Here is a 230,686-nt window from a genome sequence, read left to right on the forward strand (position 1 = left end):
TTGCGAAGGGGGCTGCAATTCCGTAAAAAAATCGGGGAATAAGCTTCCGCCGGAAAGTATAGCGGCGATAAATGACAGAAAAATGAAGCGGCGTACCGCGACGCCGCTTAGTGGGTGGGTTTGTTCTGCTCTGGCTTGCCGTTAATGATGTCGCAAATCATATTCAGCAGCATTAAGCGTACTTTAAAGGGAGAGTGGCTAAACACGCGCATACACCTCTTGAATTCGTTCATGATGACCTCCTGCGGGTTGATCCCTTCGATCCGTGAAGGGTGACTGCATTACATACAGATATAGCACAGGCTATATTATATGGCTATGGCTATATCGTTAATTTTTTGTGCTTGTCTACCGATGGTTTACAATGTCCGCTTATGCATTGATACGCTTGATGTGTCATCGGATTGAGGAAGCACAATGAACCGCCGTGCAGGTAAACCAACAACAAAAAAAATGACGCAACTGGTCAATGTAGAAGAGCATGTCGAAGGGTTTCGCCAGGTTCGCGAGGCGCATCGTCGCGAACTGATTGATGACTATGTGGAGCTGATCTCAGATCTGATCCGCGAGGTGGGGGAGGCCCGTCAGGTGGATATGGCCGCGCGTCTTGGCGTCTCCCAGCCAACGGTGGCAAAAATGCTCAAGCGCCTGGCAACGGTAGGCCTGATCGAAATGATCCCCTGGCGCGGCGTGTTTCTGACCCCGGAAGGGGAAAAGCTGGCGCAGGCGAGCCGCGAGCGCCACCAGATTGTCGAAAACTTCCTGCTGGTGCTCGGCGTCAGCCCTGAGATTGCCCGCCGGGACGCCGAAGGGATGGAACATCACGTCAGCGAAGAGACGCTGCAGCAGTTCCAGGCCTTTACGCTGAAATACGGATCCTCCGTAGAATGACCCTGCCTGGCCTGCGGGCGCTGGCCCGCGATCGTTTCTTTCATTTACTGCTGATTGTTGGGGCTGGGCTCAGTTTTCTGGTGCCCTTCGCGCCTGAGCGCTGGCCTGCCGCCATCGACTGGCACACCATTATTACCCTCGCCGGGCTGATGATGCTGACCAAAGGGGTTGAGCAGAGCGGCTTTTTTGACGTGCTGGGGCGCAAGATGGTGCGCCGTTTCGCCACCGAGCGGCGGCTGGCGCTCTTTATGGTCTTCTCTGCTGCGCTGCTGTCGACCTTTCTGACCAATGATGTGGCGCTGTTTATCGTGGTGCCGCTCACCCTTACGCTGCGCAAGCTGTGCGAGATCCCGGTTAACCGGCTGATCATCTTTGAAGCCCTGGCGGTGAATGCCGGGTCGCTGCTGACCCCGATTGGTAACCCGCAAAACATCCTCCTGTGGGGGCGCTCCGGACTGTCGTTCGCCGCCTTCACCTGGCAGATGGCGCCCCTGGCGTTGGTGATGATGCTGACCCTGGCGCTGCTGTGCTGGTTTGCATTTCCGGCAACGGCGCTGCGCTATCACAGCGGCAGCGCCTTAGCGCAGTCGAAACCACGGCTGGCGTGGAGCTGTCTGGCGCTCTACCTGGTGTTTCTGGTGGCGCTCGATCTGAAGCAGGAGTTGTGGGGCGTGCTGCTTGTGGCGGGGGGCTTCCTGCTGCTGGCGCGTCGGGTGCTTATTAGCGTCGACTGGACGCTGCTGCTGGTGTTCATGGCGATGTTTATCGACGTGCATCTGCTGATTCAGGTTCCGGCCCTGCACGGCGTGCTGCAGAACGTCACTCATCTGTCGCAGCCGGGGCTGTGGCTGACCGCCATCGGGCTGTCGCAGTTTATCAGCAACGTGCCTTCCACAATCCTGCTGCTTAACTATGTTCCGCCGACGGCGCTGCTGGCCTGGGCGGTAAACGTCGGCGGCTTTGGCCTGCTGCCGGGATCCCTCGCCAACCTTATCGCCCTGCGGATGGCAAACGATCGCCGGATCTGGTGGCGCTTCCATCTCTGGTCCCTGCCGATGCTGGTCTGGGCCGCCCTTGTCGGTTTCGGATTATTCCTTCTCATATAGTGCCATATTTGTCAGTTTTTCCTGGCAAATGTATAGCAACGTCCTAACTTTAGTGAGCGGTATAAATTGTGATACCGCTCACTAACAGGACGGATGCTGTTCTATGGCAGAAGAAAATCACTCCTCTGAAAACACCGATAATAAAGAGACTGAACGTAAACGCCCCGGCAAAAAGCCGCTCATCATTCTGGGGATAGTGGTGATCGTGATGGTCATCGTGGCGCTGGTATGGTGGTTTATGACCCGCAATCAGGAGACCACCGACGACGCCTTCACCGAAGGTGACGCTGTCACAATTGCCCCGAAAACCGCAGGCTATGTCACAGAACTGCGGGTACGGGATAACCAGCGGGTGAAAAAAGGCGATCTGCTGGTGACCATCGATCCCCGGGACACGGCTGCCCAGCGCGATCAGGCCAAAGCCCAGCTTGGGCTCGCCGAGGCCCAGCTGCATCAGGCTCAGGCGCAGCTTGCGCTCTCGAAGGTGCAATATCCCGCCCAGCGCGATGAAGCCAGCGCCCAGGTGATCAAAGCCCAGGCCGATCTCGCTAATGCCCAGGCGGAATACCGCCGCCAGCGCGGCGTCGATCCCCGCGCCACCACGCAACAGAGCATCGACGCGGCCAACGCCCAGCTGCGCAGCGCCCAGGCTCAGCTTGCCAGCGCCAAAGCCCAGCTAGAGGTGGCCTCCCAGGTGCAACTGCAAATTCGCCAGCAGGAGACCAACGTCGAAGCCCGGGAACGCCAGGTCGAGCAGGCGCGCGCCCAGCTGGAGACCGCCGAGCTGAACCTTTCATACACCGAGGTCCGCGCCCCCTTTGACGGTTACGTCACTAAACGCAACGTCCAGACCGGCACCCTGGTGCAGGCGGGCACCGCGCTCTTCTCGCTGGTTTCGACCGATATCTGGGTGGTCGCCAACTTTAAAGAGTCCCAGCTGGAGCGGATGCGCCCTGGCAACAAGGTGACGCTGAGCGTTGACGGCTGGCCGGATCTGGAGCTGGAAGGGCATATCGACTCCATCCAGCAGGGGAGCGGCTCGCGCTTTGCCGCCTTCCCGTCGGAGAACGCCACCGGTAATTTCGTGAAGATCGTCCAGCGCGTGCCGGTGAAAATCGTTATCGATAAAGGACTGGATCCCAACATGCCGCTGCCGCTCGGTCTGTCGGTTGAACCGAAGGTCACCGTGGAATGACCGACCACAGCCACGAAAACTGGCGGCCCGCCAGCAACCCGTGGGCGGTGGCGATTGTCGTCACCCTCGCGGTGTTTATGGAGATCCTCGACACCACCATCGTCAACGTGGCCTTGCCCCACGTGGCGGGGTCGCTTTCGGCCAGCTACGACGAATCCACCTGGGTGCTCACCAGCTATCTGGTGGCCAACGGCATCGTGCTGCCCATCTCGGCGTTTCTGAGCCGGGTCTTTGGCCGCAAGCAGTTCTTCCTGATCTGCATCGTGATGTTCACCGTCTGCTCCTTCCTGTGCGGGATCGCCACCGAGCTGTGGCAGATCATTCTTTTCCGCATCATGCAGGGCTTCTTCGGCGGCGGGCTCCAGCCTACCCAGCAGTCGGTGCTGCTCGACTACTTTAAGCCGGAAGATCGCGGTAAGGCGTTTGGCCTGTCGTCCATCGCCATCATCGTTGCCCCGGTGCTCGGGCCAACGCTCGGGGGCTGGATCACCGATAACTACTCCTGGCGCTGGGTGTTCTTTATTAACATCCCGGTGGGGATCGTGACGGTGCTGGCCATCTACCAGCTGCTGGAGGATCCGCCCTGGGAGAGCAAATCAAAAGAGAAGATCCCCATCGACTGGACGGGGATCGGGCTTATCGCGCTTGGGCTGGGCTGCCTGCAGGTAATGCTCGACCGGGGTGAGGACGAAGACTGGTTTAACTCGAACTTTACCCGCACCTTCGCCGTGCTGACGCTGATCGGCATTATCGGGGCCATCTACTGGCTGCTGTACGCCAAAAAGCCGGTGGTGGATCTGCACTGCATGAAGGATAAAAACTTCGCCATCTCCAGCCTGCTGATGGCCGGTATGGCGATGATCCTTTACGGCAGTTCGGTGGTGATCCCCCAGCTGGCGCAGCAGGATCTGGGCTATACCGCCACCTGGTCGGGGCTGGTGCTCTCGCCCGGCGCGATCCTCATCGTTCTGACCATTCCGCTGGTGCTGAAGCTGATGCCAATCGTGCAGACGCGCTGGATCATCGCCTTCGGCTTTACCTGCCTGGCGGTGTCATTCTTCTGGTCGCGCACGCTGACGCCGGACATCGACTTCGAGACGCTGGTGTTGTTCCGCAGCGCCCAGTCGATTGGGCTGGGGTTCCTGTTTGTTCCCCTTACCACCATCGCCTTTATCTCGATCCCCCGACAGTTGAACGCCGACGCCGCGGCGCTCTTTACCATGTTCCGCAACGTGGCGGGGTCGGTGGGTATTTCGCTCTCGACGGCGGCCATCACCGAGCGCTCGCAGGCCCACAGCGCCCATCTGGCGACGCACACCTCGGCGTTCGACGAGCCGTTCCAGCAGACGCTGCGCGAGATGGCGCAGGCGGTGCAGAACTTCACCACCCAGGTGGGCGATCCCGCCGGTATCGCTACCGGGCGCATGTACCAGGTGATGATCGAACAGTCGCGTTTCCTGGCCTACGTGGACGTCTTCACCATTCTGAGCGTCGTGGCCCTTTTACTGATCCCGTTTTGTTTGTTGCTCTCGCCGGTTAAGAGCGAGGGGAGTGCAGGAGCACACTGATGATTCGACGTTTAAGTCCCCTGATGTTAATGCTGATGCTGGCGGGCTGCGCCGTGGGGCCTGATTATCAGCAGCCCGTACCCCAGACCCCGACCCACTGGAACGATCCGGGGGACCGGGGCGTGAAATCGCAAGCCGCATCAAGCGCGACCAACCCTCGTTGGTGGAAAACCTTCGCCGATCCGCAGCTCGACAGCCTGATTGAGCGCGCCATCGCCGGTAACCTGTCGCTGCAGCAAACCGTGCTGCGCATCGCCGGCGCGAGGGAGCAGATCAACCAGGCGGGCGGAGCTTTCTTCCCGGCGGTGAACGGCAACCTGCAGGCCACCCGGCAGCAGCTGGGGCTGGAGGGTGAGCTGAAATCCCACGGCGTCTACGACCAACTGGACGACGTCGATCCTGAACTGCGCGGCGCGCTGGGGCCGCTGACCCAGCCGATTAACCTTTATCAGGGCAGCTTTGACGCCCAGTGGGAGCTGGATCTGTGGGGCAAGGTGCGCCGTCAGGTTGAGGCCGCTAACGCCCAGCAGCAGGCGGCCATCGAGCAGCGCAACGACGCCCTGGTGTCGCTGGAGGCGGAAGTCGCCCGCGCCTGGCTCCAGCTGCGCGGGGCCCAGAGCTCTATCGCCACCCTCAACACCCAGATCGAGAGCGCGCAGCAGACGCTGGAGCTCACCGACAGCCGCCAGCGCGGCGGCCTGTCGCCGCAGATGGACGTGGAGAACGCCCGCGCCCAGCTCGGCAACCTGGAGGCGCAGCTTCCGCAATATGAAGCCCAGGCGCGACAGGCGATGAACGGTCTGGCGATCCTGCTCGGCAAACCGCCGGGCGCGCTGGACGGCGAGCTGCAGGCCAGCAAACCGCTGCCCGCGCTGCCGGAGATTGTTCCCACCGGCATTCCTTCCACCCTGGCGCGACGCCGTCCGGACGTGCGGGAAGCCGAAGCCCGGCTTCATGCCGCCACCGCGCAGATCGGCGTCTCGGTGGCGCAGCTGTTCCCCAGCGTCTCGCTCAGCGGCCAGTTTGGCCTGCGTAACAGCGAAGCCAGCTGGCTGACCGACTGGAGCAGCCACTTCTACAGCGTCGGGCCGCAGGTCTCCATCCCCATCTTCCAGGGCGGTCGGCTGGTCTCCAGCGTGAAGGTTGCCCGCGCCCAGCAGGGCGCCGCCGTGCTGGATTACCGCCAGACGGTGCTCACCGCGCTGGGGGATGTGGAAAACGCGCTGGTCAGCTACCGCACCGACCAGAAGCGGGAAGCAGGATTAAGCAAAACCATTGATGCGCTGCAAAACGCCTTCGATCTGGCGAGCAGCAGCTACCGGCAGGGGATCGCCACCTTTATCGACGTGCTGGATGCCCAGCGCCAGCTGGCGCAGGCGCAGCAGCAGCGCGATCAGGCCCGGGTGCAAAGTGCGCTGGATCTGGTGGCGCTGTATAAAGCGCTCGGCGGCGGATGGGAGCCGTATCAGGAGGTGCAGTTGCCGGACTATGCGGTGTTTGGGGATGCGGTGAGGGGATGATTTCGCCCCGTAGGCCCGGCAAGCGTAGCGCCGCCGGGCATTGCCGCACGCAGCACTAACAGACAATAAAAAAGCGGGCTTCGAAGCCCGCTTTTTTGATTTTACATTCCGCAATCAGTTCAAACGAACCGGCATCCCGGAACGATTCTGAATCGCCTGATCCACAATAGTGGCATCCACATCCGGCTGACCGGTGATGGCCTGCACGTTGCTGGTCAGGGTCACTGGCACCGTCACGTTGTTATTGATCTGGTCTTCGCTGGTAGACAGCGGGTTATGCACTTCGAGGTAACGGCTACCATCCGGCTCGGTGGTGGCTTTAACCGGCTCGTTAATGAACTGCACGCGAGTCCCTACCGGCACGTTTTCGAACAGGAATTTGATGTCGTCGTTACGCAGACGCACGCAGCCGTGGCTCACGCGCAGACCGATACCGAAGTTGGCGTTGGTACCGTGGATCGCATACAGACGGCCAATGTACAGCGCATACAGACCCATTGGGTTATCCGGGCCAGCAGGAACAACGGCTGGCAGCGGCTCGCCCGCAGCGATATATTCCGCGTGCATTTTCGCGGTTGGAGTCCAGGTTGGGCCTGCTTTCTTACGCTCAACTTTGGTGGTCCAGTTCATCGGAGTATCTTTACCCAGCTGGCCGATACCGATAGGCAGCACGATCACGGTGTTGGTGCCTTTAGGGTAGTAGTACAGACGCATTTCGGCGCTGTTGATAACGATACCTTCATGCACGGTATCCGGCAGGATCAGCTGCTGAGGAATGTTCAGCACGGTACCGCCTTTCGGCAGGTAAGGGTCAACACCCGGGTTGGCTTCCATCATGTTGGAGAGGCCGAGCTGATATTCTGCTGCGAAATATTCCAGCGGCTGGGTGTTGCCTTCTTCAATGGTCACAACCTGGTTCTGACCCACCAGACGGCTACCGTCGGTTGGCAGTGGATAGGTGACAGCAGAAGCGGTCTTGCAAAACCCTACTACGGCAAACGCCGCTGCAAAAAGCGAAGTTAATTTCATATTCATGGTGTGCGAGGTATCTGTGCCACTTGGCAGGTTATTAAAAGTCAGAACGGTTCAGGGAGCGCATTATATGTGCATTCCCCCCCGCATGGAATTCGGATGTGTACTAAATCACACTTTTTTCCGTTTCGTTAAAGTTTAGCGGCATGTTGTTACACGGGATCTCATTTCGGAATTGTGGCATAATGCCGGGTTTATCACACTTCTCGCAGGAATCTCCCGTGTTAGTTACCAGCAACGTCACTATGCAGTTTGGCAGTAAGCCGCTGTTCGAAAACATTTCCGTCAAATTTGGCGGCGGCAACCGTTACGGCCTGATTGGTGCCAACGGTAGCGGAAAATCCACCTTCATGAAGATCCTCGGCGGCGATTTAGAGCCGACCCTGGGTAACGTTTCTCTCGATCCGAACGAGCGCATCGGTAAGCTGCGTCAGGATCAGTTCGCCTTCGAAGCGTTCACCGTTCTTGACACGGTGATCATGGGACACGTTGAGCTGTGGGAAGTGAAGCAGGAGCGCGACCGCATCTACTCACTTGCCGAAATGAGCGAAGAAGACGGCTATAAAGTGGCCGATCTCGAAACCCTGTACGGCGAAATGGACGGCTACTCTGCCGAATCCCGCGCCGGTGAACTGCTGCTCGGCGTCGGTATTCCGGTTGAACAGCATTACGGTCTGATGAGCGAAGTCGCGCCAGGCTGGAAGCTGCGTGTTCTGCTGGCGCAGGCGCTGTTCTCTAACCCGGACATCCTGCTGCTCGACGAACCAACGAACAACCTGGACATCGACACCATTCGCTGGCTGGAGCAGACGCTGAACGAGCGTAACAGCACCATGATCATCATCTCGCACGACCGTCACTTCCTGAACATGGTCTGCACCCACATGGCCGATCTGGACTACGGCGAGCTGCGCGTTTATGCGGGCAACTACGACGAGTACATGACCGCCGCGACCCAGGCGCGTGAGCGTCTGCTGGCCGACAACGCCAAGAAAAAGGCGCAGATTGCGGACCTGCAATCCTTCGTCAGCCGCTTTAGCGCCAACGCCTCTAAATCGCGTCAGGCCACCTCGCGTGCCCGTCAGATCGACAAAATCAAGCTGGATGAGGTTAAAGCCTCCAGCCGCCAGAACCCGTTCATCCGCTTCGAGCAGGATAAAAAACTGTTCCGTAACGCGCTGGAAGTGGAAGCCCTCACCAAAGGCTTTGACGATGGCCCGCTGTTTAAAAACTTCAACCTGCTGCTGGAAGTGGGCGAGAAGATTGCGATCATCGGCGCCAACGGCGTGGGTAAATCCACCATGCTGAAAACCCTGGTGGGTGAGCTTCAGCCTGACAACGGCACCGTGAAATGGTCTGAGAATGCGCAGATTGGTTACTACGCGCAGGATCATGCCGAAGATTTCGACAACGACCTGACCGTTTTCGACTGGATGAGCCAGTGGAAATCCGAAGGCGACGACGAGCAGGTGGTGCGCAGCTTCCTGGGCCGTCTGCTGTTCAGCCAGGACGACATCAAAAAGCCAGCGAAGGTGCTCTCCGGTGGTGAGAAGGGCCGTATGCTGTTCGGTAAGCTGATGATGCAGAAACCGAACATTCTGGTGATGGACGAACCGACCAACCACCTGGATATGGAATCGATCGAATCGCTGAACATGGCGCTGGAGATGTATCAGGGCACCCTGATCTTCGTCTCTCACGACCGTGAGTTCGTCAGCTCGCTGGCGACCCGCGTGATTGAAATTACGCCAGAGCGCGTGGTGGACTTCAGCGGTAATTACGAAGACTATCTGCGCAGCAAAGGCATCGACAACTAAGATACACCCCTCACCCTAACCCTCTCCCCACAGGGGAGAGGGGACTGTTCGGTGCGGTTTTCACCCTCTCCCCTATGGGGAGAGGGCCGGGGTGAGGGGCTGTTAAACCACCCACTCACCCCCTTCAACCCCATTCACCAGCAGCTTACGGTTTTCCCCTTTCGGTAACGACACCTTCAGCGCTTTCCACGCCGGACGATAGTCTCCGCGCGCACCGACGTTCAGGTTTATGGTTGCCCCATCGCAGACCATCTCCCACTCCACCCACAGCGCGTTGCCGTTCTGGTAGCCCCAGCTTTCACCGTCGTCTTCAAACAGCAGGCCGGATGTCGTGCCCACGCCTTTAAGCGGGAACAGTTTCAGTTTGCGGGTATCGTCTTTCTCAGCGCTCACATGGGTAATGCGCTCGCTGAGCGGCAGACCGGCACCGGCGCGAACCAGCAGCGGCAGTTTTTCCAGCGGCGCGTCGCGGACGATCCACTGCCCGCCGGAGAACCACTCCTGGGAGTAAAAATCGTACCAGCCGGTTTCATTATCCGGCAGCCAGACCCGGCGCTCGCGCTGTCCGGCTTCGACGACGCTTGCCACCAGCAGGTCGCGGCCCAGCAGGAAATCGTCGCACTCCTCAAAGGTCTGCGCATCGTGCTCGTGATCGAGGAACGTCGGGCGAAGCATCGGCTCGTCATCGGCATGCGCCTGCCACAGCAGGGTGTAAAGATACGGCAGCAGGCGATAGCGCAGCTCAATGGCACCGCGAATGGCCGGCGTGACGCCCGGATACATCCACGGCTCGTTCACGGTGGCATCATCATTCCACGAGTGAATGGTAAAGCGCGGATGCATCACGCCGTTTTGCACCCAGCGGACAAACAGCTCCGCGTCCGGCTTATCGCCGGAGAACCCGCCCACGTCATGACCGACGTTAAACAGCCCCGATAAGCTCATCCCCACACCCATGCGGGTGTTGTAGCGCAGGGTGTCCCAGTTGGTGCGGTTATCGCCGCTCCAGGTCTGGACGTAACGCTGCATCCCGGCGCAGCCGGAGCGGGAGATCAGGTACGGGCGTTTTTCCGGCGCGAAGCGCTGCTGGGCCTCCATCGAGGCGCGCATCATCAGCAGCGGCATCACCGGGCGAATATGCTTGATGGCGATCTCCTTGCCGAAGCCAAAGCAGCGCGCTTCCCCGTCCCACACCTCGAACTCATTGTTGTCGTTCCAGGTGGAGTCGATGCCCATCTCCAGCAGCTGGGTGGTCACCCCTTGCTGCCACCACTGCACGGTCTGCGGGTTGGTAAAGTCGAGGTGCGACCCTTCGTCATCCCAGAAGCTTGAACGTTCTGGCGCGTCGGTTTCTGAATCGCGGATGAACAGACCGCTCTCCGCCACTTCGTTATAGCGCGGATGGTCCTGCAGCAGGCACGGCTTGATGTTCGCTGCAAGCTTCAGCCCGGCATCGTGGAACGCCTGGCTCATCACCTTCGGCTGCGGCACCTTGTCGTAGTTCCAGTTGAAGACGTAGCGCTTGCCGTTGATGGAGGTATAGCCGGAAGAGAGCTGGAAGGAGTCGCAGGGAATGGCGTGCTCTTCGCACAGGCGGATAAAGTTCATCAGCTGGTTTTGCGCGTCCGGGGCGTCGGTGTAGTGCATGGTCGACCCGCTGTAGCCCAGGCTCCATTTCGGTCCGAACAGCGTTTTCCCGGTGAGGCGCACGAAGGCTTTGGTGACGTCCAGCACCCGTTTGCCGGTAAAGATGTAGTAATCGATATCGCCCGCTTCCGCCTGCCAGCGGCGATAGGCGGTGTGGTAGTTGTCGATCTCGTTGCCCAGATCCAGCCAGCAGCTGCTCAGATTGTCGTAAAACAGGCCATAGCTCACGTCGTCCCGGCGGGTGATGGTGAACGGAATGTGCTTATACAGCGGGTCGGTGCTGACCGCGTTATAGCCCATCGCGTCCAGGTTACGCATCTCATAGCGCTTGCCGTTGCGCTGCAGATCGCCCGCTTTTTCACCCAGGCCGTAAAAACGTTCATCCTTGCGGCGGCTCAGGTAGTGCGCCGCGCCGTCGCCGTGGGCGTTCACCAGATAGGCGCTGGTCGGACGGTCATTTACCAGCGGCTGCCACTCCCCGGCCTCGTTGCGATAGTGCCACTCCAGCCACAGCGGCTGGTGGACGGTGACGCGCAGCTGTTCGGTGGCAACGGTCAGCACATCGTCCTGCTGCGTCAGCGTCCAGGCAGGGCAGGTGAACCCGCTCAGGTCGTCGCGGCGGCGGCCTTCCCACGGCACGTCCTGCTCCGGAGCGATGCTCCAGGTGCGGTCCAGCGCCAGTTCGCCTTTGCGTTTAATCAGCACCCGGAACAGGTTCTGTTCCAGCACATACAGGCACAGGCGGTGCTGCTCATCGACCAGCAGTTCCAGATGGTTCGCAGACTGTTTCTCGACGGTCCAGTTTTTCAGGGTTTTCATATGCAATACATCCACTATCAGGCGCGCTTGGCGCGACGTTCAGCAATAAATGCCACCAGGAAGAGAGCGCCAATCAGGTCGAAGAAACCCATGGCAATAAAGAGCGGGTTAAAGCCGATTTTGTCGGCGGTAACACCAATCAAAAGGGAGAACAGGAAGCTGGCGATCCACGCCGCCGAGCCGCGCATGCCGTTGACGGTTGCCATCTGTCCCTTATCAAATGACTCCACCACCAGGGCGCTCAACATGCAGGAGATGATCTGATGCCCGAAACCGCCGATGGAGATCAGCACGATGGTGATATAGGGGTCGCGGGTAATAGCCACGATGCCTAAGGAGATCATCAGAAACGCGCCGGTCACCGAGCTTGCCACCACCGAGTTAACGCGGGAGCAGCCGAACAGGCGGGTATAGAGACGGGTCAGGTAGCCGCTCGCCACGCTGCCGAGATCGGCGGCCAGGAACGGCAGCCAGGCAAACATCGCGATCTGCTTCAGATCCATGCCGTGCTCTTTGGCGAGATACAGCGGCACCCAGAAGCTCAGCACCGCCCAGGCCGGTTCCGCCATAAAGGCCGGAATGGCGATACCGTAAAAGCGCTTGTTTTTCGACACGGTTTTCAGCGCGGTGAGGAAGGGCAGTTTGACCGCAGGCGGCTCGTTATCCTGCTTGATAAAGGCCAGCTCATCCTTGCTCAGGTTCGGGTGCTGCTCCGGGTTGTGGTAGAACGCCCACCAGAGGATCACCCACAGCAGCGCCAGCACGCCGGTAAACATAAACGCGCCCTGCCAGCCAAAGGAGGCGTGGGCAAAGTAGATGATAGGCGGAGCCAGCATCGCGCCGATGGAGAAGCCCACGCCCGCCCAACCGGCGGCCACGGGACGTTCCGATTTCGGGAACCACTCGCCGATGGTTTTGGCGTTCGCCGGAGTGGCGGCCGCTTCAGAGGCACCCATAAAGAAGCGCAGGATCGCCAGATGCAGCCAGCTTCCGGCGCCCGCATGGAAGATACACATCAGCGCCCAGATCCCGGCACAGACCATAAAGCCAATCTTCAGGCCGATGACGTCAATCAGCCAGCCGCACAGAGGCTGGAAAATGGTGTAGGCAATCTGGAACGCGCCAACGATCCAGGAGTATTGCTCGGTGGTGATCCCGAGACTCTCTTTGAGTTCAGGCGCGAGAATACCCAACGAATTTCGGGTGATGTAGTTAACGGTCACGCCCATTAAGAACAGCACCAGCACGTACCAGCGCAGGTTTTTAATGACGCGACGGGTTTTGCTGGTCGCAACGGTGTTATTGATGCCCTGACTCATTTTACTCTCCACAAGACGGACGGTAGGGGGACGGAGGTTCAGGTGTCACACAGATTTTTTATCTCTTTGATTGTTATCAGTTTTAATGCTTAGTTTGGTATATAACTAGTATGGAAGTTGTGTGACAGGTTCACCTTAAGAGAGAAATCAGGCGGGCAAAAGCGCATTTTGTGCAACTTTTCTCATAATCGGCGTTCATTATTTGGCATTCTGGCTCTAATCCCAGTAACCATCTGTTAACTACGCTATGAAAATTTTTTCATTTCGCAAATGGAGCCAGATCACAAAATGGATAAAAGGCTAAGAATCGCTGAAATTGCCCGCCGGACCGAACTCTCTGTCAGCACCGTTTCCCGGGTGCTGGCGGGGAAGGCGAACACCAGTGAAAAGGCGCGTACCCGGGTGCTGGACGCCGCGCGGGAGCTGGGCGTGCTGGACGGGATGGCGGCGGGGCGTCTGCTGCTCAACAGCCTCGTGGTCTTTGCGCCCCAGCGCGCTTTTGACGAGCGGTCCGACATCTTTTATTACCGGGTGATCCAGAGCGTGAGTAAGGGCCTTGCCTCGCATGACGTGCGTCTTCGCTACTGCGCCCTCGAAGAGAATGACAGCGACGCGCAGCTGTTTCTTGCGCGCATGAACGAGCCGGACACCCAGGCCGCTATCCTGCTGGGTATCGACGATCCGCATATCCACGATCTGGCCATCGATCTGGGTAAACCCTGCATGCTGATTAACTGCCGCGACCGGCATATGCGCCTCCCTGCGGTCACGCCCGATCACCGCGCCATCGGCGAACGCGCGGCGGAATACCTCTTTGAGATGGGGCACCGCGAAGTGATGAACGTGCTGTGCCTGCGCCGCTATACCATGGAGCTGCGTCTGGCGGGGATCCGTGACGCCTGGCAGTCGCACAACCTGAAGTTTAACGACAAACGCGATCTGCTGGTGGCCCCGAGCTTCAGCGCCCGCGAAACCGAACAGCTGGTCAGCCACTGGCTCAGTGAACGCCAGGGAAAAGACCTGCCCACGGCATTTTTAGTCGGCGGGGATTTTATGGCGGCGGGGACCATCAACGCCTTACAAAAGCAGGGATTGCGCGTCCCTCAGGATGTGTCGGTGATGAGCATTGACGGCTTTAATCTGGCGGCGATTCAGGATGTGCCGTTAACGGCGGTGCATGTTCCCCGCGATGAACTGGGAACCGAAGCGGTGCATATGCTCCAGCAACGGCTGATGCGCCCGGACGCGCCGGTGGGGACGCTGCTGCTGAACGGCACGCTGACCGTGCGGGAGTCGGTACGGCGGATACGTCAGGGGAAAAGACGCACCGCCGTCGAACGGGAAGGGTTATACGACAGTTAAGCCATACCCAGCGCGCGCTTGCCGTGAATGTTCAGATCATCAACAGTGAAGCGCGACTGCCAGTCAGACTCATAATCCTCGCGCGGGAAATCGCCCGGCGAGGCGCCGGTTTCCAGCGCCGCTTTCACCTTCTTCGCGTAGGCGAGGTTTTTCTCGCACATCGGCGCCGCCGGAATGTACATCACGTTGCCCCAGCCCTGCTGGTCTTCAACCGGGGCCACCGAGTGGATCACATCGCAGTGCCACCACACGGAATCACCCGCTTCCAGCGCCGGAATGCTGGTCAGGGCTTCAATTAACAGCGGATGCCACTTCTCGGAAATCGGCAGCACGCGCCCCGGGGCCACGCCGCAGAGTTCATCTTCCGGCACATCGTCCAGCAGCGGACGCAGCAGAATGTAAGCCATCGCTTCCGGGATCGGCACCACGTGCAGCAGCCCCTGATTTGGGATCATGTCGGAGAGCGCCGTCCAGCCCTGGAAGGTGCGGAACACCGAGCATTTGGTAGTGTTGTCCACGGTGTACTCTTCCACTTCGGTGCGATGGGCAGCATCCCAGGGATCGTACCTGTCGATATTGCCGTCGAAGACGCGGGCGAAGACCTGCTGATAGGCCGGGAGCAGCCAGCGCTCCAGCGCGCCGGAGTCGGTGTGCGCCCCGAGGCCTTTAGAGGTAGTTCCCGGCGGACGGCGGCGAATGCGATCCGGGTAGATCACGCTCACGTCCGGGTTGAACCACTGCTTGCCGTTGCTCTCGAAAGTCCATAAACGGTTCAGGAACGACTGCACCTGGGCCATCTCTTCGCTCTGACGGGCTTCCATCTGGGCGTGTGAGCAGTAGATCGGGTAGATCTCCGGACGGGAGGCGGTGAGGGAGCCAAAGAAGTTATCCCCCGGGCCTTTGTAGACGTCATCAAAACGGTTGAGATCCAGATAGTCGAGCATCGCGTTATCCCACGCCAGCGCCTTCTCGCGCGGGAAATGACCTTTGATCACCGCACAGCCCCGGCGTTTGACCGCCTCGCGCTGTTCCGGGCTGATGTTACCGCTCTGCACGTCCGCAAAGGGGATCACCGGCCATACAGGATCGCCATTGCGCTTCAGGGTGTTAATTTCCGCCACGCGGCTGGCGATCCTGGCGCTCAGGCGATCGAATACGCCCTGCACGTCGCCAATCTGCGCCCGCAGCTCACGTTTCATCTGGCGGATGGCCGCTTTGTGGTCGGAAGGCAAGGTTTCACTGGTAAAGGTTAAGGTCATAACAGCCTCGCTATCTTTCATTCGAAAGTAAAAGTGATTACAAGTGATACTTTAGGTTAAAAATAAGTTAAAGCAAGTTAAATAACTTGATGAAGTGCACAACACGGAGAGAAAGAAGGGGAGAGCGCCGGAGATGACTCCGGCGGGGAAATTAGTTGCTGAAGGGCGGGGTATTGTCGAGGACGGCCTGAATCACGTTCAGCACGCCCTGATGGTTGTTGTCATCGGCCTGATAGCGGGTGATGGCTTTGATGCTTTCGCCCGCGTTACCCATGGCGAAGGAGTAGTTCACAAACTTCAGCATTTCGGCGTCGTTACCGCTGTCGCCAATCGCCACGCACTCCTGCGGGGAGATGTGCCAGCGCTTCAGCAGGCGGCTCAGGCCGCTGGCTTTATGCAGGCCGGGGATAATCAGATCGACAAAGCCAAAGCCGCTGGTCACCGGCTTCATAATGCCGTCGAGGGAGACGTGCAGAGCGTCGATCAGGTTTGGAATATCGCTGTCCGGCAGGTTCAGGGAGAACTTGAACAGCACGTCGTCGATGTCGCGATAGTCGCTGATGCGCTGCAGGCGGTGATAGTGTTTTGACATCAGCGCGATGAAGTCCTCTGGTGCCTTATCGCTGACGTAAGCACTTTCCAGCCCGCAGGCAACGAAGTTCAGGGAGGTATCCTTCAGCAGCTCGCCGATGACAATCTGCGACTCGTGCTTTGTCAGTTCACCGTGGAAAATCTGCTCGCCGTGATCGAACACCAGCGCGCCGTTTTCCGCCACGAAAGAGATCTGCGATTTCAGTTCCGGGAAGAAGGAGATGAGCTGGTAATACTGGTTGCCGCTGGCGACAACGAACTCAATATTACGGGCCTGAAGTTGCTGGAACTGCGCCTGAAAGCGGTCACGATCGTACTGCTTGGCGTCATCAAGAAAAGTTCCGTCCATATCGGTGACGATAACTTTAACGGTCATACATTGAGCTCCTGAATCACTGCGTTCGAAACATTCTAATAACAAGGTGACGTGGAGCACAAATTTAATTTTCGAATGAAAGTCAGAAAGCCGGGTGGCGGAGGTAAATGCAAAACGGCAACCTGGGTTGCCGTTTTTGATGTTTGCACCCTCTCCCCTTGGGAGAGGGCCGGGGTGAGGGCAACAGCGCGCGCTATTCCCCCTCACCCTAACCCTCACCCTCAAGGGAGAGGGGATCTCATTACAACGTATGCTCAGTACGCGCAATAATATCGTCCTGCGCATCCGGTGACAGGGCGGTGAAGAACGCCGAGTAACCCGCCACGCGCACTACCAGATCGCGATACTGGTCCGGGTGTTTCTTCGCTTCCAGCAGCGTTTCGCGGGAGACGATGTTGTACTGGATGTGCCAGCCTTTATGCACCTCAAAGAAGGTACGCAGCAGCACCATCAGCTTCTGACGGTCGCTGTCGTTATCCAGCGTCGCCGGGTTGAGCTTCTGGTTCAGCAGCACGCCACCGAGGATCGCTTCGGTCGGCAGTTTTCCGACAGAGCCGATCACCGCCGTTGGCCCCAGATGGTCAGTACCGGAGGACGGGCTTGCCCCTTCGGCCAGCGGGGTATGCGCTTTACGCCCGTCCGGCGTTGCCATGGTGGCCGCACCAAACGGCACGTTGGCGGAGATGGACGAAGTCCCGGCGTAGTAGTTGCCGCCAATCGGGCCACGGCCATAGCGTGGGTTGTGGTACTGCTTCAGCTCTTCGATGTAGGTCTGATACGCCCGGGCCAGCAGCAGATCCACGCTGTCATCGTCGTTACCGTACTTTGGTGCGCCGTTAATCAGACGCTGGCGCAGCTGTTCGTGGGTCAGCCCCTCGTAGTCATCCGCCAGGGCCGCCGCCAGCTGCTGCTGACCAATCGCACCCTGTTCAAAGACCAGTTTCTTCACTGCCGCCAGGCTGTTGCCGAGGTTGGCGATCCCCACCTGCAGGCCGGAGACCCAGTCGTACTTCGCGCCGCCCTGCTTGATGCTCTTCGCGCGCTCGATGCAGTCATCCACCAGCGCCGAGCAGAGAATGTCGTGGACGTTCTCTTCCAGCATGGTGTCCACCACGTACTCAATCTCGATGGATTTGCGGGTGTAATACTTAATCTGGCGATCCCAGGCGGCCATCACTTCGTCGAAGTTGTTGAAGTTACCGGCAGAGAGCGCTTTAACCTGCGGCAGGAATACTTTGCCGCTGGTGGCGTCGCGACCGCCTTCCATCGCTGCCAGCATCACGCGGGCGAAGTTGATAAAGCTCATCCCGGTGCAGCGGTAGCCCCACTTGCCGCCGACCGCGGTTTCGATACAGCCGATGGCGGCGTAGTCGTAGGCGTCGGCTTTTTCGATGCCGAGCTTGATGAACTCAGGGATAACGATCTCATCGTTGTTGAAGGCCGGCATCCCGAAGCCGCAGCGGATCACCTGCACGCAGGCGTCGAGGAAGTCGTTGCTCATGCCCGCGTGATAGCGCACGCTCAGGTTCGGCTGGGTGGAGCGCAGACGGCCGCAGGATTCGAGGATTGCGTAGGAGAGCGGGTTCACCGCGTCCATTGCCACGTCGTTCACCAGGATCTGCCCGCCGATGGTGACGTTCTGATACAGCGGGCTGCCCGCCGAGGCTTTGGAGTGCGAGCCGGAGCGGATCTTGTTTACTTCCAGCAGCTTCAGCCAGCAGCTGTGCAGCAGCTCGATGGCGTGCTCGCGATCCAGAGACTGGTTCAGCTCCACGTCGCGGCGGTAGTACGGATAGAGATACTGGTCCATGCGGGCGAAGGAGACGGAGTGGCCGTTGGACTCAATCTGCAGGATCAGCTGGATGAAGTAGCACAGCTGTAATGCCTGCCAGAAGGTTTTTGGCGGTTCGTGGGCTATGACATCGCAGTTTTCCGCCATCGCCAGCAGCTCGTCGCGGCGGCTAACGCGGGTTTCGGTGGCGGCCATCTCACGCGCCAGGTCGGCAAAGCGCTCGATATGCAGGCTCACCGCTTCCAGCACGATATCGATCGCTTTCAGGAACTGGTCGCCGTGCAGGTCTTCCAGGCAGGTAAGGTTGATGCGCGAGCGGCGCTCGTCCACCTTGTGGCGCAGGCCGTCGAGCCCTTTTTCCAGCACTAACGGGAAGTTTACCGCCAGGTGCGCGTCGCCGGAGGTCATGTTGCCTTCGGCTTTGATAATCCCGGTTTCCAGCAGGCCTTTCTGCTCGTCGGTGAACATGCCGTAGCAGCGATCCTGCACCGTCTGGCCGCGCCACCACGGGCAGATCTCATGCAGAACGCGTTTGTTCTCTTCGCTGACTGCAAAGCCCGCACCCGGACGGTCGGCCAGATCGTCGATCTCTTTTTCAATCCACGAGACGGTGTATTCCGGGAAGATCGGCGCGGCGCGCACTTCGCTTGCCTGGTTGCCGATAATCAGCTCGTCATGTTTGATCCAGATAGTGCGCTGCGCCAGGTGATGGGCCAGCGCCAGCGCGCGGCGAACCGGGATCGGCTTGTCCATGTGCTGCTGGTACATCTCGGTGTAGTGCTGGGCGCGTTCGGTACAGACCGGAGGCTTAACAATATGGACCAGGGCAGTTTTATGCGCCTTAATGCGATCGCTCAGGGTAGTAAGATTCAGCTGTGTCATAACATTATCCTCGTAAGGTCGCGGTTAACCCTTTCTGGGCGGCGTACTGCCGGGCAAAGTCCAGTAAAGCAGGATTATCGAGCGGTTTATCAGGGGCAGAGTAGGGTTGGCCGAGCAGTGTGTACTTGTTCATGCCCAGCGTGTGGTATGGCAAAAAATGGATGTCGCGGACGTTCAGTTCGTCGGCGGCAAAATTGGTAATGGCGGTAATCGACGCTTCATCGGCGTTAAAGCCCTGGATCAGCGGCACGCGAATGGTGAGCTGTTTTCCGGCGGCGGCCAGGCGCTTGAGATTCTCCAGCACGCGTTTTGCCGAGCCGTCGGTCCACTGCTTAAAGACCGCGCCGTCGACGTGTTTCAGGTCGGCGAGAAACAGGTCGATGTAGGGTAACGACGGTTCGATATAGTGCCACGGCACGTGCAGGCAGGTTTCCACGGCGGTGTGGATCCCCTGCTCATGGCTGGCCTGGAACAGCTGGCGCGCCATGTCCGGGTTCATAAAGGGTTCGCCTCCGGAGAGGGTGATGCCGCCGCCGCTGCGATCGTAGAAAGGCTTATCGCGCAGGACGGTCGCCATGATCTCCTCCACCTGCTTATCTTCGCCGCAGACGGTGAGGGCCTGGGTCGGGCAGCAGTCGGTGAGGGCATCAAGGTGGGTATCGTCGAGTTTTTCGCGGTGGATCACCAGGCCATTCAGCGTGCGGTCGATCACCGCAGGCGCCACCTGCTGACAGAGGTTGCACCCCTCCAGGCACAGGCGAGCGTCGAACAGCAGATCCCGGGAACGTTCGCGGCTTTCCGGATTCTGACACCAGCGGCAGCCCAGGGAGCAGCCCTTCATAAAGACCACGGTACGAATTCCCGGGCCGTCGTGTGTCGAATAACGCTGAATGTTGAAGATCATAATGTCGCCTCTTGTTGCGTATGAAGATTAAATTACTTTCGAATGAAAGTTATCTTGACGCAAATCAACTCAGAAGCAGGTTTTGCCGTGGTAGGGTTACGGCATAGTCATTTTTGAGGATCTCATCATGGAACTGTATCTCGACACATCCGACGTTATTGCCGTTAAAAAGCTGGCCCGCGTGTTTCCGCTCGCAGGCGTCACCACTAACCCAAGCATCGTCGCCGCAGGCAAAACGCCGCTCGACGTTCTACTGCCTCAGCTGCAGGAGGCGATGGGCGGCCAGGGCCGTCTGTTTGCTCAGGTAATGGCCACCACCGCAGAAGGTATGGTGGAAGACGCGCTCAAGCTGCGTACTATCGTCGCCGATCTGGTAGTAAAAGTGCCGGTAACGGCAGAAGGACTGGCGGCTATTAAGATGCTGAAAGCGCAGGGCGTACCGACCCTGGGGACTGCGGTCTACAGCGCGGCGCAGGGGATGATGGCGGCGCTGGCGGGGGCTGAATATGTCGCGCCTTATGTGAACCGGGTGGATGCCCAGGGCGGGGACGGTATTCAGACCGTGGCGGAATTACAGCAGCTGCTGACGCTCCACGTGCCGCAGTCAAAAGTGCTGGCAGCGAGCTTCAAAACCCCGCGACAGGCGCTGGACTGCCTGCTGGCAGGCTGCGAGTCCATCACCCTGCCGCTGGACGTTGCCCAGCAGTTGATCGCCTCTCCGGCGGTGGATGCAGCGATTGCGAAGTTTGAGCAGGACTGGCAGAACGCCTTTGGACGGACGTCGATCTAGTGGTATCGCCGGGCGGCGCTGCGCTTGCCCGGCCTACAAAAGCTGATTCGTGCGCGCTGATTCGTGCATGCTGATTCCCTCACCCCGGCCCTCTCCCAAAGGGAGAGGGAGCAAACACTAAAACGGCAACCTTTGGGTTGCCGTTTGCGTTAACCTCCGCACACCTCACACCCCGGATTACGCATCAGCTTCATCTCGCGGAACTGGCAGGTCATCGCGTCGTACATCACGATTTTCCCCGCCGCTGGCGTGCCGTAATGGGTCAGCACTTTGATGGCCTCCATCGCCTGCATCGAACCGATCACCCCCACCAGCGGAGCCATCACCCCCGCTTCCACACAGGTCAGGGCATTCTCGCCAAACAGACGGCTCAGGCAGCGGTAGCAGGGTGCGCCCTCGGCATAGGTAAAGACGCTGATTTGTCCTTCCATACGGATAGCCGCCCCGGAGACCAGCGGCGTTTTATGGGCAAAACAGCCCGCGTTGAGCTGATTGCGAATGGTGACGTTATCCGTGCAGTCGAGAACCAGATCGTGACGGGCAATCTGATCAGACAGCGCAGGCTCATCCAGCAGGGCATCGAGCAGGGTGAACTGCACGTTGGGGTTGATGCGCGACAGCGACGCCCGGGCCGAGACCACTTTGGGCTCGCCGAGGGTGGCATCGCTGTGCAGCGTCTGGCGTTGCAGGTTGGAGAGCGACACGGTGTCGAAATCAAGCAGCGTCATGCGCCCGACGCCAGCGGCGGCCAGATACTGCGCAGCGGCGCAGCCCAGTCCGCCGAGGCCGACCACCAGCACGTTCGCGGCCTTTAACGCCTCCTGACCGTCGAAATCAAAGCCGCGCAGCACAATCTGGCGATTGTAGCGCAGCATCTCGTTGTCGCTCAGTTCCATGCTCAGCCTCCGAACAGGGCGTTAAACGGCTCAACCTCAACCCATTCACCCGCTTCCACGTTGCCGCGCTCGCGCTCCAGCACGATAAAGCAGTTGCCCTGGCTGAAGGAGCTGAAAATATGCGAACCCTGATGACCGGTGGTGCGCACCTCCAGCTCGCCGTCGGCGTTACGCGTCAGAATGCCGCGCTGGAAGTCGAGACGACCCGGTGATTTTTTCAGTCGGGTGGCGGCGCGAACGCGCTGGCGGGCAGGCAGGCTTTGCGCCCGGTTGCCGGAGAGCTTCGCCAGCAGCGGCTGCACCAGCTGATAGAAGGTGAGCGCCGCAGAGACCGGGTTGCCCGGCAGGCCGCAGAACCAGCTGTTCGGCAGCGTGCCAAAGGCGAAGGGTTTGCCCGGCTTGATCGCCAGCTTCCAGAAGCCGATCTCGCCCAGCTCGTCGAGGATAGTTTTGGTGTAATCCGCTTCGCCCACCGATACACCGCCGGAGCTCAGCACCACGTCGGCCACGCGATCCGCTTCAATGAAGGCGGCGCGCAACTGCTCTGGATCGTCAGGAATAATGCCGAGGTTGATCACCTCGCAGCCCAGCTGCTCCAGCATCAGATGCACCGCCAGGCGGTTAGTATCGTAGATCTGCCCCTCGGCCAGCGGCAGGCCCGGCAGTTGAAGCTCGTCCCCGGTAGAGAACACCGCCACGCGCACCTGGCGCACCACGGCAATCTCCGGGATACCTAGCGAGGCCAGTACCGGCAGCTCGGCGACGGACAGCTTCGTGCCCGCCGGGAAGACGGTTGCGCCCAGGGTAATGTCTTCCCCGCTGCGACGGATATTCTGCCCCGGCTTAACGCTGGCGGTAAAACGCACGCCGTCGTCGGTCTGCTCGGTCTCTTCCTGCATCACCACCGCATCGCAGCCCGGCGGCACCGGCGCGCCGGTCATAATGCGGATGCAGCTTCCGGCAGGCCATTCACCCTGGAAAGGCTGACCGGCAAAGGCTTTACCCGCTACCGGCAGCGCAGTGCCCGCCGCCAGATCCGCCAGACGCACGGCGTAGCCATCCATCGCTGAGTTATCAAAGCCCGGCACGTTCAGGGGCGAAACGATGTCGGCGGCGGTCACGCGGCCAAAACAGCGCAGCAGCGGCAGGGTTTCCTGCTCTGACAGCGGAGAAATTCGATTGAGCATCTGGGTGAGTGCCGTCTCAAGCGGCATCAGTCCGGCGGTAAAATCCATGGGTCACTCCAGCGGGAGAATAACGAAGGCGGCCATTATGGCAGAAAAGTGCCGTTAACTGTATGACACCATGGGCTTACCCTTTACATCACAGTGTCGTCTTTCTATATTCAAAAATTATATGAATCATAAGCCACGATAATGATATTTATAAAAAAAGCGGCAACTATCGGCCCAAAGGTGAAGTGAATGGGGAATGCAGTCATCGCAATCCACGGCGGCGCCGGGGCAATTACCCGGGCGCAGCTCAGTCAGGAGCAGGAGAAGCGCTACATCGAGGCGCTCTCGTCGATTGTGGAAACCGGCCAGCGAATGCTGGAGGCGGGCGAGAGCGCGCTGGATGTGGTCACCGAGGCGGTGCGCCTGCTGGAGGAATGTCCGCTGTTTAACGCCGGGATTGGCTCGGTGTTTACCCGAGACGAAACCCACGAGCTGGACGCCTGCGTGATGGACGGCATTACCCTGAAGGCGGGTGCCGTGGCCGGGGTCAGCCATCTGCGCAACCCGGTGCTGGCCGCCCGTCTGGTGATGGAGCAGAGCCCGCACGTGCTGCTGGTGGGCGAGGGGGCCGAGAAATTCGCCTTCGAACAGGGCATGGAGGCGGTTTCGCCAGAAATCTTTTCCACGCCCGAGCGCTATCAGCAGCTGCTGGCAGCGCGCAGTGCGGGGGAAACCCGGCTCGATCATGCCGCCCCGCTGGATGAGTCCACCAAAACGGGCACCGTCGGTGCCGTGGCGCTGGATAAGGCGGGGAATCTGGCCGCCGCCACCTCCACCGGCGGAATGACCAACAAACTGCCCGGTCGGGTGGGCGACAGCCCGTTGCCCGGCGCGGGCTGCTATGCCAATAACGCCAGCGTGGCGGTCTCCTGCACCGGCACCGGGGAAGTGTTTATTCGCACCCTGGCCGCGTATGACATCGCCGCGCTGATGGATTACGGCGGCTTAAGCCTGGCCGAAGCCTGCGAGCGGGTGGTGATGGAAAAACTCCCGGCGCTCGAAGGCAGCGGCGGGCTGATTGCCGTCGATCGCGAGGGTAACGTGGCATTACCCTTTAACAGTGAAGGCATGTACCGTGCCTGGGGATACGCAGGCGATACGCCGAGCACCGGAATTTACCGTGAATAAGGGGAAGAGGGATGCCGCACAGCGATGAACTGGACAGTCAGCAGGTGCTGGCGGTGCACAACCTTAACGTCGCCTTTCCCGACGAGCGGCAGACGATCCCGGCGGTAAAACAGCTCTCTTTTTCGCTCAAACGCGGTGAAACCCTGGCGATTGTCGGCGAATCCGGCTCCGGTAAATCGGTCACCGCGCTGTCGTTGATGCGCCTGATTGAACAGTCCGGCGGGCTGGTCGAGTGCGACCGCCTGCTGCTGCGCCGTCGCAACGGCCAGGTAAGCGATCTCACCACCCTGAGTTCATCCCAGATGCGCAGCGTGCGCGGTGCCGACATCGCCATGATTTTCCAGGAGCCGATGACCTCCCTCAACCCGGTCTTCCCGGTGGGAGAGCAGATCGCCGAGTCGATTCGCCTGCATCAGGGGCTGAGCCGTGAGAATGCCCTGATTGAAGCCCGGCGGATGCTGGAACAGGTACGCATTCCTGAGGCGGACACCATTCTGTCGCGCTATCCGCACCAGCTCTCCGGCGGCATGCGCCAGCGGGTGATGATCGCCATGGCGCTCTCCTGTCGCCCGGCGGTGCTGATTGCCGATGAACCCACCACCGCGCTGGACGTCACCGTTCAGGCGCAGATCCTGCAGCTGATTAAAGTGTTGCAGGAGGAGATGGAGATGGGGGTGATCTTTATCACCCACGACATGGGCGTGGTGGCGGACATCGCCGACCGGGTGCTGGTGATGTACCAGGGCGAGGCGGTGGAAACCGGCACCGTGGAGCAGATTTTCCACGCCCCTGAGCACCCTTACACAAAAGCGCTGCTGGCGGCGGTACCGCGCCTGGGGGCGATGAACGGCAGCGATCTGCCGCGGCGTTTTCCGCTGATCTCCCTGGCCGAGCCCGGCCATCAGGAGGCCGAAACCGAGCAGGATACCGTGGTGCCCGGCGAGCCCATCCTGCAGGTGCGCGACCTGGTGACCCGCTTCCCGCTGCGCGGCGGCCTGTTGAACCGCGTTAAGCGCGAAGTCCACGCGGTGGAGAACGTCAGCTTCGATTTATGGCCGGGCGAAACGCTGTCGCTGGTGGGTGAATCCGGCAGCGGGAAATCGACCACCGGACGGGCGCTGCTGCGGCTGGTGGAGTCCCAGGAGGGCACCATCACCTTTAACGGGGAACGCATCGACACCCTGCCCGCCGGGAAACTGCAACACCTGCGGCGGGACATTCAGTTTATTTTCCAGGATCCCTATGCCTCCCTCGATCCCCGCCAGACCGTCGGCTATTCGATTATGGAGCCGCTGCGGGTGCATAACCTGCTGGACGGGGAAGCCGCCCAGCGGCGGGTGGCGTGGCTGCTGGAGCGCGTGGGGCTGAAGCCGGAACACGCCTGGCGCTATCCCCATGAATTTTCCGGCGGCCAGCGGCAGCGGATCTGTATTGCCCGCGCCCTGGCGCTGAACCCGAAGGTGGTGATTGCCGATGAGTCCGTCTCGGCGCTGGACGTCTCCATCCGGGCGCAGATCATCAACCTGCTGCTCGATTTGCAGCGGGAGATGGGCATCGCGTTTCTGTTTATTTCGCACGATATGGCGGTGGTGGAGCGCATCAGCCACCGCGTGGCGGTGATGTATCTCGGCCAGATTGTCGAGATAGGCCCGCGTCGGGCGGTATTTGAAAACCCGCAGCATCCCTACACCCGCAAGCTGATGGCGGCGGTGCCGGTGGCCGATCCGGCGCATCGTCAGGCCCGGCGGGTGCTGTTGCAGGATGAACTACCGGGCAACATCCGCAAGCGAGGGGAATTCACCGAGCGCGTGGAGTTGCGGGAGGTGAGCCCCGGCCATTTCGTTGCGCCGCCGCGGCAGGACAATGCTTTTTCGCGTTTATAACTCAGACAGCAGGGAACAACAGGAGAGTACAATGACAAAATTTGTTGCTCGCAGATGGCTGTTAGCCGCGAGCGTAACGGCAGCCCTGGCGGCCTCGCCGGCTTTCGCAGCAAAAGATGTAGTGGTGGCGGTGGCCTCCAACTTCACCACCCTCGATCCCTATGACGCCAACGACACGCTCTCCCAGCAGGTAGCGAAGTCGTTTTATCAGGGGCTGTTTGGCCTTGATAAAGAGATGCAGGTGAAAAATGTGCTGGCCGAAAGCTACAAGGTCTCTGACGACGGGCTGGTCTACACCATCAAGCTGCGCAGCGGCGTGAAGTTCCAGGACGGGACCGACTTCAACGCCGAGGCGGTGAAGGTCAACCTCGATCGCGCCAGCAACCCGGAAAGCAGCCTTAAGCGCTATAACCTGTATAAAAACATCGCCAGCACCGAGGCCGTCGATCCCACCACGGTGAAAATCACCCTCAAGGAGCCGTTCTCCGCCTTTATCAACATTCTGGCGCACCCGGCCACGGCGATGATCTCCCCCGAGGCGCTGAAAAAGTACGGCAAAGAGATTGGCTTCCATCCGGTGGGCACCGGACCCTATGAGCTGGTGACCTGGAACCAGACCGATTTTGTGAAGGTGAAGAAGTTCGCCGGATACTGGCAGCAGGGGCTGCCGAAGCTGGACACCATCACCTGGCGTCCGGTAGTGGATAACAACACCCGCGCGGCGATGCTACAGACCGGCGAAGCGCAGTTTGCCTTCCCGATCCCTTACGAGCAGGCGGCGCTGCTGGGCAAAAACAGCAAGCTGGAGCTGGTTGCCAGCCCGTCGATCATGCAGCGTTACATCAGCATGAACGTCACGCAAAAGCCGTTTGATAACCCGAAAGTGCGCGAGGCGATCAACTACGCCATCAACCGCGACGCGCTGGTGAAGGTAGCCTTTGCCGGTTACGCGACCCCGGCGACCGGGGTGGTGCCGCCATCCATTGCCTACTCCCAGCAGTATCATCCGTGGGAATACAACCCGACCAAAGCGCGGGCGCTGTTGAAAGAGGCGGGCTTCCCGAACGGCTTCAGCACCACGCTCTGGTCGTCGCACAACCACAGTACCGCCCAGAAGGTGCTGCAGTTTACCCAGCAGCAGCTGGCCCAGGTGGGCATTAAGGTGCAGGTGACGGCGATGGATGCCGGGCAGCGCGCTGCCGAAGTGGAAGGCAAAGGGCAGAAAGAGAGCGGGGTGAGGATGTTCTACACCGGCTGGTCGGCCTCTACGGGTGAAGCGGACTGGGCGCTGTCGCCGCTGTTTGCTTCCCAGAACTGGCCGCCAACCCTGTTCAACACCGCGTTCTACAGCAATCCGCAGGTGGATAAAGATCTGACCGATGCCCTGAAAACCACCCAGCCGGAAGAGAAAGCGAAGCTGTACAAGGATGCGCAGGACACCATCTGGAAGGAGTCGCCATGGGTGCCGCTGGTGGTAGAGAAGCTGGTTTCGGCGCACAACAAGGCGCTGACCGGGTTTTACATCATGCCGGATACCGGCTTTAGCTTTGACGACGCGGATCTGAAATAAAGCACTCATTCCCGCAGGTATCCGCCTGCGGGATGAGAGGAATGTGCATGCTGAATTATGTGATTAAACGCCTGCTGGGCCTGATCCCGACGCTGCTGATTGTCGCGGTGCTGGTCTTTTTATTTGTGCATATGCTGCCAGGCGATCCGGCGCGGCTGATTGCCGGCCCGGAGGCGGATGCCACGGTGATTGAGCTGGTGCGTAAGCAACTGGGGCTCGATCAACCGCTTTACCGGCAGTTCTGGCACTACATCACCAGTGTCCTGCAGGGGGATTTTGGCACTTCGATGGTCTCCCGGCGGCCCGTGTCCGAAGAGATTGCCAGCCGCTTTATGCCCACCTTCTGGCTGACCCTTGCCAGCATGGCCTGGGCGGTGCTGTTTGGCCTGATGGCGGGTATTGTGGCGGCCGTGTGGCGCAACCGCTGGCCGGACCGGCTGGGGATGGCGCTGGCGGTTACCGGGATCTCTTTCCCGGCCTTTGCGCTGGGGATGCTGCTGATGCAGGTTTTCTCCGTGGAGCTGGGCTGGCTGCCCACCGTGGGGGCGGACAGCTGGCGGCACTATATCCTGCCTTCGCTGACGCTTGGCGCGGCGGTGGCGGCGGTGATGGCGCGCTTCACCCGCGCCTCGTTCGTCGACGTGCTGAACGAAGACTACATGCGTACCGCTCGGGCGAAGGGGGTCAGCGAGAAGTGGGTGATCCTCAAGCACGGCCTGCGCAACGCGATGATCCCGGTAGTGACCATGATGGGGCTGCAGTTCGGTTTTCTGCTCGGCGGCTCAATCGTGGTGGAAAAGGTCTTCAACTGGCCAGGGCTCGGGCGTCTGCTGGTCGATTCTGTCGACATGCGCGACTACCCGGTGATCCAGGCGGAAGTGCTGCTCTTTTCGCTGGAATTTATTCTTATCAACTTAGTGGTGGATGTCCTGTATGCCGCCATTAATCCGGCTATCAGGTACAAGTAAGATGCGACTGTTAAACTGGCGTCGGCAGGCGATGTTAAAGGCCATGCCGGGCCTCAAACCGGATCGGATCCGCACCCCGTGGCATGAGTTCTGGCGACGCTTTCGTAAACAGCCGGTGGCGATGGCCGCCGGGCTGTTTGTGCTGTTGCTGATCCTGGTGGCGGTGCTGGCTCCGTGGATCGTGCCTTTTGATGCCGAGAACTACTTTGATTACGACCGTCTCAACGAAGGTCCGTCGATGATGCACTGGTTTGGCGTGGACTCGTTAGGGCGCGACATCTTCAGCCGGGTGCTGATGGGGGCGCAGATCTCGCTGGCGGCAGGGGTGTTTGCGGTGCTGATCGGCGCGGCCATCGGCACGGTGCTGGGCCTGCTGGCGGGCTACTACGAGGGCTGGTGGGACCGGATCATCATGCGCATCTGCGACGTGCTGTTTGCCTTCCCCGGCATTCTGCTGGCTATTGCGGTGGTGGCGGTGATGGGCAACGGCATGGCCAACGTGATTATCGCCGTGGCGATCTTCTCTATTCCGGCCTTTGCCCGCCTGGTGCGCGGCAATACCCTGGTGCTGAAGCAGCAGACCTTTATCGAGTCGGCGCGCAGCATTGGCGCCAGCGACACGACGATTCTGTTCAACCATATTCTGCCGGGCACCGTCTCCTCTATCGTGGTCTATTTCACCATGCGTATCGGGGTGTCGATTATCTCGGCGGCCAGCCTGTCGTTCTTAGGGCTTGGCGCGCAGCCGCCAACCCCCGAGTGGGGGGCAATGCTCAACGAGGCGCGGGCGGATATGGTCATCGCCCCGCACGTGGCGCTATTCCCGAGTATGGCGATCTTCCTCACCGTACTGGCGTTTAACTTGCTGGGAGATGGGTTGCGCGACGCGCTTGACCCGAGAATTAAGGGATAACCTACCAAATATTGTAGAACTCAATGTGAAAATTTTTGTTATTCAGTAAGTTATAAAATGCCGTGTAAAAGGTTTGCTGGAGTTAACGATTTGTAAAAATTATAATAATTAATGATTGAATAACGTTAAATATTGTAAGGATTACAATGAAAAAGCTTCTTTTATGCGGCATGGTTTTACTTTCTACCTCTTGCGCCGATTTCCAGAAAAACATGAGTGACGGGATGAAAGCGGTCAATTCGGCCCTGACGCCGAAATCTTCCACCGGCACGCAAACTGCGGCAGCGGCAAAACAGTCCGGCACCATCACCAACGAACAGTGCAAAACCAGCGTGGGGAAATCCCGTGACTATTTTGAACAGATTGTTGGCTTCAAGCTGAACGAGACCAACTCTTCGGGTTATACCTCGTTCTCCGAGACCTACAACCTGCGCATTTCCGATCGTAAAGACCGTTTTGGCGGCAACTTCGCTATCTGCATCATCTCTATCGATCCGCAGACCAACAAGGTCACCACCTTCTCAATGCCAACCTGATTCAGGCGTTGCGCCTGCATTTTGCCGGGTGGCGCTGCGCTTACCCGGCCTACAAAACCTGCAAAAACCTGCGAGCCCGTAGGCCCGTGCAAGCGCAGCGCCGCCGGGCAATGCCCCTGAGTGCGAACTTATTTACTTATCCACCCCGAAGCCCTGCTTCAGAATGGCCGGCAGCACGTCCGGGAAATAAACGTGCTGGTAATACCCGCTCACGCTTTCGCTCCAGGTCTCGCCGTCGGTGCGATTAATGGCCTGCCAGTGCTCGGTCATCTGCTGATTGTAGCGGGTGATTTTCGCTTCCAGCCCCTCAGTGACATAGGCTTCGTCGTGACGGAAGGTCTCCAGCGGAAGACGCGGTTTGTGATGGGATGGCACATCAACGTGGCCAATCACCACGCCCGCTACCGGGAAGGTGTGCTCCGGCAACTCAAGCAGTTCAATCAGCTCCAGCGGCTTCAGACGAATGCCGCCAATCGGCACGATCCCCAACCCTTCAGAGCGGGCTGCTGCCATCACCGAACCCAGGGCAATACCCACGTCGGTTGCGCCAGCCACCAGGCTCTCGATGCTCTGATGCGCTACCTGCTCGTTACCCGCCAGCTTCATCCCGACCTGAGTTTTGTACATATCCAGCACAAAGGTGATAAACACCGGGGCTTTGGCAATCCACGGCTGGCCACCGGCGATCTGCGAGATTTTGGCCCGCTTTTCGGCATCGCGCGTGACGATCACTGAAACCTGCTGGGAGTGGACGGAGGTCGGGGCGCGGTACGCCGTGCTGATAATGCGCTCGAGCGTGGCGTCATCAATGACTTGATCGGTAAAACTGCGCTCGCTTTTGTGGTCGTTAAACAGGTCAATAATGGTGTTCATAAGTGCTCCCGTGTGAATCGCAAAAGCCTAACAGCCTGAAACCGTTTTGCATTTAACACTCTATGCGGCGAAAGCGGAAAACACGGGAAAAAACCCGGCCAGCGGCCGGGCGGAGGGATTAACCCAGGGCAGCGAGCAGCGCTTTTGCCGCGGCTTCGGAGCTGGCCGGGTTCTGTCCGGTGATCAGCTTGCCGTCTTCGACAACAAATGAACCCCAGTTCGGGCCTTTCTCGTAGCGCGCACCCAGGGCGCTCAACTCATCTTCCACCAGGAACGGGACGATGTCGGTCAGTTCGACGTCGGCCTCTTCACCGTTGGTAAAGCCCGTCACCTTGCGGCCCTTGACCAGCGGCTCGCCGGATTCACTTTTAACATGGCGCAGCACGCCCGGCGCGTGGCAGACGAAGCCGGTGGGTTTGCCCGCGCGGGTGAAGGCTTCAATCAGGGCGATGGAGGTCTGTGACTCCGCCAGATCCCACAGCGGGCCATGGCCGCCGGGATAGAAGACGGTGTCAAAATCGTCCTGACGCACGCTGTCGAGTTTCAGGGTGTTGGCGAGCGCCTGCTGTGCCGCCGCATCGGCTTTGAAACGATCGGTCATTTCGGTCTGGAAGTCGGGGAGATCGCTTTTCGGATCGAGCGGTGGCTGACCGCCTGCCGGGGAGGCCAGCACTACCTCGGCACCCGCATCCTTGAAGACGTAGTACGGGGCGGCAAACTCCTCCAGCCAGAAGCCGGTTTTCTTGCCGGTGTTGCCCAGTTCACTGTGAGAGGTGAGAACCATTAATACTTTCATTGCTATCTCCGGTGATGTGGATAGCTATAAAGGTAGCCTGGTTCAGCGAAGCCATCCCCGGAGGGATGGCTGTTTCGGAATGATTACGGCAGCTTATACGCAATCACGTAGTCGCCGCGATCCGGCGAGTTCCGCGCGCCCCCGGCGGTGATCAGCAGATACTGCTTCCCGTCCACCGGCGATTTGTAGCTGATTGGCGTGCTCTGGCTGCCCACCGGCAGGCGGGCTTTCCACACCTCTTTACCGGTCGAGGTATCGAAGGCGCGCAGGTAGTAATCCTGGGTGGAGGCGATAAACACCAGGCCGCCCTGGGTCGCCATGGTGCCGCCGATGGTCGGCATACCGATTGGGATTGGCAGCCCCATCTTGACGCCAAACGGACCGGTATCCTTCACCGTCCCTACCGGCACCTGCCAGGCAATCTTCTGGGTTTTCAGATCCACCGCAGTCAGCGTGCCAAACGGCGGCTTCTGGCAGGGGATCTCAACCGGCGACATAAAGCGCACTTTGGCGTTAATGGCGTATGGCGTACCGGCCAGCGGCACCGGGCGGCTGATGGCGGCGGCTTCGTTGCCGTCGTTTTTGGCGCCCTGAATCTCCGGGGAGGCCGGTATCAGCTGCACTTCCAGACCCACGCGCATGTCGTTGATAAACAGGTATTGATTCACCGGGTCAATCGACAGACCGCCCCAGTTCATGCCACCTAACGAGCCCGGCAGGTTCAGCGACGGATCATCGCCCGGCGGGGTAAACAGGCCGTTGTAGCGTTTGGATTTAAACTCGATACGGCAGATCAGCTGGTCGAACGGCGTCGCGCCCCACATGTCGGACTCTTTCAGCACGTCCGCGCCAATGGTCGGCATGCCCACCGAGAACGGCTGGGTCGGGGAGTAGATCTCTTTCGGGATCTGGCCCTGAGTCACCTTGCGCTCTTCCACTTTGGTCAGCGGCTTGCCGGTAGCGCGATCCAGCACAAACAGCTGGCCGGATTTGGTGCCGAAGATCAGCGCCGGGGTGGTTTTGCCATTGCCGGTCGGGAAATCAGTGAAGGTCGGCTGCATCGGGACGTCAAAGTCCCACAGATCGTTATGAACGGTCTGGTAAACCCATTTCACCTTACCGGTGCTGGCGTCCACGGCCACCATCGAGGCACCAAACTTACGATCGAGATCGTTGTGCTTCACGCCCCACAGGTCCACCGCCGCGCTGCCGGTCGGCATAAACACGGTGTTGGACTGCGGATCGTAAGACATCGGCGCCCACACGTTCGGGGTGGAGCGGGTGAAGTTTTCATTGGCCGGAGGTGCCTGCTGCTCGTCCGGTTTGCCCGGATCGAACGCCCAGCGCAGCTGGCCGGTGATGACGTCGAAGCCACGCACCACGCCGCCAGGCATATCCGTCGCCACGTTATCCGCGACGCGACCGCCGACAACAATGGTCGTACCGGCGAGCGTCGGGGCAGAGGTCGGGTAGTAGAGGCCGGTATCCGCCCCTTTACCCATCTGCGCGCTCAGGCTGACGCGGCCGTGGTTGCCGAAGTCTTCGCAGAACTTACCGGTATCGGCATCCAGGGCCACCAGTTCCGGCGTCACGCTGTTCATGATGATACGGCGTTTGCACTGGGCATCTGCGGGTAGTGAAACGGGCGCCACCGGAGAGGAGCCCGGCAGGGTGGGCTGCTGCAATGGGGCGCTGGCATCAAAGTAAGCCAGGCCGCGACAGCGCATCCACTTTTTCTGCTTCGCATTGATCTCGGTTTTCCACAGCTCTTTGCCGGTGGTGGCATCAACCGCAATCACATTGTTATGCGGGGTGCAGAGGAAGAGCATATTGCCGATCTGCAGCGGGGTCTGCTGATCTTCCGCGCCGCCGCCGTTCGGGCTGACGGGGATATCGCCGGTGCGATAGGTCCAGGCCACCTGCAGGTCTTTGACGTTATCGCGGGTGATCTGGTCCAGAGCCACAAAGCGCGATGCGCCCGGCGTGTTGCCGTAGTTCGCCCAGTTTTTCTGTTCTTCGCCAGGTTTCACCGGGGTGAGGGGAAGCTGTTCGCCCGACGCCGTCACCGGATCGTGCGGGACAAACATGCCGCCGACGGTAGCGGCAAAGGCCACTGCCAGCACCGCCGCAAGCGCGCCCGCGCCTTTCCAGCACGGGAATTTACCGGCACGACGGAGCAGCGCTGGCAGGGAGAGCGCCACCAGGATCCCGATGCCCGCGAGGGTCAACAGACGCGAGACCAGCGGCCAGAAATCGAAGCCGACATCCCACAGGGCCCACAGCGCAGTGCCCGCCAGAACCACAAAATAGAGGGCCGCGCCACTCAGGCGCTGGCGCAGGATCTGCACGCCCGAGATGATGAGCAGACAGCCGCTGATCAGAAAATAGGGGCTGCCCTTAACGCTGACCAGCTTTCCACCGTACCAGGCGAAGAATATCCCCATCGCCAGAATTATGACGCCCAGAATTCCCAGCAGCACTGCTGCGGTTCTGGACAATTTTTGAACGGACATAAATGTTCCCTGATGTTGACTAAAAATGAGTGATATCACTCAAAAGTGACGATTTATAATCTAAGGCGCGCGAGTGTACAACATCCAGGTAACAATATATTTACCAGAAATAGCTTTATTCTCCTGTCCGGGAAGGAGGACAATCCTGGTAAATCTCAGACACATCAAGGAACAGAGCGATGGTTAAGGTACGTGACGCGCAGGCGGAGGATTTTGAGGCATGGTTACGGCTGTGGAACGGCTATCTCGATTTTTACGGCACCAGGCTGGATGAGGCGGTGACGCTGGCGACCTGGCGTCGGGTGCTCGCGGCGGATTCGGGGCTGTTTTGCCGTCTGGCAGAAACCGAACAGGGCGTGGTGGGATTCGCGATTTGCGTGCTGCATGAAGGGACCTGGGTGACGCAGCCCCTGTGCTATCTGGAAGATCTGTTTGTGGATGACGCGGCGCGCGGCAAGGGCGCGGGCAGGGCGCTGATTGAAGCCGTGATTAGTGAGGCCCGGGAGAAAGGGTGGTCGAAGGTCTACTGGGTCACCCGGGAGGGCAATCCTGCCCGGGCGCTGTATGACAAGCTGGCAACGGTGGATGATTATGTTCGGTACAGGATTACGGTTTAGGTGTTTGTACGTTCACTTTGGGGGGAGTGAAACATACCGCACCGGTTTGCTCCCTCTCCTCTTTGGGGAGAGGGCTGGGGTGAGGGAGAACATGCCGCACCGGAGGTGGTTCCGTTCACCTTACGTTCCTTGCTTCTCTGTAAACCGCGTTACCTGTGAACGTGTAAAGGGGGCTATCGCGCCCCCTTTACAATCCCGGCTCCCGGCAAAGAAAATCGTCGCTTCGCGATGCCTTCGGCTTATTCCCGCAGGCTTAGGGTCGGGCGTGATCCTACATCCTTGTAGGTCACGCCCTCTCGGCGCATCCCTGCGCCTCGCCCCGGCCTGCGGGCAACGCCTCAGCGATTTTCAGCCGGACCAGGGAGTCGCTGTAACTCTTGTATTATTCTGCAATTATTTCATTGCGTTAAGTTCATAGGCCGGGTAAGGCGGAGCCGCCACCCGGCATTGTTGCGCCGGGAGGGCGCTTTAAGACAAGCTCGCAACGGTGGATGATTACGGTTTAATAATCATCCAGGTTTAAGCTCGATAGCGGAACCTTAGCGGCTTGTGTTTAAAACCTGCAAAATATTCCCGGCCGCGACGGTGCCCATTTTGATATACGAGGCTTCACTCACGCCGCCAATATGAGGGGAAATAATCACATCTTCTCTCCCTTGCCAGACATGGGGGGCCGCCAGCGGCTCGACCGTAAAGCTGTCCAGCGCGGCGCTTCGCAGGATCCCCTCGTCCAGGGCGTGAATCAGGGCGTTATCATCAATCAAACCCCCGCGCGCGGTATTAACCAGAATAGCGCCTCGCTTACAGCGGGCGAGCGTTTCAGCGTTAACCATACCGCGATTGTCCGCGGTTAAAGGGCAGTGCAGGGAGATCACGTCCGCGCTGGACAGCAGGTCATTTAGCGTCTCTGCACGCTCGCAGGAGGACGGCAGGGTTTTCGCAAAGGGATCGTAGGCCAGCACGCGCATGCCGAACGCGTTACCCACCGTGGCGACACGGGAGCCAATCGCCCCCAGACCGATCAGGCCCAGGGTAAGGCCTTCCAGCTCCAGAGATTTATGCGTGGATTTATCCCAGTGGCCGTCGCGCAGACGTTTATCGAGGGAGACAACAGACTTGGCGCAGGCGAGGATCATGGCCCATGTGTGTTCCGCCACGGCGGCGGCGTTGGCACCGGGCGCAGAACAGACGGCAATATTCCGTTCAGCCGCTGCCGCCTGATCGATGACGTCAATGCCGCTGCCATGCTTGGAAATAACCTTCAGCCCCGGGGCTGCATCCATAATACGGGCCGTGATCTTGCCGTAACGCACCAGGATCGCCACAGGATTATACTGCTCGCAGAGCGCGATCAGCTGCGCTTCCGTGGGCTGGCGACCGGCATACACCATCTCATAGTCACCCAGCATCGCGACGGCCTGCTCAGCCAGATCGCTTCCGGTAACCAGAATGACCTTTTTATTGCCCATTACAGCGTCTCCCCGTCGGTTAACATTCCTGCTTTGCGCAACGCGTCATTCAGCCAGTGCGGGCGCAGATCGCCTTTGCGAATGGCCTCAAGGCGGCGGGTTTCGGTCTCCAGCTTCTCTTTGGCCAGGATGATAACCTGCTGCACTTCATCGCGTGGAATGACCACCACCCCGTCAATATCCGCCACCACCAGATCCCCGGGACGCACGGTCGCACCGGCAACGGAGATGGCATGGTTCACCCGGCCCGGGATCGATTTGGTGGGGCCACACGGGTTAAGGCCTGCGGAGAACACGGGGTAATTCCCTTTACTCAGGGTGTCGGCATCACGCACCGCACCGTCAATGATGATCCCGGCAATGCCGCTGGCCTCGGCCTGAGTCGCCATAATTTCACCCAACAGGGCGCAGCTGATATCGCCCTTGCCATCCACCACCAGCACATCGCCGGGTTGGGCAACCGCCATTGCGGCATGAATCGCCAGATTGTCACCCGGGCGTACTTCAACAGTAATGGCCGGGCCGGCAACGGCCATATGCGGTGCCAGGGGTTTGATACGTCCGTGCAGCGTCCCGCGGCGCCCGGCAACGTCTGCAAGGATGGCGGCCTGATACTCGGCGGCCTGGCGGACCTCTTCTTCTGACACACGACTGAACTCGCGATTGATCATTGGTTTCTCTGTAGCGGACATGAATGTCTCCATATTGTTTTACTGTGTACAATGCAGGTGTACAATACAAAACAACTATAGCGGTGTTGATTTGCTTTTAGCCAGAGCTACATTGGCGTTTGTGATGTAAACACGAAGTGACTCACAAAATTTGCGGTACACTCTTTGCCGACCAGAACAGGAGAAAATGATGGGTAATGAAGGCGTTGTGGCGGTTGAAAAGGCACTGGCTTTACTGGATTGTTTTCGTCCCGGAGACGAGAGCCTGACGTTGACCGCGCTGGCACAGTTGTCGGGATATCATAAAACCACCGTGTACCGGTTGATGAATTCTCTGGAACGCATGAATTACGTCGTCAGACATGATGATGGCAACTATGCCCTGGGTCCGCGTCTACTTTATCTGGGTAAGCTCTACGAGCAGTCGTTCCACCTCTCACGCGTGGTGCAGCCGGAGTTACAGGCCTTGTCCATGGCATCACAGGAGAGCGCAAGCTGGTACGTGCTGGAGGGCGGGCAGCGTCTTTGTCTGTTTCGTGCCGAAGCCTCTCACGGGCTGCGCCACAGCAATCTGCCGGGCAGCCAGTTCCCGCTGGATAATTCCGCCATCAGCAAGGTGCTCCGCCACTGGGGGTTGAATGAAGCCTTGCCGGAAGGTGAGCCGTCGGTGCCGCTCTACACCTCAGGGGCGCGCGATCCCCACACCGCCGCCTTTGCAATGCCGGTGTTTGGCGTGCATGACAAACTTATCGCTGCCCTGGCGCTGACCGGGCCGTCGTCAAGGCTGACCGAAGATCGCCGGGATCGGGAAGTAAGCCAGCTGATGAAGGCCACCGCCAGCCGCCTTTCGTTGAAGATGGGAGCCAGCAAGCCATTTTGCATTGCGTTCTACGGCGAAACAGAAGAGCCGGAGAGCTGATGCCTGCACGCGGGACCGGAGTCCCGTGTGGTCATCTTAATGGGTCAGCTGGTTTTCCTGGCTCACGTGACGGCGAGCCTGACGTCCCATCACCAGCACCGCAATTCCCCCGGCAATACACAGACCTGCCAGTGGAAGCATCGCCAGCGTATGGCTGCCGGTGCGTTCATTGATGATGCCGTAAGCGTTCACCATCACCACACCGCCAATCAGGTTAGCAATGGCCCCGATGGCAGCCAGCCCTGCAGCTGCCGACGTGCTGTTCATCCAGCCCGACGCCAGCGCCCAGAATGGACCTTTCATCGAGTACGCCCCAATCAGCATCACGCTGAGGATCGCAATTGTTACCGGCAGAGAGATGCTGACAAACGCCGCGAACACGCCTGCTGCAATTAAGAACAGGGTCAGCGCGGTATGCCAGCGACGCTCGTTGCTGCGGTCTGAGCTGCGTCCCCATACGATCATCAGCACCGATGCCAGACCGTAAGGGATGGCGTTGAGCAGACCGGTGGTCAAGTTATCGAGGTGGAACGATTTCAGAAGCTGCGGTGACCAGACGCTGATGGTGGTACCAGCCGAGGACGCGCCGGTGTAGATCAGCGCCATTAGCCAGATGTGACGGTGTTTCAGCAATTGCCAGGTCGTCTGGTGGCCGATATTTTTTGACTGCTGACGTTCACTTTCAAGGGTAGATTCCAGCCACTCTTTTTGTTCAGTGCTCAGCCAGCTGGCCTGATGCGGGCGGTCGCGGAGAATAAACCAGGCCACAATCCCCAACAGCACGGCCGGTAAGCCTTCAATGATGAACAGCAGATGCCAGCCGCGCAGACCCATCCAGCCATCCAGCGTCAGGATCAGGCCGGAGAGGGGAGAGCCGATAAAGTTGGCCAGCGGGATCGCCACCATAAACGAGGCGATGATCCGTGCCCGGTAGCGGGACGGGATCCACCAGGTGAGATACAGCACCACGCCCGGGAAAAAGCCTGCCTCTGCCGCGCCGAGCAGAAAACGCACGATATAGAGCGACGTTGTGCTCTCAACCAGCGACATGCACATCGATACCACGCCCCAGCTAATCATAATGCGCGGGATCCACAGTCGCGCGCCGACCTTCTGCATTGCCAGGTTGCTCGGCACTTCAAACAGGAAATAGGCAACAAAGTAGAGACTGCTGGCGAAGCCAAACGCGGCCTTGCTGAGGCCGAGATCTTCGTTCATCTGCAGCGACGCCATGCCAATGTTTCCGCGATCGATAATCGAGACCAGGTAGCTGACGATCAGAAACGGGAGGATGCGCCAGATAACCTTGCGCATGGTCTCTCTTTCTATGGCTTCAGTGGCCGTAACGGGGTTACGAGTGTGCTCTGTCATTATTTCCTCGCAGGGTTTCATTATGTTTATCAGGAAATTCTCAGCAAAGTAAGCAGCCCTTCTTGTTGTTAACCGGCTTGCTGCTTTTTGTTTGTTGTACTCTGTACAACATGGTTTTATCAAACAAAACCACTATAGCGGTGACGCGTTCTTTTTATCCAGTTAATGGAAGGTTTAAATGATGTAAATAAGAGGTGACTCACAGATGAGAGGGTGTGGGTATACAGAGAGGGGAGGGGCGAAATAATGAAGTTTTGTAGGCCGGGTAAGGCGCAGCCGCCACCCGGCAGTGCATTGTTGCGCCGGGCGGCACTGCGTTTGCCCGGTCTGGGGATTCAGTCCATCAGCGCATCAATTGCCATGTGCAGCCAGCGCGGCGTGGTTGTTCCGTAGGCCGGGTAAGGCGGAGCCGCCACCCGGCAGTGTTGCGTCGGGCGCACAGCGCCAGCTTCTCGGCAGGTTCGTCGGTTTCCAGCAGGGTTTGAGCAAAACGCTCGCAGTGATTCGCCAGCACGGTGAAGTCAGTGTTGTGGGAGAAGGGGACGGTGAAAATTGGGTGAGCATGGTTTGTAGACATAGGGAATCTCCTCAAAATTAAGAAACCCTGTAATTTTGCGAGAGGCCAATCCCGACGCCTGTTTTTGCAGGCGCAACAGGAAGATACTGCGGGGAGATCGAAGCGACAACCCAGAAAAATCATTCCCGGAATCCGCCTCGCAAAGTTTTAAAGCAACGGAAAATATTACATGGAAACAGCCAGGAACCGCCCGGCGGCGCTACGCTTGCACGGACCTACAAACGGATACCGATTTGTAGGCCGGGTAAGGCGAAGCCGCCACCCGGCGATGTTATTGCGGTGCGATGTGTTCCCCTCACCCCATCCCTTTCCCTGAATGGAGAGTGAGCAAAGCGAAATTAAACCCGCGTACCCCACAGGTCATACTCGTCGGCGTTCTCAACCTTCACGCGCACGATATCACCCGGTTTCACTTTGGTTTCACCGTTCAGGTAGACCGCACCGTCGATTTCCGGAGCATCGGCCATGCTGCGGCCAATGGCGCCTTCTTCGTCCACTTCATCGATGATTACCAGAATTTCACGGCCCACTTTCTCCTGCAGACGTTCAGCAGAGATCTGCTGTTGCAGCTGCATGAAGCGGTTCCAGCGCTCTTCTTTTACCTCTTCCGGCACCTGATCCGCCAGTTCGTTGGCGGTCGCGCCTTCTACCGGGCTGTACTTGAAGCAGCCCACGCGATCCAGACGGGCTTCTTTCAGGAAGTCGAGCAGCATCTGGAAGTCTTCTTCGGTTTCACCCGGGAAGCCAACGATAAAGGTGGAGCGCAGGGTCAGATCCGGGCAGATTTCACGCCACTGCTTGATGCGCGCCAGCTGGCGGTCAACGGAGCCAGGACGCTTCATCAGCTTCAGAATACGCGGGCTGGCGTGCTGCAGCGGGATATCCAGGTACGGCAGGATTTTGCCTTCGGCCATCAGCGGGATCACGTCGTCCACGTGCGGATACGGGTAGACGTAGTGCAGACGGGTCCAGATGCCGAGCTTAGCGAGCTGTTCGCACAGGCCGACCATGCTGGTTTTCACCGGCTCGCCGTTGTGGAAACCGGAGCGGTGCTTCACGTCCACGCCGTAGGCGGAGGTGTCCTGAGAGATCACCAGCAGCTCTTTGACGCCCGCATCCGCCAGACGGTTGGCTTCGGCCAGCACTTCGCCAATCGGACGGCTCACCAGATCGCCACGCATGGACGGGATAATGCAGAAGGTGCAGCGATGGTTGCAGCCTTCGGAAATTTTTAAGTACGCGTAGTGACGCGGGGTCAGCTTCACGCCCTGTTCCGGCACCAGGCTCAGGAACGGGTTGTGCTTTGGTTTTGGCACATAGTGATGCACATGTTCCAGCACCTGCTCGTAGCTGTGCGGACCGGTGATTTCCAGCACCTTAGGATGCACTTCGCGGATTTGATCGACTTTGGCACCCAGACAACCGGTGACAATCACCTTGCCGTTCTCGGTGAGCGCTTCACCGATGGCTTCCAGAGACTCCTGCACGGCGCTATCGATAAAGCCGCAGGTGTTAACGATCACCATATCGGCGTTGTCGTAGCTTGGCACCACGTCATAGCCTTCGGTGCGAAGTTCGGTCAGGATACGTTCGGAATCCACCAGGTTTTTCGGGCAGCCCAGGGAGACGAAGCCGATTTTCGGCTGGTGCGTAACATTGCTCATAGATTAAAAAGTAGTCAGTTATGGAGTTATCAGGGCAGGGATTGTACAGGGTTCTTGCAGGGATTTATACAGATCCCTGTGCTGTGCAGGCAGCGGCTAAGATTTTCTTATCCCGGCTTTAAGGGGCCCTTATTGGATTGGTTAAACAGATAACTTATCTTTTACCTCGTCGATTACTTAAATGAGGTACGTTATGAGAGATATTTATCTGCAATCTAAATTAGAAATGGCCAAAACCCTCCACACCTACGGCGTCGAATTATCCTGTATTTCCGTTGCCACAGGCCTGACCCAGTCAAAATTAGTCAATGAATTAAAAATTGCCGATGACAGCGAATTCGGCAAGCATAAAATCAAAAAATACTAACCTGTCTATTATTCTCTTAACATTCAGGTCGGGTTATTTACTGAGAAATCGGCCAGCAGGGAATACAGAAGTTTATTCATCTCTTTTCTGAAAGAAGAGTAAATACTGAATTGCGGTAGCGTGAAGGGCGTGTCCAGTTTCTTCAGGTTATACATCCCGGCATAGGTCGAAAAGACCTTTTCGGGGATAATGCCCAAGCAATCGGTCTGAGAAACAATCAGCAGGATGGACGCGAAAGAGGTCGTCAGCAGGCAGCGCTCGCTGGAACGGAATTTTTTATCAACGATGCTCCGGTGATAAATAATCTTTTCGTTTTTGGTGTTGTAGCCCACAAGGTTGGCCTCCCTGAACATCTCTTCCGTTACCGTATCCCCATAAAGAGGATTATCTTTTGCAGCAATCAACACCAGCGTCATATCACTCATCTTCTGGCAAGAAAGATTACTGCTCTCAACAGAAAAGGTGGAGAACACCACATCCGCCTGGCGCATATTCAGCAGTTCGGTAATTTTCGCTTCGTTGAGATCGGCGGTGCGGTGCAGCAGGCTGATATCCGAATTCATCCTGACAATCTTTTCCGTGAGCTCAGGAACGACCAGCGGCGAAATAAAGGATTCGGTATAGAGCGTCAGCCTTCTCTTTTTAATCTGTGACGAGAGCGGAAGCAGGGTGGCGAGTTTATCGATGATCGGCAGGATATTATCGTACAGCTCATCCGCATAGACAGTGGGCAGCAGAATATTGCCGCTGCGCACAAACAGGTTATCGCCCATCTGCTCGCGCAGTTTTCGCAGCGACTGGCTGACGGCGGAGGGCGATATGTCCAGCATATCGGCCACTCGGGAGATACTGCCCACGCTGTAAATCAGGCAAAAGAGGGTCAGCAGATTCAGGTCGATCCGGGTTAACGAGACGATCTTTTCTGACACCGGCAAGGTTTGCATACGCCCTCTGTATCACCGCGCGACCCTCTGAAAAATAGCAGGTTGCGCGCCCGCTGCTGTGAGGGAGAAGTATGATTTTGAATTTACCCGCGCTACAGGCCTTCTCGCTGCTGCCTGGACGCGGCGATTTAACATTGTAAATTATGCAAAACAGTCGCGTATTATTGACCTGACGCATTAAATTGTACAAAAAACAGCCATAATCTAAAGGTGTTCTAAGCTGACAAGGGGGGAAATAGCATGTCCGTTGACAGACTAAAACGCGATCTTCTGAACAAGATGATCAACGCCCGAATTGATCTCGCGGCCTATCTGCAGTTGAGGAAAGCGAAGGGGTACATGTCAGTCAGCGAAAGCGACCATCTGCGTGACAACTTCTTTGAACTTTGTACTTATATGCGTGAAAAAGCGCCTGAACTGAGAGCCTATTGTAATCCCGAGGAGCAGGCTATGCTCTATCGCGCCGCCGGTTCGCTCACTACCGCAGGCGTCTGTATGATGACCGGCAACCACGATTGCCCGACATTTATCGCCGTCAACGCAGAGAAGCTGGAAAACTGTCTGAACGATCTCACTCTCTGCATCCAGTATCTGAAATCGCATGCACCGCTGATTCGGAGCTGACCCCGGGGGAGGCAACTCCCCCAACTGTTTAAGTTTTTGTAAAAGTAAGAGTGCCCCTGCGCTGAGTGGCTACCTTTAAGGCATATGTCGAAAAGGAGTGCATTATGCGTCGATCCTCGCTTATTTCCCTGCCAATGTTGCTGATATCCGCCTCGCTGTGTGCGGCACCCGCCGACGTGAAGGTCGAAGTGCTGCAAAATAAACTCGATCACCCCTGGTCGCTGGCGTTCCTGCCGGGAGATCAGGGCATGTTGATCACCCTGAAAGGCGGCCAGCTTAAGCGCTGGCAGGCGGGTAAGGGGCTTTCCGATCCCATCGTCGGCGTGCCGAAGGTCTGGGCTAACGGCCAGGGCGGACTGCTCGACGTGGTGCTGGCACCTGACTTCGCGACCTCGCGCCGGGTCTGGCTGAGCTATGCCGAAGCGGGGGATGACGGAAAAGCAGGTACGGCGGTGGGGTATGGCCGTCTGAGCGACGATAATACGCGGCTGGAGGCCTTTAAGGTGGTCTTCCGCCAGCAGCCAAAACTCTCTACCGGTAATCATTTTGGCGGTCGGCTGGTGTTCGACGGCAAAGGCTATCTCTATATCGCGCTGGGCGAGAATAACCAGCGGCCTACCGCCCAGGATCTGGACAAGCTGCAGGGCAAGGTGGTGCGCCTGACCGATCAGGGTGCGGTTCCGGGCGATAACCCCTTCGTAAACCGTAACGATGCGCGGCCGGAAATCTGGTCTTACGGGATCCGCAACCCGCAGGGGATGGCGATGAATCCGTGGAGCGATACCCTGTGGCTTAACGAGCACGGCCCGCGCGGCGGGGATGAAATTAACATCCCGGAAAAAGGCAAAAACTACGGCTGGCCGCTGGCGACGCACGGCATCAATTACAGCGGCTTGCCGATCCCGGAGGCTAAAGGTGAGCACGTTGAAGGCACCGAGCCGCCGCTGTTTGTCTGGAAGCAGTCCCCGGCCCTGAGCGGGATGGCCTTCTATAACAGCGATGTTTTCCCGCAGTGGAAAAACAAACTGTTTATCGGCGCGCTGAAGGACAAGGATGTGATCGTACTGAACGTTAACGACAAAAGGGTAACCGAAGAGGGGCGCATTCTGGGGGATCGCGATCAGCGGGTCCGCGATGTGCGGGTCGGGCCGGATGGCTATTTATACGTGCTGACCGATGAGTCGGACGGGCAGCTGTTAAAAGTCAGCCCGTCCGGGAAATAGCTTAAGTAACCGGGATCATCACCACGTTACGGTAGGCAGGGCGTTCGCTCAGCTTAGCCATCCAGCGTTCCAGATGCGGGCGCGCAGCCCAGTCCAGGCCAACGTTGGTGAGGTTCCAGACAAAGGGCGCGACGGCGATGTCGCCCACGCCAAAGTCGTCGCCCGACAGCCACGGCTGTGTCGCCAGGGTTTCATCCAGCATGGCGAGCAGGGATTCGCAGCTCTCTTTTGCGGCATTAATGGCCGGGTAGTTACGCTCGGCTTCCGGGGTTCTCACCAGCCCCATCAGGATCACCCGGTGGGCAGGCGACAGCGTCTGGTTGGCCCAGTCCATCCACTTTTCACCCACGGCACGCTTTGCGGGAGCATCTATCCAGAGTCGGTTCTGGCCATATTGTGCGGCGAGGTAGCGCACGATGGCGTTGGATTCCCACAGCGTCAGGTCGGTTTCGTCATCGCGCAGCAGCGGAACCAGGCCATTGGGGTTCATCGCCAGATACTCCGCGTCTTTATTCACCCCGAACTCCAGTCCCGCCATGATCTGGTTAAAGGGTAAATCGAGCTCTTCCAGCGTCCAGAGCACCTTTTTGACGTTGGTTGAATTGTTCCTGCCCCACAACGTAATCATAATAACCCCTTATAATTAAAGCCGATCTTAAGATAACATCCGAGTGTATGGCTTCACATGGTGAGATAAACCCAACAAATACGCAACAGAGGCGAAAAAAATCGACGTGGTCAAAGCGTATCGGGTTGTTATTGCATAAACTTTAAAAACTTTACCAGGATTTGGTTTTTTTTAAGGCTTTAGTACGTTATTACTCATCGCTTCTTACGGCACGGTAGTGTGACGTGATTTTTGGAATGGAAATTCGGGTGGCAACATGATGCGAAAAACTTCTTCTTTACGCGGTCTGGTAGCGGGTTCTGCGCTGCTGGTCCTTTTTGCACCTTCGCTGTACGCAGCGGAACAGGCGGCGCCAGAGGCCCCGCCGGTTGATGCGCGCGCCTGGATATTGATGGACTATGCCAGCGGCAAAGTGCTGGCCGAAGGCAATGCGGACGAGAAACTCGACCCTGCAAGCCTGACAAAAATCATGACCAGCTACGTAGTGGGGCAGGCGCTAAAAGCGGGCAAAATCAAACTCACCGACATGGTGACCATCGGCAAAGACGCCTGGGCGACCGGCAACCCGGCGCTCCGTGGCTCCTCGGTGATGTTCCTCAAGCCCGGCGATCAAGTGGCGGTTTCCGATCTGAATAAAGGGGTAATTATTCAGTCGGGGAATGATGCCTGCATCGCGCTGGCCGATTATGTGGCCGGCAGCCAGGATTCGTTTATTGGCTTGATGAATGGGTATGCGCAAAAATTAGGCCTCACTAACACCACCTTTAAAACGGTTCACGGCCTGGATGCGCCGGGTCAGTTCAGTACCGCCCGGGATATGGCGCTGCTCGGTAAGGCGCTGATTCATGACGTGCCGGAAGAGTATGCGATCCACAAAGAGAAAGAGTTCACCTTCAATAAGATCCGCCAGCCGAACCGTAACCGCCTGCTCTGGAGCAGCAACGTGAACGTCGACGGGATGAAAACCGGTACCACGGCGGGAGCCGGCTATAACCTCGTGGCGTCAGCGACCCAGGGCGATATGCGTCTGATCTCGGTGGTGCTGGGCACCAAAACCGACCGCATCCGCTTTAACGAGTCGGAAAAACTGCTGACCTGGGGCTTCCGCTTCTTCGAAACCGTCACGCCGATTAAGCCGGATGCGACCTTTGTCAGCCAGCGCGTCTGGTTTGGCGATAAGAGCGAGGTCAGCCTCGGTGCCGGGGAAAGCGGTTCCGTGACCATTCCGCGCGGCCAGCTTAAAAACCTGAAAGCCAGCTACACCCTGACCGATAAACAGCTCACCGCACCGCTGAAAAAAGGCCAGGTGGTGGGCACCATCGACTTCCAGCTGAACGGCAAATCCATCGAACAGCGTCCGCTGGTGGTGATGGAAGCGGTGGAGGAGGGCGGCTTCTTCGGCCGGATGTGGGATTACGTAATGATGAAATTCCACGAGTGGTTTGGCGGTTGGTTTAAGTAGTTGAAAACAACGCCGGGTGGCGGCTTCGCCTTACCCGGCCTACAAATATCGTAGGCCCGCGCAAGCGCAGCGCCGCCGGGCAATAACCCGCGCTCAGTACATCAGCTTAATCTGCTGCGCCTTTGCATAAGAAACCAGCTCCTCGTCCGGGCGACAGTCGCTCACAATGGCGTTAAAGCGCGTCAGCTCACCCATTCGCGCCGGGCGCACTTTGCCAATCTTGCTGTGGTCCACCACCAGCACATGGTACTGGGCCATGTTCATCGCCCACTGTTTGACCGGCAGTTCGTCGAGATTAAAGCAGGTCGCCCCCTGGCGGACATGCACGCCCGCCGCGGAGTAAAAGGCGATATCCGGGCACAGGTTGTTAAGCGTGTCCTGTAAATTAAGCGGTTTGAAAATCGCATTGCTGGCGTGGAACTCCCCGCCGCAGAGGATCACCCGGCATTCGGGCTTTTCCTGCAGGGCGAGGAAGGTATTCAGAGAGTAGCAGACGCCGGTAAACGGCAGGTCGTTATCAATGGCTTCGATGATCCACGGCGTGGTGGTGCCGCAATCGAAAAACAGCGTCTGGTGGGGTTGTACCAGCGACGCGGCAAGACGCGCGGCTTTGCGCTTCTCATCCACCAGGCGGGTCTTTTGATCGCTCAGCAGGTAGTGGCTGGCGCTGCGGGGCTCAAGGACAATATAGCCGCCAAGCAGCACCACAGGGCCACTTTCACTGTTGAGATCGCGACGAATGGTCATCTCGGAGACACCCAGCAGCGCGGCGGCTTCTTTCAGGTGCAATTTGTCGCTGCGCTTGAGCGCATTAATCAGTTGAGCCAGCCGTTCGTCACGTCGTGTTTCCATAGGTCCTCGGAGCCATAAATGAACCCCCGTTACGCCGGGGGCTCAAGTTTAACTCGCTAAACCCGAATTAGTCACGTATCCAGCCTTTACGGATAGGCAGGGCAAAGCAGAACCGGTACAGCTGCGAAAGACGTTGATAGATAACGTCACCGCACAGATTCCACAGGATCTGCGCGCTCAGGCAGCCCAGCATGCCGACCATCAGTCCGCCCAGCATGTCCATCGGCCAGTGCACGCCCAGGTAGACGCGGGACCAGGCGATGGTGCAGGCCACTATCATCAGGACGATGCCCGACCAGACGCGATGCCAGAACAGGAACGCCAGCGCAAAGGTGAAGATGACGGTGCCGTGATCGCTCGGGAAGGAGTCGTCGGCGGCATGATGCAGGAAGTTATAGCCGACACGATCGACAAACGGGCGGGCATGCGGGAACATATGCCCCAGCAGCCAGGACGCCGCCAGGCTAATCAGCAGCGCCATGGCGATCTTAATCACCAGCTGGCGCTGGGCACTTACCTGCTTGCGCGGCCCCCACAGCCAGAGGATCGCAATCAGCGCCGGAACGATGCTAATCATATCTTTCGCCACAAAGGTGGCGAGTTTGATGCTCCACTCCGGTGAAGCAGGTGTGGCGTTGATCAGTTCAAACAGTCCGTAGTTCAGATTTTCTAACATACCCTCGTCACTCTTTTGCAAACCAGGCGGAAACAAGGCCGTAAGCCACCACCTGTGAAAACCACACCCACCAACCTGCCCACAGGTTATGGGAGAAGAAATGTGCCCCGCGCATCACCTGGCCATAGCCCATGACCAGCCCGAGCACAATACCCGCTACCACCATTCCCCAGGCCAGGCGCGGACGCTCGCGCCAGAAGGCGAAGAACAGTCCCATCACCATAAAGCCGCTTGAGGCGTGTCCGCCCGGGAAACAGCGGCCAGGGCCACTGCCGGCGGGGGCGGTATCAAACAGGGGATACGACAGCGCTTTGCCGCCGTACTCAACCAGATCCCAGGGGCAGCTGTGATGGCTGATGGCTTTCATTACGCCAACCACCGCCGTGCCCAGCCCCATTAACAGAGCCCCGGTTACCAGCCTGGCGTTGCGTCGGTACGCGCCGTAAAGCAGCGTTCCGGCGGCCAGGGCAATGGTCAGGTATTTCGCCAGTCGATGATTGAGCAGATCCAGCAGCGCGTTCTGCTGCAGCGGAAAGTGCTGAGTCGCCGCGTCAAACCAGTAGCCCGTCAGCATCCGGTCAAGGGTCTCATCCCGTGAAAGCCACGTGAAAACCCCGGCCAGAACCAGCAGCGCAATAAGCTGATAACCATAAAAACGTACCGGCAAGCGGTAAAGGGGTTTTGTCTTAGAACTCTTTAACTTAGACAATTCTGAAGCGGAGGAAATCTGTGTCATAATTAAGGTCAATGACTGGAAAAGCCCAAGCATACGGATGCCAACTTAAGGAAACCTTAAACGACGGCGATTTGTGCCTTATTTCTGAACTGCCGCGTGAATCTGCTATCTCTGGCGCGGCCATTTCATTACACTCTGCGCGATTTTTTATCGGATATTGAGACTCCATGTTAAACCGTTCTTCTTCTGGCACTCGCCTGGGGCGTCAGGCGTTGCTGTTCCCCCTGTGCCTGGTGCTTTACGAATTCTCCACCTATATCGGCAACGATATGATCCAGCCCGGCATGCTGGCGGTGGTGGAGCAGTACAACGCCGGGATCGAGTGGGTTCCCACCTCCATGACCGCCTATCTGGCGGGGGGAATGTTTTTACAGTGGCTGCTCGGGCCGCTGTCGGATCGTATTGGCCGTCGTCCGGTGATGCTCACCGGGGTGGCGTGGTTTATCGTCACCTGCCTGGCGACCCTGCTGGCGCAAACCATCGAGCAGTTTATGGTGCTGCGTTTTTTACAGGGGGTCAGCCTGTGCTTTATCGGCGCGGTCGGGTATGCCGCCATCCAGGAGTCGTTTGAAGAGGCGGTGTGCATCAAAATCACCGCCCTGATGGCTAACGTGGCGCTGATTGCGCCCCTGCTGGGCCCGCTGGTGGGGGCGGCCTGGGTCCACGTTGCGCCGTGGGAAGGGATGTTTGTGCTGTTTGCGGCGCTGGCGGCGATCTCTTTTTACGGCCTGCACCGGGCGATGCCGGAAACCGCCACCCGTATCGGCGAGAAGCTCTCATTGCAGGAGCTGGGGCGCGACTATAAAGAAGTGCTGAAAAATGTCCGCTTCGTGGCGGGAGCGCTGGCCATTGGCTTTGTCTGCCTGCCGCTGCTGGCGTGGATCGCCCAGTCGCCGGTGATCATCATCAGCGGTGAAAATCTCAGCAGCTACGAGTATGGCCTGCTGCAGGTGCCGATTTTTGGCGCGCTGATTGTGGGTAACGTCGTGCTGGCCCGCCTGACCTCGCGTCGTACCGTGCGCTCGCTGATCATTATGGGCGGCTGGCCGATTGTCATTGGTCTGGTGGTGGCAGCGGTAGCGACGGTGGTGTCATCCCATGCCTATCTGTGGATGACCGCCGGGTTGAGCATTTACGCGTTTGGTATTGGACTGGCGAATGCCGGACTGGTGCGCCTGACGCTGTTTGCCAGCGAGGTAAGTAAAGGTACGGTATCGGCGGCGATGGGCATGTTGCAGATGCTGATCTTCACTGTGGGTATCGAAGTGAGCAAACACGCCTTCAGCAGCGGCGGCAACGGGTTGTTCAGCCTGTTCAACCTGGCAAACGGCCTGCTGTGGCTGGCGCTGATGTTTGTGTTCCTGAAAGATAAGCGGGTGGGGAGTTCGTTACAGCCGGAGTAAGCATTCAAGCCGGGTGGCGGCTTCGCCTTACCCGGCCTACAAAAACGGGCGTCGTGTTAACAAACGGCCCGATATCGTAGGCCCGTGCAAGCAACGCGCCGCCGGGCATTACCCTGCTTAGTTGAACGGTGCTTCCCGGCTCAACACGCGGTCGATAACCTCCAGCACCCCTTCTTCATTATTGTGCGGCGCTTCATAGCGGGCGACCGCTTTGATGTGATCCCGGGCGTTGGCCATGGCAAAGCTGAATCCGGCCTGGCTCAGCATCTCCACGTCGTTACCGCTGTCGCCAAAGGCGACCACTTCGCTGTCGTCAATGCCCCACAATTCCTGGAGCAGGCGCAGGCCGTTGGCCTTGTGGATCCCCGGCAGGATCAGGTCGATGTTGCCGTGCCCGGTGGTGACCGGCACCATAATATCGCTCAGTTGCTGGTGGATCATCGCCTGGATGCGCGGTATCTCTTCATCCGGCAGATTCAGCCCGAATTTAAAGAAGATGTCGTTGAAATTGTCGAAGTTATCCACCTTTTCCAGACGATGATAATATTTCGCAGCAATATCGTGAAAATCTTCGCCATAGTGCTTGAGGGTATAGGCGCTGCCTTTGCCACAGGCGATCACTTCCACTTCTGGAATGGAGCAGAGAAACTCCGCCACGGTGGCGAACTGGGCCTGGGTCAGCTCGCCGTTATAGACGTCTTCACCGGCATTCACCACCCAGCCGCCGTTTTCGGCGACAAAGGCGATCTCATCGGCTATCTCCGGGAAAAAGGAGATCAGCTGGTAATACTGGTTGCCGCTGGCGACCACAAACCGAATGCCCCGTTCCTTCATCTGCGCATACTGGCGCAGGAAGCGAGCGCGATTGTACTCCTTCGCATCGTTCAGGAAGGTGCCATCCATATCAACCGCAATCATTTTAACGCTCATATCCATTCTCCATGACAGATCCAGCCTGTGCGGCCGGTTTGGCGACCGCCCGGGCAACCAGGGCGGCAATCATCACTAATCCCAGTACCACCATCATGGCGCTGCGTAAGCCATAATGTTCGCCGAGGAAGCCCAGCAGCGGCGGGCCCACCAGGAAGGCGAGATAGCCGGTGGTGGCAACCACGCTGACGCGGGTCGGCGCATCCGGGCCGGTATCGCTGGCCGCCGAGATGGTGAGCGGGAAGCCGAGCGAAGCGCCAAGTCCCCACAGAATCACCGACACGCCGGCAATCCAGTCGACATCGACAAAAATAATCAGCGCAATGCCCAGCCCGCCGAGCAGGGCGCTGGCGCGAACCACCGTTACGCGGCTGTAGCGGTCAATAAACCAGCCGCCGGTAAAGCGCCCGACGGTCATGCCGAGGGTAAACCCGGCGTAAATCAGCGAGCCGGAGGTGGGGCTGAATCCGTGACCGTCCACCATCAGCAGCGGCAGCCAGTCGTTGGCAGACCCTTCGGCAAAGGCCATCGCCAGCACCACCACACCAATCAGCATCAGCTGCATATCGCGATAGAACGGCAATCCCTTCTCACCGGTTTTGCTCTCGCCCGCCTGGTTTTTGCCGTTGCCGTCCGGGATCGCGGTGATACCCAGAAGAACCGGGGCGATACAGACCAACGCCGCCAGCAGAATGTGCAGATTCGCGGCGATGCCGGAGGCGGTCAGAGCCATGCCGACACCCGCGCCTGCCAGCGTGCCGAGGCTGTAAAAGCCGTGCATCATCGGCAGCACGGTTTTGTTCATCTCGCGCTCGATGGTGGCGCCTTCCACGTTGATGGCCACTTCGGCGGCACCAAAGCTGCCGCCAAAGACGGTCAGCCCCAGGGCAAACGCCAGCGGGGAGGCGAACCACAGCGCAACGCTGAGCATAATCATACCCACAATCGCGCAGCACATGGTGGTGCGGATCACTTTCCGCGTGCCGAAGCGCTTAACCAGCCAGGCGGAGCAGAGAATGCCGCTCATGGAGCCAATCGACAGGCCAAACAACACGATGCCCATCTCCGCCGTTGAGACCGACAAAATGTCGCGGATAGCGGGGGTGCGGGTGGCCCAGGAGGCCATTAACAGGCCGGGAATAAAGAAGAACATAAACAGCGCCCACAGGCGGCGTTGCAGAATTTTGCGCGATGAGATGACGGTCATGATTTCTGTACCAGAGGGACAACACAGGAGACAACACTAGCAAGGTTGTGTACATTTGTACATAAATTCGCTGAGGTAAATATGAACAGACGACCTAACGATCCGCAACGGCGGGAAAGGATCCTGCAGGCCACCCTGGACACCATTGCCGAACACGGCCTGAACGCCGTCACCCATCGCAAAATCGCCAGCTGCGCCGGAGTGCCGCTGGGGTCGATGACCTACTATTTTGCCGGCATGGACGCGCTGCTCGAGGAGGCCTTCACCTGGTTTACGCAGCAGATGTCGGTGCAGTACCGCGAGTTTTTTGCCGGTGTAACGGGCCCGGAAATGGCCTGTGATTCCATCACCACCCTGATCTACAGCTCTGAAGTCACCACGCCGCACAATATGGAGCTGATGTACCAGCTGTACGCCTTTATGAACCGCAGCCCGTCGTTAAAAACCGTGATGCAGGACTGGATGAAAACCAGCCAGACCGTGCTGGAGCAGTGGTTTGATCCGGTCACCGCCCGCGCGCTGGATGCCTTTATCGAAGGGATGACGCTGCACTTTGTTACCGACCGACAGCCATTATCGCGGGAAGAGCTCAGGGCAATGGTGGGAAGGATTGCAGGGGAGAGTGCAGTCTGAAAGCGCCGTCATGTACCCTGCCAGGGTACATGACGGGCCTGATTTATTTAATGAGGAACGGACCGCGGATAATGTCCGACAGCCATACGCCAATTTTATGCGCGACGTAGATGCAGATGCAGGTATAAATAACAGCCGCCAGCGGGTTTGGAATAGTAAATTGCAGTCCCAGTAAGCCGATGAATAAAGGAATCAGCGATTTAACGATATATTCGAGGCCGCAAATGTTTAACGTATTTTTCCCGACGTTAATAACATACTTTGATTCACAAATCGCTTTTGCAACAAACACGCAGGTCAGTATTAAACACAGCGTTGTGAAGATGTTATTAAACATGCCAACAGCCGCATAACCTGCAAGCGAGGGCTGAATTTTCTGTAAAACAGCTAAGAGCAGTGAACCTGAATTGAACAATTGATACGCAGTGATCAACCCCAAAACGGCAAATAAGACCGCACCGGGAACGGATTTGGAAAATGCCTTACTGTTCTGCAGCGTGCTGAACAAGCATCTCCCGGCGGCAAGTGACCACCAGTACGCTAACGCGGAGTCAACGTTAAAAATCCATTTGGGATCAACCAAAGGGTTATGCCCTAATACAGTTTGTGATAACACATAGGCAATCAACGACAGGATGAGCAGCACGACAGGGTTTGTCGTGATTCTCGAAAAGATAAAGTCGATGATAAAAATAGTGAACAGACAATTAATAAACCAAAGGCTGCCGACCGCAGGCGCGTTTCGGATGCCAAAGATAATCTCAATGACGCTTCCTTTTAATCCTTCAATACCACTGCCCGATCCCAACCCGGTTATCAGCAATGTCATAAAGGCAAAAGCAAAGTAGGGCAGGAGCAGTCGCCTGGCTTTATTGATCGTAAACTGGACGAAATTTGATTTCGCTTTATGGGCTGCAAAGAATCCGGCCGCGAAGAAAAACAGTGGCACATGAAAACTAAAGACAAAAGGATAAAGTTTTCCTGCGTAAGTCCCTAAATGCCCTAAATATATTGCCGATATCCCTAAGAACTTCATGGCATCTACCCAGTCATATCTGGGTTTAATAGTAGACAAATTCATTTATCAGCCTTGAATAAAAACAGTATCGTGAATGGCAGGATTTATATGAAACTTATAAGTTAACTGCATCGCAAGTCTATCATTCATCCTGAATACCGGGAATGGAAAAGTTCTTTCACTATCTGCAGTTGAAATCAATTTAACAGCGGGGCTATCCCCGCCCTGAGTCCTACTCATGGCGCGAACTATAGCCAAAATCAAACCCCAGCAGCACGTTTTCTCGCAGGAACTGGTTAATCGGATAACTGTAGCTTTGCCCGATGCTGACGGCATGAACAACGCGCAGCACCGTCCCGCCGCTCAGGGGCAGGGGTTCATCAGTAATCGAGATCCTGGCTCCTGCTAATCCGTCCTTTAAGTTCTGATAGGCCTGTGATTCGGTGATGTCGTTATTAATGACGCTGAACGTCACCAGCAGGGCTGCAATCAGCCCCACCGGGAACAGCAGCGGGTGATGATTCATAAAGAACAGGGTACGCGAGGTGCGGCGGGTCAACATCGCCGCCGTCAGGGGGACCAGCAGCAAATAGAGCAGCTTAGCCAGATGGGTGAGGGCACCCACCAGAGAGAAGATCAGCGCAACCGGCGGCACAATTACGGCACGCGCCGCATCTTCCCCCAGCTTTTCATTGACGCCGCCCGGACTATAGCTTGTTGCCGCCGCGCGTAGCTCAGGGAGCTGTTGCCTTACTGCCTCGTCAAGATGCGGGGCGTGCAACTCTAAGGCAAAACTTTTTAGCTTGTCGGTAAGCGGATACTCTTCACGCACTCGCGTACCGGCCGGGAGCAGCAGCTTCTGGCGTAATTCTTTCTGCACCACCTCCTGGCGGAAAAAGACGGCCCAGTCGAGTCGTTTAGGCAGGGTGACGCCTTTATAGACCACGGTCCGCTGGGCGAGATATTTCTGTCTTGCGGCTTTCGCCACGGCAGCGTTAAAACCGGCGCGGTCGGACGGCGTCCAGTCACCGGTGACGGGCACGCCCTGTCCGCGAACATGGTTGCGCACGCTGGCGTAGTAACGGCGTGGCACGTTCCAGGTTTTCAGGCGTTTCGCCTCGAGCGAGCGCTCGTAGCGTTGCCAGGCTCTGGACTGCTCCTGGCGCACCGTTTCGCTGATATCCATCTCATCGTTGTAATAGGCAGTGAACTGCTTGTACACCTCTTCACGCGCCTGCTGCCAGGCTTTGTAATAGCCGAGGACGCCGCCCTCCCGGGCGCTGATGTTGTCGCGCAAGTTCTGCTCCATACCGCTTTCCAGCAAATTACGGTAGCGGTCGGAGGCGCTCAGCAGGATCGGCAGCGTTGCCAGAAATGCCTTTCCTGAAGGGCTGGTCCAGGTTTGCACCTGGCTGCCGTTGCTCTCCAGCGGGATGCCCTGCAGCGTCTGCTGTCCTTCAATCAACGCATGCTGGTAAAGCTGCGCCAGGAGCGACATCTGACGAAACTCCCCGGTGCTTTTTGAAACCTGGCGTTCAATCACCCACTCCACGGCATGCCAGGTGACGGTACCGGTCACCAGGCAGATCAGCAGCACCGCGCCAATACTCGCTTTCGCGCTCGGCAAGCGGCCTTTTTTCTTCAGCCGGACAATGGCCATGAGCGAGAACTGTAACACCAGCAGCGCTGCGGCGATGGCGGTTAATGTCCGTCCGTAGCGTTCCATATTGTGAACTTCTTCAGCGGTCGACACGCTGCCAACCAGGTCCAGCAGGCGGGAGTTGAACGCCAGTTCACAGATGAGATAGGTGAGGGTAATGCCCGTCACCAGCCAGTTTTGCCAGGAGGGGAGGGCCGAACGCTTGATCCGGTCCTGCGGCCAGGTTTTTTGCTGCACCTGCTCAGTCATGACTTAAGCTCCAGGCTGGTCTGGCGGGTTTTGGTCGGGGCATAGATCTCATTTGGCACGGAATTGTCCAGCTCTGGCTGAGCAACTTTAGGTGGGAGAGGTTCCACCGCTTTTGTCGGCGTGCGCTTTACCGGCTTGGCCACGGGCTGTGCTTTGGCTTTGCGGGTCGTACTGGTCTGCTCGCGGGTGTTGCTCTGCAGCGTTTTTGCTTTCTGAACCGGCAGGCGACGATGGTAGACCTCGCCATGCTGCCAGTTGAACTGTTCGATACGGTTGTCGGTGGCGAAGTTCAGCTGCAGTTTGTCGGCGCTGGCGGTGATATCCGGGCCGGTATCGCAAACTCCCGTGAAGGCCCACTCCTGCGAACGGGTATTTTGCAGGTCGACCAGACGATACTGCGCCGGGCAGGAGGGCGTCGCCACTTTCACCAGCAGCAGAGTATGCCCTTCGATGTGATACTGATTGACGATCCGCGCCCAGCTCACCCCCTCCAGCGGGCGCTCAATCATCAGATTGCTCCATTTCAGGCTGTAGCGGCCGTTCAGTTCCCTTAACGCCCCCGTTGAACCATCTGCCAGTGTGAACTGACCGACTTCGTTACCCAGTACGCTCGCCAGATCGGTTTTGAAAAGGATTTTGCCGTTTTTGTCGTAACGCATGGAGCAGCCACTTAATGCGATGATGACGGCCAGTACCAGCAAGCTACGCAGAGGGAGGTTATGGAGTGACATACGCATTAAATAATTCCGTTGTGTTCGTTTTTTTATTAAGGGGCAACGCTACCGGTGTGGCACAGGTATTTTGTCGAAGGTGGTTTCGGCGATCGCTATATAGATTTTCCTTAAGGGAAGATCGGCCAGAAAAACGTATTCTGATGGAGGAAAAACAGGGTTGTCCGCTGCGCTGGATATTGTACGGCGCTCGTCCATGAGAAAAAACTCAAAAAATTTAACATCTTAAAAGAATGCGTCAATCTCCAATTCTGGTAGTCACCGGGGATGATTTACGCCGGTTGAAAGCGCTTCGGCGAATATTTGCGCAGCAGAATTTTTATCAGGAAAACTGAGATTTTAGTCAGCGCTATTATTTTGCGGATGCGTTAGCCTTAACTTTTCCGCCCGCCACCGTTCTTCTTCAAACGAATATGACGCCCTTAATCTCCCCCGCCAGACCGCGTGAGACATATTTTTACCCGGGTAAAATTGACGAGGAGTAAAGCCTGCTCCAGGCTTTATATTTTTACCCGGATAAAAAGGTAACTCATGTCCACCATCACCCTTACCGCCTTCTGGCGGAACCAGCAAATCGCGCACGGTAGCCTGAGCGAACTGTTGCAGCAGCTACAATCCGCTAACATCGGCAGTGAAACCGTTTTCATCTTTAACGATCGCAGCGGAAAACGCCTCGATATTCACGTTAATGGGGATATCCCCAGCGCCCTGGCGGTTTATCCGGAGCTGGCGGAAAGCAACGTTGTTAAATCCCGCGGACGGCCAAAACTGGGCGTGTCGGCGAAAGAGGTGACCCTGTTGCCCCGTCACTGGGAGTGGCTGGCCACGCAACCCGGCGGAGCGTCCGCCACGCTGCGCAGGCTTATCGATCAGGCGAGGAAAACCGCCAAACCGGTGGATAGCAAGCGTCAGCGGCACGATCGCGCCTATCACTTTATGTACGAGATGGCGGGGGATCTTCCTGGCTATGAGGAGGGCATTCGCGCGCTGTTTGCCGACGATGAGGCGGCGTTTACCGCGTGTATTGCCGGCTGGCCTGAGGATCTCCGCCGGTACGCGCTGCGGTTAGCCTTTGGGAAAGACGAGGAGAATCCGGGTAGCTGAAAATCTCTACAAATGTAAATTTTTGTGCAATTTACTGCGAAGTGTTAATTGTAGTCATTTGATTTTAATGCAATTAAATTTCATCTTTGGTTTCTCTTCTCCCGCCGGGCAACAAAACGCAGAAGGATACGCTACGCTTTGTAAACCATCCTGCGGCAAGCGTTTTTTACCTCTTCTGCGGACGTCGCCACCAAACACCGGGGAAGCCATTATGACCCTTAGTCATGAAGATGATGTAAAAATGCTGTTGTCTGCGTTTGAGCAACGTCTCGAACACCTTCTGCCCGCGGGGGAGCAAGAAGGGCAGGTCTATGCCGCCATGCGCGATGCCACGCTGGTCGCCGGTAAGCGAATGCGCCCCCTGCTGCTGCTGCTGGCGGCGCGGGATATGGGCTATAAAACCGATTTAACGGGCCTTCTCGATCTGGCCTGCGCCATTGAGATGGTCCACGTCGCCTCCCTGATCCTCGATGACATGCCCTGCATGGACAATGCCACGCTCCGACGCGGGCGGCCGACGATTCACTATCAGTATGGCGAACACGTGGCGATCCTGGCGGCGGTGGCGCTGCTCAGCCACGCTTTTTGCGTTATCTCCCGCGCGCCTTTGCTGACCCATGAAGTTAAAGCGCGCGCGACGGCTGAGCTTTCGTCGTCGGTTGGACATATGGGGCTGGTGCAGGGGCAGTTTCGCGATCTGAACGAGAGCCGTCAGAGCCGAAATGCCGATGAGATCCTGCTGACCAACGAGCTCAAAACCAGCAGCCTGTTCAACGCCACCCTGCAGCTGGCAGCCATTGCGGCCGACGCACCGCCTCAGGTGAGTGAGCGTCTGCGCTTTTTCGCCCGCGACCTCGGCCAGGCCTTCCAGCTGATTGATGACCTGACGGATGGCTCAAACGCCAACGGCAAAGATCCCCATCAGGATAAAGATAAATCGACGCTGGTCGCCGTGCTCGGCGCTGAAAGCGTGTTCCTGCGCCTGCGCGAGCACGTGCGCAGCGCCGATCAGCATCTCGCGACCGCCTGTCAGCCGGGAGATACCACCCGGCACTATGTTCACGCCTGGTTTGAAAAACAGCTGACGCTGATCAGCCAGAGCCTGTCGTTATCCCTGTCGGAGTGTCAATGAGCAGCCTGTCGCAACGTAAAAGCGATCATCTCGATATCGTACTGAACGGCACGCCCGGCACAAAAAAGTGTACCAGCGGCTTCGAAAAATGGCGTTTCGGGCACTGCGCCCTGCCCGAACTGCATTTTGATGAGATTGACCTTTCGACCTCGCTGTTTGGCCGCACCCTGAACGCACCGCTGCTGATAAGCTCCATGACCGGCGGCACCCGCCGGGCAAGCCAGATCAACCAGCATCTGGCCACCGCCGCGCAGGCGCTGGGCCTGGCGATGGGGGTAGGGTCCCAGCGCGTGGCGCTTGAGAGCGAGGCCAGGCACGGCCTGACGCGCGAGCTGCGCGCCTTTGCTCCGGACATTGTACTGATGGCGAACCTCGGCGCGGCGCAAATCGCCGGGCGACAGGGGCTCGACTATGCCCAGCGCGCCGTCGAGACCCTCGCGGCGGATGCGCTGATTATCCACCTCAACCCGCTGCAGGAGGCGCTGCAGCACGGCGGGGATCGCAACTGGTGCGGGGTTATCGACGCTATCCATCGCACCGTGGAGGCGCTGCATGTCCCGGTGGTGGTCAAAGAGGTGGGCAACGGGCTTTCGGTGCCGGTAGCCCGCCAACTGGCTGCGGCGGGCGTGGCGATGCTCGACGTTGCCGGTGCCGGGGGCACCAGCTGGGCGGCGGTGGAGGGCGAACGCGCCGTCACCGCGCATGCCCGGGAAGTGGCGATGGCCTTTGCCGACTGGGGCATTCCCACCGCGACGGCGCTGCAGGATCTGCATCAGGCGCTGCCCGACATGCCGCTGGTGGCCTCGGGCGGGATCGCCAACGGCATCGAGGTGGCAAAAGCGATCCGCTTAGGTGCAAGCGTAGTGGGTCAGGCCGCCGGAGTGCTGCACAGCGCGTTGACCTCCAGCGAGGCGGTTATCGACCATTTTCAGGTGATCATCGACCAGCTGCGCGTCGCCTGTTTCTGCACCGGGAGCGCAAACCTGGCGCAGCTGCGTCAGGCCACGCTGGTGGCCCAGACCTGATGGCGCCAGCGTGGGACCTCATCCTGGCAGGGGGCGGGCTGGCAAATGGCCTGATTGCCTTACGCTTGCGACAGCAGCGCCCGGAACTGCGCGTGCTGCTCCTCGATGCCGACAGTAAGCCTGGGGGGAATCACACCTGGTCCTTTCATGAGGCCGACCTTACCCCGGAACAGCATCAGTGGGTGGCCCCGCTGGTGGCCCATCGCTGGCAGGGCTACGATGTCCGCTTTCCCGGACTCAGCCGTACCCTTGTCGGGGAGTATCTCAGCATCACCTCCACGCGTTTTGCCGATGTGCTGACCGGGACCTGTGGCGACACTCTGCGTACTCACGCCGTTATCACCGCGCTAACCCCGACGTCGGTGACGCTTGCCGACGGCACAACACTGCAGGCCCGGGCGGTCATCGATGGCCGGGGCTACAGGCCGGACAGGCATCTCCACACCGGCAGCCAGTCCTTTCTCGGGCAAGAGTGGCGTCTGAGCCAGCCTCACGGCCTGACGCGACCGATCCTGATGGACGCCACGGTCAACCAGCAGGGCGGGTATCGCTTTGTCTACACGCTGCCGCTTTCCGCCACTGAGCTCTTAATCGAAGACACCCACTACGTTGACGCCGCTCGCCTGGATCTGGACGTCGCCCGGCAAAACATCGCTGACTATGCCCGTCAGCAGGGCTGGGCGCTGGAGCGCCTCAACCGTGAAGAGCAGGGCCATCTGCCGATTATGCTGGCGGGGGATTTCCAGGCCAGCTGGCAGGCGAAGGATAAACAGCCGTGCAGCGGCCTGCGCGCCGGGCTGTTTCATGCCACCACCGGCTATTCGCTGCCCCACGCGGTGGCGCTGGCCGAGGCCATTGCCGCAAGCGCGGAGATCGACGCGGCGACACTTTTTTCCGTTATCCATCGCTACGCCCTGCGCCAGTGGCGCGAGCAGCGCTTTTTCCGCACCCTTAACCGCATGCTATTCCTGGCGGGGGATGCCGATAAACGCTGGCAGGTGATGCAGCGGTTTTACTCTCTTAACGAAGGGCTGATCGCCCGCTTTTACGCCGGGCAGATAACCCTGGCCGATAAAGCGCGGATCCTGGCAGGTAAGCCCCCGGTTCCCGTCGGCGAAGCGATGCTCGCCATACTGAAACTCACTCCCCGGATGCGAGCGTTTCACCATGAATAAAACAGTGATTATTGGCGCTGGTTTTGGCGGATTAGCGCTGGCCATTCGGCTGCAGGCGCAGGGCATCGACACGCTTCTGCTGGAGCAGCGGGATAAGCCCGGCGGGCGCGCCTACGTTTATCAGGATCACGGCTTCACCTTTGACGCCGGGCCGACGGTGATAACCGATCCCAGCGCCATCGAAGAGTTATTCACCCTGGCTGGCAAACGCATGGCGGATTATGTCGAGCTGCTGCCGGTAACGCCTTTCTATCGCCTGTGCTGGGAGACGGGCGAAGTGTTTGATTACGACAACGTGCAGACCCGGCTGGAAGAGCAAATCCGCCGTTTCAATCCGCGCGACGTGGAGGGCTATCGCAAGTTTCACGCCTACTCCCGGGAGGTGTTTAACGAGGGGTATCTCAAACTCGGCACGGTGCCGTTCCTCTCATTTCGCGACATGCTCCGCGCCGGGCCGCAGCTTACCCGTCTGCAGGCCTGGCGCAGCGTCTACAGCATGGTCTCGCGTTTTATCGAGAACGAACAGCTCCGCCAGGCGTTCTCCTTTCACTCCCTGCTGGTGGGGGGCAATCCGTTTGCCACCTCGTCGATTTATACCCTGATCCACGCCCTTGAGCGTGAGTGGGGCGTCTGGTTTGCCCGCGGCGGGACCGGGGCGCTGGTGCAGGGGCTGGTGAAGCTCTATCAGGATCTGGGCGGCGAACTTCAACTGAATGCAGAGGTGACCCGGCTGGAGGCCGAGGGGGATCGCATTAGCGCCGTGACGCTGAAAGATGGCCGGACGATCCCGACCGCGGCGGTGGCCTCCAATGCCGACGTGGTGCATACCTATGAAAAGCTGCTGGGGCATCATCCGACGGGGGCGGCGCGCGCGGCGTCCCTTAAGCGCAAACGCATGAGTAATTCGCTGTTTGTGCTCTATTTTGGCCTGAACAAGCAGCACGATCTGGCCCATCACACGGTCTGTTTTGGGCCGCGCTACAAAGCGCTGATCGACGAAATTTTCAATAAAAACGCCCTGGCGGAGGATTTTTCCCTCTACCTTCACGCCCCCTGCGTCACCGATCCCTCCCTGGCACCGCCGGGCTGCGGCAGCTATTACGTGTTAGCCCCGGTGCCCCATTTAGGCACAGCGGATCTCGACTGGGCCGTCGAGGGGCCGCGCCTGCGCGACAGGATTTTTGCCTATCTCGAAGCCCACTACATGCCGGGGCTGCGCAGCCAGCTGGTGACCCACCGCATGTTTACCCCGTTTGATTTTCGCGACCAGCTGGGTGCGCATCTGGGATCCGCCTTTTCGGTCGAACCGATCCTGCGCCAGAGCGCCTGGTTCCGGCCGCACAATCGCGACAGCCGGATCCCCAATCTGTACCTGGTCGGCGCCGGTACGCATCCGGGAGCCGGTATCCCCGGGGTGATCAGCTCGGCAAAAGCGACGGCAGGACTGATGCTGGAGGCGCTCTCCCGATGAACACGACCCTGATGGATCACGCCACCGACACCATCGCCGTGGGCTCGAAAAGTTTTGCCACCGCGGCGAAGCTTTTTGATCCCGCCACCCGACGCAGCGTGCTGATGCTCTACGCCTGGTGCCGGTACTGCGACGATGTGATCGACGGGCAGGAGCTGGGGTTTAACGCCGCGCCTGTCGACAGCGCCCTGGCAGAAGAGCGTATGGCGATGCTCAAAAACCAGACCCGACGCGCCTGGGAGGGGGCGGAGATGAGCGAGCCCGCCTTTGCTGCTTTTCAGGAGGTGGCGCTGGGCCACAACATCCCGCTCCAGCTGGCTTACGATCATCTCGACGGCTTTGCCATGGACGTGCGCGAGACCCATTACGAGACGTTAGACGACACCCTGCAGTACTGCTATCGCGTGGCGGGCGTGGTCGGATTGATGATGGCGAGGGTGATGGGCGTGCGCGACGAGGCGGTGCTCGATCGCGCCTGTGATTTAGGCCTGGCGTTCCAGTTGACCAATATCGCAAGGGATATTGTCGATGATGCCCGGGTTGGCCGCTGCTATCTGCCCGCTCAATGGCTGGCAGAGGCGAAAATCGACCCGCAGGCGCTTGCTGCATCGCAGACCCGCGAACCGCTGGCGGCTCTTGCCCAGAGGCTGGTGGCGGAAGCCGAGCCTTATTATGCCTCTGCCCGGCAAGGGCTGGCCGGGCTGCCTCTGCGATCCGCATGGGCGATTGCCTCGGCGCACGGGGTGTACCGCGAAATTGGCGTGAAGGTGAGCGCGGCGGGGCCCCGCGCCTGGGATACAAGGCAGGGCACCAGCGACCTTGAAAAAGCAGGCTTACTGCTGAAAGGCGCCGGGCTGGCGCTTACTTCTCGTTTTGCGACGCCGACGCCGCGCCCGTCCGGGCTCTGGCAGCGCCCTCGCTAGCCGCGCGATGCGCCTTGCGCTGGCGTAAGGTGGCCTGCAGTTTGTCTATCGGCGGCGCATACAGAAATCCAAAGGAGACGCACTCCTCCTTGCCCCGTACCGCGTGGTGCAGACGGTGCGCCAGATAAAGACGCTTGAGATAACCCTTGCGCGGAATATAGCGAAACGGCCAGCGCTGATGCACCAGCCCGTCATGCACTATAAAGTAGAGCGCGCCGTAAGCCGTCATCCCGGCCCCAATCCACTGCAGCGGCCATATGCCCCAGGTTCCCAACGCAATCAGCACAATCGCCAGCACGGCAAACACCACGGCGTAGAGGTCGTTCACCTCAAACCAGCCCGTGCGCGGTTCGTGATGCGATTCGTGCCATCCCCATCCCCAGCCATGCATGATGTACTTGTGGGCAAGGGCAGCGATTAACTCCATGGCGGCAACGGTTAAAAGCACAATCACTGTGTTGTACAACGCGAGCATTGGGGCTCCTTGGGCTCGGGATGAATTTAGCTGACAGTTAAGCGTAACACCTAATTGGGGAAAGGGTGGGAAGGCAGATGGGAAGCGACGTTGTGAATGGTGAGATGGCGGATTTCACCCAACAAAAAACCCATCAACCTTGAACCAAAACGGCGGGGTTGATGGGCTCCACAAATTGGGGACATCAAAGAAAAGCAGTGGCAATAGTTATGACTGACGTCTGGGGGAAAAGTTCTGCGCATAGCGAAAATTTTTTCGCCATTGCGCAAATTTTTTTATCCCAGCCCCGGCCAGATGATGATGATTAGCGTGCCCGCGAGGGTTAACAGCACGTTAGCGATAGCATAGGTGCCAGCATACCCCAGCGCGGGAATGTTGCTCCGCGCGGTATCGCTGATGATTTCCATTGCCGGGGCGCAGGTACGGGCCCCCATCATCGCGCCAAACAGCATGGCGCGGTTCATGCGCAGCACATAGGCGCCGAACAGGAAACAGATAACCACCGGCACCAGGCTGACGATCAACCCGGCCACCAGCATCTGCCAGCCTACCGCGCCCAGGCTGTGGCCAATGCCGCTGCCCGCGCTTAAGCCGACGCCCGCCATAAACACCATCAGGCCGAACTCTTTCACCATGTTCAGCGCGCCCTGAGGGATATAGCCGAAGGTCGGGTGGTTGGCACGCAGGAAGCCGAGCATGATCCCGGCGAACAATAGTCCGGCGGCGTTGCCGATACCAAAGCTAAAGTTGCTGAACTGGAAGGTGATCATCCCAATCATCAGGCCGACGATAAAGAAGGCGCAGAAGGCGAGCAGATCGGTCACCTGGCTGTGAATAGAGATAAAGCCGATGCGGTCGGCAACGGTCTTCACGCGGCGCGTGTCGCCGCTCACCTGCAGCACATCGCCTTTGTTCAGGACAATATTGTCATCGATAGGCATCTCAATCTGGCTGCGGATCACCCGGTTGAGGAAGCAGCCATGGTCGGTCAGTTTGAGCTGTGCCAGGCGGCGGCCAACGGCGTTGTGGTTTTTAACCACGATCTCTTCGGTGACGATGCGCATGTCGAGCAGGTCGCGGTCGAACACCTCTTTGCCGTTACGGAAGCTGGGGTCGAGACGGGCGTGGGCATCCGGGTAGCCGACCAGGGCGATGTCGTCGCCCATCTGCAGTACCGCGTCGCCGTCCGGGTTTGCCAGAATACCGTTACGGCGGATGCGTTCGATATAGCAGCCGGTCTGGCGATAAATGCCCAGCTCGCGCAGGTTTTTGCCGTCCGCCCAGGCCACCAGTTCCGGGCCGACGCGGTAGGCGCGGATCACCGGCAGGTAGACTTTGCGTTTGCTGTCGGTATCCAGACCGCGTTCGCGGGCGATTTGCTGGGCGCTGGTCTGCAGATCCTGATGCTGCAGTTTAGGCAGATAGCGTGCGCCGACGATCAGGCTCACCAGGCCGATCAGATAGGTCAGGGCATAGCCGAGGCTGAGGTGATCCAGCGCCAGCGACAGCTGGGCGTTATCCAGGCCGAGATGACGCAACGTATCCCCAGCGCCAACCAGCACCGGCGTGGAGGTCATCGAGCCGGCCAGCATCCCCGCCGTCAGGCCGATATCCCAGCCAAACAGTTTGCCTAAGCTTAAGGCGATCAGCAGGGCGCTGCCGACCATCACCAGCGCCAGCATCAGGTAATTTTTGCCGTCGCGGAAGAAAATAGAAAAAAAGTTGGGGCCAGCTTCAACACCGACGCAAAAAATAAACAGCATAAAGCCTAAATTAAGCGCATCGGTGTTAATACTGAAATGCTGCTGGCCTAATAATAATGAGACGACTAAAACGCCAATAGAATTACCCAGTTGGATTGACCCCAGGCGTAATTTACCCAGGCAGAGGCCCAATGCCAGCACCACAAATAACAGCAGGATGTAATTGCCGTTTAACAATTCTGCGACGTTTATGTTCACGAAGGATAACTTCTTGTTTACCAGTAAGTGGTTGAAGGGACAGGTGATTTAGGCTACTGTTTGCCCAGCGTTGAGGAGCGCCTGGCTCCTGACCGCACACTATAATATATATCGCAAAATAATACCAAACTATTACTTTATTTATAACAGACAGCAACAACTGACAGCGATTGCGTTTCGACGCGCCGTTCAGGCAGGGAATGCCATATAACTCATCTGACTGTGTGTCCATCGGACGATAAATGAATTTGCCCGCGAAGTAGGGGGACGATTTGAATATTAAACGTAATTGGTTTGGGGTGGCCTGCTGTTTTTTGCTTTTTACCGGCGTATGCGTCTGCCTGAGGTTTAACGTCAGAGGGGCATTTATTGCCGCCGGGCGTCCTGAGCTGGGATTATTGTTCTTTACCCTGCCGGGCGCTGCCGCCAGCTTTCTTTCCCGTGGAGGGGAGGTCATCCGCCCGCTGGTGGGGGCGATGCTCGCCGCGCCAATCTGTCTGGTGGTGCTGCGCCTGCTGTTTATCCCGTCGCGCACGATAGTGCAGGAGATGGCCTGGTTGCTGAGTGGAATTTTCTGGTGTGCGTTGGGGGCGTTATTCTTTATGTTTGTGCGTCGGGCGCTGGAGAACCGCCGCCTCAGACTAAAAGCGCCCTCAGAGTGAGGGCGCGAAAGGCTTACTGGGCAGCGAACAGCCCCAGGTGCTCTTTGGCGTAGGCTTCAAAATCGGTAAAGCCGCCGATGTGGTTCTGATCGAGGAAGATCTGCGGTACGGTTTCAACCGGCTTACCGACGGTTTTTTCCAGATCGGCTTTAGTGATGCCTTCCGCATGAATGTCCACGTAGCGGTAGTTAAAGTCTTCACGCTCGGCGGTCAGTTTTTCTGCCAGATCTTTTGCGCGCACGCAGTATGGGCAACCCGGACGTCCAAAAATTACTGCAAACATGTTCTCTCTCCTGAAACTAAGCCTGACGGCGAATGACGCTATATTGCCGATAACTATCGGTAATGAAAAGCAGGTTCTGCCTCTCAGATTGATATCTTCAGGCTATGTTTGGCCAATTACAGCCTTCGGTTCTTTGCCTATACTGGCGTTATTGTCAGTAACGCCCGTACAGAGAGACCGCATGACGCCAGTAATTGATCTTCTTCGTTCCCACCGTTCTATTCGCCACTTTACCGACCAACCCATCAGCGATGCCCAGCGCGAGGCGATTATTGCCGGTGCGCAGGGAACCTCCAGCTCCAGCTTCCTGCAGTGCAGCTCCATCATCCGCATTACCGACCCGGCGATGCGCGAACAGCTGGTGACCCTCACCGGCGGGCAGAAGCACGTGGCTCAGGCGGCGGAGTTCTGGGTGTTCTGCGCCGACTTTAACCGCCATCTGCAAATTTGCCCTGAGGCGCAGCTCGGCCTTGCTGAGCAACTGCTGCTGGGGGTGGTGGATACCGCAATGCTGGCGCAAAACGCCATGACGGCGGCAGAGTCGCTGGGGCTGGGAGGGGTTTACATTGGCGGCATCCGCAACAGCATTGAGGCGGTGACCGAGCTGCTGCAACTGCCGAAACACGTTCTGCCGCTGTTTGGCCTGTGCCTGGGCTGGCCCGCGGATAACCCGGACGTCAAGCCGCGCCTGCCTGCGGCGATGGTGGTGCATGAAAATCACTACCAGCCTGTGGACCCGGAGGTGCTGGCGGAGTACGACGAAGAGCTGGCGAATTACTACCTCAGCCGAGCCACCAACAACCGTCGCGACACCTGGAGCGACCATATCCGTCGCACCATCATCAAAGAGAATCGTCCGTTTATTCTCGACTATTTGCACAAACAGGGCTGGGCTACGCGATAAGTCCATTCATCCCGCGCCTGCCTGCGTGTATGATACGCAGGCTTTTACCAGGTAATGTCTGAGAGGTGCAGGGTGAAAATTGCCATATTGTCCCGGGATGGAACGCTCTGGTCGTGTAAACGCCTGCGTGAAGCGGCGCAGCAGCGCGGCCATCTGGTGGAAATCCTCGATCCGCTGTCCTGCTATATGAATATCAGCCCGGCGGCATCTTCAATTCACTATAAAGGGCGCCAGCTGCCGCACTTCGACGCGGTTATTCCGCGCATTGGCTCGGCAATCACCTTTTACGGCACCGCCGCGCTGCGCCAGTTTGAGCTGCTCGGCAGCTATCCCCTGAATGAATCCGTGGCGATCACCCGGGCGCGCGACAAACTGCGCTCCCTGCAGCTGCTGGCCCGCCAGGGGATCGACCTGCCAATCACCGGCATTGCCCACTCTCCCGACGACACGCACGATCTGATTGAGATGGTCGGTGGCGCGCCGCTGGTGGTCAAACTGGTCGAGGGCACCCAGGGGATTGGGGTGGTGCTGGCCGAAACCCGCCAGGCGGCAGAGAGCGTGGTGGATGCGTTTCGCGGTCTGAATGCGCACATTCTGGTGCAGGAGTACATCCAGGAGGCGAAAGGGCGCGATATTCGCTGCCTGGTGGTGGGCGATGAAGTAGTCGCCGCCATCGAGCGTCAGGCGAAAGAGGGCGATTTTCGTTCAAACCTGCATCGGGGCGGCGTGGCCCGCGTAGCGGAGATCACCCCGCGCGAGCGAGAGATAGCCCTGCTGGCCGCCAGAACGCTGGGGCTCGACGTTGCCGGGGTTGATATCCTGCGCGCCGACCGGGGTCCGCTGGTGATGGAAGTGAACGCCTCGCCAGGGCTGGAAGGCATTGAGAAAACCACCGGGATTGATATCGCCGGGAAGATGATCGGCTGGATTGAACGCCATGCCACGCCGGAGTTTTGCCTGAAAACGGGCGGATAACTGGCCTGCAGCGCATTGATGCCTGGGCCAGGCACTATTTTTTTAAAGGGGTTCCACCGTTATGGATTCACTCGTAGTACCGACACTTGATACGTTACGCCAGTGGCTGGATAACATGGGCGTCAGCTTTTTTGAATGCGACACCTGCCAGGCGCTGCATCTGCCGCATATGCAAAACTTTGACGGCGTGTTCGATGCCAAGCTCGATCTGATCAATGATGTCATTCTTTTTTCCGCGCTGGCAGAGGTCAAACCCTCGGCGCTGCTGGCGTTAGCATCGGATTTGTCCGCCATCAATGCCAGTTCTTTGACGGTGAAGGCATTTCTCGATATTCAGGATGATAATCTGCCAAAGCTGGTGGTTTGCCAGTCTTTCTCCGCATCCGTAGGGCTGACCTTCCCGCAGTTCGCGGCCTTTATCCAGCAGAGCGAAGAGCAGATATCGATGGTGATGCTTGAAGCCAGCGCCCATCATCTGCTCTACAACGCGGAAGAGGGCGCAGAGCCGCCTGAATCAGCGGGCAATTTTCTGCACTAAACCTGTCTGACATTTAGGCAGTCGCTGTCGTGGCGGCTGCATAACACCCTCTTTTCTGCTGGATTTAACCTTTCTTTAAAGAATTATTCACCGCCATCCCGCCAATTCGGCTTATCACATAGATACTTCTTGCATAAAAAATTGTTAAAAGGCGTTTTTTAATCTGAGCTATAGCTACGGAGACAAGCTACAGTTTATTCTTGCGATGCCGTTAAACGCGAGCAGATACAGCCACCTGAGTAACATCTTCTGCTGCTGGCGGAGTGATAAATCATGCACGTTTCTTGCATAGACTAAGAGTGTTCATTTTTGGTGCGTTTGTTAACGCGCTTTCAGAAGGATTAACGCTATGATCGCTTTAAATAAAAAATGGTTATCGGGTCTGGTTGCGGGCGCGCTGATGGCGGTCTCCGCAGGTACGCTGGCGGCAGAGCAAAAAACGCTGCATATCTACAACTGGTCTGATTATATTGCCCCGGACACGGTGGCCAATTTTGAAAAAGAGACCGGGATCAAAGTCGTCTATGACGTCTTCGATTCTAACGAAGTTCTGGAAGGCAAACTGATGGCGGGCAGCACCGGCTTTGACCTGGTCGTGCCTTCAGCCAGCTTCCTGGAACGTCAACTCTCCGCCGGCGTGTTCCAGCCGCTGGATAAAAGCAAACTACCGGACTGGAAAAACCTCGATCCTGAGCTGCTGAAGCTTATCGCTAAACACGACCCGGACAACAAATACGCCATGCCGTATATGTGGGCCACCACCGGTATCGGCTATAACGTCGAAAAAGTGAAGCAGGTGCTGGGTGCCGATGCGCCGGTCAACAGCTGGGATCTGGTGCTGAAGCCAGAGAATCTGGAAAAACTCAAAAGCTGCGGCGTGTCGTTCCTCGATGCTCCGGAAGAGATTTTTGCCACCGTGCTGAACTACCTGGGCAAAGATCCGAACAGCACCAAAGCGGATGATTACACCGGCCCGGCCACCGATCTGCTGCTGAAGCTGCGTCCAAATATCCGTTACTTCCACTCTTCCCAGTACATCAACGACCTGGCGAACGGCGATATCTGCGTCGCTATCGGCTGGGCAGGGGACGTATGGCAGGCGGCTAACCGCGCTAAAGAAGCGAAAAACGGCGTGAATATCGCCTATTCAATTCCGAAAGAGGGGGCGATGGCCTTCTTCGACGTCTTCGCGATGCCGGCAGATGCGAAAAACAAAGACGAAGCCTATCAGTTCCTGAACTATCTGCTGCGTCCGGAGGTTATCGCCCACATCTCTGATCACGTCTTCTATGCCAACGGCAACAAAGAGGCCACCAAACTGGTCAGCGCCGAAGTGCGTGATAATCCGGGCATCTACCCACCGGCTGACGTGCGCGCCAAGATGTTTACCCTGAGCGTGCAGGAGCCGAAGATCGACCGCGTGCGTACCCGCGCGTGGACCAAAGTGAAAAGCGGTAAATAAACGTTTGTCCCAGGCCGGGAAAGCCCAGCGCCCCCGGCTACAGGCGCACCGTTCTGGTGCGCCTGCACCATTTTGATTGATGCCGGAGAGCACCCCGTGAACGACGCGATCCCCCGCCCGCAGGCGAAAACCCGTAAAGCGCTGACCCCGCTGCTGGAAATCCGTAACCTGACCAAATCATTCGACGGTCAGAACGCTGTGGATGATGTCAGCCTGACTATCTACAAAGGTGAAATTTTTGCTCTGCTTGGCGCATCCGGTTGCGGGAAATCGACGTTGCTGCGCATGCTCGCCGGGTTTGAACAGCCCAGCGCCGGGCAGATCGTGCTGGACGGCGTTGACCTCTCCCGGGTGCCGCCGTATCAGCGCCCGATCAATATGATGTTCCAGTCTTACGCCCTGTTCCCGCACATGACCGTGGAGCAGAACATCGCCTTTGGCCTGAAGCAGGACAAACTGCCAAAAGCCGAAATCACCGCCCGCGTGGCCGAAATGCTGAGCCTGGTGCACATGCAGGAGTTTGCGAAGCGCAAGCCGCATCAGCTCTCCGGCGGTCAGCGTCAGCGCGTGGCCCTGGCCCGCAGCCTGGCGAAGCGGCCAAAACTGCTCCTGCTTGATGAACCGATGGGAGCGCTGGATAAAAAACTGCGCGACCGCATGCAGCTGGAAGTGGTGGATATTCTTGAGCGCGTGGGCGTGACCTGCGTGATGGTGACCCACGACCAGGAAGAGGCGATGACCATGGCCGGTCGTATTGCCATCATGAACCGCGGCAAGTTCGTGCAGATTGGCGAGCCGGAAGAGATCTACGAGCACCCGACCACCCGCTACAGCGCCGAATTTATCGGCTCCATGAACGTGTTCGAAGGGCTGCTGAAAACGCGTGAGGAAGACGGGCTGGTGCTCGACTCCCCGGGGCTGATCCACCCGCTGAAAGTGGCGGTGGACAACTCGGTGGTGGATAACGTCCCGGTCTACGTGGCGCTGCGTCCGGAAAAAATTACCCTCTGCGATGCCCCGCCCGCCGATGGCTACAACTTTGCCGTGGGGGAGGTGGTGCATATCGCCTACCTCGGCGATCTCTCCATCTACCACGTCCGCCTGAAGAGCGGCCAGATGATCAGCGCCCAGCTACAGAACACGTATCGCTACCGCAAAGGGTTGCCGACCTGGGGTGACGAAGTGCGTCTGTGCTGGGAAGCCGATAGCTGCGTTGTGCTGACGGTATAAGGAAGGGCCATGAACAAACCTGAACCTGCGACCCGCGCTGCGGCGGGCATTGATACCAGCTGGCTGACCCGCCTGCAGATGGCCCACGGCCGCAAGCTGGTCATCGCTATGCCGTATCTGTGGCTGATCCTGCTGTTCCTGCTGCCGTTCCTGATTGTGTTTAAGATCAGCCTGGCGGAGATGGCGCGGGCGATCCCGCCTTACACCGATCTGGTGGAGTGGGCGGACAGCCAGCTGGCGATCACCCTCAACCTGGGCAACTTCCTGCAGCTGACCGACGATCCGCTCTACTTCGACGCCTATCTGCAGTCGCTGCAGGTGGCGGCCATCTCGACACTCTGCTGTCTGCTGCTGGCCTATCCGCTGGCGTGGGCGGTGGCGCACAGCAAACCCTCGACGCGTAACATCCTGCTGCTGCTGGTGATTCTACCCTCGTGGACCTCGTTCCTGATCCGCGTCTATGCGTGGATGGGGATCCTGAAGAACAACGGCGTGCTGAATAACGTCCTGATGTGGCTGGGGGTTATCGATCAGCCCTTGACCATTCTGCACACCAACCTGGCGGTCTATATCGGGATTGTGTACGCCTATCTGCCGTTTATGGTGCTGCCGATCTACACCGCCCTGACGCGCATCGACTATTCGCTGGTGGAAGCGGCGCTGGATCTCGGCGCCCGTCCGCTGAAAACCTTCTTCAGCGTCATTGTGCCGCTGACCAAAGGCGGAATTATCGCCGGGTCGATGCTGGTGTTCATTCCGGCGGTGGGGGAGTTCGTGATCCCGGAACTGCTCGGCGGCCCGGACAGCATCATGATTGGCCGCGTGCTGTGGCAGGAGTTCTTCAATAACCGCGACTGGCCGGTGGCCTCGGCGGTGGCGATTGTGATGTTGCTGCTGCTGATCGTGCCGATCATGTGGTTCCACAAGTATCAGCAGAAACAGATGGGAGACCACGGATGAACAACTTACCGGTAGTGCGCTCTCCGTGGCGGATCCTGATCCTGGTGCTCGGCTTTACGTTCCTGTATGCGCCGATGCTGATGCTGGTGATCTACTCCTTCAACAGCTCCAAGCTGGTGACGGTGTGGGCGGGCTGGTCAACGCGCTGGTACGGCGAGCTGTTCCACGACCAGGCTATGATGAGCGCCGTGGGGTTAAGCCTGACCATTGCCGCCTGCGCGGCGACGATGGCGGCCATTCTCGGCACCATTGCCGCAGTGGTGATGGTGCGTTTTGGTCGTTTTCGCGGGGCCAACGGCTTTGCCTTTATGATCACCGCGCCGCTGGTAATGCCGGACGTGATCACCGGCCTGTCGCTGCTGCTGCTGTTTGTGGCGATGGGGCACGCCATTGGCTGGCCGTCCGATCGCGGCATGCTCACCATCTGGCTGGCCCACGTCACCTTCTGTACCGCCTATGTGGCGGTGGTGATCTCCTCGCGTCTGCGCGAGCTGGATCACTCCATTGAAGAGGCGGCAATGGATCTCGGGGCGACGCCGCTGAAGGTGTTTTTCATCATCACCCTGCCGATGATCATGCCGGCGGTGATCTCCGGCTGGCTGCTGGCGTTTACCCTGTCGCTGGACGATCTGGTGATCGCCAGCTTCGTCTCCGGCCCGGGGGCCACCACGCTGCCGATGCTGGTCTTTTCCAGCGTGCGCATGGGGGTCAACCCGGAGATCAACGCCCTGGCGACGCTGATTCTCGGCGTGGTCGGCATCATCGGCCTGATCGCCTGGTATCTGATGGCGCGGTCTGAAAAACAGCGTCAGCGCGATATCCAGCGTGCAAGACGCGGCTGAAGCTCCTAAAATCTGCAGAGAAGCGTAATTGGATGCCGCGTTAACGCGGCATCGTTTCATGGAAGACATCACGTTGGGATTTTTCACGAAAACTAGCCGGTCACATGCCCGTCTGAACGTTCCTGCCCTGGTGCAGGTGGCGGCGCTCGCCATTATCATGATCCGCTGCCTCGATGTATTTATGATTTTCAACACTTTGGGCATGCGCGGGCTGAGCGAGTTTATCCACCGCAGCGTGCAGACGTGGAACCTGACCCTGGTCTTTTTCGCCAGCCTGATGCTGGTGTTTATCGAAATCTACTGCGCCTTTTCGCTGGTCAAAGGGCGTAACTGGGCGCGGATCCTTTACCTGCTGACCCAGATTGTCGCCACTGGCTACCTGTGGGCCGCGTCGCTGGGCTACGGCTATCCCGAGCTGTTCAGCATTCCCGGCGAGTCCAGAGGCGAGATCTTCCGCACCCTGGTGATGCAAAAACTGCCCGACCTGCTGGTGCTCGGCCTGCTGTTTGTGCCGGCGGCCAGCCGACGGTTTTTCAATCTGCAATAACGTGTATAATCGCTGCCCCCAGACGTATTAAGGTTTCGTTATGCAGTGCGCACTCTATGACGCCGGTCGCTGTCGCTCCTGTCAGTGGATTGAACAGCCGGTCTCTTCTCAGCTTTCCGCCAAAATGGCCGACCTCCGGACCTTGCTGTCCGGGATGCCGGTGGCGGAGTGGTGCGCGCCGGTCAGCGGGCCGGAGCAGGCGTTTCGCAATAAAGCCAAAATGGTGGTCAGCGGCAGCGTTGAAAAACCGCTGTTTGGCATGCTGCACCGGGACGGTACTCCTGTCGATCTCACCGACTGCCCGCTCTATCCGGCCTCGTTTGCCCCCATCTTTGCCGTCCTGAAACCCTTTATCGCCCGCGCGGGTCTTACGCCCTACAACGTCGAACGTAAGCGCGGCGAGCTGAAATACCTGCTGCTCACCGAGAGCCAGCTTGATGGCGGGATGATGCTGCGCTTCGTCCTGCGCTCAGAGGCCAAACTGCCCCAGCTCCGCGCGGCCCTGCCGTGGCTGCAACAGCAGTTGCCGCAGCTGAAGGTGATCGCTGCCAATATTCAGCCGGTGCATATGGCGATTATGGAAGGCGAGGAGGAGATCTTCCTCACCGACGCCCAGGCGCTGGCGGAGCGTTTTAACGACGTGCCGCTGTGGATCCGCCCGAAGAGCTTCTTCCAGACCAACCCGACCGTCGCCAGCCAGCTGTACGCCACGGCGCGCGACTGGGTGCGTCAGTTACCGGTTAACCATATGTGGGATCTGTTCTGCGGCGTCGGCGGCTTTGGTCTGCACTGCGCCACCCCGCAGATGCAGCTTACCGGGATCGAAATCTCCGCCGAGGCGATCGCCTGCGCCACCCAGTCGGCCACAGAGCTGGGGTTAACGAATTTGCACTTCCAGGCGCTCGACTCCACGCAGTTCGCCACCGGGCAGGGCAGCGTACCGGAGCTGGTGCTGGTCAACCCGCCGCGTCGCGGCATCGGCAAGGCGCTCTGCGACTACCTGAGCCAGATGGCGCCGCAGTTTATTATCTACTCCAGCTGCAATGCCCGGACGATGGCGAAAGACATTGGCGATCTGCCCGGTTATCGGGTTGAACGGGTGCAGCTGTTCGATATGTTCCCGCATACTGCCCACTATGAAGTGTTGAGTCTGCTGGTTAAGTTCTGAGGGGTGTATTCCCTCTCCCCTATGGGGAGAGGGTTAGGGTGAGGGGATCAACGCGCACAATGTTAAACAAAATGTGAACGTTTCCCGCCGTAGAAATCAGGTAAGCTTTAGCTGTTAAGATTCAATAAGGCTGACCGATGAAGCAGATCCTGCTGGTAGAAGATGACGGCGATATCGCCGCGTTACTGCGTCTCAATTTAGAAGACGAAGGTTACGTGATTACCCACGAGGCGGACGGGGGCAGGGCGCAGCACCTGCTCGGACAATCCCACTGGGACGCGGTGATCCTCGACCTGATGCTGCCCAACGTTGACGGGCTGACCCTCTGCCGGGCGATCCGCGCCCGGGACCACTATCTGCCGGTGATTATCATCAGCGCCCGCAGCAGCGAAACCGAGCGCATTCTGGGCCTCGAAACCGGGGCCGATGACTATCTGGCGAAACCCTTCTCGGTGCAGGAGCTGGTGGCGCGCATCAGGGCGCTGTTCCGCCGTCAGCAGGCGATGGGGCAGCAAACTTCCGGGCTTATCAACGCCCACGGGCTGACCATCGACCCGCTGTCCCGCAGCGTGCTGCTGCGTGGCGAGGTGGTTGACCTCACGCCACGGGAATTCGATCTCCTCTACTTTTTCGCCCGTCATCCCGGGGAGGTCTTCTCCCGTCTGGCCCTCCTTGAGCAGGTGTGGGGATACCAGCACGAAGGGTACGAGCACACCGTCAACACCCACATCAATCGCCTGCGGGTAAAAATCGAAAAAGACGCCGCCGAGCCGGAGATCATCCGCACCGTCTGGGGCAAAGGCTATCTGTTTGCGGAACGTCCGCTATGATCCGCCGCCTCACTCTGCTGTTTATTCTTCTGCTGACGGGCTGTGCGGCGGTAGCCTGCGCGGTGCAGCTCTGGACCAGCATGCAGTATGGCAACGCCATGGTGCAGCGCCTCTCCGGCGGGCTGGCACAGCATATCGCCCAGCGGGAAACGCTGCTGGATGCCAACGGCCAGGTCGACCGCACCCGGCTCAAGCCGCTGTTTGACCGCCTGATGACTTACAACCCAAGCGTGGAGCTCTACGTCCTCTCCCCGGACGGGCAGATCCTCGCCGATGCCGCGCCGCCGGGGCACATCAAACGGCAGAAGCTCGCCGTTGCGCCGGTACAGCAGTTCCTGAGCGGCGGGATGATGCCGGTCTACGGGGACGATCCGCGCAGCCTGACCGGGGAGAAGGTCTTCAGCGCCGTGCCGCTGCATCAGGACGGCGTGCTGCGCGGCTATCTGTATATCGTTTTGCAGGGGGAAGAGCTGAACGCTCTGGCGGAGCAGGCGTGGCAGAAAACGCTCTGGAGCACCGTGCTCTGGTCGCTGCTGCTGGTGGCGCTCTTCGGCGCGCTGGCGGGCGGGCTGGTCTGGTACTGGGTGACACGGCCCGTGAAGCAGTTAACCGACGAGGTGAGCGGCCTGGATCGCGAAAGTATGCACGTCATCAAGCAGCTCGCCACCCAGCCCCTGCAGGCCGCGCCCTCTGACGAAGTGGCCCTGCTGCGCAATACCTTTATCGAGCTGGCGCAGCAGATTGCCAGCCAGTGGGATCAGCTGGCCGACAGCGACCGGCAGCGCCGGGAGTTTATCGCCAATATCTCTCACGATCTGCGCACGCCCCTGACCTCACTGCTGGGGTATCTGGAAACCCTGTCGCTGAAATCCGGCACCCTGTCCGCGCAGGAGACGCAGCACTATCTCTCCATTGCCCTGCGTCAGGGCCATAAGGTTCGCCATCTGTCGCAGCAGCTGTTTGAGCTGGCGCGCCTTGAGCACGGCAGCATCAAGCCTCAGCGCGAACGCTTTGCCATTGGGGAGCTTATCTCCGACGTGGCGCAAAAGTTTGACCTGGCGGTGGAGACGCGCCAGCTTCGGCTGCATATCGACGTGCCGCGCCAGCTGCCGATGATCAATGCCGATCTGTCGATGATCGAACGGGTGGTCACCAATCTGCTGGATAACGCGATTCGCCATACGCCGCCGGGGGGCGAGATCGGGCTGAAGGTGTGGCTGGAGGGTGAGCAGTTGCAGGTTGAAGTCAACGACAGCGGACCGGGGGTGGAGGAACACCTGCGCGATGCGCTCTTTATGCGGCCGTCAGCGCTGAGCCAGCAGGCGTCGAGGGATAATCGCGGCGGGCTGGGGCTGTTGATTGTCAAAAGAATGCTGGAGCTGCACGGCGGGGGGATCAGGCTGATGGAGGCGGCGAAAGGGGCGCGTTTTCGCTTCTATGTGCCGCTTTAAGATGATGTCTTTAGGAAGTATGATGGGAGGAGATAACCACTCTAATTAAAAGGATTTAATTATGACTGCAAAAGTCATTCCCTGGGATGGGTGCTACAGTGTGGTGACACGCCCCGGAGGGGTCTGCAAAGAAGTCGCTATCCCCTCTTATCCCCGCCTTTATTTTCACCCTGACAGTGAAACCCTGCTGGCAGTTGACCAATGTGACTGGCACGATCTTGAGCAGGAAAATAATCGACTCACCCACCTTCTTGCGCAGCGAGCAGATGCTTTAATACGGATTGAACAAATATTGGAAGGGGTGACTGCTCTGGGCTGGACTGATATCAATAAGCGCGATCGCTATCAGTATGCATTAAAAGAAGAGTATCGATATTTTGATGAAGCCTGCCAGGCATTACGGGTAGAACTCGCAGATTTAACTCCTGCAGAACAACTTCCTGCCGCGACATTGCTTGATGAAAATAGCAAAAAGAACGCGCTTGGGCTGATGGAACTCATCGAAGTTCAAGGAAGTAAGAACGGAACAAAATATGTTTATGTCCGTTCAGATAAAATTCGTAGCCACTGGCGCCGATACAGGTTAAACAGTGCAGAAAAGAAAAGCGGCGGTAAAAGTTTTTTAAAGGCAGTGGAATATACCGGCAAGGATGGCCAGACGCTAACTCGTTATGAAATCGACCCGGAAAAGCTGAAAGGGCAACTGGCAAAGCTCAAGCCGTCAATGAAAGCCTGGGAAGTGAAATTACTGGATGATAACGCTGGCGTCTGGAGCGTATGGGCAGAGGAATTTAATAGTAGTCTGAAACATTCATCCTTTGAAAATGCCCACATGACATTTGATGCCCAGGCTCAGCTATTACGTTGGGCATATGGTGCGAGCATGAAGGGGGTATTAAATCCTTTCGAAATTGATATCCGCACCGGTAAATACAAGCCAAAAGCGGAACTGAACGGTAAGACCAATGTTTACGCCAACCTTGCGCTCGCGGAAGCAAAAAGCAGTTGCAAGCTTCATCTGCCGGATAATGTCGGCGTAAAAATTTGTTATCCATTAGATCCGGTAAAAATCCCCGGCGGCGGTATGGGGATTCTGGGGACGTTTCGTTTTGATATCGACCTGACGCTGTCGGGTAGCATTGGGGCGAGCCTGGGCATAGAAGCGGGTGTCAGTATTTCTGATAACCGGGCAAAGGGTTTACCTGTAAAGGCCATGCCGGATGCAGGCTACGGATTTTGGCGGCAGATAGATGTCACTCAAGCAGGGCATACGCCATTAGAAAGTGGTGCAGAGCTGGGCGTATTCGCTGGGGCAGAAGCCGGGGCCAATGTGGCCGGTGCGTTGGTTTGGCACAATCCTGATCATATAAACAAGTACAGTACGCTGGCGAAAGTGTCGGTAGGTGCTGCTGTTCAGGCTGGTATTAGTGGCAGCGGACAACTAAGTTTTGCCTGGAAAGGAGGCAAAGTCAGAATACATATCAGCGGGGGCCTATGCTGGGGGGCGGGTGGTAGAGGCTCAATGAGCTTTGAAGTCGACGGACCTGCGATTATGACCGAATTTATGCCCTGCCTGACCTACATGTTACGTAATGCGGATTATATCCGACTGATGCAGATTATGATGGCTGACGATTATTATGCTTTTTGCGCCATTCCTTTGCTGGTGGGTATGTATGGGATCAATCGGGTGATTGATAGCATGAGTAGTGTTACTGATACCCTTATTCTGAGCTGGGGGAGCAAGGAGGCTCGTGTGGGGTTGATGGAGCGAATTCTGAATACTAAAGGGGATTGTTTAAAATTCGCGCCACCAGAGAGTAAAGGAGCTGTTATTGCAGCACTAATAGAAACCAACCTTTGGGATAATATTGCCAGTCAAGTCAGCCATGCAGAGACGGTCTGTGAGGGAGGAACCGTTTTTAGCGCCCGTAAACGCGCCATTATTTATTCTTTTCGCTGGATTCAATCACGGCGCGAATACGAAAATATTATGCAGCATCTTGGAACTGATATGACGGTGAAAAGTGACTGGAAGCTCAATGAACAGAAAGTCATTGCGTTTCTGGCTCAGGGTGAAACACCCAAAACCTTTGGCTTCGCAGGCTCACTGGTTCCCGCTGCGCAGAACATCACGATTAAACCCAGCCACTATGCAGATAACCTGAAAAACCTTTACCTCGATCTACCAGAAGCACCTGCAATCCCGCCTGGGCACGTCAATATGTCTACCTTACCATTAAGAGAAGTGCTGCCAGGTCATCTCCATAGCTGCACGCGGCTTATTCACTCCATGCACGGAGAGAAAGCATGACACGTAAAGGTTTTTGTGTAGCAGGGTTATTTATTGTAATGGCGCTGACCGGTTGCCGGGATGAACAGAAGATTCAGGCGGAGCGGACTGCTCTGGTTAACAACGCGCTGGAAAATCTGGTGACAGTTAAGGGCGGGCGGTTTCAGATGGGGGATTTTGGCCCCCTGACAGGTGAAAAATTGCCGTTCAGCGCCGATGCGGACAATAAGCCCCTGCACTGGGTGACGCTGTCGGATTTCCGCATCAGTAAGTATCGCGTGACATGGGGTGAATTTAACCGCTGGTTAGAAATTCAGGGGCGAGATTTGACGGAGTTTTATAAAGAAACACGTGGGAACAAATATACCTGGCGAAGCGGTCGTGATGCGCTTGGTAATAATTACCCTGCATCCGTCAGCTGGCAGGATGCGCAGGCCTACTGCCGGTGGCTGGGAAAGGCCAGCGGGCGTCATATCGACCTGCCGACAGAAGCACAATGGGAGTACGCGGCACGCAGCAGGGGACAGTTTCTGATTCTGGCGAACAGCAATAACCACTGGTATTACGAAGATAACAAAGCCAGTAATTTCGCCCCGTCGGCCGAGAATCGACCGGTGGGAAGCTATGCTCCCAACTCACTGGGGCTTTACGACATGCTGGGAAATGGCACTGACTGGGTCATGGACTGGTATGCAGCGGATTATTATCGCCACTCCCGTGAAAAAGATCCTCAGGGCCCTGAGACAGGAGTAAAGAAAGTGATCAGAGGCTGGCTGGGAGCCCCATCGGATTCACTTACCATGACCCGTAACGCTCTGAAACCTGATACGGTTCAGGGCCCACCGTCGCGCACAACGGGTTTCCGGTGTGCAGAAAATAGCCCGTCAGCGCATTGATAAAAATTGTACGAATAATCAACAAACCTCAGATAAAGGATTATCGCATGGCGCTGAGAAATTATGGCGTAACGGCTGTACTGGTGTTGCTGACGCTGACCGGTTGCCGGGATGAACAGAAGATTCAGGCGGAGCAGACTGCTCTGGTTAACAACGCGCTGGAAAATCTGGTGACAGTTAAGGGCGGGCGATTTCAGATGGGGGATTTTGGCCCCCTGACAGGTGAAAAATTGCCGTTCAGCGCCGATGCGGACAATAAGCCCCTGCACTGGGTGACGCTGTCGGATTTCCGCATCAGTAAGTATCGCGTGACCTGGGGAGAATTTAACCGCTGGCTGGAAATTCAGGGGCGAGTGCCGAATGATTATTTTCAGGAAATGGCAAACGATAGCGATCCTGATTATGCATCACTGAAAATTGCACTTGGTAATAACTATCCTGCATCCGTCAGCTGGCAGGATGCGCAGGCCTACTGCCGGTGGCTGGGAAAGGCCAGCGGGCGTCATATCGACCTGCCGACAGAAGCACAATGGGAGTATGCGGCACGCAGCAGGGGACAGTTTCTGATTTTTGGGAACAGCGATAACAGGTATCACTACGAAAATGACAACGCGCGCAATATTGCCCCTTCAACGGAAAACCGTCCGGTGGGAAGCTATGCGCCGAACCCGCTCGGCCTGTATGACATTCAGGGAAATGGCGCGGACTGGATCAGGGACTGGTACGCGGCAGATTATTACAGTCGTTCGCCTGAAAATGATCCTCAGGGACCTGACGATGGCGATAAACGAGTTATCAGAGGATTGCCCAGAGATGCCGGAGAAGGTTACACCATCACCAGGGGAAGTATGAAACCTGATACGGTTCAGGGCCCACCGTCGCGCACAACGGGTTTCCGGTGTGCAGAAAACATCTCGTCAGCAAAATAAAAAAGACTACACCGGTGGTGTAGTCTTTCGCTGGTGATTGTAAAAAGGCGATCTTTAAGTTACTGCGGGAACCACTGGTCGCTGATTTTCTGATACGTGCCGTCGGCTTTAATCGCTTTCAGTGCGCCGTTCAGTTTCTCCACCAGGGCTTTATTGTCCGGACGCACAGCGATGCCCAGACCGGTGCCGAAGTACTGCGGATCGGTCACTTTATCGGTAGCGGTACCCAGCTGCGGGTTGGTTTTCAGCCACTCGTTCACCACCGCGGTGTCACCGAATACGCCGTCGATACGGCCATTTTTCAGGTCGATTATTGCGTTCTGGTAGCTGTCATAGGCCACGGTTTTCACTTCCGGGTGCTTATCCTGCAGGTATTTCTGGTGCGTGGTGCCGTTTTCCATGCCGATGCGCTTGCCTTTCAGCTGCTCAAAGGAGGTGTACTGGCCTTTTTTGGCGATCACCACCGCAGAGTTGGCGTAGTATGGTTCGGTAAAGGCAACCTGCTTGCTACGCTCCGGGGTAATGTCCATGCCGGAGATCACCGCGTCATATTTTTTGAATTTCAGGGCCGGGATCAGGCTGTCAAAGGCGTGGTTAGTAAAGGTGCACTCGGCCTGCATCTGGGTACAGAGCGCTTTTGCCAGGTCGATATCAAAACCGACGATCTGGTTGCTGGCATCCAGCGATTCAAACGGTGGATACGTCGCAGAAACACCGAAGCTGATCTTGTCGGCGGCAGAGGCGCCAGCGGCGAAGGTAGCGAGTAAAGCGGCCAGAACTAACTTTTTCATCATGAAGCTCCCGTCTGTCAATCTTGTCATTATATGCCGTGTCTGCGGCTGAACGTCACAATGCCATCTAATGAATTTATATGCAATAAAAATGATTAAGTATTTTTTGAGAAATAAAAAAAGACGCACAGTGGTTAGACTTATCCGTCTTTTTTAAATCAAACTTATGCAGTTTTAATTACGGCGTTCGAAGGCCAGCGCTCTGCGTTCAACTAAACGCATCAGCAGGGTCAGCAGGCCGTTGACGATGAGATAGATAATGCCGGCTGCCCCAAACACCATCACATCGTATGTCCGTCCGTACAGCAGCTGTCCGTGACCCATCACCTCCATCAGGGTGATGGTATAGGCCAGCGACGTGCTCTTGAACACCAGCACCACTTCGTTGGAGTACGAAGAGAGGGCGCGTTTGAACGCGTACGGCAGCAGGATCGCCAGCGTGTCTTTCTTGCTCATCCCCAGCGCGCCGCAGGACTGCCACTGGCCGTCCGGAATGGCGCGGATCGCGCCGTAGAACAGCTGCGTGGTATAGGCGGCGCTGTTCAGCGACAGGGCGAGCAGGGCGCACAGCCACGGCTCGGAGAGCAGATGCCACAGCACCGGATATTCCTGCAGCGTCGGGAACTGGCCCGGGCCGTAGTAAATCAGGAAGATCTGCACCAGCAGCGGCGTGCCGGTAAACAGGGTGATGTAGCCGCGCACGATCCACACCAGCACCGGCGTTTTCAGCGTCAGGATGATGGTGAAAATCAGCGCCAGGATCAGCGCCACGATAATCGAGGCCACCGTCAGCGTAAGGCTGGTGTGCAGCCCTTTCATCAGTTCGGGTAAATACTCAAGCATCAGCCTGGTCTCCGTTCAAAACGCGTCGCACGCAGGTCAATACGCTTGAGGATGTACTGACTGAGCAACGTGATCACCAGGTAGATGGCCGCCGCCACAATGTACCAGGTAAAGGGCTCCTGGGTACGGGTGGCAATGCTTTTGGTCTGCAGCATCAGGTCGTTAACGCTGATTAAGCTCACCAGCGCGGTATCTTTCAGCAGCACCAGCCACTGGTTGCCGAGCCCCGGCAGGGCATGACGCCACATCTGCGGCATCACCAGACGGAAGAAAATCGCGGTTTTCGACAGCCCCAGCGCCTGACCGGACTCCCACTGTCCCACCGGCACCGCTTTCAGCGCACCGCGCAGGGTTTGCGAGGCGTAGGCGGAATAGAGCAGGGAGAGGGCGATCACGCCGCACAGGAACGGGCTGACGTCGAAGTTTTCGATCTGCATCTGAATCGGGATCTGCACCACGCCCAGGTTGAGCGTAAAGCCGTCCGACAGCATCAGCAGCAGCTGCGAAGAACCAAAGTAGATAAACAGTACCACCAGGATTTCCGGCAGGCCGCGCAGCAGGGTCACCAGTGCTGAGCCGGTCCAGGCGACAGGTCGCCACTTAGCCGACTCCCACACGGCAAAGATCATCGCCAGCACCAGGCCGATAATCAGCGCACAAACGGCAAGGCCGACGGTCATCCCGGCGGCGCTTGCTAATGGAAAAATTTCGTTCATCAGATCTTACTTCTGGAACCATTTGTTGTAGATGGAATCGTAGGTCCCATCTTTCTTCACTTTTTCCAGCGCAGTGTTGAATTTCTGCTGCAGCTCGGTGTTGCCCTGACGGACAGCAATGCCGAGACCGGTGCCGAAGTAGTCTTTATCCGTCACTTTATCGCCCACCGCGGCCAGCTTGTCGTTCGCTTTCAGCCATTCGGTCACTACCGCGTTGTCACCAAAGACGGCATCAATACGGCCGTTCTGCAGATCCAGACGGGCGTTCTGATAGCTGTCGTAAGGTACGGTGGTGATTTCCGGGTGCTTATCCATGATGAATTTCTGGTGCGTGGTGCCGTTCTGCACGCCCACTTTCTTGCCTTTCAGCGCGTCGATAGAAGCGTATTTACCCTTCTGGCCGATGAACAGCGCGGAGTTTTCATAGTAAGGGGTGCTGAACAGAACCTGCTTTTCACGTTCCGGGGTGATGTCCATACCGGCCATGACCGCGTCGATACGGCGGAATTTCAGGCTTGGGATCAGGCTGTCGAAAGACTGGTTAGCGAAAGTACAGGTGGCGTCGATCTCTTTACACAGGGCGTTAGCCAGATCCACATCAAAGCCGACAATCTTGTTATTCGCATCCATAGATTCAAACGGAGGGTAGGAGGCTTCCGTGGCAAAACGAATGGTCTGAGCTGCGGTGGCAGAGAGGCTAACGCTTGCAAGCAGCGCGGCAATCACTATTTTTTTCATTGTCGTTCTCTCGATTCGATTAGTGAGACAGATAATTTCTGAATGCGTCGGTCTGCGGCTCGGCAAAGCAGCGCGCATCCCCTTGCTCCACGATATGACCGTTTTCCATATAGACCACACGGCTGGCGGTTTTACGCGCCACTTCCACTTCGTGGGTCACGATCACCTGGGTAATGTTGGTCTCCGCCAGTTCGCGAATAATGCTGACGATCTGGGCGGTGATTTCCGGGTCCAGCGCGGCGGTCGGTTCGTCAAACAGCAGAACCTGCGGCTCCATCATCAGGGCGCGGGCGATGGCCACACGCTGCTGCTGACCGCCGGAGAGGTGCAGCGGATAACGGTCGCTGTAGGGCTTCAGGCGCAGACGCTCCAGCAGCTTCTCGGCACGCGCCAGCGCCTGCTCTTTTGACAGGCCCAGCACGCGGCAAGGCGCTTCAATCAGGTTTTGCTGCACGGTGAGGTGCGGCCAGAGATTATATTGCTGAAACACCATGCCGACGTTCTGGCGCAGATCGCGGATCGCTTTCTCAGAGGGCGCTTTAGCAAAATTAAAGTGATTACCCGCGATATCCAGGGTTCCGGAGCGGGGCATTTCAAGCAGATTGAGGACGCGAAGCAGCGAACTTTTACCCGCGCCGCTTGGGCCTAACAGCACCAGCGTCTCGCCCTCAGGGCAATTGAGTGTGATGTCGAACAGCGCCTGGTGTGCGCCGTAGAAGCAGTTAATGCCGTTTAGTTGAATACTCATCGGGGCAGTCTTTACTCATCCAGGCAATCTATAGCAATTGAGGCCGCAAATAGTACCGTTGACAGAATAGTTATGCAATATAACTGCGTTAAAAGTTAAATATAAACCGTATCTATCCCTAAACATAGCACAAAATAGCGGAAGGCAATGTCGGCGAGAATAAATGTCGGCATTCCTCACGAAATGCCAGACATTTTACGGGGTTTTCCCTGCTTAACGGTCTGAAGCGCGCCGGATTAGAGGTTTTCAATCGACTGGCGCAGGGTGCCGGCCGGGGCATGGACGCTGCCGCCGAGGTAGCGCACGTCGTCGATCGCCCAGCACTGCCCTTCACGGATCATCAGCACCTCATCCTGCCAGGTCTGGCTGCCCTGCGTCAGCTTGACGCGTAGCGGAATATTGCGCGCATCGGTATTCGGGATGGTCGAGGCGCTGGAGACTTCGGCCTTTTCAGGGGCGGTGGTGCGGCTGGAGAACGGATCGTCTTTCAGCAGGCTGCTGTGCTGCGGATCGCGGCTGGCATCGCTCAGCAGCTGGGCCAGATTATCGCTCAGGTACGGGCGCAGGGCGGTGAAGTCGTTGCTGCGGTGCGTAATGCGGTAGTCATAGAATTGTTGAGCCACGGCATCCGGCCCGCCGGTAATGCAGCTGCCGCTGCGGGTACCGATGTCCTTAAAGGCCGGGGTGACTGGCGTAGTGCAGGCGCTGAGCAGCAGCGCGCAAGGCACTAAAAGCGTCAAAGCAGAATAGCGCATGATGATTTCCTTATTAGGCTGCAATAATTAACTAACCTTTAAATGATAGCGTAACGAGCAGATAATGGTTTTGTTCTTAAACGGTTAGGTACGTAACACGGAGACGAAAATGCAATTTTCAACCACCCCCACTCTGGAAGGACAACCCATCAGCGAATACTGCGGCGTGGTGACCGGTGAAGCGATTCTCGGTGCCAATGTTTTCCGCGACTTTTTTGCCGGGATCCGCGATATCGTCGGCGGCCGCTCCGGCGCCTATGAAAAAGAGCTGCGTAAAGCCCGTGAAATCGCCTTTAAGGAGATGGGTGAACAGGCGAAAGCCATGGGCGCAGACGCCGTTGTGGGCATCGATATCGACTACGAAACCGTCGGCAAAGACGCCAGCATGCTGATGGTCAGCGTCAGCGGTACGGCGGTGAAAACGCGCCGATGAAGCAGGTATTTGCCCCCGTCCTGCTTGCCCTGCTGCTGGCAGGCTGTGCGGCAGAAAAAGGGATTGTCGAAAAAGGGGCCTATGAGCTGGATACCCGGCGACAGGCCCAGGCGGCCTATCCGCGCATCAAGGTGCTGGTTATTCACTACACCGCCGACGATTTTGACAGCTCTCTGGCGACGTTGACCGATAAAAACGTCAGCTCCCACTATCTGATCCCGGCGATCCCGCCTCTGTATAAAGGAAAGCCGCGGATCTGGCAGCTGGTGCCGGAGGGCTCCCTGGCCTGGCATGCCGGGGTCAGCTTCTGGCGTGGCGCCACGCGTATTAATGACACCTCTATTGGCATTGAGCTGGAGAACCGAGGCTGGCAAAAAATCGACGGACAGAAACGCTTTGTGCCCTTCGAACCGGCGCAAATCGCCGCCCTGATCCCGCTGGCGAAGGATATTATTCAGCGTTACGACATTAAACCGCAGAACGTGGTGGCCCATGCGGACATCGCCCCGCAGCGCAAAGACGATCCGGGGCCGCTGTTCCCCTGGCAGGCGCTGGCGCAGCAGGGGATTGGCGCCTGGCCGGATCCCGCCCGGGTGGCGTTTTACCTGAACGGGCAACCGCCTTACCAACCCGCGGACAGCGCCACGCTGCTGAGTTTATTATCCCGCTATGGCTATGATGTGCCAGATAATATTTCACAAGCACAGCAGAAGCGGATAATTATGGCCTTTCAAATGCACTTCAGACCGCAATTATGGAATGGTGTAGCTGATATAGAAACAATTGCTATCGCTGAAGCATTATTAGAGAAATACGGACAGGGTTAATCCTGGAAAAAACCGCTTCTTGCGTATTTTTATCTTATTTTTCTTAAGATTAATCTTAAGTTCAATCTCGATTCATTTTTAGTTAATTGACTTAAATTTACCCGAATATAATATGTACACATAGCTTGCTAAGTAATTTTGCAAAGTAAATATTAATTGAGAGTAAATCTCACCCTAAAAATTTCTTCGAATTTATCCGGTGTGACTTTTCTGGCGCAGCGGCTCGCTTTATCCATAAAAATTGAAACAGGCATCATAATAATGTTAAACGTATATTGTAAAAATAGTCGCCCGGAAAAGGCGATTGACGCAATTATTGCCGCTACGGCAGATTACCCCAATAAAACGTTAAAGAAATGGCAGAAAATTATTACCGCCGATTCTGAATACGTGCACGTATTGATTAGCGGCGAAGTCGAGATACGCCGACGCTCTGACGAATTAAGTATGTTTACCATGCGCAAAGCGGGTTTTTTAGGCATCTCCGCTATCTATAACAGGGCCTCTCATATGTATGGCCTGGTCCGTGACACCACCATTATTCGCACCATCAAACGTGATGAATTTGAACGTATTCTCAGCGAGAAAAATTTATGGTCCGAGTTCAGCCAGCTCCTTATCTGGTATATCGACGTGCTGAGTAAACGCGATGACATCCTGGTTGCCCGCAGTGCGTATTCCGTGGTTCGTGAGTTCCTTATCGAAATAAATGAACTCATTGTTCACCAGAATCGCGATATTAACGTTTACGATTACATTCAGGAATACACCAGCCTGGCGCGCAGCACCATTATTAAAATTCTTTCAGACCTGAAAAAAGGTCACTATATTGTGGTCGAGAAAGGTAAATTGATAAATATTACCAGCCTGCCAGAACGCTACTGATTATCTGCTAAGAATCTCCATCGGGTAACGCCGGTGGGGATTTTTTTAGCATATGAGTATCTATATTTAATGAGATGGTCACTCCCTCCTTCCCGGTACTATGCTGAGGACAGGCTTTCATTCGGAGAACTATCATGGAAAACATTGCGCTCATTGGTATCGATCTGGGTAAAAACTCTTTCCATATTCATTGCCAGGATCGTCGCGGGAAGGCTGTTTACCGTAAAAAATTTACCCGGCCAAAGTTGATCGAATTTTTGGCGACATGCCCCGCTACAACCATCGCAATGGAAGCCTGTGGCGGTTCTCACTTTATGGCACGCAAGTTGGAAGAGTTGGGGCATTTTCCTAAGCTGATATCACCACAATTTGTCCGTCCATTCGTTAAAAGTAACAAAAACGACTTTGTCGACGCCGAAGCTATTTGTGAAGCTGCATCGCGTCCGTCTATGCGTTTTGTACAGCCCAGAACTGAATCTCAGCAGGCAATGCGTGCGCTGCATCGTGTCCGTGAATCCTTGGTTCAGGATAAGGTAAAAACAACCAATCAGATGCATGCTTTTCTGCTGGAATTTGGCATCAGCGTTCCACGAGGAGCTGCCGTTATTAGCCGACTGAGTACCCTTCTTGAGGACAATAGTTTGCCTCTATACCTCAGCCAGTTATTGCTGAAATTACAACAGCATTATCACTATCTTGTTGAGCAGATTAAAGATTTGGAATCCCAGTTGAAACGAAAGTTGGACGAAGATGAGATTGGACAGCGCTTGCTGAGCATTCCCTGCGTCGGAACACTGACAGCGAGTACTATTTCAACTGAGATTGGCGACGGAAGCAGTACGCCAGCAGTCGTGACTTTGCGGCGGCAACAGGGCTAGTGCCTCGACAGTACAGCACGGGAGGTCGGACGACATTGCTGGGAATTAGTAAGCGAGGTAACAAAAAGATCCGAACTTTGTTGGTTCAATGTGCCAGGGTATTCATACAAAAACTGGAACACCAGTCTGGCAAATTGGCCGATTGGGTCAGGGATCTACTGTGTAGGAAAAGCAACTTTGTCGTCACTTGTGCTCTGGCAAACAAGCTGGCCAGAATAGCCTGGGCCCTAACGGCACGACAGCAAACTTATGTAGCATAACGGCAGAAATACACCGGTTTAAAGAATCACTGATCTGGTTTTGCGAATACTGATATTGATGATACTAACGGCCCACCGGCCTGTTGAGGAACCTGTAAAACGGAAAGGCTCATTGAAGCCGTATATTTTCTGGAGGTTCATCAGGCGCGGAACTCATCGAGGCGCGGGAATAAAATCCCATTCAGACGCCGGATAGATTCAAGCAAGCCAATTTATCGTCAAAATCGGTGTTGCAAAAACGGGAGTGACCATAGATTCCTTTTTTAACGCTGCCGTCTGGTTTATCACCCGATTATCCGTCTCTGTGTCGGATTGCGTCTCATCCACCGGTTCATCCGGCACTTTCCCCTGCGAAATATCCTGCTGCTGTTCTTTTAACGCTTCCATAAACCGCTCTTTTAACGACACGGAATCTGTCTCTTGTTCAGCACCATGGACATCGGGCAAGGGTTCACTGGAAATATCACTGTCCGGGGCTTGCTGCCAGTCTGAAGATTTATCCATGTCAGGATCGTCTGATGGCATCGGCGGCGCGGTATATTTTTCGGGTACAGGTTTCGGCTCAGGGAACGGTTTTGAAACATACACATAATGCATATCGGAAAGCTGCGTATCCGGCTGCACGACATTAACCGGTTTTGGCTCTGGTGCCGGATGCCGCAGATTCCAGTAAATATGGGCGTACAGCCCGGCGATCAAAATCGCCCCCAGGCAGCACAGGCAGGCCAGAGTTCTGAGCAGTATTTTATTGATTGAGGGGAGGCGGTAGGAGAACCATACCGCCTCGCCGGTATTAAAGCTGCGCTGTGCAGCGAGGCAAATAGTAGACATTATTGCGTTTTTCCTTTCGCCAGGGTGTGGGTCGCGGTGTCTGCGGTCGGCGTCAGTATCGTCGGCGTCGTGTTATTCACCCGCATCAGCTGCATCAGGGTCTCTTCACCCGGCATGCCGTCAACGTTCAGCTGGGTCTGCGCCTGGAATTCGCGGGTGCGCTTCACCAGCGCCTGCGTCCAGGATTGGGCATGGGTTTCAGGCTCATGCAGCGCCTGGCTGAGTTGCGTATCGATCCAGTCCAGATCCTTGCTGCTGCTGGCGGCTCCGACTTCATCCTGTCCTGCCGGCGTCAGTCGGTGCAATAAGGTGTAATTCCCGGTGGCGTGGGCGTTAAACCAGCTGCGCTTCACCTGCCAGGTACGATTGTTCATCAGCAGATCAAGGGAATCCGCGCCTACTCGCGCGACGACCGCATAGTTGAGGTGATCCCCGGTTCGCAGCTCGCTCACCCACGGATACCCCTCTTTTTCCAGCGCCGTCAGCGCGGCGTTCCCCTGTTTACAGGCGAGATTCACCCGGGCGGCATTCTGGCAGAGCGCCTCTTCTGAGGAAGGATCGTAGCCCCACATGGTGTAGAGCTGATGCATGGCGTCCGGTGAATTGACCACCTCTTTCTCAAGCGTCGGCACGACCGGCGCTTTCGGCGTAGGGACAGGCTGTTTCCAGCTCACGGGCACCGGCAGGTGCACAGGGAGTTTTGCCGTGATGGCGGAGGAGAAGTACCAGCCGCTGGCGGCAAAGAGCACGCTGGCGAACAGGCCAACCGTCGCCAGGGTTTTGCCGTGCGTCTTACGCGGCAGCACTTCGCCCGCCGCCAGACGTAAATGACGGGCACCCACCGCAGGGGCGCGCTCGGTCCAGGCCGCCAGCAGCGACAGGTGTGCCAGCGCGTTCAGCTTGCTCACCGACCCTTTGGTCAGGGCATGCATCCGGCGCACGCGGGCAGGAATAAAGGGCGAGGTTTCGGCCCCGTGCTCCTCGGCCTGCGCCTGAACATAGCTCAGCACTTCGCGGCAGGTAAGCGGGCGCAGGGTATGGCGGGTATGCACCCGGGACGCGAGGCCAGAGTGGTTCATCAGACGCGCTTCCTGGTCCGGGGTACCGGTCAGGACCAGCGTTAACGACAGACCAGACTCCTGCGCCCGGGAGAGCAGCATGCCCAGCGCTTCCCAGCAGTTATCCCGCATCGCCTGAACCGCCGCGACAGTCAGGACCAGACCGGATTTTTTACAGGACGGATATTTCTCCTGCCACTGGCGCAGCACGCCGTCAATGGCGTGAATTTTGTTGCTGGCATCTTTTGCCTGGGCGCTGAGTTTATACAGCAGGCCCTTCGCGTTCAGTTTCGGAAAAGCATTAACCGCCACCCCGGCGGCGCTTTTCGCCAGCAGGTGAGCGGTGAAGGTGTTCAGCAGCTCCTCGTCATCGCCAAACAGCGCCACAATGCCAGGCACGGTCGATTTCTCTGCCAGCATGCCGAAGACATCCTGATGATAAGGCGCAAAGAATGTGCCGCAGGGGCGGGCTGCGCTCCTGAAGGGGTGGCGGGTAAATTTAAAATGACTGAGGAACATAACGCTTCACCGTTGTATTTCATTGACCAAATGTCAGGCAGGAAAGTAAGGGAAGGGGAGAAGGGGGTCAATTTTGCCCGAGGAGAAAAATAACCTGTGCTGATTGGCTAACATCGGTTATTTGCTGGGTCAATAATTTTCTTTATTAAAGTTAACGGCGAACCCGATGGAGCGGGAGGCACATCATTATTACTATTTCCGGGTTTTCAGGTGCAGCGCCAGGCTGCTGATCCCTGCATTGACTAAAAGGTCAGTTTTAAAATGAAAATGCAGTTCTATTCCCGATATATTGCGCCCTGCGTGATGTTTGTCCTGCTGATATTCAGCGGCCAGCAGGGGTATGTCGTTTTTAAAGAGTATAAAAAGGTGGCTGATTCCGATCCGGATAACGCGTCCGCGCAGTCCCGTACGCAGCAGGCAGAGCAGGCCTTTGCTCTTTTCCAGCCTGCGGTTAACCAGGCGGTGACGCAGCAGGTGGCGAAAAAGAGCCTTTCGGCTGAGGTCGACGGCATTATCAGCAGCGACGAGGCGTGGCTTTCTTTCGCCGTCATCAAAACGCCTGGCGGACAGAAGAGCCTGCGCGAAGGCGACCCGCTGCCGGGCTACAGCGATGCGTTTATAGAAGAGATTAATAGCGACAACGTGGTGGTGAATTACGAAGGCGACCGGCAGGTGCTGGCGTTAAAACGCCCGGACTATTTTAAAGGCGATATTAATCCCTCTCCGGCAATAAAGCCGAAAATCGATGCCGGGGCCGATAATTTACATCTCGACGATTATTTAGTGCTGAAGCCTTATATCGAAAAGGGTCAGCTCGAGGGCTATCAAATAAAGCCCAAAAATGCCTCCTCCTTTTTTAGCCATAGCGGGCTGGAAAAGGGCGATGTGGTAGTGAAAGTGAACGCCGTCGATATGACGCGCGCGGAGCAGGCGAAAAGTATTATCGCCAGCTGGTCGAAAATGAGAGAAGCGGAAGTCGTAGTCAGACGCCACGCTCACCTTGAAAATATTCGGGTTAATGTTTTAACCAATTAACAAGTGTAATGAGATGAAGAAATTTCCCTGGGCATGTATTGCGCTGACAGCCGCCTCTTTTATTTCCAGTTCCGTGATGGCGGCGAACTTTAGCGCCAGTTTTAAGAACACCGATATTCGCGAATTTATCGATACGGTAGGCCGTAACCTGAATAAAACGATCCTCGTCGATCCGTCCGTTCAGGGCAACGTCTCGGTGAAGACCTATAACGTGCTGACGGAGGATGAGTATTATCAATTCTTCCTGAGCGTGCTGGATCTGTATGGCCTGTCGGTGATCCCGATGGATAACGGCATGGTGAAAGTGGTGCGCTCCACGGTGGCGCGCACTGCGGGCGTACCGCTGGCGGACAGTAAACACCCCGGCAAAGGGGATGAGATCATCACCCGCGTGGTGCGGATGGAAAACGTGCCGGTGCGTGAGCTGGCGCCGCTGCTGCGCCAGCTGAACGATGCCTCCGGCATTGGTAACGTGGTCCATTTTGAGCCCTCCAACGTGCTGCTGCTGACCGGTAAAGCCTCGGTGGTGAACCGGCTGGTGGATCTGGTGGAGCGCGTGGATCGCTCCGGCATGCAGCGTCGCGAAATTGTCCCGCTGCGCTATGCCTCGGCCAAAGAGCTCTCCGACATGTTGAATAACCTCAACAACGAAGAGCAGAAAGGCCAGAACGCGCCGCAGCTGGCGACGAAAGTGGTGGCCGATGACGAGACCAACAGCCTGGTGATCAGCGGCTCGGAAGATGCCCGCTCGCGCACCCGCTCGCTGGTGAATCAGCTCGATCGCGAGCAGAACAACGAAGGCAATACCCGCGTCTTCTACCTGAAATATGCCAGCGCCAGCAAAGTGGTGCCGGTACTGACCGGGATTGGCGAGCAGCTGAAAGACAAAGCCCCGGCGGCGAAAAGCAAAACGGCGAGCACCAACAGCGATCTGAATATTACCGCCGACGAAGCCACCAACTCACTGGTGATCACCGCCCAGCCTAACGTGATGAACTCGCTGGAAAAAGTGATCGACAAGCTCGATATCCGCCGTCCGCAGGTGCTGGTGGAAGCGATCATTGCCGAAGTGCAGGACGGCAACGGCCTCGACCTGGGCGTGCAGTGGACCGGCAAACATGGCGGCGTGCAGTTTGGCGCCACCGGTATGCCAATCAGCCAGATCAAGAGCGGCGCCATCAAAGGGGCCAGCTTTACTGGCCTGGCGACCGGCTTCTTTAACGGTGACTTTGGCGCGCTTATGACCGCTCTTGCTACCGACGGTAAAAACGACATTCTCTCCACCCCGAGCGTGGTCACCCTGGATAACAAAGAGGCGTCGTTTAACGTCGGTCAGGACGTGCCGGTGCTGTCCGGTTCCCAGACCACCAGCGGCGATAACGTCTTTAACTCGGTGGAGCGTAAAACGGTCGGTACCAAGCTGAAAATCGTTCCCCAGATCAACGATGGCGACATCATTCATCTGAAGATCGAGCAGGAAGTCTCCAGCGTTGACGCCAGCGCGACGGAAGACGCCAGCCTCGGTCCAACCTTCAACACCCGTACCATCAACAACGAAGTGATGGTGCACAGCGGGCAGACGGTGGTTCTCGGCGGATTAATGGAGAACGTCACCAAGCAGAACGTCTCGAAAGTGCCGCTGCTGGGGGATATCCCGCTGGTGGGACAGCTGTTCCGCTACACCTCACAGGATACGTCGAAACGTAACCTGATGGTCTTTATCCATACCACCGTCCTGCGTGACGACGACAGCTACAGCGCGTCGTCGAAAGAGAAATATGACCAGATCCGCGCGCGCCAACAGCAGCGTATGGAAGAGAAAAAGCTGGGCATTATTTCCAATAATGATAACGCGGTGCTGCCGGCCTACCCGTCTAAGGGCTCCGCCACCACGGCGGCCACCCGCAATCCGTTTAAAGAGTAAGGGGGTGGCAGATGGATGAACTCAGCAACGCCTTATGCACCAGCAGCTTTGCCAAGGATAACGGCGTCCTGTTTTATCAGGATCAGGTCTATGTCCGGGACGATGCCCCGGCGTTTGCCCTGCTGGAGATGCGCCGGGTGCTGGCACGCTCCTTTACGCCGGTCATCCTGACGCCGGAGGCCTTTGACGAGATGCTGGCCAAAATCTGGCAGCAGAACAGCGGCGTCTCCCAGCAGCTGGTGGATGATATGGACGCCGATATCGATCTGATGGCGCTCACCGAGGAGATCCCCGACAACGAGGATCTGCTGGATAACGACGAAAACTCGCCGGTGATCCGCCTGATCAACGCCATTCTGGGCGAGGCGGTAAAAGAGGGCGCGTCGGATATTCATATCGAAACCTTCGAGCGCACGCTGAGCATCCGTTTTCGCGTCGACGGCGTGCTGCGCCCGGTGCTGCAACCGGCGCGTAAACTCGCGCCGCTGCTGGTGTCGCGCATCAAGGTGATGTCGAAGCTCGATATCGCCGAAAAACGCCTGCCGCAGGATGGGCGTATTTCGCTGCGTATCGGGCGTAAAGCCATCGACGTGCGTGTCTCCACGATTCCCTCGCAGTACGGCGAGCGGGTGGTGATGCGTCTGCTCGATAAAAGTAATCTTAAGCCGGACATTAACAAGCTGGGGCTGATAGACGAAGAGCTACAGCAGCTGAAGGGACTGATTGGCCGTCCGCACGGCATTATCCTGGTCACCGGCCCGACCGGTTCCGGGAAAAGTACCACCCTGTACGCCATTCTGTCGGCGCTGAACGGGCATGAGCGCAATATCCTCACCGTTGAAGATCCGATCGAATATGAGCTGGAAGGGGTGGGGCAGACCCAGGTCAACCCGCGCGTGGACATGACCTTTGCCCGCGGGCTGCGCGCGATCCTGCGCCAGGACCCGGACGTGGTGATGATCGGTGAAATCCGTGACGGCGAAACCGCGCAAATTGCGGTGCAGGCCTCGCTCACCGGCCACCTGGTGATGTCCACGCTGCACACCAACAGCGCCGCAGGGGCCATTACCCGTCTGCGCGACATGGGGCTGGAGTCATTTTTGATCGGTTCATCGTTGCTCGGTGTCATTGCCCAGCGTCTGGTGCGTCGGCTGTGCGTGCACTGCCGGACCACCAGTCCGCTGGACGCCAATGAGAAAGCGCTGTTCAGCTTTATGGACGCGCCGCCAAAAGCCATTTACCGCGCCGTGGGCTGCGAGCACTGCCGCCAGAGCGGGTATCAGGGTCGGGCCGGGATCCACGAGTTCCTGGTGGTAGACAGCACCATGCGCCGGGCGATTCATGAAGATAAAGATGAAATGGCCATCGAGACCGAGCTGTTCAGACAGGCCTACAGCCTGCGCGAAAACGGCCTGCTGAAGGTTATCTCCGGCGTCACCTCGCTGGAAGAGGTGATGCGCATCACCGCCGAGCGCGGGGGAGATGAATAATGGCGTGGTATGCGTGGACGGCCACCAGTGCGGCGGGAAAAACCCAGCGCGGCACCCTGCAGGCCGAGGGGCCAAAGCAGGTTCGCCAGACCTTGCGCGAGCAAAAGCTGATGCCGGTGAGCATCACACCGACCCGGGAGCCCTCCACTGCCGGGAGCGCGCAGAAGGGGATCAAACTCTCCACCCCGGTGCTGTCGATGTTTACCCGCCAGCTGGCGACGCTGGTGAACGCCGCCCTGCCGCTGGAGAGCGCCCTGAAGGCGATTGCGAAGCAGTCGGAAGATAAAAAGCTGGCGGCGATGGTGAGCGAGATCCGCGACAAAGTGGTGGAAGGGCATACGCTGTTCGACGCCTTCAGCCAGTTTCCGCGCACCTTCGACAAACTCTACTGCACGCTGGTGATGGCCGGGGAGAAAACCGGTCATCTCGGCGACGTGCTGGAAAAACTGGCGGAGTACAACGAGCAGCGCCAGAAGATGAAAAGCAAGCTCAGCCAGGCGATGGTCTACCCCATCACCCTGACGGTGGTGGCGGTGGCGGTGATCTGCATCCTGCTGGTGGCGGTGGTACCGCAGGTGATCGAGCAGTTTACCCATATGAAACAGCAGCTGCCGATCACCACCCGCACGCTGATCGCGGTGAGTGATTTTCTGCAGGCGTACGGCATCTACATTGGCGGCGGGCTTGTCGCCGGATTTATCGGCTTTAAAAGCTGGCTGAAGAACGCGAAAAATCGCTTTCTCTGGCACCGCTGGCTGGTTAACGCCTCGCCAATCAAAAAACTGGTGTGCGCCATCAACAGCGCGCGCTACATCCGCACCCTGAGCATCCTGCAGGCCAGCAGCGTGCCGCTGCTGGAGGGGATGTATATCGCCATGGACGGGATTGAAAACCTCCATGCCCGTCAGGTGCTTGAGCAGGCGGCGGACACCGTGCGTCAGGGGGCATCGTTATATGCCGCGCTGGAGCAGGCGAAATTATTCCCGCCCACCATGCTGTACATGATCGCCTCTGGCGAAGAGAGCGGCGAGCTGGGCAACCTGATGGACAGGGCAGCTGAAAACCAGGAGTCCGCATTACAGCATCGAATTACCTTAACGCTGTCGGTATTCGAACCGGCGCTGGTGGTCTCAATGGCGACCATTGTTCTGTTTATTGTGATGTCAATATTACAACCGCTTCTGCAACTTAATAATATGGTAGGTTAATTATGTCCATGAAACGAAAAAACCTGGCTCGCCAGGCGGGCTTTACTTTGCTCGAATTAATGGTGGTGATTGTTATTCTCGGCGTGCTGGCCAGTATGGTGGTACCCAATTTAATGGGGAATAAAGAGAAAGCCGATACCCAGAAAGCCACCAGCGATATTGTCGCCCTGGAAGGTTCGCTGGATATGTACAAGCTGGATAACCACCGTTATCCCACCACGGAACAGGGCCTGCAGGCGCTGGTCACCAAACCTGAAATCGCGCCAATCCCGAACGGCTACCGCGCCGATGGCTATATTCGCCGTCTGCCGCAGGATCCCTGGGGCAGCGATTATATTCTGGTGAGCCCGGGCGAGCATGGCGCCATCGATGTATTTTCCGCAGGGCCGGATGGCGAAGCCAATACCGCAGACGATATTACCAACTGGTCATTTGATAAAAAATAATGAACAGGCAACGCGGCTTTACCCTGCTGGAAATTATTCTCGCGCTGGTGATATTTGCCAGTTGCGCCATGATGGTGGTTTCCACAATACCGTCGCGCAGCGGTGCGGATATATTTGGCCAGCAATTAAAAGCCGTTGTTGAATATGGTTCCGATCGCGCGGTAATGGACGGAAATATCCTGGGGCTGGTCATTACGACGGATAAATATCAGCTGATGACGCTGGAAGAAAAAAACGGCGAACACCGCTGGGTTCCGCTGGCGCAACGACGTATCAACACCGGGGGCGATTTCCCTGAGGAGATGCACGTTTCGCTCACCCCGCAGCGCCTGGCCGCGACCCCTGATGCCGAACCGCAGATCGTCTTTTTACCGGACGGCGAGATGAGCCGTTTCACCCTGACGTTACAGAGCGCCGATAAAGAGCACCACTTCCGGGTGGTGTCCCAGGGCGCGCCACCGGTTACGGTAGAAAACGATGGCTAAACCTGATGCATCGCAGCGCGGCATGACGCTGCTGGAGGTGATGGTCGCCCTGGTGATCTTCTCCACCGCAGCGCTGGCGCTCATGAACTCGGTCTCCCTGAACGTGCGTTTTACTCACGGTCTTGCCGATACCCTACAGGCCAGCTGGGTCGCCGAGAATCAGCTCGCCGAAGCGCAGCTCACCAAAAGCGAGTTTCCCGATGCAGAGCAGAAGGGGACCGAACTGATGGGCGGGCGCAACTGGACCTGGCACATGCAGCGGGTTAAAACCGCCGATAAGCGCTGGGCAGATGAGATCCTGGTCTATGCCGAAGGGGATGAGAGCCAGCCGGTTGTGGCGATGCGGGTTCTGCCGCCGGGAGAGGAAAAGTGAAAAAACGGCAGAATCAGCGCGGGTTTACGCTGCTGGAGATCATGATTGCCCTGACCATTTTTGCGGTGATCAGCACGCTCGCCTGGCAGATCCTCGATGGCGCAATGCGCACCAGCAACGCCACCGATCGCAGCGCGACCCGGCTCAATCAGATCCAGCGCGCCTGGAGCCTGCTGGAGCGTGATTTTTTTCAGCTGCAGGCCCGGGCACCGCGCAATGAACCCGAGGTATTTCGCCAGGACGATAACGCGATTGAGCTGACCACCCTCAACGGCGTCAGCGGCAACGTTCAGTTAGAGCGGGTGCGCTGGCGCTTTGAAGATCACCGGCTGTGGCGTGACGTCTGGCCGACGATAGACAGCCCGGCGGGCGTCAAACCGGAAGAGGTGCCGATTGTCGCAGAGGTGAAATCCGTCCAGTGGAGGTTTTTCAGCGAATCATGGCAAAAGCGCTGGAGTGAAAGCGCGCATCAGCCGGATGGCGTTGAGCTGACGCTGACCATGGAGAGCGGTGATACCTGGCGCTGGGTCTTTACCACCCCGGGCGACATGCCGCAGCCGCAGGTCGCCGTAAAAGAAGCAGAGAAACCAGAAGGCGCACCGCCCGAGGCCGCGCAGGAGCAGGCCGCAGAACCCGCGCCGGGGAGCCAGCCATGAGTCAAAACACGCTGAAAAAGCAGCGGGGCGTCGCCCTGCTGGTGGTGCTGATCCTGCTGGTGCTGATGTCGGCGCTGGCATCGAAAATCAGCCAGCAGTTCAGCCGTAATCTGCAGAAAACTCACTATCAGGTGAGTCAGCAGCAGCTGCGCTGGGCAATTCAGCGCCAGGAGCAGGCGGTGAAAGAGCGGTTGCAGACCGCCGCCAGCGGCGAGAATCCTCTGGAGCCGGACGGCGAATGGCATCAGCCCCTTGAGACACAGGGGGAGTTTTACACGGTGGTGAGCCAGGTTGAGGATGCCCAGGACTGCTTTAACGTCAATAACCTGCTTACCGAGGAGAAGATGGCGAAAGAGCAGGCTGCGTCACCCTTGCCGGAGAAATCGTCTGAACAGCTGACGGTCGAGCAGCTGCTGGCCGACGCCGGACTGGATCAGACCACCGCGGAGCAGGTTTATCAGCAGCTGGTGGACTATCTGGATGGCGACAGCGTCACGGCGAAAGAGGCACAGGAGACCGACGCCTGGGCTGGCGTTCAGCCCGCGCGCCTACCGGCCAACCAGATGATGCGCAACATCAGTGAAATCAGGCTGCTGCCGGCATTCCCGGCGGCGGCCTATACCAAAGTCAGCGCGCTGCTGTGTGCCCTGCCGGACGCCAGCAGCAAAATTAACGTCAACACCCTCAAGCCGGAGCAGGCAAAGCTGCTGGCGGCGCTGTTTGCGGGAAAACTGACGGAGGATGACGCTACCCGGCTGCTCGCCGCACGCCCGGAGGCGGGGTGGGAAAACATGGAGGCCTTCAGCAAGGCGCTGGAGCAAAACTTCCCGCAGCTGAAGGATGATTTAACTCAGGTTGCCGAACGGGTGGCCGTTAACAGTCGCTACTTCCGGGTCAACTACACCGGCAACACCGACGATTTAACGCTGCGCGTGGTCAGCCAGCTTCAGGTCAACACTGAAGCGGGCGAGATCGTCACGTGGCAGCGTCGTTACCGAATGATTGAATAACAAAAGCCGATACCGATGAAAAAGATACTTTTTATTCGTCCCGATAGCCGTGAGGACGGGACGATTGCGTGGTGCGAATCCGGAAGCCAGCAGGTGAATACGCTCAGCGGCATGGCAGCGCTGGCGACCCTCGCAGACCATCCCCTGGCCTCGCGCGTCTGTCTGCTGCTGCCCGCCAGCGAGACGATCTTCCGCCACTTCTCCCTGCCAAAGAAAGGACTCGGCTCCCAGGCGACGCCGTTTTCGTGGATGGCGGAAGAGACGCTGATCGGTGACGTCGACGACCTGCACTGGACGGTGTTAAGCAAAAAAGGGTGTGAAGTGGACGCCGTTGCCATCGATGCCCGGCGCCTGCGCGGCTGGCTCGCCTGCTTTGAGCAGGCCGGGCTGAAGGTGGTCCAGGCGCTGCCTGACGCCTGGCTGCTGCCGGTTGCGGACGGGGGAACCAGCCTGGTGTCGCTGGAAGATAGCTACTGGCTGCGCTTTGCCACCGGGGAGGCGTGCGAAGCCGACGCCGCGCTGCTGCCGCTGCTGTTGCAGAAAACCGCGGGCGGGGAGGTGCGCTGTTATGGCGACGCCCCTGCCAGCGTCGCGGTGGATGAAACCCTGCCCTGGCAGCATCCGCTTGCGCTGATCCAGCCCCAGTGGCAGGGCTGTCGGGCCAACGTGCTGCACGGCGAGTTTAGCCCCAATGGTGCCCGGAACGGCACGCCCAAAGGGTTGAAAGGGGCGATGGTGGCGCTGGCGCTGCTCAGCGTCGGGCTGCTGCTGGGGCCGAGACTGGCGATGGCCCTGATGCTGGTGCAGCAGGAAAACCATCTCCAGCAGGAGATCGCCACGGTCTATCAGTACCATTTCCCCAGCCTGCGTCAGCAAACCAATATTAAGTATCACTTTGGTCAGAACCTGAAGAAGGTCAGTAAAGGCGTCTTCCTGCAGATGGACGACCTGAATACGGCGAAACAGCGCGTGCCGGGTATGGAAGTGAACCTGCTGGATTATGACAGCGCGCAAAACAGCTGGACGCTCAGCACCAGCAGCCAGGACAGCGCCTCGCTACAGGCGTTTATTTCACAGACCAGTGCGGATTTTGATTTCTCGCTCCAGCCGGTTTCAACGGCAGCGCCCTTTACCGCCATGATCACGGGGAAACATAAATGAAAGCACGTGTCGCTCAATTCAAAGCGCGGTATCAAAATTATTCTGCCCGTGAAAAGCAGTTGATTAAATTCGGCGCCGCGGCGCTGTGTTGTGCCGTCGTCTATTACGGCGGCATGGTGCCGCTGGATAATATGATTAAAAATAGCCAGGCAACGTTAAAGCGCCAGACAGAAACCCTGACCTGGATGCGCAGCGAAATAGATAAAAATCACCTCCAGGTGCAGCAATTAAAAACCGATAATCCGCGCAGCGTGGTAGAAAACAGCGCGCAGGAAATTAAGCTGCCGTTAAATGACGTGCGCCAGGAAGGGCAGGGATTATCATTTGTTGTACCCCGGGTGGATATTAATGAGCTGAAAAACTGGCTGCGTGAAATTAATGCCGCCGCGGGTATCCGGCTGGAGAAAATGAAGCTGACGCCTGTCGACCACCAGCGTGACGTTAAAGCGGAGATCCAGCTTAGCTGGAAAAAAGCCTCATGATCGCCTTTGCCCTGTTCCGGGAGAGCAGCCCGGCGCTTTTCAGCCTGATGAGCGCCGTGTTCGGCGCGATTATCGGCAGCTTTCTTGGGGTAGTGGCAGAGCGTATTCCGCCGATGCTGCTCGATGATGAGACGCGGATTAACTTACTTTTTCCGGCCTCGCACTGCCCGGCGTGCCAGCACGATTTAGCCTGGTGGGAGAATATCCCCCTTGTAAGCTGGCTGGCGCTGCGTGGGCGCTGCCACCACTGCGCCAGCGCTATCCCGCTGCGCTTATGGTTACTTGAACTCTTTTCCTTTCTGTTTTTTGGCGCCACCGCCTGGTGTATTCCGGATATCCCGGCGCTGTTTTCACTCTGGCTGTTAAGCGCCTTTTTGCTGCCGCTGGCCATCATTGACGGGCGGCACATGCTGCTGCCGGACTGCCTGACCCAGCCCCTGCTGTGGGCCGGGCTGCTGGTTCACCTTGTTCACCCGACGCTGCCCCTTCGCGATGCTATCACAGGCGCGATGGTGGGCTATCTCTCGCTCTGGCTACTTTACTGGGCGTTTCGCCTGACGACCGGCCGCGAAGGTCTTGGCTACGGAGATTTTAAGCTGCTGGCGGCGCTGGGTGCCTGGTGCGGCTGGCAGGCGCTGCCCACGGTGATATTGCTGGCGTCGTTAACGGGGCTGATGGGGTATTTCATTTTTATTAAATCCGGCAATAAAACCGCGCAAATTCCCTTTGGTCCCGCGCTGGCCTTTGCGGGTCTTATTACCTTTATTCTGCAAATTTTCTCGCTCATTGCCTGAGTAATCCTGTCAATTCTTTTTTGAAATTTTTTCGACAAGGTAATCGCGTGAATCATCATTTTTTTGCGAATACCATTTACGCTATGAACTGCATGCATTGCTAATTTCTTTCGAGATTACAAAGAAACTTAAAAACATTACAAGTGGCGATGTATTTAAGCTTTTTACAATCCATGCTGGTTTTATTTCATGTTTACGGAAGACATGACTTTTACGTTCACAAATAAGTTATCGGGAAATGAGAATGAAATTTTTGAAGCCTAAATACCTGGCACTTTTTGTTGCGGCGGCAGCCAGCCCTGTATTTGCAGCAATTCCAGGTGTGCCGTCGTTGACCAGTGGAAATGATAAATTTTCCATTATTGAAGTGGATCAATCCGCTCAGGATTATAATAACCTGGTAAAAGTTCACGACGGTGCCGATGTTAAGGTTGAGTGGAACGTCTGGAGCGGCGATGCGCCAACCTCAGCGAAAGTACTGCTGGACGGCCAGGAAGTCTGGTCTGGTGCGAGCAGCACCTCTGGCTCCGCAACTTTTAAAGTCAAGAAAGGCGGCCGTTATCAGGAGCAGGTTCAGGTATGTAACAGCAGCGGCTGCAACACCAGCGCCAGCAAACTGATCATCGTGGCGGATACTGACGGTAGCCACCTGCAGCCGTTAACCACTACCCTTCACGAGAACAACAAAGCGTTCGCCAAACACACTGATAAAGTGGTTGCGGCCTATTTCCCTGAGTGGGGCGTGTACGACCGTAACTTCACCGTCGATAAAATCCCGGTTGCCAACCTGAACCACATCCTCTATGGCTTCATTCCAATTTGCGGTGGCGATGGCATCAACGACAGCGCCAAATCCTCCGGCGCGCTGGAATCCCTGAAACGCGCCTGTGCTGGCCGTCAGGATTACACCGTGGCCATTCATGACCCGTGGGCGGCTCTGCAAAAACCTCAGCAGGGCGTGACCGGCTGGGACGAGCCGTACAAAGGCAACTACGGCCAGCTGATGGCAATGAAAAAAGCCAACCCGAACCTGAAGGTTCTGCCTTCCGTTGGCGGCTGGACCCTCTCCGACCCGTTCTTCCAGATGGACAACAAAGTGCTGCGCGACCGCTTCGTCGGCTCAGTGAAAGAGTTCCTGAAAACCTGGAAAGTGTTTGACGGTGTGGATATCGACTGGGAATTCCCGGGCGGCGGCGGTGAAAACGCTAATCTCGGCGATCCGCAGAAAGATAAGGCGACTTATACTGCGCTGATGCACGATCTGCGCGCCATGCTGAACGAGCTGTCAGCCGAAACGGGCCGTACCTACGAACTGACCACCGCTATCGGTGCCGGTAAAGATAAGATCGAAGATGTCGATTACACCACGGCCCAGCAGTATATCGACCACATCTTCCTGATGAGCTATGACTTCTACGGCGGGTGGAGCAACACCGATCTGGGTCACCAGACTGCGCTGTACGGTGCTTCCTGGAAACCGGACACCAACTACACCACCGATAACGCGGTGAAAGCGATGCTCGACCAGAACGTACAGCCGGGCAAAATCGTGGTGGGTGCGGCGATGTACGGTCGCGGCTGGACCGGCGTCCATGGCTACACCGGCGACAATCCGTTTACCGGTACTGCCACAGGTAAAATCCCTGGCACCTGGGAAGCCGGGATCGTTGACTATCGCGTGATTGCCAACCAGATGAAAGGCAAGCCAGGCTGGGAGTACAAATACGACACCGCGGCAGAAGCGCCATACCTCTTCAACAAGGCGACCGGCGAGCTGCTGAGCTATGACGATGCCCGTTCCGTTGAAGCCAAAGGCAAGTACGTTCTGAACAAAAACCTCGGCGGTCTGTTCGCATGGTCTATCGAATCCGATAACGGCGACATCCTGAACGCCATGAACGAAAGCCTGCTGGGCGGCTCCTCCTCTGATGAGCCAGCGGACACCAACCATGCGCCGGTTGCTACCGCCGCTGACCAGACCGTCACCGGCCCGGTTACCGTGACCCTGGATGGCTCTGCTTCTTCTGACCAGGACGGCGATGCGCTGACCTACAAGTGGACGCAGATTGCCGGTACCACGGTCAATATTGCGAACAGCACCTCCGCTAAAGCCTCCTTTAGCGTGCCGGCTGTGACCAGCGACCAGACTCTGGCCTTCCGCCTGACCGTTACCGACGCTAAAGGCCTGTTCAGCACCGCGAATGTCCAGGTTGTGAACAAAGCGCCAAAAGCGAACCAGGTACCTGTGGTTAACCCAATGCAGGACGTTACCCTGGAAGCGGGCCAGACTCAGTCCCTGCACGCTCAGGCATCCGATCCGGATGGCGATGCACTGACCTACAGCTGGAGCGTACCGGCAGAGCTGAACGCGACCGGTGCTAACACCGACAGCGTCCGCATCACCGCGCCAGAAGTGACCTCTGAAACCAGCTACACCCTGAGCGTGATGGTGGGTGACGGTAAAGACAGCGTGCACTCAAGCGTACAGGTTAACGTTACGCCGAAAGCCGCCGATCCAGCGGATGACGTAACCCCACCGGCAGACGACGTAACGCCGCCAGCCGATGAAGACACCACGCCGTCTGACGAAGGCGCGGCAGGTAGCTGCGATAACCCTGTTGATGCCAACGCCAGCAAATATGCCGCGTGGAGCAGCAGCAAGGTCTATAACAGTGGCGACACCGTCAGCTTCGACAACCTGGTCTGGAAAGCGAAGTACTGGACGCAGGGCAACCAGCCTGGCTTCGGTGTGGATGCATGGGAACTGGTCAGCCAGGTGAAATTCGGCTGGAAATCTGATGTGGTTTACAACGGTGGCGACACCACGACTTATCAGGGTTCCGTATACCGTGCCAAGTGGTGGACCCGTGGTGACAACCCGGCCAACAGCGATGTGTGGGTGAAAGAAGGCGCAGCAACAGACTGCAAATAATCATCCTTCTCTGAGAGTGCGGAGGGGCTTCTCGTCCGCACTCACTGACCGCGCCTCTCCGGGCGGTCAGTACACCAGCGGCAGGCGGTTGAGGAAATGAAACGTTTTATTTTTCTGTTGTTATTAATCAGCCAGGGCGCATTAGCCAACTGCTGGAATTCTGCCGGGCAATATTACCATGTCGACCCCTGGTTATTATTTGCCATTGCGGACGTAGAGTCCGGATTAAATCCCAATGCGGTCGGTTATAACCATGATGGTTCACGTGATGTTGGGTTGATGCAAATAAACAGTTCGCATTTTTCAGAGCTGGAAAGAAAAGGCATTGATGAGTACCGGTTAATGGCTGAGCCCTGCACCTCTATTATGGTCGGTGCATCCATTCTCTCCGACATGATTAAAGTCTACGGCTATAACTGGGAAGCGGTAGGGGCTTATAACGCCGGGCTGAAACCCGAAAATTTCCCCCAGCGCAGAATATACGCCAGAAAGGTCTGGGCTAAATACCAAAGAATAAAAAGGATGTCGCAGTTCCATTAATCAGGCTGCTTTTTTTGAAGAATATCTGACAGGTGTTCTTCACAAAAAATGTTGCCGTCCCGGATTTATTTATTAATGGATTAATACATAAATCGAGACCGTACTGGTTATTATCGTTTTTAACAGGAACAACGTAAATGAATAAAAGGACATTACTGAGCATTCTGGTCGCGGGCGCGTGCGTGGCACCTGTCATGGCGCAGGCAACCATGCTCAAAGCGAAAAGCAGCGAACCCTATACCATGAAAGCCAGCGACCTGGCCAAAAAGGAAAAGGCGTTAACGGATTTCCCGCTGATGAAGTCGGTCAAGGCGACTATCCGTACTCTGGATAACGCCCAGGTGGAGCTGATTGAGCCGGGTAAAGCGACCAACCCGGATAACGTGAAGCGTGTTGAAAGCATTCTGAAGGAGAGCGACTGGGAGTATCTCTTCCCGCTGCGCGCCAAAGATTACAGCTACAGCAACTTCCTGAAGGCGGTAGGTAAATTCCCGGCACTGTGTGACAACTACACCGATGGTCGCGACAGCCTGGCCATTTGCCGCAAAGAGCTGGCAACCATGTTTGCCCACTTCGCGCAGGAGACCGGCGGGCATGAGTCCTGGCGTCCTGAAGCTGAATGGCGCCAGGCGCTGGTTTACGTCCGCGAGATGGGCTGGAGCGAAGGCCAGAAGGGCGGCTATAACGGCGAATGTAACCCAAGCGTGTGGCAGGGCCAGACCTGGCCGTGCGGCAAAGACAAAGACGGCGATTTCCTGAGCTACTTTGGCCGCGGTGCAAAACAGCTCTCCTACAACTACAACTACGGTCCGTTCTCGGAAGCGATGTTTGGTGATGTCCGCACGCTGCTGGACAAGCCGGAGCTGGTGGCCGACACCTGGCTGAACCTGGCGAGCGCCATCTTCTTCTTCGCCTACCCGCAGCCGCCGAAACCGAGCATGCTGCAGGTTATCGACGGTACCTGGCAGCCTAACGATCGCGATAAAGCTAACGGCCTGGTGCCGGGCTTCGGCGTGACCACCCAGATCATCAACGGCGGCGTAGAGTGCGGCGGTCCGACTGAAATTGCCCAGTCTCAGAACCGTATCAAGTACTACAAAGAGTTCGCCAACTACCTGAAGGTTCCGGTGGCGGAAAACGAAGTGCTGGGCTGTGCCAACATGAAGCAGTTCGATGAAGGCGGCGCGGGCGCACTTAAAGTGTACTGGGAACAGGACTGGGGATGGAGCGCGGATACGCCGAGCGGTAAGACCTACTCCTGCCAGCTGGTGGGTTATCAGACGCCATTCAGCGCATTTAAAGACGGCGACTACACCAAATGCGTGCAGAAGTTCTTTAACGTCAATATCGTTAATGACGACGGCACTCCGGTAACGCCGGGCGATGATACGCCAGCGGACAACACCCCGGCTGACAATACTCCGGCAGACAACACGCCAGCGGATAACACCCCGGCAGATGAGACCCCGGCAGATAACACGCCAGCGGTCGTCAACCATACGCCGGTAGCGGTCATCTCCGGCCCGATTGGGGCAGTTGATGCAGGTGCGCAGGTCTCCCTGAGCGCAGAGAACTCCACCGACGAAGACGGTAACAAGCTGACCTACACCTGGCGCTCCCAGGACGGCCAGACCGTAAGCGGTGAAGACAAAGCGGTGGTCACTTTCACTGCGCCAGAGTCCGCGACGGCTCAGCAGTATGAGATCAGCCTGGACGTTAACGACGGCGAGCTGAGCAACACCACCACCTATCTGCTGAACGTCAAAGCGAAAGCGCAGACGCCAGCGGGGGATGAAGGCAGTTCCGACGCTTATGCGGCGTGGAGCGCCAACAGCAAGTACAACGCAGGCGATATCGTGAACAACCACGGTAAACTGTTCCAGTGCAAGCCGTTCCCGTACAGCGGATGGTGTAACAGCGCTCCGGCATACTATGAACCAGGCGCAGGCCTGGCATGGGCAGACGCCTGGACCGCACTGTAAAAGCACAACGGCAACCGAAAGGTTGCCGTTTTAGTTTCGCCGGGTGGCGGCTTCGCCTTACCCGGCCTACAAAACCAGGCCTTGTAGGCCGGGCAAGCGAAGCGCCCCCGGCACCGCGAGTGAGGGAACCAGACCCCGTAGGCCGGGCAAGCGAAGCGCCCCCGGCGCCCGAGTGAGGAGACCAGGCCCTGTAGGCCGGGCAAGCGAAGCGCCCCCGGCGCCGTGCAGCAGATTGATTAACGATGTAACTTCCCGTGATCCCGCAGCCATGCCGCGGTACGCACAATCCCCTCATCCAGCGTCACCAGCGGCTTATAGCCCAGCTCACTCTCCGCGCGCTGCGTGTCGAGGGTAAAATCAAAGTTCAGCTTCGACACCCCGTAGTGCGTCAGCGCAGGCTCTTTGGCGGCTTTATTCCCCAGCCGCTCCATGCTGCGGGCAATAATATCCAGCATCGGGTAGGGGACGGAGCGGATCCGGCAGTGAATATTCAGCTCGTCAATCAACTTCTGCACAATGCTGCGCAGCGAGCGCGGCTCACCGTTGGTGATGTTGTACGCCCGGCCGGACGGCAAACCGTCGCAGGCGCTCTGGCTCGCCAGCCACATGGCATGAATGGCGTTGTCGTAATAGGTCATATCCACCAGCGCATCCCCGCCGCGCGGCAGCAGCACGCTGCCGTAGTGGTGCATCATCTGCGCCAGGCGCGGGATAAACACTTTGTCGTGGGGGCCAAACAGGCTCTGTGGACGCAAAATGGTAAAGCGGGTGTGCGGGTTGGACTGCGCCAGCAGATCGATCACCTCTTCGCTGGCGGCCTTGCTGCGGGCAAACTCGCAGGCGAAGCGCGCCGGACGAAAATCTTCCTGGATATCGCGATGGTGGTGATAGTCGAAATAGAGCGACGGGGAGGAGATATGCACGAAGTTGCGCACGCCCCAGGCCACGGCCCACTCGCCGAGACGGCGGGTAGCGCGCACGTTGGCCAGGTCAAAGGCTTCCTGGGTTCCCCACGGCGAGGTAAAGCTGGAGCAGTGCCACAGCGTATCGATTCCGGCCAGCATCACTTTTGCCTGGGAAGAGACCAGTTCCGTCAGGTCGGCATGGACAAACTCTGCGCCCATTTTTTGCAGCAATTTACCCATCGCTTCATTACGGCCGGTGGCCCGGACGCTGACGCCTTTATTGCGCAAAAACTCCACCGCATTGCGGCCTAAGCCGCTGGTGGCGCCGGTAACCAGTACCTTCATATCGATCCACTGTATTGAAAGAATTTCGTGCGCATTCTTCCGTGAATTACGGCGGTATGCAATGGGAAACGTGAAAGATTCGGAGTTTTAATTACTCTTTTTCTGAGTTTTGTTCTGCCAGAACGGCAATGCGCCGCGCCATTCCCCGGAAGATAAACAGGTGGGCCGGGATCATCAGCAGCCAGTAGAACAGACCCGGCATCCCGTGCGGATGCCACCAGGCACGCACGTCCAGTTCGCGGTGGTCGCCCTTGTCCTTCAGGGTAAAACAGAGCCGCCCGAGGCCGGGGGCTTTCATGCCAAACAACAGCGCCAGCTGCTTCTCTGGCTCAACGATAATCACCTTCCAGCTGTCGACGGTATCGCCGGTTTGCAGCCAGGGCGCGGCCGGACGACCTTTCGCCAGCTTATGCCCGACCAGCAGGTCCATCATCCCCCGGGTCTGCCAGAGGATATTGCCAAAGAAGTAGCGCTCTTTCCCGCCGATCTGGTTTACCACCTGCCACAGGGCGCTGAGGCTGGCAGAGGTTTTCACCGTATAACCGGCCTGTTTCGGGTAGTAGCCATATTCCGGACGCCAGCGGGCGAAGGCCTGGGCGTCGTAGCCCCAGTCGCTGGAATTCACCAGCTTCTCCTCCTCCTTCAGCGTGTTGCGCACCGCATCATCAAAAGGGATCAGCGTTTGCGGGATCAGTGCGCGCAGCTCGCGATCATCCGCCAGCAGATCGTGCTTCAGCCCCTGGATTAAGGCTTTGGCAGTGGTCGGCGGTACGGAAGTGATCACGTTTAAAAACCACACCGAGATCCAGCGGGTCGGGAAGGGGATGGGGATCAGCGGACGGCGGCGGCCGCTCACCCGCATAAAATGCTCAAACTGCTGCTGGTAGCTCAGCACCTCGGGGCCGGCGGCCTCCAGCACCCGGTGCTCAGATGCCGGATGTTCCAGCAGCTCAACCAGATAGTGCAGCAGGTTCTCCAGCGCAATCGGCGTGGTGCGCGAGCGCACCCAGCGCGGCGGGGTCAGCACCGGCAGGTTGTAGACCATATCGCGCATCACTTCGAAAGCGGCCGATCCCGCGCCGACGATGATCCCAGCCCGCAGCTCGGTGAGCGGTATTACCGCGCTGCGCAGGGTGTCGGCGGTCACTTGCCGGGCGCGCAGATGGTCGGACTGCTCGTGTTCCGGGGCCTGCAACGAACTGAGGAAGATTATCTGCTTAACCGGGTGTTCCAGCAGCAGGTCGCGGACGTTCATCGCCACCTGGCGCTCGTGGGCAATAAAATCGCCCCCTTCGCCCATGCTGTGGACCAGATAGTAAAGGGTATCGACCCCCTCCAGCAGCGACGCCAGCGTCTGCGGCCAGTTGAGGTCGATAGTATGGCAGGTGACGCCAGGCAGGTTTTGCTTCTGCAGGCGCTCAATGCTGCGCGCCGCCGCCCGTACCTGATGCCCGCGTGCGCTCAGGGCGGTCACCAGATGTTGACCGATATACCCGCTGGCACCCAGGACCAGAATACGTTGCGTCACCTGAGTTCCTTAGCGCTGCAAAAACGCCTGCCAGTGGGCAACCACGTCTGCCAGCTGCTCGCGGTTGACATCGAGGTGCATCACCAGACGCACCACCGGCGAGGCGTTAATCAGCACGCCGCGCGCCTTCATAAACTCACCCAGCGCCGCCGCGTGTTCATCGCCGACGCGGATAAACAGCATGTTAGTGTCGTGACGCATCACGTCAGCGCCGATCTCGCGCAGCTGCGTCGCCATCCATGCCGCGTTATCGTGATCGTCCTTCAGGCGGGCGACGTTATTTTTCAGGGCGTACAGACCCGCTGCGGCGAGGATCCCGGCCTGGCGCATGCCGCCGCCGGTCATTTTACGCCAGCGGTTGGCGCGCTTAATGTAGTCGGCATTGCCCACCAGCAGAGAGCCCACCGGCGTACCCAGCCCTTTGGAGAGACAAATGGTGAACGAGTCGCAATATTGCGTTACCTCTTTCAGCTCGCAGCCATACTCCACCACGGCGTTAAAGATGCGCGCGCCATCGACGTGCAGCCCCAGCCCGCGCTCGCGGGTAAATTCCCACGCCGCTTTCAGGTACTCACGCGGCAGCACTTTGCCGTTATGGGTGTTTTCGAGGCTGAGCAGTCTGGTGCGGGCGAAGTGGATATCGTCGGCTTTGATTTTGGCGGCGACCTTGTCCAGCGGCAGGGAGCCGTCAGGGGCGGCATCGATCGGCTGCGGCTGAATGCTGCCGAGCACCGCCGCGCCACCGGCTTCGTAGAGGTAGTTATGCGCCCCCTGGCCGACGATATACTCTTCGCCGCGCTCGCAGTGGCTGAGCAGGGCCACCAGGTTGGCCTGGGTGCCGGTAGGCAGGAACAGAGCGGCCTCGTGGCCGCTCAGCTCTGCGGCATAGCGCTGAAGGTCGTTAACGGTGGGGTCATCGCCGTAGACGTCGTCCCCGACCGGCGCGGCCAGCATCTCTTCCAGCATGGCACGGCTCGGTCGGGTGACGGTATCACTGCGTAAATCAATCATGGCATTTCCTTATTATTTTAAAGGCGATGCCGATTGTTTTACCTGAGCCAGTTGGTTTTGGCTAGCTCCAAAACTTCGTCGCCGCGGCCGCTGATAATGGCGCGCAGCATGTACAGGCTAAAGCCCTTCGCCTGCTCCAGTTTGATCTGCGGCGGAATGGCCAGCTCCTCTTTGGCGACCACCACGTCCACCAGCACCGGGCCGTCGGTGGCGAAGGCGCGCTGGAGCGCATCATCCACTTCCGAGGCCTTCTCCACGCGAATGCCGGTGATGCCGCAGGCTTCGGCGATGGCGGCGAAATTGGTGTCGTGCAGATCTGTTCCGTCGGTCAGGTAGCCGCCCGCTTTCATCTCCATCGCCACAAAACCCAGCACGCTGTTGTTAAAGACGACGATTTTGATCGGCAGCTTCATCTGCGCCACCGAGAGGAAATCCCCCATCAGCATGCTGAACCCGCCGTCGCCGCACATCGCCACCACCTGACGCTCCGGCGCGGTGGCTTTCGCCCCCAGCGCCTGCGGCATGGCGTTGGCCATCGAGCCGTGGTTAAACGAGCCCAGCAGTCGGCGCTTGCCGTTCATTTTCAGGTAGCGCGCCGCCCAGACGGTGGGGGTGCCCACGTCGCAGGTGAAGATGGCATCGTCGGCGGCATAGTGGCTGATCTGCTGCGCCAGATACTGCGGGTGCAGCGCCTTATCGCCGGGCTTCGCCAGATCGTCCAGCCCTTTGCGGGCATCGCGATAGTCGCTCAGGGCCTTATCCAGGAACTTACGGTCGGTTTTCTCCTCCAGCAGCGGCATCAGCGCGCTCAGGGTCGCCTTGATGTCGCCCACCAGCGCCATATCCACCTTGCTGTGCGCCCCGATAGCGGCCGGGTTGATGTCGATCTGGATGATTTTGGCGTCGGTGGGGTAAAACGCGCGATAGGGGAACTGGGTGCCGAGAAGCACCAGGGTATCGGCGTTCATCATGGTGTGGAACCCGGAAGAGAAGCCGATCAGCCCGGTCATCCCCACGTCATAGGGGTTATCGTACTCCACGTGCTCTTTCCCGCGCAGGGCATGCACGATGGGTGCTTTGAGGGTGCCGGCAAATTCCAGCAGCTCCTCATGCGCGCCGGCGCAGCCGCTGCCGCACATCAGGGCGATATTGCTGGAGTAGCGCAGCAGCTGGGCCAGTTTTTTCAGCTCGCCCTGAGCAGGGGTCACCACCGGCTGCGGGGCCGGATACCAGTGGGTGCTGGCCTGTTCCGGCGCCGGTTTCAGCGCCACGTCGCCCGGCAGCACAATCACCGAGACGCCGCGCTTGAGAATGGCGTTGCGCAGGGCCAGAGCCAGCACCTGGGGGATCTGTTCCGGGGATGAGACCAGTTCACAGTAGTGGCTGCATTCCCGGAACAGCTCCTGAGGGTGCGTCTCCTGAAAATAGCCGCTGCCGATTTCGCTCGACGGAATGTGCGCGGCGATAGCCAGCACCGGGACATGGTTGCGGTGGCAATCAAACAGGCCGTTGATCAGGTGCAGGTTACCCGGCCCGCAGGATCCGGCGCAGACCGCCAGCTCGCCGGTAAGCTGCGCCTCGGCCCCGGCGGCGAACGCAGCGACCTCCTCATGGCGGGTCGGCATCCATTCGATGGTGCCCATCCGGTTCAGGCTGTCGCTCAGACCGTTAAGGGAATCACCGGTCACGCCCCAGATCCGTTTGACCCCGGCCTGCTCCAGCATTTTCGCAATATAGTTCGCCACGGTTTGTTTCATGGTAGTCCGTCTCCTAATGTGATAACGCTTTCAAGCTTAGATGAAACTGACCGGCGTGCCCGCGAAATCCCCCTCATTAATAGTTGCTTTCAATGTGCAATATTTCGTCATATTCTGACGGCAGTTGACTTAAAAAATGGAGTAAATTCAGATGGTTAAATCATTGTTAATTGCTGTTAATAAAACGCTAACGCATGACGATTTTGGCAGACTGTTGCTGCGCCTGGCCGTGGGTGGATTGATGCTGTTTCACGGGATGCATAAAGCGATCGATGGGGTGGGGGGGATTGCAGGCATGCTGGTGGCAAAAGGGCTGCCGGGCTTTATCGCTTATGGGGTGTTGATTGGAGAAGTGGTGGCGCCGATCCTGATTATTCTCGGCATTCTCACCCGTCCGGCGGCGCTGGTGCTGGCTTTTACCATGGTGGTGGCCTGGCTGATGGTGGGCACCGGGAAAACCTTCGCGCTGGATGCGGTAGGGGCCTGGGCAATTGAGAGTCTGGTCTATTTCTTCGTTGGCGCGCTGGCCGTGGCATTTTTAGGGGCAGGGCGGTATTCGGTGGTGAGCGATCCGGCGTGGAAGTAGCTCCTCTGCAGCGGTAACGCCGGGCGGCACTGCGTTTGCCCGGCCTACAAAACCCGTAGGCCCGGTAAGCGCGAGCGCCACCGGGCGTTTTTCATCAGGCCAGAACCAAATCTCCCTGCGGATGACAGGAGCAGGCCAGCACATAGCCTTCCGCTACTTCGGCATCCGTCAGCGTCATGGTGCTGGTGACGGTATAATTCCCGTCCACCACCTTCGTTTTACAGCACCCGCAGACGCCCGCACGACAGGCGGCCACCACCGGCACGTTATTGCTCTCCAGCGCGTCCAGCAGCGTGCTGCCCACGCGGCCAAAGAAGGTTTTTGCGGGCTGCAGTTTGGTAAACTTCAGCCCGCTGGTGGCGGCCTCTGCCACCGGCGTAAAGAACTGCTCTTTGAAGAAGCGGGTCACGCCCAGGGCTTTCACCTCTTCTTCAACGATGTCCATGTACGGTGCCGGACCACAGGTCATGACGGTGCGGGCGGCGATATCCGGCACGCTTTGCAGCAGCTCACGGCTGAGACGACCGGCGACAAATCCCTCGGTGGCGTTGTTTTCCGCCACCAGCGTGACCGGATAATTCCGCCATTCGTCGGCAAAAATCACATCCTGCGGCGAGCGGACGCTGAAGATCACCTCCACGTCAGCCTGCGGACGGTTCTTCGCCAGCCAGCGACGCATCGACATCACCGGCGTGACGCCGCATCCGGCGGCCAGCAGCAGGAATTTATCTTCCGGCTTATCGTCGCAGGTAAAATCACCCTGCGCGTCAGACAGCCAGATGTAATCCCCACGCTTCACGTCATGCGTCAGCCACTGCGAGCCTGCCCCCTCATCAATGCGGCGGACGGTCAGCGTGATGTACTCGCTGATGCCAGGCGTTGAGGAGATCGTGTACGCCCGCAGCGTATCCGCTGAGTTACGCACGCTGACCAGCGCATACTGCCCGGCACGGTATGGATAATAGTCGTGGCACAGCAACGAAATCGTCCAGACATCCGGCGTTTCCTGATGGATGTGGTGAACCTGCATCCGCCATGGGCACTGATGGGTTGGCATAGTCATTCTTTTACTCCTTACGCGCTCAGCAGCTGCTTCATGTCTTCTTCAACGGTGGTCACGGAACGCAGACCAAACTTCTCGTTGAGCACCGCCAGCAGATCCGGGGTAAAGAAGCCAGGTGCGGTCGGGCCGGTGACGATGTTTTTCACGCCCAGCGACAGCAGGGTCAGCAGGATCACAATCGCTTTCTGTTCGAACCAGGAGAGCACCAGCGACAGCGGCAGGTCGTTCACGCCACAGCCCAGTTTTTCTGCCAGGGTGACGGCCAGGATGATGGCAGAGTAAGCATCGTTACACTGACCGGCATCGATCAGGCGCGGCAGGCCTTCGATATCGCCGAACTCCAGCTTGTTGAAGCGGTATTTACCACACGCCAGGGTCAGGATCAGGCAGTCGTCCGGAACGCTGGTGGCGAAATCGGTGAAGTAGTTACGTTCGCCGCGCGCGCCGTCACAGCCGCCCACCAGGAAGATGTGGCGCAGTTTTTCGCGGCTCACCAGGTCGATCAGGGAATCCGCTGCGCCCAGCAGGGTCTGACGACCGAAACCAACGGTGATCAGGTGAGGAATTTCGCTGTACGGGAAGCCCGCCATCTGCTGCGCCTGGGCAATCACCGGACCAAAGTCGTCGCCTTCGAGGTGGCTCACGCCCGGCCAGCCGACGATGCTGCGGGTCCAGATACGATCGTCGTAAGCCCCCACGGTTGGGTCGATGATGCAGTTAGAGGTCATCACGATGGGGCCAGGGAAGCGGGCGAACTCCACCTGCTGGTTTTGCCAGCCGCTGCCGTAGTTACCGATCAGATGTTTGAATTTACGCAGCTCCGGGTAGCCGTGGGCGGGCAGCATCTCACCGTGGGTGTAGACGTTGACGCCGGTGCCGTCGGTCTGCTCCAGCAGGTTGTAGAGATCTTTCAGGTCGTGACCGGAAATCAGGATGCATTTACCTTCGGTCGCTTTGACGTTGACCTGAGTCGGGGTTGGGTGGCCGTATTTGGTGGTTTCACCGGCGTCCAGAATGCTCATCACTTTGAAGTTCATCTGGCCGATTTCCATGGAGCACTCCAGCAGAGCGTTCATGTCGGAAGGCCAGGTGCCCAGCCATGCCATGATTTTGTGGTACTGGGCGTAGATGTCGTTGTCGTACTGATCCAGAACGTGGGCGTGCTCCATATAGGCCGCAGCGCCTTTCAGACCGTACAGGCACAGCAGGCGCAGGCCGAGGATGTTTTCGCCAATCGCGGCTTTGTCTTTGTTCGGGGTAAATTCTGCCGCCTGGCGCTGCAGGTCACCCAGGTCATCGCTCACCAGCTGCAGGTCGGCCATTGGGTTATCCACGCGGGCACCGGCATCGGCACTCAGGCACTGCGCTTTCAGGGCTTCGCGCAGGGCGATGGCTTCGCGGGCGTAGCCCACGATGCGCGGGGAGTCGAAGTTAACGTTAGTCAGGGTTGAGAAGAACGCGCGCGGGGCGAAGTTATCCACGTAGTGGTCGATGATGCCATATTCCCGGGCTTTCAGCGCCCAGGCGGATAAACCCTGCAGGGAGGCAATCAGCAGATCCTGCAGATCGGAAGTTTCTGCGGTTTTACCGCACATGCCCTGTGCGTAAGAGCAGCCGTTGCCGGCTGGAGTACGGATAGTTTGTTCACATTGCACACAAAACATAATCACACCTGTTAAAGTTATATTTGATATACATGTTTAAGGTTATGCCTGAGGCGATACGGAGAAAAGGGCTTTCTGCTACAAACTGGAGGGAGATTGATTTAGCGCAATTTTGGCGGCAGCAGGCTACCGCCAAAGAAGTATCAGGCGGAGAAGAACGCCATCATGACGGGCACCAGCAGGCTTAAAATAAAGCCGTGTACGATGGCGGCAGGCACCATCTCCAGCCCGCCCGAGCGTTGCAGAACCGGCAGGGTAAAGTCCATTGAGGTGGCGCCGCACAGCCCCAGCGCCGTGGAGCGACTGCGGCGGACCAGACCCGGGATCAGCATAATGGCGATCAGCTCCCGCGCGAGATCGTTAAAGAAGGCGGCGCTGCCAATCACCGGCCCAAAGGATTCGGTTAACAGAATGCCGGAAAGTGAATACCAGCCAAACCCGGAGGCCATCGCCAGGGCGGTATTGAGCGGCAGGTCGAGAATAAAGGCGTTAATGACGCCGCCCACCAGCGAACTGCCCACCACAATTACCGCCACCATCATGCCGCGGCGGTTGAGCACGATCTGCTTCAGGGTCATACCATTATTTCGCAGCTGAATACCAATAAGGAACAGCAGGAAGATCAGCGTATATTCACTGGCCTCGGTGGCGTGCTGTAAAAAAGCATATCCGGTGAGCCCCAGCAGAAAACCGAGCAATACCACGCCGCATAATTTTAATGACTCCAGCGCCATCGCAATACGTGAGGGTAATTTTTCCTGATGGTGATGGTTTTTCCACGGAATGACGCGCTCCAGCCAGAAAAGCGCCGCAATATTGCAGGCCAGGATAACCACCATCGTAATAACAGAATAGTGAAGAATAGAGAGCAGATTGGTCGCCAGATTATCGAGGAAGGCGAGGCTGATCCCCATAAAAAAGAGAATGACGTAGACAATCCAGCTCAGTAAACGGTTGATCAGTTTTAGCGCTGACAGATGACGAAGCGGAATGAGATAGCCCACGATCAGCGGGAGGAGAATGATTAAGAGTCCTGAAAACATGAACAACCGGTCCTTTATTTGAGTGGCGCTGAGACACTACCCAATTAAGGCTGTTCAGTAAAGATGAAAACAGTGCCGGGCGGCGCTTCGCTTGCCCGGCCTACGAAATACTGTCCCGTAGGCCGGGTAAGGCGAAGCCGCCACCCGGCACCACAACGCGCAATATTAATCGCGTTTTTCCAGCAGGGTACGGTACAGCACGCCGCCGAGGATACCGCCAACAATCGGCATCACCCAGAACAGCCACAGCTGCTGCAGCACCCAGCCACCCTGGAAGATAGCTACTGCGGTGCTGCGCGCCGGGTTAACGGAGGTATTGGTCACCGGAATGCTGATCAGGTGGATCAGGGTCAGCGCCAGGCCAATTGCAATCGGCGCGAAACCTGCCGGGGCATGTTTGTCGGTTGCACCGTGGATCACCAGCAGGAAGCCCGCCGTCAGCACGATTTCAATCACGATGGCAGAGAGCATGGAGAAGCCGCCAGGGGAGTGCTCGCCAAAGCCGTTGGAGGCAAAGCCGCTGGCCGCCGCGTCAAAGCCTGCTTTACCGCTGGCAACCACATACAGAATAGCGGCCGCGATAATCCCACCAATCACCTGGGCAATAATATAGCCAAGAACCTCTTTCGCAGGAAAACGACCGCCGGCCCACAGACCTAATGTTACCGCCGGGTTAAAGTGACCACCGGAAATATGCCCTACGGCATAGGCCATGGTTAAAACCGTTAATCCGAAGGCCAGTGAAACCCCGACAAAACCAATTCCCAGTTCCGGGAACCCTGCTGCCAGCACGGCGCTGCCGCATCCACCAAATACCAACCAGAATGTACCAAAGCATTCAGCTGCTAATTTTCTGAACATAACCACCTCAAAGAAAAATGAGCGCAATCCTGCGCCATTGTTATTTATCGCCAAAATTAGCGATGATTTTTAAAGCGCCACTATTCAAAAAATGAATATTCACTCTCACCAGTCATATAAATACGGTAAGTTTGATGTAGGGCAATGTGTTGCGCTTCCTTGCTAAATTAAGGCGTGTAAAGCAGAGTTGAATTTTCGGCAGCAAGAGTATTCCGCCGAAATCGTTATTTCAAATGAAAGTTACTGGTTAAATTCTTAATTTTCGATCCTGCCGGTCTTTATTCCGCCGACGACCGGGTGTCCGTCCGGGCCCGCTGGCGTTATACTCCTGATAACTTAAAGGAAAAAGTTTATCTCTCCCGGAGGGTACATGTTACTTGAACGTGTGGAAATTGTGGGGTTTCGCGGCATTAATCGTCTGTCGCTGAAGCTTGAGCAAAACAACGTGCTGATCGGGGAAAACGCCTGGGGTAAATCCAGCCTGCTGGATGCCCTGACGCTGCTGTTGTCGCCGGAAACGGACCTGTACCATTTTGTCCGGGAAGATTTCTGGTTCCCGCCCGGAGATATGCTGGGGCGCGAGCACCATCTGCATATCATCCTCACCTTTCGTGAAGCCGAGCCGGGTCGCCATCGCGTCCGCCGCTATCGCCCCTTAGCCGACTGCTGGGTGCCCTGTGATGACGGCTACCAGCGCATTTTTTACCGTCTGGAAGGCGAACTGGCTGACGATGACAGCGTCCTGACCCTGCGCGGTTTTCTTGATAGCACTGGCCATATCCTGCCGCTTGATGACATCGACGAGCGGGCGCGCCATCTGGTTCGACTGATGCCGGTGCTGCGCCTGCGCGACGCCCGCTTTATGCGCCGTATCCGCAACGGTACGGTGCCGAATATGCCCGATGTGGAGGTCACCGCCCGGGAGCTGGACTACCTGGCCCGGGAACTGGTGGCTCGTCCGCAGAACCTGACCGACGGCCAGATCCGCCAGGGACTGTCGGCGATGGTGCAGCTGCTGGAACACTACTTCTCCGAGCAGGGTACTTCGCCGGTGCGCAACCGGCTGATGCGGCGGCGCTCCCATGACGAGCAGCGCAGCTGGCGTTATCTCGACATCATCAACCGGATGATTGACCGGCCCGGCGGCCGCTCGCACCGGGTGATCCTGCTGGGGCTCTTCTCGACGCTGCTGCAGGCGAAAGGCACCGTCCGGCTGGACAGGGATGCCCGCCCGCTGCTGCTGGTGGAAGATCCCGAGACGCGCCTGCACCCGATCATGCTCTCGGTGGCATGGCACCTGCTGAACCTGCTGCCGCTCCAGCGCATCGCCACCACTAACTCCGGGGAGCTGCTGTCGTTGACCCCGGTGGAACATGTCTGTCGCCTCGTGCGTGAGTCGTCGCGGGTCACGGCTTACCGCCTCGGACCGGGGGGGATGAACGCCGAAGACAGTCGTCGCATCGCCTTCCATATTCGCTTCAACCGCGCCTCCTCGCTGTTTGCCCGCTGCTGGCTGCTGGTGGAAGGGGAGACCGAAACCTGGGTGATAAACGAGCTGGCCCGTCAGTGCGGCCACCACTTCGATGCCGAGGGCATCAAGGTGATTGAATTTGCCCAGTCGGGCTTGAAACCGCTGATTAAATTTGCCCGACGGATGGGCATCGAATGGCACGTGCTGGTGGATGGCGACGAGGCGGGCAAGAAATATGCCGCTACCGTGCGCGGGCTCATCAATAACGACAGGGAAGAGGAGCGCGAACACCTGACGGCGCTGCCCGCCATGGACATGGAGCATTTCATGTACCGGCAGGGCTTTTCCGACGTCTTTCACCGGGTGGCGATGATCCCCGATGATATCCCGATGAACATGCGGCGGGTGATCATGAAGGCCATTCACCGTTCGTCGAAGCCCGATCTGGCGATTGAAGTGGCGATGGAGGCGGGACGGCGTGGCGTCGAGGCGGTGCCCACGCTGCTGCGGAAAATGTTCTCCCGTGTGCTGTGGCTGGCACGCGGGAGAGCGGATTAACGGCGGGTCGCCTCGTTTACCTGGTCAACCAGGCTGTCCAGCAGGGCAAAGCGGCGGCGGTATTCGGCGCGTTTTTTGCTGGCGATCTCCTCCATCGGCTTGCGCGGCATGGCGAGTGGCAGCCTGAAGTTGCCCTCGCTGTCGCGCTCCCCGCCAAGGGAGAGCCAGAAGCTGTCGTAGTCGGCCAGCAGTTTCCCCTCTTTTTTCTTGCGATAGCGCCAGCTGCGATAAATATGGGTGCTGTTGCTGACGGCAATAATCTGATCCACGGCCAGGGCGCTGCCCAGCGTCATGGCGGCCTCCACCAGCAGGCGTTTCGGGAACAGGCCGTGGCAGGCTTTGGTGGCGCTCTGGATCGCCTCGTGCGGCACAAAGGCTTTTGCCCCCTGCATCCCGCCGATAAACAGCGTGGAAGTGCCATTAATCTGACACAGCGTAAAGGTCATCTCTGCCAGCACCGTCTGCTGCGCATCGCAAAACGCCAGCGTCGCCTCTCCCTCTTTATCGAGAAACGCATCGGCGCACAGGCGCACGGTAAAGGGCTGGTCGTCTTTTCCGGTGAGGGTCAGCAAGGTGATCCCCTCCCGGGAAAGATAGCCGTTCATCAGCGCAGCCGGGAGCCGCTTCTGCATGGTCTGATAGTGCCAGTTCAGCGCCTGAAGCGTTTTCTGGCGGTTCATTGCCACCGAGAGCCACGGGCGGTGCAGGCGGCAGGGCAGCCCAGGCTGAACCTGCAACATTTGCAGTAATTGCGGCTGTTTTGAAAGGTGCGACAGCAGACGCGCGGTGCTGAACGGCGTCATCAGCGAGCGCAGCATGAACTTGCGGCGATAGGCCGGGTTGCGCCAGGCGAGGCCGGGGGTTAATGTCCCGGATGCCAGACGTTGAAACAGCTGCCAGGCTGATTTAGGTTGCGGCTGATGTGTATAAGATGACTCTGCGATGGACGACATGATAGATACCGGTCTTGTTGCCAGGTCTTTATTTCAGCAGGGACTTTATCAACCTCTCCTCAACGATTTTTATCCATCCGGAAAAGCAGGGGTTTCGTTGAGGAATGGTTTAGTTAGAATCAACAGTTATGTAAGCCGGAATAGCTATTTGGAATATTTATGAAATTAAAGGGAAAGCGCAGGAAGCTGTTTCTGCTGCTGGTGCTGGTTGTACTGGTGGGTGGATTCTGGCTGTGGCGGGTGCTTAACGCACCGGTGCCGCAATATCAGACACTGATTGTCCGTCCGGGCGAGCTGCAGCAGAGCGTGCTGGCTACCGGCAAGCTGGATGCGCTGCGCAAGGTTGACGTGGGCGCCCAGGTCAGCGGCCAGCTGAAGACGCTGTCGGTGGAGATTGGCGACAAGGTGAAAAAAGGGCAGCTGCTGGGGGTTATCGATCCGGAGCAGGCTGAAAACCAGATCAAAGAGGTGGAAGCGACCCTGATGGAGCTGCGTGCCCAGCGTAGCCAGGCAGAGGCGGAGCGGAAGCTGGCCCAGGTAACCCTGAACCGCCAGCGGCAGCTGGCCACCACTCAGGCCATCTCGCAGCAGGATCTGGATACCTCGACGACCGAACTGGCGGTGAAGCAGGCGCAGATTGGCACCATCGACGCGCAGATCAAACGCAACCAGGCCTCGCTGGACAGCGCGAAAACTAACCTCGATTACACCCGCATCGTTGCGCCGATGGCCGGGGAAGTGACGCAAATCACCACCCTGCAGGGGCAGACGGTGATTGCCGCCCAGCAGGCGCCGAACATCCTGACCCTCGCGGATATGGGCACCATGCTGGTGAAGGCTCAGGTTTCTGAAGCGGATGTGATCCACCTTAAGCCGGGGCAAAAGGCCTGGTTTACCGTGCTCGGCGATCCGCAAACCCGCTACGAAGGGGTGCTGAAAGATATTCTTCCGACCCCGGAGAAGGTCAACGACGCCATCTTCTATCACGCCCGTTTTGAAGTGCCTAACCCGCAGGGGGTGCTGCGCCTGGACATGACCGCTCAGGTGCATATCCAGCTCTCCGGGGTGAAAAACGTGCTGACCATTCCGCTGGCGGCGCTGGGCGCCCCGGTGGGCGACAATCGCTATAACGTGAAGGTGCTGCGTAACGGCGAAACGCGCGAGCGTGAGGTGAGCCTCGGCTCGCGTAACGACACCGATGTGGTGGTGGTTAAAGGGCTGGAAGAGGGTGAAGAGGTGGTCATCAGCGAGAGCCAGCCGGGGGCGGCTAAATGACGGCCCTGCTGGAGCTGAATGATATCCGCCGCAGCTATCCGTCCGGCGACGGGCCGGTGGAGGTGCTGAAGGGCATCACTATGCGGGTAGAGGCTGGGGAAATGGTGGCGATTGTCGGGGCCTCGGGTTCCGGTAAATCGACGCTGATGAACATCCTTGGCTGCCTGGATAAGCCCACCAGCGGCACCTACCGCGTGGCGGGGACCGACGTCGCCACGCTGGACAGCGACGCGCTGGCCAAACTCCGCCGGGAACATTTCGGCTTTATCTTCCAGCGTTACCATCTGCTCTCGCACCTGAGCGCGGCGCAAAACGTTGAAGTCCCGGCGGTCTATGCGGGCGTGGAGCGTAAAAAACGCCTTGAGCGAGCCCAGGCGCTGCTCACCCGGCTCGGGCTGGGGGAGCGGGTGGATTATCAGCCCTCGCAGCTCTCTGGCGGCCAGCAGCAGCGGGTCAGTATCGCCCGGGCGCTGATGAACGGCGGGCAGGTGATCCTGGCCGATGAACCGACCGGGGCGCTGGACAGCCACTCCGGGGAAGAGGTGATGGCGATCCTGCACCAGCTGCGGGATCAGGGGCATACGGTGATTATCGTCACTCACGACCCGCAGGTGGCCTCCCAGGCCGGGCGGATCGTCGAGATCCACGACGGCGAGCTGGTCAGCAATCCACCCCCCGGGCTCAACGCCACCCGGCGTCAGGAGGTGGCGCTCCCGCCCCCGTCCGGCTGGCGGCAGTTTGCCAGCAGTTTCCGCGAAGCGCTGACCATGGCCTGGCTGGCGATGGCCGCCAACAAGATGCGTACCCTGCTGACCATGCTCGGGATCATCATCGGTATCGCCTCGGTGGTGTCGATTGTGGTGGTCGGCGACGCCGCCAAACAGCTGGTGCTGTCGGATATCCGCTCCATCGGCACCAACACCATCGACGTCTATCCCGGTAAAGACTTTGGCGATGACGAGCCGCAGTACCAGCAGGCACTGAAATATGACGATCTGGCGGCGATCCAGAAGCAGCCGTGGGTCAACTCCGCCACCCCGGCAGTGTCGCAGAACTTGCGTCTGCGCTACGGCAATATCGACGTGGCGGCCAGCGCCAACGGCGTCAACGGGGACTACTTTAACGTCTACGGCATGACCTTCAGCGAAGGGGGCACCTTCAATGCGGAGCAGCTCGCAGGGCGGGCCCAGGTGGTGGTGCTGGATGCCAACTCCCGGCGGCAGCTGTTTCCCAATAAAGCGAAGGTGGTGGGCGAGATCGTGCTGGTGGGCAACATGCCTGCGACGGTGATCGGCGTGGCGGAGGAGAAACAGTCGATGTTTGGCAGCAGCAAGATTTTGCGCGTCTGGCTGCCTTACACCACCATCTCCGGGCGCATTATGGGGCAGTCATGGCTCAACTCGATCACCGTGCGGGTGAAAGACGGCTACGACAGCGCCCAGGCGGAGCAGCAGCTTGAGCGCCTGCTGTCCCTGCGCCACGGGAAGAAAGATTTCTTCACCTGGAACATGGACGGGCTCTTGAAAACGGCTGAAAAGACCACACGTACTTTACAGCTCTTTCTCACCCTGGTGGCGATCATCTCCCTGCTGGTGGGGGGAATAGGGGTGATGAATATTATGCTGGTGTCGGTGACGGAGCGGACGCGCGAAATCGGCATTCGCATGGCGGTAGGTGCCCGGGCCAGCGACGTGCTGCAACAGTTTTTAATTGAGGCGGTGCTGGTCTGTCTGGTGGGCGGGGCGCTGGGGATCACGCTCTCGTTGTTAATCGCCTTCACGCTGCAGCTGTTTTTACCCGGCTGGGAGATCGGTTTTTCACCGATGGCGCTGCTAACCGCCTTCCTTTGTTCTACCTTTACCGGGGTGCTGTTTGGCTGGTTGCCGGCAAGAAACGCCGCGCGGCTGGATCCGGTGGATGCGTTAGCCCGGGAGTAAGTGCGTTGGCCCACAATAATTTGTAGGCCCGTGCAAGCGCAGCGCCGCCGGGCGTCGGGCCGCACAACCGCACACAAATAAAAATGCCAGCGCATCGGGCTGGCATTTTGAGTGCGGGGTGTACACAATGAAACAGAGGGCTATGCCACCACTTCTGCTTCGATGGGCACAATAACGCTGGCATGATTGCCTTTTGGCCCGAGGTGTACATCGAACCGGACGGCCTGCCCGGCTTTCAGCGTTCTGTAACCATCCATCTGAATGGTGGAGTAATGCGCGAAGATGTCTTCGCCGCCGCCTTCAGGGCAGATAAAACCAAACCCTTTGGCGTTGTTAAACCACTTAACTGTACCCGTTTCCATGCTTCGACATCCTTCGTAAATCTTATTGAGTTAGATGTAATGAACCGGTGGTGAAGTGGGGGCTGTTCAAAACCTCGCCAACTCACGCTTGTACAATTTAGATAAACCAAAGGCAGCGTCAAGCATTTGGCGGGGAAGGGAGGGGAAAAATGCGTCAAAATTTGAAGCAGTTAACGCTATTGCCAGGTATTGTGACAGACATCGCGGATGGCAATAATAGATGTGAGTTATCTGACATCTGAGGTAGATTCAGGTTATGTATAGCCTCCTGTCAGCTTCAGAAAGACGCGACCGGAGACCGTAAACGAAGATGACGACTGACAATGGGTAAGACGAACGACTGGCTCGATTTCGACAAGCTGGCGGAAGATAAAGTGCGCGACGCGCTAAAACCGCCATCTATGTATAAAGTTATGTTAATGAACGATGATTACACGCCGATGGAATTTGTTATTGACGTGCTACAAAAGTTCTTTTCTTATGATGTTGAACGTGCAACGCAACTGATGCTTACGGTTCACTATCATGGCAAAGCCATCTGCGGTGTTTTTACTGCAGAAGTCGCCGAAACCAAGGTGGCAATGGTGAACCAGTATGCAAGGGAGAACGAGCATCCGTTGCTGTGTACGCTGGAAAAAGCCTGAATAAGGCAATGAAAATTGGGGGAGGTGCCTATGCTCAATCAAGAACTGGAACTCAGTTTAAACATGGCTTTCGCCAGAGCGCGTGAGCACCGACATGAGTTTATGACGGTCGAGCACCTGCTGCTTGCACTGCTCAGTAACCCATCCGCCCGCGAAGCGCTTGAAGCCTGCTCCGTGGACCTGGTGGCGCTGCGTCAGGAACTTGAAGCCTTCATCGAACAGACCACACCTGTACTGCCCGTTAGTGAAGAGGAGCGCGATACACAACCCACGCTCAGCTTCCAGCGTGTACTCCAGCGTGCGGTATTCCACGTCCAGTCCTCCGGACGTAGCGAAGTTACCGGTGCAAACGTGCTGGTTGCCATCTTCAGCGAGCAGGAGTCGCAAGCCGCGTACCTGCTGCGCAAACACGAAGTCAGCCGCCTTGATGTGGTGAACTTCATCTCTCACGGAACGCGAAAAGACGAGCCGAATCAGGCATCGGATTCCGGCCATCAGGCCAACAGCGAAGAGCAGGCAGGCGGGGAGGAACGTATGGAAAACTTCACCACCAATCTTAACCAGCTTGCCCGCGTCGGCGGTATCGACCCGCTGATTGGCCGCGACAAAGAGCTGGAACGAGCGATTCAGGTACTGTGCCGCCGCCGTAAGAACAACCCGCTGCTGGTGGGTGAATCTGGCGTGGGTAAAACCGCTATCGCCGAAGGGCTGGCCTGGCGCATTGTGCAGGGCGACGTCCCGGAAGTGATTGCCGACTGCACCATCTATTCGCTGGATATCGGTTCCCTGCTGGCCGGCACCAAATACCGCGGTGATTTTGAAAAACGTTTCAAAGCGCTGCTGAAACAGCTGGAGCAGGATACCAACAGCATCCTGTTTATCGACGAGATCCATACCATCATCGGCGCCGGTGCGGCATCGGGTGGCCAGGTGGATGCCGCCAACCTGATCAAACCGCTGCTCTCCAGCGGCAAAATCCGGGTGATTGGCTCAACCACCTACCAGGAGTTCAGCAATATTTTCGAAAAAGACCGCGCCCTGGCGCGTCGCTTCCAGAAAATCGATATTACTGAACCGTCGGTTGAAGAAACGGTGCAGATCATCAACGGCCTGAAGCCGAAGTACGAAGCGCACCACGACGTGCGTTATACCGCGAAAGCGGTGCGTGCGGCGGTGGAGCTGGCGGTGAAATACATCAACGACCGTCATCTGCCGGATAAAGCGATTGACGTGATTGACGAAGCGGGCGCGCGTGCGCGTCTGATGCCGGTCAGCAAGCGTAAGAAAACGGTCAACGTGGCGGATATCGAATCCGTGGTGGCCCGCATCGCGCGTATCCCTGAGAAGAGCGTTTCTCAGAGCGACCGCGATACGCTGAAAAACCTCGGCGATCGCCTGAAAATGCTGGTCTTTGGGCAGGATAAAGCCATTGAGGCCTTAACCGAAGCCATTAAGATGGCCCGCGCCGGACTGGGGCACGATCATAAGCCTGTCGGTTCCTTCCTGTTCGCCGGTCCGACCGGGGTGGGGAAAACCGAGGTGACGGTTCAGCTCTCCAAAGCGCTGGGCATTGAGCTGCTGCGCTTTGATATGTCCGAGTACATGGAGCGTCACACCGTCAGCCGTCTGATCGGTGCGCCTCCGGGATACGTGGGCTTTGACCAGGGCGGCCTGCTCACCGATGCGGTGATCAAGCATCCGCACGCGGTTCTGCTCCTCGATGAGATTGAGAAAGCGCACCCGGACGTCTTTAACCTGCTGTTGCAGGTGATGGACAACGGGACGCTGACCGACAACAACGGGCGCAAGGCGGACTTCCGCAACGTGGTGATGGTGATGACCACCAACGCCGGGGTGCGCGAGACCGAGCGTAAGTCCATCGGCCTGATCCACCAGGATAACAGCACCGATGCAATGGAAGAGATCAAGAAGGTCTTTACGCCGGAGTTCCGTAACCGTCTGGACAACATTATCTGGTTCGATCATCTGTCTACTGAGGTGATCCATCAGGTGGTGGATAAGTTCATCGTCGAGCTGCAGGTTCAGCTGGATCAGAAAGGGGTCTCCCTGGAAGTGAGTCAGGAAGCCCGCAACTGGCTGGCAGAGAAAGGCTACGATCGTGCGATGGGTGCACGTCCGATGGCGCGTGTGATTCAGGACAACCTGAAAAAACCGTTGGCTAACGAGCTGCTGTTTGGTTCGCTTGTGGATGGTGGGCAGGTGACGGTGGCCCTGGATCAGGCGAAGAATGAGCTGACGTATGATTTCCAGAGTGCGGCGAAGCATAAGCCGGAAGCGGCTCACTAACGCTGTTATGTGATGATAAAAACCGGGTGAAAGCCCGGTTTTTTTATGGCCTTTTTACGGATGTGGCCGGGTTGGTAATTTTGTTTATCTGAAGCGATAAAGGAATCAAAGGTGAATTGATACTTACAGCGATGACCAGGTCCGGCTGAAAATCGCCGAAGCGTTTCCGGAAGGCCGGGGCGAGGCGCATGGACGCGCCGAGAGGGCATAGCCTGCATGGATGCAGGCTGGTGCCCGACCCGAAAGCCTGTAGGAACAAGCTGAGGGGACCGCGCAGCGGCGATTTTCTTTGCCGGGAGCCGGGGTAGCCAGGGGGGAGGCGGCGAGCCCCCCTGGCACGTTCACCGGTTCCGGCGTATCAGAGAAGCAAGGAACGTAAAGTGAACGGAACGACTAATTAAGCCGCATATTCCTCTCAACCCGTGCTCGGCCCACATCAAAATTTTGCGAGGCGTTATCCAGAATTTAAATAGCTGTATTGCTGGATAAAACCACAGTAATAGAATGGCGATGCACCTGCAAAATCAGGTGCCAGGATTGGCGTCCTGATTAATAAATATGGAAATGATGTTGCTAAGGCAGCACCACAGGTTTCGTTCACACTTTTGTAAGTAGCGAATATAATGGGCTTCTTCAATTATGGTGGGCTGAACCGGGGCTTCTTTTGAAGCGCCGATTTTCCATATTGTCGGTACGCCAATCCGGTTCAGTCTGCCACCCGAAGTTGGCGTTTCAGGTGGTAGTTTTTCAGCTTTAATATGGAATTGCGAATATGGAAAATCAAACTATTGCTCACCTTTACAGCGAACTCGAACTCAGCACCCCAGATCTCTCTACCCTGGCCGCGCGTTGCAACCTGCTCACCGAAATCCTCGTCGATTGCGACTCACTACCGCAAACGCAGCCCGTCTGCCGCTGCCTTGCGGCATACCTGGACGCATTCAAAAATGAGCTGGAAAATTCGATGACAGATTTTCGCGTGCTGGATGAGACGGAGATCCCGCCCACGCACAAGCAAGAGTGGCTGCTGGACAGCACCGAAGCCCAGTGCGATTACTGCCGGGCCTTAAACCATGTACTGCTGGTGTCGCACTTCGATCGCGAAATGCTCCCGCATCTCACCGGGTTACTGCACGAGATTTCCCATGCGATGCTGGCCGATCTGACGGTGGTGCATATCCACTGATACGCATTTGCGCCTGGCGAGCCCGGGCGCCTTAACTGGCCATTTCAGCCCGTTTACGCTCTTCGCTCGGGGTAATGGCAAAGACCTTTTTATACAGGGTGCTGAAATGGCTACTGTTAGCGAAACCGCACAGGAAAGCAATCTCGGTAATGGTCATGTCGGTTTCGCGCACTTTTACCCGGGCGGAGACCAGTCGCAGGTGTTTAATATAATTTTCCGGTGTCATGCCTGTCGCGGCTTTAATATGACGGAATGCTGTGCGCGGGGTTAAATGAAACTGCTTAGCCAGATCGTTCCAGTCATACTCTTCAAAACAGTTTTCCTGGAGATGATTAAGCAGCTTATGCAGTTTATAGCGGGTGTTATTGTGGTTAACGTCCGACTGCGCCTGGAGCAGCGTATTCACCAGCTGGAAAAAGAGTGACTCCCGCTGTTCAACCTGCAGCGGCTGGGCACTGAATATTTTATCGATCAGGGAATTGCACTGCATGCGGATCTCCGGCGCCAGCCAGGTGTAGCAGCTGGCATCCCGCACTGAGAAGCGTTCCAGCAGGGAAACGGTGTGCTGTAAAAAAACAAATTCAGCCACAGGGTTTATCAGGATATTAATCAGTTTGAGTGTACCCAGCTCATCATAAAAATGGTGGTCGCCACGCTGGACGTAAAAAATATCCCCTTGCTGAATATAGAGAGGGCGTCCATTAATAATGTGCAGGCCATGTCCTTGCTCAACAATAACCAGTTCATCAAATTCATGACAATGTTCGCAGCTGTTATCTTCCGGGTCGCTTTTATAAAGGGCGAGTTTGTCGTCTGTGGATTTGAAATAATGCGCAACGGTTAAAGTGTTCATAAATTATCCTGCCACATGAAAAGCTGCGAGCACGATAATTGATTTCTCACCGCTTAAGAAGCCCTGTTTTTCAAAATGTGAACATACTCGGGCTGACCTCACTGACACTGCCAAACTGCGTTTGGAGTTGGCAATCTGAGAGTGGCTCTCAACTCCCCATCGCCTCTATTCTGCCTGAAATCTTACAGAGGGCGCAGTATGTCTCAGGCACTTCAGCAACACCATAATCTCACCATGTATCGCGACGAACAGCTCCTGGCCACCGCCAGTGCATTGATGCCAACGCTCCATTCGCAGGCGATTTCTCCCGTCAGCGTGATCAACACCGTTCCCGACAGTCATGCCCTCCACGGCTGGCGTGCGGAAAAGGTGGCCGATGCCTGCACCTGGCTGAAGCAACCCTTTTCCCCGGGAGATTCCTTTATTCTGGATTTTGGCACCCACGGTGTCGGCTGGTTAAATTTCATCTGCGAAGCCGCGGGCAGCCCACCGGATGCCCCCGCCCATCTGGAGTTTATTTTTGGCGAAACGTTGTGCGAAATGGCAGAGCCTTTCAGCGACTATCAGGGATGGTTAAGCAGCAGCTGGTTGCAACAACACCATGAATATATTGACGTCCTGCCAGCGGATATTACCCTCGCACGTCGCTACTGTTTTCGTTATCTGAAGGTGCGGGTTGTAGCGCTTTCGCCCAAATATCAGCTGCGCTTTAAGCAAATCACGTTAAATAGCGTCAGCTCGGCGCCAGATGAATATCCACCCTGCAACGCCACCGACCCACAGCTGCTGAAAATTGATGAAGTGGCTGTCAGAACCCTGCGTAACTGCATGCAGGAGGTGTTTGAGGACGGGCCGAAGCGGGATCGGCGTTTATGGCTGGGTGACCTCCGGTTACAGGCCCTGGTGAATGACGTCACTTTTGCCAATCACGATCTGGTGCGCCGCTGCCTGTACCTGTTTGCCGGTCATCGCCGGGAGGACGGAATGGTCTCAGCCAATATTTTTGTCCGTCCCGAGGTGAGGGCGGATGATACCTTCCTGTTTGATTATTCTCTCTTTTTTGTCGATACGCTCTACAACTACCTGCAGGTGACCGGGGATATCTCCACCGCCCGTGAGCTGTGGCCGATTGCCTTCCGTCAGGTCGAGCTGGCGTTGGCGCGTTGCGAAGCAGGCCTGGTAACAGACAGCGATGAATGGTGGTCGTTTATCGACTGGCACGATCGGCTCAATAAGCAGGCGGCCTCCCAGGGAGTGCTGATCTACTGCATCGATAAAGCTGTGCGGCTGGCGGAAGTCTGCGCTCCTGAACAGGTTGCTTTCCTGCACGATCAACTGACGTGGGTGAAACGTGCTGCGCATCAACTCTGGGATGAAGCAAGCGGCTTCTACATCAGCGGTTCCGCGCGCCAGATCAGCGCCGCCTCGCAAATCTGGCTGGTGCTGGCCGATGTGGGCAATGCTGCACACCAGCTAAATGTTATGACGAATTTACTACAGTCGCCGCCGTCCATCGGCATGAACACTCCCTATCTACGCCACCACTTTATCGCCGCGCTGTTGAAATGCGGCTTGCGTGAGCGTGCCGTGGCCGAGATAAAAGCTTACTGGGGGGCGATGGTAGATGACGGGGCGGACACCTTTTGGGAATTATTTGATCCGCAAAGACCTGACTTCTCCCCGTATGGCAGTAAGCTCATCAACAGTTACTGCCATGCATGGAGCTGTACCCCGGCCTGGTTTATTCGCCAGTTCGGCCTCTGATAACACAACAATAAAGTGAACAAAATGGCTAAAACCTTCTTTACCCTATGGCGGCAACGGTTAGGTTACGGGATTGCCGATCTCTCCTGTAACCTGGTCTGGCAGTTAATTTCGCTATACCTGATGTTTTTCTATACCGACGTAATGAACCTCCCGGCCTACTGGGTGGGGATCATGTTCCTGGTGACACGGCTGGTGGACGGGGTGGCGGATGTGTTGATGGGTCTTATGATCGACAACACCACCACCCGCTGGGGGGGTTGCCGTCCGTGGCTGCTGTTTGGTGCGGTACCCTTCGGGCTGATGTGTATTCTGGCATTTTACGTGCCTGATTTTGGCACCACCGGCAAGCTGGTGTATGCATTTATCACCTACCTGTGCCTCTCGTTCCTCTACACCATCGTCAACATTCCTTTCTGCGCGATGCTGCCGTTCCTGACGGCGGATTCCCAGGAGCGCACCACCTTATCCGCAGTGCGTATTCTGCTCGGCTCGCTGGGATCCACTATTGTGGCGGTGGCCACGCTGCCACTGGTCGGAGCGTTAGGACAGGGCAATCAGGCCCAGGGTTTCCTCTATACCGCCGTGGTATTCGGGGTAATCGCCACTTTCTTCCTGCTGATCAGCTTCCGCAACGTGGAGGAGAAAATCAGTATTACCCAGGAGCGCATGACGTTGAAACGTGCCTGGACCGGCCTGAAATCCAACACCCCGTGGAAGGTGTTCGCGCTGAATATCTTCCTGATGTGGGGGGCATTCTTCTTCCAGACGGGGGCGCTGGTCTATTTCTTCCACTACTACGTGGGCAGCAGCGAACTGACCGCCCTGGTGGCCGGGATCTCCTCCTTCGTGCCGCTGCTCGGGACGCTGACGGTGCCGTTCCTCGCAGGCTTAATGAAAAAACGCCATGTCTATCTGGTCGCCAGTACGGTTAACCTTGTCGGGATGGGGATCATGATGGCGGCGGGCATCAACTACTGGGGGCTGGTTATCGGGGCTATCGTCCTGTCGCTCGGCGCAGGGCAACGCACCGCGATCTACTTCTCCATGCAGGCCGATCCGGTGGATTACGGCGTCTGGAAAACCGGGATTAACACCGCAGGCATTCTGACCTCCATCAACGGCTTCCTCGGTAAAGTGGCGATGGCGGGGGCAGGGGCGATCACCGGTTTCTTGCTCTCCTCGGGCGGCTATGTGGCAAACGCGGCGCAGACCTCGTCAGCCCTGCTGGCGATCCAGGCCTGCTACCTGTGGATCCCCGCCGGGCTCATCGTGGCGTCGATGATCTGGATCGGGCGCTTCTACCGGCTTGACGACAGCTTCGCGGCGATCCGCGCGGACCTTGATGCTGGCATCTACGCCCCGGACGGCGCACCAGAACTCAAAAAATCCGCCGTTATTTAATCTGACCTCTTTCTGATAACAGGACATCTATGCGTATCTCTGTGATTAGCGCAGCGGTTTGCTGCGCCCTTTTTTCGCCCTCATATGTCTTTGCCGACGCGCAAAGTGTGGAACAACGCCTGGCTCTGCTGGAGCAGCGCCTGAACGCAGCGGAACAACGAACTGCCGAGGCTGAACAGCGTGCCTCACAGGCGGAGGCAAAATTAGCCACACTAAGCCAGCAAACTCAGGCTACCGAAAAGAAAGTGGAGACCGTCAGCCAGAAGCAGAAGCAAAACGCGCTCAGCGATGGATTCGAATTTAACGCATATGCCCGTTCCGGGCTGCTGATTAATAACCACGGCAAAGGGGCGCGTGGCGGCCCGGGCGTGTCACCGGCCAGCTCGCTTAATGGCGACGCGCACGTCGGGCGTTTGGGTAATGAGGAAGACAATTACATCGAGCTTAGTTTTGGCAAGCGCATGACTTTTGACGATGGCTCCTGGGCTCACTTTAAAACCATGATTGCCGATGGGGCTACCAACCCCGATCCCTGGGTGCAGGACAACGACAGCCACCATATCAACGTGCGCCAGATGTATGTGGAGATGGGCAACTTCGCCGAATTTTCCGGGCCGGCGAAAAACGCTTATCTGTGGGCCGGGAAGCGTTTCGATCGCGATAACTTTGATATTCACTTTACCGACAGCGACATCATGTTCCTCGGCGGCACCGGGGCCGGGATCTACGACGTGCAGTGGACCAATAACCTGAAAGGTGATTACTCCCTGTATGGCCGCAATTTCGGCGATCTTGGTAGCTCGCACTATGAAGACAACGACATCCAGAACCTGATGCTGACCGCCAACCACTTCTACGGTAACTGGCAGCTGATGCTCACCGGGATGACGGCCCAGGGCAACGACGATCTCAAGGACAACACCTCCTCGACCGGAAGCTATGCCCTGCGCAGCGACAACACTGCGCAAAACGGTTATTACGTGATGCTGGCTTATCACGACAAACAGCAGTTTTATGGCCTGACGAAGGGGTTATCGGAAACAGCGCTGCAGTTTGGCGGCGGGTTAGGAGCCGAAGCGCGCCAGCCGGGCAGCGACGGCGATCTCACGGATAATGCCACCTCTCTGCGCTTCGCCTCTTACGGTATTCTGCCGGTGGCGAAAAACTGGGAAATCGCGCCGTCAGTCATCGCTCAGCACAGCGAAGATCGTTATCGTGACGGCGACCGTTATGACTGGGCGACCTTTAACCTTCGTGCCTCACAGGCGCTAACCCCGCATTTTGCCCTGCTGTATGAGGCGTCCTGGCAGTATATGGATCTGGATCCCAACGGGCGCACCTATCGATCGGATGGGGACGTACACCAGTATCAGGCGGTGAAAGGGGACTTTTACAAGCTGACCTTTGCCCCGACGTTCAAAGTAGGCAACGTGTTTGATATCAAAGCGCGTCCGGAGATCCGCCTGTTTGCCACATATATGAACTGGGATAAAGAGCTGGATCGGTATGCTATTAACGACGACTTTGGTAGCGCAGGGTTCACTGCGGGCGGGACATGGAATTTTGGTGTGCAGACCGAAATCTGGTTTTAACGTCGCGTAACAGCCAACAAAAAGGCCGGGATATCCCGGCCTTGATTATTTTTACTACACTACGCCATTCGCGGCGAAAAACTCTTAGCGACTACGGAAGACAATGCGGCCTTTGCTCAGGTCGTACGGGGTCAGCTCAACAGTCACTTTGTCGCCCGTCAGAATACGGATATAGTTCTTACGCATTTTACCGGAGATATGCGCGGTAACGACGTGACCGTTTTCCAGTTCTACGCGAAACATGGTGTTAGGCAACGTTTCGAGAACGGTACCCTGCATTTCAATATTGTCTTCTTTGGCCATCTAATCCTCTGGGGTATCACTACCAAGTTTTGAACCGGCAAGATAATGCCGAAATTCATCAATTAAGTAAAGATTTGCGCGTTTAAAACGCAGCAAAGCAGTTTCAGCGTATTACCCGGACGTCACGGATGAACCGTACGAAAAGCGCATACGTAAAGGGGAGGTGGCAGGATAAACGATAGGGCGTTATCGGATGCGAACTATTCCCAAACGGCGGCGGGGCAACAGGCAGAACCTACTCTGCGGCAGAATTATAGCACCTTGAGGAAAAATATGCGGAAAACATTTATCTTTGGGGCATAAATAACGTCGCTGGCACCCAGAAGTTCTGCGGTAATTTTTGCATGCGCAGGGTTGCCAGCTGCGCCAGATATTCATGGCGGGAGATCTCGACCGCGCCGAGAGAGGCGGTATGTTCGTTCAGCACCTGGCAATCAACTAATTTCCCGCCGCTGCGGGCAAAACGCTCGCAGAAAACCAGCAGTGCGGTTTTCGAGGCGTTAACCGCCCGGCTGAACATCGATTCGCCGCAGAACAGCGTACCCTGCGCCACACCGTACATTCCGCCCACCAGCTCGTTTTTATCGTCCCACACCTCAATTGAATGGGCATAACCCAGCTCATGCAGGCGATGATAGGCGGCGATCACCTCGGGTGTGATCCAGGTTCCTTCGAAGCGATCGTTGGCGCACCCCTGGATCACCTGGCCAAACGCGTGGTTGAGGGTGACGCGATAAGGGGAGCGCGCGTGAAAGCGTTTCATGCTGCGGCTGATATGAAATTCCGCAGGCCACATAACGGCGCGGGGGTCGGGCGACCACCATAAGATCGGATCGCCGGGAGAAAACCACGGAAAAATCCCGCGCTGGTACGCCATCAGTAAACGCGACGGGCTCAGATCGCCGCCCAGGGCCAGCAAACCATTGGGTTCGCGCAGCGCCCCTTCCGGAGAAGGGAACGCAAGAGAGTGACGAGAAAGCTGGACCAGGCGCATGACAACAAAACTCCAGTACGCAAAGTGGGGATCGGTTCAAATATAGACTACAGACGTTGTTTAAACTGGTAGTAGCGGCCCTGTTTTGCCAACAGTTCAGCGTGATTACCTTGCTCAATAATGTGTCCGTTGTCCATCACAATAATTTGATCGAAATCCGCCAGGCCGCGCAGGCGGTGCGTCACCATCAGCACCGTTTTGCCTTGCATCTCTTCTTTCAGTAAATCAAGGATTTGCCGCTCCGTTGTGGCGTCCAGCCCCTCGGTCGGTTCATCCAGCAACATCAGCGGCGCATTGTGCAGCAGCGCGCGGGCAATCGCCAGACGGCGCAGCTCGCCACCGGAAAGCTGACGGCCGCCTTCACCGAGCCAGCTGTTGAGCCCTTCGTCTTCCAGCAGCTTGTGCAGACCCACTTTTTCCAGCATCGCACCCAAAACTTCATCGGCGGTGCCGGGAGCCGCTAACAGCAGGTTGTCCCGCAGGGTGGCGCTGAAAAGATGGACCCGCTGCGGCACCACGCTTACCGTTTTGCGCAGGGCTGGCTCGCTCATCTGCATCAGGGGCGTGTCGTTGAACAGGATCTCTCCCTGCGCCGGATCCCAGGCGCGGGTCAAAAGCTGCAACAGCGTGGATTTACCGCAGCCCGTGCGTCCCAGCACCGCAACGTGGGCACCTGCGGGGATCGTCAGATTAATATGGTCCAGCGCGGGCTGGGCCTGACCGTCGTAGGCAAAGCTCACATCCGCTAGACGCAGAGCCAGCTGCTCAGGCACTTCAGACGCAGCGGTGCTGAACTGTACCTCAGGCTCCTGACCGGTGATTTGCGTGATGCGCAGCGCCGAGGCCACCACCTGTCCCAGGTGCTGAAACGCACCGGTCACCGGAGCTAGAGCTTCGAACGCCGCCAGCGCACAGAAGACAAAAAGCGCAATGAGCGGGCCCGGCTGGGTGTTATCGCCCACGCCGCCAGAAGCCATCCACAGCATCGCCATTACTGCGCCTCCGCCAATCAACAGCATCAACGCCTGTGACAGGGCCGTTAACTCGGACTGCTTGCGCTGGGCTTCGTGCCAGTTAAGCTCGGTATTTTCCATCTGCGCGCGATAGCGACGGCTGGCACCAAAGATCGTCAGCTCCGCCTGACCCTGCAGCCAGCCCGTCAGCTGCTGGCGATACTCGCCGCGCAGACGGGTCAGGTTTTCGCCGGTCGGTTTCCCGGCCCGGTAAAACAGGGGCGGTAATACAAAGAGCGTCGCGAGCATGATCCCGCCGAGTACCAGCGCAATGTGAACATCCAGCAGGCACAGCCCGAGGGTGACGACCACAATCACCACCAGCGCACCCACCAGCGGGGAGATGACGCGCAGGTAGAGGTGATCAAGAGTATCGACGTCCGCGACAACGCGGTTAAGCAGTTCGCCCTGGCGATAGCGCGCCAGTCCGGCAGGGGAGAGGGGGAGCAACTTGCTGAAGGTGGTTACGCGCAGGTGTTGCAGGACGCGGAAGGTCGCGTCATGGCTGACCAGACGTTCAAAGTAGCGCCCGGCGGTACGGGTGATCGCCGTGCCGCGCACCCCGGCGGCAGGCAGCATATAGTTGAAGCTGTACAGTCCGGCAAACCCGGCTACCGCCGAGGCAGAGAGGAACCAGCCGGAGAGCGTTAACAGGCCGATGCTGGCCAGCAGGGTGACAATCGCCAGCACCACGCCCAGCGTCAGCATCCATTTGTGGCGCATATACAGCGCCAGATAAGGCAGTAAAGCGCGCATCAGATCTCCTCCTGACGGTTTGCCAGCAGGGCCGCAAACGGACCCTGTGCCGCCGCGAGCGTAGCGTAATCGCCCTGCTCAACAAGCTGGCCGTTTTCCATGACCCAAATCTGATCCCACTGAGCGATGCCCTCCAGCTGGTGGGTTACCATCAGCGTGGTCTGCTGCTGCGATGCGGCATCCAGGGCCAGCATCACGCGCTGTTCACTGTGCGCATCCAGGCTGGCGGCGGGCTCATCCAGCAGTAAAAGCTGGCACGGGTTGAGCAGGGCGCGGGCCACGGCAATACGCTGTGCCTGGCCGACGGAGAGCCCCGCCGACTGATCGCCCACCACCGTGTCCACGCCATTCGGAAGAAGGGGGAGAAACTCGCTGACCCACGCCCGATCGAGCACCGACTGCAACTCTTCTTCGCTGGCGTCCGGGCGCGCCAGCAGCACGTTTTCCCGCAGCGTGGCTGCCGGAAGCTGCGGGTTCTGACCCACCCAGCTTAAGTGGGTGCGCCACTCGTCAGGATCGAGCGCAGAGAGCTCAACCTGGTTGATTCGCAACGTGCCGCTGTAGGCCATAAAGCCAGATAACGCATTCAGCAGCGAGCTTTTGCCCGAGCCGCTGGTACCCACCAGCACCACCCGCTGGCCTGCCGCCAGGGTGAAGTTTAATGGCCCTGCCAGCACTTTGCCCTCCGGCGAGAGGACGCAGAAATCTTCGGCCTCCACGCTGACCGGTTTGCTGGTGCTCAGGGTCACGTCGCCGCGCTGCGGATGGGCAAGCGGCGTTTCAAGGAAGGTTTTCAGACTGTCGGCCGCGCCCACTGCCTGGGCCTTCGCGTGATAAAAAGTGCCCAGATCGCGCAATGGCTGGAAAAACTCCGGCGCCAGAATCAGTGCCAGGAAGCCTGCGGAGAGGGTCACAGCGGTACCGTAATGACCGAAATCGAGGGCGCCGAGGTAGGAGAAACCAAAATAGACGGCAACCAGCGCAATGGACAGGGAGGTAAAGAACTCCAGCACCCCTGAGGAGAGAAACGCCAGGCGTAACACTTCCATGGTGCGCTGGCGGAAATCCTGGGAGGCGTGGCGAATGTTTTCGGTTTCGGCTTCGCCACGACCAAAAATACGCAGCGTCTCCATGCCGCGCAGGCGGTCAAGGAAATGGCCGCTAAGCCGGCCGAGCGCCAGGAAGTTGCGGCGGTTGGCGTCGGCGGCCCCCATACCGACCATCGCCATAAACAGCGGGATCAGCGGGGCGGTACCCAGCAGGATCAGCGCGGCAACCCAGTTATAAGGGAAAATGGCGAGCACAATCAGCAGGGGAACAAAAGCGGCCAGCGCCATCTGGGGCAGATAGCGGGCATAGTAGTCGTGCATATCATCGATTTGCTCTAGGATGAGCGTCGCCCAGCTTCCGGCAGGCTTGCCCTGGATCCAGGCGGGCCCGGCCTCCTGCAGCCTGTCGAGCACCTGGCGGCGAATTTCATAGCGGATATTCTGTCCGGCGTGAAAACCAACGCGCTCACGCAACCAGACCACCCAGGCACGCAGGATAAAAACAAGGATCAGCACAATGAAAGGCAGTAACAGAGCCTCCCGCGGGATATTTTCCATGATCATATGGTTAAGAATGCGGGCCAGCAGCCATGCCTGGCCAACAATCAACAGTCCGCTGATAAACCCTAAAAGACGGGAAATATTCAGCCAGCGGCGGGAAAGAACGCTTTGCTGTTTAAGCCAGCGTGTTAACTCTTGTTGACGGGTTTTTTCCATTGCGTGCTTTGCAGGTGATGTTATTAGGTATTGGGCACGGCAATGTTACATCGCAGAGACAATAAAGGCGACTTATCGCCGCCTTTTTTACGTTTGTTGCTGATTTGTAAAAATTATTTACTCTGATCGGCCAGTCCGTCGAGATATCGCTCTGCATCCAGCGCGGCCATACAACCGGTGCCCGCAGAGGTGATTGCCTGACGATAAATGTGGTCCATCACGTCGCCCGCAGCGAACACGCCCGGGATGCTGGTCTGGGTGGCATTGCCATGAATACCGGACTGCACTTTGATGTAGCCGTTCTCCAGCTCCAGCTGACCGTCGAAGATCGCCGTGTTCGGGCTGTGGCCGATGGCAACAAACAGACCCGCCACTTCCAGCGTTTCGACGTTGTCGGTGTTCTGCGTATCACGGATGCGCAGACCTGCAACGCCCATCTGATCGCCGGTCACTTCTTCAAGGGTGCGGTGGGTATGCAGCACGATATTGCCGCTGGCCACTTTGTCCATCAGACGCTTGATCAGGATCTTTTCCGCGCGGAAAGTATCACGGCGGTGAATGAGGTGCACTTCAGAGGCGATATTCGCCAGATACAGTGCCTCTTCAACCGCGGTGTTGCCGCCGCCGATGACCGCGACCTTCTGGTTGCGATAGAAGAAACCGTCGCAGGTTGCGCAGGCAGAAACGCCGCGGCCTTTAAACGCCTCTTCAGACGGCAGGCCCAGATAGCGGGCAGAAGCACCGGTCGCGACGATCAGCGCGTCGCAGGTATATTCCGCGTTATCACCGATCAGGCGGAACGGACGGTTTTGCAGATCGACCTTGTTGATGTGGTCAAAAATGATTTCGGTATCAAATTTGGCGGCATGCTCGTGCATGCGTTCCATCAGCAGCGGCCCGGTCAGGCCTTCAGGATCGCCTGGCCAGTTTTCTACTTCGGTCGTGGTGGTCAGCTGACCGCCTTTTTCCATGCCCGTGATCAGTACCGGTTGCAGGTTAGCGCGTGCAGCGTAGACCGCTGCGGTGTATCCAGCAGGTCCAGAACCAAGAATTAGAAGTTTACTGTGTTTGGCCGTGCCCATGAGATCCCCATTGTTGTTGGCAGACATTTTCCCGGATTGTAGGGAATTTGTTGCCGTAAAAAAAGGGCGCAGCGATTTTGTTAACGATGTGTGTAATAGAAAGCGCCAATCAACCGCCGCGCGGGAAAGGTGATTTTATAACAATATTGGTAGGTAATCGGTCGAAACTGCGGCGATAAAATGAGGATTAATCGCCGGACGTAATGAATATCCGGCATGTTGTACTAAAAATCGATGTTTTGCTTTGACAATCCCCTGCGCTTTTGCGAAAACATTCAAGGAAGAAAAAAAACGGTCTTTGTGTTTCGCATAGTCATGCACAAAATCACCATTTTTACCGGGTCAGCGAAATCTACGCATGGTGTGGACAGATGCCATACGTGATGTTGATGGCCGCCTCTGGGCAACGGTCTTCATACCACATAACCCCAATCAGCATCGCGTAAACTAAAAAACAGGCGATGCGGTTAACCGCGGGGAAAGACTCTGAACAGTGAAGTGCACAGGGTCCTGGCAGGAGTTAGGGAAGGAATACAGAGAGACAATAATAATGGTAGATAGCAAGAAGCGCCCTGGCAAAGATCTCGACCGTATCGATCGTAACATTCTTAATGAATTGCAAAAGGATGGGCGTATTTCCAACGTCGAGCTTTCAAAACGTGTGGGACTTTCCCCGACGCCGTGCCTTGAGCGTGTGCGCCGACTGGAAAGACAGGGTTTTATTCAGGGCTATACAGCACTGCTGAACCCGCATTATCTGGATGCCTCACTTCTGGTATTTGTTGAGATTACTCTGAATCGTGGTGCGCCGGATGTGTTTGAGCAATTCAATGCCGCCGTGCAAAAACTTGAAGAAATTCAAGAGTGTCATCTGGTTTCCGGTGATTTCGACTACCTGTTGAAAACCCGCGTACCTGATATGTCCGCATACCGTAAGCTGCTGGGCGAAACCCTGCTGCGACTGCCTGGTGTGAACGACACCCGTACCTACGTGGTAATGGAAGAAGTCAAACAGAGCAATCGTCTGGTTATTAAGACGCGCTAACACGGAACAGGTGCAATATCAGCGTACTTTGATTACACTCCTGGTAATCCATACAGCAACAGTGTCGGGCCTCCCGGCACTGTTGTCCGTTTAGCACTCAGGCAGGAATTGCCTGATACCTGGAGAGCCTGTTTTGAGCCAGGAATATACCGAAGACAAAGAAGTCAATTTAACCAAGCTCAGCAGTGGACGCCGACTCCTTGAGGCGTTACTGATCCTTGTTGCTCTTTTTGCCGTCTGGTTGATGGCAGCCTTACTCAGTTTCAACCCCTCCGATCCCAGTTGGTCACAGACCGCATGGCACGAGCCTATTCATAATTTAGGCGGCGTACCGGGCGCATGGCTGGCGGATACGCTGTTCTTTATCTTTGGCGTGATGGCGTACACCCTCCCCGTCATTATTATTGGCGGCTGCTGGTTCGCCTGGCGCCATCGCCAGAACGATGACTACATCGACTATTTTGCCGTCTCGCTGCGTCTGATAGGCGCGCTGGCGCTGATCCTCACCTCCTGCGGTCTGGCGGCGATTAACGCCGACGACATCTGGTATTTTGCCTCCGGCGGCGTGATTGGCAGCCTGCTGAGCACCGCGCTGCAGCCGATGCTGCACAGCAGCGGTGGCACGCTGGCGCTGCTCTGCGTCTGGGGCGCAGGGCTGACCCTCTTTACCGGCTGGTCCTGGGTCAGCATCGCCGAGAAAATCGGCAGTGTGATCCTCAACGTCCTGACCTTTGCCAGCAACCGCACCCGTCGTGACGACACCTGGGTCAACGACGAAGAGTATGAAGACGACTACGAAGATGCCGAGCCGAGCGCCGAGCGCCGTGAGTCTCGCCGCGCCCGCATTATGCGCGGGGCGCTGGCGCGTCGTAAGCGTGTGGCAGAGAAATTCGCCAACCCATTAGGCCGCAAAACCGATGCGGCGTTGTTCTCCGGCAAACGGATGGACGACGAGGAAGAGGTGGCTTACAGCGCCCGTGGCGTAGCCGCCGATCCGGATGATGTACTGTTCTCCGGTAATCGTGCCCTGACATCCGATTATGATGAGTACGATCCGCTGCTCAACGGCCACTCAGTGGCTGAGCCGCTTGCCGCCGCCGCTGCCGCCACCACGGCAACCCAGGCTTTTGCTGCGCCGGTGGATCCGGTGACCCCGACTCCTTCTGTACCAGAGATGCCGTTACAGCCGCCTGCGGTTGACTGGCAGGCTGAGCCAGGCGCGCCAGCCGCCCCGGCGTATGCCCCTGAGCCAGACCCTTATGCCGCCCCTGCGCCGCAGGATCAGTGGCAGCCGCCTTATCAACCTGAGCCGGTCTATGCCCAGCCGCAGTACGAGCCGCAGCAGCCCGTGTATCAGCCGGAACCGGTGTATCAGTCCGAGCCGGTCTATCAACCTGAACCTGTTTATCAGCCTGAGCCTGTTTATCAGCCTGAGCCGGTTATCGCTCAACCGATTATTGAAGAGCCGCCGGTCGAAGAGGTGAAACCGTCCCGTCCGCCGCTTTACTATTTCGAAGAGGTGGAAGAGAAACGTGCCCGCGAGCGTGAGCAGCTCGCGGCCTGGTATCAACCGGTGCCTGAGGCGGCACAAGAGCCTGCCCCGGTAAAAGCTGCTGAAACTCCAGCTGTTCCAGTTGTGGAGCCAGTCTCTACCGTCGCACCTGTTGCTGCCAGCGTACAGCAGGCGACAAGCGCAGGCGCCGCTGCGGCCAGCGCTGCAGCACCGTTATTCAGCCTGGCAACCGGTGGCGCACCGCGTCCACAGGTGAAAGAGGGGATTGGTCCTCAGTTGCCGCGCCCTAACCGCGTGCGTGTTCCTACCCGCCGTGAGCTGGCCTCTTATGGCATCAAGCTGCCTTCCCAGCGGATAGCGGAAGAGAAAGCGCGTGAGGCCGGACGTCAGCATTACGAAGATGAACAGTACGAAGAGGATGCCGATGAAATGCAGCAGGAGGAGCTGGCCCGCCAGTTCGCTCAGCAGCAACATCAGCGGTATGGTGGTGACGAGTATCAGTCCGAACCGCAGCACGTTGACACTCAAAATGACGAAGATGATGCCGCCGAGGCGGAGCTGGCTCGCCAGTTCGCCGCCACGCAGCAGCAGCGTTATTCCGGGGAGCAGCCGACGGGGGCTAACCCGTTCTCGCTGGCGGACTTTGAATTCTCGCCAATGAAAGATTTGGTAGATGATACGCCGAGCGAACCGCTGTTCACGCCGGGCGTGATGCCGGAAGCCGAGCCGCCGCGTCAGGCATTTACGCCGCCGCAACCACAGCAGTATGCACAGCCTCAACAGCCTGTTCAGCAGCCGCCGCAGCAGTACGCACAGCCTCAACAGCCTGTTCAGCAGCCGCCGCAGCAATACGCACAGCCTCAACAGCCTGTTCAGCAGCCGCCGCAGCAGTATGCACAGCCTCAACAGCCTGTGCAGCAGCCAGCGCCTCAGTCTCAACAGAGCCTGATCCACCCGCTGCTGATGCGTAACGGTGACAGCCGTCCGCTGCAAAGACCGACCACGCCGCTGCCGTCATTTGACCTGCTGACACCGCCGCCAACGGAAGTTGAACCGGTCGATACCTTCGCCCTCGATCAAATGGCGCGCCTGGTAGAACTGCGTCTGGCCGATTTCCGTATTAAAGCGGATGTGGTGAACTATTCGCCTGGCCCGGTGATCACCCGTTTCGAGCTGAACCTGGCGCCGGGCGTGAAAGCCGCGCGTATTTCCAACCTCTCTCGTGACCTGGCGCGTTCGCTCTCCACCGTGGCCGTGCGCGTGGTTGAGGTCATTCCGGGCAAACCTTATGTTGGCCTGGAGCTGCCGAATAAAAAACGTCAGACCGTTTACCTGCGCGAAGTCCTGGATAACGCCAAATTCCGCGATAACCCGTCGCCGCTGAGCGTGGTGCTGGGTAAAGACATTGCCGGCGAGCCTGTGGTGGCCGATCTGGCGAAAATGCCACACCTGCTGGTGGCGGGTACGACCGGTTCCGGTAAGTCTGTTGGGGTGAACGCCATGATCCTCAGCATTCTGTATAAAGCGCAACCGGAAGATGTGCGTTTCATCATGATCGACCCGAAAATGCTGGAGCTCTCGGTTTACGAAGGTATTCCGCATCTGCTGACGGAAGTAGTGACCGACATGAAGGACGCCGCTAACGCCCTGCGCTGGAGTGTCAACGAGATGGAGCGTCGCTACAAGCTGATGTCTGCGCTCGGCGTGCGTAACCTCGCCGGATATAACGAGATCATCGCAGAAGCGGCGAAGATGGGCCGTCCAATTCCGGATCCGTACTGGAAACCGGGCGACAGCATGGATGCTGAGCATCCGGTGCTGGAAAAACTGCCGTACATCGTGGTGCTGGTGGATGAATTTGCCGACCTGATGATGACCGTCGGCAAGAAAGTGGAAGAGCTGATCGCTCGCCTGGCGCAGAAAGCGCGTGCGGCAGGTATTCACCTGGTGCTGGCGACCCAGCGTCCGTCGGTGGATGTCATCACCGGCCTGATTAAAGCCAATATCCCGACCCGTATCGCCTTTACCGTGTCGAGCAAAATCGACTCCCGTACCATTCTCGACCAGGGCGGCGCAGAGTCGCTGCTCGGCATGGGTGATATGCTCTATTCCGGGCCTAACTCGACCTCGCCGGTGCGTGTCCACGGCGCGTTTGTTCGCGACCAGGAAGTGCATGCCGTGGTGCAAGACTGGAAGGCGCGCGGTCGTCCGCAATATGTCGAAGGCATCACCTCTGACAGCGAAAGCGAAGGCGGCGGTGGCGGCGGCTTTGACGGCGGTGAAGAGCTGGATCCGCTGTTCGATCAGGCGGTCAACTTCGTCACTGAAAAACGTAAAGCCTCTATTTCCGGGGTTCAGCGCCAGTTCCGCATCGGCTACAACCGAGCAGCGCGCATCATCGAGCAGATGGAAGCCCAGGGCATCGTGAGCGAGCAGGGCCACAACGGCAACCGTGAAGTGCTGGCACCGCCGCCGTTCGAGTAATGCCCCCGATTGCAAAGATGGGTAAAGCAGCAAAATTTAAGCATTTTCTTCTGTCGCCTGCCTGCGGGCAGGTCCAGAATAGTGACAGAAACCCCCATTTCGGGAAGACGCTTTGTAAGGATGAACAATGAAAAAAATCGCAATCACCTGTGCATTACTGACTGGCTTTGTGGCAAGCAGCGTCTGGGCTGATGCCGCCAGCGACCTGAAAAGCCGCCTCGATAAAGTGAGCAGCTTCCACGCCAGCTTCACGCAGAAAGTGACCGATGGCAGCGGCAACGCGGTGCAGGAAGGTCAGGGTGACTTGTGGGTTAAACGTCCGAATCTGTTCAACTGGCATATGACCCAGCCGGATGAGAGCATCCTGGTTTCCGACGGGAAAACCCTGTGGTTCTTCAACCCGTTTGTTGAGCAGGCCACCGCCACCTGGCTTAAGGATGCCGCCAGCAACACGCCGTTTATGCTGATCGCCCGTAACCAGAGCAGCGACTGGCAGCAGTACAACATCAAACAGAACGGCGATGACTTTGTGCTGACCCCGAAAAGTGGCAGCGGTAATCTGAAGCAGTTCACCATTAACGTGAGCAGCAACGGGACCATCAATCAGTTCGGTGCGGTTGAGCAGGACGATCAGCGCAGCAGCTATCAGCTGAAATCCCAGCAGAACGGGGCGGTTGATGCATCTAAATTCACCTTTACCCCGCCGAAGGGCGTCACGGTGGACGATCAACGTAATAAGTAAGAGGCGTGCGTGAGCAACCTGTCGCTCGATTTTTCAGATAATGCGTTTCAACCTCTGGCCGCCCGTATGCGGCCAGAAAATTTAGCGCAGTATATCGGCCAGCAGCATCTGCTGGCTGCGGGCAAGCCGTTGCCGCGCGCTATTGAAGCCGGGCATCTGCATTCGATGATCCTCTGGGGGCCGCCAGGCACAGGTAAAACCACGCTGGCCGAGGTCATTGCCCGTTATGCCGATGCGGACGTCGAGCGTATTTCCGCCGTCACCTCCGGGGTGAAAGAGATCCGCGAAGCCATCGAACGGGCGCGACAGAACCGCAATGCCGGGCGCCGCACCATTTTGTTTGTCGACGAGGTGCACCGCTTCAACAAGAGCCAGCAGGATGCCTTCCTGCCGCACATCGAAGATGGCACCATCACCTTTATCGGCGCAACCACTGAAAACCCCTCGTTTGAGCTGAATTCCGCGCTGCTGTCCCGCGCCCGCGTCTATCTGCTGAAGTCATTAACCACCGAAGACATCGAGCAGGTGCTGACCCAGGCAATGACCGATAAGGCCCGGGGCTACGGCGGCCAGGATATCGTCCTGCCGGACGAAACCCGTCTTGCCATTGCTGAGCTGGTAAACGGCGATGCACGCCGGGCGCTGAATACGCTCGAGATGATGGCAGATATGGCCGAAGCCGACGACAGCGGTAAGCGGGTTCTGCTGCCGGCGCTGCTGACCGAAATTGCCGGCGAACGCAGCGCGCGTTTTGATAACAAAGGCGATCGTTTTTACGACCTAATCTCGGCACTACACAAGTCGGTACGCGGCAGCGCCCCCGATGCCGCGCTCTACTGGTATGCGCGCATTATCACCGCCGGGGGCGATCCGCTGTACGTGGCCCGTCGCTGCCTGGCGATTGCCTCGGAAGATGTGGGTAACGCCGATCCCCGCGCCATGCAGGTGGCACTCTCCGCATGGGACTGCTTCACCCGCGTCGGGCCTGCCGAAGGCGAGCGTGCCATTGCGCAGGCGATTGTCTATCTGGCCTGTGCGCCGAAAAGTAATGCCGTCTATACCGCCTTCAAAGCGGCGATGTCCGATGCCCGCGAGCGTCCTGATTACGATGTCCCTGTACATCTGCGTAACGCCCCGACCAAACTGATGAAAGAGATGGGTTACGGTCAGGAGTATCGCTATGCCCACGACGAGCCCAACGCTTATGCCGCCGGGGAGGAGTACTTCCCGCAGGAAATGGCACAAACACGCTACTATCACCCCACAAACAGAGGCCTTGAGGGCAAGATTGGCGAAAAGCTCGCCTGGCTTACCGGACAGGATCAAAATAGCCCTATAAAACGCTATCGTTAGGGCTATCGTTGCGGTAATGTTGGCAATGTATCTGATGACCGCAGGCTGCGGTCATTTCCTCCTATTTTTTAATTCGATAAGCACAGGATAAGCATGCTCGATCCCAATCTGCTGCGTAACGAGCCAGACGCAGTCGCTGAAAAACTGGCACGCCGGGGCTTTAAACTGGATGTAGATAAGCTGCGCGCTCTTGAAGAGCGTCGTAAAGTTCTGCAGGTACAAACAGAAAACTTGCAGGCAGAGCGTAACTCTCGATCGAAATCCATCGGCCAGGCGAAAGCGCGCGGGGAAGACATCGAGCCATTACGCCTGGAAGTGAACAAGCTGGGTGAAGAACTGGATCAGGCAAAAGCTGAGCTGGACGTTCTTCAGGCCGAAATTCGTGATATCGCCCTGGCGATCCCGAACACCCCTGACGACAGCGTCCCTGTCGGTAAAGACGAAAACGACAACGTCGAAGTGAAACGCTGGGGCACGCCTCGCGAGTTCGACTTCGAGGTTCGCGATCACGTAACGCTGGGCGAAATGCACGCGGGCCTGGACTTTGCCGCCGCGGTTAAGCTGACCGGCTCCCGTTTCGTGGTGATGAAAGGTCAGATTGCCCATCTGCATCGTGCGCTGGCCCAGTTCATGCTGGATCTGCACACCGAGCAGCACGGCTACAGCGAAACCTACGTACCCTACCTGGTTAACCACGATACGCTGTACGGCACGGGCCAGCTGCCGAAATTTGCCGGCGATCTGTTCCATACCCGTCCACTGGACGAAGAAGCAGACAGCAGCAACTACGCGCTGATCCCAACGGCAGAAGTGCCGCTGACCAACCTCGTGCGTGACGAAATCATCGACGAAGATGACCTGCCGATCAAACTGACTGCACACTCTCCGTGCTTCCGTTCTGAAGCGGGCTCCTATGGTCGTGATACCCGCGGTCTGATCCGTATGCACCAGTTCGACAAAGTTGAGATGGTGCAGATCGTTCGCCCGGAAGAGTCCATGGCGGCGCTGGAAGAGATGACCGGTCACGCGGAAAAAGTGCTGGAGCTGCTGGGTCTGCCGTACCGTCGTGTGGCGCTGTGTACAGGTGATATGGGCTTTGGCGCCTGCAAAACCTTCGACCTCGAAGTCTGGGTTCCGGCGCAGAACACCTACCGTGAAATCTCCTCTTGCTCCAACGTAGGTGATTTCCAGGCTCGCCGCATGCAGGCTCGTTGCCGTACTAAATCCGACAAGAAAACCCGCCTGGTGCACACCCTGAACGGTTCTGGCCTGGCTGTAGGTCGTACCCTGGTGGCAGTGCTGGAAAACTACCAGCAGGCTGACGGTCGTATCGAAATCCCTGAAGTGCTACGTCCGTACATGAAAGGCCAGCAGTACATCGGCTAATGAGTTTTTATGTAAAAAAGCGCCTCAGGGCGCTTTTTTTATGTCCCGCTTTTGATGTCAGGCAATATCCCCTCCCTCTAAAGTAGTAATACTTGCCAAACAGTTGGTTAGCGAAAACGTCTGCTAACGCATGCTTTCCTTATATAAAAAACTATATAGCGACTTTGTCGCACCTTTGAACTTTGTGAGCAATCAAAGTGAGAGTCTATGAAAATGAAAACGCCTGAAGCGCTGCTGGCTGCCGAGGTGAGTCGACGTGGGTTGATGAAAACCACGGCGATTAGCGGCCTGGCTGTTGCCAGTAGCGCATTCACATTGCCTTTTTCACGTCTGGCATCGGCGGCTGAAGCCGCAACTGCAGTAAAATCCGATGAGAAAGTGGTCTGGAGCGCCTGTACGGTAAACTGCGGCAGTCGCTGTCCGCTGCGCATGCATGTCGTCGACGATGTGATTAAATACGTTGAAACCGACAATACCGGGGATGATAACTACGAGGGGTTACATCAGGTTCGCGCCTGCCTACGTGGCCGCTCGATGCGCCGTCGCGTCTATAACCCGGATCGACTGAAACAGCCGATGAAGCGAGTGGGTAAACGCGGCGAAGGCAAATTCGAACCCATTAGCTGGGAAGAGGCCTTTGACACTATTGCCGGGACGATGCAGCGTCTGATTAAGGATTACGGTAACGAATCCATCTATCTGAACTACGGCACCGGCACCCTGGGTGGAACCATGACCCGCTCCTGGCCGCCGGGTAAAACCCTCATTGCCCGCCTGATGAACTGCTGCGGGGGCTATCTCAATCATTACGGTGACTACTCCACCGCGCAGATTGCCGCTGGCCTGAATTACACCTATGGCGGCTGGGCCGATGGCAACAGCCCGTCGGACATTGAGAACAGCCAGCTGGTTGTGCTGTTCGGCAATAACCCTGGCGAAACACGTATGAGCGGCGGGGGAGTAACTTATTACATTGAACAGGCGCGGCAAAAATCGAACGCCCGGATGATCGTCATTGACCCACGTTATACCGATACCGGGGCAGGGCGCGAAGATGAGTGGATCCCGATCCGCCCGGGAACCGATGCGGCGCTGATCTCCGCCCTGGCGTGGGTGATGATTAATGAGAACCTCGTCGATCAGCCTTTCCTCGACAAATATTGCGTCGGCTACGATGAAAAAACGCTGCCGGAAGGGGCGCCGGCAAACGGCCACTACAAAGCCTACATTCTCGGCCAGGGTAATGACGGTATTGCCAAAACCCCTGCCTGGGCCGCGGCTATCACCGGCATTCCCGAGGCGCGCATCGTCAAACTGGCGCGTGAAATCGCTGGGGCGAAGCCCGCATTTATCTCTCAGGGCTGGGGCCCGCAGCGCCATGCCAACGGCGAACTTGTCTCCCGCGCCATCGCCATGCTGGCAATTTTAACCGGCAACGTGGGGATCCACGGCGGCAACAGCGGGGCGCGTGAAGGCTCGTATTCGCTGCCGTTTGTGCGTATGCCGACTCTGGAAAACCCGGTTCAGACCAGTATATCGATGTTTATGTGGACCGATGCCATTGAGTGCGGCCCGGAGATGACCGCCACCCGCGACGGGGTACGCGGTAAAGATAAACTCGATGTGCCGATCAAGATGGTCTGGAACTATGCCGGTAACTGCCTGATCAACCAGCATTCGCAGATCAACCGCACCCACGAGATCCTGCAGGATGATAAGAAGTGCGAGCTGATTGTGGTGGTGGATTGCCATATGACCTCTTCGGCGATGTATGCCGATATTCTGCTGCCGGACTGCACCGCATCTGAACAGATGGACTTCGCCCTGGACGCCTCCTGCGGCAACATGTCGTACGTGATTTTTGCCGACCAGGCGATCAAACCGCGCTTCGGCTGCAAAACCATCTATGAGATGACGACCGAGCTGGCGAAACGCATGGGCGTTGAGCAGCAGTTCACCGAAGGGCGTACCCAGGAAGGGTGGATGCGCCACCTGTATGAGCAGTCCCGCGAAGCTATTCCGGAGCTGCCGTCATTTGATGAATTCCGCCAGCAGGGCATGTTCAAAAAGCGTGACCCGGAAGGGCATCACGTGGCCTATAAAGCCTTCCGCGCCGATCCTGCCGCCAATCCGCTGACCACGCCGTCAGGCAAGATTGAGATCTACTCCGCCCAGCTGGCGCAGATCGCCGCAACGTGGGAGCTGGAGAAAGACGACGTGATCGATCCGCTGCCGGTTTACAGCCCTGGCTTTGAAAACTACGACGATCCGCAGAGCAAAGCGTTCCCGCTACAGCTGACCGGATTCCACTATAAGGCGCGTACCCACTCCACCTACGGCAACGTTGACGTCCTGAAGGCGTCCTGTCGTCAGGAGATGTGGATCAATCCGCTGGATGCAAAATCGCGCGGGATCGCCAACGGCGACCGGGTGCGGATCTTTAACGGGCGCGGCGAAGTGCATATCGAAGCCAAAGTGACGCCCCGTATCCTGCCGGGTGTGGTCGCGTTAGGTGAGGGCGCCTGGTACAACCCGGACGCCAACCGCGTCGATCAGGCTGGCTGTATTAATGTGCTCACCACACAACGCCCGTCGCCGCTGGCGAAAGGTAATCCGTCTCACAGTAACCTCGTTCAGGTTGAAAAGGCGTAAGGAGTAGCCGATGACCACTCAGTATGGATTTTTTATTGATTCCAGCCGCTGCACCGGGTGTAAAACCTGCGAGCTGGCCTGCAAAGATTATAAGGACCTGACGCCGGATGTCAGCTTCCGCCGTATCTACGAATACGCGGGCGGCGACTGGCAGGAGGACAACGGCGTCTGGCACCAGAACGTCTTTGCCTACTATCTGTCCATTGCCTGTAACCACTGCGAAGATCCCGCCTGCACCAAAGTGTGTCCGAGCGGCGCGATGCACAAGCGCGACGACGGCTTTGTGGTGGTGAATGAAGATGTCTGCATCGGCTGTCGCTACTGCCATATGGCCTGCCCGTACGGTGCGCCGCAGTACAACGCCGCCAAAGGGCATATGACCAAGTGCGACGGTTGCTACGATCGCGTAGCCGAAGGCCATAAGCCGATTTGCGTTGAATCCTGCCCGCTGCGCGCGCTGGATTTCGGTCCGATTGCCGAATTGCGCCAGAAATACGGCAAGCTGGCTGCCGTCGCACCGCTGCCGTCGGCGCACTTTACGAAGCCGAGTATCGTCATTAAACCCAATGCCAACAGCCGACCAACGGGTGACACCACCGGCTACCTGGCCAATCCAAAGGAGGTGTGAGATGGGAAGCGGATGGCATGAATGGCCGTTGATGATTTTTACCGTCTTCGGACAGTGCGTGGCGGGCGGGTTTATCGTCCTTGCGCTGGCGCTTTTAAAAGGCAATCTGAATGCGGGACAACAGCAGCGACTGGTGCTGAGCATGTTTGGCCTGTGGGTGCTCATGGGGATCGGTTTTATCGCCTCTACGCTGCACCTCGGTTCACCGATGCGCGCGTTCAACTCCCTGAACCGCGTGGGAGCCTCTTCCCTCAGCAATGAGATCGCCAGCGGGGCGCTCTTCTTTGCTGTCGGTGGTCTGGGCTGGCTGCTGGCTGCGCTGAAAAAGCTGCCTGCCGGTCTGCGTAGCCTGTGGCTGATTGTCACTATGGTGCTGGGCGTGGTGTTCGTCTGGATGATGGTTCGGGTCTATAACACTATCGATACCGTGCCGACCTGGTACAGCGTCTGGACGCCGATGAGTTTCTTCCTGACGATGTTTATCGGCGGGCCGCTGCTGGGCTTCCTGTTGCTGCGCGTTGCGGGTGTAGACGGTTGGGCGATGCGTTTACTGCCCGCCGTGTCGCTGCTGGCGCTGGTGGTGAGCGCGGTTGTTGCTTTGATGCAGGGCGCAGAGCTGGCAACAATTAGCAGCTCCATTCAGCAGGCTTCTGCCCTCGTGCCGGATTACGGTTCGCTGATGGCCTGGCGCGTGGTGCTCCTGGCGGCGGCGCTGGTCTGTTGGGTAGTGCCGCAGCTCAAAGGCTATCAGCCTGCGATCCCGCTGTTGTCTCTGGCATTTGTGCTGGTGCTGGCGGGTGAACTGATTGGCCGCGGGGTGTTCTATGGCCTGCATATGACGGTTGGAATGGCTGTCGCCAGTTAATTTTGATTTTCGTTATATAAAGCCGGGACTTAGTGCCCGGCTTTTTTATTTTCAATCATGAAATTTTTCAACTGTCGTTTGGTTTCAATTTTAGTCAGACATAAATAAAAACAAATACATAATTAATATTGATAGCAGGCATTGCATTAGCAGGATGAGTTTTTTCAATCGACAAGGAACATATCGTGCGTGCGGCCTAAACAGGTGGATTGACTTTGTTTTTGCCAGTGGCATGATGCGCACGAAATCTGAACTTCCTCACGGTTTTTAATCCATGTCGACCTATACCCGGCCAGTGCTCCTGTTGCTCTGTGGCCTGCTTTTGCTGACCCTGGCGATCGCGGTGTTAAATACGCTCGTCCCGCTGTGGCTCGCCCATGAAAACTTACCGACCTGGCAGGTGGGTATGGTCAGCTCGTCCTTTTTTACCGGCAACCTGCTGGGAACATTGCTGACAGGAAGCCTGATCAAACGCTTCGGTTTTAACCGCAGCTACTATCTGGCATCGCTTATTTTTGCCGTCGGATGTGCCGGGCTGGGGCTAATGGTTGGCTTCTGGAGCTGGATGGTCTGGCGCTTTATCGCCGGCGTCGGCTGCGCCATGATCTGGGTGGTGGTGGAAAGCGCCCTGATGTGCAGCGGCACCTCCCGCAACCGCGGTCGCCTGCTGGCGGCCTATATGATGGTCTATTACGTGGGTACCGTGCTTGGCCAGCTGATGGTCAGCAAACTCCCGACCGACCTGATGAGCGTACTGCCGTGGGTAACGGGCATGGTGCTGGCGGCGATCCTGCCGCTGCTCTTTACGCGCATTGTGAACCAGAGCAGCGAGCATCAGGAAGCGACTCACGTCTGGCCAATGCTGAGATTGCGTCAGGCGCGTCTGGGCGTTAACGGATGCATCATCTCCGGGATTGTGCTGGGCTCACTGTATGGCCTGATGCCGCTCTACCTGAATCATCAGGGGGTGAGTGATTCCGGGATTGGTTTCTGGATGGCGGTGATGGTCAGCGCGGGGATTGTCGGCCAGTGGCCGGTGGGGCGTCTTGCCGATCGCTTCGGGCGTCTGCTGGTGCTGCGCGTCCAGGTCTTCGTGGTGATCATGGGTTGCCTTGCCATGCTCAGCAACGCCGCGATGGCACCGGCTCTGTTTATTCTCGGCGCTGCTGGCTTCACGCTCTATCCGGTTGCAATGGCCTGGGCCTGTGAGAAAGTCGAGCACCATCAGCTGGTGGCCATGAACCAGGCGCTGCTGCTGAGCTATACCATCGGCAGCCTGCTGGGACCAACCTTTACCGCCATGCTGATGCAGAACTATTCCGACAATCTGCTGTTTATCATGATCGCCAGCGTGTCGTTTATTTACCTCTTAATGTTGCTGCGCAAAGCGGGAGAACATCCTACCCCGGTGGCACATGCCTGAATAAATAAAAGCCTGTCGATGACAGGCTTTTTTGTCTTTGTCACATCTAAGAGTTTTACGCATTGTTTGTTTATCGCGCCAGGCGATAATTCAGATGCGTTCTACCACAAAAAGGCAGCGATCATGTCTACTCGTCGTTTTACCACTACCGCGCTGGCCGTAGTGTTATCTTTATCATTTGCAACTGCACCTGTTATGGCTAATCCAGGCAATGGAAATGGCCATGGCAATGGCGGTGGGCAAGGTAATAGCGGCAATCATGGTAACGGGAATTCAGGTAAAGGGAATTCCGATAACCATGGTAATAAGCAGAATAACGGCAACCAAAATCCGGGCAAATCAAATAAAAGCGTCAGTGATGATGTGAATGCCCGCGTTAGTTACGATCATGCTCGTCATCTGGCGCTGAACTATGGCTTAACAGGCTATGATTCGCTTCCGCCGGGGATTGCGAAAAACCTGGCACGCGGTAAACCACTGCCTCCGGGTATTGCGAAAAAAACTGTTCCGGCCTCGATGCTCGGTCAATTGCCTTCTTACCCTGGCTATGAATGGCGGGTAGTGGGGAAAGATCTGGTATTAATTGCGCTGAGTACTGCGATTGTGACAACCATTATTAATGGTGTCTTCGACTAATAAATAAAACGCCCGGTGAAAACCGGGCGTTTTGTTAATACATGACCTTGTGACCGTACTGCTCCAGAATACCTTTTACGCGCTCCATGGTCTCTTTTTTCGGTGGCTTCACGCCATCCAGTTTGTACTCTTCGCCCATTGCCACCCATTTATGTTTGCCCAGCTCGTGATACGGCAGCAATTCAATTTTCTCGACGTTACCCATATCACGCGTGAACTCACCCAGGCGGTGGGCAGAGTCGTCATCATCTGACCAGCCCGGCACCACCACATAACGGATCCAGGTTTTGATGCCTTTGGCGGCAATGTATTTCGCGAACTCTAACGTGCGGTGGTTGGAAACACCCACCAGGTTCTGGTGGATCTCGTCATTCATCTGCTTGAGATCGAGCATCACCAGGTCGGTGACTTCCAGCAGTTCGTCGATCACCGGATCGTAGCGGCGAACAAAGCCGTTGGTATCCAGGCAGGTATGAATGCTCTCTTTATGACAGGCACGGAACCAGTCGCGCACAAACTCGGCCTGCAGGATTGCTTCCCCGCCGGATGCGGTCACGCCGCCGCCGGAGGCGTTCATGAAGTGGCGATAGGTCACCACCTCTTTCATTAATTCTTCAACGGTGACTTCTTTGCCGCCGTGGGTATCCCATGTATCACGGTTATGGCAATACATGCAGCGCATCAGGCAGCCCTGGAAGAAGGTAATAAAGCGGATGCCCGGGCCATCGACGGTGCCACAGGACTCAAAGGAGTGAATGCGACCAATAGTTGACATTGCGGTGATATCTCCAGGTTCGGCCCGTCCAGGGCCTGTTTATGTGCACAGCTCAGGCGGCTGTGTCGAGTCTGTTTTGGCTGTTATCCATTCATTATAGATAGCGGGCAAAAGAGACTGCGGAGCGGGAGGTGTTAAAAAGGCCCCACTTGCGTGGAGCCTTTATTGTACGCCTTTTACCGCGCGATTTCAGTCAAATCCACTTACATGGACTGAGTGAAAGTACGGGTAATAACGTCTTTCTGCTGCTCTTTAGTCAGTGAGTTGAAACGCACTGCGTAGCCAGATACACGGATGGTCAGCTGAGGATATTTCTCAGGGTGTTCCATCGCGTCGAGCAGCATTTCACGGTTCATGACGTTCACGTTCAGGTGCTGACCACCTTCGATGGACGCTTCGTGATGGAAGTAACCGTCCATCAGACCCGCGAGGTTAGTTTTACGCACTTCGTCGTCTTTACCCAGCGCATTTGGCACGATAGAGAAGGTGTAAGAGATACCATCTTTAGCGTAAGCAAACGGCAGTTTTGCAACGGAGGTCAGAGAGGCAACAGCACCTTTCTGGTCACGGCCGTGCATTGGGTTAGCACCTGGTCCGAATGGCGCGCCAGCACGACGTCCGTCTGGGGTGTTACCGGTTTTCTTACCATACACAACGTTAGAGGTGATGGTCAGAACAGACTGAGTCGGGATAGCGTTACGGTAGGTATTCAGTTTCTGAATTTTCTTCATGAAACGTTCTACCAGGTCAACCGCCATGTCATCAACGCGAGCGTCGTTGTTACCAAACTGCGGATATTCGCCTTCGATTTCGAAGTCAATAGCCAGACCGTCTTCGTCACGAATCGGTTTAACTTTCGCATATTTGATAGCGGACAGTGAGTCAGCTGCCACGGACAGACCTGCGATACCACATGCCATGGTGCGAACCACGTCACGGTCGTGCAGCGCCATCAGAGAAGCTTCGTAGCTGTATTTGTCGTGCATGTAGTGGATGACGTTCAGCGCGGTGACGTACTGTTTAGCCAGCCAGTCCATGAAGTGATCCATACGATCCATGACTTCGTCATAGTTCAGCACGTCGCCTTTGATTGGCTCAGACTTAGGACCCACCTGCAATTTCAGTTTTTCATCAACGCCGCCGTTGATTGCGTACAGCATGGTTTTCGCCAGGTTTGCACGCGCACCGAAGAACTGCATTTGTTTACCAACGATCATTGGGCTTACGCAGCAAGCGATAGCGTAGTCATCGTTGTTAAAGTCAGGACGCATCAGGTCATCGTTCTCGTACTGCAGAGAAGAGGTGTCGATGGACACTTTAGCGGCATATTTTTTGAAGTTCAGTGGCAGTTTTTCAGACCACAGAACGGTGATGTTCGGCTCCGGAGACGGCCCCATGGTGTACAGGGTGTTCAGGAAACGGAAGCTGTTTTTGGTTACCAGGGTACGGCCATCAACGCCCATACCGGCGATGGATTCAGTTGCCCAGATTGGGTCACCAGAGAACAGTTCATCGTACTCAGGGGTACGCAGGAAGCGAACCATACGCAGTTTCATGACCAGGTGGTCAATCATTTCCTGAGCGTCTTGTTCAGTGATTTTGCCTGCTTTCAGGTCACGTTCGATGTATGCATCCAGGAAGGTGGATACGCGACCGAAGGACATTGCTGCGCCGTTCTGAGACTTAACAGCGGCCAGGTAGCCGAAGTAGGTCCACTGGATAGCTTCCTGAGCGTTGGTCGCAGGACCAGAGATATCGCAACCGTATTTCGCTGCCATCTCTTTGATCTGACCCAGCGCACGGTGCTGTTCAGCGATCTCTTCACGCAGACGGATAGTGGCTTCCAGGTTTACACCATTTTCCAGATCGGACTGCAGAGACAGGAACTGGGAGTATTTGTCTTTCAGCAGGAAGTCGATACCGTACAGCGCAACGCGACGGTAGTCACCGATGATACGGCCACGGCCATACGCATCTGGCAGACCGGTCAGAACGCCAGATTTACGGCAGTTCAGAATGTCTTTGGTATAAACATCGAATACACCCTGGTTATGGGTTTTGCGGTATTCGGTGAAGATTTTTTTCAGCATTGGGTCCAGCTCGCGATCGTACGCTTTGCATGAACCTTCAACCATTTTGATACCACCGAACGGAATAATCGCACGTTTCAGTGGCGCTTCAGTCTGCAGACCCACGATCTTCTCGAGGGACTTGTTGATATAGCCCGCGTCGTGTGAAGTGATGGTGGACGCGATGGAGGTGTCGAAATCAACAGGCGCGTGAGTGCGGTTTTCCTGCTTAACGCCTTCCATAACGCTGTCCCACAGGGCAGTGGTCGCGTCGGTAGCACCGGCCAGGAAGGATTCGTCACCTTCATATGGGGTGTAGTTCTTCTGGATGAAGTCACGAACGTTGACTTCATTCTGCCAATCACCTTTGGCAAAACCTTCCCATGCTGTGGCTAACTTTTCATTAAGTTCGGACATGTAACACCTACCTTCTTAAGTGGATTTTTTATTTACTGCCTGAGAAAACCATTAATGATGGTTATCGCCACGCAGGTAAATGACCCAGTATGTCAACCCAACCAGCAGACCACCGCCGATAATGTTCCCGATTGTGACTGGGATCAGGTTATCAGTAATGAAGTTCATAACGGTCAGGTGAGAGAAATTTTCCGGGCTTGAACCGATGGCGGTCCAGAACTCCGGGCTGGCAAAGTCACGGATTACGATACCGAAAGGGATCATAAACATGTTTGCAATGCTGTGCTCAAAGCCGCTGGCGACGAACATCGCGACAGGCAGAACCATGATCATGGCTTTATCCATCAGGCTGCGCCCGGAGTAGCTCATCCAGACCGCCAGGCAGACCATCAGGTTTGCGAGGATGCCAAGGGCAACGGCTTCAATAAATGTATGGTGGACTTTGTGGTCGGCGGTTTGCAGGACGTTTAGCCCCCACGCGCCGTTGGCGGTCATATATTCACCCGACAACCACATCAACAGAACAAAGAGCAGACAGCCAACCAGGTTACCAACGTACACGTTGAGCCAGTTTTTGGCCAGTTGACCCCAGGTGATCCTGCCGCTGGCTTTCGCCACGACGATAAGTACCGTCGAGGTAAAGAGATCGGCGCCGCAAATCACGCACAGAATCAGACCCAGTGAAAAACAGATGCCGCCAATCAGCTTAGAAATACCGAAAGGCATCGCGGCTGTACCGGTGGTCGCAGTAATATAGAAAACAAAGGCGATGGAGATGAACACCCCAGCGGTAATCGCCAGGAAGAACGTCGTCAGCGGTTGTTTCGTTGCTTTATAGACACCCGCTTCTTCGGCAACTTTCGCCATAGCAGCTGGGAGTAATAGATCAAAAGGGTTGTCAGCTTTCACACTAACTCTCTCTTTATTAAGTCGGCGACGAGATACTAACAAAGCATTATAGAAGAGAAATTGATGTAGATCATATCTCGCCTGGCTTATAGGCCCGCAAAGTGCGTGGTTTTACAGCAAATGCGGAGTAAGTGCTTGATTATCCAAATAAAAATAAATTTTAAAAGTTACAAAATGATTTGATTTTTTTCTCCTGACCCTGTTGATGACAGTTAATTAGAATGGAGTATTTCATATTAAAAGTAACAATAACCGTCAGGCCGCTATTATTATAGCTACCAATATTTAACTTAATTATTACAATTAAAAATTTATTACCGCACATAAAAAACGGGGCAATAAAATTGCCCCGTAATATAACGTAGGTGATTGTATTCGCCTACTGTTTGTAATGGTATGTAACCTTATTTAGCCCAGTATGCGCTTTTGGCCTTTTGCAATTTCTCATAGGCTTTCAGTAACGACTGGTGGGCAGGGAAGGCTTTCAGATCGCTGTCCACGGCCTGCAGGCCATAGAATGGCGCTTCACCGCTCAGGGCTGCGCTGGCGTTCTCTACCGCCTCGGCACCGTACATGCGGGTAAAGGCGTTCAGGTACTGCAGCGGCTGACGATCTTCTTCCTGCGCCAGCAACAGCAGGGTCTGCAGGCAACGGTAGTAGTTCGCACGCTCTGCGCTGAACACCGAGGCGTTGAACTCGATGGTCCACTCGGTCCAGATCAGCGCCTGTTCCAGGTCGCCGCCCGCCAGCGCCAGCATCGCTTTCAGTTCGCCGATACGCAGGGTGTACCAGCCATTGTCTTTGCCCGTCGCCAGACCCAGCAGCTCACGCACGCGGGTAAAGTCGTCGTGACCTTCGTCGTCCAGTTGGGTAATGAGGTTCAGATAGTCCTCTTTCTCCCATGCGCTCTCCGGCAACGCCAGCAGAGTTTCGCGCAGGTGCGCACCCATGCTGTTGTTCGCCAGCCACAGATCTTCCACCGGATAGATGTCGGACATGCCCGGCACCAGAATACGGCAGGCGTAAACGCCCAGGTGCTCGTAATCGGCGATATACACTTCCTGATTTTCAGCAGTGAAGATGGCCATCAGCGTGGCGAACTCTTCTTCTGTGCTGCCTGAGAAGCTCCAGTCAACAAACGGATAATCCGCGTCCTGCTTAAACATATCCCAGGAGATAGAGCCGCTGGAGTCGATAAAGTGCGTTTCCAGGTTGGCATGTTCCGCCACTTCTTCATCATCGAACGTCGGCGGTGTAAATACGTCGAGATCTTTCAGGCTGCGGCCCTGCAGAAGTTCGGTAACGGTACGCTCCAGCGCCACGCCGAAGTCCGGGTGAGCACCGAAGGAGGCGAAGCAGGTGCCGTTCGCCGGGTTGAACAGTACCACGCAGATGACCGGGTACTTACCGCCCAGGGAGCCGTCGTAAGCGAAGATCGGGAAGCCTTCTGCTTCCAGTTTGGCGATGGACTCCACTACCCCCGGGTAGCGGGCCAGCACGTCAGCCGGGATCTCCGGCAGGCTGATAGATTCGGCGATAATGCGGTTTTTAATGTGGCGCTCAAAGACCTCTGACAGACCCTGAACACGCGCTTCGTTGCGGGTGTTACCGGCTGACATGCCGTTGGAGACATACAGGTTGCCAACGATGTTCATCGGAATATAGACGGTTTGCTCGTCAGACTGACGGGTAAACGGCAGGGCGCAGATCCCGCGATCTTCATTACCTGACTGCAGATCGACCAGCATGCTGGCGGTCAATTGATTATCCAGATCGTAGAACGCACGCAGACGATCGTCGAGGATCCCCTCCGGCAGTTCATCGTCTTCGGTCAGCGGGAACCATTTCTCATTTGGGTAGTGAACAAACGGGCCATTAGCCACGGTTTCGCCCAGCCAGAAATCGGCAAAGAAGTAGTTAGTAGACAGACGTTCAAAATACTCACCCAGCGCAGAGGCCAGCGCCGCTTTTTTGGTCGCGCCTTTACCGTTGGTAAAGCACAACGCACACTCTTTATCGCGAATATGCACAGACCAGACGTGGGGAACCGGATTAAGCCAGGAGGCCTCTTCGATGTTAAAGCCCAGGTCGGTCAGTTTTTGCTGGAAGCGAGCAATGGAGTCTTCCAGAGCGGCGTCTTTGCCGGGGATAAACGTTTGAGTCATGGGGATCACTTATATCGTACGGAAAGCGCGCAATGATACGGGTTTTACATGACTGGCGCTATCCTCCCGGCGGTTTCGGCGAAAATAAAAGGCTGAGCTATGCTTACCTTCAGTAACCTACTGTAAAGGAATATAAAAATGAAAGCATTCGATCTTCACCGAATGGCCTTTGATAAAGTTCCACTCGAGTTTTTAGGCGAGGTCGCGCTGCGAAGTCTCTATACCTTTGTCCTGGTTTTCCTGTTCCTCAAGCTTACCGGGCGACGCGGCGTGCGTCAGATGTCGCTCTTCGAAGTGTTAATTATCCTGACGCTGGGGTCGGCAGCAGGGGACGTGGCATTTTATGACGATGTGCCGATGATTCCCGTCTTTGTCGTTTTCGTCACTCTGGCGTTGCTCTACCGGCTGGTGATGTGGTTGATGTCGAAAAGTGAAAAGCTGGAAGATCTGCTGGAGGGAAAACCGGTAGCCATTGTCGAAGAAGGCCAGCTGGCCTGGGAAAAAGTAAAGCGCGCCAACATGACCGAGTTTGAGTTCTTTATGGAACTACGGGTGAGCAGCGTTGAGCAGCTTGGACAGGTTAAGCTGGCCATCATGGAGACTAACGGGCAGATAAGCGTTTACTTTTACGACGATGACGAGGTCAAGCCTGGGCTGTGCATATTGCCGGATGAATTTGTGGAACGTTTTATGACGATACCGGAAGTCGGCGAGTATGCCTGCCGCCGTTGTGGCCATGTTCAGACTCTCCAGGCCGGGGCGCATCAATTATGCCCACGCTGCACGAATCCGGAATGGACGAAGGTTAGCCGGGCCAGACGCATCACCTGACAGCCATTTTGTCGGTTTTGTGACAGCCCGCTGGCAGAATGTATTGTGTGACGGCGGGCACATTTTCCTGGTCATAAGTTTTAGACATTGCGGCGCGTGTCACTGAATGATAAAACCGATATCCACAGTTATAACTTATGGCTTTTAGCGTGGTGAGGGGAAATGGCTCAGGTCTTTAATTTTAGTTCAGGTCCGGCAATGTTACCGGCGGATGTGCTCAAACAGGCTCAACAGGAGCTGTGTGACTGGAACGGTCTTGGCACGTCGGTGATGGAAGTCAGCCACCGTGGTAAAGAGTTTATTCAGGTGGCGGAAGAGGCAGAAGCAGATTTTCGTTTCCTGCTGAATATCCCCTCAAACTACAAAGTATTATTCTGCCACGGCGGGGGGCGCGGTCAGTTTGCGGGCATCCCGCTGAACCTGCTGGGTGACAAAACCACAGCAGACTACGTAGATGCCGGTTACTGGGCGGCGAGCGCGGTAAAAGAAGCGCACAAATACTGCACCCCGAACGTCATTGATGCCAAAGTCACCGTTGACGGTTTGCGCGCGGTGAAACCGATGAGCGAATGGCAACTTTCTCGTGATGCGGCCTATCTGCATTACTGCCCGAATGAAACTATCGACGGTATTGCCATCCACGAAGAGCCTGCCTTTGGCGATGACGTGGTCGTGACCGCCGACTTCTCCTCTACTATTCTCTCTTCCCCGCTGGATGTCAGCCGTTACGGCGTGATCTACGCAGGCGCACAGAAAAACATCGGCCCGGCCGGTCTGACGCTGGTGATCGTGCGTGAAGATTTGCTGGGTAAAGCCCACAAATCCTGCCCGTCAATTCTGGATTACAGCGTGCTGAACGATAACGACTCCATGTTCAACACCCCGCCGACCTTCGCCTGGTACCTTTCTGGCCTGGTTTTCAAGTGGCTGAGAAACAACGGCGGCGTGGCGCAGATGGATAAGATCAACCAGCAGAAAGCTGAGCTGCTCTACAGCGTCATCGACGGCAGCGACTTCTACCGCAACGACGTGGCTAAAGCGAACCGTTCCCGCATGAACGTGCCGTTCCAGCTCGCCGACAGCAATCTTGATAAGCTGTTCCTTGAAGAGTCCTTCGCTGCCGGTCTGCATGCGCTGAAAGGCCACCGCGTGGTTGGCGGAATGCGTGCGTCTATCTATAACGCCATGCCGCTCGAAGGCGTTAAGGCCCTGATCGACTTCATGACCGACTTCGAACGTCGTCACGGTTAATCGCGCCAGTGTTCACCCCCGCGGCCTGGCTGCGGGGTTTTTATTATGTTGAATTGAGAATTAAATTTCATGGAATCCCTGACGTTACAACCTATTGCCCGGGTAGATGGCACCATCAATCTGCCTGGTTCAAAAAGTGTCTCGAACCGCGCCTTGCTGCTGGCAGCGCTGGCAAACGGCACCACTGTTCTCACTAACCTGCTGGACAGCGATGACGTTCGCCATATGCTCAATGCGCTGAAAGCGTTGGGAGTCCACTATACCCTGTCCGCCGATCGCACCCGTTGCGAAGTCACCGGCAACGCCGGTGCGCTGCACTCCGCCGACGCGCTGGAACTTTTCCTCGGCAATGCCGGCACGGCAATGCGCCCGCTGGCTGCGGCCCTGTGTCTGGGCAGCAATGACATCGTGCTGACCGGCGAACCGCGTATGAAAGAGCGTCCGATTGGCCATCTGGTGGATGCGCTGCGTCAGGGCGGCGCGCAGATCGATTATCTGGAGCAGGAAAACTATCCGCCGCTGCGTCTGCGCGGTGGCTTTACCGGCGGCGAAGTGGCGGTGGACGGCAGCGTATCCAGCCAGTTCCTGACCGCACTGCTGATGACCGCGCCGCTGGCGCCGCAGGACACCACCATCGCCATTAAAGGTGAGCTGGTTTCTAAACCCTATATCGATATCACGCTGCATCTGATGAAGACCTTCGGCGTTGAAGTCGAAAACCAGAACTACCAGCGTTTCGTGGTGCGCGGGGCGCAGCAGTACCAGACGCCGGGCAATTACCTGGTGGAAGGCGATGCTTCATCGGCCTCCTACTTCCTGGCGGCAGGCGCCATTAAAGGCGGTACCGTTAAAGTGACCGGTATTGGCCGCAACAGCGTGCAGGGTGATATTCGCTTTGCCGATGTGCTGGAGAAGATGGGCGCGGTGGTCACCTGGGGCGATGACTACATCTCCTGCACCCGCGGTGAACTGAACGCCATTGATATGGACATGAACCATATCCCCGATGCGGCGATGACCATTGCCACCGCGGCGCTGTTTGCCAAAGGCACCACCACGCTGCGCAACATTTATAACTGGCGTGTGAAAGAGACCGATCGCCTGTTTGCCATGGCGACCGAGCTGCGTAAAGTGGGTGCCGAAGTGGAAGAGGGCGAAGACTACATTCGCGTGACCCCTCCGGCGAAACTGCAGGTTGCGGAGATTGGCACCTATAACGATCACCGCATGGCGATGTGCTTCTCGCTGGTGGCGCTGTCGGATACGCCGGTCACCATTCTGGATCCGAAATGCACCGCGAAAACCTTCCCGGACTATTTCGAGCAGCTGGCGCGCATCAGCACCCTGGCCTGATAAACCCATGCCGCACCGCCCGGTGCGGCATTTCCTTACGCTTCCTGACGTTGCCATCGCCCATTTCTTCTACACTCAGCTTCAATCATTCCGTAATTTGCACGCAAAGGTAACAGTTGTGCACATTGGCGCGTATAATGCGCGGCGTTCACACAACGGTATGCCTAATTTAAGGAGAAAAAGATGACGGCAATTGCCCCGGTTATCACCATTGACGGGCCAAGTGGCGCAGGTAAAGGCACGCTGTGCAAAGCGATGGCGGAAGCACTGCAATGGCATCTTTTAGATTCGGGCGCAATCTATCGTGTGCTGGCGCTGGCTGCGTTGCACCATCATGTTGATGTCGCTTCTGAAGAGGCTCTGGTGCCGCTGGCCGCCCATCTGGATGTGCGTTTTGTCTCCACCAACGGCAATCTGGAAGTGATTCTTGAAGGGGAAGACGTGAGCGGAGAGATCCGCACTCAGGAAGTGGCGAACGCCGCCTCTCAGGTCGCTGCTTTCCCACGCGTTCGCGAGGCGCTTTTACGCCGCCAGCGCGCTTTCCGCGATGCCCCTGGCCTGATCGCTGACGGACGCGACATGGGAACCGTGGTTTTCCCTGACGCGCCGGTGAAAATTTTCCTTGACGCTTCCTCGGAAGAGCGTGCGCAGCGCCGCATGCTACAGTTGCAGGAAAAGGGCTTTAGTGTTAACTTTGAACGTCTTTTGTCTGAGATAAAAGAGCGCGACGATCGCGACCGTAATCGCGCCGTTGCACCGCTTGTTCCCGCAGATGATGCATTAGTTCTGGATTCTACCAGTTTAACTATTGAGCAAGTGATTGAAAAAGCGCTACAATATGCGCGCCAAAAACTGGCAATCGCGTAATCGCGACCGATTTAGCAGTACCCCCGCTGCAATGGATTGACGGCGGGTATGTGAAACAACCCCATCCGGCACGGAGCCAGGTGGACGTTAATATTAACCTGAAGATTAAACATGACTGAATCTTTTGCTCAACTGTTTGAAGAATCCTTAAAAGAAATCGAAACCCGTCCGGGTTCCATCGTTCGTGGTGTTGTTGTTGCTATCGACAAAGATATCGTACTGGTTGACGCCGGTCTGAAATCTGAGTCTGCCATTCCGGCAGAGCAGTTCAAAAACGCCCAGGGCGAGCTGGAAATCCAGGTTGGTGACGAAGTTGACGTTGCTCTGGATGCAGTAGAAGACGGCTTCGGTGAAACCCTGCTGTCCCGTGAGAAAGCTAAACGTCACGAAGCTTGGATCACGCTGGAAAAAGCTTACGAAGAAGCTGAAACTGTAGTCGGTGTTATCAACGGCAAAGTCAAAGGCGGCTTCACTGTTGAGCTGAATGGTATTCGTGCGTTCCTGCCAGGTTCACTGGTAGACGTTCGTCCAGTTCGTGACACCCTGCACCTGGAAGGCAAAGAGCTTGAGTTCAAAGTAATCAAGCTGGACCAGAAGCGTAACAACGTTGTTGTTTCCCGTCGTGCCGTTATCGAATCCGAAAACAGCGCAGAACGCGATCAGCTGCTGGAAAACCTGCAGGAAGGCATGGAAGTCAAAGGTATCGTTAAGAACCTCACTGACTACGGCGCATTCGTTGACCTGGGCGGCGTTGATGGCCTGCTGCACATCACCGACATGGCGTGGAAACGCGTTAAGCACCCAAGCGAAATCGTGAACGTGGGCGACGAAATCACTGTTAAAGTGCTGAAGTTCGACCGCGAACGTACTCGTGTATCCCTCGGCCTGAAACAGCTGGGCGAAGATCCATGGGTTGCTATCGCTAAACGTTACCCAGAAGGTACTAAACTGACTGGTCGCGTTACCAACCTGACCGACTACGGCTGCTTCGTCGAAATCGAAGAAGGCGTTGAAGGCCTGGTTCACGTTTCCGAAATGGACTGGACCAACAAAAACATCCACCCATCCAAAGTTGTTAACGTTGGTGATGTAGTGGAAGTTATGGTTCTGGATATCGACGAAGAACGTCGTCGTATCTCCCTGGGCCTGAAGCAGTGCAAAAACAACCCATGGCAGCAGTTCGCGGAAACCCACAACAAGGGCGACCGTGTTGAAGGTAAAATCAAGTCTATCACTGACTTCGGTATCTTCATCGGCCTGGACGGCGGCATCGACGGCCTGGTTCACCTGTCTGACATCTCCTGGAATGTTGCAGGCGAAGAAGCAGTACGTGAATACAAAAAAGGCGACGAAATCGCAGCAGTTGTTCTGCAGGTTGACGCAGAGCGTGAGCGTATCTCCCTGGGCGTTAAACAGCTCGCAGAAGATCCGTTCAACAACTGGGTTGCACTGAACAAGAAAGGCGCAATCGTAAACGGTAAAGTGACTGCAGTTGACGCTAAAGGCGCAACCGTAGAACTGGCTGACGGCGTTGAAGGTTACCTGCGCGCTTCTGAAGCTTCACGTGACCGCGTTGAAGATGCAACTCTGGTTCTGAGCGTAGGCGACGACGTTGAAGCTAAATTCACCGGCGTTGATCGTAAGAACCGTGCAATCAGCCTGTCTGTTCGTGCTAAAGACGAAGCTGATGAGAAAGATGCAATCGCAACTGTTAACAAACAGGAAGATGCAAACTTCTCCAACAACGCAATGGCTGAAGCTTTCAAAGCAGCTAAAGGCGAATAAGTTACTCGTAGAGTGACTTGACAGATTGCAGGATTCGTCCTGTAATCAATAACAAAGGGCGGCTACGGCCGCCCTTGTTTAAGCTGTTTAGCTAATTGGTTTGAAGGAACCGGAGGAATCATGACCAAGTCAGAATTGATTGAAAGACTTGCCAGCCAGCAATCGCATATTCCTGCGAAAGCAGTGGAAGACGCTGTAAAAGAGATGCTGGAGCATATGGCTACCACTCTTGCACAGGGTGAGCGCATTGAAATCCGCGGTTTCGGTAGTTTTTCTCTGCACTATCGTGCTCCACGTACCGGGCGTAACCCGAAGACTGGCGACAAAGTAGAGCTGGAAGGTAAATACGTTCCGCACTTCAAGCCGGGTAAAGAACTGCGCGATCGCGCCAATATTTACGGCAACTGAGTTGAGCCTGCGGGCGAAACTGAGTGACCATCAGAAAAGCACCTGCGGGTGCTTTTTTCGTTTCTCAACTCCGGATCCGGAACCCGCGCCGCAAATCTTGCAGCTCTTTGCTGCAAACCGTTGATTTACGCCAGCCTGCCTCGCAATCGCGCAATTTCACACCTGACATATCCACTCTGTGACCGCACACTGCCCTGACACAGGGAGGTGTAAATGCGTTTAACTGCATTAGCGACATGTCTGATCTTGGCTATCCTGCCACTGCTCTGGCTGCCCACGCTGCCTGCACTACCGGTTATTCAGACTATAGCGATTGCCGGACTCCTGCTCGCGTTAATTCGCCATGACATTACCCGCTACAGTGGCTTCTGGCTGCTGTTTTTTGCCTGGGGGGCGCTTGCCGCACAAAGTACGGTCTGGCCGATGCAGAATCTGACCCGAGGTCCGCAGAAAGCCGGAGTAGAGATCGTCGCGGTTGAGAGCGATACGGCGTATCGGGCCCGCATTATCCAGCTTAATGGTAAAGCAGTGGTGCCTGCGGTGGGCGTCACGTTGTATGGCAATACGCTGCCGCAGCCGGGCTGCGCCGGGCAGCGTTGGTCGATGACCTTGTCGTTACGCGCCGTACACGGGCAACTCAACGATGGCGGGTTCGATTCTCAACGCTATGCCCTGGCGCAGCATCAACCCCTGACCGGGCGTTTTACCCACGCTGAAGTGAAAGATGCCCGCTGTAGCTTACGCGCCCGCTATCTCGCCTCGCTGACAACCACGCTCTCAGCGTATAGCTGGGGGCCGGTTCTTATGGGGCTGGGCATGGGGGAGCGGCTGGCAGTCTCGGCAGACGTCAAAGACCTGATGCGGGAAACCGGTACCGCGCATCTGATGGCGATTTCGGGTTTGCACATTGCGCTGGCAGCGTCGGTTATCTGGCTTCTGGTGCGGGGTATGCAATTTTTTATCCCGGTACGCTGGATGAGCTGGCGAGCCCCGTTGGTGGCAGGGTTCTGCTTTGCCGCCTTTTACGCCTGGCTTACCGGAATGCAGCCACCCGCGTTGCGCACCGTCGTCTCACTGGGAGCCTGCCTGGCACTGCAGTTGAGCGGCCGCCTCTGGTCTCCCTGGCAGATCTGGCGAGTCTGCATCGCCGCCATTTTGCTGGCCGATCCGCTGGCCGTACTGTCGCACAGCCTGTTGCTGTCTGCCTTTGCGGTAGCGGTGCTGATTTTCTGGTATCAGTGGGTGCCTGCGCCACGCTTGTCCGCCCCATGGGCAGTCCGGGCCGGGGTTAACCTGCTGCACCTGCAGCTCGGCATGCTTTTACTGTTGCTGCCGGTGCAGATCGTCGTGTTTCATGGTTTTAGCCTTTCGTCCCTGGTCGCGAATCTGGTGGCGGTGCCGCTGGTGACTTTTATCTCGGTGCCGCTGATTTTGCTGGGGATGGGACTGCATCTTCTGCCCTGGCCGCCTGCAGAAAATATGGTCTGGATGCTTGCGGATGGTTCACTGTCGCTGCTGTTTGGATTTTTAACCACGCTGCCGGACGGCTGGATCACGGTCGATAAACGCTGGCTGTGGCTGACCCTGCTGCCGTGGGGGGCAATCATTGCCTGGCGGATGCGCGGTGCACGAACGTATCCAGTCGTGTGTATATCAGTACTGGTGCTGGCGACCAGTCCGCTTTGGCGAGAAAACAAAGCTGAGGGCTGGGCCGTGCATATGCTGGATGTCGGGCAGGGGCTGGCAATGGCAATCGAGCGTCAGGGGAGGGTGATTCTCTATGACACCGGTCCTGCATGGCCGGGTGGAGACAGCGCGCAACAGCTGATTATTCCCTGGCTACGGTGGCACCATTTACGCCCGGAGGGGGTGATTGTCAGCCATGATCACCTCGACCACATCGGTGGTCTGGTATCACTACGCAAGGCGTGGCCGGAAATGTGGATAAGAAGCCCGCTGGGCTGGGCCGGGCATGACCCCTGCATGCGCGGTGAGCGCTGGCAGTGGCGGGGCCTGACCTTCAGCGCACACTGGCCCCTCGCCACCACCCCGCAGCGCGGCAATAACGGTTCCTGCGTGGTTAAGGTTGAGGACGGCACGCATAGCCTGTTGTTAACAGGGGATATTGAGGCGCAGGGAGAAAAAGCGATGCTCAGTCGTCACTGGCAATATCTTGCGTCTACACTTATCCAGGTGCCGCACCATGGCAGCAATACCTCTTCGTCGCTTCCTCTGGTGCAGCGGGTTGGTGGGCATATCGCCCTGGTGTCTGCATCCCGCTATAACGCGTGGCGACTGCCTTCAGTAAAAGTGGCTCGCCGTTACAGAAAGGAGGGGTATATGTGGTTAACAACCCCCCGTTCAGGACAACTTACCGTCTCGTTTTCGCAACATGGCTGGCAAATCCATAGCTTACGGGATCAAATTTTGCCCCGTTGGTATCATCAGTGGTTTGGCGCGCCCGGAGATAACGGGTAGAATATGCGGCTATTTCAACAAATGCTGGTTTTTTGAATGCATAACGACAAAGATCTCTCCACGTGGCAGACCTTCCGCCGACTCTGGCCGGTGATTGCACCCTTCAGAACGGGCCTTATCGTGGCGGGCGTAGCGTTAATCCTCAACGCAGCCAGCGATACCTTCATGTTATCGCTCCTCAAACCGTTACTGGACGACGGTTTTGGTAAAACGGATCGCTCAGTGTTGCTATGGATGCCGCTGGTGGTTATCGGCCTGATGATTTTACGCGGCATCACCAGCTATATCTCCAGCTACTGCCTCTCCTGGGTATCGGGCAAAGTGGTGATGACCATGCGCCGCCGCCTGTTCAGCCACATGATGGGCATGCCGGTAGCGTTCTTTGACAAGCAGTCGACCGGTACCCTGCTGTCCCGCATCACCTACGACTCCGAGCAGGTGGCTTCCTCCTCCTCCAGCGCGCTGATCACCGTGGTGCGTGAAGGGGCCTCGATCATTGGCCTGTTCGCCCTGATGTTCTGGTACAGCTGGCAGCTGTCGCTGATCCTTATCGTGCTGGCGCCGATTGTGTCGATTGCCATCCGCGTCGTCTCGAAGCGTTTTCGCAGCATCAGTAAGAACATGCAAAACACGATGGGGCAGGTGACCACCAGCGCAGAGCAGATGCTGAAAGGCCATAAAGAGGTACTGATCTTTGGCGGCCAGGACGTTGAAACCAAGCGCTTCGATAAGGTCAGCAATAAAATGCGTCTGCAGGGGATGAAGATGGTTTCTGCCTCTTCCATTTCCGATCCGATCATTCAGCTGATTGCCTCCCTGGCGCTGGCATTCGTGCTGTATGCCGCCAGCTTCCCGAGCGTAATGGAAACCCTGACCGCCGGTACCATCACCGTGGTCTTCTCATCGATGATTGCCCTGATGCGCCCGCTGAAATCGTTAACCAACGTTAACGCCCAGTTCCAGCGCGGGATGGCAGCCTGTCAGACGCTGTTCGCTATCCTCGATTCCGAACAGGAAAAAGACGAAGGCAAACGCGTGATCGAACGCTCAACCGGCGATGTGGAATTCCGCAACGTGACCTTTACCTATCCGGGTCGCGATACGCCTGCGCTGCGCAACATCAATCTGAAGATCCCGGCAGGCAAGACCGTGGCGCTGGTGGGCCGCTCTGGCTCGGGTAAATCAACCATCGCCAGCCTGATCACCCGCTTCTACGATATTGATGAAGGTGAGATCCTGATTGATGGCCACGACCTGCGCGAATATACCCTGCAGTCGCTGCGTAATCAGGTCGCGCTGGTCTCCCAGAATGTGCATCTGTTCAACGACACCGTAGCCAATAACATCGCTTACGCCCGTACTGAAGAGTACAGCCGCGAGCAGATCGAAGCGGCGGCGCGGATGGCCTATGCCATGGACTTTATCAATAAGATGGATAACGGTCTGGATACCATTATCGGCGAAAACGGCGTGCTGCTCTCCGGCGGTCAGCGCCAGCGTATCGCCATTGCGCGTGCGCTGCTGCGTGACAGCCCAATACTGATCCTCGATGAAGCTACCTCGGCGCTGGATACCGAGTCCGAACGCGCCATCCAGTCTGCGCTGGATGAGTTGCAGAAGAACCGTACCTCGCTGGTGATCGCTCACCGCCTGTCGACCATCGAAAAAGCCGATGAAATCGTGGTGGTGGAAGATGGCTACATCGTCGAGCGGGGCAGTCATGCCGACCTGCTGGCCCATCAGGGCGTATATGCTCAGCTTCATAAGATGCAGTTTGGCGCATGATTGCTCGCATCTGGTCCGGTGAGTCTCCGCTCTGGCTGCTGCTGTTGCCGCTCTCCTGGCTGTATGGCCTGGTCAGCGGCCTCATCCGCCTGAGTTATAAAGTGGGGCTCAAACGGGCCTGGCGTGCGCCGGTGCCGGTGGTGGTGGTGGGGAACCTCACCGCTGGTGGCAATGGTAAAACGCCGGTGGTGATCTGGCTGGTGGAACAGCTGACCCAACGCGGTATTCGCGTGGGCGTTGTCTCCCGGGGATACGGCGGCAAGGCGGAGCGCTATCCGCTGCTGCTGACCGCGCAAACCACCACGGCGCAAGCGGGCGATGAGCCGGTGCTGATCTTTCAGCGCACCGGCGCGCCCGTCGCGGTTTCGCCGGTGCGTAGCGAAGCGGTGCAGGCTCTGCTGGCTCATGAAAATATCCAGATCGTCATTACCGACGATGGCCTGCAGCACTACGCCCTGGCCCGGGATAAAGAGATTGTGGTGATCGATGGCGTGCGCCGCTTTGGTAACGGCTGGTGGCTACCTGCCGGGCCAATGCGCGAGCGCGCGTCGCGTTTACAAACGGTGGATGCGGTTATCGTTAACGGCGGCACGACGCAGGCGGGAGAGATCCCCATGCAGCTGCGCCCGGGGCTTGCCGTGAACCTGCAGACCGGTGAGCGGCGCGATGTAACTGAGCTTAACAATCTGGTTGCGATGGCCGGTATCGGGCATCCCCCGCGCTTTTTCTCCACCCTGGAAGCCTGCGGCGCGACGCTTCAGAGTACGGTGCCGCTGGCTGACCACCAGGCGCTGAGCCTGGAGCAGGTTGCGGCCTTTACCGCGCCCGGCCAGACGCTGATCATGACCGAAAAAGATGCGGTGAAATGCCGCGCCTTTGCCCGGGATAACTGGTGGTATTTACCGGTTGATGCACAACTGCAGGGCGAAAAGCCTGAGCGACTGCTTCAGGAACTGATTGCCCTCGCAGGGCAGACAAATGAGGTTTCGCCCGCGCACTAACTGACAGGAAAAAGCATGGCTTTACCGCAACTCACGCTTTCAGCCGCACGTCATCTCCATCTTGCCGCCCAGGGGCTTTTGAAAAAGCCCCGTCGCCGCGCCCGGCCCGCCGATATTCTTACTACCATCCAGCGCATGTCGCTCCTGCAGATCGACACCATCAATATCGTCGCCCGCAGCCCTTATCTGGTGCTGTTCAGCCGCCTCGGCCGTTATTCACCCGACTGGCTGGATAACGCCCTGCGTCAGGGAGAGCTGATGGAGTACTGGGCGCATGAGGCGTGCTTCCTGCCGCGCAGCGACTTTGCGCTGGTGCGTCACAGAATGCTCGCCCCCGATAAAATGGGCTGGAAATACCGTCATGCCTGGATGCAGGAACATGCGGATGAAATTGAACAACTGATCGCGCATATTCAGGAGAAGGGCCCGGTTCGTTCCGCCGATTTTGAACATCCCCGCAAAGGGACGAGCGGATGGTGGGAGTGGAAACCGCACAAGCGCCATCTTGAAGGGTTGTTTACTGCCGGAAAGGTAATGGTGGTCGAAAGGCGCAACTTCCAGCGCGTTTACGATCTCACCCACCGGGTGATGCCACAGTGGGATGACCGCCGGGATATGCTGACCCAGGCGGCGGCAGAAGCCGTGATGCTGGAAAACAGCGCCCGTAGCTTAGGTCTTTTCCGCGCTCAGTGGTTAGCCGACTATTACCGCCTGCGCCAGCCGGTGCTGGCGCCACTGCTTGAGCGCTGGCAGGCGCAGCAGCAGGTCGTTCGCGTCGAGGTTGAGTCCCTGGGCGAGATGTGGCTGCATAGCGATCTGCTGCCGCTGCTTCCCCTCGCCCTGGAGGGGAAACTCACCGCGACCCACAGCGCTGTCCTGTCGCCGTTTGATCCGGTGGTCTGGGATCGCAAGCGCGCGGAGCAGCTGTTTAATTTCAGCTATCGGCTGGAGTGCTACACCCCGGCTCCGAAACGTCAGTATGGTTATTTCGTCCTGCCGCTGCTGCATAAAGGGCAACTGGCGGGGCGGATGGATGCCAAAATGCACCGTAAAACCGGCGAGCTTGAGGTCATTGCGCTTTATCTGGAAGAGGGCGTTAGGATCGGCGCTGGGCTGGAAAAAGGGCTCATCACGGCAATCAGTGATTTTGCGGGCTGGCAGGGGGCAACACGCATCGTGACAGGCCATCTGCCCGACGGCCTTTTCCAGGCCTGTCGAAGTGGCTGGGAAATAGACGCGGTCTGAAAAAGGAATATGGTAAGCTTTACCGATTATTGATACGGAGGAACTATGGATCACCGTTTACTGGAAATTATTGCCTGCCCGGTGTGCAACGGCAAACTCTACTACAGCCAGGATAAGCAGGAGTTAATCTGCAAACTGGATAGCCTGGCCTTTCCCCTGCGCGACGGCATTCCCGTCCTGCTGGAAACCGAAGCCCGTTCGCTGGCGGCTGAAGAGAGCAAACCATGAGTTTTGTTGTCATTATTCCGGCTCGCTTTGCCTCCACGCGTCTGCCGGGTAAACCGCTGGTCGATATCAACGGCAAGCCGATGATCGTGCATGTGCTTGAACGTGCGCGTGAGTCCGGCGCGGAGCGGATCATTGTCGCCACCGATCATGAAGACGTGGCGCGTGCGGTGGAAGCCGCGGGCGGCGAAGTGTGCATGACCCGCGCCGATCACCAGTCCGGTACCGAGCGTCTGGCTGAAGTGGTTGAAAAATGCGGCTTCAGCGACGACACGGTGATTGTTAACGTGCAGGGCGATGAGCCGATGATCCCGGCGGTCATTATTCGTCAGGTAGCTGAAAACCTGGCCCAGCGTCAGGTGGGTATGGCGACGCTGGCCGTGCGGGTTCACAGTGCGGAAGAAGCTTTCAACCCGAACGCCGTGAAGGTGGTGCTGGACGCCGAAGGCTATGCGCTCTATTTCTCCCGCGCCACCATTCCCTGGGATCGCGATCGTTTTGCTGAATCCCGGGATAACATTGGCGACACTATCCTGCGTCATCTGGGCATTTATGGCTATCGTGCCGGCTTTATCCGCCGATACGTCACCTGGCAGCCGAGCCCGCTGGAAAACATCGAAATGCTCGAGCAGCTGCGTGTGCTGTGGTACGGCGAGAAGATCCATGTCGCCGTCGCGCACGAAGTGCCGGGTACAGGCGTTGATACGCCGGAAGATCTGGCCCGCGTTCGCGCTGAGCTGCGTTAATCCCCGCTATCCCCTCTTCTGAGGGGATTTTTTTGCCTCGTTTTTCTGAATTTCTGCTACAGAATCGTCTCATAAGAGTGACATCCGCCCGTCAGGCGCTCATTATAAAAGCAGTAGTCTTAATGGGGGTAATCTCAAAATGGAACAGCTGCGAGCCGAACTCAGCCATCTGCTGGGTGAAAAACTGAGCCGTGTGGAATGCGTGCATGAAAAGGCGGATACCACGCTGTGGTCGTTGTACGACAGTCAGGGAAACCCCATGCCGCTTCTGGCGCGAAGCTTCTCTACGCCGGACGTTGCCCGCCAGCTGGCATGGAAAATCTCCATGCTGGCCCGCAGCGGCACGGTCAGAATGCCAACGGTGTATGGCGTGATGACCCATGAGGAACATCCCGGTCCTGACGTCCTGCTGATTGAACGCCTGCGCGGCGTTCCGGTAGAAGCCCCCGCGCGCACGCCGCAACGCTGGGAGCAACTTAAGGATCAGATTGTCGAAGCGCTGCTTGCCTGGCACCGGATGGACAGCGGCGGGCTGGTCGGTGCGGTGGACAGCACCCAGGAAAACCTCTGGCCGCTCTGGTATCGCCAGCGGGTCGAGGTGCTGTGGGGAACGCTGAATCAGTACCACAACACCGGACTGACCATGCAGGATAAACGGATCCTGTTTCGCACCCGGGAGTGCCTGCCCGCCCTGTTTGAGGGGTTCAACGACAACAGCGTGCTGATCCACGGTAATTTTACCCTGCGCAGCATGCTCAAGGATCCGCGCAGCGATCAGCTACTGGCGATGGTCGGCCCCGGGGTGATGCTGTGGGCCCCCCGGGAGTATGAGCTGTTTCGCCTGAGCGAGAGCGGACAGGCGGAGGATTTACTCTGGCACTATCTGCAGCGCGCGCCGGTATCAGAGGCGTTCGTCTGGCGGCGCTGGCTGTATATGCTGTGGGACGAAGTGGCGCAACTGGTGAATACCGGGCGCTTTAGCCGCGCCAGCTTCGACCTGGCCTCGAAATCACTGCTCCCCTGGCTCGCCTGACGCGCCTTTCAGCCACTGCCAGACGCGCCCGAGGGTCTCATAGCCCACGCGATCGCTGTGCATCAGCCATACCGGGGACGGAATAATCCGTTCCCACGGGTTGAGCGGGGCGCTGATGGCCAGCTGGTTCGCGGGCGCGGGCAGCGGATGCAGTCCCTGACGCTCAAAGAAGATCATCGCCCGCGGCAGATGGGAGGCCGACGTCACCAGCAGGAACGGGGCATCGCCAATCGCCTGCTTCACCGCCGCGGCCTCCTCCTCGGTATCTTTCGGGCTGTCGAGGGTGATAATCGCCTCGCGCGGCACGCCCAGCGACTGCGCCACGCGCGCCCCCGCTTCGGCGGTACTCACCGGATTGCTCTGCGCCGCTGCCCCGGTAAAGATCATCTTCGACCCCGGATTAGCCAGCCACAGCCGCATCCCCTCGTTGAGGCGCGGCAGGCTGTTGTTGATCAGATTCGAGCTCGGGGCCCAGTCAGGATCCCAGGTATAGCCCCCACCGAGCACCACGATGTACTCAACTTTTTGATCTCCCTGCCATGTAGGGTATTTGTCTTCCACCGGACGTAACAGCCCGTCAGCCACCGGCTGCAGGCTCAGCAGCGTGAGCACCAGCCAGCCTGCCGTAATCAAAATTTTGCCGGTTTTCTGGTAGCGGCTGACCCACAGCAACCCCAGGCCCAGCGCGATGCACAGCAGAAGAAGAGGGAGGGGAAGCATCATGCCGCCAATATATTTTTTTAGGGTAAAAAGCATCCTTTCTGGCTCCTTTTTTGACCATATAGCCGATGATTGTCAGCGATATTACACCAGAGAGGTTCATTCTCCGCCCGGCTGTGACAAAATAGCGGTTTTGCAGTTAGCGGGTGGAGCTCTCCCAATGCGGGATCGCAATTTTGATGACATCGCGGAAAAGTTTGCCCGCAATATTTACGGCACGACCAAAGGCCGGCTGCGGCAGACGATCCTCTGGCAGGATCTGGACATCCTGCTGGCCAATTTTGGCGAGAAGAAACTGCGTGTCCTCGACGCTGGTGGCGGTGAAGGCCAGACGGCGATAAAGATGGCTGAACGTGGACATCACGTCATCCTTTGCGATCTCTCGGCGGAGATGATCGCCCGCGCCGAAAGCGCCGCGGCGGAAAAAGGTGTGAGCGATAACATGCAATTTATACATTGCGCCGCTCAGGACATCGCACAACATTTGGAAACCCCGGTTGATCTGATATTGTCTCATGCGGTGCTGGAATGGGTCGCCGACCCCCAGGCGCTGCTGAAGACGCTGTGGTCGATACTGCGCCCTGGCGGCGCGCTGTCGCTGATGTTCTACAACGCCAACGGCCTGTTGATGCGTAACGTGCTGGTGGGTAATTTCGGTTATGTGCAGCAGGGCATGTACAAAAAGAAACGCCGCACGCTGTCACCGGACTTTCCGCGCGACCCGCAGCAGGTTTATAGCTGGCTGGAAACCGCCGGCTGGCAGATTACCGGGAAAACCGGCATAAGGGTGTTTCATGATTATCTTCGCGATAAACAGAAGCAGCATGACTGCTTTGACGCCCTGACAGAATTAGAGACGCGGTACTGTCGCCAGGAGCCATACATTAGCCTTGGCCGTTATATACATGTCACCGCGCACAAGCCGCAGAGCAAGGATAACTTATGAGTGAATTTTCCCAGACAGTCCCCGAACTGGTTGCCTGGGCCCGAAAAAACGATTTCTCCCTCTCGCTGCCGGTAGACAGACTCTCTTTTCTGCTGGCGGTCGCCACGCTGAACAGCGAACGGCTGGATGGAGAAATGAGCGAGGGCGAACTGGTGGACGCGTTCCGCCACGTCAGTGATGCGTTTGAGCAAACCAGCGAAACCATTAATGTGCGTGCCAATAACGCGATTAACGATATGGTGCGTCAACGTCTGCTGAACCGCTTTACCAGCGAACTGGCGGAAGGGAATGCCATTTATCGCCTGACGCCACTGGGCATCGGCATTACCGACTACTACATTCGCCAGCGCGAATTCTCGACCCTGCGCCTCTCGATGCAGCTCTCCATCGTGGCGGGCGAACTGAAGCGTGCGGCCGATGCCGCCGACGAAGACGGCGACGAGTTCCACTGGCACCGCAACGTCTACGCGCCGCTGAAATATTCCGTGGCCGAGATTTTCGACAGCATCGATCTGACCCAGCGCATCATGGACGAACAGCAGCAGCTGGTGAAAGACGATATCGCCCAACTGCTGAACAAAGACTGGCGCGCGGCGATATCCAGCTGTGAAATGCTGCTGTCAGAAACCTCCGGCACCCTGCGTGAACTGCAGGATACCCTGGAGGCGGCGGGCGACAAGCTGCAGGCCAACCTGCTGCGCATCCAGGATGCCACCCTGGCCCATGACAACCTGCATTTTGTTGATCGTCTGGTCTTCGACCTGCAAAGCAAGCTGGACCGCATTATTAGCTGGGGCCAGCAGGCGATTGACCTGTGGATCGGCTACGACCGTCACGTGCATAAATTTATCCGTACCGCTATCGATATGGATAAAAACCGCGTGTTCGCCCAGCGTCTGCGCCAGTCGGTACAGACCTATTTTGATGCGCCGTGGGCATTGACCTACGCCAGCGCCGACCGTCTGCTCGATATGCGTGACGAAGAGATGAGCCTGCGCGACGAAGAGGTTACCGGCGAGCTGCCAGCCGATCTGGAATATGAAGAATTCAACGAAATTCGGGAACAACTTGCGGCAATGATCGAGGAGCAGCTGGCGATTTTTAAAGCCAAAAACACGCCGCTGGATCTCGGTCTGGTGGTGCGTGACTACCTCGCACAATACCCGCGCGCCCGCCATTTCGATATTGCCCGCATCGTGGTCGATCAGGCGGTACGCCTGGGCGTCGCGCAAGCAGATTTCACCGGCCTGCCGCCAAAGTGGCAGCCGATTAACGATTACGGAGCCAAGGTACAGGCGCATGTCATTGACAAATATTGAACACGTGATGCCAGTTAAACTGGCCCAGGCGCTGGCAAATCCGATCTTTCCGGCGCTGGACAGCCAGCTGCGTGCCGGTCGTCACATTGGTCTCGACGAGCTGGATAATCACGCTTTTTTGATGGATTTTCAGGAATACCTGGAAGAGTTTTACGCCCGCTATAACGTGGAGCTGATCCGCGCCCCGGAAGGGTTCTTCTATCTGCGCCCGCGCTCCACCACGCTGATTCCGCGCTCGGTGCTCTCCGAGCTGGACATGATGGTCGGGAAGATCCTCTGCTACCTCTATCTCAGCCCGGAGCGCCTGGCTAACGAAGGCATCTTCACCCAGCAGGAGCTCTATGACGAGCTGTTGACCCTGGCTGACGAAGGCAAGCTGCTGAAGCTGGTGAACAACCGCTCCACCGGCTCTGACGTAGACCGTCAGAAATTACAGGAAAAAGTGCGCTCCTCCCTGAACCGTCTGCGCCGTCTGGGGATGGTGTGGTTTATGGGCCATGACAGCAGCAAATTCCGCATCACCGAATCGGTATTCCGCTTCGGTGCTGACGTACGTGCAGGCGATGACGCCCGCGAAGCGCAGCTGCGCATGATCCGTGATGGCGAAGCGATGCCGGTGGAAAACCATCTGCAGCTCAATGACGAGCATGAAGACACTCAGCCGGATAGCGGGGAGGAAGAGTAATGATTGAACGCGGTAAGTTTCGCTCACTGACGCTGGTTAACTGGAACGGTTTCTTTGCCCGCACCTTTGATCTCGATGAGCTGGTGACCACGCTCTCGGGCGGTAACGGGGCAGGGAAATCCACCACCATGGCGGCATTCGTCACGGCGCTGATCCCTGACTTAACCCTGCTGCACTTCCGTAACACCACCGAGGCCGGTGCCACCAGCGGTTCGCGCGATAAGGGCCTGCACGGTAAGCTGAAAGCGGGTGTCTGTTATTCCGTGCTGGACGTGATCAACTCCCGTCATCAGCGCGTGGTGGTTGGCGTCCGTTTACAGCAGGTCGCCGGTCGCGACCGTAAAGTGGACATCAAACCCTTTGCCATTCAGGGGCTGCCGACCTCCGTCCAGCCAACCGCGCTGCTGACGGAAACCCTGAACGAACGCCAGGCGCGCGTGCTCACGCTCCAGGAGCTGAAAGACAAGCTGGAAGCCATAGAGGGCGTACAGTTCAAGCAGTTCAACTCCATTACCGATTACCACTCGCTGATGTTCGATCTGGGCATCGTCGCGCGCCGTCTGCGCTCCGCATCAGACCGCAGCAAATACTATCGCCTGATTGAGGCCTCGCTCTACGGCGGGATCTCCAGCGCCATTACCCGCTCCCTGCGTGACTACCTGTTACCGGAAAACAGCGGCGTGCGTAAGGCCTTCCAGGATATGGAAGCGGCGCTGCGTGAGAACCGCATGACGCTGGAAGCGATCCGCGTGACCCAGTCGGACCGCGATCTGTTCAAGCACCTGATCAGCGAAGCCACCAACTACGTGGCCGCCGACTATATGCGCCACGCCAACGAGCGCCGTATTCATCTCGATCAGGCCCTGGAGTATCGCCGCGAGCTGCTTACTTCACGCCAGCAGCTGGCGTCCGAGCAGTACAAACACGTTGAAATGGCCCGCGAGCTCTCCGAGCATAACGGGGCGGAAGGGGATCTGGAGGCCGATTACCAGGCCGCCAGCGATCACCTGAACCTGGTCCAGACCGCGCTGCGTCAGCAGGAAAAAATCGAGCGCTATGAAGCGGATCTCGATGAGCTGCAAATTCGTCTCGAAGAGCAGAACGAAGTGGTGGCGGAAGCCGCCGACAAGCAGGAAGAGAACGAAGTCCGGGCCGAAGCCGCCGAGCTGGAAGTGGATGAGCTGAAAAGCCAGCTCGCTGACTATCAGCAGGCGCTGGACGTGCAGCAAACCCGCGCCATTCAGTACAACCAGGCGCTGCAGGCGCTGGAGCGCGCGAAAGCGCTCTGTCATCTGCCGGATCTGACGCCTGAGAGCGCGGATCAGTGGCTGGAAACTTTCCAGGCCAAAGAGCAGGAAGCAACCGAAAAACTGCTGAACCTCGATCAGAAAATGAGCGTGGCGCAAACCGCGCACAGCCAGTTTGAACAGGCTTACCAGCTGGTGGCGGCGATTAACGGTCCGCTGGCGCGCGCTGAGGCGTGGGAAGTGGCCCGCGAGCTGCTGCGTGATGGCGTGAACCAGCGTCACCAGGCTGAGCAGGTTCAGCCGCTGCGTATGCGTCTGAACGAGCTGGAACAACGCCTGCGTGAACAGCAGGAGGCGGAACGCCTGCTGGCCGAGTTCTGTAAGCGTCACGGCAAACGGGTCGATATTGACGATCTGGAAGGCTTACATCAGGAGCTGGAAGCCCGCATCGCGTCGCTGTCCGACAGCGTCTCCAGCGCCAGCGAACAGCGCATGGCGCTGCGTCAGGAGCTGGAGCAGCTGCAGTCGCGTATTCAGACGCTGATGCAGCGCGCCCCAGTCTGGCTGGCGGCCCAGAGCAGCCTCAGCCAGCTGAGCGAGCAGTGCGGCGAAGAGTTCGAATCCAGCCAGGACGTGACGGAATATCTGCAGCAGTTGCTGGAGCGCGAGCGCGAAGCCATTGTTGAACGTGATGAAGTGGGCGCGCGCAAGCGGGCGGTCGATGAAGAGATCGAACGTTTAAGCCAGCCGGGCGGGGCGGAAGACGCCCGTCTGAACACCCTGGCAGAACGCTTTGGCGGCGTGCTGCTGTCAGAAATTTATGACGACGTCAGCCTGGAAGATGCGCCGTATTACTCCGCGCTCTACGGCCCGTCCCGCCACGCTATCGTGGTGCCGGATCTGTCGCTGATCGCCGACCAGCTTGAAGGGTTGGAAGATTGCCCGGAAGATCTCTATCTGATCGAAGGGGATCCGCAGTCGTTCGATGACAGCGTATTTGGCGTCGATGAGCTGGAAAAAGCGGTGGTGGTGAAAATCGCCGATCGCCAGTGGCGTTACTCGCGCTTCCCGTCGCTGCCGCTGTTTGGCCGCGCCGCGCGTGAAAGCCGTATTGAGAGCCTGCACACCGAGCGTGAAGCGCTGTCTGAACGCTTTGCCACGCTCTCGTTTGACGTCCAGAAAACCCAGCGTCTGCACCAGGCGTTCAGCCGCTTTATCGGCAGCCATCTTGCCGTGGCCTTTGAAGCCGATCCGGAAGCCGAAATCCGCAAGTTCACCACGCGCCGTAGCGAGCTTGAACGCGCGATTTCAGCCCACGAAAACGACAACCAGCAGAGCCGCGTCCAGTTCGAGCAGGCCAAAGAGGGCGTCGCTGCCCTGAACCGCATTCTGCCGCGCCTCAATTTGCTGGCGGACGACACCCTCGCCGATCGCGTGGATGAGATCCAGGAGCGTCTCGACGAAGCTCAGGAAGCCGCGCGCTTTGTGCAGCAGTACGGCAACCAGCTGGCGAAGCTCGAGCCGATGCTCTCCGTTCTGCAGAGCGACCCGGAACAGTTCGAACAGCTGAAAGAAGATTACGCCTGGTCACAGCAGGTTCAGCGCGAAGCCCGTCAGCAGGCCTTTGCCCTGACCGAAGTTTCCCAGCGCCGGGCGCACTTCAGCTACTCCGATTCGGCTGAGATGCTCAACGGCAACAGCGATCTGAACGAGAAGCTGCGCCAGCGTCTGGAGCAGGCGGAAACGGAACGTACCCGCGCCCGTGAGGCGATGCGTAGCCATGCTGCCCAGCTGAGCCAGTACAACCAGGTACTGGCGTCGCTGAAAAGCTCCTATGACACCAAGAAAGAGCTGCTGACCGACCTGCATAAAGAGCTGCAGGATATCGGCGTGCGTGCCGACAGCGGGGCAGAGGAGCGGGCACGCATTCGTCGTGACGAACTGCATGCCCAGCTCAGCAATAACCGTGCGCGTCGCAATCAGCTTGAAAAAGCGCTCACCTTCTGCGAAGCGGAGATGGACAACCTGACCCGTCGTCTGCGCAAGCTGGAGCGTGACTATCACGAGAAGCGCGAGCAGGTCGTGACCGCCAAAGCGGGCTGGTGTGCCGTGATGCGGATGGTGAAAGACAACGGGGTTGAACGTCGTCTGCACCGTCGCGAGCTGGCCTATCTCTCCGGCGATGAGCTGCGTTCCATGTCGGATAAGGCGCTGGGCGCGCTGCGTCTGGCGGTGGCGGATAACGAACACCTGCGCGATGTGCTGCGCATGTCCGAAGATCCGAAGCGTCCTGAACGTAAAATTCAGTTCTTCGTGGCGGTGTATCAGCATCTGCGCGAGCGCATTCGCCAGGATATCATCCGCACCGATGACCCGGTTGAAGCCATTGAACAGATGGAGATCGAGCTGGGCCGTCTGACGGAAGAGCTCACCTCCCGCGAGCAGAAGCTGGCCATCAGCTCCCGCAGCGTGGCCAACATCATCCGTAAAACGATCCAGCGCGAACAGAACCGTATCCGCCAGCTCAACCAGGGCCTGCAGAGCGTGTCGTTCGGCCAGGTTAACAGCGTGCGACTGAACGTTAACGTGCGTGAAGCCCACGCCACGCTGCTGGACGTGCTGGCCGAGCAGCACGAGCAGCATCAGGATCTGTTCAACAGCAACCGCCTGACCTTCTCCGAAGCGCTGGCGAAGCTGTATCAGCGTCTGAATCCGCAGATCGACATGGGCCAGCGCACGCCGCAAACCATCGGTGAGGAGCTGCTGGACTACCGCAACTATCTCGAGATGGAAGTGGAAGTTAACCGTGGCTCCGACGGCTGGCTGCGCGCAGAATCCGGTGCCCTGTCCACCGGTGAAGCGATCGGTACCGGGATGTCGATTCTCGTGATGGTGGTCCAGAGCTGGGAAGATGAATCCCGCCGTCTGCGCGGCAAGGATATTTCGCCGTGCCGCCTGCTGTTCCTCGATGAGGCGGCGCGTCTGGATGCCCGCTCTATCGCCACGCTGTTTGAGCTGTGCGATCGTCTGGATATGCAGCTGATTATCGCGGCGCCGGAAAACATTAGCCCGGAGAAAGGGACCACCTACAAACTGGTGCGTAAGGTCTACCAGAACAGCGAGCACGTGCACGTTGTTGGTCTGCGCGGTTTTGCCCCGCAGCCCCCGGAATCCCTTCCCGGCACGGCTGATGCCATTTGAGGATTCTGAAAGTTAACCATGGCGGCCCCGGGGCCGCCCTTTTTTTATCCCTTGAGCTTGTACTGGCGGCTGCGTTAACTTTAAACTTCTTTACATAAGGTAAGGCTGGTGCCGTTCTGCCTTCCTATAATGAAGTGAAGCCCCGGTGATGAGGGCGTGACGTACAGCAAACAGGGGGCAAGGGATGTTGCTGAATAAAATGTATGGTCGTCGGCTGTCGGCGCTGAGTTTGTGCCTGACGGTTTTAGTTGCTCCACTGTTTAATGCCCGGGCCGATGAGCCCGAACTGGTTCCTGTCGACAGCTCCGCCACTATGGGCGCACAGCCTACGTCGCTGTCGCAGCCGCTGGAACAATCGCCTGCTACCGCCATGATGGCCGGTATCCAGCCGCTGCCAGCGGATGTTAACGCGGAACAGCGCCGCCAGGAGCTGATCGCGGCCCTGCCTGCCGGTTACACTCCGGCTTATCTCAATCAACTGACGCTGCTGTATGCTGCACGCGACATGAAGCCCATGTGGGACGATCGTGAAGCCGTGCGTGCGTTCCAGCAGCAGCTTGCCGAAGTCGCTATCGCCGGTTTTCAGCCGCAGTTTACCGCCTGGGTTGAGCTGCTGACCCAGCCTGCCGTCACCGGGATGGCGCGTGACGTGGTGCTCTCCGATGCGATGATGGGCTACCTGCAGTTTGTGGCAGGGATCCCGGTCAACGGTAACCGCTGGCTCTACAGCAATAAACCTTACAAGCTGGCGACGCCGCCGCTGTCGGTGATCAACCAGTGGCAGCTGGCGCTGGATAACGGCACGGTGCCGCATTTCATTGCCGGGCTTGCCCCGTCGCACCCGCAGTATGCGATTATGCACCAGTCGCTGCTGCAGCTGGTGGCTGACACGCAGCCCTGGCCACAGCTACAGAGCACGGCCAAACTGAGCCCCGGGCAGTGGAGCAGCGACGTGCCGGCATTGCGTGAAATCCTCAAACGCTCAGGCGTGATTGACGGCGGGCCAAAAATTGCCCTGCCGGGTGACGATCCCCAGAGTGTGGTCGTCAGTCCGTCGGCTCCGGCGGTCGAGAAGAAAAAGAAATCTCTCTCCAGCAAGCCGGCCGCCTACGACCGGAGTCTGGTTGAGGCGGTAAAAGCCTTCCAGACCAGCCAGGGGCTGGGTGCTGATGGCGTTATTGGTCAGGGAACGCGCGATGCGCTGAATATGACGCCTGCCCAGCGTGCCGGAGTGCTGGCGCTGAATATCCAGCGTCTGCGTCTGCTGCCGGGAACCTTGTCTACCGGCATCATGGTAAATATTCCGGCCTTTTCGCTGGTCTATTATCAGAACGGCAGCGAGGTGCTGGCCTCACGAGTGATTGTCGGTCGTCCGGATCGCAAAACGCCAATGATGAGCAGCGCCCTGAATAACGTGGTGGTTAACCCGCCGTGGAACGTGCCGCCTACGCTGGCGCGCAAAGATATCCTGCCGAAGGTGTGGAACGATCCGGGTTATCTTGAACGCCACAACTATACGGTACTGCGCGGCTGGAACAGTAAAGAGGCGATTGATCCGTGGCGCGTAGACTGGGCGACCATCACGCCTGCGAATCTGCCTTTCCGCTTCCAGCAGGCACCCGGGGCGCACAACTCCCTGGGCCGGTATAAGTTCAATATGCCCAGCTCGGATGCGATCTATCTGCACGATACCCCTAACCACAACCTGTTCCAGAAGGATGTTCGCGCGCTGAGTTCCGGCTGCGTGCGCGTCAATAAGGCGTCAGAGCTGGCAAATATGTTGTTACAGGATGCGGGCTGGAACGACACACGTATCTCCGACGCGCTGAAGCAGGGCGACACGCGATATGTGAATATCCGCCAGAATATTCCGGTTAATCTGTACTATCTGACCGCCTTCGTTGGCAAGGATGGCCGGACCCAGTATCGTACAGATATTTACAATTATGATGAGACTGCCCGGTCTAACACACAAATCCTGACCAAAGCAGAACAATTAATCAGGTAAATGAAGAAGTTCGGACAATTCTGGTAGCCTGAGTGGAAAAATAAACGGGGCATTGCGGCTGCAAGCCCCGTATTTCCTGGGTTGTGGTGCCTTGACGATGACAGGTTTGCCCGGTAATGTGCCCTTCGTGCGCTGTAAAGCATCTATACGATAACATTGACCTGTAGACCTGATTACCATGGACAAATTCGACGCAAATCGCCGTAAGTTATTGGCGTTAGGTGGCCTTGCGCTGGGCGCGGCCATCTTACCCACGCCATCATTTGCCACGCTCTCTACCCCTCGACCACGCATTTTGACGCTAAATAACCTGCATACAGGTGAGTCAATAAAAGCCGAGTTTTTTGATGGTCGGGGCTATATTCAGGACGAATTAGCCAAGCTGAATCATTTCTTCCGTGATTTCCGCGCTAATAAAGTCAAAGCCATCGATCCAGGATTATTCGATCAGCTTTACCGCCTGCAGGGTTTGCTGGGCACCCGCAAACCCGTACAGCTCATTTCCGGTTATCGCTCTCTTGATACCAATAATGAATTACGCGCCCACAGCCGCGGTGTAGCGAAAAAAAGCTATCACACCAAAGGGCAGGCGATGGATTTTCATATTGAAGGCGTTTCGTTAGCCAATGTTCGCAAAGCTGCGTTATCTATGCGCGCAGGTGGTGTAGGATATTACCCACGTAGCAACTTTGTGCATATTGATACCGGGCCATTGCGGCACTGGTAATAACAAATCAGGAGCAGTATGAACTATCGTATTATTCCGGTCACCGCGTTTTCCCAGAACTGTTCGCTTATCTGGTGTGAACAAACCAAACTGGCAGCCCTGGTCGATCCCGGTGGCGATGCAGAGAAGATCAAACAGGAAGTCGCTGCCGCTGGCGTGACTTTAATGCAGATCCTGCTGACCCACGGCCATCTCGATCACGTAGGCGCAGCGGCTGAACTGGCGCAGCACTATGGCGTGCCGGTGATTGGCCCGGAAAAAGAAGATGAGTTCTGGCTGCAGGGATTACCGGCCCAAAGCCGCATGTTTGGTCTTGATGAATGTCTGCCGCTGACCCCGGATCGCTGGCTGAATGAAGGCGAGAGCGTAAACGTAGGTAATGTGACGCTACAGGTCTTGCATTGCCCGGGCCATACGCCTGGCCACATCGTCTTCTTTGATGACCAGTCGCGTCTGCTGATTTCCGGCGACGTGATCTTCAAAGGCGGTGTAGGGCGCAGTGATTTCCCGCGTGGGGATCATGGTCAGCTGATTCGCTCAATTAAAGAGAAATTATTACCGCTGGGCGATGATGTCACCTTTATCTCCGGCCACGGCCCAATGTCGACGCTGGGCTACGAACGGCTGCACAACCCGTTCCTGCAGGATGAAATGCCGGTCTGGTAAAGAAGAATTGAAAAAGCCTGCTTTGAGCAGGCTTTTTTTTGCCCGGCGGCGCTAACGCTTGCACGGGCCAGGGTGATCTTTTGTAGGTCGGGTAAGCGATAGCGCCACCCGACACAGTTTTTACAGCACCGCGACAATCGCTTCGCACAGTGGCGCCATGTTATCTGGCGTCATACCCGCCACGTTCACACGACCTGATGCCACCGCGTACACGCCAAACTCTTCGCGCAGACGCAGAACCTGCTCTTTGGTCAGGCCGCTGAATGAGAACATGCCGTTCTGCTTGATGATAAAGCTGAAGTCGCGATCCGCGCCTTTTTCCGCCAGGGTGTTCACGAACAGCTGACGCATGCGCTGGATGCGCTGGCGCATATCGTTCAGTTCCTGTTCCCAGATGGCGCGCAGGGCGTCATTGCTGAGGATGGTCGCAACCACAGACGCACCGTGAGCCGGTGGGTTAGAGTAGTTGGCACGAATAACGGATTTCATCTGGCTGAACGCACGGTCAACGGTCTGCTCATCGGAAGCGACCAGCGTACAGGCGCCTACACGTTCGTTGTACAGACCGAAGTTCTTGGAGTAGGAGCTGGCAACAATCAGCTCTTTATGGACTGCTGCAAAGGCGCGCAGACCTTCAGCATCCTCTTCCAGACCACGGGCAAAGCCCTGGTAAGCGAAGTCGAACAGCGGCAGCCAGCCTTTTTCAACGGAGAGCTTCGCCAGCTGTTCCCACTGCTCAAGCGTAGGATCGATGCCGGTTGGGTTATGGCAGCAGCCGTGGAACAGAACTACATCGCCCGCCTGGGCTTCGCTCAGGCTGGACAGCAGGCCGTCGAAATCCAGGGAGTGGTTCGCCGCATCGTAATAAGCATATTCACGCACTTCCAGACCCGCAGAGTTAAAGACGCTCTTGTGGTTCGGCCAGCTCGGGTTGCTCACCCACACGGTTTTAACGCCGGTATTTTTAGCGAGGAAATCCGCCGCCACACGCAGTGCGCCAGTACCGCCAGGGGTCTGCGCCGTGCGGGCACGTTTATCGCTGACAATCGCGCTGCCTTTGCCGAACAGCAGTTCCTGCGTGCAACGGCCAAATTCCGGAATACCATCGATGCCGAGGTAGTTTTTGGTATTTTCATTTTCCAGCAGATACTGCTCAGCCTTTTTAACGCTGGTCAGTACCGGGGTCTTGCCGGTCTCATCTTTATAGACACCAATACCCAGGTTAATTTTTCCAGGGCGGTCATCGGCACGAAACAGATCGGCCAGGCCCAGAATAGGGTCGGCAGGGGCGGCGGTAATGTTCTCAAACATGACGAAGTTCCATTGTGGTTACGGAAGTGAAATCCGCTATCAGGTTAACGATAGTTCTACAAAATGCCAACCGTTTGCTACAAAAAGCGTGCGGCTTTTCAAAAGTCGCCATTTTTAGCTTTCAGGCATAAAAAAACAGGGCCGAAGCCCTGTTTTTTAGACATATAACAAAGTGGTGTACTGATTAGAACTGGTAAACGATACCTACACCCGCATGGTCGTCGGTAGACAGGCCAGTTGCTTCAGCGTAGTTGTTGTCATCCAGCAGGTTGAAGCGGTACGCAGCGTACACGTTCATGTTCTTGTTGAAGTAGTACCAGGTACCCACTTCTACGTATTTAACCAGGTCAGCATCGCCGCCGCTGAAACCGTTACGAGCGGTCAGATCTTTACCTTTGGACTGTACGTAGCCCACGGATGGACGCAGACCGAAGTCGAACTGGTACTGAACCACAGCTTCGAAGTTCTGAGTTTTGTTAGCGAATTCGCCGTCATTTTCACGGGTCATGTTCTGAGATTCGCCGTACATTACCGCTGCGTACAGGTTGTTTGCATCATACTTCAGGGAGGTTGCCCAGCCTTCAGCACGTTCGCCTTTACCGTCTGCACTCTGCGCAGTAGAGCGGTCTGAGTTAGAGTAGGCTGCGGTTACGTTGAAACCTTCAGCGAAGTCATAGCCCAGAGAGTAGCTGCCGCCGTCGCCGTTCTGACGGCTGGTGGTGTGGCCAGATTCGTTTTTACCCTGGTACTGCAGACCCAGCGCCAGGCCATCAACCAGACCGAAGAAGTCAGAGTTACGGTAGGTAGCCAGACCGGTGCTACGTCCAGTCATGAAGTTGTCGGTTGCAGCCAGGGAGTCGCCGACCCAGATAACGAACATATCGGTTGAAGCCAGCGCATCATAGAACACGCCGTAGTTACGACCATAATCGAATGAACCAATCTCACCGGCTTTCAGGCCTGCGAATGCCAGACGGGTTTTAGTACCCTGAGCGCCTTCCTGAGCGGAAGCGTCCATGTTGTATTCCCACTGACCATAACCGGCCAGTTGGTCATTAATCTGAGTTTCACCTTTGAAGCCGATACGCGCATAGGTGGTGTCACCGTTATCGGAATCACCGTTGGTGGTCCACTGGTGTTCGCCTACTGCTTTACCATAGAAGTCCAGCTTGTTACCGTTTTTGTTATAGATTTCTGCTGCGTTAGCTGCACCGGCTACCAGCAGGGCAGGGATAACCACTGCCAGGATATTGCGCTTCATCATTATTTATTACCCTCATTGGTTTTTTTATGACACTCGCCACTGCCGTCAATAAATTCTGTCAATAAATATTTCCGGAACTATTGATGAGAGTTTGGTGTCTTTATGTATCTGACAGGCATCTTTCCATTCAAATAAACGTTTCGCTACTCTGAAAGTGCTACAAACATCAAGAATCGGTTACAATAAGAAAATATGTGTAACTAAATGTGAATTTTAAGGAGCTTTGTGAGGGACCTCAAAGTTCAGAGTTGAATGGCTAAAATTAAAGCTTCACTAATTCTATCTATATGAATTGCTTATCTTAAATTTAGATAATAACTTTTTTTATGATCCGAAGCATTAGCGCACTATTTTTCTTATCTTTGGAAATAGACATCTGGATAGCCGGGATTTTGCACAAAAAGTGTGCTAATGCTTGAGATAAGTATTAGGCGCAATAAGAATAGGGTTTATTTTGTGTTCAAAGATGTTTCATGGAAATAAAGCGTAACACTGGAGAGGATCTGGCGGGGTTGCACTTTAAAGACGCTGACTTTCGACTGACATAAGTTGACAGTGCAGAATAAAATAATGGCCAGCATTAGCTGGCCATTGTGTAGTGAGGGATTAGAACGTTGCGTTGCGCGGGGTGCGCGGGAATGGAATCACATCACGCACGTTCTGAACACCGGTAACATAGGCAATCAGACGCTCAAAGCCGAGCCCGAAACCGGAGTGCGGCACGGTGCCGTAACGACGTAAGTCGCGATACCACCAGTAGTCCTCTTTGTTGAGGCCCATTTCAGCCATACGCGCATCCAGTACGTCCAGACGCTCTTCACGCTGAGAACCACCGATGATTTCACCGATGCCCGGGGCGAGCACGTCCATCGCGGCAACGGTTTTGCCGTCTTCGTTAAGGCGCATGTAGAACGCCTTAATGTCTTTCGGATAGTTTTTCACGACAACCGGCGCCTTGAAGTGCTTCTCGGCCAGGTAGCGTTCGTGCTCGGAGGAGAGATCAACGCCCCAGTAAACCGGGTTCTCGAACTGCTGACCGCAGTTTTCGAGGATGGTCACCGCATCGGTGTAATCCACCTGAGCAAAATCAGCAGAGACGAAACGTTCCAGACGTGCGATAGCATCGCTGTCGACGCGCTCGGCGAAGAATTTCATGTCATCGGCGCGTTCGGTCAGCACGGCGTTGAAGACGTACTTCAGCATCGCTTCTGCCAGACCGGCAACGTCATCGAGGTCAGCGAAAGCCACTTCCGGCTCCAGCATCCAGAATTCCGCCAGGTGGCGGCTGGTGTTGGAGTTCTCGGCGCGGAAGGTTGGACCGAAGGTGTAGATTTTGGACAGCGCACAGGCGTAGGTTTCGCCGTTCAGCTGGCCAGATACGGTCAGGAAGGACTCTTTACCAAAGAAGTCTTTGTCGTAGTCCACTTTTCCTTCCGGCGTGCGCGGCAGGTTTTCCATGTCCAGCGTCGAAACGCGGAACATCTCGCCTGCGCCTTCGGTATCGGAGGCGGTGATCAGCGGCGTGGAAACCCAGAAGTAACCCTGCTCGTCAAAGAAACGGTGCAGCGCCTGCGCCAGAGTGTGGCGAACACGGGCGACGGCCCCAATCATGTTGGTACGCGGACGCAGGTGAGCTACTTCACGCAGATACTCGATGCTGTGGCGTTTTGCCGCCATCGGGTAGGTGTCTGGATCTTCAACCCAGCCGGTCACTTCAATTGAGGTGGCCTGCAGTTCATAGCTCTGACCCTGGCCCTGAGAGGCCACGATTTTACCGGTGACGACAACGGAGCAACCCGTGGTCAGACGCAGCACTTCCTGATTGTAATTGGGCAGAGAATTATTAATAACGGCCTGTACAGGATCAAAGCAGGAACCGTCATAGACGGCGAGGAATGAAAAGCCAGCTTTTGAATCTCGGCGGGTACGCACCCATCCGCGCACGGTGACTTCGCTGTCAACGGCTACGCGGCCCTGGAGTACGTCGGCTACAGGCACAACGCTCATAATAGTCTCTCTATGTTGTCCAAAAATAAAATCTGTATCCCCTTCAATGGGGGGATATCTATGTTACCTGTCATCTTCCATCAGACAAGTAGAATTCGCATATGAAAGGGGGGATTTCGGAAATAATAATGGCCCAGACAGATTCCTTACCTTTCGCTATTGGCTTTCGGGTGAACTACTCAATCACCACCGTCATCTCTTGCTTGGCATTTTGCATCGAAACAATAGTACGGAAGGACTTAATATTCCCCGAAGCGAAGAACAGCTCGCGCGTCAGCAGCTCATATTCCGCCATATCACGCACGTTAACTACCAGCAGAAAATCGAAATCTCCCGTGACGTAATAGACCTGCTGCACCTGCGGACAATTCACGAACCGCTGCTTATCTTCCTCCAGCAGGTCCAGGCGTTCGTTCTCAATCGTGACCTGAACCATGATGGTTATCGGGCGACCCACCTTACCGGCGTCAACCAGGCTGACGTTGCCCTTGATAATGCCAGCCTCCTCCAGCGCGGCGATCCGGCGATTGACCGCCGAGGCTGACAGGCTGACGCGATCGGCGATTTCCCGCTGCGAAAGGCGACTTGTCTGCTGCAAAAGCGTGAGGATTTTTTTATCCCAGGTATCCATTTTCATCGTGTCGACGGCCTTTAAACAGTGTGATCGGCCTCACTTATGCAACTTTGTTGCGTTACAGAGGCAAATAAGGGTGGAAGTTGCGTATTCATGGTCAATTTTGCGCCATTTTCGCATCGGGCCAAGTGTACCATCACAGTCATCAGGAAAGCGTTAACTCGCTTTCAAGAGTCAGCCCTCGCGAATTCACAGGATAAAGGTGCACGTATGACGGACAGGATTAATTATCAATTTAACGCCCGACGCAAAGGGTATGAGCAGGAGGGGAACCTCAGCCTACTCAATAAGCAGGTCAGCGATGAAGTGCTGGCTTTCCATCAAAAATTCCCGGCATACCAGGTGACGCCGCTGCGCAGGTTAAACCATTTAAGCCAGCGTCTGGGGCTGGGGTCGTTACATATTAAGGATGAAGCCCGGCGATTCGGCCTCAATGCCTTTAAAGGTCTTGGTGGCTCGTATGCGATGGGGAAATATCTCGCCAGCCTGCTTGGTCGCGACATTAATACCCTGAGTTTCACCGACCTTAATTCTGCAGAAATTAAAGCGCGTATCAAAGATATTGTCTTTGTCACCGCTACCGATGGCAATCACGGACGCGGCGTCGCATGGGCTGCAGAGCAGCTCGGATTGCGGGCGGTGGTCTACATGCCGAAAGGCTCATCGCCGGTGCGGGCGCAGAATATTCGCCAGCACGGCGCCGAGTGCTCCATCACCGATCTCAACTACGACGATACCGTGCGGTTGGCCGACAAAATGGCCCGCGAGCAGGGCTGGGTGCTGCTGCAGGATACGGCCTGGCAGGGCTATGAGCAGATCCCCACCTGGATTATGCAGGGCTATATGACCCTTGCCGTTGAAATCTGGGAACAGCTGCGGCAAAGCGGGGCGCCGTTGCCGACACATCTCTTTTTACAGGCCGGGGTCGGGTCATTCGCGGGCAGCATCATGGGCTATTTTGTCGGGAAGATGCAGCACCAGGCGCCGACGATTGTCATTGTGGAACCGCATAAAGCGAACTGCCTGTACCGCTCGGCGGTCGTCAATGACGGCCGGCCGCACAGCGTAGGTGGCGACATGTCCACCCTGATGGCCGGGCTGGCCTGTGGCGAACCCAATATTACCAGCTGGCCGATGCTGCGCGACTACGCCACCTGTTTTATCTCCGCCGATGACCAGCTTGCCGCCAACGGCATGCGCCTGCTTGCCGCGCCGCGCCCCGGTACCGATGAGCCCTTTATCTCCGGTGAATCTGGCGCAATCGGCGCCGGGGTGCTTCATGCGCTGATGACGCAACCAGAGTACCGCGAACTCGCCGAATCACTACGCCTTAATGCCGAAGCTCACGTCCTGTTAATCAGCACCGAAGGGGACACCTCCCCGGATATCTATGAGGAGATCGTCTGGTTTGGCCGTAACGGTTAATTTCCCACGGTAATCACAAGAGGGCCATCTTACCTACCCTCCAGGCTCTCGGTATGGCACGCGTTCTGACAATAAAACATACGCGGTATCGCGTAATGCACAGAGAGAACATGACCAATGAATAGTGAAAATGCTGTTACAGAAAGAGGATGCTGCAATCCTGCAAAATGGCATAGCGAAGATACCGTCTGGGTACTTGGCCTGTTCGGGACGGCGATTGGCGCCGGGGTGCTGTTTTTGCCGATAAACGCCGGGATCGGCGGCTTCTGGCCGCTGCTAATCGTTTTTGTCCTGGCCTTTCCCATTACCTATCTGGCGCACCGCGGGCTGGCGCGCTTTATTTATTCGTCCAATACGCCAGAAAGCACCATTACCGATGCGATCGGTGAACATTTCGGCGCACTGGCGGGAAAAGTGTTCACCCTTATCTATTTTTTCGCCGTCTATACCATTCTGATTATGTACGCGGTGGCGATCACCAATACCGCCCAGAGCTTTATCACTCACCAACTCGGGATGGTGGAGCCGCCGCGGGCGCTGGTGGCTATAGTGCTGATTCTCGGGCTGATGTTTATCGTCCGCTTCGGGCAGCGGCTGATCATGAGGGTGATGAGCGCCCTGGTCTATCCCTTTATTCTCTCACTTGTTTTTATGGCGCTGTTTCTGATCCCACACTGGAACGTGGCGATTCTGCACACCCTCAATCCCGATGCGGCGGATAACGGACATGGCATGTTATTGACGCTGTGGATGACGTTTCCGGTGCTGGTGATGTCCTTTAACCACTATCCGATTATCTCCCCGATGGTGGTGCGTCAGAAGCAGCGCTATGGCCTGGCGCTCGCCGAGCGTAAATGCGAACAGATTCAGCGGTATGGCATCCTGCTGATGACCCTGGTGGTGCTCTTTTTCGTGCTCAGCTGCGTGTTAAGCCTGTCACCGCAGCAGTTGGCAGAGGCGAAGGCGCAGAATCTTTCTATTCTGTCGTATCTTGCCAACCAGTTCGATACGCCAGTTATCGCCTGGTTGTCGCCGATTATCGCCTTTGTTGCCATTACCAAGTCCTTCCTGGGCCACTATATCGGCGCCTATGAATCGTTGCGCGATCTGATCCTTGAAGCGGCCGCCGCGCGGGGGAAGACATTCGCCATCCGCTCGGTTGACGTGGCGATCCTGATTTTTATGGTCCTGACCTGCTGGTTCGCCGCCTACAAAAACCCCAGTATCCTCGGCATTATCGAATACATCAGCGGCCCCACCGGGGCGGTGATCCTGCTGCTGTTACCCATGTACGCCATCCATAAATTACCCGCGCTGGCACCATATCGCGGCAAAGCCAGCAACGTTTTTGTCACCCTGATTGGGCTGATTACCGTATTTGCCATTTTTTACGGCATGTTCCAGTAACCACGATCAATAGCGAGATCTTTATGCATCACTATCTACAGATTAACGGCCAGCGGCTTATCGGTTCTTTGTTCGCTCTCGGCGAGCTCGGCGCGCTGGAGGGCGGGGGAGTCTGTCGCCTCGCGGCCACCGCAGAGGACAAAGCGGGCAGGGATTTTGTTCTCGCCAGAATGAAGGCCCTGGGGCTGGATATCACTATTGATGCGATCGGCAACGTCACCGGCGTGTATGCCGGAGAAGAGGCTCTCCCCATGGTGATGATGGGTTCACATATCGATACCGTCGGCACCGGCGGCCTGTACGACGGCAACTACGGCGTCATGGCCGGGCTTGAAGTGATTGCCACGCTACAGGAGGCGGGGATCCGTCCCCGCCGTCCGCTGGCGGTTACCTTCTTTACCAATGAAGAGGGGGTGCGCTTCCAGCCCGACATGATGGGCAGCGTGGTGTTTGCCGGGGAGTATCCCCTGGAGACAGCGCTGGCAGCGAAAGACAGCAATGGCATTACCCTTGACGAGGCGCTGCGGGCGATTGGCTACAAAGGTGAACGCAGGCCTGGCGATATGCCGGTGGACAGCTACGTCGAACTGCATATTGAACAGGGACCGATCCTCGATAAAGAGGGAACCAATATCGGAGTCGTCACCGGTGTTCAGGGGATCTCCTGGCAGGAGCTGACCCTGACCGGTGTCTCCAATCATGCCGGTACCACGCCGATGTCGATGCGTCACGACGCCGGTCTGGCGGCGGCCAGAATCGCCGTCTTCGCCCGTGAACTGGCGCTGAGCCTCGGCGGCGATCAGGTCTCAACGGTGGGGCACATCAGCGTCAAACCCAATCTGATTAACGTCATCCCCAACCAGGTGGTGATGTCGGTGGATCTACGCAATACCGATAACGCAGTCTTAAAACTGGCAGAACAACGGCTGGCGGATTTTGTGGCCACAACTGCGCAGGAAGAAGGGGTGGCGATCACCAGCCGTTCGCTGGTGCGTTTTAATCCGGCCATTTTTGCCGATGAGATCGTCAACGCCGTAGAGGAAGAAGCGAAGCGTCAGAGCCTGAGCTTCCGGCGGCTGCCGAGTGGCGCAGGCCACGATGCGCAATTTATGGCCTCGGTGTGCCCGGCCGGGATGATCTTCGTCCCCTGCGTCGACGGCGTCAGCCATAACGTCAACGAACACAGCGATCCCAAAGACCTGGTTGCCGGAGCCAACGTGCTGCTGCAGGTGGTCTTACAGCGCGCTCAGCGTCCGGCTTAACTTTACGGGAGATTATGATGGATCAGGAACAGCTCAAACAGCAGCTTATCGCATGGCGTCACCACCTGCATGCCAACCCGGAAAGCGCCTTTGAAGAGGTGAAAACCGCGCAGTTTATTGCCGAAAAACTCGAGAGTATGGGGGTTGAGGTGCATCGTGACATCGGCAAAACCGGGCTGGTAGGGGTGCTGAAATGCGGGGAAGGTAAAGGTGTTATCGCGATCCGCGCCGATATCGACGCCATACAACTGACGGAACAGGGCGAGATGTCTTATCGCTCAGACACGCCAGAACGCATGCACGGCTGCGGGCATGACGGTCACACCTGCATTGCGCTGGGAGCGGCGCAGCTACTGTTACAGCGCCAGAACTTCAACGGCACCGTCTGCTTTGTCTTCCAGCCAGCCGAGGAGCCGGGTTACGGAGCGAAGGCGATGATGGCGGACGGGGTTATCGAACGCTTTGGTATTGAAGAGATGTATGGCTTGCACAATATGCCGGGCATGAAGGCCGGGACGATAGCCACCCGGGTTGGCGGCATAATGGCCAGCGAAGATAACTTTATCATTCGTATCACAGGCCAGGGGGCGCATGCCGCAAGACCGCATATGGCCAAAGATCCGCTGGTGATTGCGGCGGAGATTATTCTGGCGCTGCAAACCATCGTCTCACGCAACGTCGATCCAAACGTACCGGCGGTGATCTCCTGTACGGAGCTGCACACCGATGGCATCCGCAATGCCATTCCGACCCATGTCATCATCAAAGGCGATACCCGCAGCGACGCCCCGGCGGTGCAGGCCCTGCTTGAGGAGCGGATGCGCACCCTCAGCGAAGCGATTTGCGCCATGCACGGGGCACAGTGCGAGTTCACTTACACCCATGAGTTCGCGCCGACCGTCAACTGGCCACAGTGCGTGGAGGTGGCGGTGAATGCGTCGATAAACGTTGTAGGGGCGGAGAGGGTGGATGGCAATATCGCGCCGATGATGATCTCAGAAGATTTCGGCGCTTTTCTGCAGCAGGTTCCCGGCTGCTTTGTCTTTTTAGGCAATGGCGATGCGTCGGACCCTCAGGGCAATACGCCGCTGCACAATGCCCGCTATGACTTTAACGATGAGATTTTACTGACCGGAGCGGAGTATTTTGCGGAGGTCGTCAGAACCCGTCTGCCGCTGTAATCTGAGAGAAAAAAAGGGCCCCTGCAGCGCTGCAGGGGCCCTTTTTACTGTGCGTTAGCTGGCGATTTTTACCTGCGGCAGGTCGAACGCTTTGCGCAGCGCCCGGACGAAGGCTTTGTCATGGCAGATGGTTTTACCCGGACTATCAGAGAGCTTCGCCACCGGCTTGCCGTTACATTCCACCAGTTTAATAACGATATTCAGCGGTTTTACCTGGGGAATATCGCAGGTTAACCGGGTGCCGATACCAAAACTCAGGTTCACCCGCGAGGAGAAATGACGGTACAGATCTACCGCTTTTGGCAGGTCGAGGTTATCGGAGAAGACCAGCACTTTGCTCATCGGATCGATACCGAGCTTTTGATAGTGGGCGATCGCTTTCTCACCCCACTCCAGCGGATCCCCGGAGTCATGGCGCAGCCCCTGATAGACGGACGCGAACTCCGGCCCGAAATCGCGCAGGAAAGCGTCCATGGTAATGCAGTCGGTTAAGGCAATGCCGAGCTGGTCCGGGTACTCGGTGAGCCAGGCCGCCAGCGCCGCACGTTGGCTGGTCGCCAGCTCAGGGCTGATCTGCTGATGCGCCTGGAACCACTCGTGTGCCTGGGTGCCCATCGGCGTCAGATTGAGACGGCGGGCGAGATCGTAATTGCTGGTGCCGACAAACCACGGCTCCTGCTGCAGGCGCTCAACGATGGCCTGCTGCACCTCGCGGGAGAAACGGCGACGGGTACCAAAATCCATCAGGCGGAAACGCGACATATCCAGCGAGTCGGTGAGTTCAGCGAACCCAACCAGCTTCTGCTCCAGCGTCGCCAGAGCCTGATCAACGCTGGCCTCCGGCGAGCGATAGCGGTGCACCAGCTCGCTGATCACGGCCAGCAGCGGCACTTCCCACATGATTACTTCCCGCCAGGGGCCTTCAAGGCGAATATGCAGTTTGCCATTGTCGTTGCTGATGTTGACCTGTTTCGGGTCGTAGCGGAAATCGCGCAGCCACTGAAGGTAATCTTGTTTAAAGAAGGGCAGGCCGGAAAGCCACTGGAATTCATCATCCTGCAGACGAAGATGCTGCATTGCGTCGACTTGCTCACGAATGGCGTCAGCATAGATGCCCAGCAAATCGTCACCGCGGCAGCGGAATTCAGCCGCGACCTGTACGTCGTAGTATTGGTGGAAAACGGCTTGCTGCATATGCAGTTTGTACGCATCGGTATCCAGCAGCGTATGCAGAACAGGTGAAGCGAATTGAGTCATAGGTGCGCAGTAGCATCCTCTCACGGGAGCGTTTAGTACAATAAACGACTAATGAAACCGCTGGAGTATACCTTGTTTAGCGATTTATTGAACCCCGATCACACCATAAGCCTGGTTCAGGGTCGAGTGCATTTCGTGCCGCATGTTATATAAATGTAGCAAATAGAGTGTTTGTGACTGAAAAGATGAACATTCTGCATAGCGCGATTTCCACAACAGGAATAGACTGACTCGTTATTCGACAAACGATGCAAAAGGTTTTCTATGACACAACAGCCTCAAGCCAAATACCGCCACGACTACCGTGCGCCGGATTACCTGATTAGCGATATCGATCTGACTTTTGACCTGGATGCCACAAAAACCGTTGTCACGGCGGTCAGCCAGGTAACGCGCCATAACGCCACGGCGGTGCCGCTGCGTCTTGATGGTGAAGACCTGACCTTAGTGTCGGTGCATGTGAACGACGCTCCATGGACCGACTATAAAGAAGAAGATAACCAGCTGGTGCTGGATAATCTGCCGGAGCGTTTTACCTTACGCATCGTTAACGAGATCAGTCCGGCGTCCAACACCGCGCTGGAAGGTCTGTACCAGTCGGGCGTAGCGCTCTGTACCCAGTGTGAAGCCGAAGGTTTCCGTCACATTACCTGGTATCTCGACCGCCCTGACGTGCTGGCCCGCTTCACCACTAAAATCATCGCCGATAAAGCTACCTATCCGTTCCTGCTTTCCAACGGCAACCGGGTGGGTGAGGGCGAGCTGGAGAATGGCCGTCACTGGGTGCAGTGGCAGGATCCGTTCCCGAAACCCTGCTACCTGTTTGCGCTGGTGGCGGGTGATTTTGACGTTCTGCGCGACACCTTCACCACCCGTTCTGGCCGTGAAGTGGCGCTGGAACTGTTTGTCGATCGCGGCAACCTCGACCGTGCCCCGTGGGCGATGACCTCGCTTATTAACTCTATGAAGTGGGATGAAGAGCGTTTCGGTCTCGAGTACGACCTCGACATCTATATGATCGTCGCCGTCGACTTCTTTAATATGGGCGCGATGGAAAACAAAGGCCTCAACGTCTTTAACTCCAAATACGTGCTGGCGCGTACTGATACCGCCACCGATAAAGACTACCTCGATATCGAGCGCGTCATCGGCCACGAATATTTCCATAACTGGACCGGCAACCGCGTGACCTGCCGCGACTGGTTCCAGTTAAGCCTGAAAGAGGGCCTGACCGTCTTCCGCGATCAGGAGTTCAGCTCCGACCTCGGCTCGCGGGCGGTTAACCGCATCAACAACGTGCGCACCATGCGTGGCCTGCAGTTTGCTGAGGACGCCAGCCCGATGGCGCACCCGATCCGTCCGGACAAAGTGATCGAGATGAACAACTTCTACACCCTGACGGTGTATGAAAAAGGTTCCGAAATCATCCGCATGATCCACACCCTGCTGGGCGAAGTGAATTTCCAGAAAGGGATGCAGCTCTATTTTGAACGTCATGACGGCAGCGCCGCCACCTGCGACGATTTTGTCCAGGCGATGGAAGATGCGTCTAACGTCGATCTGTCCCATTTCCGCCGCTGGTACAGCCAGGCCGGTACGCCGGTTGTCACCGTCAAAGACGACTACAATCCGGAAACCGAGCAGTACACACTGACCATCAGCCAGCGTACGCCGCCAACGGCCGAGCAGGAAGAGAAGCATCCGCTGCACATTCCGTTCGCCATTGAGCTGTATGACAGCGAAGGCAAGGTGATCCCGCTGAAGAAAGGCGGCCACGCGGTGCACAACGTGCTCAACGTGACGCAGGCCGAGCAGACGTTTGTCTTCGATAACGTCTACTTCCAGCCGGTACCTGCGCTGCTGTGCGAGTTCTCCGCGCCGGTCAAGCTCGAGTACAAGTGGAGCGATCAGCAGCTCACCTTCCTGATGCGTCACGCGCGCAATGACTTCTCCCGCTGGGATGCGGCCCAGAGCCTGCTGGCAACCTACATCAAGCTGAACGTGAACCGTCATCAGCAGGGGCAGCCGCTCTCATTGCCGGCCCATGTTGCTGATGCCTTCCGCGCGATCCTGCTGGATGAGAAGATTGACCCGGCGCTGGCGGCTGAAATCCTGACCCTGCCGTCGGCGACTGAAATCGCCGAGCTGTTCGAGATTATCGACCCGATTGCCATCGTGGCCGTGCGTGAAGCCCTGACCCGTACTCTGGCCGCTGAGCTGGCGGATGAGTTCCTGGCGGTCTACAACTACTACAAACTGGATGCGTATCGCGTTGAGCATGCCGACATCGGCAAGCGTGCGCTGCGTAACACCTGCCTGCGCTATCTGGCGTTTGGGGAAACGGCGCTCGCCGACGAACTGGTGAGCAAGCAGTATCACACGGCCGACAACATGACCGACGCCCTGGCTGCGTTGGCCGCGAGCGTCGCCGCTGAACTGCCTTGCCGCGATGCCCTGATGCAGGAGTACGACGACAAGTGGCATCAGGACGGTCTGGTGATGGACAAGTGGTTTATTCTGCAGTCCACCAGCCCGGCGGCCGATGTGGTGAACAAGGTGCGCAGCCTACTCAACCACCGTTCATTCACAATGAGCAACCCGAACCGCGTCCGTTCCCTGATTGGCGCGTTTGCCAGCAGCAACCCGGCCGCCTTCCATGCGGAAGATGGCAGCGGCTACCAGTTTATGGTGGAGATGCTGACCGAGCTTAACAGCCGTAACCCGCAGGTGGCGTCGCGTCTGATTGAGCCGCTGATCCGTCTGAAACGCTATGACGCCAGACGTCAGGCGAAGATGCGTGCCGCGCTGGAGCAGCTGAAAGGGCTGGAGAACCTGTCCGGAGATCTGTACGAGAAGATCAGTAAGGCGTTAGCTTAAAAGAAATGCCCGGTGGCGCTACGCTTACCGGGCAGTGATCCTGTAGGCCCGGTAAGCGTAGCGCCACCGGGCATCAGGCCGCACAGCAGTGCCGGGTGGCGGCTTTGCCTTACCCGGCCTACAAAAAATAACCGTAGGCAGTTACCCGGCTTTTTTTATCCGTGCTTTCTGGCGGGTACCTCGCTGGCACCACGCTTCATCACCCGATCCAGCACCTCTGCTTCCAGCTCCGCCAGTCGCGCGGATCCCACCCGGCGAGGGCGAGGCAGATCCACCGTCAGATCCAGGCCAATCTTGCCCTCTTCAATCAGCAACACCCGGTCAGCCATGGCGACGGCTTCGCTCACATCATGGGTCACCAGCAGTACCGTAAAGCCATGCTCCTGCCATAATGAGACGATCAGATCCTGCATCTCAATACGCGTCAGCGCATCCAGCGCCCCCAGCGGCTCATCCAGCAGCAACAGTCCCGGACGATGGATCAACGCTCTGGCCAGCGCCACGCGCTGTTTCTGTCCGCCGGACAGGGCGGCAGGCCACTCATCGGCGCGATGGTCCAGCCCGACGGCGGCCAGCGCCTGGCGGGCGGATGCTTTCCAGTTACCTTTCAGCCCCAGCCCGACGTTATCTATTACCGTTTTCCACGGCAGCAGTCGCGCGTCCTGGAACATCATCCGGGTATCATCCTGGATGTCAGCCAGCGGCGTATTCCCCGCCAGCAGTTCGCCGCCGTTCGGCGCCTCCAGCCCGGCCAGCAGGCGCAGCAGGGTGCTTTTCCCACCGCCGCTGCGGCCCACCACCGCCACAAACTGTCCGGCGGGAATATGCAGTTCCAGTTCGTTCAGAATGGTGTTATTACCGTAGCGTTTGGTCACGCCATTTAACAGCAGCGGCGTACCCTGATTTAAGCGAGCCGTGTTCATGCGTGTGCCTCCTTTTTAACGTAGGCCGGATTCCAGCGCAGCCAGCTTCGTTCCAGCCACTGGGCGCTGACATCTGCAAGTTTACCGAGCAGGGCATAGAGAATAATGGCCACCACAACGACGTCGGTTTGCAGGAATTCGCGGGCGTTCATCGCCAGATAGCCAATGCCGGAGTTGGCGGAGATAGTTTCCGCCACGATCAGCGTCAGCCACATCAGACCCAGGGCAAAGCGCACGCCCACCATAATCGAGGGCAGGGCACCCGGCAGGATGACGTGGATGAACAGGGCGAAGCCGGACAAGCCGTAGCTGCGCGCCATCTCCACCAGCCCGCGATCGATATTACGGATCCCGTGCCAGGTATTGATATAGATCGGGAACAGGGTGCCGAGGGCGACGAGGAAGATCTTCGCCGTCTCATCGATGCCAAACCACAGGATCACCAGCGGGATCAGCGCCAGATGCGGCACGTTACGCAGCATCTGAATTGAGGTGTCCAGCAGACGCTCGCCCCAGCGGGAGAGGCCGCTGACCAGGCCGAGCGTCAGGCCAATCGTCCCGCCGATGGAAAAGCCAATCACCGCGCGCCAGGAGCTGATCGCCAGATGCTGCCACAGCTCACCGCTCGAACTCAGCGACCAGAAGGCCTCCACAACGCCTTCGGGTGAGGGCAGTATGCGGCTTGAGAGCCAGCCCACGGAGGAGGCCAGCTGCCAGATAAGCACAATACCGACAGGGAGCAGCCAGGGCGCAATGCGCAGCAGCCATTTTTGGGAAGGATTAGCCATAGGATCTCCTTAGCTCTGGGCGACTTTACGCGGGATAAATTCGTTAGCGACCGCTTCGCCCTGCTGCAACAGCCGCTGCGGCTGCGGGATTTCCGGAATGGCGACATCCAGATGCGGGAACAGCAGTTCACCCACCTTCCAGGCCTCTTCCAGATGCGGATAACCGGAAAGAATAAAGCTGTCGATACCAAGGTCTGCATATTCATTAATACGCGCCGCCACCGTCGGGCCATCGCCCACCAGCGCGGTCCCCGCGCCGCCGCGCACCAGCCCCACGCCCGCCCACAGGTTCGGGCTGATCTCCAGGTTTTCTCGCTTGCCGTTGTGCAGGGAGGCCATCCGGTGCTGCCCGACAGAATCGGTGCGGGCAAAGGCGGCCTGCGCTTTGGCAATGGTCGCATCGTCCAGATGGGAGATCAGACGGTCGGCGGCCTGCCACGCCTCTTCGTTGGTTTCGCGGACAATCACGTGCAGGCGGATCCCGAACCGGACCTTACGACCGTGGGCCGCGGCTTTGGCGCGCACCTGCTCAATCTTCTCTTTTACCAGCGCCGGCGGCTCGCCCCAGGTGAGGTAGAGATCCACCTGTTCGGCAGCCAGGTCCTGGGCAACGTCGGACGAACCACCAAAATAGAGCGGTGGACGCGGCTGCTGAACCGGCGGGAAGAAGAGTTGAGCATCACGGACATGAATATGCTTGCCCTCGAAGGTCACGTTCTCCCCCTCCAGCAGACGACGCCAGACGTGGGTGAACTCAGAAGAGGCTTCATACCGCTCGGTGTGATCCAGGAAGACGCCGTCGCCCGCCAGCTCCTGCGGATCGCTGCCGGTGACCAGGTTAAACAGAGCGCGTCCGTTCGACAGACGATCCAGCGTCGCGGCCTGACGTGCGGCCACCGTCGGGGAGGTCACGCTTGGACGCAGGGCCACCAGAAACTTCAGGCGCTGGGTCACCGGGATCATCGACGCCGCCACCAGCCACGCATCCTCGCAGGAGCGCCCGGTGGGGATCAGCACCCCGGTAAAGCCAATCCGATCTGCGGCCTGGGCGATCTGCTGAAGATAAGCATGATCCACCGGGCGGGCGCCCTCTTCGGTGCCAAGATAGTGACCATCACCGTGGGTAGGTAAAAACCAGAACAGATTCAGACTCATGACTTATCTCCTTTAGAGGAAGTGGGGTGCCAGATGCGGTCGCGAATATCGATTTTTTTCGGTACCAGGCGGTTCTCGTAAAACAGGTCGGCGGTTTGCTGCTGTAACACGGCGGTTTTGGCATCCACCGGTTTGATGACGGTTGGCGGGCGATGGTCAAGGTAGGAGGCAATGACCGGCTCCGGAAGACCCATCGTTTTTGCCAGCAGTGCGATACTGGCCTGACGCTGACTCTGGGTAAGGGCGTCTGCCTCGCTGAAGGTATTCAGTACGCCCTGAACAAATGCGCCGTTTTTCTCCGCATAAGGACGCGCGGCAAGGTAGAAGGAGCCGGTCTGTTTCAGGGTTTCACCGTCCTTCAGCACCTTCACGCCACCCTGCAGCAGGGCGGCAGAGTAGTAGGGATCCCAGATAGCCCAGGCGTCGACATTATTTTGCTGGAAGGCGGCGCGGGCATCCGCCGGGGAAAGATAAACCGGCTGAATATCTTTAAAGGTCAGTCCCGCCTGCTGCAGGGCACGCAATAAAAGATTGTGCGAGCTGGAACCCTTCTGGAAAGCCACCTTGTGGCCTTTAAGATCCGCCACGGTTTTAATCGGGCTGTTTTCAGGCACCAGGATCACTTCGGCTTTGGGCTTTGGCGGCTCAACGCCAACGTAGACCAGATCCGCGCCGGCGGCCTGAGCGAAGATCGGCGGGATGTCACCGGTACTGCCCAGATCGATACTGCCCACGTTCAGCGCCTCGAGCATCTGCGGGCCTGCCGGGAACTCCACCCAGGAGAATTTGGTGTCCGGGTAGCGTTTTTCCAGCAGCTGATGGCTTTTCGCCAGCACCATGCTGACGCTGCCTTTCTGGTAACCAATACGCAGGCTTTCAGGGGCGGGCTCTGCGGCGTGCGCCAGGCCAGAGAGGGCCACCAGGCCTGCCAGGCTAAGGCGGGCAAGAGATTTAAACATGGGCGACTCCTTTCTGAAGGCCAAAGGCAGGAACCTCGACGTCGCGGCGATGCAGCGCCTGCCAGAAGGTCTCCAGCGCGCTGTCGAGGCGGGTTTGCAGGTTCGGGGTAAAGTGCGGCTTGTGCTGGTAGTCGATCACCTGAGAATCGTCGGCAAACACGCCGTGGAGGATCTCCTGGGCTTTCAGGGCGTTGAGCACCGGCTTCAGGGCGTAATCCACCGCCAGCAGATGGGCTACGGTGCCGCCTGTCGCCAGCGGCAGCACGATTTTGCCCTCCAGCGCGCGCTCCGGCAGCAGGTCCAGCAGGGTTTTCAGCGCACCGGAAAACGAGGCTTTATAGACCGGGGTGGCGACAATCAGCCCATCGGCATCCTTCAGTTGTTCATTGAGGGTTTTCAGCGCCGGGCTGTCGAAGCGGGCATAGAGCAGATCTTCCGGGGCGAAGTTGTGCAGATTCCAGTGGAACACCTCCACATCCAGAGAGGTAAGCTGCTCCCTGGCATACTCCAGCAGCGCGCTGGAGCGGGAAGGGAATCGCGGACTGCCGGCCAACGTAATGACGCGCATACATGCTCCTTATAACCAATTGTTTGCTTTTATCTAACATTGATAACATTTGTTGGCAGTGTGGCACCGCTGGCTTATTCCACTAAATGATTTATCCGCAAGTGAAATGCCAGAAAATGAATAAAGGAGGGATGAAAAGTAAACGATTGCGCGGCATGCGGCTTTTTTTGCCTCAGGTCAATTCCCTTTCCCGCTGCGATCGCAGATAATACGCCCCCGGTTTGCACACCGGGAATCCAGGAGAGTTCATGTACTACCCCTTCGTTCGTAAAGCCCTTTTCCAGCTCGATCCTGAGCGCGCTCATGAATTTACATTCCAGCAATTACGCCGTATTACGGGAACCCCGCTCGAAGCGCTGGTGCGCCAGAAAGTGATGGACAAGCCGGTCACCTGCATGGGGTTAACTTTTAAAAACCCTCTGGGTCTGGCGGCAGGTCTGGATAAAAATGGCGAATGTATTGATGCGCTGGGTGCGATGGGCTTCGGCTCCATTGAAATTGGCACCGTCACGCCGCGTCCGCAGCCGGGTAACGACAAGCCGCGCCTGTTCCGCCTGGTCGAGGCCGAAGGGCTGATCAACCGCATGGGGTTCAATAATCTCGGCGTCGATCACCTGGTCGAGAATGTGAAGAAAGCCCATTTCGACGGCGTATTAGGCATTAATATCGGCAAAAATAAAGACACGCCGGTAGAGCAGGGCAAAGATGACTATCTGATCTGTATGGAGAAAGTCTATGCTTACGCCGGGTATATTGCGGTGAATATCTCATCGCCTAACACCCCGGGTCTGCGCACCCTGCAATACGGTGAAGCGCTGGATGACTTATTGGTCGCCATCAAAAATAAGCAAAATGAACTCCAGGCGACGCACCATAAATATGTCCCGGTGGCCGTTAAAATTGCCCCGGATCTGACAGAAGAAGAGCTGATTCAGGTAGCCGACAGTTTAGTTCGCCATAATATTGATGGCGTTATTGCCACCAATACCACGCTCGATCGTTCTCTGGTTCAGGGGATGAAACATTGCGACGAAATGGGTGGGTTGAGCGGACGTCCGGTACAGTTAAAAAGCACCGAAATTATCCGTCGCCTGTCGCAGGAGTTAATGGGTCGCCTGCCGATTATTGGCGTGGGCGGGATTGATTCGGTGATGGCTGCCCGGGAAAAAATGGCCGCTGGCGCTTCGCTTGTTCAGATATATTCAGGCTTTATTTTTAAAGGCCCGCCGCTGATTAAAGAAATCGTTAATCATATCTAATCTTTTATCGCTATTGACAACCAGGGCTTTATTTCCAGCTCTGGTTGTTTTATATTCCCGGACTGTTGCTTTATTAGACATTGTAGTCTTTTATTATTGAAGTTAAAAAAGCGAAGCGGCAATAAGGACTTTCTTACTACAGGACGTTTCGGGAACGGGAGAGACAGATGCGAATTAAACCTGACGATAACTGGCGATGGTATTTCTGCGAAGAGCACGATCGTATGATGCTCGATCTGGCTAATGGTATGCTGTTCCGCTCGCGTTTTGCCCGCCGGATGTTAACCCCGGACGCCTTTGCCGATACCGGTTTTTGCGTCGACGATGCCGCGCTCTATTTCTCCTTTGAAGAGAAATGTCGGGATCTGGACCTCTCTAAAGAACAACGCGCCGAACTGGTGCTCAATGCGCTGGTGGCGATCCGCTTCCTTAAACCTCAGATGCCAAAAAGCTGGCACTTTCTTGCTCACGGTGGGCGCTGGACGCCGGTCACCGGTGATGCCGCGTGCGTCAGCCTGAGCGAGAATGCCGAGCAGGTGAATTTGCTGGTAGTGGAGCCAGGCGACAACGCCGCGCTCTGTTTACTGGCGCAGCCGGCGGTAACTATCGCCGGGCGCACCATGCAGCTGGGGGACCCGATTAAAGTGATGAACGACAGGCTGAAACCGCAACCGGTCAGCTTCAGCCTCGAGCAGGCCGTTTAGGCTTCGAGCTGTAACGACGTTTTAGGTACGCAGCTGCAGCACAGAATGGTGCCGTCGCTGCCAATGGCCGATTTCTTCAGTGCACTCACTTCACCTTCTACCAGCGTGATGCGACAGCATCCGCAGATCCCCGCACGACAGGAATAGGGCACGCGAATACCGGCCTGTTCAAGCTGCTCCAGTAATACCTGCTGATTGTTGCCCCGAATGGTCTGTCCCTGCCACTGGATAGTCACCGCCGTTGCGGGCTGGGTTTCCACTTCAGTGGGCTCTTCCTCGGCGCCAGCCCCGTAGATACGGCCCGGCCCGGTCGAGAGGATCTCCACCTCATCGCCCACGCGGATCACCCCGCTGGAGCGTGGGATCAGGTTCTGCCCAAAATCGACATCGCCGTTATCCTGCGCGGTGCGGAAGGATTGCAGGGTCTTCAGCGGCTCGCCGGCCGGGTGCTTCTGCCCCTTTTCCGGACTGACGGTGGTAAAGATGCAGCGGCTGCACGGTTTCACCACATCGAAAATCACGTCGCCGATGCGGATCGTTTTCCAGGTGTCTTCTTCCCACGCGGCCGCGCCGGTCACCACCAGGTTAGGGCGGAACTGCTCCATCTGCACGCTGGCCGGGCAGCGCTGTTGCAGATCGCGCAGCGAGGCCTCGTTGGTCAGCAGGAAGGGGAACCCGTCGGCAAACGACAGCGGCACTGCGGCAAACTTATCTACGCGGCGCGTCAGCTCAGGACCTACCCAACGGAGCTGAACCGGGCGCGAAAAGAACTCGCTCAGCCAGCGGTTAATCTCTTCCGGGGCAATGCGGGCGGTAAAGTGGTTGCCCCAGACTTCGGTGGGGGCGTCTGCTGGCGCAAAGTCGCTGAAGCGGACGATACTACTGGAACCATCCGGCGCGGTGAGATGCAGACCGTCATGCACCGGCACCGGCGTGAAGCGAACCATTTGCGGGAACTGGCGTGCGGTAATGAACGTGCCGTCCGGTTCGGTGACCATAAAAATGCGGTCAAAGGCAAAGCCGCTCATGTCTGCAAGGGCATGAGTGAGTCCAATACCGCGCATGGATTTAACCGGATGAATGAAAAGCCTGGATAACGTCGCCACGGCACCGCCCCCTAAAATGAAAATAAGCACTCAACTTTATGACATAGAGCCCAGATTGGCTATAATGCGCAGCAATTTTCTTAGAGTAAAAGTGACGATATGAATTCTCTGTTTGCCAGTACGGCCCGTGGGCTGGAAGAGCTGTTAAAAACTGAACTGGAAAGCCTGGGTGCGCAAGAGTGCCAGGTGGTTCAGGGTGGTGTCCATTTTCAGGGCGACACACGGCTTATTTACCAGAGCCTGATGTGGAGTCGCCTGGCCTCACGCATCATGTTGCCGATGAGAGAGTGCAAGGTTTACAGCGATCTCGATCTTTACCTGGGCGTGCAGACTATCGACTGGACAGAGATTTTTGCGCCGGGCGCCACTTTTGCCGTCCACTTCAGCGGCCTGAATGACGAGATCCGCAACAGCCAGTACGGTGCGCTGAAGGTTAAAGATGCCATCGTCGACTGCTTCACCCGTAAAAACCTGGAACGTCCTAACGTCGATCGTGAAAACCCGGATCTGCGTATCAACGTTCGCCTGAATAAAGAGATTGCCAGCATTGCGCTGGATCTCTGTGGCGAAGGCCTGCACCAGCGCGGCTACCGCGATCGTGCCGGTATCGCGCCAATCAAAGAGAACCTGGCGGCCGCCATCGTAATGCGTTCCGGCTGGCAGCCGGGCACGCCGCTGCTGGATCCAATGTGTGGTTCCGGCACGCTGCTGATCGAAGCGGCGATGCTGGCGACCGACCGTGCGCCGGGCTTGCATCGTGGCGCGTGGGGCTTTAAGGGCTGGGCACATCACGACGAAGCAATCTGGCAGGAAGTGAAAGCCGAAGCCCAGACCCGCGCCCGTGCCGGGCTGGCGGCCTATGAATCCCGCTTCTACGGCTCTGACAGCGACGCCCGCGTCATTGAACGCGCGCGCAGCAACGCCCGTCGTGCCGGGATCGGCGATCTGATTGCCTTCGAGGTAAAAGACGTTTCTCAGCTCACTAACCCGCTGCCAAAAGGCCCGTACGGCACGGTGATCAGCAACCCGCCTTACGGCGAACGCCTTGACAGCGAGCCAGCGCTGATTGCCCTGCACAGCCTGCTGGGGCGCACCATGAAGGATCTGTTTGGCGGCTGGAATCTCTCCCTGTTCAGCGCCTCGCCAGAGCTGCTGAGCTGCCTGCAGCTGCGCGCCGAGCGCCAGTTCAAAGCCAAAAACGGCCCGCTGGACTGCGTGCAGAAGAACTACCATCTGGCCGAGAAAGAGGCCGACAGCAAGCCGTCTAGCATCGCGGAAGATTACGCTAACCGTCTGCGTAAGAACCTGAAGAAATTTGAAAAATGGGCGAAGCAGGAAGGCATCGAATGCTATCGCCTGTATGACGCCGATCTGCCGGAGTATAACGTGGCGGTCGACCGTTACGGCGACTGGGTGGTGGTGCAGGAGTATGCTCCGCCGAAAACCATCGATCCGCAGAAAGCCCGTCAGCGTATGCTGGATATTATTGCCGCGACCATCAGCGTGCTGAATATTGCCCCGAACAAGCTGATCCTCAAAACCCGTGAGCGTCAGAAAGGCAAAAACCAGTACGAGAAAATGAACAGCAAGGGCGAGTTTATCGAAGTGGGCGAATACAACGCGCGCCTGTGGGTGAACCTCACCGACTATCTCGATACCGGCCTGTTCCTCGACCACCGCATCGCCCGTCGTATGCTGGGTCAGATGAGCAAAGGCAAGGACTTCCTGAACCTCTTCTCCTATACCGGCAGCGCCAGCGTGCACGCGGGTCTGGGCGGCGCGCGTACCACCACTACCGTGGACATGTCCCGCACCTATCTGGAGTGGGCAGAGCGCAACCTGCGCCTCAACGGCCTGACCGGCCGCGCGCACCGTCTGCTGCAGGCCGATGTGCTGGGCTGGCTGCGTGAATCTGAAGAGCAGTTCGATCTGATCTTTATCGATCCGCCAACCTTCTCCAACTCCAAACGCATGGAAGAGTCTTTTGATGTCCAGCGCGACCATTTAACGCTGATGAAAGACCTGAAACGTATGCTGCGTAAAGGCGGCACCATCATGTTCTCGAACAACAAACGCGGATTCCGCATGGATCACGAAGGGCTGGAAAAACTGGGGCTGAAAGCACAAGAGATCAGTCAAAAAACCCTGTCCCAGGATTTTGCCCGTAACCGTCAGATCCACAACTGCTGGCTGATTACCGCGGCCTGAAAGGAAAAGTAAATGTCATTAATTAGTATGCATGGGGCGTGGCTGTCGTTCAGCGACGCGCCGCTTCTCGATAATGCTGAACTGCATATCGAAGATAACGAACGTGTCTGTCTGGTAGGTCGTAACGGCGCCGGTAAATCGACGCTGATGAAGATCCTGAATCGCGAGCAGGGGCTGGACGACGGGCGCATTATCTATGAACAGGATCTGATTGTGGCGCGTCTGCAACAGGATCCGCCGCGTAACGTTCAGGGCAGCGTCTACGATTTTGTTGCCGAAGGCATCGAAGAGCAGGCCGAGTATCTGAAGAGCTATCACGAGATCTCGCATCTGGTCATGACCGACCCGAGCACCAAAAACCTCAATGAGATGGCGCGCCTGCAGGAGCTGCTGGATCACCACGGCCTGTGGCAGCTGGAAAACCGCATCAACGAAGTGCTGGCGCAATTAGGTCTGGAAGCGGACATGCCGCTGGGCTCGCTCTCCGGCGGCTGGCTGCGTAAGGCCGCGCTGGGCCGGGCGCTGGTCAGCGGGCCGAAAGTGCTGCTGCTCGATGAACCGACGAACCACCTGGATATCGAAACCATCGACTGGCTGGAAGGGTTCCTGAAAACCTTCAACGGCACCATCATCTTTATCTCGCACGACCGTTCGTTTATTCGCAACATGGCGACCCGCATTGTCGATCTCGATCGCGGCAAGCTGGTGACCTATCCCGGCGACTACGACACCTACCTGCTGGAGAAAGAGGAAAACCTGCGCGTTGAGGAGCTGCAAAATGCCGAGTTCGACCGCAAACTCGCCCAGGAAGAGGTGTGGATCCGTCAGGGCATTAAAGCACGTCGTACCCGTAACGAAGGTCGCGTTCGCGCCCTGAAAGCGATGCGCCGCGAGCGCAGTGAACGCCGCGAAGTGATGGGCAGCGCGAAGATGCAGGTCGAAGAGGCGAGCCGCTCAGGCAAAATCGTCTTCGAGATGGAACACGTCAACTACCAGGTTGATGGCAAAGTGCTGGTGAAGGACTTCTCCGCCCAGGTGCAGCGCGGGGACAAAATCGCCCTTATCGGCCCGAACGGCTGCGGTAAGACCACGCTGCTGAAGCTGATGCTGGATCAACTTAAGGCCGATAGCGGCCGCATCCACTGCGGAACCAAGCTGGAAGTCGCCTACTTCGACCAGCACCGCGCAGAGCTGGACCCGGACAGAACGGTGATGGACAACCTTGCCGAAGGTAAGCAGGAAGTGATGGTGAACGGTAAGCCGCGCCACGTGCTGGGCTATCTGCAGGACTTCCTGTTCCATCCGAAACGGGCAATGACGCCGGTGCGCGCCCTCTCCGGCGGGGAGCGTAACCGCCTGTTACTGGCGCGTTTGTTCCTGAAACCCAGCAACCTGCTGATCCTTGACGAACCGACCAACGATCTTGATGTCGAAACGCTGGAACTTCTGGAAGAACTGATTGATAGTTATCAGGGAACCGTGATGTTGGTGAGCCACGATCGTCAGTTCGTGGATAACACCGTCACCGAGTGCTGGATCTTTGAAGGCCAGGGCCGCATTGGTCAGTATGTGGGCGGCTACCATGATGCCCGCGGACAGCAGGCGCAATCGCAGGCGACAAAACAGTCAAAAGCGAAGGTTGAAGCGGAAGTTGCTGTTACAAAAGCAGAAAACATCAAACGCGGCAGTAATAAATTAAGCTATAACCTTCAGCGCGAACTGGAAGGCCTGCCGCTGCGTCTGGAAGAGCTCGAAGCCAGTCTGGAAAGTTTGCAGGCTCAGGTGGCCGACGCGTCATTCTTTAGCCAGCCGCATGACTATACTCAAAAAGTCCTGGCCGATATGGCCCAGGCTGAGCAGGCGCTGGAAGAAGCATTTGAACGCTGGGAATATCTTGAGGCTCTGAAAAACGGCGCATAAGTTAACCATGGAGCCAGTATGTGTGAACATCACCATGCCGATCGGCATATTTTATGCTCACAGTGCGACATGCTCGTGGCGCTTCCCGCGCTCGAGCATGGGCACAAAGCGGCATGCCCGCGCTGCGGGACAACGCTGACAACTGAGTGGGACGCGCCGCGGCAGCGTCCCACCGCGTATGCTTTTGCTGCGCTGTTCATGCTGTTACTCTCCAACCTCTTTCCTTTCATTTATATGAAAGTGGGGGGCATCACCAGCGAAGTGCATTTGCTGGAGATACCCGGTGTGATGTTCTCAGAAGATTACGCCAGCCTCGGCACGTTCTTTATGCTCTTCGTTCAGATCGTCCCGGCATTTTGCCTGGTGGTGATCCTGCTGCTCGTCAACCGCGTCGTGATGCCTATGGCGCTGAAAATCAGGCTGGCGCGGATCCTCTTCCAGTTAAAAAGCTGGGGAATGGCGGAGATCTTCCTCGCCGGTATTCTGGTGAGCTTCGTTAAGCTGATGGCCTACGGTGATGTCGGAGTGGGCCTCAGCTTTATCCCCTGGTGCCTGTATTGCATCCTCCAGTTACGCGCTTTTCAATGCGTTGATCGCCGCTGGGCGTGGGACGACATCGCCCCTGCGCCCGTACTGCATCAGACGCTGAAAGCCGGGGTACCGGGTATTAATCAGAATCTGCGCCTGTGTCCGTGCTGCACGGCTATCCTCCCGGCCAACCAGGAGATCTGCCCGCGCTGCGAAACCAAAGGGCACGTGCGGCGTAAAAACAGCCTGCAGTGGACGATGGCGCTGCTTATCACGTCGATGATTCTCTATCTTCCCGCCAACATTCTGCCGATTATGATCACCGATCTACTGGGCGACAAAATGCCGTCGACCATCATGGCCGGGGTGGTGTTGCTGTGGGGGGAAGGCTCCTATCCGGTGGCGCTGGTGATCTTTATCGCCAGCATCATGGTACCGACGCTCAAAATGATTGCCATTGCCTGGCTCTGCTGGGATGCCAAAGGGCACGGCAAGCGCGACAGCGAGCGCATGCATCTGATTTATGAGGTTGTGGAGTTTGTCGGACGCTGGTCAATGATTGACGTGTTTGTGATTGCCGTACTCTCTGCGCTGGTGCGTATGGGAGGATTAATGAGCATCTATCCCGCCATCGGAGCGGTGATGTTTGCATTGGTCGTTATTATGACCATGTTTGCGGCCATGACCTTCGATCCGCGGTTATCGTGGGATCGTGAGTCAGAGCCGAGCCATGAGGATGAATAAAAGCATGGAAAATAAGCGTGGAGAGGCGAAAGTGCAGAAGGTCAGAAACTGGTCGCCGGTGTGGATTTTTCCCATCGTGACGGCGCTGATCGGTGCATGGATCCTGTTTTATCATTACAGCCATCAGGGCCCGGAAGTGACGCTCATCACCACCAACGCCGAGGGCATTGAGGGCGGTAAAACCACCATCAAAAGCCGCAGCGTGGATGTGGGCGTTGTCGAAAGCGCCACCCTGACCGACGATCTGACGCATGTAGAAATTAAAGCCCGCCTCAATGCTGGCATGGAAAAGCTGCTCCATGGCGACTCGGTATTCTGGGTGGTGAAACCGCAGGTGGGCCGTGAAGGCATTAGTGGTCTGGGAACCCTGCTATCCGGGGCCTACATCGAACTTCAACCGGGGAAAAAGGGCTCGCAGCCGGAGAATTATCAGCTGCTGGACTCTCCGCCGCTGGCGCCGCCGGATGCGAAGGGCATCCGTATAACCCTCGACAGTAAAAAAGCGGGCCAGCTCAGCCCGGGCGATCCGGTGCTGTTCCGCGGTTATCGTGTGGGATCGGTGGAAACCAGCACCTTCGACGCCCAGAAGCGCACCATCAGCTATCAGCTGTTTATCAGTGCGCCAAACGATCGCCTGGTCACCGGCAATGTACGCTTCTGGAAGGATAGCGGCATCGCCGTTGACTTAACCTCCGCAGGCATGCGCGTCGAGATGGGTTCCCTCTCCACGCTGTTCGGCGGCGGAGTGAGCTTTGACGTGCCGGAAGGCATGGATCAAGGCCAGCCGGTGGCGCAACAGACCGCGTTCAGGCTCTATGACGATCAGAAGAGCATTCAGGATTCGCTCTATACCGACCATATCGACTACCTGATGTTCTTCAAGGATTCGGTGCGTGGCCTGCAGCCGGGCGCGCCGGTTGAATTCCGTGGTATCCGTCTCGGAACCGTCGGTAAGGTGCCGTTCTTCGCGCCGGGCCTGCGTCAGGTGCTCGATGACGATTACCGTATTCCGGTGCTGATCCGCATCGAGCCAGAGCGCCTGATTAATCAGGTTGGTGATACGCCTGATATCGCTGAGCATATCGACGGGTTGATGAAGCGTGGCCTGCGCGGCTCGCTCAAAACCGGTAACCTGGTGACCGGAGCGCTGTACGTGGATATGGACTTCTTCCCGAAAGAGCCACCGGTTAAAGAGATCCGCGAGTTTGGCGGCTATAAAATCATCCCGACCGTGAGCAGTGGCCTGGCGCAGATCCAGCAGCGTCTGATGGAGACGCTGGATAAGATCAACAGCCTGCCGCTCAATCCGATGATTCAGCAGGCAACCAATACGCTTAGCGAAAGCCAGGCGACGATGCGCCGTCTGCAGGCCACGCTGGATAACCTGAACAAGCTGACCGCCAGCCAGTCGATGCAGCAGCTGCCGCAGGACATGCAGAAAACCCTGCGTGAGCTGAACCGCAGTATGCAGGGCTTCCAGCCGGGCTCCGCCGCGTACAACAAGATGGTGGCGGATATGCAGCGCCTCGATCAGGTTCTGCGCGAACTCCAGCCGGTGCTGAAAACGCTGAATACGAAGAGCAATGCGCTGGTATTCGAAGCAAAAGACAAAAAGGACCCTGAGCCGAAGGGGGCTAAATAATGAAAAAATGGCTAATTATCACCGCAATGGCACTTCTGTCCGCCTGTAGCTCTTCCGAGAACAAGAGCTACTACCAGCTGCCGGTGGCAGCGCAGGCGGGCGGGCAGAGTATCGCCAGCCAGGGGAATCGCCTGCTGTGGGTAGAGCAGGTGGCCGTGCCTGACTACCTTGCCGGCAATGGCGTGGTCTATCAAACCAGCGATGTGCAGTATGTCATCGCCAACAACAACCTGTGGGCCAGCCCGCTGGATCAGCAGCTGCGCAACACGCTGGTTGCCAATCTGGGCAGCCAGCTGCCAGGGTGGGTGGTGGCGTCGCAGCCGTTGGGCAGCGACCAGGATACGCTCAACGTCAACGTGACCAATTTCCACGGGCGTTATGATGGCAGGGTGATCATCAGCGGGGAGTGGCTGCTGAATCATCAGGGTCAGCTGATCAAGCGGCCTTTCCATCTGGAACTGGTACAGCAGAAAGATGGTTATGATGAGATGGTGAAAGTCCTGGCACAGGGCTGGGCGCAGGAGTCCGCCAGTATTGCCAGGGAGATCTCCCGTCAGCCATAAGTAAAATTCATCGCACCGGGCCGCATTTAGCGTCATGCTAATTGCGGCTTTTTTTTCGTTTGAAGCTCAGGCGGTTACTTGTGCCGCATCACAGTTTTTGTACAAATGAACTTTTGTATAGGTCACATTTATGACACTGGCGTGAATTTTGCGCATTGACGCTAACCGGGATTCGCGGTATTCGTTAGTCGTGATTGCATGTTTTGTAATCACTGTTTTCTTTTCCACCAGATCAAATAATGAGGGAAACGAGGCATGAAGAGACAGAAACGAGATCGCCTTGAAAGGGCTCATCAACGTGGTTATCAGGCTGGCATCGCCGGACGTTCTAAAGAAATGTGTCCCTATCAGACCATCAATCAAAGGTCGCAATGGTTAGGGGGCTGGCGAGAAGCCATCGGAGACAGGGCAGTACTTGCTTGATAGCGTCTCTTTAAGAAAAGAAACCTCCGCAGTGCGGAGGTTTCGCTGTTTTATGCTTTGAGAAAAGCAAAAATCAGAATGCGGAAGTATCCTGGAACAGACCCACTTTCAGGTCAGTTGCGGAGTAGATCAGACGACCATCAACCAGCACTTCGCCATCCGCCAGGCCCATGATCAGGCGACGGTTAACAATGCGTTTGAAGTGAATACGGTAGGTGACTTTCTTCGCGGTCGGCAGAACCTGACCGGTGAATTTCACTTCGCCCACGCCCAGGGCGCGGCCTTTGCCTTCGCCGCCCAGCCAGCCGAGGTAGAAACCAACCAGCTGCCACATCGCGTCCAGACCCAGACAGCCTGGCATTACCGGATCGCCAATAAAGTGGCAACCGAAGAACCACAGGTCCGGGTTGATATCGAGCTCTGCTTCTACGTAACCCTTATCGAAGTTGCCGCCGGTTTCCGTCATCTTCACGACACGGTCCATCATCAGCATGTTCGGGGCCGGTAACTGTGGGCCTTTAGCGCCAAACAGTTCACCGCGACCAGAGGCAAGAAGATCTTCTTTTGTATAGGATTCGCGTTTATCTACCATGTTCTCAGTAAGCCTTATTTTAGTGAAGGACGCAGGATAGCTAACACGTGTACGCTGAACAAGTCCGATCAGTTTGGCGTGAACCAGTTCAACCAGCGTAACGGCCAGGGATAACGATGACGTGCTTCCTGCTGCGTTGCCTGCGCAATGCGTTCCTGGATGGTTTGCATCAGTGATGTCTGCCCTTCGGCATCCCACACCAGGTTTGTCAGTAAGGGTAGCGCATCAGCAATATCTTCGATGGCCCAGAGGCTGAATTGTTCCTCTTCGACCGCTTTCAGCAGCTCCTGACTCAGGCTGAGGTGGCGCACGTTCGCCAGTGGAATGATCACGCCCTGTTTACCGCTCAGCCCACGCTGCTGGCAAATATTAAAGAAGCCTTCGATCTTCTCATTCAGCCCGCCGACCGGCTGCGCGCGGCCAAACTGGTCTACAGAGCCGGTAATAGCAATGCTTTGATTCACCGGCACATCGGCCAGGGCGCTGATAAGTGCGCACAGTTCAGCCATTGACGCACTGTCGCCATCCACTTCGCTGTAGGACTGCTCAAAGGTCAGCGAGGCGGTAAACGGGAGCTGCTGCTCAAGCTGTAGCTCCGACATCAGGAAAGCCTGCATGATCATCATGCCCTTGGCATGAATGTTCCCGCCCAGCTCTGCTTTACGTTCGACATCGATAAATTCACCGTCACCAATGTGCACCACGCAACTGATACGCGACGGCTCGCCAAAGGCGCGCGGATGGCCAGGGAATTCAATCACCGAAAGGGCGTTAATCTGTCCCACGCATTCGCCTTCGGTTTCGACCAGGATCTGCTCGAGCAGGATCTCATCCTGCATACGATCGGCGAGATAGCCTTCGCGCCACTCGCGCTGCACCAGCATTTGGGAGAGCTGCTCGCCGTTCACCGTATCGTCTTCGGTCATGGCAGCGGCTTCACGCAGCTGCTTGCCAAGCCAGAGAGGGCAAAGCGGCAGTGTCTCCTGATCGCCGGTATAGCGGACCGCTTCGCGAATCAGCACCGGCCATGCATCCGCAGCAGGCGTTGGCAGCTGCGCGCGTTGGCAGACGGCATAAACCCACTGCAGCCACTGCTGCATGTCTTCAGCATCCGCAATCTGGGTGCTGTCTTCAAATTCGCTGTAGACCACCTGATCAGCCAGCTCGGGCTCCATTTCCTGGAAATCAGCCAGCGCTTCACGATCGCCTGTCAGGACGACTTTCAGGGAGAGCGGCATCGACGGCACGGCGACCGGAAGAGGGCGCGACTCATCCCAGCCAACCCAGTCAAAGCGCTGCTGGCTAACGATATTTTTCAGGCGCATCCACAGCAGGGGCTGTGCAAGCAGAGAACGCAGGGAGATGATAAGCACGCCGCCGTTGGCCTGATGAACCAGACCAGGATGCAGGGTCAACTCACCGTTAAACTGGCGCAAGCAGCCGAACAACTGCTCTGCTTCTGTCCAGCCCGCCTGGATGACGTTGCCGGTGACAGCAAAACGGCCATCGGGTACGGTAGCGGGTGCAAAGGTAACGGCGTGGCCGTTGATGCTATATTCACCACCAAAGACCGTTCCGGCTTCTGGCTGCAACTGCCGTACGGCATCCGCCAGAAGACTCAGATACTCCGCTTCGTCTGGCGCTTTCAACAACATGAATGGTGAGGTTGTCCATGGGCTTAACATCTGCTCCAGCGCGTAATGCAAACGGGGCTGAGTGTCGCTGAGGATGTATTCGTGTTCTTTCGCGAGATCTGGCTGTGAAAACAGTTCCTGATAGCTATCTGTATCCGGAACAAGGTCACGCCATGCAAGTTTCGTAATGGTCAAAGTTGATGTTTTTTAGTCAGATGTAAAACGATGGAGTATACCGTAAGGCGCAGGCTCTGCACATGAGGGAATGGGAGTTTCCGGGCATGAATGCGTTACCGCGCGTCACAGGATATGATTTCTTTTCAGCAGATTGCCAAAAAACTGATATTCTGAACACAGTTACACGGTCACACTGAGATCGCAATGAAATACCAACAACTGGAAAATCTCGAAAGCGGCTGGAAATGGAAGTATCTGGTCAAAAAACACCGTGAAGGGGAGTTGATCACGTGCTACCTCGAAGCCAGTGCTGCAAAAGAAGCTGTAGATTTATTGCTGACCCTCGAAAATGAACCCATTCTGGTCAATAGCTGGATTGAAAAGCATATCAATCCTGCATTACTGAACCGAATGAAGCAGACTATCCGTGCGCGGCGTAAGCGGCATTTCAACGCTGAGCACCAGCATACCCGTAAGAAGTCGATCGATCTGGAGTTTATGGTCTGGCAGCGTCTGGCTGGCCTTGCCCAGCGACGCGGGAAAACCCTGTCAGAAACCATCGTGCAGCTGATTGAAGATGCGGAACATAAAGAGAAGTACGCCAGTCAGATGTCGACCCTGAAAACCGATCTCCAGGCGCTGCTGGCCGGAAAGAAGTAGCGTTCTCCTTTTCTTCAGGCAATAAAAAACCCCGCAACATGGCGGGGTTTTTTGTCAGACGATAACTTATGCCGCTGGCTGAGTTACAACGTCTTTGATGCCTTTAACTTCGATCTCTACGCGACGATCTGGAGCCAGGCAGTCGATCAGTGCAGCGCGAGGTTTCACGTTGTCACAGGTAGAACCGGTAACTGGGTTAGATTCGCCCATACCACGTGGGGAGATCTTGTTAGCCGGGATACCTTTAGAGATCAGGTAATCAACAACGGACTGAGCACGTTTCTCAGACAGACCCTGGTTGTAAGCGTCAGAACCGATACGGTCGGTGAAGCCCAGAACCACTACGGAACCGTCTTTCGGATCCAGGTTGCTCAGCTGGGTGTACAGCTGATCCAGTGCCTGCTGGCCTTCTGGTTTCAGAGTTGCTTTGTTGAAGTTGAACAGAACGTCAGACTTCAGAGTGAAGTGCTTGGTCTGTACTTCTGGAGCTGGTGCTGGAGCTGGAGCAACAACTGGTGCTGGCTCAGCCTGACCGAAGCGGTAAGAAACACCTACGCTCAGCATGCCGTTGTCTGGACGAACACCAACGGTGTTGCCGTCGCCGATGTTGTTAACCCACTGGTATTCCAGACGGGTAGCGATGTCACGGGTCATAGCCCACTCAACGCCACCAGCGAATACTGGGGATACGCCAGTGTCGTGGTCGTCGCCAGCGATGCTGTTGCTGGAGTCTGCACGCCATACCATGCCGCCCAGACGGGTGTAGATGTCTACAGCGTCATTTACTGGGTAGCCCAGTTTAGCAGTCAGCTGAACGCCTTGAGCTTTGAATGCGCCGTTAACGTTGTCGCCTTTGTAAGGCATACGGCCCAGCCAGTCGTAACCCATTTCGAAACCAACGTATGGGTTAACCTGATAACCACCGAACGCGCCTGCGCCCAGCTGGCTTTCGTGAGTTGGGCCGTCGTTGTTCAGAGCGTCGTTATACCAGCCGGTGTCGTGGAACTGAGACCAGCCCAGTTTACCACCTGCGTACCAGGTATTATCTTTTGGAGCGGCCTGCGCTACGGTAGCGAAACCTGCCAGTGCCACTGCAATCGCGATAGCTGTCTTTTTCATTTTTTGCGCCTCGTTATCATCCAAAAATCGCCATGAGAATCTCAATGAGAGTCACGGTTAAATCCTTCACCGGGGGGCGGGGACAAAGAGTAAAACTTACCGATATCTTCGGTTTAGGCCGAGCACCCCTGGCGATGTAAAGTCTACAACGTACCTGAAAACTTACAAGTGTGAACTCCGTCAGGCATATGAAAAAAAAAGTTTTGTATACACAATATTTAACATTTATTGCGCAATTTGAGGCGTGCTAAAATGGAGAAAGCCGCGGCAGACAAGACTTTTCGCGGCTTTTACACAGGGAACCAACGGCGTACAGATACGGCAAAAAAAATTCCAGGAAAACTCTTATTTTTACTCAATGATACAAATTCGAGTGAATTTTTAGCCCAGAAAGGTGTCCGTTGCTCAAAGTGTTCATTCGAATGGGACGCATAATGAAGCCGAGTGCATTCCCTTCTTCGGCAGCTTCAGCCAGACGGTGTTGTTCCGATTCCGTCAACTCATGCGTAAACCAGCCAATCACTACGCTGTAATTTCCGGTACGCAGCGCCCTCGCCATTGAGTCTACAGTATGGCATGGATCCATCTGACTAATCTGCATCACTTTCGTTAGCGGCAAGCCTGCGGATTGCACCCATTCCCGACTTAATTTCTGCTGTGGCGTGAGCCACAACTGCCAGCGCGACTGCTGACCAAGCTGTTGCAACAGTGGCAGCAATAACAGCTGCGTCATCATGGGCTGGTCTTCACGGTAGAGCACTTCACTAATCAGCCCGGTGGACATTTGCGCCGCGGAGTTCATCGCGCTTTTGCCAGCGGAAGTAGAGAAAGTTGTTGAACGGTTTGCATAGCCTGAAGAGTACATAATCAATCCAGCCCTGTAGTTACTGTATGGATATACAGTAACTCCTGTGCGACTAAAGATCAACCTCATTTTCGGAAAGCTCCTCGCAAATTTGGTTTGTAATTCAGGCGTATTGAAAATTCACCTTGCCGTTCGATCGTAAGTTACCTATTTTCTGGCTAACGGATCCGTTAATACTCGACTCAACCATTACGCCATGATTTAAAAGGGAAATATCATGAAAAAATTATCTTATGAACGGATCTATCAATCTGCAAAATATCTTTCACCCCTCGGCGAAGTTCATTATCGCGCCCTGTTTGGCGGATACACCCTGGCGGTTGATGACACGGTTTTTGCCATGGTGTCGGAGGGGGAGTTGTATCTGCGTGCCTGCGAAGAGAGCGCGTCTTACTGTGTAAAGCATGCCTCTTCTTTCCTGTCGCTGGTGAAGCGGGGGCGGCCCGTTTTGTTGAATTATTATCGCGTCGATGAAGGGCTCTGGCAGGATCAGGAGAAATTGCTGCAACTCTCCTCGTTTGCCCTGGAAGCTGCGCGGCGGGAACGCTGTGAACGCTACAAACGCGAGCGCCTGAAAGATTTACCCAATCTCACCTTTCAACTCGAAATCCTGCTGTTTGAGGCGGGCATCACCACCGAAGAGGCATTACGCACACTGGGGGCTGAACAGTGCTGGCTCAGATCAGGGCGCTCAACAAGCACCTGAGTTACAAGGTGCTGTTTGCGCTGGAGGGGGCAATCACCGGATTACACGTCGCAGCGCTCCCGGAGATAAGACGCCGGGAGCTGGTGGAGTGGTACAAAAGACTGCCGGCAGAGAGCAGTGCTCACTCCGGCAGTTGATTAACGTGCTGCTGTAATCGACAAATTTCTGGCAGCAACGCGATAAGCAGACCGATTTGCTGCAGAACCAGAGGCGCTTTGCTCTCGGCTCCCGGCTCGATATGTGAAATGCGTTGCGCCAGTTCGGTTAAGGCCTGCTGAACACGAGGCTCATCCGCGGGGCGTTGATGTAGCGCATCATCAACGTAGCAGACAGCATCGTCCAGTAATCCGAGGATTGCGGGGCTGGTGAGCCGCTCGCGGTGTGCGCCCAGTGCGGCGATATAGCTGGTAAACGTATGGTTCAGGCACAGCAGACGGAACGCGACTTCCCGGGTTTCCGCTGTTGCCCTCGGTTCCGTAGACATATTCGACACCACCGACGCCAGCTCCGCGTCGCGGTTATAGGCGTCACGTCGTGCGATACGATACGCCAGGCGGTTATCACGCCCCTGATGATACTGCTCCAGGATAGCATCAAGATAACGGCAGTTGGCGTTCATGGCCTGATCCAGCACGCGGGGCAGATTACGGAACCGCCAGTCCGGCCAGATAAAGCTTACCGCAGCCCAGGCGATGGCGCAGCCAATCAGGGTATCAATGACGCGAGGCAGGGCAACTTCAAAGCCTTCCCCGAGCAGGTTGAAACAGAGCAGCACCAGCAGGGTGATAAACATCGTGGCGTGCGCATACTGCACGTTACGAAAGGCGAAGAACAGCACGCCGGTGATCACAATTAAGATCAGCTGTCCTTCCAGCGAGGGGACAAAGTAAAGGATGGGTAACCCGATGGCGACCCCCACCAGAGTGCCGATAATACGCAGCGCCAGACGATGCCGGGTGGCGTTGTAGTTGGGCTGACAGACAAACAGGCTGGTGAGCAGGATCCAGTAGCCATGGTCCAGGCCGGTTATCTGTATAAAAGCATAGCCAATGCAGAGCACCACGGACATCCTTACCGCATGGCGAAACAGCGCCGATTCCGGGGAAAAGTTGCGGCTCAAACGCAGCCACATATCGCTAAAACCATGCAGGCTGTCGTCCGCAAGCTGATTTTCCACATCATTACCGGGTGTAGCCAGCGCCTGTTCGGATTCGATGGTGGCGAGCTGGGCATCAATGGCGCGCAGGTTATTCAACAAAAAGCCCAGCGCTTTCATCTGCTCGGCAGAGGTACCGCTGGCCTGAACCCTGTCGAGGGCCGCATCGAGATGGGTAAACGCCCGTTCAAATCGCGGATCGTGCTGATAAGGGGTACGCAGCAGGATAGAGCGCGACAGCTGGTGGCAGGCCTGCGACTGCATGGACAACAGACGCTGGAAGCGAAACATTACGTCGCTGTAGCGAAATTTCTCGCGAAGATCGGCGTACTGAATATGCGATGAGCTGGCGCGCTCGTGGATATCCTGCGCCACAAAGTAATAGTGCAGGGTCCGGCGGGTGCCGCGCTGACCGCGATCGCCGCGCAGGCGGGTAAGTAACGAGGCCTTGGTCTGGTTTAAGGTTGTCACCAGTTGCCCGTTCGCCAGCGCCAGATCGTACAGCGGCCCCTGGCCGTCACCTTCGATATCCGGATCGAACAGCCGGGACTTTAACTCAAGGTAATGGGCCAGTTGCTCGTAGCTGCGGGCCAGATTGTCCTGCAGCGGGCGAATGGGAAATATGAGATGCCCGGCCAGCGTCAGCAGGTTATACCAGACCGCGCCCAGCAACAGCAGCACCGGCTGTTGATACCACTGGTCGTACAGCGATACCCCCAGCATGGTGTAGATGGCAATAAGCAATGCGCCGAAAGCGATGGTGGCGTAGCGCTGGCCTAGCCCACCGAGCAGAATAAACACGCTGGTGGAGAGCATCAGCCCAATCGCAAAAAGCCAAGGCCATGGGAAGAGCAGCTCCACCGACGCCGAGGCGATAAAAAAGCAGATCAGGGTGATGACCAGATTGCGCAGCCGACCGGTAAGGCGGTCATCCAGATCGGCCAGCGCGCCGGCAACCACCCCCAGCGTCAGGGGGATGGTCAGCTTCACGTCGCCCAGCCACCATGGCAGGGCGGTACTGCCACACAGGGCAATAAAGATCCTGACATTGTAGAGCCAGGCGCTGTTCAGGGTGTAGCGGCGAAGCAGTGGGCTTAGCATGTGCGCGCGAGGTCCTTGTTATGGAAAACGACGGCGGGCGTTAGCTTCCCGCGCGGCGCGGGCCACTTCCACCGGGACAACCCGGCGTCCGACAGGCCACAGGGCAATGGCGGCAATTTTGAAATTAGCGATCCCGACGGGGATGCCGATAAGCGTCAGGCACTGGGCGATCCCCGCCGCAATGTGCATCAGACACAGCCACCAGCCGAAAAAGATCAGCCACAGAATATTGAGCAGCGTTCCGCCGGTGTTCATCAGCGCGCTTTTATTGCCAGGCTCCAGTTCGTCTACGTGAACCGCTTCGTTGCCGTATGGGACCAGCGAGAGTTTGGTAATTTCCCAGCAGGAGCGGGTTAGCGGAAGGGTGAATATCAGGACCACGCTGACCAGCGTCGCCAGCAGCCAGGAGAGAGTGGTGGCAAAACCACCCAGCACAAAATTCAAAATATTCAGAATGGTACGCATAAAACCTCAATTCTTTCCGTAATGTTGAAGCCCTGATGATTGTAACGTTTTTTTGCGCTGGAGCACCTGAAAACTGGCAGTTAAACTGTTATGCAATTATTCACGTCGTGGATCAGGCTGGACATGGAACTGAAAGCAACATCGTTAGGCAAACGCCTGGCACAACATCCGTACGACAAAGTCGTTCTGCTTAACGCCGGGGTTAAAGTCTCGGGCGAACGTCACGAATATCTCATCCCCTTCAATCAGCTGTTAGCAATTCACTGTAAGCGCGGCCTGGTCTGGGGCGAGCTGGAGTTTGTGCTGACAGACGAAAAAGTGGTGCGTCTGCACGGCACCGAGTGGGCGGAAACCCAGCGTTTTCACCGCCATCTCAGCACGCTCTGGCAGCAATGGAGTGCTGAAATGAGTGAGGTTGCGGCGCAGGTGCTGCAAAACGCGCTGAATGACATTGCCGCCACGAATGAGCAAAACAGCTGGCTGACGCGGGAAAAAACGCTCGGCCTTCAGCAAAAAATCCGCCAGGCGTTACAGGCTTTGCCGTTATCCGTCTCGCGGCTCGACGAGTTTGATAACTGCCGTGAAGCCTGGCGGCAGTGTCAGGCCTGGCTACAGGACATTGACCAGAGCCGGTTGGCGCACAATCAGGCGTGGACTGACACTATGCTCAGCCAGTATGCCGATTTTTTTGCCGGTATTGAGTCATCCCCACTTAACCCGGCCCAGGCCAGGGCGGTGGTCAATGGCGAACAGTCGCTGCTGGTGCTGGCGGGGGCCGGTAGCGGAAAAACCTCGGTGCTGGTGGCGCGGGCAGGCTGGCTGCTGGCCCGCAATGAAGCCGCTCCCGAGCAAATATTGCTCCTGGCGTTTGGGCGTAAGGCGGCTCAGGAGATGGATGAGCGAATCGAGGCGCGACTGCATACCCGCGACATCACCGCGAGGACCTTCCACTCTCTTGCCCTGCATATCATCCAGCAGGGCAGCAAAAAGGTGCCGGTGGTCAGCGAGCTTGAAAATGACACCGTGGCGCGGCAGAAGATTTTCATCGACGCCTGGCAGCAGCAGTGCAGTGAGAAAAAAGCCCAGGCCAAAGGCTGGCGACAGTGGCTCGAAGAGGAGCTTGACTGGAGCGTGCCGGAGGGCAGTTTCTGGCAAAACGAAAAGCTGAAGCGCCGACTGGCACCCCGGCTCGATCGCTGGGTGAGCCTGATGCGTATGCACGGTGGCGCGCAGGCCGAGATGATTGCCGGCGCGCCGGAAGAGGTGCGGGCCCTGTTCTCAAAGCGGGTCAAGTTAATGGCTCCGCTGCTTAAGGCGTGGAAAGCCGCCCTCAAGGCGGAGAACGCCGTCGACTTTTCCGGGTTGATTCATCAGGCGATCGTTATTCTGGAGAAAGGTCGCTTTATCAGCCCGTGGAAGCACATTCTGGTGGATGAGTTTCAGGATATCTCTCCTCAACGCGCGGCGTTGCTGGCGGCGCTGCGGGCGCAAAACAAGTACACCACTTTGTTTGCCGTGGGGGATGACTGGCAGGCGATCTACCGTTTCAGTGGTGCACAGCTGTCGCTGACGACGGCGTTTCATCATTACTTTGGCGAAGGGGATCGCTGCGATCTGGACACCACCTACCGTTTCAATAACCGGATCGGTGAGATCGCCAACCGGTTTATCCAGCAAAACCCACATCAGCTGGCAAAACCGCTGAACAGCCTGTCGGCTGGCGACAAGAAAGCGGTTACGCTGCTGGCAGAGGATCAGCTCGATGCCCTGCTGGATAAGCTGAGCGGTTACGCCCGGGCGGATGAGCGTATTCTGGTGCTGGCGCGTTATCACCACCTGAAGCCCGCCAGCCTGGAGAAAGCCGCGACCCGCTGGCCGAAACTGCAGCTGGATTTTATGACCATTCACGCCAGCAAGGGCCAGCAGGCGGACTATGTCATTGTGGTGGGATTGCAGGAAGGGAGCGATGGTTTCCCGGCACCTGCCCGGGAATCGGTAATGGAGCAGGCCCTGCTGCCAGTGGTGGAAGATTTTCCCGATGCCGAGGAGCGGCGATTACTCTACGTGGCTATCACCCGTGCTCGTCACCGGGTCTGGTTGCTGTTCAACAAAGAGCAGCCATCACGCTTTGTCGATATCCTCAAAGAAATTGATGTTCCGGTGGCACGCAAACCCTAGCGTTGTTTTGCCCGGTGGCGTTTCGCTTACCGGGCCTACGGGGCGTGCGGTTTGGGGTTTTGTAGGCCGGGTAAGGCGGAGCCGCCCCCCGGCGATGCCCACTTTTACTTCAGACGTTCAGCCAGATAGCGCTGATAGTCCGGGATCAGGATCTCGACCGGAGAGTTGAACTGCGGAGACTCGATAATAAAGTCCGCCGTCGACAGGTTGGTGGCGACCGGAATATTCCACACCGTTGCCAGACGCAGCAGGGCTTTTACATCCGGATCGTGCGGCACCGCATTGAGCGGGTCCCAGAAGAAGATCAGCACATCAATCTTACCTTCCGAAATCTGTGCGCCGACCTGCTGATCGCCGCCCATCGGACCGCTCAGCATGGCATTCACTTCAAGTCCGGTCTCGCGATGAATCAGGTTGCCGGTGGTCCCGGTGGCCGACAGCTGATGTTTTTCCAGCAGGGATTGATGACGCTGAACCCAGTTGAGCAGCATCTGTTTG

The 230,686-nt window shown here is 57.1% G+C and carries 194 protein-coding genes and 2 pseudogenes (1 of these 196 cut by a window edge); 118 read left to right on the forward strand and 78 right to left on the reverse strand.

Annotation, left to right across the window (positions count from 1 at the left end):
- Positions 1–107 precede the first annotated feature (107 nt).
- Positions 108–233, reverse strand: a complete 126-nt coding sequence (gene mntS, locus FHN83_RS18800; protein WP_039032705.1) for a manganase accumulation protein MntS — start codon at positions 231–233, stop codon at positions 108–110.
- Between the two features lie 184 nt (positions 234–417).
- Between mntS and mntR the strand changes: the two genes are divergently transcribed.
- The 5 genes from mntR (at position 418) to FHN83_RS18825 (ending at position 6,280) form a co-directional block, all read left to right on the forward strand.
- Positions 418–891 (forward strand): manganese-binding transcriptional regulator MntR, encoded by a 474-nt coding sequence (mntR, locus tag FHN83_RS18805; RefSeq protein ID WP_039032704.1) that lies wholly within the window; start codon positions 418–420, stop codon positions 889–891.
- Positions 888–1,997: an anion transporter gene (locus FHN83_RS18810; protein ID WP_039032703.1), complete on the forward strand. Its 1,110-nt coding sequence runs from the start codon at positions 888–890 to the stop codon at positions 1,995–1,997. The genes mntR and FHN83_RS18810 overlap by 4 nt, the downstream gene beginning before the upstream one ends.
- A 103-nt stretch (positions 1,998–2,100) precedes the next feature.
- Positions 2,101–3,192 carry an HlyD family secretion protein gene (locus tag FHN83_RS18815; protein ID WP_139564602.1) on the forward strand — a complete coding sequence of 364 codons (1,092 nt, stop codon included), beginning with the start codon at positions 2,101–2,103 and terminating at the stop codon, positions 3,190–3,192.
- Positions 3,189–4,760, forward strand: a complete 1,572-nt coding sequence (locus FHN83_RS18820; RefSeq protein WP_139564603.1) for a DHA2 family efflux MFS transporter permease subunit — start codon at positions 3,189–3,191, stop codon at positions 4,758–4,760. Before FHN83_RS18815 ends, FHN83_RS18820 begins: the two co-directional genes overlap by 4 nt.
- On the forward strand, positions 4,757–6,280 hold the full coding sequence (locus FHN83_RS18825; protein WP_176556543.1) for an efflux transporter outer membrane subunit: 1,524 nt from the start codon (positions 4,757–4,759) through the stop codon (positions 6,278–6,280). Before FHN83_RS18820 ends, FHN83_RS18825 begins: the two co-directional genes overlap by 4 nt.
- Before the next feature lie 114 nt (positions 6,281–6,394).
- On the opposite strand, the gene ldtB is transcribed toward FHN83_RS18825, so the two are convergent.
- Positions 6,395–7,315 (reverse strand): L,D-transpeptidase, encoded by a 921-nt coding sequence (ldtB, locus tag FHN83_RS18830; protein ID WP_039032699.1) that lies wholly within the window; start codon positions 7,313–7,315, stop codon positions 6,395–6,397.
- A gap of 218 nt (positions 7,316–7,533) precedes the next feature.
- On the opposite strand from ldtB, the gene FHN83_RS18835 reads away from it, so the two are divergent.
- The gene (locus FHN83_RS18835; protein ID WP_039032698.1) at positions 7,534–9,129 is read left to right on the forward strand and encodes an ABC-F family ATPase; all 1,596 of its coding nucleotides are present in this window, start codon (positions 7,534–7,536) and stop codon (positions 9,127–9,129) included.
- A gap of 102 nt (positions 9,130–9,231) precedes the next feature.
- Here FHN83_RS18835 and FHN83_RS18840 read toward each other — a convergent pair whose 3' ends face one another.
- Together FHN83_RS18840 and FHN83_RS18845 are read right to left on the reverse strand one after the other, a co-directional pair.
- Entirely contained in the window at positions 9,232–11,595 is a 2,364-nt protein-coding gene (locus tag FHN83_RS18840) for a TIM-barrel domain-containing protein (protein ID WP_139564605.1), read from the reverse strand.
- A gap of 17 nt (positions 11,596–11,612) precedes the next feature.
- Complete coding sequence (locus FHN83_RS18845; RefSeq protein WP_138369526.1) at positions 11,613–12,914, reverse strand: MFS transporter; 1,302 nt, start codon at positions 12,912–12,914, stop codon at positions 11,613–11,615.
- Between the two features lie 288 nt (positions 12,915–13,202).
- Here FHN83_RS18845 and FHN83_RS18850 point away from each other — a divergent pair, with 288 nt between their 5' ends.
- Entirely contained in the window at positions 13,203–14,276 is a 1,074-nt protein-coding gene (locus FHN83_RS18850) for a LacI family DNA-binding transcriptional regulator (protein ID WP_139564606.1), read from the forward strand.
- Here FHN83_RS18850 and FHN83_RS18855 read toward each other — a convergent pair.
- The 4 genes from FHN83_RS18855 to FHN83_RS18870 all read right to left on the reverse strand — a co-directional run bounded on the left by FHN83_RS18855 (position 14,273) and on the right by FHN83_RS18870 (position 20,080).
- Positions 14,273–15,535, reverse strand: coding sequence for a DUF1479 domain-containing protein (locus tag FHN83_RS18855; protein ID WP_139564607.1), 1,263 nt, complete (start codon positions 15,533–15,535; stop codon positions 14,273–14,275). The genes FHN83_RS18850 and FHN83_RS18855 overlap by 4 nt on opposite strands.
- A 151-nt stretch (positions 15,536–15,686) precedes the next feature.
- Positions 15,687–16,502, reverse strand: a complete 816-nt coding sequence (locus FHN83_RS18860) for a Cof-type HAD-IIB family hydrolase (protein WP_139564608.1) — start codon at positions 16,500–16,502, stop codon at positions 15,687–15,689.
- A gap of 241 nt (positions 16,503–16,743) precedes the next feature.
- The gene (locus FHN83_RS18865) at positions 16,744–19,176 is read right to left on the reverse strand and encodes a formate C-acetyltransferase/glycerol dehydratase family glycyl radical enzyme (protein ID WP_139564609.1); all 2,433 of its coding nucleotides are present in this window, start codon (positions 19,174–19,176) and stop codon (positions 16,744–16,746) included.
- A 4-nt stretch (positions 19,177–19,180) separates the two neighbouring features.
- Positions 19,181–20,080 (reverse strand): glycyl-radical enzyme activating protein, encoded by a 900-nt coding sequence (locus FHN83_RS18870; RefSeq protein WP_139564610.1) that lies wholly within the window; start codon positions 20,078–20,080, stop codon positions 19,181–19,183.
- Between the two features lie 127 nt (positions 20,081–20,207).
- On the opposite strand from FHN83_RS18870, the gene fsa reads away from it, so the two are divergent.
- A complete protein-coding gene (gene fsa, locus FHN83_RS18875) occupies positions 20,208–20,870 on the forward strand; it encodes a fructose-6-phosphate aldolase (RefSeq protein WP_139564611.1) in 663 nt (220 codons plus the stop codon).
- Between the two features lie 149 nt (positions 20,871–21,019).
- Here fsa and moeB read toward each other — a convergent pair whose 3' ends face one another.
- The gene (gene moeB / locus FHN83_RS18880; RefSeq protein ID WP_139564612.1) at positions 21,020–21,772 is read right to left on the reverse strand and encodes a molybdopterin-synthase adenylyltransferase MoeB; all 753 of its coding nucleotides are present in this window, start codon (positions 21,770–21,772) and stop codon (positions 21,020–21,022) included.
- Positions 21,769–23,001 carry a molybdopterin molybdotransferase MoeA gene (moeA, locus tag FHN83_RS18885; RefSeq protein ID WP_139564613.1) on the reverse strand — a complete coding sequence of 411 codons (1,233 nt, stop codon included), beginning with the start codon at positions 22,999–23,001 and terminating at the stop codon, positions 21,769–21,771. The genes moeB and moeA overlap by 4 nt, the downstream gene beginning before the upstream one ends.
- 189 nt (positions 23,002–23,190) lie before the next feature.
- On the opposite strand from moeA, the gene iaaA reads away from it, so the two are divergent.
- The 6 genes from iaaA to FHN83_RS18915 all read left to right on the forward strand — a co-directional run bounded on the left by iaaA (position 23,191) and on the right by FHN83_RS18915 (position 29,999).
- A complete protein-coding gene (gene iaaA / locus FHN83_RS18890) occupies positions 23,191–24,129 on the forward strand; it encodes a beta-aspartyl-peptidase (protein ID WP_039032687.1) in 939 nt (312 codons plus the stop codon).
- Between the two features lie 11 nt (positions 24,130–24,140).
- On the forward strand, positions 24,141–26,012 hold the full coding sequence (gene gsiA, locus FHN83_RS18895; RefSeq protein WP_139564614.1) for a glutathione ABC transporter ATP-binding protein GsiA: 1,872 nt from the start codon (positions 24,141–24,143) through the stop codon (positions 26,010–26,012).
- 31 nt (positions 26,013–26,043) lie between these two features.
- Positions 26,044–27,582 (forward strand): glutathione ABC transporter substrate-binding protein GsiB, encoded by a 1,539-nt coding sequence (gene gsiB / locus FHN83_RS18900; protein ID WP_039032685.1) that lies wholly within the window; start codon positions 26,044–26,046, stop codon positions 27,580–27,582.
- A gap of 47 nt (positions 27,583–27,629) precedes the next feature.
- Positions 27,630–28,550, forward strand: coding sequence for a glutathione ABC transporter permease GsiC (gene gsiC / locus FHN83_RS18905; RefSeq protein WP_039032684.1), 921 nt, complete (start codon positions 27,630–27,632; stop codon positions 28,548–28,550).
- A 1-nt stretch (position 28,551) separates the two neighbouring features.
- A complete protein-coding gene (gene gsiD / locus FHN83_RS18910) occupies positions 28,552–29,463 on the forward strand; it encodes a glutathione ABC transporter permease GsiD (protein WP_039032683.1) in 912 nt (303 codons plus the stop codon).
- Positions 29,464–29,609: 146 nt separating this feature from the next.
- On the forward strand, positions 29,610–29,999 hold the full coding sequence (locus FHN83_RS18915; RefSeq protein WP_138369515.1) for a hypothetical protein: 390 nt from the start codon (positions 29,610–29,612) through the stop codon (positions 29,997–29,999).
- A 132-nt stretch (positions 30,000–30,131) separates the two neighbouring features.
- On the opposite strand, the gene FHN83_RS18920 is transcribed toward FHN83_RS18915, so the two are convergent.
- The 3 genes from FHN83_RS18920 to FHN83_RS18930 form a co-directional block, all read right to left on the reverse strand.
- Positions 30,132–30,872: a nitroreductase family protein gene (locus FHN83_RS18920; RefSeq protein ID WP_139564615.1), complete on the reverse strand. Its 741-nt coding sequence runs from the start codon at positions 30,870–30,872 to the stop codon at positions 30,132–30,134.
- 118 nt (positions 30,873–30,990) lie between these two features.
- Complete coding sequence (locus tag FHN83_RS18925; RefSeq protein WP_139564616.1) at positions 30,991–31,668, reverse strand: type 1 glutamine amidotransferase domain-containing protein; 678 nt, start codon at positions 31,666–31,668, stop codon at positions 30,991–30,993.
- A gap of 83 nt (positions 31,669–31,751) precedes the next feature.
- Complete coding sequence (locus FHN83_RS18930) at positions 31,752–34,181, reverse strand: membrane-bound PQQ-dependent dehydrogenase, glucose/quinate/shikimate family (RefSeq protein ID WP_139564617.1); 2,430 nt, start codon at positions 34,179–34,181, stop codon at positions 31,752–31,754.
- Positions 34,182–34,360: 179 nt separating this feature from the next.
- Between FHN83_RS18930 and FHN83_RS18935 the strand changes: the two genes are divergently transcribed.
- Positions 34,361–34,798, forward strand: a complete 438-nt coding sequence (locus FHN83_RS18935) for a GNAT family N-acetyltransferase (protein ID WP_138369512.1) — start codon at positions 34,361–34,363, stop codon at positions 34,796–34,798.
- A 539-nt stretch (positions 34,799–35,337) separates the two neighbouring features.
- On the opposite strand, the gene FHN83_RS18940 is transcribed toward FHN83_RS18935, so the two are convergent.
- Together FHN83_RS18940 and FHN83_RS18945 are read right to left on the reverse strand one after the other, a co-directional pair.
- On the reverse strand, positions 35,338–36,267 hold the full coding sequence (locus tag FHN83_RS18940) for an NAD(P)-dependent oxidoreductase (protein ID WP_139564618.1): 930 nt from the start codon (positions 36,265–36,267) through the stop codon (positions 35,338–35,340).
- The gene (locus tag FHN83_RS18945) at positions 36,267–36,959 is read right to left on the reverse strand and encodes an RraA family protein (RefSeq protein WP_139564619.1); all 693 of its coding nucleotides are present in this window, start codon (positions 36,957–36,959) and stop codon (positions 36,267–36,269) included. Before FHN83_RS18945 ends, FHN83_RS18940 begins: the two co-directional genes overlap by 1 nt.
- Before the next feature lie 169 nt (positions 36,960–37,128).
- Here FHN83_RS18945 and FHN83_RS18950 point away from each other — a divergent pair, with 169 nt between their 5' ends.
- A complete protein-coding gene (locus FHN83_RS18950) occupies positions 37,129–37,857 on the forward strand; it encodes an IclR family transcriptional regulator (protein WP_139565462.1) in 729 nt (242 codons plus the stop codon).
- Positions 37,858–37,893: 36 nt separating this feature from the next.
- Here FHN83_RS18950 and FHN83_RS18955 read toward each other — a convergent pair whose 3' ends face one another.
- The 3 genes from FHN83_RS18955 to rimO all read right to left on the reverse strand — a co-directional run bounded on the left by FHN83_RS18955 (position 37,894) and on the right by rimO (position 41,469).
- The gene (locus FHN83_RS18955) at positions 37,894–39,228 is read right to left on the reverse strand and encodes an MFS transporter (RefSeq protein ID WP_039029628.1); all 1,335 of its coding nucleotides are present in this window, start codon (positions 39,226–39,228) and stop codon (positions 37,894–37,896) included.
- A 343-nt stretch (positions 39,229–39,571) separates the two neighbouring features.
- The gene (locus tag FHN83_RS18960) at positions 39,572–39,805 is read right to left on the reverse strand and encodes a hypothetical protein (protein ID WP_138369509.1); all 234 of its coding nucleotides are present in this window, start codon (positions 39,803–39,805) and stop codon (positions 39,572–39,574) included.
- 338 nt (positions 39,806–40,143) lie between these two features.
- Complete coding sequence (gene rimO / locus FHN83_RS18965; protein WP_139564620.1) at positions 40,144–41,469, reverse strand: 30S ribosomal protein S12 methylthiotransferase RimO; 1,326 nt, start codon at positions 41,467–41,469, stop codon at positions 40,144–40,146.
- A 193-nt stretch (positions 41,470–41,662) separates the two neighbouring features.
- On the opposite strand from rimO, the gene FHN83_RS18970 reads away from it, so the two are divergent.
- Positions 41,663–41,836, forward strand: a complete 174-nt coding sequence (locus tag FHN83_RS18970) for a glycine cleavage system protein T (RefSeq protein WP_138369502.1) — start codon at positions 41,663–41,665, stop codon at positions 41,834–41,836.
- 23 nt (positions 41,837–41,859) lie between these two features.
- Here the strand turns inward: FHN83_RS18970 and FHN83_RS18975 are convergent, their stop codons facing one another.
- On the reverse strand, positions 41,860–42,780 hold the full coding sequence (locus FHN83_RS18975) for a LysR family transcriptional regulator (RefSeq protein ID WP_139564621.1): 921 nt from the start codon (positions 42,778–42,780) through the stop codon (positions 41,860–41,862).
- A gap of 240 nt (positions 42,781–43,020) precedes the next feature.
- Here FHN83_RS18975 and bssR point away from each other — a divergent pair, with 240 nt between their 5' ends.
- Together bssR and FHN83_RS18985 are read left to right on the forward strand one after the other, a co-directional pair.
- The gene (gene bssR, locus FHN83_RS18980) at positions 43,021–43,404 is read left to right on the forward strand and encodes a biofilm formation regulator BssR (RefSeq protein WP_039029610.1); all 384 of its coding nucleotides are present in this window, start codon (positions 43,021–43,023) and stop codon (positions 43,402–43,404) included.
- A 104-nt stretch (positions 43,405–43,508) separates the two neighbouring features.
- On the forward strand, positions 43,509–44,627 hold the full coding sequence (locus tag FHN83_RS18985) for a PQQ-dependent sugar dehydrogenase (RefSeq protein WP_139564622.1): 1,119 nt from the start codon (positions 43,509–43,511) through the stop codon (positions 44,625–44,627).
- Position 44,628: 1 nt separating this feature from the next.
- Here FHN83_RS18985 and FHN83_RS18990 read toward each other — a convergent pair whose 3' ends face one another.
- Positions 44,629–45,255, reverse strand: a complete 627-nt coding sequence (locus FHN83_RS18990; RefSeq protein ID WP_039029608.1) for a glutathione S-transferase family protein — start codon at positions 45,253–45,255, stop codon at positions 44,629–44,631.
- Between the two features lie 256 nt (positions 45,256–45,511).
- Between FHN83_RS18990 and dacC the strand changes: the two genes are divergently transcribed.
- On the forward strand, positions 45,512–46,717 hold the full coding sequence (gene dacC, locus FHN83_RS18995) for a serine-type D-Ala-D-Ala carboxypeptidase (RefSeq protein WP_039029607.1): 1,206 nt from the start codon (positions 45,512–45,514) through the stop codon (positions 46,715–46,717).
- A gap of 93 nt (positions 46,718–46,810) precedes the next feature.
- Here the strand turns inward: dacC and deoR are convergent, their stop codons facing one another.
- The 3 genes from deoR to FHN83_RS19010 all read right to left on the reverse strand — a co-directional run bounded on the left by deoR (position 46,811) and on the right by FHN83_RS19010 (position 48,981).
- Positions 46,811–47,569, reverse strand: coding sequence for a DNA-binding transcriptional repressor DeoR (gene deoR / locus FHN83_RS19000; RefSeq protein ID WP_139564623.1), 759 nt, complete (start codon positions 47,567–47,569; stop codon positions 46,811–46,813).
- Between the two features lie 67 nt (positions 47,570–47,636).
- Positions 47,637–48,245 (reverse strand): undecaprenyl-diphosphate phosphatase, encoded by a 609-nt coding sequence (gene ybjG, locus FHN83_RS19005; RefSeq protein WP_139564624.1) that lies wholly within the window; start codon positions 48,243–48,245, stop codon positions 47,637–47,639.
- A gap of 7 nt (positions 48,246–48,252) precedes the next feature.
- The gene (locus FHN83_RS19010) at positions 48,253–48,981 is read right to left on the reverse strand and encodes a phosphatase PAP2 family protein (RefSeq protein ID WP_139564625.1); all 729 of its coding nucleotides are present in this window, start codon (positions 48,979–48,981) and stop codon (positions 48,253–48,255) included.
- Between the two features lie 167 nt (positions 48,982–49,148).
- Here FHN83_RS19010 and FHN83_RS19015 point away from each other — a divergent pair, with 167 nt between their 5' ends.
- Positions 49,149–50,384 (forward strand): MFS transporter, encoded by a 1,236-nt coding sequence (locus FHN83_RS19015; RefSeq protein WP_039029604.1) that lies wholly within the window; start codon positions 49,149–49,151, stop codon positions 50,382–50,384.
- A 117-nt stretch (positions 50,385–50,501) separates the two neighbouring features.
- On the opposite strand, the gene FHN83_RS19020 is transcribed toward FHN83_RS19015, so the two are convergent.
- Both FHN83_RS19020 and FHN83_RS19025 read right to left on the reverse strand, forming a co-directional pair.
- The gene (locus FHN83_RS19020) at positions 50,502–51,314 is read right to left on the reverse strand and encodes a Cof-type HAD-IIB family hydrolase (RefSeq protein WP_139564626.1); all 813 of its coding nucleotides are present in this window, start codon (positions 51,312–51,314) and stop codon (positions 50,502–50,504) included.
- On the reverse strand, positions 51,304–52,521 hold the full coding sequence (locus tag FHN83_RS19025) for an MFS transporter (RefSeq protein ID WP_139564627.1): 1,218 nt from the start codon (positions 52,519–52,521) through the stop codon (positions 51,304–51,306). The genes FHN83_RS19020 and FHN83_RS19025 overlap by 11 nt, the downstream gene beginning before the upstream one ends.
- An 81-nt stretch (positions 52,522–52,602) precedes the next feature.
- Between FHN83_RS19025 and FHN83_RS19030 the strand changes: the two genes are divergently transcribed.
- Complete coding sequence (locus FHN83_RS19030; protein WP_039029601.1) at positions 52,603–53,154, forward strand: TetR/AcrR family transcriptional regulator; 552 nt, start codon at positions 52,603–52,605, stop codon at positions 53,152–53,154.
- 43 nt (positions 53,155–53,197) lie between these two features.
- Here FHN83_RS19030 and FHN83_RS19035 read toward each other — a convergent pair whose 3' ends face one another.
- From FHN83_RS19035 to FHN83_RS19045, 3 genes are all read right to left on the reverse strand, one after another.
- Positions 53,198–54,235 carry an acyltransferase family protein gene (locus FHN83_RS19035; protein ID WP_039029600.1) on the reverse strand — a complete coding sequence of 346 codons (1,038 nt, stop codon included), beginning with the start codon at positions 54,233–54,235 and terminating at the stop codon, positions 53,198–53,200.
- Between the two features lie 169 nt (positions 54,236–54,404).
- Entirely contained in the window at positions 54,405–56,081 is a 1,677-nt protein-coding gene (locus tag FHN83_RS19040; RefSeq protein ID WP_139564628.1) for a hypothetical protein, read from the reverse strand.
- Entirely contained in the window at positions 56,078–56,818 is a 741-nt protein-coding gene (locus tag FHN83_RS19045) for a hypothetical protein (RefSeq protein WP_139564629.1), read from the reverse strand. The genes FHN83_RS19040 and FHN83_RS19045 overlap by 4 nt, the downstream gene beginning before the upstream one ends.
- Positions 56,819–57,343: 525 nt before the next feature.
- Here FHN83_RS19045 and FHN83_RS19050 point away from each other — a divergent pair.
- The 6 genes from FHN83_RS19050 (at position 57,344) to crtB (ending at position 63,642) form a co-directional block, all read left to right on the forward strand.
- A complete protein-coding gene (locus tag FHN83_RS19050) occupies positions 57,344–57,916 on the forward strand; it encodes a DUF2239 family protein (RefSeq protein ID WP_139564630.1) in 573 nt (190 codons plus the stop codon).
- A 211-nt stretch (positions 57,917–58,127) separates the two neighbouring features.
- Complete coding sequence (locus FHN83_RS19055; protein ID WP_039029596.1) at positions 58,128–59,048, forward strand: polyprenyl synthetase family protein; 921 nt, start codon at positions 58,128–58,130, stop codon at positions 59,046–59,048.
- Complete coding sequence (gene fni / locus FHN83_RS19060) at positions 59,045–60,073, forward strand: type 2 isopentenyl-diphosphate Delta-isomerase (protein ID WP_139564631.1); 1,029 nt, start codon at positions 59,045–59,047, stop codon at positions 60,071–60,073. The genes FHN83_RS19055 and fni overlap by 4 nt, the downstream gene beginning before the upstream one ends.
- Positions 60,073–61,248, forward strand: a complete 1,176-nt coding sequence (crtY, locus tag FHN83_RS19065; protein WP_139564632.1) for a lycopene beta-cyclase CrtY — start codon at positions 60,073–60,075, stop codon at positions 61,246–61,248. The genes fni and crtY overlap by 1 nt, the downstream gene beginning before the upstream one ends.
- The gene (locus tag FHN83_RS19070; RefSeq protein ID WP_139564633.1) at positions 61,241–62,719 is read left to right on the forward strand and encodes a phytoene desaturase; all 1,479 of its coding nucleotides are present in this window, start codon (positions 61,241–61,243) and stop codon (positions 62,717–62,719) included. Before crtY ends, FHN83_RS19070 begins: the two co-directional genes overlap by 8 nt.
- Positions 62,716–63,642, forward strand: a complete 927-nt coding sequence (gene crtB, locus FHN83_RS19075; RefSeq protein WP_139564634.1) for a 15-cis-phytoene synthase CrtB — start codon at positions 62,716–62,718, stop codon at positions 63,640–63,642. Before FHN83_RS19070 ends, crtB begins: the two co-directional genes overlap by 4 nt.
- Here the strand turns inward: crtB and FHN83_RS19080 are convergent.
- Complete coding sequence (locus FHN83_RS19080) at positions 63,581–64,117, reverse strand: sterol desaturase family protein (RefSeq protein WP_139564635.1); 537 nt, start codon at positions 64,115–64,117, stop codon at positions 63,581–63,583. The genes crtB and FHN83_RS19080 overlap by 62 nt on opposite strands.
- Positions 64,118–64,392: 275 nt before the next feature.
- Positions 64,393–66,078: an aspartate:alanine antiporter gene (locus FHN83_RS19085; RefSeq protein ID WP_139564636.1), complete on the reverse strand. Its 1,686-nt coding sequence runs from the start codon at positions 66,076–66,078 to the stop codon at positions 64,393–64,395.
- A gap of 272 nt (positions 66,079–66,350) precedes the next feature.
- Between FHN83_RS19085 and FHN83_RS19090 the strand changes: the two genes are divergently transcribed.
- Positions 66,351–66,740: an inner membrane protein YbjM gene (locus FHN83_RS19090; RefSeq protein WP_039029553.1), complete on the forward strand. Its 390-nt coding sequence runs from the start codon at positions 66,351–66,353 to the stop codon at positions 66,738–66,740.
- Between the two features lie 13 nt (positions 66,741–66,753).
- On the opposite strand, the gene FHN83_RS19095 is transcribed toward FHN83_RS19090, so the two are convergent.
- Positions 66,754–67,023 (reverse strand): GrxA family glutaredoxin, encoded by a 270-nt coding sequence (locus FHN83_RS19095; protein WP_138369484.1) that lies wholly within the window; start codon positions 67,021–67,023, stop codon positions 66,754–66,756.
- 181 nt (positions 67,024–67,204) lie between these two features.
- Between FHN83_RS19095 and nfsA the strand changes: the two genes are divergently transcribed.
- From nfsA to FHN83_RS19165, 14 genes are all read left to right on the forward strand, one after another.
- Positions 67,205–67,927, forward strand: coding sequence for an oxygen-insensitive NADPH nitroreductase (gene nfsA, locus FHN83_RS19100; protein WP_138369483.1), 723 nt, complete (start codon positions 67,205–67,207; stop codon positions 67,925–67,927).
- A gap of 72 nt (positions 67,928–67,999) precedes the next feature.
- On the forward strand, positions 68,000–68,902 hold the full coding sequence (gene rimK / locus FHN83_RS19105; RefSeq protein WP_139564637.1) for a 30S ribosomal protein S6--L-glutamate ligase: 903 nt from the start codon (positions 68,000–68,002) through the stop codon (positions 68,900–68,902).
- Positions 68,903–68,963: 61 nt separating this feature from the next.
- Complete coding sequence (locus FHN83_RS19110; protein ID WP_138369481.1) at positions 68,964–69,440, forward strand: YbjN domain-containing protein; 477 nt, start codon at positions 68,964–68,966, stop codon at positions 69,438–69,440.
- Positions 69,441–69,789: 349 nt separating this feature from the next.
- Positions 69,790–70,902, forward strand: a complete 1,113-nt coding sequence (potF, locus tag FHN83_RS19115) for a spermidine/putrescine ABC transporter substrate-binding protein PotF (RefSeq protein WP_039029548.1) — start codon at positions 69,790–69,792, stop codon at positions 70,900–70,902.
- 96 nt (positions 70,903–70,998) lie between these two features.
- Entirely contained in the window at positions 70,999–72,132 is a 1,134-nt protein-coding gene (gene potG, locus FHN83_RS19120; RefSeq protein WP_039029547.1) for a putrescine ABC transporter ATP-binding subunit PotG, read from the forward strand.
- A 9-nt stretch (positions 72,133–72,141) separates the two neighbouring features.
- Positions 72,142–73,092, forward strand: coding sequence for a putrescine ABC transporter permease PotH (gene potH, locus FHN83_RS19125; RefSeq protein WP_039029546.1), 951 nt, complete (start codon positions 72,142–72,144; stop codon positions 73,090–73,092).
- On the forward strand, positions 73,089–73,934 hold the full coding sequence (gene potI / locus FHN83_RS19130; RefSeq protein ID WP_039029545.1) for a putrescine ABC transporter permease PotI: 846 nt from the start codon (positions 73,089–73,091) through the stop codon (positions 73,932–73,934). Before potH ends, potI begins: the two co-directional genes overlap by 4 nt.
- 58 nt (positions 73,935–73,992) lie before the next feature.
- The gene (locus FHN83_RS19135) at positions 73,993–74,481 is read left to right on the forward strand and encodes a YbjO family protein (protein ID WP_138369478.1); all 489 of its coding nucleotides are present in this window, start codon (positions 73,993–73,995) and stop codon (positions 74,479–74,481) included.
- Positions 74,482–74,521: 40 nt separating this feature from the next.
- Positions 74,522–75,649, forward strand: a complete 1,128-nt coding sequence (gene rlmC / locus FHN83_RS19140) for a 23S rRNA (uracil(747)-C(5))-methyltransferase RlmC (protein ID WP_138369477.1) — start codon at positions 74,522–74,524, stop codon at positions 75,647–75,649.
- A gap of 137 nt (positions 75,650–75,786) precedes the next feature.
- Positions 75,787–76,479 (forward strand): response regulator transcription factor, encoded by a 693-nt coding sequence (locus tag FHN83_RS19145; protein WP_039029542.1) that lies wholly within the window; start codon positions 75,787–75,789, stop codon positions 76,477–76,479.
- Positions 76,476–77,930 carry an ATP-binding protein gene (locus FHN83_RS19150; RefSeq protein WP_139564638.1) on the forward strand — a complete coding sequence of 485 codons (1,455 nt, stop codon included), beginning with the start codon at positions 76,476–76,478 and terminating at the stop codon, positions 77,928–77,930. Before FHN83_RS19145 ends, FHN83_RS19150 begins: the two co-directional genes overlap by 4 nt.
- A gap of 61 nt (positions 77,931–77,991) precedes the next feature.
- Positions 77,992–80,244 carry a hypothetical protein gene (locus FHN83_RS19155; protein WP_139564639.1) on the forward strand — a complete coding sequence of 751 codons (2,253 nt, stop codon included), beginning with the start codon at positions 77,992–77,994 and terminating at the stop codon, positions 80,242–80,244.
- A complete protein-coding gene (locus FHN83_RS19160) occupies positions 80,241–81,119 on the forward strand; it encodes a formylglycine-generating enzyme family protein (RefSeq protein WP_139564640.1) in 879 nt (292 codons plus the stop codon). The genes FHN83_RS19155 and FHN83_RS19160 overlap by 4 nt, the downstream gene beginning before the upstream one ends.
- Before the next feature lie 47 nt (positions 81,120–81,166).
- Positions 81,167–82,048, forward strand: a complete 882-nt coding sequence (locus FHN83_RS19165) for a formylglycine-generating enzyme family protein (RefSeq protein ID WP_139564641.1) — start codon at positions 81,167–81,169, stop codon at positions 82,046–82,048.
- Between the two features lie 59 nt (positions 82,049–82,107).
- Here the strand turns inward: FHN83_RS19165 and artJ are convergent, their stop codons facing one another.
- The 6 genes from artJ to FHN83_RS19195 all read right to left on the reverse strand — a co-directional run bounded on the left by artJ (position 82,108) and on the right by FHN83_RS19195 (position 86,639).
- Positions 82,108–82,839, reverse strand: coding sequence for an arginine ABC transporter substrate-binding protein ArtJ (gene artJ / locus FHN83_RS19170; protein WP_039029637.1), 732 nt, complete (start codon positions 82,837–82,839; stop codon positions 82,108–82,110).
- 174 nt (positions 82,840–83,013) lie between these two features.
- Positions 83,014–83,682 (reverse strand): arginine ABC transporter permease ArtM, encoded by a 669-nt coding sequence (gene artM, locus FHN83_RS19175; RefSeq protein ID WP_039029540.1) that lies wholly within the window; start codon positions 83,680–83,682, stop codon positions 83,014–83,016.
- Entirely contained in the window at positions 83,682–84,398 is a 717-nt protein-coding gene (artQ, locus tag FHN83_RS19180; protein ID WP_032617286.1) for an arginine ABC transporter permease ArtQ, read from the reverse strand. Before artQ ends, artM begins: the two co-directional genes overlap by 1 nt.
- Positions 84,399–84,404: 6 nt before the next feature.
- Positions 84,405–85,136 carry an arginine ABC transporter substrate-binding protein ArtI gene (gene artI, locus FHN83_RS19185; protein ID WP_139564642.1) on the reverse strand — a complete coding sequence of 244 codons (732 nt, stop codon included), beginning with the start codon at positions 85,134–85,136 and terminating at the stop codon, positions 84,405–84,407.
- Positions 85,137–85,155: 19 nt separating this feature from the next.
- Positions 85,156–85,884, reverse strand: a complete 729-nt coding sequence (artP, locus tag FHN83_RS19190) for an arginine ABC transporter ATP-binding protein ArtP (RefSeq protein WP_039029538.1) — start codon at positions 85,882–85,884, stop codon at positions 85,156–85,158.
- A 236-nt stretch (positions 85,885–86,120) separates the two neighbouring features.
- A complete protein-coding gene (locus tag FHN83_RS19195; RefSeq protein ID WP_139564643.1) occupies positions 86,121–86,639 on the reverse strand; it encodes a lipoprotein in 519 nt (172 codons plus the stop codon).
- Positions 86,640–86,748: 109 nt separating this feature from the next.
- Here FHN83_RS19195 and FHN83_RS19200 point away from each other — a divergent pair, with 109 nt between their 5' ends.
- The 4 genes and pseudogenes from FHN83_RS19200 to FHN83_RS19215 all read left to right on the forward strand — a co-directional run bounded on the left by FHN83_RS19200 (position 86,749) and on the right by FHN83_RS19215 (position 89,922).
- Positions 86,749–87,072: a heavy metal-binding domain-containing protein gene (locus FHN83_RS19200; RefSeq protein WP_039029536.1), complete on the forward strand. Its 324-nt coding sequence runs from the start codon at positions 86,749–86,751 to the stop codon at positions 87,070–87,072.
- Positions 87,069–87,899: an N-acetylmuramoyl-L-alanine amidase gene (locus tag FHN83_RS19205; RefSeq protein ID WP_139564644.1), complete on the forward strand. Its 831-nt coding sequence runs from the start codon at positions 87,069–87,071 to the stop codon at positions 87,897–87,899. Before FHN83_RS19200 ends, FHN83_RS19205 begins: the two co-directional genes overlap by 4 nt.
- Before the next feature lie 261 nt (positions 87,900–88,160).
- A complete protein-coding gene (locus FHN83_RS19210; RefSeq protein ID WP_139564645.1) occupies positions 88,161–88,784 on the forward strand; it encodes a helix-turn-helix domain-containing protein in 624 nt (207 codons plus the stop codon).
- Positions 88,785–88,918: 134 nt separating this feature from the next.
- A pseudogene (locus FHN83_RS19215) lies at positions 88,919–89,922 on the forward strand (IS110-like element IS4321 family transposase).
- Between the two features lie 198 nt (positions 89,923–90,120).
- Here the strand turns inward: FHN83_RS19215 and FHN83_RS19220 are convergent.
- Together FHN83_RS19220 and FHN83_RS19225 are read right to left on the reverse strand one after the other, a co-directional pair.
- The gene (locus FHN83_RS19220; RefSeq protein ID WP_139564646.1) at positions 90,121–90,753 is read right to left on the reverse strand and encodes a hypothetical protein; all 633 of its coding nucleotides are present in this window, start codon (positions 90,751–90,753) and stop codon (positions 90,121–90,123) included.
- Entirely contained in the window at positions 90,753–92,330 is a 1,578-nt protein-coding gene (locus FHN83_RS19225; RefSeq protein WP_139564647.1) for a peptidoglycan-binding protein, read from the reverse strand. The genes FHN83_RS19220 and FHN83_RS19225 overlap by 1 nt, the downstream gene beginning before the upstream one ends.
- Before the next feature lie 303 nt (positions 92,331–92,633).
- On the opposite strand from FHN83_RS19225, the gene gspC reads away from it, so the two are divergent.
- The 15 genes from gspC to FHN83_RS19300 all read left to right on the forward strand — a co-directional run bounded on the left by gspC (position 92,634) and on the right by FHN83_RS19300 (position 108,848).
- Positions 92,634–93,365: a type II secretion system protein GspC gene (gene gspC / locus FHN83_RS19230; protein ID WP_039029635.1), complete on the forward strand. Its 732-nt coding sequence runs from the start codon at positions 92,634–92,636 to the stop codon at positions 93,363–93,365.
- Between the two features lie 13 nt (positions 93,366–93,378).
- Positions 93,379–95,289, forward strand: a complete 1,911-nt coding sequence (gene gspD / locus FHN83_RS19235; protein ID WP_039029532.1) for a type II secretion system secretin GspD — start codon at positions 93,379–93,381, stop codon at positions 95,287–95,289.
- 11 nt (positions 95,290–95,300) lie between these two features.
- A complete protein-coding gene (gene gspE, locus FHN83_RS19240) occupies positions 95,301–96,779 on the forward strand; it encodes a type II secretion system ATPase GspE (RefSeq protein ID WP_139564648.1) in 1,479 nt (492 codons plus the stop codon).
- Entirely contained in the window at positions 96,779–97,987 is a 1,209-nt protein-coding gene (gene gspF, locus FHN83_RS19245; protein ID WP_139564649.1) for a type II secretion system inner membrane protein GspF, read from the forward strand. The genes gspE and gspF overlap by 1 nt, the downstream gene beginning before the upstream one ends.
- Positions 97,988–97,989: 2 nt before the next feature.
- Positions 97,990–98,433: a type II secretion system major pseudopilin GspG gene (gspG, locus tag FHN83_RS19250; protein WP_139564650.1), complete on the forward strand. Its 444-nt coding sequence runs from the start codon at positions 97,990–97,992 to the stop codon at positions 98,431–98,433.
- Positions 98,433–98,918: a type II secretion system minor pseudopilin GspH gene (gspH, locus tag FHN83_RS19255; RefSeq protein ID WP_139564651.1), complete on the forward strand. Its 486-nt coding sequence runs from the start codon at positions 98,433–98,435 to the stop codon at positions 98,916–98,918. The genes gspG and gspH overlap by 1 nt, the downstream gene beginning before the upstream one ends.
- Positions 98,911–99,291 (forward strand): type II secretion system minor pseudopilin GspI, encoded by a 381-nt coding sequence (gspI, locus tag FHN83_RS19260; RefSeq protein ID WP_039029528.1) that lies wholly within the window; start codon positions 98,911–98,913, stop codon positions 99,289–99,291. Before gspH ends, gspI begins: the two co-directional genes overlap by 8 nt.
- Positions 99,288–99,947 (forward strand): type II secretion system minor pseudopilin GspJ, encoded by a 660-nt coding sequence (gspJ, locus tag FHN83_RS19265; protein ID WP_139564652.1) that lies wholly within the window; start codon positions 99,288–99,290, stop codon positions 99,945–99,947. The genes gspI and gspJ overlap by 4 nt, the downstream gene beginning before the upstream one ends.
- Positions 99,944–100,957, forward strand: coding sequence for a type II secretion system minor pseudopilin GspK (gene gspK, locus FHN83_RS19270; protein ID WP_139564653.1), 1,014 nt, complete (start codon positions 99,944–99,946; stop codon positions 100,955–100,957). Before gspJ ends, gspK begins: the two co-directional genes overlap by 4 nt.
- 15 nt (positions 100,958–100,972) lie before the next feature.
- Positions 100,973–102,118 carry a type II secretion system protein GspL gene (gspL, locus tag FHN83_RS19275; protein ID WP_139564654.1) on the forward strand — a complete coding sequence of 382 codons (1,146 nt, stop codon included), beginning with the start codon at positions 100,973–100,975 and terminating at the stop codon, positions 102,116–102,118.
- Positions 102,115–102,600 (forward strand): type II secretion system protein M, encoded by a 486-nt coding sequence (locus FHN83_RS19280; RefSeq protein ID WP_139564655.1) that lies wholly within the window; start codon positions 102,115–102,117, stop codon positions 102,598–102,600. The genes gspL and FHN83_RS19280 overlap by 4 nt, the downstream gene beginning before the upstream one ends.
- Entirely contained in the window at positions 102,597–103,394 is a 798-nt protein-coding gene (locus FHN83_RS19285) for a prepilin peptidase (RefSeq protein WP_139564656.1), read from the forward strand. Before FHN83_RS19280 ends, FHN83_RS19285 begins: the two co-directional genes overlap by 4 nt.
- 244 nt (positions 103,395–103,638) lie before the next feature.
- Positions 103,639–106,326 (forward strand): glycosyl hydrolase family 18 protein, encoded by a 2,688-nt coding sequence (locus FHN83_RS19290; RefSeq protein WP_139564657.1) that lies wholly within the window; start codon positions 103,639–103,641, stop codon positions 106,324–106,326.
- A gap of 96 nt (positions 106,327–106,422) precedes the next feature.
- Entirely contained in the window at positions 106,423–106,866 is a 444-nt protein-coding gene (gene iagB, locus FHN83_RS19295; RefSeq protein ID WP_139564658.1) for a type III secretion system invasion protein IagB, read from the forward strand.
- Positions 106,867–107,003: 137 nt separating this feature from the next.
- Positions 107,004–108,848 (forward strand): chitinase, encoded by a 1,845-nt coding sequence (locus FHN83_RS19300; protein ID WP_139564659.1) that lies wholly within the window; start codon positions 107,004–107,006, stop codon positions 108,846–108,848.
- A gap of 236 nt (positions 108,849–109,084) precedes the next feature.
- Here the strand turns inward: FHN83_RS19300 and FHN83_RS19305 are convergent, their stop codons facing one another.
- The 4 genes from FHN83_RS19305 to poxB form a co-directional block, all read right to left on the reverse strand.
- Positions 109,085–110,098, reverse strand: coding sequence for an NAD-dependent epimerase/dehydratase family protein (locus FHN83_RS19305; protein ID WP_039029519.1), 1,014 nt, complete (start codon positions 110,096–110,098; stop codon positions 109,085–109,087).
- Between the two features lie 91 nt (positions 110,099–110,189).
- The gene (locus FHN83_RS19310) at positions 110,190–111,626 is read right to left on the reverse strand and encodes an SDR family oxidoreductase (RefSeq protein ID WP_139564660.1); all 1,437 of its coding nucleotides are present in this window, start codon (positions 111,624–111,626) and stop codon (positions 110,190–110,192) included.
- 9 nt (positions 111,627–111,635) lie between these two features.
- On the reverse strand, positions 111,636–112,637 hold the full coding sequence (gene ltaE / locus FHN83_RS19315) for a low-specificity L-threonine aldolase (RefSeq protein WP_139564661.1): 1,002 nt from the start codon (positions 112,635–112,637) through the stop codon (positions 111,636–111,638).
- A gap of 38 nt (positions 112,638–112,675) precedes the next feature.
- The gene (poxB, locus tag FHN83_RS19320; protein ID WP_139564662.1) at positions 112,676–114,394 is read right to left on the reverse strand and encodes a ubiquinone-dependent pyruvate dehydrogenase; all 1,719 of its coding nucleotides are present in this window, start codon (positions 114,392–114,394) and stop codon (positions 112,676–112,678) included.
- 151 nt (positions 114,395–114,545) lie between these two features.
- Between poxB and FHN83_RS19325 the strand changes: the two genes are divergently transcribed.
- The gene (locus tag FHN83_RS19325) at positions 114,546–114,980 is read left to right on the forward strand and encodes a DoxX family protein (protein ID WP_139564663.1); all 435 of its coding nucleotides are present in this window, start codon (positions 114,546–114,548) and stop codon (positions 114,978–114,980) included.
- Positions 114,981–115,074: 94 nt separating this feature from the next.
- Here FHN83_RS19325 and hcr read toward each other — a convergent pair whose 3' ends face one another.
- From hcr to aqpZ, 4 genes are all read right to left on the reverse strand, one after another.
- Complete coding sequence (gene hcr / locus FHN83_RS19330; protein WP_138369458.1) at positions 115,075–116,043, reverse strand: NADH oxidoreductase; 969 nt, start codon at positions 116,041–116,043, stop codon at positions 115,075–115,077.
- A gap of 11 nt (positions 116,044–116,054) precedes the next feature.
- Positions 116,055–117,707, reverse strand: a complete 1,653-nt coding sequence (gene hcp, locus FHN83_RS19335; protein ID WP_139564664.1) for a hydroxylamine reductase — start codon at positions 117,705–117,707, stop codon at positions 116,055–116,057.
- Positions 117,708–117,850: 143 nt separating this feature from the next.
- Positions 117,851–118,750, reverse strand: coding sequence for a lysine exporter LysO family protein (locus FHN83_RS19340; RefSeq protein ID WP_139564665.1), 900 nt, complete (start codon positions 118,748–118,750; stop codon positions 117,851–117,853).
- Positions 118,751–118,915: 165 nt separating this feature from the next.
- Positions 118,916–119,611 carry an aquaporin Z gene (gene aqpZ / locus FHN83_RS19345; protein ID WP_139564666.1) on the reverse strand — a complete coding sequence of 232 codons (696 nt, stop codon included), beginning with the start codon at positions 119,609–119,611 and terminating at the stop codon, positions 118,916–118,918.
- Positions 119,612–119,981: 370 nt separating this feature from the next.
- On the opposite strand from aqpZ, the gene FHN83_RS19350 reads away from it, so the two are divergent.
- Positions 119,982–121,640: an ATP-dependent endonuclease gene (locus tag FHN83_RS19350; protein ID WP_139564667.1), complete on the forward strand. Its 1,659-nt coding sequence runs from the start codon at positions 119,982–119,984 to the stop codon at positions 121,638–121,640.
- On the opposite strand, the gene FHN83_RS19355 is transcribed toward FHN83_RS19350, so the two are convergent.
- The gene (locus FHN83_RS19355; protein ID WP_139564668.1) at positions 121,637–122,593 is read right to left on the reverse strand and encodes a VirK/YbjX family protein; all 957 of its coding nucleotides are present in this window, start codon (positions 122,591–122,593) and stop codon (positions 121,637–121,639) included. The two genes, FHN83_RS19350 and FHN83_RS19355, sit on opposite strands and share 4 nt — an antisense overlap.
- A gap of 159 nt (positions 122,594–122,752) precedes the next feature.
- On the opposite strand from FHN83_RS19355, the gene macA reads away from it, so the two are divergent.
- Together macA and macB are read left to right on the forward strand one after the other, a co-directional pair.
- The gene (gene macA, locus FHN83_RS19360; RefSeq protein WP_039029509.1) at positions 122,753–123,868 is read left to right on the forward strand and encodes a macrolide transporter subunit MacA; all 1,116 of its coding nucleotides are present in this window, start codon (positions 122,753–122,755) and stop codon (positions 123,866–123,868) included.
- Complete coding sequence (macB, locus tag FHN83_RS19365) at positions 123,865–125,805, forward strand: macrolide ABC transporter ATP-binding protein/permease MacB (RefSeq protein ID WP_139564669.1); 1,941 nt, start codon at positions 123,865–123,867, stop codon at positions 125,803–125,805. Before macA ends, macB begins: the two co-directional genes overlap by 4 nt.
- A 140-nt stretch (positions 125,806–125,945) precedes the next feature.
- Here macB and cspD read toward each other — a convergent pair whose 3' ends face one another.
- A complete protein-coding gene (gene cspD / locus FHN83_RS19370; RefSeq protein WP_032617324.1) occupies positions 125,946–126,167 on the reverse strand; it encodes a cold shock-like protein CspD in 222 nt (73 codons plus the stop codon).
- A 323-nt stretch (positions 126,168–126,490) separates the two neighbouring features.
- Between cspD and clpS the strand changes: the two genes are divergently transcribed.
- The 3 genes from clpS (at position 126,491) to FHN83_RS19390 (ending at position 130,304) form a co-directional block, all read left to right on the forward strand.
- On the forward strand, positions 126,491–126,811 hold the full coding sequence (gene clpS, locus FHN83_RS19375; RefSeq protein WP_032617325.1) for an ATP-dependent Clp protease adapter ClpS: 321 nt from the start codon (positions 126,491–126,493) through the stop codon (positions 126,809–126,811).
- Between the two features lie 30 nt (positions 126,812–126,841).
- The gene (gene clpA / locus FHN83_RS19380; RefSeq protein ID WP_039029507.1) at positions 126,842–129,118 is read left to right on the forward strand and encodes an ATP-dependent Clp protease ATP-binding subunit ClpA; all 2,277 of its coding nucleotides are present in this window, start codon (positions 126,842–126,844) and stop codon (positions 129,116–129,118) included.
- Positions 129,119–129,890: 772 nt separating this feature from the next.
- Entirely contained in the window at positions 129,891–130,304 is a 414-nt protein-coding gene (locus tag FHN83_RS19390; protein WP_139564671.1) for a hypothetical protein, read from the forward strand.
- Positions 130,305–130,335: 31 nt separating this feature from the next.
- Here the strand turns inward: FHN83_RS19390 and FHN83_RS19395 are convergent, their stop codons facing one another.
- Entirely contained in the window at positions 130,336–131,157 is an 822-nt protein-coding gene (locus FHN83_RS19395) for a helix-turn-helix domain-containing protein (RefSeq protein WP_139564672.1), read from the reverse strand.
- A gap of 198 nt (positions 131,158–131,355) precedes the next feature.
- Between FHN83_RS19395 and FHN83_RS19400 the strand changes: the two genes are divergently transcribed.
- The 3 genes from FHN83_RS19400 to FHN83_RS19410 are packed head-to-tail and all read left to right on the forward strand — an operon-like array spanning position 131,356 to position 135,917.
- Positions 131,356–132,921, forward strand: coding sequence for a family 78 glycoside hydrolase catalytic domain (locus FHN83_RS19400; RefSeq protein ID WP_139564673.1), 1,566 nt, complete (start codon positions 131,356–131,358; stop codon positions 132,919–132,921).
- Between the two features lie 24 nt (positions 132,922–132,945).
- Positions 132,946–134,325 (forward strand): glycoside-pentoside-hexuronide (GPH):cation symporter, encoded by a 1,380-nt coding sequence (locus FHN83_RS19405; RefSeq protein ID WP_139564674.1) that lies wholly within the window; start codon positions 132,946–132,948, stop codon positions 134,323–134,325.
- Between the two features lie 29 nt (positions 134,326–134,354).
- Positions 134,355–135,917 (forward strand): carbohydrate porin, encoded by a 1,563-nt coding sequence (locus FHN83_RS19410; RefSeq protein ID WP_139564675.1) that lies wholly within the window; start codon positions 134,355–134,357, stop codon positions 135,915–135,917.
- A gap of 84 nt (positions 135,918–136,001) precedes the next feature.
- Here FHN83_RS19410 and infA read toward each other — a convergent pair whose 3' ends face one another.
- The 5 genes from infA to trxB form a co-directional block, all read right to left on the reverse strand.
- The gene (gene infA / locus FHN83_RS19415) at positions 136,002–136,220 is read right to left on the reverse strand and encodes a translation initiation factor IF-1 (protein ID WP_001040187.1); all 219 of its coding nucleotides are present in this window, start codon (positions 136,218–136,220) and stop codon (positions 136,002–136,004) included.
- A 286-nt stretch (positions 136,221–136,506) separates the two neighbouring features.
- Positions 136,507–137,214, reverse strand: coding sequence for a leucyl/phenylalanyl-tRNA--protein transferase (gene aat / locus FHN83_RS19420; protein ID WP_139564676.1), 708 nt, complete (start codon positions 137,212–137,214; stop codon positions 136,507–136,509).
- A gap of 47 nt (positions 137,215–137,261) precedes the next feature.
- Positions 137,262–138,983: a heme ABC transporter ATP-binding protein/permease CydC gene (cydC, locus tag FHN83_RS19425; RefSeq protein ID WP_139564677.1), complete on the reverse strand. Its 1,722-nt coding sequence runs from the start codon at positions 138,981–138,983 to the stop codon at positions 137,262–137,264.
- Complete coding sequence (gene cydD / locus FHN83_RS19430; protein WP_139564678.1) at positions 138,983–140,749, reverse strand: heme ABC transporter permease/ATP-binding protein CydD; 1,767 nt, start codon at positions 140,747–140,749, stop codon at positions 138,983–138,985. Before cydD ends, cydC begins: the two co-directional genes overlap by 1 nt.
- A gap of 113 nt (positions 140,750–140,862) precedes the next feature.
- Entirely contained in the window at positions 140,863–141,831 is a 969-nt protein-coding gene (gene trxB, locus FHN83_RS19435) for a thioredoxin-disulfide reductase (protein ID WP_039029502.1), read from the reverse strand.
- A 550-nt stretch (positions 141,832–142,381) separates the two neighbouring features.
- Here trxB and lrp point away from each other — a divergent pair.
- The 10 genes from lrp (at position 142,382) to FHN83_RS19485 (ending at position 156,558) form a co-directional block, all read left to right on the forward strand.
- Positions 142,382–142,876, forward strand: a complete 495-nt coding sequence (lrp, locus tag FHN83_RS19440; protein ID WP_000228469.1) for a leucine-responsive transcriptional regulator Lrp — start codon at positions 142,382–142,384, stop codon at positions 142,874–142,876.
- Positions 142,877–143,009: 133 nt separating this feature from the next.
- Positions 143,010–146,873 carry a DNA translocase FtsK gene (gene ftsK / locus FHN83_RS19445; RefSeq protein WP_139564679.1) on the forward strand — a complete coding sequence of 1,288 codons (3,864 nt, stop codon included), beginning with the start codon at positions 143,010–143,012 and terminating at the stop codon, positions 146,871–146,873.
- 127 nt (positions 146,874–147,000) lie between these two features.
- Positions 147,001–147,615 (forward strand): outer membrane lipoprotein chaperone LolA, encoded by a 615-nt coding sequence (lolA, locus tag FHN83_RS19450; protein WP_039029500.1) that lies wholly within the window; start codon positions 147,001–147,003, stop codon positions 147,613–147,615.
- 9 nt (positions 147,616–147,624) lie between these two features.
- Positions 147,625–148,968, forward strand: a complete 1,344-nt coding sequence (rarA, locus tag FHN83_RS19455; protein WP_039029499.1) for a replication-associated recombination protein RarA — start codon at positions 147,625–147,627, stop codon at positions 148,966–148,968.
- Between the two features lie 93 nt (positions 148,969–149,061).
- Positions 149,062–150,354: a serine--tRNA ligase gene (gene serS / locus FHN83_RS19460; protein WP_138369445.1), complete on the forward strand. Its 1,293-nt coding sequence runs from the start codon at positions 149,062–149,064 to the stop codon at positions 150,352–150,354.
- Between the two features lie 207 nt (positions 150,355–150,561).
- Positions 150,562–153,006 carry a dimethylsulfoxide reductase subunit A gene (gene dmsA / locus FHN83_RS19465; RefSeq protein ID WP_139564680.1) on the forward strand — a complete coding sequence of 815 codons (2,445 nt, stop codon included), beginning with the start codon at positions 150,562–150,564 and terminating at the stop codon, positions 153,004–153,006.
- 10 nt (positions 153,007–153,016) lie between these two features.
- The gene (locus FHN83_RS19470) at positions 153,017–153,634 is read left to right on the forward strand and encodes a DMSO/selenate family reductase complex B subunit (RefSeq protein ID WP_139564681.1); all 618 of its coding nucleotides are present in this window, start codon (positions 153,017–153,019) and stop codon (positions 153,632–153,634) included.
- Position 153,635: 1 nt separating this feature from the next.
- Positions 153,636–154,499, forward strand: coding sequence for a dimethyl sulfoxide reductase anchor subunit family protein (locus FHN83_RS19475; RefSeq protein WP_138369443.1), 864 nt, complete (start codon positions 153,636–153,638; stop codon positions 154,497–154,499).
- Positions 154,500–154,773: 274 nt separating this feature from the next.
- A complete protein-coding gene (locus tag FHN83_RS19480) occupies positions 154,774–155,922 on the forward strand; it encodes an MFS transporter (RefSeq protein WP_039029494.1) in 1,149 nt (382 codons plus the stop codon).
- A 123-nt stretch (positions 155,923–156,045) separates the two neighbouring features.
- A complete protein-coding gene (locus tag FHN83_RS19485) occupies positions 156,046–156,558 on the forward strand; it encodes an anti-virulence regulator CigR family protein (protein ID WP_039029493.1) in 513 nt (170 codons plus the stop codon).
- A 34-nt stretch (positions 156,559–156,592) separates the two neighbouring features.
- On the opposite strand, the gene pflA is transcribed toward FHN83_RS19485, so the two are convergent.
- From pflA to ycaO, 4 genes are all read right to left on the reverse strand, one after another.
- Positions 156,593–157,333: a pyruvate formate lyase 1-activating protein gene (gene pflA, locus FHN83_RS19490; RefSeq protein WP_039029492.1), complete on the reverse strand. Its 741-nt coding sequence runs from the start codon at positions 157,331–157,333 to the stop codon at positions 156,593–156,595.
- 203 nt (positions 157,334–157,536) lie between these two features.
- Positions 157,537–159,819: a formate C-acetyltransferase gene (gene pflB / locus FHN83_RS19495; protein ID WP_039029491.1), complete on the reverse strand. Its 2,283-nt coding sequence runs from the start codon at positions 159,817–159,819 to the stop codon at positions 157,537–157,539.
- Positions 159,820–159,870: 51 nt separating this feature from the next.
- A complete protein-coding gene (gene focA / locus FHN83_RS19500; protein ID WP_139564682.1) occupies positions 159,871–160,728 on the reverse strand; it encodes a formate transporter FocA in 858 nt (285 codons plus the stop codon).
- Positions 160,729–161,132: 404 nt separating this feature from the next.
- Positions 161,133–162,893 (reverse strand): 30S ribosomal protein S12 methylthiotransferase accessory factor YcaO, encoded by a 1,761-nt coding sequence (ycaO, locus tag FHN83_RS19505; RefSeq protein ID WP_039029489.1) that lies wholly within the window; start codon positions 162,891–162,893, stop codon positions 161,133–161,135.
- A 138-nt stretch (positions 162,894–163,031) separates the two neighbouring features.
- Here ycaO and FHN83_RS19510 point away from each other — a divergent pair, with 138 nt between their 5' ends.
- From FHN83_RS19510 to FHN83_RS19570, 13 genes are all read left to right on the forward strand, one after another.
- The gene (locus FHN83_RS19510; RefSeq protein ID WP_139564683.1) at positions 163,032–163,724 is read left to right on the forward strand and encodes a DUF421 domain-containing protein; all 693 of its coding nucleotides are present in this window, start codon (positions 163,032–163,034) and stop codon (positions 163,722–163,724) included.
- 162 nt (positions 163,725–163,886) lie between these two features.
- A complete protein-coding gene (serC, locus tag FHN83_RS19515; RefSeq protein WP_139564684.1) occupies positions 163,887–164,975 on the forward strand; it encodes a 3-phosphoserine/phosphohydroxythreonine transaminase in 1,089 nt (362 codons plus the stop codon).
- 69 nt (positions 164,976–165,044) lie between these two features.
- Entirely contained in the window at positions 165,045–166,328 is a 1,284-nt protein-coding gene (aroA, locus tag FHN83_RS19520) for a 3-phosphoshikimate 1-carboxyvinyltransferase (RefSeq protein ID WP_139564685.1), read from the forward strand.
- 183 nt (positions 166,329–166,511) lie between these two features.
- Positions 166,512–167,195: a (d)CMP kinase gene (gene cmk, locus FHN83_RS19525; protein ID WP_039029485.1), complete on the forward strand. Its 684-nt coding sequence runs from the start codon at positions 166,512–166,514 to the stop codon at positions 167,193–167,195.
- A 111-nt stretch (positions 167,196–167,306) separates the two neighbouring features.
- Positions 167,307–168,980, forward strand: a complete 1,674-nt coding sequence (gene rpsA / locus FHN83_RS19530) for a 30S ribosomal protein S1 (RefSeq protein WP_032617357.1) — start codon at positions 167,307–167,309, stop codon at positions 168,978–168,980.
- A 120-nt stretch (positions 168,981–169,100) separates the two neighbouring features.
- Positions 169,101–169,388 carry an integration host factor subunit beta gene (gene ihfB, locus FHN83_RS19535; RefSeq protein ID WP_039029484.1) on the forward strand — a complete coding sequence of 96 codons (288 nt, stop codon included), beginning with the start codon at positions 169,101–169,103 and terminating at the stop codon, positions 169,386–169,388.
- 213 nt (positions 169,389–169,601) lie between these two features.
- On the forward strand, positions 169,602–171,866 hold the full coding sequence (locus FHN83_RS19540) for a ComEC family protein (RefSeq protein WP_139564686.1): 2,265 nt from the start codon (positions 169,602–169,604) through the stop codon (positions 171,864–171,866).
- A 36-nt stretch (positions 171,867–171,902) separates the two neighbouring features.
- Complete coding sequence (msbA, locus tag FHN83_RS19545; RefSeq protein WP_039029482.1) at positions 171,903–173,651, forward strand: lipid A ABC transporter ATP-binding protein/permease MsbA; 1,749 nt, start codon at positions 171,903–171,905, stop codon at positions 173,649–173,651.
- Positions 173,648–174,652: a tetraacyldisaccharide 4'-kinase gene (gene lpxK, locus FHN83_RS19550; protein ID WP_139564687.1), complete on the forward strand. Its 1,005-nt coding sequence runs from the start codon at positions 173,648–173,650 to the stop codon at positions 174,650–174,652. The genes msbA and lpxK overlap by 4 nt, the downstream gene beginning before the upstream one ends.
- Before the next feature lie 15 nt (positions 174,653–174,667).
- Positions 174,668–175,897, forward strand: coding sequence for a winged helix-turn-helix domain-containing protein (locus tag FHN83_RS19555; protein WP_139564688.1), 1,230 nt, complete (start codon positions 174,668–174,670; stop codon positions 175,895–175,897).
- 45 nt (positions 175,898–175,942) lie between these two features.
- Positions 175,943–176,125: a protein YcaR gene (gene ycaR, locus FHN83_RS19560; RefSeq protein ID WP_039029479.1), complete on the forward strand. Its 183-nt coding sequence runs from the start codon at positions 175,943–175,945 to the stop codon at positions 176,123–176,125.
- Positions 176,122–176,868 (forward strand): 3-deoxy-manno-octulosonate cytidylyltransferase, encoded by a 747-nt coding sequence (gene kdsB, locus FHN83_RS19565; protein ID WP_139564689.1) that lies wholly within the window; start codon positions 176,122–176,124, stop codon positions 176,866–176,868. The genes ycaR and kdsB overlap by 4 nt, the downstream gene beginning before the upstream one ends.
- Before the next feature lie 139 nt (positions 176,869–177,007).
- Positions 177,008–177,901, forward strand: a complete 894-nt coding sequence (locus FHN83_RS19570) for a YcbJ family phosphotransferase (protein ID WP_039029477.1) — start codon at positions 177,008–177,010, stop codon at positions 177,899–177,901.
- Here FHN83_RS19570 and elyC read toward each other — a convergent pair.
- Positions 177,878–178,657, reverse strand: coding sequence for an envelope biogenesis factor ElyC (gene elyC, locus FHN83_RS19575; RefSeq protein ID WP_039029476.1), 780 nt, complete (start codon positions 178,655–178,657; stop codon positions 177,878–177,880). The two genes, FHN83_RS19570 and elyC, sit on opposite strands and share 24 nt — an antisense overlap.
- Before the next feature lie 124 nt (positions 178,658–178,781).
- Here elyC and cmoM point away from each other — a divergent pair, with 124 nt between their 5' ends.
- From cmoM to FHN83_RS19610, 7 genes are all read left to right on the forward strand, one after another.
- Positions 178,782–179,567, forward strand: a complete 786-nt coding sequence (cmoM, locus tag FHN83_RS19580) for a tRNA uridine 5-oxyacetic acid(34) methyltransferase CmoM (RefSeq protein ID WP_139564690.1) — start codon at positions 178,782–178,784, stop codon at positions 179,565–179,567.
- A complete protein-coding gene (mukF, locus tag FHN83_RS19585) occupies positions 179,564–180,886 on the forward strand; it encodes a chromosome partition protein MukF (protein ID WP_039029474.1) in 1,323 nt (440 codons plus the stop codon). Before cmoM ends, mukF begins: the two co-directional genes overlap by 4 nt.
- Positions 180,867–181,571, forward strand: coding sequence for a chromosome partition protein MukE (mukE, locus tag FHN83_RS19590; protein WP_039029473.1), 705 nt, complete (start codon positions 180,867–180,869; stop codon positions 181,569–181,571). Before mukF ends, mukE begins: the two co-directional genes overlap by 20 nt.
- Positions 181,571–186,019, forward strand: coding sequence for a chromosome partition protein MukB (mukB, locus tag FHN83_RS19595; RefSeq protein WP_139564691.1), 4,449 nt, complete (start codon positions 181,571–181,573; stop codon positions 186,017–186,019). Before mukE ends, mukB begins: the two co-directional genes overlap by 1 nt.
- A 184-nt stretch (positions 186,020–186,203) precedes the next feature.
- On the forward strand, positions 186,204–188,027 hold the full coding sequence (gene ldtD, locus FHN83_RS19600; protein WP_138369436.1) for a L,D-transpeptidase: 1,824 nt from the start codon (positions 186,204–186,206) through the stop codon (positions 188,025–188,027).
- 178 nt (positions 188,028–188,205) lie between these two features.
- Positions 188,206–188,754, forward strand: a complete 549-nt coding sequence (locus FHN83_RS19605; protein WP_039029470.1) for a YcbK family protein — start codon at positions 188,206–188,208, stop codon at positions 188,752–188,754.
- A gap of 18 nt (positions 188,755–188,772) precedes the next feature.
- The gene (locus FHN83_RS19610; RefSeq protein ID WP_039029469.1) at positions 188,773–189,420 is read left to right on the forward strand and encodes an MBL fold metallo-hydrolase; all 648 of its coding nucleotides are present in this window, start codon (positions 188,773–188,775) and stop codon (positions 189,418–189,420) included.
- 120 nt (positions 189,421–189,540) lie between these two features.
- Here the strand turns inward: FHN83_RS19610 and FHN83_RS19615 are convergent, their stop codons facing one another.
- From FHN83_RS19615 to FHN83_RS19630, 4 genes are all read right to left on the reverse strand, one after another.
- Positions 189,541–190,731: an amino acid aminotransferase gene (locus FHN83_RS19615; RefSeq protein WP_039029468.1), complete on the reverse strand. Its 1,191-nt coding sequence runs from the start codon at positions 190,729–190,731 to the stop codon at positions 189,541–189,543.
- Positions 190,732–190,915: 184 nt separating this feature from the next.
- Complete coding sequence (locus tag FHN83_RS19620; RefSeq protein ID WP_139564692.1) at positions 190,916–191,995, reverse strand: porin; 1,080 nt, start codon at positions 191,993–191,995, stop codon at positions 190,916–190,918.
- A 606-nt stretch (positions 191,996–192,601) separates the two neighbouring features.
- A complete protein-coding gene (gene asnS / locus FHN83_RS19625) occupies positions 192,602–194,002 on the reverse strand; it encodes an asparagine--tRNA ligase (RefSeq protein WP_039029466.1) in 1,401 nt (466 codons plus the stop codon).
- A 175-nt stretch (positions 194,003–194,177) separates the two neighbouring features.
- Positions 194,178–194,639 (reverse strand): Lrp/AsnC family transcriptional regulator, encoded by a 462-nt coding sequence (locus FHN83_RS19630; protein ID WP_039029465.1) that lies wholly within the window; start codon positions 194,637–194,639, stop codon positions 194,178–194,180.
- A 207-nt stretch (positions 194,640–194,846) separates the two neighbouring features.
- On the opposite strand from FHN83_RS19630, the gene dpaL reads away from it, so the two are divergent.
- The 4 genes from dpaL (at position 194,847) to FHN83_RS19650 (ending at position 199,911) form a co-directional block, all read left to right on the forward strand.
- The gene (gene dpaL / locus FHN83_RS19635; RefSeq protein WP_139564693.1) at positions 194,847–196,061 is read left to right on the forward strand and encodes a diaminopropionate ammonia-lyase; all 1,215 of its coding nucleotides are present in this window, start codon (positions 194,847–194,849) and stop codon (positions 196,059–196,061) included.
- A gap of 117 nt (positions 196,062–196,178) precedes the next feature.
- Complete coding sequence (locus FHN83_RS19640) at positions 196,179–197,468, forward strand: aromatic amino acid transport family protein (RefSeq protein WP_139564694.1); 1,290 nt, start codon at positions 196,179–196,181, stop codon at positions 197,466–197,468.
- A 23-nt stretch (positions 197,469–197,491) separates the two neighbouring features.
- Positions 197,492–198,730 carry a Zn-dependent hydrolase gene (locus tag FHN83_RS19645; protein ID WP_139564695.1) on the forward strand — a complete coding sequence of 413 codons (1,239 nt, stop codon included), beginning with the start codon at positions 197,492–197,494 and terminating at the stop codon, positions 198,728–198,730.
- A gap of 17 nt (positions 198,731–198,747) precedes the next feature.
- Complete coding sequence (locus FHN83_RS19650) at positions 198,748–199,911, forward strand: M20 aminoacylase family protein (RefSeq protein WP_139564696.1); 1,164 nt, start codon at positions 198,748–198,750, stop codon at positions 199,909–199,911.
- 54 nt (positions 199,912–199,965) lie between these two features.
- Here the strand turns inward: FHN83_RS19650 and pncB are convergent, their stop codons facing one another.
- Positions 199,966–201,168: a nicotinate phosphoribosyltransferase gene (gene pncB / locus FHN83_RS19655; protein ID WP_138369430.1), complete on the reverse strand. Its 1,203-nt coding sequence runs from the start codon at positions 201,166–201,168 to the stop codon at positions 199,966–199,968.
- Between the two features lie 264 nt (positions 201,169–201,432).
- Here pncB and pepN point away from each other — a divergent pair, with 264 nt between their 5' ends.
- Positions 201,433–204,045, forward strand: coding sequence for an aminopeptidase N (gene pepN / locus FHN83_RS19660; RefSeq protein ID WP_139564697.1), 2,613 nt, complete (start codon positions 201,433–201,435; stop codon positions 204,043–204,045).
- A 155-nt stretch (positions 204,046–204,200) separates the two neighbouring features.
- Here the strand turns inward: pepN and ssuB are convergent, their stop codons facing one another.
- The 5 genes from ssuB to ssuE are packed head-to-tail and all read right to left on the reverse strand — an operon-like array spanning position 204,201 to position 208,438.
- The gene (gene ssuB / locus FHN83_RS19665) at positions 204,201–204,968 is read right to left on the reverse strand and encodes an aliphatic sulfonates ABC transporter ATP-binding protein (RefSeq protein ID WP_139564698.1); all 768 of its coding nucleotides are present in this window, start codon (positions 204,966–204,968) and stop codon (positions 204,201–204,203) included.
- Positions 204,965–205,756, reverse strand: a complete 792-nt coding sequence (ssuC, locus tag FHN83_RS19670; RefSeq protein ID WP_039029457.1) for an aliphatic sulfonate ABC transporter permease SsuC — start codon at positions 205,754–205,756, stop codon at positions 204,965–204,967. Before ssuC ends, ssuB begins: the two co-directional genes overlap by 4 nt.
- 9 nt (positions 205,757–205,765) lie before the next feature.
- A complete protein-coding gene (gene ssuD / locus FHN83_RS19675; protein WP_139564699.1) occupies positions 205,766–206,911 on the reverse strand; it encodes an FMNH2-dependent alkanesulfonate monooxygenase in 1,146 nt (381 codons plus the stop codon).
- The gene (locus FHN83_RS19680) at positions 206,908–207,870 is read right to left on the reverse strand and encodes a sulfonate ABC transporter substrate-binding protein (protein ID WP_139564700.1); all 963 of its coding nucleotides are present in this window, start codon (positions 207,868–207,870) and stop codon (positions 206,908–206,910) included. Before FHN83_RS19680 ends, ssuD begins: the two co-directional genes overlap by 4 nt.
- On the reverse strand, positions 207,863–208,438 hold the full coding sequence (gene ssuE, locus FHN83_RS19685; RefSeq protein ID WP_039029454.1) for an NADPH-dependent FMN reductase: 576 nt from the start codon (positions 208,436–208,438) through the stop codon (positions 207,863–207,865). The genes FHN83_RS19680 and ssuE overlap by 8 nt, the downstream gene beginning before the upstream one ends.
- Before the next feature lie 248 nt (positions 208,439–208,686).
- Between ssuE and pyrD the strand changes: the two genes are divergently transcribed.
- A complete protein-coding gene (gene pyrD / locus FHN83_RS19690) occupies positions 208,687–209,697 on the forward strand; it encodes a quinone-dependent dihydroorotate dehydrogenase (protein ID WP_139564701.1) in 1,011 nt (336 codons plus the stop codon).
- A 167-nt stretch (positions 209,698–209,864) separates the two neighbouring features.
- On the forward strand, positions 209,865–210,401 hold the full coding sequence (zapC, locus tag FHN83_RS19695) for a cell division protein ZapC (RefSeq protein WP_039029452.1): 537 nt from the start codon (positions 209,865–209,867) through the stop codon (positions 210,399–210,401).
- Here the strand turns inward: zapC and FHN83_RS19700 are convergent.
- Positions 210,398–211,507: a YcbX family protein gene (locus FHN83_RS19700; RefSeq protein WP_139564702.1), complete on the reverse strand. Its 1,110-nt coding sequence runs from the start codon at positions 211,505–211,507 to the stop codon at positions 210,398–210,400. The two genes, zapC and FHN83_RS19700, sit on opposite strands and share 4 nt — an antisense overlap.
- Before the next feature lie 99 nt (positions 211,508–211,606).
- On the opposite strand from FHN83_RS19700, the gene rlmKL reads away from it, so the two are divergent.
- The 6 genes from rlmKL to rmf all read left to right on the forward strand — a co-directional run bounded on the left by rlmKL (position 211,607) and on the right by rmf (position 219,535).
- Positions 211,607–213,715: a bifunctional 23S rRNA (guanine(2069)-N(7))-methyltransferase RlmK/23S rRNA (guanine(2445)-N(2))-methyltransferase RlmL gene (rlmKL, locus tag FHN83_RS19705; RefSeq protein ID WP_139564703.1), complete on the forward strand. Its 2,109-nt coding sequence runs from the start codon at positions 211,607–211,609 to the stop codon at positions 213,713–213,715.
- A gap of 12 nt (positions 213,716–213,727) precedes the next feature.
- A complete protein-coding gene (locus tag FHN83_RS19710) occupies positions 213,728–215,635 on the forward strand; it encodes an ABC transporter ATP-binding protein (protein WP_039029449.1) in 1,908 nt (635 codons plus the stop codon).
- A gap of 18 nt (positions 215,636–215,653) precedes the next feature.
- Complete coding sequence (gene pqiA, locus FHN83_RS19715) at positions 215,654–216,907, forward strand: membrane integrity-associated transporter subunit PqiA (RefSeq protein WP_039029448.1); 1,254 nt, start codon at positions 215,654–215,656, stop codon at positions 216,905–216,907.
- Positions 216,908–216,911: 4 nt separating this feature from the next.
- Positions 216,912–218,549: an intermembrane transport protein PqiB gene (gene pqiB, locus FHN83_RS19720; protein ID WP_139564704.1), complete on the forward strand. Its 1,638-nt coding sequence runs from the start codon at positions 216,912–216,914 to the stop codon at positions 218,547–218,549.
- Positions 218,549–219,112 carry a membrane integrity-associated transporter subunit PqiC gene (pqiC, locus tag FHN83_RS19725; RefSeq protein ID WP_139564705.1) on the forward strand — a complete coding sequence of 188 codons (564 nt, stop codon included), beginning with the start codon at positions 218,549–218,551 and terminating at the stop codon, positions 219,110–219,112. The genes pqiB and pqiC overlap by 1 nt, the downstream gene beginning before the upstream one ends.
- Positions 219,113–219,367: 255 nt before the next feature.
- Complete coding sequence (gene rmf, locus FHN83_RS19730; protein ID WP_032617397.1) at positions 219,368–219,535, forward strand: ribosome modulation factor; 168 nt, start codon at positions 219,368–219,370, stop codon at positions 219,533–219,535.
- Between the two features lie 73 nt (positions 219,536–219,608).
- On the opposite strand, the gene fabA is transcribed toward rmf, so the two are convergent.
- Together fabA and FHN83_RS19740 are read right to left on the reverse strand one after the other, a co-directional pair.
- Positions 219,609–220,127: a bifunctional 3-hydroxydecanoyl-ACP dehydratase/trans-2-decenoyl-ACP isomerase gene (fabA, locus tag FHN83_RS19735; protein ID WP_039029445.1), complete on the reverse strand. Its 519-nt coding sequence runs from the start codon at positions 220,125–220,127 to the stop codon at positions 219,609–219,611.
- 68 nt (positions 220,128–220,195) lie between these two features.
- Positions 220,196–221,956 (reverse strand): AAA family ATPase, encoded by a 1,761-nt coding sequence (locus tag FHN83_RS19740; protein WP_039029444.1) that lies wholly within the window; start codon positions 221,954–221,956, stop codon positions 220,196–220,198.
- A gap of 186 nt (positions 221,957–222,142) precedes the next feature.
- Here FHN83_RS19740 and matP point away from each other — a divergent pair, with 186 nt between their 5' ends.
- The gene (gene matP / locus FHN83_RS19745; RefSeq protein ID WP_039029443.1) at positions 222,143–222,598 is read left to right on the forward strand and encodes a macrodomain Ter protein MatP; all 456 of its coding nucleotides are present in this window, start codon (positions 222,143–222,145) and stop codon (positions 222,596–222,598) included.
- A 66-nt stretch (positions 222,599–222,664) separates the two neighbouring features.
- On the opposite strand, the gene ompA is transcribed toward matP, so the two are convergent.
- Together ompA and sulA are read right to left on the reverse strand one after the other, a co-directional pair.
- On the reverse strand, positions 222,665–223,717 hold the full coding sequence (gene ompA / locus FHN83_RS19750; protein ID WP_138369420.1) for a porin OmpA: 1,053 nt from the start codon (positions 223,715–223,717) through the stop codon (positions 222,665–222,667).
- A gap of 355 nt (positions 223,718–224,072) precedes the next feature.
- The gene (sulA, locus tag FHN83_RS19755; protein WP_039029441.1) at positions 224,073–224,582 is read right to left on the reverse strand and encodes an SOS-induced cell division inhibitor SulA; all 510 of its coding nucleotides are present in this window, start codon (positions 224,580–224,582) and stop codon (positions 224,073–224,075) included.
- Between the two features lie 217 nt (positions 224,583–224,799).
- Between sulA and FHN83_RS19760 the strand changes: the two are divergent.
- Positions 224,800–225,425, forward strand: a pseudogene (locus FHN83_RS19760) (TfoX/Sxy family DNA transformation protein).
- Here FHN83_RS19760 and yccS read toward each other — a convergent pair.
- The gene (gene yccS, locus FHN83_RS19765; protein WP_139564706.1) at positions 225,410–227,545 is read right to left on the reverse strand and encodes a YccS family putative transporter; all 2,136 of its coding nucleotides are present in this window, start codon (positions 227,543–227,545) and stop codon (positions 225,410–225,412) included. The pseudogene FHN83_RS19760 and the gene yccS sit on opposite strands and share 16 nt — an antisense overlap.
- Before the next feature lie 18 nt (positions 227,546–227,563).
- The gene (locus tag FHN83_RS19770) at positions 227,564–228,010 is read right to left on the reverse strand and encodes a YccF domain-containing protein (protein ID WP_039029438.1); all 447 of its coding nucleotides are present in this window, start codon (positions 228,008–228,010) and stop codon (positions 227,564–227,566) included.
- A gap of 123 nt (positions 228,011–228,133) precedes the next feature.
- Here FHN83_RS19770 and helD point away from each other — a divergent pair, with 123 nt between their 5' ends.
- On the forward strand, positions 228,134–230,188 hold the full coding sequence (gene helD, locus FHN83_RS19775) for a DNA helicase IV (protein WP_139564707.1): 2,055 nt from the start codon (positions 228,134–228,136) through the stop codon (positions 230,186–230,188).
- Between the two features lie 104 nt (positions 230,189–230,292).
- On the opposite strand, the gene mgsA is transcribed toward helD, so the two are convergent.
- Positions 230,293–230,686: the 3' portion of a methylglyoxal synthase gene (gene mgsA, locus FHN83_RS19780; protein WP_138369416.1), read on the reverse strand. 65 nt of this gene lie beyond the right edge of the window; the window shows 394 of its 459 coding nt (coding positions 66–459); its start codon lies off the right edge, out of view; it ends in the stop codon at positions 230,293–230,295.

Origin of the sequence: Leclercia adecarboxylata (assembly GCF_006171285.1) — a bacterium.
Lineage (GTDB): Bacteria > Pseudomonadota > Gammaproteobacteria > Enterobacterales > Enterobacteriaceae > Enterobacter > Enterobacter barmai.

Excerpts from the sequence above, each read along its gene's own strand:
- mntR (WP_039032704.1), top strand. The coding sequence starts at position 418 with ATGAACCGCCGTGCAGGTAAACCAACAACAAAAAAAATGACGCAACTG.
- FHN83_RS19195 (WP_139564643.1), bottom strand. The coding sequence starts at position 86,639 with ATGCGCTATTCTGCTTTGACGCTTTTAGTGCCTTGCGCGCTGCTGCTC.
- ompA (WP_138369420.1), bottom strand. The coding sequence starts at position 223,717 with ATGAAAAAGACAGCTATCGCGATTGCAGTGGCACTGGCAGGTTTCGCT.
- gsiA (WP_139564614.1), top strand. The coding sequence starts at position 24,141 with ATGCCGCACAGCGATGAACTGGACAGTCAGCAGGTGCTGGCGGTGCAC.
- FHN83_RS18845 (WP_138369526.1), bottom strand. The coding sequence starts at position 12,914 with ATGAGTCAGGGCATCAATAACACCGTTGCGACCAGCAAAACCCGTCGC.
- lolA (WP_039029500.1), top strand. The coding sequence starts at position 147,001 with ATGAAAAAAATCGCAATCACCTGTGCATTACTGACTGGCTTTGTGGCA.
- aat (WP_139564676.1), bottom strand. The coding sequence starts at position 137,214 with ATGCGCCTGGTCCAGCTTTCTCGTCACTCTCTTGCGTTCCCTTCTCCG.
- FHN83_RS19070 (WP_139564633.1), top strand. The coding sequence starts at position 61,241 with ATGAATAAAACAGTGATTATTGGCGCTGGTTTTGGCGGATTAGCGCTG.
- gspE (WP_139564648.1), top strand. The coding sequence starts at position 95,301 with ATGGATGAACTCAGCAACGCCTTATGCACCAGCAGCTTTGCCAAGGAT.
- fni (WP_139564631.1), top strand. The coding sequence starts at position 59,045 with ATGAGCAGCCTGTCGCAACGTAAAAGCGATCATCTCGATATCGTACTG.
- rlmKL (WP_139564703.1), top strand. The coding sequence starts at position 211,607 with ATGAATTCTCTGTTTGCCAGTACGGCCCGTGGGCTGGAAGAGCTGTTA.
- FHN83_RS18970 (WP_138369502.1), top strand. The coding sequence starts at position 41,663 with ATGAGAGATATTTATCTGCAATCTAAATTAGAAATGGCCAAAACCCTC.
- FHN83_RS18815 (WP_139564602.1), top strand. The coding sequence starts at position 2,101 with ATGGCAGAAGAAAATCACTCCTCTGAAAACACCGATAATAAAGAGACT.
- FHN83_RS18930 (WP_139564617.1), bottom strand. The coding sequence starts at position 34,181 with ATGTCCGTTCAAAAATTGTCCAGAACCGCAGCAGTGCTGCTGGGAATT.
- elyC (WP_039029476.1), bottom strand. The coding sequence starts at position 178,657 with ATGCTTTTTACCCTAAAAAAATATATTGGCGGCATGATGCTTCCCCTC.
- ldtB (WP_039032699.1), bottom strand. The coding sequence starts at position 7,315 with ATGAATATGAAATTAACTTCGCTTTTTGCAGCGGCGTTTGCCGTAGTA.
- pqiA (WP_039029448.1), top strand. The coding sequence starts at position 215,654 with ATGTGTGAACATCACCATGCCGATCGGCATATTTTATGCTCACAGTGC.
- FHN83_RS19355 (WP_139564668.1), bottom strand. The coding sequence starts at position 122,593 with ATGTCGTCCATCGCAGAGTCATCTTATACACATCAGCCGCAACCTAAA.
- gspC (WP_039029635.1), top strand. The coding sequence starts at position 92,634 with ATGTTTGTCCTGCTGATATTCAGCGGCCAGCAGGGGTATGTCGTTTTT.
- FHN83_RS19570 (WP_039029477.1), top strand. The coding sequence starts at position 177,008 with ATGGAACAGCTGCGAGCCGAACTCAGCCATCTGCTGGGTGAAAAACTG.
- FHN83_RS19325 (WP_139564663.1), top strand. The coding sequence starts at position 114,546 with ATGGTTAAATCATTGTTAATTGCTGTTAATAAAACGCTAACGCATGAC.
- kdsB (WP_139564689.1), top strand. The coding sequence starts at position 176,122 with ATGAGTTTTGTTGTCATTATTCCGGCTCGCTTTGCCTCCACGCGTCTG.
- helD (WP_139564707.1), top strand. The coding sequence starts at position 228,134 with ATGGAACTGAAAGCAACATCGTTAGGCAAACGCCTGGCACAACATCCG.
- macB (WP_139564669.1), top strand. The coding sequence starts at position 123,865 with ATGACGGCCCTGCTGGAGCTGAATGATATCCGCCGCAGCTATCCGTCC.
- FHN83_RS19080 (WP_139564635.1), bottom strand. The coding sequence starts at position 64,117 with ATGCTCGCGTTGTACAACACAGTGATTGTGCTTTTAACCGTTGCCGCC.
- FHN83_RS19225 (WP_139564647.1), bottom strand. The coding sequence starts at position 92,330 with ATGTTCCTCAGTCATTTTAAATTTACCCGCCACCCCTTCAGGAGCGCA.
- FHN83_RS19640 (WP_139564694.1), top strand. The coding sequence starts at position 196,179 with ATGAATAGTGAAAATGCTGTTACAGAAAGAGGATGCTGCAATCCTGCA.
- ldtD (WP_138369436.1), top strand. The coding sequence starts at position 186,204 with ATGTTGCTGAATAAAATGTATGGTCGTCGGCTGTCGGCGCTGAGTTTG.
- FHN83_RS19280 (WP_139564655.1), top strand. The coding sequence starts at position 102,115 with ATGAAAGCACGTGTCGCTCAATTCAAAGCGCGGTATCAAAATTATTCT.
- potH (WP_039029546.1), top strand. The coding sequence starts at position 72,142 with ATGAACAAACCTGAACCTGCGACCCGCGCTGCGGCGGGCATTGATACC.
- serC (WP_139564684.1), top strand. The coding sequence starts at position 163,887 with ATGGCTCAGGTCTTTAATTTTAGTTCAGGTCCGGCAATGTTACCGGCG.
- FHN83_RS19030 (WP_039029601.1), top strand. The coding sequence starts at position 52,603 with ATGAACAGACGACCTAACGATCCGCAACGGCGGGAAAGGATCCTGCAG.
- cmk (WP_039029485.1), top strand. The coding sequence starts at position 166,512 with ATGACGGCAATTGCCCCGGTTATCACCATTGACGGGCCAAGTGGCGCA.
- FHN83_RS18950 (WP_139565462.1), top strand. The coding sequence starts at position 37,129 with ATGGGTAATGAAGGCGTTGTGGCGGTTGAAAAGGCACTGGCTTTACTG.
- FHN83_RS19410 (WP_139564675.1), top strand. The coding sequence starts at position 134,355 with ATGCGTATCTCTGTGATTAGCGCAGCGGTTTGCTGCGCCCTTTTTTCG.
- crtY (WP_139564632.1), top strand. The coding sequence starts at position 60,073 with ATGGCGCCAGCGTGGGACCTCATCCTGGCAGGGGGCGGGCTGGCAAAT.
- infA (WP_001040187.1), bottom strand. The coding sequence starts at position 136,220 with ATGGCCAAAGAAGACAATATTGAAATGCAGGGTACCGTTCTCGAAACG.
- FHN83_RS19300 (WP_139564659.1), top strand. The coding sequence starts at position 107,004 with ATGAATAAAAGGACATTACTGAGCATTCTGGTCGCGGGCGCGTGCGTG.
- FHN83_RS19610 (WP_039029469.1), top strand. The coding sequence starts at position 188,773 with ATGAACTATCGTATTATTCCGGTCACCGCGTTTTCCCAGAACTGTTCG.
- aroA (WP_139564685.1), top strand. The coding sequence starts at position 165,045 with ATGGAATCCCTGACGTTACAACCTATTGCCCGGGTAGATGGCACCATC.
- FHN83_RS19290 (WP_139564657.1), top strand. The coding sequence starts at position 103,639 with ATGAAATTTTTGAAGCCTAAATACCTGGCACTTTTTGTTGCGGCGGCA.
- mukE (WP_039029473.1), top strand. The coding sequence starts at position 180,867 with ATGTCATTGACAAATATTGAACACGTGATGCCAGTTAAACTGGCCCAG.
- FHN83_RS18960 (WP_138369509.1), bottom strand. The coding sequence starts at position 39,805 with ATGTCTACAAACCATGCTCACCCAATTTTCACCGTCCCCTTCTCCCAC.
- FHN83_RS18945 (WP_139564619.1), bottom strand. The coding sequence starts at position 36,959 with ATGTCCGCTACAGAGAAACCAATGATCAATCGCGAGTTCAGTCGTGTG.
- FHN83_RS18865 (WP_139564609.1), bottom strand. The coding sequence starts at position 19,176 with ATGACACAGCTGAATCTTACTACCCTGAGCGATCGCATTAAGGCGCAT.
- ybjG (WP_139564624.1), bottom strand. The coding sequence starts at position 48,245 with ATGTTAGAAAATCTGAACTACGGACTGTTTGAACTGATCAACGCCACA.
- FHN83_RS19555 (WP_139564688.1), top strand. The coding sequence starts at position 174,668 with ATGGCTTTACCGCAACTCACGCTTTCAGCCGCACGTCATCTCCATCTT.
- dpaL (WP_139564693.1), top strand. The coding sequence starts at position 194,847 with ATGACGGACAGGATTAATTATCAATTTAACGCCCGACGCAAAGGGTAT.
- FHN83_RS19305 (WP_039029519.1), bottom strand. The coding sequence starts at position 110,098 with ATGAAGGTACTGGTTACCGGCGCCACCAGCGGCTTAGGCCGCAATGCG.
- FHN83_RS19510 (WP_139564683.1), top strand. The coding sequence starts at position 163,032 with ATGAAAGCATTCGATCTTCACCGAATGGCCTTTGATAAAGTTCCACTC.
- gspG (WP_139564650.1), top strand. The coding sequence starts at position 97,990 with ATGTCCATGAAACGAAAAAACCTGGCTCGCCAGGCGGGCTTTACTTTG.
- FHN83_RS18810 (WP_039032703.1), top strand. The coding sequence starts at position 888 with ATGACCCTGCCTGGCCTGCGGGCGCTGGCCCGCGATCGTTTCTTTCAT.
- crtB (WP_139564634.1), top strand. The coding sequence starts at position 62,716 with ATGAACACGACCCTGATGGATCACGCCACCGACACCATCGCCGTGGGC.
- iagB (WP_139564658.1), top strand. The coding sequence starts at position 106,423 with ATGAAACGTTTTATTTTTCTGTTGTTATTAATCAGCCAGGGCGCATTA.
- asnS (WP_039029466.1), bottom strand. The coding sequence starts at position 194,002 with ATGAGCGTTGTGCCTGTAGCCGACGTACTCCAGGGCCGCGTAGCCGTT.
- cydD (WP_139564678.1), bottom strand. The coding sequence starts at position 140,749 with ATGGAAAAAACCCGTCAACAAGAGTTAACACGCTGGCTTAAACAGCAA.
- lpxK (WP_139564687.1), top strand. The coding sequence starts at position 173,648 with ATGATTGCTCGCATCTGGTCCGGTGAGTCTCCGCTCTGGCTGCTGCTG.
- FHN83_RS19095 (WP_138369484.1), bottom strand. The coding sequence starts at position 67,023 with ATGTTTGCAGTAATTTTTGGACGTCCGGGTTGCCCATACTGCGTGCGC.
- aqpZ (WP_139564666.1), bottom strand. The coding sequence starts at position 119,611 with ATGTTCAGAAAATTAGCAGCTGAATGCTTTGGTACATTCTGGTTGGTA.
- FHN83_RS19620 (WP_139564692.1), bottom strand. The coding sequence starts at position 191,995 with ATGATGAAGCGCAATATCCTGGCAGTGGTTATCCCTGCCCTGCTGGTA.
- FHN83_RS18920 (WP_139564615.1), bottom strand. The coding sequence starts at position 30,872 with ATGAACACCATTATTGACCTGTTTAACGACCACAAAAGCGAGCGCAGT.
- pqiB (WP_139564704.1), top strand. The coding sequence starts at position 216,912 with ATGGAAAATAAGCGTGGAGAGGCGAAAGTGCAGAAGGTCAGAAACTGG.
- FHN83_RS19350 (WP_139564667.1), top strand. The coding sequence starts at position 119,982 with ATGTTACTTGAACGTGTGGAAATTGTGGGGTTTCGCGGCATTAATCGT.
- pepN (WP_139564697.1), top strand. The coding sequence starts at position 201,433 with ATGACACAACAGCCTCAAGCCAAATACCGCCACGACTACCGTGCGCCG.
- yccS (WP_139564706.1), bottom strand. The coding sequence starts at position 227,545 with ATGCTAAGCCCACTGCTTCGCCGCTACACCCTGAACAGCGCCTGGCTC.
- FHN83_RS18860 (WP_139564608.1), bottom strand. The coding sequence starts at position 16,502 with ATGACCGTTAAAGTTATCGTCACCGATATGGACGGAACTTTTCTTGAT.
- hcp (WP_139564664.1), bottom strand. The coding sequence starts at position 117,707 with ATGTTTTGTGTGCAATGTGAACAAACTATCCGTACTCCAGCCGGCAAC.
- FHN83_RS18975 (WP_139564621.1), bottom strand. The coding sequence starts at position 42,780 with ATGCAAACCTTGCCGGTGTCAGAAAAGATCGTCTCGTTAACCCGGATC.
- FHN83_RS19205 (WP_139564644.1), top strand. The coding sequence starts at position 87,069 with ATGAAGCAGGTATTTGCCCCCGTCCTGCTTGCCCTGCTGCTGGCAGGC.
- FHN83_RS19050 (WP_139564630.1), top strand. The coding sequence starts at position 57,344 with ATGTCCACCATCACCCTTACCGCCTTCTGGCGGAACCAGCAAATCGCG.
- FHN83_RS19020 (WP_139564626.1), bottom strand. The coding sequence starts at position 51,314 with ATGAGCGTTAAAATGATTGCGGTTGATATGGATGGCACCTTCCTGAAC.
- FHN83_RS19390 (WP_139564671.1), top strand. The coding sequence starts at position 129,891 with ATGGAAAATCAAACTATTGCTCACCTTTACAGCGAACTCGAACTCAGC.
- FHN83_RS19165 (WP_139564641.1), top strand. The coding sequence starts at position 81,167 with ATGGCGCTGAGAAATTATGGCGTAACGGCTGTACTGGTGTTGCTGACG.
- artM (WP_039029540.1), bottom strand. The coding sequence starts at position 83,682 with ATGCTTGAGTATTTACCCGAACTGATGAAAGGGCTGCACACCAGCCTT.
- zapC (WP_039029452.1), top strand. The coding sequence starts at position 209,865 with ATGCGAATTAAACCTGACGATAACTGGCGATGGTATTTCTGCGAAGAG.
- mukB (WP_139564691.1), top strand. The coding sequence starts at position 181,571 with ATGATTGAACGCGGTAAGTTTCGCTCACTGACGCTGGTTAACTGGAAC.
- hcr (WP_138369458.1), bottom strand. The coding sequence starts at position 116,043 with ATGACTATGCCAACCCATCAGTGCCCATGGCGGATGCAGGTTCACCAC.
- fsa (WP_139564611.1), top strand. The coding sequence starts at position 20,208 with ATGGAACTGTATCTCGACACATCCGACGTTATTGCCGTTAAAAAGCTG.
- ihfB (WP_039029484.1), top strand. The coding sequence starts at position 169,101 with ATGACCAAGTCAGAATTGATTGAAAGACTTGCCAGCCAGCAATCGCAT.
- FHN83_RS19470 (WP_139564681.1), top strand. The coding sequence starts at position 153,017 with ATGACCACTCAGTATGGATTTTTTATTGATTCCAGCCGCTGCACCGGG.
- pyrD (WP_139564701.1), top strand. The coding sequence starts at position 208,687 with ATGTACTACCCCTTCGTTCGTAAAGCCCTTTTCCAGCTCGATCCTGAG.
- matP (WP_039029443.1), top strand. The coding sequence starts at position 222,143 with ATGAAATACCAACAACTGGAAAATCTCGAAAGCGGCTGGAAATGGAAG.
- bssR (WP_039029610.1), top strand. The coding sequence starts at position 43,021 with ATGTCCGTTGACAGACTAAAACGCGATCTTCTGAACAAGATGATCAAC.
- cspD (WP_032617324.1), bottom strand. The coding sequence starts at position 126,167 with ATGGAAACGGGTACAGTTAAGTGGTTTAACAACGCCAAAGGGTTTGGT.
- trxB (WP_039029502.1), bottom strand. The coding sequence starts at position 141,831 with ATGGGCACGGCCAAACACAGTAAACTTCTAATTCTTGGTTCTGGACCT.
- FHN83_RS19155 (WP_139564639.1), top strand. The coding sequence starts at position 77,992 with ATGACTGCAAAAGTCATTCCCTGGGATGGGTGCTACAGTGTGGTGACA.
- cmoM (WP_139564690.1), top strand. The coding sequence starts at position 178,782 with ATGCGGGATCGCAATTTTGATGACATCGCGGAAAAGTTTGCCCGCAAT.
- FHN83_RS19110 (WP_138369481.1), top strand. The coding sequence starts at position 68,964 with ATGGATTCACTCGTAGTACCGACACTTGATACGTTACGCCAGTGGCTG.
- FHN83_RS19025 (WP_139564627.1), bottom strand. The coding sequence starts at position 52,521 with ATGACCGTCATCTCATCGCGCAAAATTCTGCAACGCCGCCTGTGGGCG.
- clpA (WP_039029507.1), top strand. The coding sequence starts at position 126,842 with ATGCTCAATCAAGAACTGGAACTCAGTTTAAACATGGCTTTCGCCAGA.
- FHN83_RS19770 (WP_039029438.1), bottom strand. The coding sequence starts at position 228,010 with ATGCGTACCATTCTGAATATTTTGAATTTTGTGCTGGGTGGTTTTGCC.
- FHN83_RS19210 (WP_139564645.1), top strand. The coding sequence starts at position 88,161 with ATGTTAAACGTATATTGTAAAAATAGTCGCCCGGAAAAGGCGATTGAC.
- FHN83_RS18985 (WP_139564622.1), top strand. The coding sequence starts at position 43,509 with ATGCGTCGATCCTCGCTTATTTCCCTGCCAATGTTGCTGATATCCGCC.
- FHN83_RS19040 (WP_139564628.1), bottom strand. The coding sequence starts at position 56,081 with ATGACTGAGCAGGTGCAGCAAAAAACCTGGCCGCAGGACCGGATCAAG.
- FHN83_RS19220 (WP_139564646.1), bottom strand. The coding sequence starts at position 90,753 with ATGTCTACTATTTGCCTCGCTGCACAGCGCAGCTTTAATACCGGCGAG.
- clpS (WP_032617325.1), top strand. The coding sequence starts at position 126,491 with ATGGGTAAGACGAACGACTGGCTCGATTTCGACAAGCTGGCGGAAGAT.
- gspH (WP_139564651.1), top strand. The coding sequence starts at position 98,433 with ATGAACAGGCAACGCGGCTTTACCCTGCTGGAAATTATTCTCGCGCTG.
- serS (WP_138369445.1), top strand. The coding sequence starts at position 149,062 with ATGCTCGATCCCAATCTGCTGCGTAACGAGCCAGACGCAGTCGCTGAA.
- FHN83_RS19605 (WP_039029470.1), top strand. The coding sequence starts at position 188,206 with ATGGACAAATTCGACGCAAATCGCCGTAAGTTATTGGCGTTAGGTGGC.
- rpsA (WP_032617357.1), top strand. The coding sequence starts at position 167,307 with ATGACTGAATCTTTTGCTCAACTGTTTGAAGAATCCTTAAAAGAAATC.
- FHN83_RS19540 (WP_139564686.1), top strand. The coding sequence starts at position 169,602 with ATGCGTTTAACTGCATTAGCGACATGTCTGATCTTGGCTATCCTGCCA.
- artP (WP_039029538.1), bottom strand. The coding sequence starts at position 85,884 with ATGAGTATTCAACTAAACGGCATTAACTGCTTCTACGGCGCACACCAG.
- FHN83_RS19150 (WP_139564638.1), top strand. The coding sequence starts at position 76,476 with ATGATCCGCCGCCTCACTCTGCTGTTTATTCTTCTGCTGACGGGCTGT.
- FHN83_RS19680 (WP_139564700.1), bottom strand. The coding sequence starts at position 207,870 with ATGTTTAAATCTCTTGCCCGCCTTAGCCTGGCAGGCCTGGTGGCCCTC.
- FHN83_RS19055 (WP_039029596.1), top strand. The coding sequence starts at position 58,128 with ATGACCCTTAGTCATGAAGATGATGTAAAAATGCTGTTGTCTGCGTTT.
- pqiC (WP_139564705.1), top strand. The coding sequence starts at position 218,549 with ATGAAAAAATGGCTAATTATCACCGCAATGGCACTTCTGTCCGCCTGT.
- iaaA (WP_039032687.1), top strand. The coding sequence starts at position 23,191 with ATGGGGAATGCAGTCATCGCAATCCACGGCGGCGCCGGGGCAATTACC.
- FHN83_RS19035 (WP_039029600.1), bottom strand. The coding sequence starts at position 54,235 with ATGAATTTGTCTACTATTAAACCCAGATATGACTGGGTAGATGCCATG.
- FHN83_RS19405 (WP_139564674.1), top strand. The coding sequence starts at position 132,946 with ATGGCTAAAACCTTCTTTACCCTATGGCGGCAACGGTTAGGTTACGGG.
- gsiB (WP_039032685.1), top strand. The coding sequence starts at position 26,044 with ATGACAAAATTTGTTGCTCGCAGATGGCTGTTAGCCGCGAGCGTAACG.
- FHN83_RS19480 (WP_039029494.1), top strand. The coding sequence starts at position 154,774 with ATGTCGACCTATACCCGGCCAGTGCTCCTGTTGCTCTGTGGCCTGCTT.
- pflB (WP_039029491.1), bottom strand. The coding sequence starts at position 159,819 with ATGTCCGAACTTAATGAAAAGTTAGCCACAGCATGGGAAGGTTTTGCC.
- ycaR (WP_039029479.1), top strand. The coding sequence starts at position 175,943 with ATGGATCACCGTTTACTGGAAATTATTGCCTGCCCGGTGTGCAACGGC.
- gspF (WP_139564649.1), top strand. The coding sequence starts at position 96,779 with ATGGCGTGGTATGCGTGGACGGCCACCAGTGCGGCGGGAAAAACCCAG.
- moeA (WP_139564613.1), bottom strand. The coding sequence starts at position 23,001 with ATGGATTTTACCGCCGGACTGATGCCGCTTGAGACGGCACTCACCCAG.
- pncB (WP_138369430.1), bottom strand. The coding sequence starts at position 201,168 with ATGACTCAATTCGCTTCACCTGTTCTGCATACGCTGCTGGATACCGAT.
- potI (WP_039029545.1), top strand. The coding sequence starts at position 73,089 with ATGAACAACTTACCGGTAGTGCGCTCTCCGTGGCGGATCCTGATCCTG.
- artJ (WP_039029637.1), bottom strand. The coding sequence starts at position 82,839 with ATGAAAAAGTTAGTTCTGGCCGCTTTACTCGCTACCTTCGCCGCTGGC.
- FHN83_RS19200 (WP_039029536.1), top strand. The coding sequence starts at position 86,749 with ATGCAATTTTCAACCACCCCCACTCTGGAAGGACAACCCATCAGCGAA.
- ssuC (WP_039029457.1), bottom strand. The coding sequence starts at position 205,756 with ATGGCTAATCCTTCCCAAAAATGGCTGCTGCGCATTGCGCCCTGGCTG.
- FHN83_RS19145 (WP_039029542.1), top strand. The coding sequence starts at position 75,787 with ATGAAGCAGATCCTGCTGGTAGAAGATGACGGCGATATCGCCGCGTTA.
- FHN83_RS18840 (WP_139564605.1), bottom strand. The coding sequence starts at position 11,595 with ATGAAAACCCTGAAAAACTGGACCGTCGAGAAACAGTCTGCGAACCAT.
- FHN83_RS19160 (WP_139564640.1), top strand. The coding sequence starts at position 80,241 with ATGACACGTAAAGGTTTTTGTGTAGCAGGGTTATTTATTGTAATGGCG.
- ycaO (WP_039029489.1), bottom strand. The coding sequence starts at position 162,893 with ATGACTCAAACGTTTATCCCCGGCAAAGACGCCGCTCTGGAAGACTCC.
- gspK (WP_139564653.1), top strand. The coding sequence starts at position 99,944 with ATGAGTCAAAACACGCTGAAAAAGCAGCGGGGCGTCGCCCTGCTGGTG.
- mntS (WP_039032705.1), bottom strand. The coding sequence starts at position 233 with ATGAACGAATTCAAGAGGTGTATGCGCGTGTTTAGCCACTCTCCCTTT.
- gsiD (WP_039032683.1), top strand. The coding sequence starts at position 28,552 with ATGCGACTGTTAAACTGGCGTCGGCAGGCGATGTTAAAGGCCATGCCG.
- fabA (WP_039029445.1), bottom strand. The coding sequence starts at position 220,127 with ATGGTAGATAAACGCGAATCCTATACAAAAGAAGATCTTCTTGCCTCT.
- mukF (WP_039029474.1), top strand. The coding sequence starts at position 179,564 with ATGAGTGAATTTTCCCAGACAGTCCCCGAACTGGTTGCCTGGGCCCGA.
- rimO (WP_139564620.1), bottom strand. The coding sequence starts at position 41,469 with ATGAGCAATGTTACGCACCAGCCGAAAATCGGCTTCGTCTCCCTGGGC.
- FHN83_RS18935 (WP_138369512.1), top strand. The coding sequence starts at position 34,361 with ATGGTTAAGGTACGTGACGCGCAGGCGGAGGATTTTGAGGCATGGTTA.
- FHN83_RS19645 (WP_139564695.1), top strand. The coding sequence starts at position 197,492 with ATGCATCACTATCTACAGATTAACGGCCAGCGGCTTATCGGTTCTTTG.
- FHN83_RS19340 (WP_139564665.1), bottom strand. The coding sequence starts at position 118,750 with ATGTTTTCAGGACTCTTAATCATTCTCCTCCCGCTGATCGTGGGCTAT.
- nfsA (WP_138369483.1), top strand. The coding sequence starts at position 67,205 with ATGACGCCAGTAATTGATCTTCTTCGTTCCCACCGTTCTATTCGCCAC.
- gspI (WP_039029528.1), top strand. The coding sequence starts at position 98,911 with ATGGCTAAACCTGATGCATCGCAGCGCGGCATGACGCTGCTGGAGGTG.
- FHN83_RS19400 (WP_139564673.1), top strand. The coding sequence starts at position 131,356 with ATGTCTCAGGCACTTCAGCAACACCATAATCTCACCATGTATCGCGAC.
- FHN83_RS19395 (WP_139564672.1), bottom strand. The coding sequence starts at position 131,157 with ATGAACACTTTAACCGTTGCGCATTATTTCAAATCCACAGACGACAAA.
- potF (WP_039029548.1), top strand. The coding sequence starts at position 69,790 with ATGATCGCTTTAAATAAAAAATGGTTATCGGGTCTGGTTGCGGGCGCG.
- lrp (WP_000228469.1), top strand. The coding sequence starts at position 142,382 with ATGGTAGATAGCAAGAAGCGCCCTGGCAAAGATCTCGACCGTATCGAT.
- FHN83_RS18820 (WP_139564603.1), top strand. The coding sequence starts at position 3,189 with ATGACCGACCACAGCCACGAAAACTGGCGGCCCGCCAGCAACCCGTGG.
- FHN83_RS18850 (WP_139564606.1), top strand. The coding sequence starts at position 13,203 with ATGGATAAAAGGCTAAGAATCGCTGAAATTGCCCGCCGGACCGAACTC.
- FHN83_RS18955 (WP_039029628.1), bottom strand. The coding sequence starts at position 39,228 with ATGACAGAGCACACTCGTAACCCCGTTACGGCCACTGAAGCCATAGAA.
- FHN83_RS19650 (WP_139564696.1), top strand. The coding sequence starts at position 198,748 with ATGGATCAGGAACAGCTCAAACAGCAGCTTATCGCATGGCGTCACCAC.
- gspL (WP_139564654.1), top strand. The coding sequence starts at position 100,973 with ATGAAAAAGATACTTTTTATTCGTCCCGATAGCCGTGAGGACGGGACG.
- FHN83_RS18940 (WP_139564618.1), bottom strand. The coding sequence starts at position 36,267 with ATGGGCAATAAAAAGGTCATTCTGGTTACCGGAAGCGATCTGGCTGAG.
- gsiC (WP_039032684.1), top strand. The coding sequence starts at position 27,630 with ATGCTGAATTATGTGATTAAACGCCTGCTGGGCCTGATCCCGACGCTG.
- FHN83_RS19485 (WP_039029493.1), top strand. The coding sequence starts at position 156,046 with ATGTCTACTCGTCGTTTTACCACTACCGCGCTGGCCGTAGTGTTATCT.
- dmsA (WP_139564680.1), top strand. The coding sequence starts at position 150,562 with ATGAAAATGAAAACGCCTGAAGCGCTGCTGGCTGCCGAGGTGAGTCGA.
- FHN83_RS19630 (WP_039029465.1), bottom strand. The coding sequence starts at position 194,639 with ATGAAAATGGATACCTGGGATAAAAAAATCCTCACGCTTTTGCAGCAG.
- FHN83_RS19015 (WP_039029604.1), top strand. The coding sequence starts at position 49,149 with ATGTTAAACCGTTCTTCTTCTGGCACTCGCCTGGGGCGTCAGGCGTTG.
- FHN83_RS19710 (WP_039029449.1), top strand. The coding sequence starts at position 213,728 with ATGTCATTAATTAGTATGCATGGGGCGTGGCTGTCGTTCAGCGACGCG.
- FHN83_RS18990 (WP_039029608.1), bottom strand. The coding sequence starts at position 45,255 with ATGATTACGTTGTGGGGCAGGAACAATTCAACCAACGTCAAAAAGGTG.
- ssuD (WP_139564699.1), bottom strand. The coding sequence starts at position 206,911 with ATGAGTCTGAATCTGTTCTGGTTTTTACCTACCCACGGTGATGGTCAC.
- FHN83_RS19285 (WP_139564656.1), top strand. The coding sequence starts at position 102,597 with ATGATCGCCTTTGCCCTGTTCCGGGAGAGCAGCCCGGCGCTTTTCAGC.
- msbA (WP_039029482.1), top strand. The coding sequence starts at position 171,903 with ATGCATAACGACAAAGATCTCTCCACGTGGCAGACCTTCCGCCGACTC.
- ltaE (WP_139564661.1), bottom strand. The coding sequence starts at position 112,637 with ATGATTGATTTACGCAGTGATACCGTCACCCGACCGAGCCGTGCCATG.
- artI (WP_139564642.1), bottom strand. The coding sequence starts at position 85,136 with ATGAAAAAAATAGTGATTGCCGCGCTGCTTGCAAGCGTTAGCCTCTCT.
- FHN83_RS19010 (WP_139564625.1), bottom strand. The coding sequence starts at position 48,981 with ATGACACAGATTTCCTCCGCTTCAGAATTGTCTAAGTTAAAGAGTTCT.
- macA (WP_039029509.1), top strand. The coding sequence starts at position 122,753 with ATGAAATTAAAGGGAAAGCGCAGGAAGCTGTTTCTGCTGCTGGTGCTG.
- gspD (WP_039029532.1), top strand. The coding sequence starts at position 93,379 with ATGAAGAAATTTCCCTGGGCATGTATTGCGCTGACAGCCGCCTCTTTT.
- FHN83_RS18925 (WP_139564616.1), bottom strand. The coding sequence starts at position 31,668 with ATGAAAGTATTAATGGTTCTCACCTCTCACAGTGAACTGGGCAACACC.
- poxB (WP_139564662.1), bottom strand. The coding sequence starts at position 114,394 with ATGAAACAAACCGTGGCGAACTATATTGCGAAAATGCTGGAGCAGGCC.
- FHN83_RS19475 (WP_138369443.1), top strand. The coding sequence starts at position 153,636 with ATGGGAAGCGGATGGCATGAATGGCCGTTGATGATTTTTACCGTCTTC.
- FHN83_RS19135 (WP_138369478.1), top strand. The coding sequence starts at position 73,993 with ATGGAAGACATCACGTTGGGATTTTTCACGAAAACTAGCCGGTCACAT.
- ssuB (WP_139564698.1), bottom strand. The coding sequence starts at position 204,968 with ATGAACACGGCTCGCTTAAATCAGGGTACGCCGCTGCTGTTAAATGGC.
- pflA (WP_039029492.1), bottom strand. The coding sequence starts at position 157,333 with ATGTCAACTATTGGTCGCATTCACTCCTTTGAGTCCTGTGGCACCGTC.
- sulA (WP_039029441.1), bottom strand. The coding sequence starts at position 224,582 with ATGTACTCTTCAGGCTATGCAAACCGTTCAACAACTTTCTCTACTTCC.
- ssuE (WP_039029454.1), bottom strand. The coding sequence starts at position 208,438 with ATGCGCGTCATTACGTTGGCCGGCAGTCCGCGATTCCCTTCCCGCTCC.
- cydC (WP_139564677.1), bottom strand. The coding sequence starts at position 138,983 with ATGCGCGCTTTACTGCCTTATCTGGCGCTGTATATGCGCCACAAATGG.
- FHN83_RS19045 (WP_139564629.1), bottom strand. The coding sequence starts at position 56,818 with ATGCGTATGTCACTCCATAACCTCCCTCTGCGTAGCTTGCTGGTACTG.
- FHN83_RS18870 (WP_139564610.1), bottom strand. The coding sequence starts at position 20,080 with ATGATCTTCAACATTCAGCGTTATTCGACACACGACGGCCCGGGAATT.
- FHN83_RS19615 (WP_039029468.1), bottom strand. The coding sequence starts at position 190,731 with ATGTTTGAGAACATTACCGCCGCCCCTGCCGACCCTATTCTGGGCCTG.
- FHN83_RS18855 (WP_139564607.1), bottom strand. The coding sequence starts at position 15,535 with ATGACCTTAACCTTTACCAGTGAAACCTTGCCTTCCGACCACAAAGCG.
- deoR (WP_139564623.1), bottom strand. The coding sequence starts at position 47,569 with ATGGAAACACGACGTGACGAACGGCTGGCTCAACTGATTAATGCGCTC.
- FHN83_RS18915 (WP_138369515.1), top strand. The coding sequence starts at position 29,610 with ATGAAAAAGCTTCTTTTATGCGGCATGGTTTTACTTTCTACCTCTTGC.
- rmf (WP_032617397.1), top strand. The coding sequence starts at position 219,368 with ATGAAGAGACAGAAACGAGATCGCCTTGAAAGGGCTCATCAACGTGGT.
- rlmC (WP_138369477.1), top strand. The coding sequence starts at position 74,522 with ATGCAGTGCGCACTCTATGACGCCGGTCGCTGTCGCTCCTGTCAGTGG.
- dacC (WP_039029607.1), top strand. The coding sequence starts at position 45,512 with ATGATGCGAAAAACTTCTTCTTTACGCGGTCTGGTAGCGGGTTCTGCG.
- artQ (WP_032617286.1), bottom strand. The coding sequence starts at position 84,398 with ATGAACGAAATTTTTCCATTAGCAAGCGCCGCCGGGATGACCGTCGGC.